Origin of the sequence: Nonomuraea sp. NPDC050663, from assembly GCF_044456985.1 — a bacterium.
Taxonomy (GTDB): domain Bacteria; phylum Actinomycetota; class Actinomycetes; order Streptosporangiales; family Streptosporangiaceae; genus Nonomuraea.
On the sequence record NZ_JBITGL010000009.1, the window covers coordinates 57,672 to 284,727 of the forward strand.

General features: G+C 72.1%; 182 protein-coding genes and 2 pseudogenes (1 of these 184 running past the window's edge). 80 read left to right on the forward strand and 104 right to left on the reverse strand.

Annotated features, from left to right (window positions below):
* Together ACIBH1_RS27575 and ACIBH1_RS27580 are read right to left on the reverse strand one after the other, a co-directional pair.
* Window positions 1–695, reverse strand: partial view of a pentapeptide repeat-containing protein gene (locus ACIBH1_RS27575; RefSeq protein ID WP_397316832.1) — the start only. It extends 883 nt beyond the left edge of the window; only the first 695 of its 1,578 coding nucleotides appear in the window; it begins with the start codon at window positions 693–695; the stop codon falls past the left edge of the window.
* Between the two features lie 56 nt (window positions 696–751).
* Window positions 752–1,333 (reverse strand): RICIN domain-containing protein, encoded by a 582-nt coding sequence (locus ACIBH1_RS27580; RefSeq protein ID WP_397316833.1) that lies wholly within the window; start codon window positions 1,331–1,333, stop codon window positions 752–754.
* Window positions 1,334–1,540: 207 nt separating this feature from the next.
* Here ACIBH1_RS27580 and ACIBH1_RS27585 point away from each other — a divergent pair, with 207 nt between their 5' ends.
* Window positions 1,541–2,743, forward strand: a complete 1,203-nt coding sequence (locus tag ACIBH1_RS27585) for a molybdopterin molybdotransferase MoeA (protein ID WP_397316834.1) — start codon at window positions 1,541–1,543, stop codon at window positions 2,741–2,743.
* A gap of 29 nt (window positions 2,744–2,772) precedes the next feature.
* Here the strand turns inward: ACIBH1_RS27585 and ACIBH1_RS27590 are convergent, their stop codons facing one another.
* Genes ACIBH1_RS27590 through ACIBH1_RS27610 form a run of 5 tightly spaced genes read right to left on the reverse strand, consistent with a single transcriptional unit; the run spans window position 2,773 to window position 10,351 of the window.
* Window positions 2,773–3,825, reverse strand: coding sequence for a glucose 1-dehydrogenase (locus tag ACIBH1_RS27590; protein ID WP_397316835.1), 1,053 nt, complete (start codon window positions 3,823–3,825; stop codon window positions 2,773–2,775).
* Window positions 3,826–3,827: 2 nt separating this feature from the next.
* Window positions 3,828–4,541 (reverse strand): respiratory nitrate reductase subunit gamma, encoded by a 714-nt coding sequence (gene narI / locus ACIBH1_RS27595; RefSeq protein WP_397316836.1) that lies wholly within the window; start codon window positions 4,539–4,541, stop codon window positions 3,828–3,830.
* Window positions 4,538–5,155, reverse strand: a complete 618-nt coding sequence (gene narJ, locus ACIBH1_RS27600) for a nitrate reductase molybdenum cofactor assembly chaperone (protein WP_397316837.1) — start codon at window positions 5,153–5,155, stop codon at window positions 4,538–4,540. The genes narI and narJ overlap by 4 nt, the downstream gene beginning before the upstream one ends.
* On the reverse strand, window positions 5,152–6,735 hold the full coding sequence (gene narH / locus ACIBH1_RS27605; protein WP_397316838.1) for a nitrate reductase subunit beta: 1,584 nt from the start codon (window positions 6,733–6,735) through the stop codon (window positions 5,152–5,154). The genes narJ and narH overlap by 4 nt, the downstream gene beginning before the upstream one ends.
* 1 nt (window position 6,736) lies before the next feature.
* Window positions 6,737–10,351, reverse strand: a complete 3,615-nt coding sequence (locus ACIBH1_RS27610; protein ID WP_397316839.1) for a nitrate reductase subunit alpha — start codon at window positions 10,349–10,351, stop codon at window positions 6,737–6,739.
* A gap of 145 nt (window positions 10,352–10,496) precedes the next feature.
* On the opposite strand from ACIBH1_RS27610, the gene ACIBH1_RS27615 reads away from it, so the two are divergent.
* Window positions 10,497–11,138 carry a YoaK family protein gene (locus ACIBH1_RS27615; protein WP_397316840.1) on the forward strand — a complete coding sequence of 214 codons (642 nt, stop codon included), beginning with the start codon at window positions 10,497–10,499 and terminating at the stop codon, window positions 11,136–11,138.
* Here the strand turns inward: ACIBH1_RS27615 and ACIBH1_RS27620 are convergent.
* The 6 genes from ACIBH1_RS27620 to ACIBH1_RS27645 form a co-directional block, all read right to left on the reverse strand.
* A complete protein-coding gene (locus ACIBH1_RS27620) occupies window positions 11,135–12,136 on the reverse strand; it encodes an acetate/propionate family kinase (RefSeq protein WP_397316841.1) in 1,002 nt (333 codons plus the stop codon). The two genes, ACIBH1_RS27615 and ACIBH1_RS27620, sit on opposite strands and share 4 nt — an antisense overlap.
* Window positions 12,118–14,391 carry a phosphoketolase gene (locus ACIBH1_RS27625; RefSeq protein WP_397316842.1) on the reverse strand — a complete coding sequence of 758 codons (2,274 nt, stop codon included), beginning with the start codon at window positions 14,389–14,391 and terminating at the stop codon, window positions 12,118–12,120. The genes ACIBH1_RS27620 and ACIBH1_RS27625 overlap by 19 nt, the downstream gene beginning before the upstream one ends.
* Window positions 14,392–14,436: 45 nt before the next feature.
* Complete coding sequence (locus tag ACIBH1_RS27630) at window positions 14,437–15,000, reverse strand: hypothetical protein (RefSeq protein WP_397316843.1); 564 nt, start codon at window positions 14,998–15,000, stop codon at window positions 14,437–14,439.
* Between the two features lie 90 nt (window positions 15,001–15,090).
* Entirely contained in the window at window positions 15,091–16,638 is a 1,548-nt protein-coding gene (locus ACIBH1_RS27635) for a serine hydrolase domain-containing protein (RefSeq protein ID WP_397316844.1), read from the reverse strand.
* A complete protein-coding gene (locus ACIBH1_RS27640) occupies window positions 16,620–18,005 on the reverse strand; it encodes an MFS transporter (protein WP_397316845.1) in 1,386 nt (461 codons plus the stop codon). The genes ACIBH1_RS27635 and ACIBH1_RS27640 overlap by 19 nt, the downstream gene beginning before the upstream one ends.
* 51 nt (window positions 18,006–18,056) lie before the next feature.
* Window positions 18,057–18,668 carry a TetR/AcrR family transcriptional regulator gene (locus ACIBH1_RS27645; protein WP_397316847.1) on the reverse strand — a complete coding sequence of 204 codons (612 nt, stop codon included), beginning with the start codon at window positions 18,666–18,668 and terminating at the stop codon, window positions 18,057–18,059.
* A gap of 56 nt (window positions 18,669–18,724) precedes the next feature.
* Here ACIBH1_RS27645 and ACIBH1_RS27650 point away from each other — a divergent pair, with 56 nt between their 5' ends.
* Window positions 18,725–20,050, forward strand: a complete 1,326-nt coding sequence (locus tag ACIBH1_RS27650) for a M14 family zinc carboxypeptidase (RefSeq protein ID WP_397316848.1) — start codon at window positions 18,725–18,727, stop codon at window positions 20,048–20,050.
* Here ACIBH1_RS27650 and ACIBH1_RS27655 read toward each other — a convergent pair.
* On the reverse strand, window positions 20,037–21,326 hold the full coding sequence (locus ACIBH1_RS27655; protein WP_397316849.1) for an SLC13 family permease: 1,290 nt from the start codon (window positions 21,324–21,326) through the stop codon (window positions 20,037–20,039). The two genes, ACIBH1_RS27650 and ACIBH1_RS27655, sit on opposite strands and share 14 nt — an antisense overlap.
* A 162-nt stretch (window positions 21,327–21,488) precedes the next feature.
* Between ACIBH1_RS27655 and ACIBH1_RS27660 the strand changes: the two genes are divergently transcribed.
* The 14 genes from ACIBH1_RS27660 to ACIBH1_RS27725 all read left to right on the forward strand — a co-directional run bounded on the left by ACIBH1_RS27660 (window position 21,489) and on the right by ACIBH1_RS27725 (window position 40,252).
* The gene (locus tag ACIBH1_RS27660) at window positions 21,489–23,720 is read left to right on the forward strand and encodes a sensor histidine kinase (protein WP_397316850.1); all 2,232 of its coding nucleotides are present in this window, start codon (window positions 21,489–21,491) and stop codon (window positions 23,718–23,720) included.
* On the forward strand, window positions 23,695–24,336 hold the full coding sequence (locus tag ACIBH1_RS27665; protein WP_397316851.1) for a response regulator: 642 nt from the start codon (window positions 23,695–23,697) through the stop codon (window positions 24,334–24,336). The genes ACIBH1_RS27660 and ACIBH1_RS27665 overlap by 26 nt, the downstream gene beginning before the upstream one ends.
* Before the next feature lie 160 nt (window positions 24,337–24,496).
* Window positions 24,497–26,368, forward strand: coding sequence for a thiamine pyrophosphate-binding protein (locus tag ACIBH1_RS27670; protein ID WP_397316852.1), 1,872 nt, complete (start codon window positions 24,497–24,499; stop codon window positions 26,366–26,368).
* Between the two features lie 5 nt (window positions 26,369–26,373).
* Entirely contained in the window at window positions 26,374–27,816 is a 1,443-nt protein-coding gene (locus ACIBH1_RS27675; protein ID WP_397316853.1) for an NAD-dependent succinate-semialdehyde dehydrogenase, read from the forward strand.
* Complete coding sequence (locus ACIBH1_RS27680) at window positions 27,816–29,498, forward strand: dihydroxy-acid dehydratase (protein ID WP_397316854.1); 1,683 nt, start codon at window positions 27,816–27,818, stop codon at window positions 29,496–29,498. The genes ACIBH1_RS27675 and ACIBH1_RS27680 overlap by 1 nt, the downstream gene beginning before the upstream one ends.
* Before the next feature lie 46 nt (window positions 29,499–29,544).
* Window positions 29,545–30,384, forward strand: coding sequence for an IclR family transcriptional regulator (locus tag ACIBH1_RS27685; protein WP_397316855.1), 840 nt, complete (start codon window positions 29,545–29,547; stop codon window positions 30,382–30,384).
* Window positions 30,381–31,694 (forward strand): ABC transporter substrate-binding protein, encoded by a 1,314-nt coding sequence (locus tag ACIBH1_RS27690; RefSeq protein ID WP_397316856.1) that lies wholly within the window; start codon window positions 30,381–30,383, stop codon window positions 31,692–31,694. Before ACIBH1_RS27685 ends, ACIBH1_RS27690 begins: the two co-directional genes overlap by 4 nt.
* A 32-nt stretch (window positions 31,695–31,726) precedes the next feature.
* Window positions 31,727–32,602 carry a carbohydrate ABC transporter permease gene (locus ACIBH1_RS27695; protein ID WP_397316857.1) on the forward strand — a complete coding sequence of 292 codons (876 nt, stop codon included), beginning with the start codon at window positions 31,727–31,729 and terminating at the stop codon, window positions 32,600–32,602.
* A complete protein-coding gene (locus ACIBH1_RS27700; protein ID WP_397316858.1) occupies window positions 32,595–33,446 on the forward strand; it encodes a carbohydrate ABC transporter permease in 852 nt (283 codons plus the stop codon). The genes ACIBH1_RS27695 and ACIBH1_RS27700 overlap by 8 nt, the downstream gene beginning before the upstream one ends.
* Window positions 33,447–33,466: 20 nt before the next feature.
* Complete coding sequence (locus ACIBH1_RS27705) at window positions 33,467–34,528, forward strand: Gfo/Idh/MocA family protein (RefSeq protein WP_397316859.1); 1,062 nt, start codon at window positions 33,467–33,469, stop codon at window positions 34,526–34,528.
* The gene (locus tag ACIBH1_RS27710) at window positions 34,525–36,189 is read left to right on the forward strand and encodes an FAD-dependent oxidoreductase (RefSeq protein WP_397316860.1); all 1,665 of its coding nucleotides are present in this window, start codon (window positions 34,525–34,527) and stop codon (window positions 36,187–36,189) included. Before ACIBH1_RS27705 ends, ACIBH1_RS27710 begins: the two co-directional genes overlap by 4 nt.
* Window positions 36,182–37,645, forward strand: a complete 1,464-nt coding sequence (locus tag ACIBH1_RS27715; protein ID WP_397316861.1) for an FGGY family carbohydrate kinase — start codon at window positions 36,182–36,184, stop codon at window positions 37,643–37,645. The genes ACIBH1_RS27710 and ACIBH1_RS27715 overlap by 8 nt, the downstream gene beginning before the upstream one ends.
* A 106-nt stretch (window positions 37,646–37,751) precedes the next feature.
* Entirely contained in the window at window positions 37,752–38,807 is a 1,056-nt protein-coding gene (locus ACIBH1_RS27720; RefSeq protein WP_397316862.1) for a hypothetical protein, read from the forward strand.
* Window positions 38,804–40,252 (forward strand): multicopper oxidase family protein, encoded by a 1,449-nt coding sequence (locus ACIBH1_RS27725; RefSeq protein WP_397316863.1) that lies wholly within the window; start codon window positions 38,804–38,806, stop codon window positions 40,250–40,252. The genes ACIBH1_RS27720 and ACIBH1_RS27725 overlap by 4 nt, the downstream gene beginning before the upstream one ends.
* 486 nt (window positions 40,253–40,738) lie before the next feature.
* On the opposite strand, the gene ACIBH1_RS27730 is transcribed toward ACIBH1_RS27725, so the two are convergent.
* Window positions 40,739–41,218, reverse strand: a complete 480-nt coding sequence (locus tag ACIBH1_RS27730; protein ID WP_397316864.1) for a nuclear transport factor 2 family protein — start codon at window positions 41,216–41,218, stop codon at window positions 40,739–40,741.
* Here ACIBH1_RS27730 and ACIBH1_RS27735 point away from each other — a divergent pair.
* Window positions 41,217–41,975, forward strand: a complete 759-nt coding sequence (locus ACIBH1_RS27735; RefSeq protein ID WP_397316865.1) for a helix-turn-helix domain-containing protein — start codon at window positions 41,217–41,219, stop codon at window positions 41,973–41,975. The two genes, ACIBH1_RS27730 and ACIBH1_RS27735, sit on opposite strands and share 2 nt — an antisense overlap.
* On the opposite strand, the gene ACIBH1_RS27740 is transcribed toward ACIBH1_RS27735, so the two are convergent.
* Together ACIBH1_RS27740 and ACIBH1_RS27745 are read right to left on the reverse strand one after the other, a co-directional pair.
* Window positions 41,956–42,786 carry a ChbG/HpnK family deacetylase gene (locus ACIBH1_RS27740; RefSeq protein WP_397316866.1) on the reverse strand — a complete coding sequence of 277 codons (831 nt, stop codon included), beginning with the start codon at window positions 42,784–42,786 and terminating at the stop codon, window positions 41,956–41,958. The two genes, ACIBH1_RS27735 and ACIBH1_RS27740, sit on opposite strands and share 20 nt — an antisense overlap.
* Window positions 42,783–44,072 (reverse strand): MFS transporter, encoded by a 1,290-nt coding sequence (locus ACIBH1_RS27745; protein WP_397316867.1) that lies wholly within the window; start codon window positions 44,070–44,072, stop codon window positions 42,783–42,785. The genes ACIBH1_RS27740 and ACIBH1_RS27745 overlap by 4 nt, the downstream gene beginning before the upstream one ends.
* Before the next feature lie 213 nt (window positions 44,073–44,285).
* Between ACIBH1_RS27745 and ACIBH1_RS27750 the strand changes: the two genes are divergently transcribed.
* The 6 genes from ACIBH1_RS27750 (at window position 44,286) to ACIBH1_RS27775 (ending at window position 50,736) form a co-directional block, all read left to right on the forward strand.
* Window positions 44,286–45,446, forward strand: a complete 1,161-nt coding sequence (locus tag ACIBH1_RS27750; protein ID WP_397316868.1) for an ROK family protein — start codon at window positions 44,286–44,288, stop codon at window positions 45,444–45,446.
* 115 nt (window positions 45,447–45,561) lie between these two features.
* Window positions 45,562–46,626, forward strand: a complete 1,065-nt coding sequence (locus tag ACIBH1_RS27755; RefSeq protein ID WP_397316869.1) for a sugar ABC transporter substrate-binding protein — start codon at window positions 45,562–45,564, stop codon at window positions 46,624–46,626.
* Window positions 46,623–48,086: a sugar ABC transporter ATP-binding protein gene (locus ACIBH1_RS27760; RefSeq protein ID WP_397316870.1), complete on the forward strand. Its 1,464-nt coding sequence runs from the start codon at window positions 46,623–46,625 to the stop codon at window positions 48,084–48,086. The genes ACIBH1_RS27755 and ACIBH1_RS27760 overlap by 4 nt, the downstream gene beginning before the upstream one ends.
* Window positions 48,079–48,999, forward strand: coding sequence for an ABC transporter permease (locus tag ACIBH1_RS27765; RefSeq protein WP_397316871.1), 921 nt, complete (start codon window positions 48,079–48,081; stop codon window positions 48,997–48,999). Before ACIBH1_RS27760 ends, ACIBH1_RS27765 begins: the two co-directional genes overlap by 8 nt.
* Window positions 48,996–49,910, forward strand: coding sequence for an ABC transporter permease (locus tag ACIBH1_RS27770; protein WP_397316872.1), 915 nt, complete (start codon window positions 48,996–48,998; stop codon window positions 49,908–49,910). Before ACIBH1_RS27765 ends, ACIBH1_RS27770 begins: the two co-directional genes overlap by 4 nt.
* A complete protein-coding gene (locus tag ACIBH1_RS27775) occupies window positions 49,903–50,736 on the forward strand; it encodes an SMP-30/gluconolactonase/LRE family protein (RefSeq protein WP_397316873.1) in 834 nt (277 codons plus the stop codon). Before ACIBH1_RS27770 ends, ACIBH1_RS27775 begins: the two co-directional genes overlap by 8 nt.
* 1 nt (window position 50,737) lies before the next feature.
* On the opposite strand, the gene lgt is transcribed toward ACIBH1_RS27775, so the two are convergent.
* On the reverse strand, window positions 50,738–51,538 hold the full coding sequence (gene lgt, locus ACIBH1_RS27780; RefSeq protein ID WP_397316874.1) for a prolipoprotein diacylglyceryl transferase: 801 nt from the start codon (window positions 51,536–51,538) through the stop codon (window positions 50,738–50,740).
* A 112-nt stretch (window positions 51,539–51,650) separates the two neighbouring features.
* Between lgt and ACIBH1_RS27785 the strand changes: the two genes are divergently transcribed.
* From ACIBH1_RS27785 to ACIBH1_RS27805, 5 genes are all read left to right on the forward strand, one after another.
* Complete coding sequence (locus ACIBH1_RS27785; RefSeq protein ID WP_397316876.1) at window positions 51,651–52,808, forward strand: sensor histidine kinase; 1,158 nt, start codon at window positions 51,651–51,653, stop codon at window positions 52,806–52,808.
* A complete protein-coding gene (locus ACIBH1_RS27790) occupies window positions 52,805–53,437 on the forward strand; it encodes a response regulator (RefSeq protein WP_397316877.1) in 633 nt (210 codons plus the stop codon). Before ACIBH1_RS27785 ends, ACIBH1_RS27790 begins: the two co-directional genes overlap by 4 nt.
* Before the next feature lie 83 nt (window positions 53,438–53,520).
* Complete coding sequence (locus ACIBH1_RS27795) at window positions 53,521–53,811, forward strand: hypothetical protein (RefSeq protein WP_397316878.1); 291 nt, start codon at window positions 53,521–53,523, stop codon at window positions 53,809–53,811.
* Window positions 53,812–53,844: 33 nt separating this feature from the next.
* The gene (locus tag ACIBH1_RS27800) at window positions 53,845–56,208 is read left to right on the forward strand and encodes an ATP-binding cassette domain-containing protein (protein ID WP_397316879.1); all 2,364 of its coding nucleotides are present in this window, start codon (window positions 53,845–53,847) and stop codon (window positions 56,206–56,208) included.
* A gap of 36 nt (window positions 56,209–56,244) precedes the next feature.
* Window positions 56,245–57,654, forward strand: coding sequence for an MFS transporter (locus ACIBH1_RS27805; protein WP_397316880.1), 1,410 nt, complete (start codon window positions 56,245–56,247; stop codon window positions 57,652–57,654).
* Here the strand turns inward: ACIBH1_RS27805 and ACIBH1_RS27810 are convergent.
* Window positions 57,638–58,777, reverse strand: coding sequence for an ROK family protein (locus ACIBH1_RS27810; protein WP_397316881.1), 1,140 nt, complete (start codon window positions 58,775–58,777; stop codon window positions 57,638–57,640). The genes ACIBH1_RS27805 and ACIBH1_RS27810 overlap by 17 nt on opposite strands.
* Before the next feature lie 209 nt (window positions 58,778–58,986).
* Here ACIBH1_RS27810 and ACIBH1_RS27815 point away from each other — a divergent pair, with 209 nt between their 5' ends.
* The 3 genes from ACIBH1_RS27815 (at window position 58,987) to ACIBH1_RS27825 (ending at window position 65,463) form a co-directional block, all read left to right on the forward strand.
* Window positions 58,987–61,317, forward strand: coding sequence for a phosphatidylserine/phosphatidylglycerophosphate/cardiolipin synthase family protein (locus ACIBH1_RS27815; RefSeq protein ID WP_397316882.1), 2,331 nt, complete (start codon window positions 58,987–58,989; stop codon window positions 61,315–61,317).
* Between the two features lie 44 nt (window positions 61,318–61,361).
* Window positions 61,362–62,513, forward strand: a complete 1,152-nt coding sequence (locus ACIBH1_RS27820) for a M20/M25/M40 family metallo-hydrolase (protein ID WP_397316883.1) — start codon at window positions 61,362–61,364, stop codon at window positions 62,511–62,513.
* Between the two features lie 115 nt (window positions 62,514–62,628).
* The gene (locus ACIBH1_RS27825) at window positions 62,629–65,463 is read left to right on the forward strand and encodes a PAS domain S-box protein (RefSeq protein ID WP_397316884.1); all 2,835 of its coding nucleotides are present in this window, start codon (window positions 62,629–62,631) and stop codon (window positions 65,461–65,463) included.
* A gap of 105 nt (window positions 65,464–65,568) precedes the next feature.
* Here the strand turns inward: ACIBH1_RS27825 and ACIBH1_RS27830 are convergent, their stop codons facing one another.
* Genes ACIBH1_RS27830 through ACIBH1_RS27840 form a run of 3 tightly spaced genes read right to left on the reverse strand, consistent with a single transcriptional unit; the run spans window position 65,569 to window position 67,959 of the window.
* Complete coding sequence (locus ACIBH1_RS27830) at window positions 65,569–65,955, reverse strand: VOC family protein (protein ID WP_397316885.1); 387 nt, start codon at window positions 65,953–65,955, stop codon at window positions 65,569–65,571.
* Window positions 65,952–66,698, reverse strand: coding sequence for an ArsR family transcriptional regulator (locus ACIBH1_RS27835; protein ID WP_397316886.1), 747 nt, complete (start codon window positions 66,696–66,698; stop codon window positions 65,952–65,954). The genes ACIBH1_RS27830 and ACIBH1_RS27835 overlap by 4 nt, the downstream gene beginning before the upstream one ends.
* 34 nt (window positions 66,699–66,732) lie before the next feature.
* Complete coding sequence (locus tag ACIBH1_RS27840) at window positions 66,733–67,959, reverse strand: sensor histidine kinase (protein WP_397316887.1); 1,227 nt, start codon at window positions 67,957–67,959, stop codon at window positions 66,733–66,735.
* A 161-nt stretch (window positions 67,960–68,120) separates the two neighbouring features.
* Here ACIBH1_RS27840 and ACIBH1_RS27845 point away from each other — a divergent pair, with 161 nt between their 5' ends.
* Window positions 68,121–69,029, forward strand: a complete 909-nt coding sequence (locus ACIBH1_RS27845) for a carotenoid biosynthesis protein (RefSeq protein ID WP_397316888.1) — start codon at window positions 68,121–68,123, stop codon at window positions 69,027–69,029.
* Here ACIBH1_RS27845 and ACIBH1_RS27850 read toward each other — a convergent pair.
* The 8 genes from ACIBH1_RS27850 to ACIBH1_RS27885 form a co-directional block, all read right to left on the reverse strand.
* Complete coding sequence (locus tag ACIBH1_RS27850) at window positions 68,968–70,695, reverse strand: amino acid adenylation domain-containing protein (RefSeq protein WP_397316889.1); 1,728 nt, start codon at window positions 70,693–70,695, stop codon at window positions 68,968–68,970. The two genes, ACIBH1_RS27845 and ACIBH1_RS27850, sit on opposite strands and share 62 nt — an antisense overlap.
* Window positions 70,682–72,322, reverse strand: coding sequence for an acyl-CoA dehydrogenase family protein (locus ACIBH1_RS27855; protein WP_397316890.1), 1,641 nt, complete (start codon window positions 72,320–72,322; stop codon window positions 70,682–70,684). Before ACIBH1_RS27855 ends, ACIBH1_RS27850 begins: the two co-directional genes overlap by 14 nt.
* Window positions 72,288–73,019, reverse strand: a complete 732-nt coding sequence (locus ACIBH1_RS27860; RefSeq protein ID WP_397316891.1) for a thioesterase II family protein — start codon at window positions 73,017–73,019, stop codon at window positions 72,288–72,290. Before ACIBH1_RS27860 ends, ACIBH1_RS27855 begins: the two co-directional genes overlap by 35 nt.
* Window positions 73,016–75,940: a type I polyketide synthase gene (locus ACIBH1_RS27865; protein WP_397316892.1), complete on the reverse strand. Its 2,925-nt coding sequence runs from the start codon at window positions 75,938–75,940 to the stop codon at window positions 73,016–73,018. Before ACIBH1_RS27865 ends, ACIBH1_RS27860 begins: the two co-directional genes overlap by 4 nt.
* Window positions 75,937–77,154 (reverse strand): MFS transporter, encoded by a 1,218-nt coding sequence (locus ACIBH1_RS27870; RefSeq protein ID WP_397316894.1) that lies wholly within the window; start codon window positions 77,152–77,154, stop codon window positions 75,937–75,939. Before ACIBH1_RS27870 ends, ACIBH1_RS27865 begins: the two co-directional genes overlap by 4 nt.
* Before the next feature lies 1 nt (window position 77,155).
* Entirely contained in the window at window positions 77,156–77,377 is a 222-nt protein-coding gene (locus ACIBH1_RS27875; RefSeq protein WP_397316895.1) for an MbtH family protein, read from the reverse strand.
* On the reverse strand, window positions 77,374–80,490 hold the full coding sequence (locus ACIBH1_RS27880; RefSeq protein WP_397316896.1) for an amino acid adenylation domain-containing protein: 3,117 nt from the start codon (window positions 80,488–80,490) through the stop codon (window positions 77,374–77,376). The genes ACIBH1_RS27875 and ACIBH1_RS27880 overlap by 4 nt, the downstream gene beginning before the upstream one ends.
* A gap of 205 nt (window positions 80,491–80,695) precedes the next feature.
* Complete coding sequence (locus tag ACIBH1_RS27885) at window positions 80,696–81,691, reverse strand: LacI family DNA-binding transcriptional regulator (protein ID WP_397317111.1); 996 nt, start codon at window positions 81,689–81,691, stop codon at window positions 80,696–80,698.
* 206 nt (window positions 81,692–81,897) lie between these two features.
* Between ACIBH1_RS27885 and ACIBH1_RS27890 the strand changes: the two genes are divergently transcribed.
* The 4 genes from ACIBH1_RS27890 to ACIBH1_RS27905 are packed head-to-tail and all read left to right on the forward strand — an operon-like array spanning window position 81,898 to window position 86,912.
* Window positions 81,898–83,205: an ABC transporter substrate-binding protein gene (locus tag ACIBH1_RS27890; protein WP_397316897.1), complete on the forward strand. Its 1,308-nt coding sequence runs from the start codon at window positions 81,898–81,900 to the stop codon at window positions 83,203–83,205.
* Window positions 83,205–84,095 carry a carbohydrate ABC transporter permease gene (locus tag ACIBH1_RS27895; RefSeq protein WP_397316898.1) on the forward strand — a complete coding sequence of 297 codons (891 nt, stop codon included), beginning with the start codon at window positions 83,205–83,207 and terminating at the stop codon, window positions 84,093–84,095. The genes ACIBH1_RS27890 and ACIBH1_RS27895 overlap by 1 nt, the downstream gene beginning before the upstream one ends.
* Before the next feature lie 16 nt (window positions 84,096–84,111).
* A complete protein-coding gene (locus ACIBH1_RS27900) occupies window positions 84,112–84,942 on the forward strand; it encodes a carbohydrate ABC transporter permease (RefSeq protein ID WP_397316899.1) in 831 nt (276 codons plus the stop codon).
* Window positions 84,939–86,912 carry a DUF5107 domain-containing protein gene (locus ACIBH1_RS27905; RefSeq protein ID WP_397316900.1) on the forward strand — a complete coding sequence of 658 codons (1,974 nt, stop codon included), beginning with the start codon at window positions 84,939–84,941 and terminating at the stop codon, window positions 86,910–86,912. Before ACIBH1_RS27900 ends, ACIBH1_RS27905 begins: the two co-directional genes overlap by 4 nt.
* On the opposite strand, the gene ACIBH1_RS27910 is transcribed toward ACIBH1_RS27905, so the two are convergent.
* Genes ACIBH1_RS27910 through ACIBH1_RS27925 form a run of 4 tightly spaced genes read right to left on the reverse strand, consistent with a single transcriptional unit; the run spans window position 86,909 to window position 91,511 of the window.
* On the reverse strand, window positions 86,909–87,466 hold the full coding sequence (locus tag ACIBH1_RS27910) for a carboxymuconolactone decarboxylase family protein (RefSeq protein ID WP_397316901.1): 558 nt from the start codon (window positions 87,464–87,466) through the stop codon (window positions 86,909–86,911). The genes ACIBH1_RS27905 and ACIBH1_RS27910 overlap by 4 nt on opposite strands.
* Window positions 87,467–87,480: 14 nt before the next feature.
* Complete coding sequence (locus tag ACIBH1_RS27915; RefSeq protein ID WP_397316902.1) at window positions 87,481–89,922, reverse strand: excinuclease ABC subunit UvrA; 2,442 nt, start codon at window positions 89,920–89,922, stop codon at window positions 87,481–87,483.
* A gap of 4 nt (window positions 89,923–89,926) precedes the next feature.
* On the reverse strand, window positions 89,927–90,706 hold the full coding sequence (locus ACIBH1_RS27920) for a dioxygenase (protein WP_397316903.1): 780 nt from the start codon (window positions 90,704–90,706) through the stop codon (window positions 89,927–89,929).
* Between the two features lie 22 nt (window positions 90,707–90,728).
* Entirely contained in the window at window positions 90,729–91,511 is a 783-nt protein-coding gene (locus ACIBH1_RS27925) for an alpha/beta hydrolase fold domain-containing protein (protein ID WP_397316904.1), read from the reverse strand.
* 97 nt (window positions 91,512–91,608) lie between these two features.
* On the opposite strand from ACIBH1_RS27925, the gene ACIBH1_RS27930 reads away from it, so the two are divergent.
* On the forward strand, window positions 91,609–92,895 hold the full coding sequence (locus ACIBH1_RS27930; protein ID WP_397316906.1) for a serine hydrolase domain-containing protein: 1,287 nt from the start codon (window positions 91,609–91,611) through the stop codon (window positions 92,893–92,895).
* 51 nt (window positions 92,896–92,946) lie between these two features.
* Here the strand turns inward: ACIBH1_RS27930 and ACIBH1_RS27935 are convergent, their stop codons facing one another.
* The 3 genes from ACIBH1_RS27935 to ACIBH1_RS27945 all read right to left on the reverse strand — a co-directional run bounded on the left by ACIBH1_RS27935 (window position 92,947) and on the right by ACIBH1_RS27945 (window position 112,211).
* Window positions 92,947–98,439 (reverse strand): biotin carboxylase N-terminal domain-containing protein, encoded by a 5,493-nt coding sequence (locus ACIBH1_RS27935; RefSeq protein ID WP_397316907.1) that lies wholly within the window; start codon window positions 98,437–98,439, stop codon window positions 92,947–92,949.
* A 239-nt stretch (window positions 98,440–98,678) separates the two neighbouring features.
* Complete coding sequence (locus ACIBH1_RS27940; RefSeq protein WP_397316909.1) at window positions 98,679–100,754, reverse strand: hypothetical protein; 2,076 nt, start codon at window positions 100,752–100,754, stop codon at window positions 98,679–98,681.
* 21 nt (window positions 100,755–100,775) lie between these two features.
* On the reverse strand, window positions 100,776–112,211 hold the full coding sequence (locus tag ACIBH1_RS27945) for a hemopexin repeat-containing protein (RefSeq protein ID WP_397316910.1): 11,436 nt from the start codon (window positions 112,209–112,211) through the stop codon (window positions 100,776–100,778).
* Between the two features lie 154 nt (window positions 112,212–112,365).
* Between ACIBH1_RS27945 and ACIBH1_RS27950 the strand changes: the two genes are divergently transcribed.
* Window positions 112,366–112,935 (forward strand): hypothetical protein, encoded by a 570-nt coding sequence (locus tag ACIBH1_RS27950; RefSeq protein ID WP_397316911.1) that lies wholly within the window; start codon window positions 112,366–112,368, stop codon window positions 112,933–112,935.
* Here the strand turns inward: ACIBH1_RS27950 and ACIBH1_RS27955 are convergent.
* From ACIBH1_RS27955 to ACIBH1_RS27995, 9 genes are read right to left on the reverse strand one after another with little or no spacing between them, the layout of a single operon-like run.
* Window positions 112,889–113,632 carry an arylmalonate decarboxylase gene (locus tag ACIBH1_RS27955; RefSeq protein WP_397316912.1) on the reverse strand — a complete coding sequence of 248 codons (744 nt, stop codon included), beginning with the start codon at window positions 113,630–113,632 and terminating at the stop codon, window positions 112,889–112,891. The genes ACIBH1_RS27950 and ACIBH1_RS27955 overlap by 47 nt on opposite strands.
* Window positions 113,629–114,324 (reverse strand): SDR family NAD(P)-dependent oxidoreductase, encoded by a 696-nt coding sequence (locus tag ACIBH1_RS27960; RefSeq protein WP_397316913.1) that lies wholly within the window; start codon window positions 114,322–114,324, stop codon window positions 113,629–113,631. Before ACIBH1_RS27960 ends, ACIBH1_RS27955 begins: the two co-directional genes overlap by 4 nt.
* Complete coding sequence (locus tag ACIBH1_RS27965; RefSeq protein WP_397316914.1) at window positions 114,309–115,208, reverse strand: hypothetical protein; 900 nt, start codon at window positions 115,206–115,208, stop codon at window positions 114,309–114,311. The genes ACIBH1_RS27960 and ACIBH1_RS27965 overlap by 16 nt, the downstream gene beginning before the upstream one ends.
* On the reverse strand, window positions 115,205–115,891 hold the full coding sequence (locus tag ACIBH1_RS27970; RefSeq protein WP_397316915.1) for a hypothetical protein: 687 nt from the start codon (window positions 115,889–115,891) through the stop codon (window positions 115,205–115,207). The genes ACIBH1_RS27965 and ACIBH1_RS27970 overlap by 4 nt, the downstream gene beginning before the upstream one ends.
* Window positions 115,866–117,002 (reverse strand): Rieske 2Fe-2S domain-containing protein, encoded by a 1,137-nt coding sequence (locus ACIBH1_RS27975; protein WP_397316916.1) that lies wholly within the window; start codon window positions 117,000–117,002, stop codon window positions 115,866–115,868. The genes ACIBH1_RS27970 and ACIBH1_RS27975 overlap by 26 nt, the downstream gene beginning before the upstream one ends.
* Window positions 117,003–117,010: 8 nt before the next feature.
* A complete protein-coding gene (locus tag ACIBH1_RS27980) occupies window positions 117,011–117,904 on the reverse strand; it encodes an alpha/beta hydrolase family protein (protein ID WP_397316917.1) in 894 nt (297 codons plus the stop codon).
* Complete coding sequence (locus ACIBH1_RS27985; protein WP_397316918.1) at window positions 117,901–118,698, reverse strand: oxidoreductase; 798 nt, start codon at window positions 118,696–118,698, stop codon at window positions 117,901–117,903. Before ACIBH1_RS27985 ends, ACIBH1_RS27980 begins: the two co-directional genes overlap by 4 nt.
* Before the next feature lie 15 nt (window positions 118,699–118,713).
* Window positions 118,714–119,304: a hypothetical protein gene (locus ACIBH1_RS27990; protein ID WP_397316919.1), complete on the reverse strand. Its 591-nt coding sequence runs from the start codon at window positions 119,302–119,304 to the stop codon at window positions 118,714–118,716.
* Window positions 119,301–119,582 carry a Dabb family protein gene (locus tag ACIBH1_RS27995; protein ID WP_397316920.1) on the reverse strand — a complete coding sequence of 94 codons (282 nt, stop codon included), beginning with the start codon at window positions 119,580–119,582 and terminating at the stop codon, window positions 119,301–119,303. Before ACIBH1_RS27995 ends, ACIBH1_RS27990 begins: the two co-directional genes overlap by 4 nt.
* A gap of 78 nt (window positions 119,583–119,660) precedes the next feature.
* Here ACIBH1_RS27995 and ACIBH1_RS28000 point away from each other — a divergent pair, with 78 nt between their 5' ends.
* Complete coding sequence (locus tag ACIBH1_RS28000; RefSeq protein ID WP_397316921.1) at window positions 119,661–121,196, forward strand: carbon-nitrogen hydrolase family protein; 1,536 nt, start codon at window positions 119,661–119,663, stop codon at window positions 121,194–121,196.
* Here the strand turns inward: ACIBH1_RS28000 and ACIBH1_RS28005 are convergent.
* From ACIBH1_RS28005 to ACIBH1_RS28025, 5 genes are all read right to left on the reverse strand, one after another.
* Complete coding sequence (locus tag ACIBH1_RS28005) at window positions 121,184–122,596, reverse strand: aldehyde dehydrogenase family protein (RefSeq protein ID WP_397316922.1); 1,413 nt, start codon at window positions 122,594–122,596, stop codon at window positions 121,184–121,186. The two genes, ACIBH1_RS28000 and ACIBH1_RS28005, sit on opposite strands and share 13 nt — an antisense overlap.
* Complete coding sequence (locus ACIBH1_RS28010; protein WP_397316923.1) at window positions 122,593–123,738, reverse strand: FAD-dependent oxidoreductase; 1,146 nt, start codon at window positions 123,736–123,738, stop codon at window positions 122,593–122,595. Before ACIBH1_RS28010 ends, ACIBH1_RS28005 begins: the two co-directional genes overlap by 4 nt.
* Window positions 123,735–125,150, reverse strand: a complete 1,416-nt coding sequence (locus ACIBH1_RS28015) for an aldehyde dehydrogenase family protein (RefSeq protein ID WP_397316924.1) — start codon at window positions 125,148–125,150, stop codon at window positions 123,735–123,737. The genes ACIBH1_RS28010 and ACIBH1_RS28015 overlap by 4 nt, the downstream gene beginning before the upstream one ends.
* On the reverse strand, window positions 125,147–126,424 hold the full coding sequence (locus tag ACIBH1_RS28020) for an acyl-CoA dehydrogenase family protein (protein WP_397316925.1): 1,278 nt from the start codon (window positions 126,422–126,424) through the stop codon (window positions 125,147–125,149). Before ACIBH1_RS28020 ends, ACIBH1_RS28015 begins: the two co-directional genes overlap by 4 nt.
* A 73-nt stretch (window positions 126,425–126,497) precedes the next feature.
* Window positions 126,498–127,658, reverse strand: a complete 1,161-nt coding sequence (locus ACIBH1_RS28025) for a flavin reductase (RefSeq protein ID WP_397316926.1) — start codon at window positions 127,656–127,658, stop codon at window positions 126,498–126,500.
* Window positions 127,659–127,763: 105 nt separating this feature from the next.
* On the opposite strand from ACIBH1_RS28025, the gene ACIBH1_RS28030 reads away from it, so the two are divergent.
* Window positions 127,764–128,573, forward strand: a complete 810-nt coding sequence (locus ACIBH1_RS28030) for an IclR family transcriptional regulator (protein WP_397316927.1) — start codon at window positions 127,764–127,766, stop codon at window positions 128,571–128,573.
* 74 nt (window positions 128,574–128,647) lie between these two features.
* Here ACIBH1_RS28030 and ACIBH1_RS28035 read toward each other — a convergent pair whose 3' ends face one another.
* Together ACIBH1_RS28035 and ACIBH1_RS28040 are read right to left on the reverse strand one after the other, a co-directional pair.
* A complete protein-coding gene (locus ACIBH1_RS28035) occupies window positions 128,648–129,355 on the reverse strand; it encodes a hypothetical protein (RefSeq protein WP_397316928.1) in 708 nt (235 codons plus the stop codon).
* A 30-nt stretch (window positions 129,356–129,385) separates the two neighbouring features.
* Window positions 129,386–129,577, reverse strand: coding sequence for a hypothetical protein (locus ACIBH1_RS28040; protein ID WP_397316929.1), 192 nt, complete (start codon window positions 129,575–129,577; stop codon window positions 129,386–129,388).
* Between the two features lie 87 nt (window positions 129,578–129,664).
* Between ACIBH1_RS28040 and ACIBH1_RS28045 the strand changes: the two genes are divergently transcribed.
* From ACIBH1_RS28045 to ACIBH1_RS28055, 3 genes are read left to right on the forward strand one after another with little or no spacing between them, the layout of a single operon-like run.
* A complete protein-coding gene (locus ACIBH1_RS28045) occupies window positions 129,665–130,411 on the forward strand; it encodes a hypothetical protein (RefSeq protein ID WP_397316930.1) in 747 nt (248 codons plus the stop codon).
* A 45-nt stretch (window positions 130,412–130,456) separates the two neighbouring features.
* A complete protein-coding gene (locus ACIBH1_RS28050) occupies window positions 130,457–131,260 on the forward strand; it encodes a glutamate ABC transporter substrate-binding protein (protein WP_397316931.1) in 804 nt (267 codons plus the stop codon).
* A gap of 53 nt (window positions 131,261–131,313) precedes the next feature.
* A complete protein-coding gene (locus ACIBH1_RS28055; protein WP_397316932.1) occupies window positions 131,314–133,098 on the forward strand; it encodes a tetratricopeptide repeat protein in 1,785 nt (594 codons plus the stop codon).
* On the opposite strand, the gene ACIBH1_RS28060 is transcribed toward ACIBH1_RS28055, so the two are convergent.
* The 4 genes from ACIBH1_RS28060 to ACIBH1_RS28075 form a co-directional block, all read right to left on the reverse strand.
* Window positions 133,095–134,270 carry an acyltransferase family protein gene (locus tag ACIBH1_RS28060; RefSeq protein WP_397316933.1) on the reverse strand — a complete coding sequence of 392 codons (1,176 nt, stop codon included), beginning with the start codon at window positions 134,268–134,270 and terminating at the stop codon, window positions 133,095–133,097. The genes ACIBH1_RS28055 and ACIBH1_RS28060 overlap by 4 nt on opposite strands.
* 95 nt (window positions 134,271–134,365) lie before the next feature.
* Window positions 134,366–134,509, reverse strand: coding sequence for a hypothetical protein (locus tag ACIBH1_RS28065; protein ID WP_397316934.1), 144 nt, complete (start codon window positions 134,507–134,509; stop codon window positions 134,366–134,368).
* Window positions 134,510–134,600: 91 nt separating this feature from the next.
* Complete coding sequence (locus ACIBH1_RS28070; RefSeq protein ID WP_397316935.1) at window positions 134,601–135,785, reverse strand: hypothetical protein; 1,185 nt, start codon at window positions 135,783–135,785, stop codon at window positions 134,601–134,603.
* Window positions 135,786–135,822: 37 nt separating this feature from the next.
* Window positions 135,823–136,464 (reverse strand): TetR/AcrR family transcriptional regulator, encoded by a 642-nt coding sequence (locus ACIBH1_RS28075; RefSeq protein ID WP_397316936.1) that lies wholly within the window; start codon window positions 136,462–136,464, stop codon window positions 135,823–135,825.
* 50 nt (window positions 136,465–136,514) lie between these two features.
* On the opposite strand from ACIBH1_RS28075, the gene ACIBH1_RS28080 reads away from it, so the two are divergent.
* Window positions 136,515–137,729 carry an acyl-CoA dehydrogenase family protein gene (locus ACIBH1_RS28080; RefSeq protein WP_397316937.1) on the forward strand — a complete coding sequence of 405 codons (1,215 nt, stop codon included), beginning with the start codon at window positions 136,515–136,517 and terminating at the stop codon, window positions 137,727–137,729.
* On the opposite strand, the gene ACIBH1_RS28085 is transcribed toward ACIBH1_RS28080, so the two are convergent.
* The 4 genes from ACIBH1_RS28085 to ACIBH1_RS28100 are packed head-to-tail and all read right to left on the reverse strand — an operon-like array spanning window position 137,724 to window position 143,052.
* A complete protein-coding gene (locus ACIBH1_RS28085) occupies window positions 137,724–138,677 on the reverse strand; it encodes an ABC transporter ATP-binding protein (RefSeq protein WP_397316938.1) in 954 nt (317 codons plus the stop codon). The genes ACIBH1_RS28080 and ACIBH1_RS28085 overlap by 6 nt on opposite strands.
* Window positions 138,667–140,505 carry a dipeptide/oligopeptide/nickel ABC transporter permease/ATP-binding protein gene (locus tag ACIBH1_RS28090; protein WP_397316939.1) on the reverse strand — a complete coding sequence of 613 codons (1,839 nt, stop codon included), beginning with the start codon at window positions 140,503–140,505 and terminating at the stop codon, window positions 138,667–138,669. Before ACIBH1_RS28090 ends, ACIBH1_RS28085 begins: the two co-directional genes overlap by 11 nt.
* On the reverse strand, window positions 140,498–141,433 hold the full coding sequence (locus tag ACIBH1_RS28095; RefSeq protein WP_397316940.1) for an ABC transporter permease: 936 nt from the start codon (window positions 141,431–141,433) through the stop codon (window positions 140,498–140,500). The genes ACIBH1_RS28090 and ACIBH1_RS28095 overlap by 8 nt, the downstream gene beginning before the upstream one ends.
* Complete coding sequence (locus tag ACIBH1_RS28100) at window positions 141,430–143,052, reverse strand: ABC transporter substrate-binding protein (protein ID WP_397316941.1); 1,623 nt, start codon at window positions 143,050–143,052, stop codon at window positions 141,430–141,432. Before ACIBH1_RS28100 ends, ACIBH1_RS28095 begins: the two co-directional genes overlap by 4 nt.
* Window positions 143,053–143,149: 97 nt before the next feature.
* Between ACIBH1_RS28100 and ACIBH1_RS28105 the strand changes: the two genes are divergently transcribed.
* On the forward strand, window positions 143,150–143,797 hold the full coding sequence (locus ACIBH1_RS28105) for a TetR family transcriptional regulator (protein WP_397316942.1): 648 nt from the start codon (window positions 143,150–143,152) through the stop codon (window positions 143,795–143,797).
* A 50-nt stretch (window positions 143,798–143,847) separates the two neighbouring features.
* On the opposite strand, the gene ACIBH1_RS28110 is transcribed toward ACIBH1_RS28105, so the two are convergent.
* Complete coding sequence (locus ACIBH1_RS28110; RefSeq protein WP_397316943.1) at window positions 143,848–144,498, reverse strand: uridine kinase; 651 nt, start codon at window positions 144,496–144,498, stop codon at window positions 143,848–143,850.
* Window positions 144,499–144,638: 140 nt separating this feature from the next.
* On the opposite strand from ACIBH1_RS28110, the gene ACIBH1_RS28115 reads away from it, so the two are divergent.
* The gene (locus tag ACIBH1_RS28115) at window positions 144,639–145,256 is read left to right on the forward strand and encodes a glyoxalase (protein WP_397316944.1); all 618 of its coding nucleotides are present in this window, start codon (window positions 144,639–144,641) and stop codon (window positions 145,254–145,256) included.
* 16 nt (window positions 145,257–145,272) lie between these two features.
* On the opposite strand, the gene ACIBH1_RS28120 is transcribed toward ACIBH1_RS28115, so the two are convergent.
* Entirely contained in the window at window positions 145,273–145,857 is a 585-nt protein-coding gene (locus tag ACIBH1_RS28120; protein WP_397316945.1) for a PadR family transcriptional regulator, read from the reverse strand.
* A gap of 44 nt (window positions 145,858–145,901) precedes the next feature.
* Here ACIBH1_RS28120 and ACIBH1_RS28125 point away from each other — a divergent pair, with 44 nt between their 5' ends.
* The 3 genes from ACIBH1_RS28125 to ACIBH1_RS28135 are packed head-to-tail and all read left to right on the forward strand — an operon-like array spanning window position 145,902 to window position 147,984.
* Complete coding sequence (locus ACIBH1_RS28125; RefSeq protein ID WP_397316946.1) at window positions 145,902–146,294, forward strand: nuclear transport factor 2 family protein; 393 nt, start codon at window positions 145,902–145,904, stop codon at window positions 146,292–146,294.
* A complete protein-coding gene (locus ACIBH1_RS28130) occupies window positions 146,291–147,004 on the forward strand; it encodes a DUF72 domain-containing protein (RefSeq protein WP_397316947.1) in 714 nt (237 codons plus the stop codon). The genes ACIBH1_RS28125 and ACIBH1_RS28130 overlap by 4 nt, the downstream gene beginning before the upstream one ends.
* Before the next feature lie 11 nt (window positions 147,005–147,015).
* Entirely contained in the window at window positions 147,016–147,984 is a 969-nt protein-coding gene (locus ACIBH1_RS28135) for a magnesium transporter CorA family protein (RefSeq protein ID WP_397316948.1), read from the forward strand.
* Here ACIBH1_RS28135 and ACIBH1_RS28140 read toward each other — a convergent pair.
* The 5 genes from ACIBH1_RS28140 to ACIBH1_RS28160 form a co-directional block, all read right to left on the reverse strand.
* Window positions 147,951–148,313: a hypothetical protein gene (locus tag ACIBH1_RS28140; protein WP_397316949.1), complete on the reverse strand. Its 363-nt coding sequence runs from the start codon at window positions 148,311–148,313 to the stop codon at window positions 147,951–147,953. The two genes, ACIBH1_RS28135 and ACIBH1_RS28140, sit on opposite strands and share 34 nt — an antisense overlap.
* A 116-nt stretch (window positions 148,314–148,429) precedes the next feature.
* Window positions 148,430–149,377 (reverse strand): TAXI family TRAP transporter solute-binding subunit, encoded by a 948-nt coding sequence (locus tag ACIBH1_RS28145; protein ID WP_397316950.1) that lies wholly within the window; start codon window positions 149,375–149,377, stop codon window positions 148,430–148,432.
* The gene (locus ACIBH1_RS28150) at window positions 149,374–151,329 is read right to left on the reverse strand and encodes a TRAP transporter permease (protein WP_397316951.1); all 1,956 of its coding nucleotides are present in this window, start codon (window positions 151,327–151,329) and stop codon (window positions 149,374–149,376) included. The genes ACIBH1_RS28145 and ACIBH1_RS28150 overlap by 4 nt, the downstream gene beginning before the upstream one ends.
* Before the next feature lie 98 nt (window positions 151,330–151,427).
* Window positions 151,428–152,705, reverse strand: a complete 1,278-nt coding sequence (thrS, locus tag ACIBH1_RS28155) for a threonine--tRNA ligase (protein ID WP_397317112.1) — start codon at window positions 152,703–152,705, stop codon at window positions 151,428–151,430.
* 65 nt (window positions 152,706–152,770) lie between these two features.
* Window positions 152,771–153,235, reverse strand: coding sequence for an adenylyltransferase/cytidyltransferase family protein (locus ACIBH1_RS28160; protein WP_397316952.1), 465 nt, complete (start codon window positions 153,233–153,235; stop codon window positions 152,771–152,773).
* Between the two features lie 114 nt (window positions 153,236–153,349).
* Here ACIBH1_RS28160 and ACIBH1_RS28165 point away from each other — a divergent pair, with 114 nt between their 5' ends.
* Window positions 153,350–154,162, forward strand: a complete 813-nt coding sequence (locus ACIBH1_RS28165; RefSeq protein ID WP_397316953.1) for a DUF1206 domain-containing protein — start codon at window positions 153,350–153,352, stop codon at window positions 154,160–154,162.
* Window positions 154,163–154,259: 97 nt separating this feature from the next.
* Window positions 154,260–154,685 carry an ATP-binding protein gene (locus tag ACIBH1_RS28170; RefSeq protein ID WP_397316954.1) on the forward strand — a complete coding sequence of 142 codons (426 nt, stop codon included), beginning with the start codon at window positions 154,260–154,262 and terminating at the stop codon, window positions 154,683–154,685.
* Here the strand turns inward: ACIBH1_RS28170 and ACIBH1_RS28175 are convergent.
* Entirely contained in the window at window positions 154,682–155,632 is a 951-nt protein-coding gene (locus ACIBH1_RS28175) for a LuxR C-terminal-related transcriptional regulator (RefSeq protein ID WP_397316955.1), read from the reverse strand. The genes ACIBH1_RS28170 and ACIBH1_RS28175 overlap by 4 nt on opposite strands.
* A gap of 47 nt (window positions 155,633–155,679) precedes the next feature.
* Window positions 155,680–156,627, reverse strand: coding sequence for a helix-turn-helix transcriptional regulator (locus ACIBH1_RS28180; RefSeq protein WP_397316956.1), 948 nt, complete (start codon window positions 156,625–156,627; stop codon window positions 155,680–155,682).
* 73 nt (window positions 156,628–156,700) lie between these two features.
* Here ACIBH1_RS28180 and ACIBH1_RS28185 point away from each other — a divergent pair, with 73 nt between their 5' ends.
* The 4 genes from ACIBH1_RS28185 to ACIBH1_RS28200 all read left to right on the forward strand — a co-directional run bounded on the left by ACIBH1_RS28185 (window position 156,701) and on the right by ACIBH1_RS28200 (window position 159,990).
* Complete coding sequence (locus ACIBH1_RS28185; protein WP_397316957.1) at window positions 156,701–157,087, forward strand: VOC family protein; 387 nt, start codon at window positions 156,701–156,703, stop codon at window positions 157,085–157,087.
* A 19-nt stretch (window positions 157,088–157,106) separates the two neighbouring features.
* Complete coding sequence (locus ACIBH1_RS28190) at window positions 157,107–157,742, forward strand: phosphatase PAP2 family protein (RefSeq protein ID WP_397316958.1); 636 nt, start codon at window positions 157,107–157,109, stop codon at window positions 157,740–157,742.
* A 98-nt stretch (window positions 157,743–157,840) separates the two neighbouring features.
* A complete protein-coding gene (locus ACIBH1_RS28195; protein WP_397316959.1) occupies window positions 157,841–158,161 on the forward strand; it encodes a hypothetical protein in 321 nt (106 codons plus the stop codon).
* On the forward strand, window positions 158,158–159,990 hold the full coding sequence (locus tag ACIBH1_RS28200) for an esterase-like activity of phytase family protein (protein WP_397316960.1): 1,833 nt from the start codon (window positions 158,158–158,160) through the stop codon (window positions 159,988–159,990). Before ACIBH1_RS28195 ends, ACIBH1_RS28200 begins: the two co-directional genes overlap by 4 nt.
* Here ACIBH1_RS28200 and ACIBH1_RS28205 read toward each other — a convergent pair.
* From ACIBH1_RS28205 to ACIBH1_RS28215, 3 genes are read right to left on the reverse strand one after another with little or no spacing between them, the layout of a single operon-like run.
* Window positions 159,983–161,245 carry a M20/M25/M40 family metallo-hydrolase gene (locus tag ACIBH1_RS28205; protein WP_397316961.1) on the reverse strand — a complete coding sequence of 421 codons (1,263 nt, stop codon included), beginning with the start codon at window positions 161,243–161,245 and terminating at the stop codon, window positions 159,983–159,985. The two genes, ACIBH1_RS28200 and ACIBH1_RS28205, sit on opposite strands and share 8 nt — an antisense overlap.
* A complete protein-coding gene (locus ACIBH1_RS28210) occupies window positions 161,242–163,023 on the reverse strand; it encodes a prolyl oligopeptidase family serine peptidase (protein WP_397316962.1) in 1,782 nt (593 codons plus the stop codon). Before ACIBH1_RS28210 ends, ACIBH1_RS28205 begins: the two co-directional genes overlap by 4 nt.
* Window positions 163,024–163,027: 4 nt before the next feature.
* On the reverse strand, window positions 163,028–164,116 hold the full coding sequence (locus ACIBH1_RS28215) for a C39 family peptidase (RefSeq protein WP_397316963.1): 1,089 nt from the start codon (window positions 164,114–164,116) through the stop codon (window positions 163,028–163,030).
* Between the two features lie 124 nt (window positions 164,117–164,240).
* On the opposite strand from ACIBH1_RS28215, the gene ACIBH1_RS28220 reads away from it, so the two are divergent.
* Entirely contained in the window at window positions 164,241–164,585 is a 345-nt protein-coding gene (locus ACIBH1_RS28220; protein ID WP_397316964.1) for a hypothetical protein, read from the forward strand.
* 53 nt (window positions 164,586–164,638) lie between these two features.
* Window positions 164,639–165,982, forward strand: a complete 1,344-nt coding sequence (locus ACIBH1_RS28225; RefSeq protein ID WP_397316965.1) for an SWIM zinc finger family protein — start codon at window positions 164,639–164,641, stop codon at window positions 165,980–165,982.
* A gap of 113 nt (window positions 165,983–166,095) precedes the next feature.
* On the opposite strand, the gene ACIBH1_RS28230 is transcribed toward ACIBH1_RS28225, so the two are convergent.
* The gene (locus ACIBH1_RS28230) at window positions 166,096–167,199 is read right to left on the reverse strand and encodes a DUF5925 domain-containing protein (RefSeq protein WP_397316966.1); all 1,104 of its coding nucleotides are present in this window, start codon (window positions 167,197–167,199) and stop codon (window positions 166,096–166,098) included.
* Between the two features lie 78 nt (window positions 167,200–167,277).
* On the opposite strand from ACIBH1_RS28230, the gene ACIBH1_RS28235 reads away from it, so the two are divergent.
* Window positions 167,278–168,447: an amidohydrolase gene (locus tag ACIBH1_RS28235; RefSeq protein WP_397316967.1), complete on the forward strand. Its 1,170-nt coding sequence runs from the start codon at window positions 167,278–167,280 to the stop codon at window positions 168,445–168,447.
* A 14-nt stretch (window positions 168,448–168,461) separates the two neighbouring features.
* On the opposite strand, the gene ACIBH1_RS28240 is transcribed toward ACIBH1_RS28235, so the two are convergent.
* Window positions 168,462–170,081 carry a protein kinase gene (locus tag ACIBH1_RS28240; RefSeq protein WP_397316968.1) on the reverse strand — a complete coding sequence of 540 codons (1,620 nt, stop codon included), beginning with the start codon at window positions 170,079–170,081 and terminating at the stop codon, window positions 168,462–168,464.
* Between the two features lie 55 nt (window positions 170,082–170,136).
* On the opposite strand from ACIBH1_RS28240, the gene ACIBH1_RS28245 reads away from it, so the two are divergent.
* The 7 genes from ACIBH1_RS28245 (at window position 170,137) to scpA (ending at window position 181,525) form a co-directional block, all read left to right on the forward strand.
* On the forward strand, window positions 170,137–172,377 hold the full coding sequence (locus tag ACIBH1_RS28245) for a hypothetical protein (protein WP_397316969.1): 2,241 nt from the start codon (window positions 170,137–170,139) through the stop codon (window positions 172,375–172,377).
* A gap of 51 nt (window positions 172,378–172,428) precedes the next feature.
* A complete protein-coding gene (locus ACIBH1_RS28250; RefSeq protein WP_397316970.1) occupies window positions 172,429–174,294 on the forward strand; it encodes a potassium transporter TrkA in 1,866 nt (621 codons plus the stop codon).
* Between the two features lie 48 nt (window positions 174,295–174,342).
* Entirely contained in the window at window positions 174,343–175,848 is a 1,506-nt protein-coding gene (locus tag ACIBH1_RS28255) for a spherulation-specific family 4 protein (RefSeq protein ID WP_397316971.1), read from the forward strand.
* Between the two features lie 73 nt (window positions 175,849–175,921).
* Entirely contained in the window at window positions 175,922–176,854 is a 933-nt protein-coding gene (gene mtnA / locus ACIBH1_RS28260) for an S-methyl-5-thioribose-1-phosphate isomerase (protein ID WP_397316972.1), read from the forward strand.
* Between the two features lie 79 nt (window positions 176,855–176,933).
* Window positions 176,934–177,689 (forward strand): N-acetylmuramoyl-L-alanine amidase, encoded by a 756-nt coding sequence (locus ACIBH1_RS28265; RefSeq protein ID WP_397316973.1) that lies wholly within the window; start codon window positions 176,934–176,936, stop codon window positions 177,687–177,689.
* A gap of 42 nt (window positions 177,690–177,731) precedes the next feature.
* Entirely contained in the window at window positions 177,732–179,405 is a 1,674-nt protein-coding gene (locus ACIBH1_RS28270; protein WP_397316974.1) for a methylmalonyl-CoA mutase family protein, read from the forward strand.
* A 20-nt stretch (window positions 179,406–179,425) separates the two neighbouring features.
* Complete coding sequence (gene scpA / locus ACIBH1_RS28275; protein ID WP_397317113.1) at window positions 179,426–181,525, forward strand: methylmalonyl-CoA mutase; 2,100 nt, start codon at window positions 179,426–179,428, stop codon at window positions 181,523–181,525.
* Here the strand turns inward: scpA and ACIBH1_RS28280 are convergent.
* Window positions 181,522–183,201 carry a protein kinase gene (locus ACIBH1_RS28280; RefSeq protein ID WP_397316975.1) on the reverse strand — a complete coding sequence of 560 codons (1,680 nt, stop codon included), beginning with the start codon at window positions 183,199–183,201 and terminating at the stop codon, window positions 181,522–181,524. The two genes, scpA and ACIBH1_RS28280, sit on opposite strands and share 4 nt — an antisense overlap.
* Before the next feature lie 111 nt (window positions 183,202–183,312).
* Here ACIBH1_RS28280 and meaB point away from each other — a divergent pair, with 111 nt between their 5' ends.
* Genes meaB through ACIBH1_RS28310 form a run of 6 tightly spaced genes read left to right on the forward strand, consistent with a single transcriptional unit; the run spans window position 183,313 to window position 189,609 of the window.
* On the forward strand, window positions 183,313–184,272 hold the full coding sequence (meaB, locus tag ACIBH1_RS28285) for a methylmalonyl Co-A mutase-associated GTPase MeaB (RefSeq protein WP_397316976.1): 960 nt from the start codon (window positions 183,313–183,315) through the stop codon (window positions 184,270–184,272).
* A 31-nt stretch (window positions 184,273–184,303) separates the two neighbouring features.
* A complete protein-coding gene (locus tag ACIBH1_RS28290) occupies window positions 184,304–186,238 on the forward strand; it encodes a CehA/McbA family metallohydrolase (RefSeq protein WP_397316977.1) in 1,935 nt (644 codons plus the stop codon).
* Between the two features lie 29 nt (window positions 186,239–186,267).
* On the forward strand, window positions 186,268–186,864 hold the full coding sequence (locus tag ACIBH1_RS28295) for a TetR/AcrR family transcriptional regulator (protein ID WP_397316978.1): 597 nt from the start codon (window positions 186,268–186,270) through the stop codon (window positions 186,862–186,864).
* Window positions 186,861–187,277 carry an acyl-CoA thioesterase gene (locus ACIBH1_RS28300; RefSeq protein WP_397316979.1) on the forward strand — a complete coding sequence of 139 codons (417 nt, stop codon included), beginning with the start codon at window positions 186,861–186,863 and terminating at the stop codon, window positions 187,275–187,277. The genes ACIBH1_RS28295 and ACIBH1_RS28300 overlap by 4 nt, the downstream gene beginning before the upstream one ends.
* A gap of 4 nt (window positions 187,278–187,281) precedes the next feature.
* Window positions 187,282–188,124, forward strand: a complete 843-nt coding sequence (locus ACIBH1_RS28305; protein ID WP_397316980.1) for an acyltransferase domain-containing protein — start codon at window positions 187,282–187,284, stop codon at window positions 188,122–188,124.
* Window positions 188,125–188,142: 18 nt separating this feature from the next.
* Window positions 188,143–189,609, forward strand: a complete 1,467-nt coding sequence (locus ACIBH1_RS28310; RefSeq protein WP_397316981.1) for a bifunctional phosphatase PAP2/diacylglycerol kinase family protein — start codon at window positions 188,143–188,145, stop codon at window positions 189,607–189,609.
* Here the strand turns inward: ACIBH1_RS28310 and ACIBH1_RS28315 are convergent, their stop codons facing one another.
* Entirely contained in the window at window positions 189,610–191,373 is a 1,764-nt protein-coding gene (locus tag ACIBH1_RS28315) for an AMP-dependent synthetase/ligase (protein WP_397316982.1), read from the reverse strand.
* A 251-nt stretch (window positions 191,374–191,624) separates the two neighbouring features.
* Between ACIBH1_RS28315 and ACIBH1_RS28320 the strand changes: the two genes are divergently transcribed.
* Entirely contained in the window at window positions 191,625–193,259 is a 1,635-nt protein-coding gene (locus ACIBH1_RS28320) for an ABC-F family ATP-binding cassette domain-containing protein (protein WP_397316983.1), read from the forward strand.
* A 37-nt stretch (window positions 193,260–193,296) separates the two neighbouring features.
* Window positions 193,297–194,280, forward strand: a complete 984-nt coding sequence (locus tag ACIBH1_RS28325; RefSeq protein WP_397316984.1) for a hypothetical protein — start codon at window positions 193,297–193,299, stop codon at window positions 194,278–194,280.
* On the opposite strand, the gene ACIBH1_RS28330 is transcribed toward ACIBH1_RS28325, so the two are convergent.
* Entirely contained in the window at window positions 194,277–195,620 is a 1,344-nt protein-coding gene (locus tag ACIBH1_RS28330; RefSeq protein ID WP_397316985.1) for a PLP-dependent aminotransferase family protein, read from the reverse strand. The genes ACIBH1_RS28325 and ACIBH1_RS28330 overlap by 4 nt on opposite strands.
* A gap of 58 nt (window positions 195,621–195,678) precedes the next feature.
* Here ACIBH1_RS28330 and ACIBH1_RS28335 point away from each other — a divergent pair, with 58 nt between their 5' ends.
* Window positions 195,679–196,899: an aminotransferase class V-fold PLP-dependent enzyme gene (locus tag ACIBH1_RS28335; RefSeq protein ID WP_397316986.1), complete on the forward strand. Its 1,221-nt coding sequence runs from the start codon at window positions 195,679–195,681 to the stop codon at window positions 196,897–196,899.
* Window positions 196,900–196,918: 19 nt separating this feature from the next.
* Here ACIBH1_RS28335 and ACIBH1_RS28340 read toward each other — a convergent pair whose 3' ends face one another.
* From ACIBH1_RS28340 to ACIBH1_RS28355, 4 genes and pseudogenes are all read right to left on the reverse strand, one after another.
* Window positions 196,919–197,659, reverse strand: a complete 741-nt coding sequence (locus ACIBH1_RS28340) for an SGNH/GDSL hydrolase family protein (protein ID WP_397316987.1) — start codon at window positions 197,657–197,659, stop codon at window positions 196,919–196,921.
* Window positions 197,660–197,762: 103 nt separating this feature from the next.
* The gene (locus tag ACIBH1_RS28345; RefSeq protein WP_397317116.1) at window positions 197,763–197,900 is read right to left on the reverse strand and encodes a hypothetical protein; all 138 of its coding nucleotides are present in this window, start codon (window positions 197,898–197,900) and stop codon (window positions 197,763–197,765) included.
* Window positions 197,901–197,915: 15 nt separating this feature from the next.
* Window positions 197,916–198,023: pseudogene (locus ACIBH1_RS28350) on the reverse strand (zf-TFIIB domain-containing protein); the annotation flags it as partial.
* Between the two features lie 44 nt (window positions 198,024–198,067).
* Window positions 198,068–198,928, reverse strand: coding sequence for a phosphotransferase family protein (locus ACIBH1_RS28355; RefSeq protein ID WP_397316988.1), 861 nt, complete (start codon window positions 198,926–198,928; stop codon window positions 198,068–198,070).
* A 19-nt stretch (window positions 198,929–198,947) separates the two neighbouring features.
* Between ACIBH1_RS28355 and ACIBH1_RS28360 the strand changes: the two genes are divergently transcribed.
* Window positions 198,948–199,859 carry a TIGR03619 family F420-dependent LLM class oxidoreductase gene (locus ACIBH1_RS28360; RefSeq protein ID WP_397316989.1) on the forward strand — a complete coding sequence of 304 codons (912 nt, stop codon included), beginning with the start codon at window positions 198,948–198,950 and terminating at the stop codon, window positions 199,857–199,859.
* Here ACIBH1_RS28360 and ACIBH1_RS28365 read toward each other — a convergent pair.
* Both ACIBH1_RS28365 and murQ read right to left on the reverse strand, forming a co-directional pair.
* The gene (locus ACIBH1_RS28365) at window positions 199,830–200,894 is read right to left on the reverse strand and encodes a serine hydrolase domain-containing protein (RefSeq protein ID WP_397316990.1); all 1,065 of its coding nucleotides are present in this window, start codon (window positions 200,892–200,894) and stop codon (window positions 199,830–199,832) included. The genes ACIBH1_RS28360 and ACIBH1_RS28365 overlap by 30 nt on opposite strands.
* Window positions 200,887–201,816, reverse strand: a complete 930-nt coding sequence (gene murQ, locus ACIBH1_RS28370) for an N-acetylmuramic acid 6-phosphate etherase (protein WP_397316991.1) — start codon at window positions 201,814–201,816, stop codon at window positions 200,887–200,889. The genes ACIBH1_RS28365 and murQ overlap by 8 nt, the downstream gene beginning before the upstream one ends.
* A gap of 58 nt (window positions 201,817–201,874) precedes the next feature.
* Here murQ and ACIBH1_RS28375 point away from each other — a divergent pair, with 58 nt between their 5' ends.
* Window positions 201,875–202,960: an exo-beta-N-acetylmuramidase NamZ domain-containing protein gene (locus ACIBH1_RS28375; RefSeq protein ID WP_397316992.1), complete on the forward strand. Its 1,086-nt coding sequence runs from the start codon at window positions 201,875–201,877 to the stop codon at window positions 202,958–202,960.
* Here the strand turns inward: ACIBH1_RS28375 and ACIBH1_RS28380 are convergent.
* The 8 genes from ACIBH1_RS28380 to ACIBH1_RS28415 all read right to left on the reverse strand — a co-directional run bounded on the left by ACIBH1_RS28380 (window position 202,939) and on the right by ACIBH1_RS28415 (window position 211,547).
* Entirely contained in the window at window positions 202,939–203,721 is a 783-nt protein-coding gene (locus ACIBH1_RS28380) for a GNAT family N-acetyltransferase (RefSeq protein ID WP_397316993.1), read from the reverse strand. The genes ACIBH1_RS28375 and ACIBH1_RS28380 overlap by 22 nt on opposite strands.
* On the reverse strand, window positions 203,718–204,728 hold the full coding sequence (locus ACIBH1_RS28385) for an ABC transporter ATP-binding protein (RefSeq protein WP_397316994.1): 1,011 nt from the start codon (window positions 204,726–204,728) through the stop codon (window positions 203,718–203,720). The genes ACIBH1_RS28380 and ACIBH1_RS28385 overlap by 4 nt, the downstream gene beginning before the upstream one ends.
* Complete coding sequence (locus ACIBH1_RS28390; RefSeq protein ID WP_397316995.1) at window positions 204,725–205,705, reverse strand: ABC transporter ATP-binding protein; 981 nt, start codon at window positions 205,703–205,705, stop codon at window positions 204,725–204,727. Before ACIBH1_RS28390 ends, ACIBH1_RS28385 begins: the two co-directional genes overlap by 4 nt.
* Window positions 205,705–206,601 carry an ABC transporter permease gene (locus ACIBH1_RS28395; RefSeq protein WP_397316996.1) on the reverse strand — a complete coding sequence of 299 codons (897 nt, stop codon included), beginning with the start codon at window positions 206,599–206,601 and terminating at the stop codon, window positions 205,705–205,707. The genes ACIBH1_RS28390 and ACIBH1_RS28395 overlap by 1 nt, the downstream gene beginning before the upstream one ends.
* A complete protein-coding gene (locus tag ACIBH1_RS28400; protein ID WP_397316997.1) occupies window positions 206,598–207,593 on the reverse strand; it encodes an ABC transporter permease in 996 nt (331 codons plus the stop codon). Before ACIBH1_RS28400 ends, ACIBH1_RS28395 begins: the two co-directional genes overlap by 4 nt.
* A gap of 4 nt (window positions 207,594–207,597) precedes the next feature.
* Window positions 207,598–209,421, reverse strand: coding sequence for an ABC transporter substrate-binding protein (locus ACIBH1_RS28405; RefSeq protein WP_397316998.1), 1,824 nt, complete (start codon window positions 209,419–209,421; stop codon window positions 207,598–207,600).
* A gap of 182 nt (window positions 209,422–209,603) precedes the next feature.
* Window positions 209,604–210,329 carry an aminotransferase class IV gene (locus ACIBH1_RS28410; RefSeq protein WP_397316999.1) on the reverse strand — a complete coding sequence of 242 codons (726 nt, stop codon included), beginning with the start codon at window positions 210,327–210,329 and terminating at the stop codon, window positions 209,604–209,606.
* Between the two features lie 9 nt (window positions 210,330–210,338).
* On the reverse strand, window positions 210,339–211,547 hold the full coding sequence (locus ACIBH1_RS28415) for a M20 family metallopeptidase (protein WP_397317000.1): 1,209 nt from the start codon (window positions 211,545–211,547) through the stop codon (window positions 210,339–210,341).
* A 61-nt stretch (window positions 211,548–211,608) separates the two neighbouring features.
* On the opposite strand from ACIBH1_RS28415, the gene ACIBH1_RS28420 reads away from it, so the two are divergent.
* Entirely contained in the window at window positions 211,609–212,388 is a 780-nt protein-coding gene (locus ACIBH1_RS28420) for an HAD-IIA family hydrolase (protein WP_397317001.1), read from the forward strand.
* Between the two features lie 427 nt (window positions 212,389–212,815).
* Here ACIBH1_RS28420 and ACIBH1_RS28425 read toward each other — a convergent pair whose 3' ends face one another.
* The 10 genes from ACIBH1_RS28425 to nhaC form a co-directional block, all read right to left on the reverse strand.
* Window positions 212,816–213,379 carry a DinB family protein gene (locus ACIBH1_RS28425; RefSeq protein ID WP_397317002.1) on the reverse strand — a complete coding sequence of 188 codons (564 nt, stop codon included), beginning with the start codon at window positions 213,377–213,379 and terminating at the stop codon, window positions 212,816–212,818.
* Between the two features lie 270 nt (window positions 213,380–213,649).
* A complete protein-coding gene (locus tag ACIBH1_RS28430; protein ID WP_397317003.1) occupies window positions 213,650–214,174 on the reverse strand; it encodes an NUDIX hydrolase in 525 nt (174 codons plus the stop codon).
* Window positions 214,175–214,299: 125 nt separating this feature from the next.
* Entirely contained in the window at window positions 214,300–214,665 is a 366-nt protein-coding gene (locus ACIBH1_RS28435) for a hypothetical protein (protein WP_397317004.1), read from the reverse strand.
* A gap of 149 nt (window positions 214,666–214,814) precedes the next feature.
* Window positions 214,815–215,897 (reverse strand): serine hydrolase domain-containing protein, encoded by a 1,083-nt coding sequence (locus ACIBH1_RS28440; protein ID WP_397317005.1) that lies wholly within the window; start codon window positions 215,895–215,897, stop codon window positions 214,815–214,817.
* 74 nt (window positions 215,898–215,971) lie between these two features.
* Window positions 215,972–216,520 (reverse strand): TIGR03086 family metal-binding protein, encoded by a 549-nt coding sequence (locus ACIBH1_RS28445; RefSeq protein ID WP_397317114.1) that lies wholly within the window; start codon window positions 216,518–216,520, stop codon window positions 215,972–215,974.
* A 20-nt stretch (window positions 216,521–216,540) separates the two neighbouring features.
* Window positions 216,541–216,891: a DUF488 domain-containing protein gene (locus tag ACIBH1_RS28450; protein ID WP_397317006.1), complete on the reverse strand. Its 351-nt coding sequence runs from the start codon at window positions 216,889–216,891 to the stop codon at window positions 216,541–216,543.
* Between the two features lie 20 nt (window positions 216,892–216,911).
* Complete coding sequence (locus tag ACIBH1_RS28455; RefSeq protein WP_397317007.1) at window positions 216,912–217,397, reverse strand: hypothetical protein; 486 nt, start codon at window positions 217,395–217,397, stop codon at window positions 216,912–216,914.
* A gap of 2 nt (window positions 217,398–217,399) precedes the next feature.
* Window positions 217,400–218,650 (reverse strand): arginine deiminase, encoded by a 1,251-nt coding sequence (locus tag ACIBH1_RS28460; RefSeq protein WP_397317008.1) that lies wholly within the window; start codon window positions 218,648–218,650, stop codon window positions 217,400–217,402.
* Between the two features lie 17 nt (window positions 218,651–218,667).
* A complete protein-coding gene (locus tag ACIBH1_RS28465; RefSeq protein ID WP_397317009.1) occupies window positions 218,668–220,068 on the reverse strand; it encodes a basic amino acid/polyamine antiporter in 1,401 nt (466 codons plus the stop codon).
* Entirely contained in the window at window positions 220,052–221,497 is a 1,446-nt protein-coding gene (gene nhaC, locus ACIBH1_RS28470; protein WP_397317010.1) for a Na+/H+ antiporter NhaC, read from the reverse strand. Before nhaC ends, ACIBH1_RS28465 begins: the two co-directional genes overlap by 17 nt.
* Window positions 221,498–221,705: 208 nt before the next feature.
* Between nhaC and ACIBH1_RS28475 the strand changes: the two genes are divergently transcribed.
* Both ACIBH1_RS28475 and ACIBH1_RS28480 read left to right on the forward strand, forming a co-directional pair.
* Window positions 221,706–222,377 carry a TetR/AcrR family transcriptional regulator gene (locus ACIBH1_RS28475; RefSeq protein ID WP_397317011.1) on the forward strand — a complete coding sequence of 224 codons (672 nt, stop codon included), beginning with the start codon at window positions 221,706–221,708 and terminating at the stop codon, window positions 222,375–222,377.
* Window positions 222,370–223,557: a cytochrome P450 gene (locus ACIBH1_RS28480; RefSeq protein ID WP_397317012.1), complete on the forward strand. Its 1,188-nt coding sequence runs from the start codon at window positions 222,370–222,372 to the stop codon at window positions 223,555–223,557. Before ACIBH1_RS28475 ends, ACIBH1_RS28480 begins: the two co-directional genes overlap by 8 nt.
* Window positions 223,558–223,579: 22 nt before the next feature.
* On the opposite strand, the gene ACIBH1_RS28485 is transcribed toward ACIBH1_RS28480, so the two are convergent.
* Both ACIBH1_RS28485 and ACIBH1_RS28490 read right to left on the reverse strand, forming a co-directional pair.
* The gene (locus ACIBH1_RS28485) at window positions 223,580–225,400 is read right to left on the reverse strand and encodes an ABC transporter ATP-binding protein (RefSeq protein ID WP_397317013.1); all 1,821 of its coding nucleotides are present in this window, start codon (window positions 225,398–225,400) and stop codon (window positions 223,580–223,582) included.
* Window positions 225,400–227,056 (reverse strand): annotated as a pseudogene (locus tag ACIBH1_RS28490) (ABC transporter ATP-binding protein); the annotation flags it as partial. The pseudogene ACIBH1_RS28490 and the gene ACIBH1_RS28485, both read right to left, overlap by 1 nt.

The window sequence follows — 227,056 nt, forward strand, 5'->3', positions numbered from 1 at the left end:
CGCGAGTCGCGCAGGTCCACGCGGCTGACGGTGGCGCCCTTGAAGGTGGCGCCGGTGAGGTCGGAGCCGTCGAGCCGCGAGTGGGTCAGGTCGGCGCCGTCGAAGACGGTGCCGGTCATCGTGGAGGTGTAGAGCATCACCTCGGTCAGCTTGGCGTCGCGCATGACGGTGTCGATGAGCAGGCTGTTGTGGAGGGTGGCCTGGTCCAGGTCGGCCTTGCTGAAGTCGGCCTTCCTGAGGTCGGCGCCGTAGAGCGCCGACGAGACCAGGCTCGCTCCCTCGAACCGGGCGCCGTCGAGCTGCGCGGAGTGGAGGGTGGCCCGGTTGAGCCGCGCCTGGCGGAAGTCGGCCCCTTCCAGGCGCGCGCCGTACAGCTTGGCGTCCTGCAGGTCGGCCTTGGTGAAGAGCGCGGAGCGGGCGTCGGCGCCGGACAGGTCGGCCTCGGTGAGGTCGGCGCCGCGCAGGTCGGCCTTGACGAGGGTGTACGGCAGGCGCACGCCGGCCAGTTTCGCGCCACGCAGGTTCGCGCAGCTGAGGTCCTCGGGGAGCGTCGCCTGCGTGAGGTCGCGTCCGGACAGGTCGGGCCCGCTGCCGCGCGAGCACGTGGCGGCGTGGGCGGTGCCCGCGAGGGGGGTGGTGAGGACGAGGCCGGTGAGGGCCAGGGATAACAAGGGGAGGGAGGCGGCCAGACGCATGGGGGCAGCATAGGGCCGCCGCCTTTCATTCCGGTTGATCGCCCGCGGGGGCCCGGTCAGAAACCGAAGAACGGCATGTCGAAGCTCTGTGCCGACGACCCGTTGACCGGCTGCTGGTGCAGCTTGGCGTTCGGGATCGGCGAGCCCTTGACCGTCGCGGCCAGGCCGCTCCAGACGTTGGTCATGCCGTAGCGGACACCGCCGTGGGACGGGGTGACCCACTGCTGGCTGAGCGAGCCGTCGCAGGCGTTCACCTCGATGCCGACGCCGGCGTTCTTGGAGATGCCGTCCGCGATGTCGAGGCAGCCGGCGTTGTGGTTCTCCACGAAGTACGTGTTCGCCTTGCCGGGAACGGGCGTGAAGTGCCACAGGACGCCGAAGAACACCGGGTTGGATCCCGGCGGCAGCTGCGTCAGCCGTACGCCCGCGACCGCGTTGTCCTGCAGCGGGAAGCCGTTGTTCATGATCCACCACATGCCGGGGTCGGTGGGCGGCAGGGCTGCTCTCGCGGTTGCGGCGTCGTCGCCGGGAGCGGCTCCCGGGTCGGCCAGCGCCGGGGCGGCGGCGCCCGCGGTGAGGGCGGCCACGAGCGCGAGCAGGCGCAGCGACTTACGGGCGTACGTGGTCAGGTTGGACATGGTGAATCCCTTCGGAAGGTTGGAATCGTCCGCGCGGGATGCGCGGACCACCTGACACCTGTCGCGGCGGCGGAGGCGGCGTCGCACGGCACGGAGGTGCACCGATCGGTAAGCGTAGGTAAGGGGTGATCGGGCCACCGCGTACAAATACCGGCAGCTGCCCCCTGACGCGGTGCGCGTGCCGGGCTGCCGGCGAAACACGCGCGGATGAGACCCTGGAGCATGGTCACCACCGCGCAACCGGGTACCCGCCAGGACGTCGCCTGGGCGGCGGCGAGGGAGTTCGCCCACGCCGCGGCCGAGCCCGTCCCGCCCGAGCGGGTGCCGCTGGCGGTCGCGGCCGGGCTGGTGCTGGCGGAGGAACTGCGGGCGGCGACGCCGCTGCCGGGGTTCGACACCTCGGCGATGGACGGCTACGCGGTCGCGGGCACGGGGCCGTGGCGGGTCGTGGGCGTCGCCAGGGCGGGCCGCGCGTGGCCGGGGGCGCGGTTGGACCCGGGGTGCGCCGTGGAGATCTCGACCGGCGCGGTCGTGCCACCCGGCGCGCGAGCGGTGCTCCCGGTGGAGATGGCGCGTCTGACGGGCGACCTGGTGAGAGGCCCTGAACTGGCGCCGGGCAAGCACGTCCGAGCCGCCGGAGAGGACGCGGGCGCGGGGGAGCGGCTCGCGCACGCGGGGACGCCGGTCGGGCCTGCGCTGATCGGGCTGGCCGCCACGTGCGGGTACGACGAACTCGTGGTGCGTGGCAGGCCGGTGGTGCGGGCCGTGGTGACCGGGGACGAGCTGGCCCGTTCCGGCCTGCCCGCGCCCGGCGCGGTCCGCGACGCGCTCGGGCCACTGCTGCCCTCCCTGATCGCCGGCCTCGGCGGCGAGCCGGCCGGGCCGGTCCACGTGCCCGACCAGCCCGAGTCGGCGCTGTGGCGAGCGGTGGAGGACGCGGGCGGCGCCGACGTCGTGGTGGTCACGGGCTCCACGTCGGTGGGGACGACCGACGGGTTGCGCCGCCTGCTGGCCGCGCACGACGCCGAGTGGATCGTCGACGCGGTCGCGTGCCGGCCCGGCCATCCGCAGCTCCTGGCGCGCCTGCGAGGCGGGCCCTTCGTCGTGGGCCTGCCTGGCAACCCGTTCGCGGCGCTGGTCGCGGCGCACACCGTGCTCGGGCCGCTGCTCGCGGGGTTGGCGGGCCGCCCGATGGCCCGGCTTCCCCGCATGCCGCTGACCGTCCCTGTACGGCCCGCCCCGGGCCGTACCCGGATCATCCCGGTGGTGTGGGACGGCGACGGCGTGCGGCCGCTCGGCGGGGATCGGCCGGCGTTCCTCAACGGCGCGGCGCTCGGCGACGCGCTGGCCGCGGTTCCCGAAAACTGGAAGCCGGGCGGCGCGGTGCCGCTGGTGCTGCTGCGTGCCTGAGGCGGCGAGCCGGTCCGGCCGCCGCCGTCCTAGGCGAGGTCGACGACGACCTTGATGTCGTCGTGGTCGCCCGGCTCGAAGGCCTCGTGCGCCCGGTCCAGGGTGAGCCGGCGCGTGATCAGCCGCTCCAGCCAGGCGTTGTCGGCCCGGGACAGGGCGTCGGCGGCCTGCTCGTAGTGGCGGCGGTTGGCGTTGACCGACCCGAAGACGACGTCGTTCTCCAGGACGAGGTTGCGGTTGAACGCGCCCGCGTCGATCACCAGCCGGCGTCCCGCCGGGGAGACGCCGGTCAGGCAGACGGTGCCCGCGTGCGCGTTGGTCGCGATGACCGCCATGGCGACCTGGGTGGCGCCGGTGGCCTCGATGACGATCTCGGGAAGCAGCGCCTTGGTGACCTCCTCCACCGGCCCCGAGTGGTAGGTCGCGCCGAGTTCCTCGACCACCTGCCGCTTGATGCCGGAGGTGACGCGGTCGAGGACGTGCACGTCCAGGCCGCGCTGCTGCCCGAGCAGGGCGGCCAGCAGCCCGATCGGGCCCGCGCCGGTCACCAGGAGGGTCCGCGGGTCGAACCAGGCGCGCTGGTTGATCCGCTCGATGTGGTCCCAGGCCTTGGCGACGACGGTCGTCGGCTCCATGAGCACGCCGACGCTGGCGAGGCCGGGATCGAGCCGCACCGCGTGACCTGGCTCGATCGTCCATTGTTCGGAGCCGAAGCCGTCGATCTCCTTGATGCCGTGCTCGGTGTACTGGCCGTTGCGGCACATGTCCCACTCGCCGCGGGCGCACGCCCCGCACGGCACCGGGTCGGGGTGGCGCACGATGCCGACGACGAGGTCGCCGGCGGTGAAGTCGCTGCCGGGCGGTGCCGTGCGCACCCGGCCGAGCGACTCGTGGCCCAGGACGAGCCGCTCCCGCCCTTCCGGCGCCCAGCCGTACTCGCCCGAGGTGATCTCGCGGTCGGTGCCGCACACGCCGAGGGCGATGGCGTCGACCAGCAGATGGGTGTCGCCGGGGTCCGGGTCGGGCACGTCGGTGACGGCCAGCGATCCCGCGGTGCCCGGGACGACGGTCAGTGCGCGCATGGTCAGGACTCCACGGATTCCCAGCCGCGCCGGGAGCGGCCCTCGGCCAGCTGCTTCGGGTCACGGCTGCGGTAGACGATGTACGGGCGGAACAGGTACTTCACCGGGGCGCTGAACATGTGCACCAGCCGGGTGAACGGCAGGATGGCGAAGAGCGCCATCCCGATCAGCGCGTGGATCTGGAAGGCCATCGGCACGTTGGTCATCAGCTCGACGTCGGGCTGCAGCACGAACAGGCTGCGCGCCCACGGCCCGATGGTCGAGCGGTAGTCGTAGTCGGCGTGCGACAACTTCGCCCACAGCCCCAGCGCGATATTGCCGACCAGGAAGATGTACATGAACTTGTCGTTCTTGGTGGTGGCGCGGAAGACCGGCGCGTACCTCCTGCGCCGGTAGACGAGCCCGGCGATGCCGACGATCGCCAGGATGCCCGCGGCGGTCCCGGCGATCAGCGAGAACAGGTGGTAGGTGTCGTCGCTGACGCCGACCGCGTCCGTCCACGAGGCCGGGATGAAGATCCCGATGATGTGCCCGGCCAGGACGGCCAGGATGCCGTAGTGGAAGAGCGGCGAGGCGATGTGGAGGATCCTGCGCTCGTAGCTCTCCGACGAGCGCGTGGTCCAGCCGAACTGGTCGTAGCGGAACCGCCAGATTAGCCCCGTCACCAGGATGCCCAGGACCAGGTAGGGCAGGCCGCCCCAGAGGAAGGTGTTCATCGGTGGCTCCCGGGTGACAGGACGGGCAGCAGGTCGAGATGGCCGTACGGCCGCAGGCCCACGTCCTCGCGCGGCGGCCCGTTGCGGGCCAGCGCGCGGGCCTGGGCCCGGTCCTTCGGCGACGGCCCCGGCAGGGTGGCGCAGACGGCGGCCAGCACGTGGGCGTACGGCGTGCCGGCGTCTTCCAGCGCCAGGCGCAGCAGTTCCAGTCCGGGGCGGTGCTCCAGCAGCAGCGAGGTGTCGCCCGTCGCGGCGGTGAACTCCAGCACGATCGGCAGGAAGTCGGGCAGTTCCTCGCCCGACAGGAGCAGCCCGTGCGCTCGGTAGGCCTGCTTGAAGGCCACCAGCGAGACGCCGCGCCGCCGGGTGTCGCCGTCCTGCCACCAGCTCAGGTAGAGGCTGTGGCGGTTCTTGAAGTCGAAGACCTCGACGTAGTGGGCGGCCAGCTCGTGGGACGTCAGCCGTGCGGCGAAGTCGAGGAAGGGCCGCACCAGCCGGGCCGGCCTGCTGGGAGCGGCCTCCAGCGCGTCGCGCACCAGCGCGAGGTCGCCGCCCGGATAGGCGAGCAGCAGCGAAGCGGCCTGGTGGAGCACGCGCTCCCGGTGGCTGGTCACAGCTCCTCCTCGCGGTCGGCGGTCTGGCGTTTGCGGGTGAGGTGAAAGGTCTCCAGGGAGACCATCGGCAGGTTCTTGCGCCCCGAGTCGTCGCCGAGCGGCCCCGGCTCGCCCTCGACGACGCCGACGCTGCACTCGTTGGGCAGCACCGACTCCTCCAGGCGTTTGGCGTCGCCCGCCGCGGCCGTCGGGATCACGTAGCGGTCCTCGTACTTGGCGATCGCCAGCAGGCGGTACATGTCCTGGATCTGCTGGGCGGTCATGTCGACGGCGGCGGCGATGTCCTCGTCGACCGGGTCGCCCACGTTGATCGCCCGCATGTGGTGGCGCATCGCGGCCAGCTTGGCCAGCGACAGCTGGACCGGCAGCGGGTCGCCCGCGCTGAACAGCTCGGCGAGGTACTCGACCGGGATGCGCAGGGTGTCGATGGCGCCGAACAGCACGTCGGCGTCCTCGCCGTCGAAGCCGGTCTCGGCGACGGCCTCGACGATCGGCGACAGCGGCGGGATGTACCAGACCATCGGCATCGTCCGGTATTCCGGGTGCAGCGGCAGCGCGACCCGGTATTTCGAGATCAGCGCGTGGACGGGCGACCTCAGCGCGGCCTCGATCCAGTCGTGCGGCACGCCGTCACGCGCGGCCGCCTGCCGTACGGCCGGGTCGTGCGGGTCGAGGAAGACGCCGAGCTGCGCCTCGTACAGGTCCTTGTCGTCGGCGACCGAGGCCGCCTGCGTCACCCGGTCGGCGTCGTAGAGCATGACCCCCAGGTAGCGCAGCCGCCCGACGCAGGTCTCCGAGCAGACGGTCGGCAGCCCCACCTCCACACGCGGGTAGCAGAAGGTGCACTTCTCGGCCTTGCCCGTTCGGTGGTTGAAGTAGATCTTCTTGTAGGGGCAGCCGGTCACGCACTGCCGCCAGCCGCGGCACTGGTCCTGGTCGACCAGGACGATCCCGTCCTCGACCCGCTTGTAGATCGCGCCGGACGGGCAGGCGGCCACGCAGGCCGGGTTCAGGCAGTGTTCGCAGATGCGCGGCAGGTAGAACATGTAGGCCTGCTCGAAGGCGAAGCGCACCTTCTCGCCGACCTCCTCGCGGATCTTCTCGATGACCGGGTCCTGCGGGCCGAGCTCGGTCGCGCCGCCGAGGTTGTCGTCCCAGTTGGCGCTCCACTCGATCTCCATCGGCCGGCCTGACAGCAGCGAGCGGGGCCGGGCGCCGGGGTAGTCGTCGCCCAGCGGCGCCTCGTGGAGGTTGGCGTAGTCGTAGGTCCACGGCTCGTAGTAGTCGCTGACCGTCGGCAGCACCGGGTTGGAGAAGATCTCGGCGAGCTTGCGCAGCCGCCCGCCCTGGCGAAGGCGCAGCCGGCCGCGCCGGTCGAGCTTCCAGCCGCCCCTCCACTGCTCCTGGTCGGCCCAGCGGCGCGGGTAGCCCTGGCCGGGACGGGTCTCGACGTTGTTGAACCAGACGTACTCCATGCCGGCGCGGTTGGTCCACGTCTGCTTGCACGTCACCGAGCAGGTGTGGCAGCCGATGCACTTGTCCAGGTTCATGACCATGGCGATCTGGGCCATGACGCGCATGTCAGTACTCCACCTTCTGGTCGCGGCGGCGGATGACGGTGATCTCGTCACGCTGGTTGCCGGTCGGACCGAGGTAGTTGAAGGAGAAGCTCAGCTGCCCGTACCCGCCGATGAGATGTGTCGGCTTGAGGATCACCCGGGTCAGCGAGTTGTGGATGCCGCCGCGTCTGCCGGTCGTCTCGGCCTTCGGCACGCCGACGGTGCGTTCCTGCGCGTGGTGCATGTAGACCGTGCCCTCGGGCATGCGGTGGGAGACGATCGCGCGGGCGGTGACGACGCCGTTGCGGTTGACCGCCTCGATCCAGTCGTTGTCCTTGACCCCGATGGCCGCGGCGTCCTGCACCGACATCCAGATCACCTGGCCGCCGCGCGAGAGCGTCAGCATGAACAGGTTGTCCTGGTACTCGGAGTGGATGGACCACTTGTTGTGCGGGGTGAGGTAGCGCACGGTCACCTCGCGCTGGCCGTCGGGGCCGATGCGCGGCTCGCCGAACAGCCGGTTCATGTCGAGCGGCGGCCGGTAGATCGGCAACGCCTCGCCGAGTTCGTGGATCCAGTCGTGGTCGAGGAAGAAGTGCTGGCGGCCGGTGAGCGTGTGCCACGGCTTGAGGAACTCGGTGTTCAGCGTGAACGCCGTGTAGCGCCGCCCGCCCGCCTCGCTGCCCGACCATTCCGGCGAGGTGATCACCGGCACCGGCGCGGCCAGCGTGTCGTGGTAGGTGATGAGCTTGCCCTCCTGCTCGGCCGCCAGGTGCGCCATCTCCTGGCCGGTGCGCTCGGTGAGCGTCTCGAAGCCCTGCACGGCCAGCCGGCCGTTGGTCGTGCCCGACAGGGCGAGGATCGCGTCGCAGGCCTTCACCGCGGTGTCGAGCAGCGGGCGTCCCGCCGCGTCGGCGCCGTTGCGTGCCCTGAGCTTGTCGACCTCGACGTCGGGCCGCAGGGTGATGCCCTTGGCCGGCAGGCCGAGCCGCTCGACCAGCGGGCCGAGCGAGGCCATCTTCGCGCCGATCGCGGTGTAGTCGCGCTCGACGACCGTGATCTGCGGCATCGTACGGCCCGGCAGCGGCTCGCACTCTCCCCGCTTCCAGTCGAGGGCCACGCCGCCCGGCTGGCTGATCTCGCCGGGCGTGTCGTGCTGGAGCGCGGTGGCCACCAGGTCGCGGCGCGTGTCGAGGTGCCCGGCGGCCAGCTGCGAGAAACGTTGCGCGATGCGGTGGAAGGTCTCGAAGTCGGTGCGCGCCTGCCAGGCCGGGTCGACCGCGGGGCTGAAGGAGTGCACGAACGGGTGCATGTCGGTCGACGACAGGTCGTGTTTCTCGTACCAGGTCGCGGCGGGCAGCGTGATGTCCGACAGCAGCGTCGAGGACGTCATGCGGAAGTCGAGCGACAGCAGCAGATCGAGCTTGCCCTCGGGGGCCTCGTCGTGCCACTTCACGTCGCGCGGACGCTTGTCGCGCGGCGTCTCCTCGGCGCGCAGCGAGGAGTGCGTGCCCAGCAGGTGCTTGCTGAAGTACTCCGCGCCCTTGGCCGAGGAGCCCAGCAGGTTCGCCCGCCAGAGCGTCATGACCCGCGGCCAGTTCTCCGGCGCGTCGGGATCCTCGCAGGCGAAGCCCAGCCTGCCCGCCTTCAGCTCCTCGGCGACGTACCGGCCGGGATCCTCGCCCGCCTCGTCGGCCAGGTCGAGCGAGTTGCGGTCGAAGGTCGGATAGCTCGGCATCCAGCCCGACCGCGCCGCCTGCGCCAGGCAGTCGGCGCCGGTCATGCCCGCGAGGCGCCCCTCGGCCAGCGGCGAGGCCAGCACGTCGGCCTGGAACTGGTCGTAGCGCCACTGGTCGGCGTTGAGGAAGTAGAACCCGGTGCCGATCATCTGGCGGGGCGGCCGGTGCCAGTCGAGCCCCATGGCGAGCGTGGCCCAGCCGGTCGAGGGGCGGCACTTCTCCTGGCCGACGTAGTGCGCCCAGCCGCCGCCGTTGCGGCCCTGGCAGCCGGTCAGCGCCAGCAGCGCCAGGAAGGTGCGGTAGATCGTCTCGCTGTGGAACCAGTGGTTGGTGCCGGCGCCCATGAGGATCATGCAGCGGCCGTTCGTCTTCTCGGCGGTCCTGGCGAACTCGCGGGCGATCCTGACGGCCTGGGCGGCGGGCACCGAGGTGTGGATCTCCTGCCAGGCGGGCGTGCCGGGCTCGCCCGCGTCGTCGAAGGAGGCGGGCCAGCGGCCGGGCAGGCCCGGCCTGGCCACGCCGTACTGCGCGAGCATCAGGTCGAAGACGGTGGTGACGAGGTGGTCGCCGGCGCGGGTCGTGCGCACCCCGCGCCGCAGGACGCCCTCCTCGTCGAACCGCGGCAGCAGCACCTCGACCGGGTCGCCGTCGAGCGAGAGCACCGGACTCAGGTCGCCGAGGTCGAGATTCCACCGGCCCTTGCCCGACTCGGTCCAGCGGAAGCCCAGCGACCCGTTGGGGACCTTCGGGCCGCCGTCCCAGACGACCGTCTTCCACTCGGCGCCCTCGCCGGTGTCGCCGAGATCGGCGGCGCGCAGGAACTTGTCCGGCACGAACGCGCCGTCCTTCTCGCGCAGCGTCACCAGGAACGGCAGGTCGGTGAACCTGCGCACGTAGTCGGCGAAGAAGGGCACCTCGCGGTCGACGAAGCACTCCTTGAGGATCACGTGCCCCATCGCCAGCGCCAGCGCTCCGTCGGTGCCCGGGTGCGGGTGCAGCCACTCGTCGGCGAACTTGGCGTTGTCGGCGTAGTCGGGCGCGACCACCACGACCTTCTGGCCGCGATAGCGGGCCTCGGCCATCCAGTGCGCGTCGGGCGTGCGGGTGACCGGGACGTTAGAGCCCCACATCATCAGGTAGGCCGCGTCCCACCAGTCGCCGGACTCCGGCACGTCGGTCTGGTCGCCGAACACCTGCGGCGAGGCGACCGGCAGGTCGGCGTACCAGTCGTAGAACGACACCATCGCGCCGCCGACCAGCTCGATGAACCGGGCGCCCGTCGCGTGCGACACCATCGACATGGCGGGGATGGGGGAGAAGCCGATCACCCGGTCGGGGCCGTGCGTCTTGATCGTGTGCACGTGGGCGGCGGCGATGATCTCGACGGCCTCGTCCCACTCGGCGCGCACCAGGCCGCCCTTGCCGCGGGCCCGCTGGTAGGTGCGGCGGCGCTCCGGATCGGCCTGGATGTCGGCCCACGCCAGCACCGGGTCCTTCAGCCGCGCCTTGGCCTCGCGGTACATCTCCAGCAGCACGCCGCGCACGTACGGGTAGCGCACCCGCGTCGGCGAGTAGGTGTACCAGGAGAAGGCGGCGCCGCGCGGGCATCCGCGCGGCTCGTACTCCGGCCGGTCCGGACCCACCGAGGGATAGTCGGTGGCCTGCGTCTCCCAGGTGATGATCCCGTCCTTGACGTACACCTTCCAGCGGCACGAGCCCGTGCAGTTCACCCCGTGCGTGGAGTACACGATCTTGTCGTGGCTCCAGCGGTCGCGGTAGAAGGAGTCCCCCTCCCTGCCGCCGACGATGGAGATGCTGTGCAGGTCCGCCGACGGCTCACCGCGCGTCAGGAACCGCCCGGCTCTCAGCAGCAGGGCATCGGGCTCGGTGCTGGTCATGTAGAGGTTCCGGCCTTCTCCGTAGCGTCCATTGAACGGGTTGTGCCCTTGATTCACTTCACGAGAAGTCACGAATGATCACTGATTGGTTCACGGGGACGGCAAGGCCCACGTGGAAGGGCGTCAGGAGGGGCGTGCACGACGCATGGCAGGAAGGAGCACGACGGGCCTGCTCGTCGTGCTGGCGGCGGCGGCCGGGATGGTCGACGCCCTCACCCTGCTCGTCCTGGGCCACGTCCTGGCCGCTGCGCAGTCGGGCAACATCGTGTTCCTGGCCACCGCGGTGGGCGGCCAGGCCGGGACCGCCGCCCTGCACTCCGGTCTGGTCCTCGGCGGTTTCCTGGCCGGGGCGCTCGCGGGATCGATCCTCGTCGACCGGCGCCCGGTCTGGCGGGGCCGCGCCCAGGCGGCGCTCGGCATCGAGGTCGCCCTGCTCGTCGTGATGGCCGCCGCCATGAGCGCGGGCCTGCCCGCCTGGGTGGCGATCTGCGCGGCGGGCCTGGCGATGGGCGTGCAGAGCGCGGTCGTCGCCCGCGTCGCGGGCCGGCCGGCCACGACCTACGTCACGGGGGCGATCATCGCGCTCATCGGGCAGCTCGCCGACCTGGCCAGGCCCGACGTGTCCGCGCTGCGCCGGCTCCTCGTCGTGGCCGCCATGGCCGTCGGGGCGGGGGTGACGGCCGCGCTCGTACGGCTCGGCTGGCCGGCGGTGGCCTGGCTGCCGGCGGTCGCGGTCGCGGTCGCGCTCACCTGGACCCTCGACCGGCGTACGGCGAGCGGCATCTAGCTAGACACGCGGAGGACCTGACGGGTCTGGCGGGCGATCTCCTCCTCCTCGTCCGCGGGCATCACCAGGACCCTCACCTCCGAGCCGGGCGCCGAGATCCGCGACGCGTGCCGCTCGTTGAGCCCGGCGTCGAGCGTGATGCCGAGCCGTTCGAGCCCGGACAGCGCCATCGCCCTGACCCTGGCGTCGTGTTCGCCGACGCCGCCGGTGAACACGATCGCGTCGACGGTGCCGAGGACGGCGTAGTAGGCGCCCACGTATTTGCGGATGGCCCGGCAGTACACCTCCAGCGCCAGGCTCTGCCGTACCTCGCGAAGGTCGCCGGTCCCGGCCAGGGCGCGCAGCCCCGACTCGCGGCTGAGGGCGTCGGTGAAGGTCTGGACGTCCATGCCCTTGACCCGGGCGAGGTAGCCGGCCAGGCCGGGGTCGACGTCGCCGGAGCGCGAGCCCATGACCAGGCCCTCCAGGGGAGTGAGCCCCATGGAGGTGTCGACGCTGCGGCCGCGGGAGATCGCGGTGGCGCTGGCGCCGTTGCCCAGGTGCAGGACGATCAGGTTGGCGACATCGGGCAGGCGGCGGGTGACGGAGGCGCACGAGATGCCGTGGAAGCCGTAGCGGCGCACGCCCCACTCGCGGGGGACGCCGTAGGTGCGGGCCTCGGGCGGCAGCGTGGCGTGGAAGGCGGTGTCGAAGACGGCGACCTGCGGGACGCCGGGAAAGATCTCCTGGCATCTTCTGATCCCGTCGAGGTTGATCGGGTTGTGCAGGGGCGCCAGCGGCTCCAGCTCCTCGATGGCGGCGATCACGTCGTCGTCGACGAGCACCGGCTCGTGGAAGCGGTCGCCGCCGTGCACCACCCGGTGCCCGATGGCCTCGGGCGCCGGGCGGATGCCGCCCAGCAGGTCGTCGAGCCCGTCGTGGCCGTCGATCGTCCCCCCGTCGGCGCCCAGCCGGTACTTGACGGACGAGGAGCCGATGTTCAGGACGAGTACGGCCATGCCCACTCCCTGATCTCGGGGGCGTCCTCGCCGTGCTCCCGCGTGTGGGCGCGGGCGCGCAGCCGGGCGTCGGCCATGTGCTGGCGCAGGTGGGCCTGGGTGACGGCCAGGCCGGGCACCCGGTCGATGACGTCCATGACCAGGTGGTAGCGGTCGATGTCGTTGAGCATGGCCATGTCGAACGGGGTGGTCGTGGTGCCCTCCTCCTTGTAGCCGCGCACGTGGAGGTTGGCGTGGCCGGTGCGCCGGTAGGTGAGGCGGTGGATCAGCCACGGGTAGCCGTGGAAGTTGAAGATGACCGGCTTGTCGGTGGTGAACAGGGCGTCGTAGGCGGCGTCGGGCAGTCCGTGAGGATGTTCGGAGGGCTGCTGGAGGCGCATCAGGTCGACGACGTTGACGACGCGGACACGCAGGTCGGGCAGGTGTTCGCGCAGCAGCGCGGCGGCGGCCAGGGTTTCCAGGGTGGGCACGTCTCCCGCGCAGGCCAGCACGACGTCGGGCTCCTGGCCGGCGTCGGTGGAGGCCCAGTCGACGATGCCCAGGCCGCGGGTGCAGTGGGTGACCGCCTCGTCCATGGTGAACAGGTCGAGCACCGGCTGCTTGCCCGCGACGATCACGTTGACGTAGTCGCGGGAGCGCAGGCAGTGGTCGGCGACCGACAGCAGGGTGTTGGCGTCCGGCGGCAGGTAGACGCGCACCACCGACGCCTTCTTGTTCACCACGACGTCCAGGAAGCCGGGATCCTGGTGGGAGAAGCCGTTGTGGTCCTGACGCCACACGTGGGAGGACAGCAGGTAGTTGAGCGAGGCGATCGGGCGCCGCCAGGGGATGTCGCGGCTGGCATCCAGCCACTTGGCGTGCTGGTTGAACATCGAGTCGATGATGTGGATGAAGGCCTCGTAGCAGTTGAACAGGCCGTGGCGGCCGGTCAGCAGGTAGCCCTCCAGCCAGCCCTGGCACAGGTGCTCGCTCAGCACCTCCATGACCCGGCCGCCGGGGGAGAGGTGGTCGTCGCCGGGCTCGAGCGCGGCGTTCCAGGTGCGGTCGGTGGCCTCGAAGACGGCTTGCAGCCGGTTGGAGGCGGTCTCGTCGGGGCCCATGAGGCGGAAGCTGTCGGGGTTGGCGGCGATCACGTCGCGCAGGAAGGCGCCGAGGGCGCGGGTGGGCTCGCTCTGCCCGGTGGCGGGAGCCTTGACCTCGACGGCGTGCTCGCGGAAGTCGGGCAGGACGAGGGGGCGCATGATCTCGCCGCCGTTGGCGTGGGGTGAGCCGCTCATGGTCTTGGTGGGTACGGCACGCAGCACGTTCTCCCGCGGGCGCCCTTCGGTGTCGAACAGCTCGCCGGGCCGGTAGGAGCGCATCCACTCCTCCAGCATCGCCAGGTGCTCGGGATTGTCGCGCACGCCCGAGAGGGGGACCTGGTGGGAGCGCCAGGTGCCCTCGACCTGCTGACCGTCGACCTCGGCGGGTCCCGTCCAGCCCTTCGGCGTGCGCAGGATGATCATGGGCGGCGGGCCGTCGCCGGCGATCTCGTCGAAGACGGTGTCGAGGGTGGCCGCCATCTCGTCATGGGAGGGCCCGACGACGTGCGGGCGGTAGCCGTAGCCGCGCATGAGGTCGAGCAGTTCGGATTCCGGGATGCGGGCGAGCACGGTGGGGTTGGCGATCTTGTAGCCGTTGAGGTGCAGGATCGGCAGGACGGCTCCGTCGCGGCGCGGGTCGAGGAACTTGTTGGAGTGCCAGCTGGCGGCGAGCGGGCCGGTTTCGGCCTCGCCGTCGCCGATGACGCAGGCCACGACGAGGTCGGGGTTGTCGAAGGCGGCGCCGTAGGCGTGGGCCAGGGAGTAGCCGAGCTCGCCGCCCTCGTGGATGGAGCCGGGCGTCTCGGGGGCGACGTGGCTGGGGACGCCGCCGGGGAAGGAGAACTGGCGGAACAGTCGCCGCATCCCGGCCGCATCTCTCGAAATATCGGGGTATTTCTCGCTGTAGGTGCCTTCCAGCCATGCGTGCGCCACCGCCGCGGGGCCGCCGTGCCCGGGGCCGGCGATGTAGATCATGTCCTGGTCGCGCTCGGCGATGATCCGGTTGAGGTGGGCGAAGCAGAAGTTCAGCCCCGGCGTGGTGCCCCAGTGCCCGAGCAGGCGGGGTTTGATGTGCTCGGGCTGGAGCGGCTCGGTGAGCAGGGGATTGTCCAGGAGGTAGATCTGGCCGACGGACAGGTAGTTGGCCGCTCGCCAGTAGGCGTCGATGTCCATACCTGGACTCTCGCCGCGAAACGCACGTTCACACCCCGGTCGGGGTCAAGCCCACACCCGCGACCGTGCCTGCCGGAGGAACTCCTCCAGCTCCAGCGCCTCGCACGGCGGCTCGACCGGCGCCCACCCCAAGCGGTCGGCGAGCGCCCGGCGCCCCTCCCAGGCCAGGTAGAACGCCGCTGCGATCTCGCCCAGCCGCCCGTTGTCCTCCCTGAAGACGGTCACCCCGTCGGTCCCGCCGACCGCGAGGACGGTCCGGTAGGCGCGCAGGTGCACGCCGTTGACCCCGGCGCCCTCGAACCCGAGGTCCGTCTCGGCGCTCAGGGTGCTGCGAAGCCACCAGCTGCGGTCAGGATTCAGCGGGCACCCCGGAGACCAGGCGGTGAGCTCCAGCCGGCCTTCGACCACGAGGACGTGCACCAGCATGTCGCGGTCGGCGCGGTCGGACAGGGAACGCGCTCCGAAGAGCAGCCGCCGCGCCGCGCCTCCGGCCCGCCTGTCCAGCGCCCGCACGGCCGCCATGCCGCGGGCATCGGGTTCGCTCATCTGCAGCGCCTGCCACACCTCGTTCAGGTCGACGGTGGCGGCGTCGGGGAGGTCGTGCAGCATGGGCCAGTCGGCCGGACACGCGGGAGATGGTGTGCTCACCCTCTTTGGACGGAGCGGGCACGCATCCGGTTCAGGGGCGGCGGCCGTCGCCTACGTCAGGCCGGGCGGGATGCCGAGCGGCTCGGTGCCCAGGGGCTGGGCGGTGAATCGCGACTCGCGAACGCCGAAGCCGCTGATCAGCAGGTCGCCCCCCGCGTCGAGGCGCAGCGTGAACGGGCCCGCGCTCCACGTTCCCGCCGGGGCGGGCGCGACGGGGACCTCGAGCGTGAGGCCGACCCGCAGCACGCCTGCTCGCACGACGGCGAGCACGCCGTACTCGTCGCTTAGCCAGGCGCCCTCGGGCGCCGGTTCCTGGCCCGGTTCCTCGCAGCGCGCGAAGGCGACGGGCGGGCGGATGGCGAGCGTGTCGCCCTGCACGAGCCGTCCGGCTTCCAGCGCCAGCCAGGTTCGCCGGGTGGCGCCCGTGTCGTGCCATCGGCCGTCGACTCCGAGGGCGAGCACGGCGTCGGTCATGTCGGTCACGCGGATCGTGCCCTCCTCGGCCGGGACGAGGGTCAGGGTGGTTCCGCTCTCCGGGTCGCGCCAGTGGCCGAGCAGGGCGTCTATGGCCGCCTCGCTCGCGCCGGGTCCCGCGAGGGCGGGCGAGGGCTGCGGGTCCTGGCCGGTGAGCTCGCGGGCCAGGCGCATACTGAGGCCGACGGGGTCCAGGCCGCTGTGGTTGGTCAGGACGGCCACGCCCAGGCCGGGCCCGGGAAGGTACAGGAGGTTGCCGACGTAGCCGTGCATGCCGCCCGCGTGGCCGTACCCCGCCAGCTCGCCGACCGAGAGGTGGCTGATCCCGTGGGCGTACGACGACGCGGTGCCGCCGGCCAGCGGAGTGGTGGCCAGCAGCGCCTCGCGCAGGCCGGCGCCCAGCACCCGGCCGTCGGCCAGGAAGCCGAACCACGGCGCCAGGTCGCTGACGCTGGTCACCACGCCGCCGTCGCCGACGACGCTCTCCTGGGTGTCGGCGCGGCGGCCGTCGCCGTCGTAGCCGTAGGCCATGCGGGGCAGCGGCACGGCGGCGTCGTCGCGGAAGACGGTGTCGTCCATGCCGAGCGGCCCGAACAGCCGGTCGCGGGCGAAGGCGGCCAGCGACAGCCCGCTCACCCGCCTCACGACGGCGGCGGCCAGGACGTAGCCGGTGTTGCTGTAGGAGAAGGCGGTGCCCGGCTCGAAGCCGGTGCGGCGCACGCCCGACAGCAGCGCCATCAGCCGCTCCTCGTCGAGCGCGTGGAGGGGCAGGCCGGTCAGCGCCTGCAGGCCGTACCACTCCGGCAGGCCGCCGGTGTGGCGCAGGCACCGGCCGAGCGTGACGGGCGTCTCCAGCCGCAGTTCGGGCAGGTGGGAGCGCACGTCGTCCGTCAGGCTCAGCTTGCCCTCCCCGGCCAGGAGCAGCACGCAGGCGGCGGTGAACTGCTTGCTGATGGAGGCGATGTCGAACCGGGTGCGCTCGTCGATCGGCACCCCGAACTCGACGGTGGACACGCCTCTCGCGGCCCATTGCAGGAGCTTGCCGTCCGCGTAGACGCCCACGGCAAGGCCTGGGCCGCCGGGGTCGACGCCGGAGACGGCGTGCTCTAGGCGATCGAGGTCCATGCGGGTTCCTTTCGTGTTGCGGAGGGGATCACGAAGGCGGCGGCGACGGCGAGCAGGCCGATCGCCGCCGACAGCAGGTAGGCGTGGCCGAAGGCCTGCCCGGTGGCGCCTCCGGCGGCCAGCACCATGGCGCCGAGCTGCGCGCCGAACGTGCCGCCCACGCTCTTGGCGACGAAGACCACCCCGCTCACCCCGGCCGCGTGGCGGGGCACGTCGGCGGCCACGGCGTTGAGCCCGGCGGTGAGCAGGAGGGAGCCGCCCACGCCGACGACCGTCAGCCCGGCCACGATCGGCCAGGCGGAGCCGTGCCAGAGGCCGAGGACGGCGGTGCCCGCGCAGAAGAGCGCGGCGCCCGACACCAGGACGGCACGCCGCCCCAGCAGCCTGGTCAGCGGCCCGACCAGCGGGGCGGCCAGGGTGCCCGCGACGCCCATCGGGAACAGGTAGATCCCGATCCACAGCGTGTCGGCGCCCAGGCCGTAACCGGTCTCGACGGGGGCGGCCAGCATGGTCGGCAGCGCCACCACCAGGCCGAAGGAGGCGAAGCCGAACACGAAGGCCATCGCGGTCACGCCCGCCGGGGTGCGTCCGGACAGGAGCCTCAGGTCCACCAGCGGGTCGGGGGAGCGCAGCTCGACGCGGGCCCACAGGCCGAGCGTGAGCACGGCGGCGGCGAGCAGCGCGAGGGTGGCGGGAGACGTCCAGCCCCAGGCGGGAGCGGTGCTCAGGCCGAGCATGAGCATGGCGAGGCCGCCCCCGAGCAGCAGCCCGCCAGGCCAGTCGACCCGGCCGGAGGCCGTCCGAGGCGTGGGCGGGGTGGACGGCACGGCGCGCCAGGCCCAGATCGCGGCCGCCGCCGTGCCGGCCAGGCCCAGCAGGAACAGCCCCCGGTAGCCGAGCACGTCGCTGACGGGGCCCGCGAGGATGAGGCCGAGGGCCCCGGCCAGCGAGGCGACCCCGATGACCAGGCCGTTGCCGGTGGCGGCGCGGCCAGGTTCGAGGGTGTCGCGGAACAGGCCCACGGTCAGCGGCAGCACGCCGAGCCAGACGCCCTCGACCGCCATGCCGACGATCAGCAGGGTGATGGTGGGGGCCAGCGCGGACAGGAGGATCCCGGCGCCGCTGATCGCCATCAGGGCCAGCAGCAGCCGCCGCTTGTCGTACAGGTCGGCCAGGCGGCCGACGATCGGGGTGCTGATCGCCGAGGTGATCAGCGAGCCGGTGAAGATCCAGGCGAGCGCGCCGGGCGTGGCCGACAGGTCCTGCTGGATGAGCGGGAGGGCGGGGGAGATGGTCATCTCCATGGCCTGGAGGACGCCGATGAACAACACCGGCGCGCCGATGATGCCGTAGCCGGGTCTGGGCATGGTGGTGCCTTTCGGGGTGGGGGTGAGGTGCCGCGTGGTCCCCCCGAACCACTAGGCGGGGCCGAGCACTCTCGGCGAGATCAGGGAGAGCGCGGCCTCGACGAAGAAGGTCTCGGAGGCCTCGTGGGCGCCGAGGATGACGCCCTGGCCGAGCCCGGACAGCAGGGCCTTCAGCGCGCGGGCCAGGCGCAGCGCCTGCTCGTGCGTGATGGTGGCCCCGTCGTGCGGGCGGCCGGTGAACAGTCCGGCCAGCTCGTCCTCGACCGATCTGACCGAGGCGGTGAGCTTGCCGAGCAGTTCTGGCTCGTTGAGGACGAGGTCGAGGACGCGCGTCTCGAACAGGAGCTTCACGGCGGCCTGCGGCTCCGCCGAGATCTCCAGGTACATGCGGGCGACCTCGGCCACGACCTCCTCCAGCCCCACACCGGGGTCGGTCGTCTCCAGCGGTCGCAGGTCGAGGGGCCCCGCGTAGTCGTCGACCATGGCGACCATCAGGCCGTCCTTGCCGCCGAACAGGGAGTACACCGCGCCGGTGGTCAGCCCGGCGAGCTCGGTGATGTCCTCCAGCTTGGCCCTGGAGCCGTCACGGCCGACGATCTCGCGCGCCGCCTCGATCAGCGCGCGCCTGTTGGCCGCCTTGCTCTCCGCTCTCGTCAGACGCATGCCGTAACGATAATGTGCATTATTAGAATAATCCAGATTATCGGGAGGTTTTTCCGATGGACGTCACCCCCTACCTGAGCCGGCTGCCCGAATACACCGCCTTCCCCACGGTCGACGAGATGCATGCCGAGCTCGACGAGCTCGCCGCCGCCCACCCCGGGCTGGTACGGCTGCGCCGTATCGGGACCTCGCGCCTGGGGGAGCCGCTACGCGTGGCGACCATCGGCGCGGGACCGCTCGACGCCGTGATCATCGGCGGGCCGCACCCCAACGAGCCCATCGGCGCCCTCACCGTCAGCGCGCTGCTGCGCCTGCTGATCGAGGACGCCGGGCTGCGGGAGGAGTTCGGTTACCGCTGGCACCTGCTCCCGTGCGCGGATCCCGACGGCGCCCGGCTCAACGAGGGCTGGTACGGCCGGCCCAGCGACCGCCGCGCCTACGCCGAGCACTTCTACCGCCCCTGCGAGGCCGACCAGGTCGAGTGGACCTTCCCGCTCACCGGTGAGGACTACTTCTTCGACCGCACCCTGCCGGAGAGCCAGGCGCTCATGCGGCTGATGGACGACACCAGGCCCGCCTTCGTCTACTCCCTGCACAACGGCGAGCTCCAGGGCGCCTTCTCCTACCTGAACAGGCCCGACACCGAGCTCGCCGCCCGCCTGGCCGCGCTCGCCGAGGGCGAGGGGCTGCCGCTGCACATGGGGCCGCCCGAGGTGCCGAGCGCCGTCCGGATCGGCCCCGCCGCCTACGTGACCCCCCGCGGCGCGCAGCTCGGCCCGATGTACGGCATCGGCGGCGGTTCGGTGGACTATGCCGACCGTTTCGGAGCCCTGCACCTGGTCACCGAGCTGCCGTACTGGGCCGACCACCGCGTCTCCGACCAGACCCCGACCGGCGAGCCGTACGGGAAGGTGATCCAGGAGAGCGTCGACGGCCAGCGTGAGCTGACCGCCGAGCTGTCACGATCGCTCGCCGTCGTCAAAGCCGACCTGGCGGTGCCCTCGGCCTTCCGTCGCGCCCTGGAGGACTTCGTCGGCACCCACGACGAGTTCGTCGGCGCCTGGGACGGCATGCCCGGCACCGACCGGCCGGCCACCGTGGCCGAGGTGGTCGGCAGCCGGCAGACCGTGCACCTCATGCGGCTGCGCTACTGCGGTACCTACCTGCGCATGCTCGACGCCGAGCTCGGCGCGGGCAACCGCACCCCCGCCATCAGGGCCGAACGGGCCAGGTTCGCCGCACGCTTCGAGGAGTGGTTCGCCGAGGCCGAGGCGGAGGCGCGTTCCACGCCGATCCCGCTGCGCTCGCTGGTCGCCGTCCAGCTCGGCGCCGGGCTGATCGCGGCGCGGGCGGCCAGGGACAGCGTGGTCACAGGTACCTGAACCAAAGGTACGGCACGCACAGGGCGATCGTGATCGGGGTGACGATCAGGCCGTACTTGGTGAACTGCCAGAAGCTGATCGGCGTGCCGTTCCGCGCGGCGATGCCCAGGACCACGACGTTGGCGGCGGCGCCGACCGCGGTGGCGTTGCCGCCCAGGTCGGCGCCGAAGGCCAGCGCCCACCACAGCACCTGCGCGGGACCGGTGCCCCCGTTGGCCGCGACCAGCTCCGAGACGATCGGAGCCATCGCGGCCACGTACGGGATGTTGTCGACGATCGCCGACAACACGCCCGACACCCACAGCAGCCCCATCGTGGCCAGTTCCAGCCTGCCCTCGGTGGCGTCGGTGGCCGCCGTGGCGATCTGCCCCATCACGCCGGTGTTGACCAGCGCGCCGACCATGACGAACAGCCCGGCGAAGAACACCAGCGTCGGCCACTCCACGTCGGCGATGGCCTCCTCGGTGGTGACCGAGGTGACCGCCACCAGGATGCCCGCGCCCAGGATCGCCACCACCGACGGCTCGTAGTGCAGCACCGGGTGCAGGACGAACGCGGCCAGCACCACGGCCAGCACCGCCAGCGACTGCCACAGCAGCCGCCGGTCGACGATCGCCTCCCGCTCGTCGAGCGCCATGATCTCCGCGGCCCGGCCTGCGTCGTAGCGGAAGGCGCGGCGGAACAGTACCCGGCACAGGACGACGAAGACGGCCATCAGGACGACGACCATCGGCGCCATGTGGACGAGGAAGTCGTTGAAGGTCAGCCCGCTGCGGCTGGCGATGATGATGTTCGGCGGGTCGCCGATCAGCGTGGCGGCGCCGCCGATGTTGGAGGCCATCGCCTCGGCGATGAGGTAGGGCGCGACCGGCAGCTCCAGCCGCCGGCAGACGAGGAGGGTCATCGGCGCGACCAGCAGCACGGTCGTGACGTTGTCGAGCAGGGCGGAGGCGCCGGCGGTGATGACGACGAGCAGCACCATCAGGCGGTACGGGCGGCCCCTGGCGCGCTTGGCGGCCCAGATGGCCAGGTACTCGAAGACGCCGGTCCGCCTGAGCACGCCGACGATGACCATCATGCCGAGCAGGAGGAAGATGACGTTCCAGTCGATGCCGGACGACGCCGAGTAGAAGGCGGCGGAGGCGTCGGTGGCGTGGACCAGCAGCATGATCCCCGCACCGCCGAGCGCGGCGGCGACCCGGTGCACCTTCTCGGTGGCGATGAGCGTGTAGGCGCACAGGAAGACGGCGACGGACAGCCAGGCGACGGTGCTCAAGGGTCTCGTGTCCTCGGGGGTCGACGGCAGGACCGCCGACCAGACTTCCCGGCACACCCGTCGAAACCGTATCAAGACGCGTCAGAATTCGCACCGGCCGAGCGGCCGACTACAGGAAAGTCCCACCTGGTGGAAGGCGCCGGGGCCGGTGAGGATGGACGCATGCGCAGGACCCCTGCGGTGGTCGCCGCGGCGCTGGTGGTGCTGGGCGTGCTCGCGACGACCGTACGGCTGGACACCCCGTCCGACGGCTCCACCGTGCGGCTCGGCTGGCACGCGCAGGGCGTCACGGTGGAGGTCCCCGACCCCTCCGGCGGCCCGTGGCTGGCCACCGGGGACCTGGTGACCGGCGTCGCCGGGCGGCCGCTGTCCGAGGCGCCGGGCACGATCGAACCGCCGCGCGAGGGGCGGGTCGTGCCGTACGACGTGATCCGCGACGGCTCGCGCACCGTCGCCGTGCGCATCGGCCGCTCCGACCCCTCCCCCCTGCTGCTCCAGGGCTGGGGCAACCTCGTCTTCGTGCTGGCGCTGGCCGCGCTGGCCGTGGCGCTGCGCCTGCGGCGGCCGGAGGAACCCGCCACGGCGCCGCTGCTCGTGTTCGCCTCGGGCCTGCTCGGCAGCACGATCACGGTCGCGGCCGGGCTGCCCGCGCTCACCCTGGCAACGGGCGGGCCGTACCTGTGGCTGTTCCACCTCAACGCGATCGTCGCCTACTCGATCTCCTGGGGCGGCCTGCTGGCCTTCGTCATCGTCTTCACCGCCCGGCGTCCCCTGAGCCGACGCACCCGGCGGGCCGCCCGCCTGGCCTACGGCGGCCCGCCGGCGGCGATGGCGTTGTGGAGCGCCTTCGCCACGCTGCTCGCCCCCCACCCGGTGGCCTGGCTCGGGCTGGTGCACACCGGCCAGACGGCGGTCGTGGCGCTGAGCCTGGTCATCGGGATGACGTGGGGTTACCTCACCTTCCGCGGCAACCCCGACCCGGCGATGCGCGCCAGGATGCGGTGGATGCTCGGCGGAGGAGTGGTGTCGAGCCTGCTGGCCATCTCCGGCTGGCACCTGCCCGAGCTGGTCGCCGGGGCGCAGGCCCTGCCGTGGGGCGCGATGGGCCTGTCGGGCCTGCCGTTCGTGGCGGGCATCGGGATCGCGCTGCGCCGCCACCGCCTGTTCGACATCGAGAGGCTCGCCAACCGGTCGCTCGTCTACTCCGTCGTGGTGGCGTGCCTCGTCGCCGGATACGCCGCCATGGTGACGCTGCTGGTCAGCGGGCTGCGGTTGTCGCAGACCGCCGCGGCGGGCCTGGCCGCCGCAGGAGCCGCCCTCGCGCTGGCGCCCCTGCGCGGGCTGGCGCAGAGCACCGTCAACCGCATGATGTACGGCGACCGCCACGACCCGGCCGGGGCGCTGGCCAGGCTCGGGACCCGGCTGCAGGCCGTCCTCCTGCCGGGCGACGTGCTCCCCGCGATCGTCGAGACGGTCGCCCGCTCGTTGCGCGTGCCGTACGCCGCCATCGACCTGGCGGACGGCTCGGGAACCCTGCGGCAGGCCGCCCAGCACGGCGTCCCCGCCGGGCAGGTCCACGACGAGCCGCTGCGCCACCACGGCGAGCTCATCGGGCGGCTGCGGGTGTCGGCGCGCGGCCACGACGACCCCCTCGAACCCATCGACGTGCGGCTCATCGGCTCCCTGGCCCAGCAGGTGGGCACCGCGGTGCAGGCGGTACGCCTGCACGAGGACCTGGTCAGGTCACGCGCCGAGGTCGTCGCCTCCCGCGAGGCCGAGCGGCGCAGGCTGCGCCGCGACCTGCACGACGGGCTCGGCCCGACGCTGGCCGCGATCGGGCTCAAGAGCGGCCTGGCCAGACGGGCCGTCCCCGCGCAGTCGCCCGCGCGGCGCCTGCTGGACGAGGTCTGCGCCGAGGCCTCCGCGTCGATCGACGACGTCAGGCGCCTGGTCGAGGCGCTGCGGCCGCCCGCGCTCGACGAGCTCGGCGTGGTCGGCGCGGTCAGGGCCAGGGCGCAGGCCCTCGCGGTCGAGCTGGACGTCGAGGTCACCGGGCCGGAACCGATGCCCGCGCTGCCCGCCGCGGTCGAGGCGGCCGCCTACGGCATCGCCGTCGAGGCCGTCACCAACGCCGTGCGCCACAGCGGCGGCACGAGGTGCGAGGTGCGGATCACGCTGGTCGGCGGCGACCTGGAGGTGCTGGTGACCGACGACGGCCACGGGCTGCGGCCCCGCCGCACCCCCGGCGTGGGCCTGCACTCGATGAGGGAACGGGCGGCCGAGGTGGCGGGCACCTGGTCGATGGCCTCCGCGCCCGGCGGCGGCACCGCCGTACGGGCCCTGCTGCCCGCGAGACAGGAAGGCCACGATGATCAGCCTGATCCTCGCCGATGACCACCCCGTCTTCGCCTCCGGCCTGCGGGCGGTGATGGAGGCCGAGGACGACCTGGACGTGCGCGGCGTCGCGGCCACCGGCGAGGAGGCGCTGCGGCTGGCCCTGGAGCACCGCCCCGACGTCGCCGTGCTCGACGTCACCATGCCCGGCGGCGACGGGCTGACCGTCACCGCCCGCATGCGCGGCGCCGGGCTGGCCACCCGGGCGCTCATCCTGACGATGGACGGCGGCGACGAGAACGTGCTGGCGGCGCTGCGAGCCGGGGCGCACGGCTACGTGCTCAAGGGCGCCGACGGCGAGGCGATCGTGGCCGCTGTGCGCGCCGTCGCCCGCGGCGAGGCGGTGTTCGGGGCGGGCGTGGCCGGGCGCGTGCTCGCCCACTTCGCGCGCTCCGCCGCGGCGGCGCCCTTCCCGCAGCTCACCGAGCGGGAGCAGGAGGTGCTGGAGCTGGTCGCGCGCGGGCTCGACAACGGGGCGATCGCGCGGCGGCTGGGGGTCAGCGGGAAGACCGTGCGCAACTACGTGTCGAGCGTGCTGACGAAGCTGCAGGTGAGCGACCGCTCCGCGGCGATCGTGCGCGCCCGCGAGGCCGGCCTGGGCGGCGCGACGGAGTAACGGGGGTCACGTCCGTTGTCGTTAAGACAACAAATGTGACGAAATGGGCGCTATTAGTAGTAAATGCCGCCCGTATCATTGCCCATACCTCAACAGCGTTGTAGCTTCGCCGTCACGTCCACGACGTCGAAGGAGAACGGTGGAGGGGGAGACAAGCACGATGACTGCTGAACGTGTCGCGCGAGCGGCGGCGATAGCGCGGGCCGGTGGCTTCGAGCCGGCGCTGGACAGTGGCGAGCTGCCGCGCAGGGCCGACGTCTCGATGGCGGAGGCGGTCGTCCTCGGGCTGGTCAGGCAGGGGGTCACCCGGTTCGTGGCCGTGCACGGCCACGGCTCGACCGAGCTGGGCGAGGTGTTGCGCGTCTACGAGGACGCGGGTGTGCTCCGGACGTTCGCCGTCCGGCACGAAACCGAGGCGTCCCACGCGGCAACGGCGTTGCGGTGGGTCACGGGGGAGAAGGCGGCGGTCGTCACCTCGATCGGGCCCGGAGCGCTCCAGGCGATGGCCGGATCGCTCGTGGCGGCGAGCGACGGCGTCGGCGTGTGGCACCTCTACGGGGATGAGACCACCGAGGACGAAGGCCCCAACATGCAGCAGATCCCACGAGCCGAGCAGGGGCTGTTCCTCCGGCTGACGGCCACGATGGGCCCGGCCTACTCGCTGCACACCCCTCGTGCGCTGCCGACGGCGCTGCGCCGCGGGCTCAACCAGGTCGACCACCCGTACCGGCCCGGCCCCTTCTACCTGCTGCTGCCGCTGAACACCCAGCCGGAGCTGATCAAGGGCTTCAACCTCGACGAGCTTCCGGTCGGCGCACCGCCGCGGCTCGGAGGGGCCGACCCCACCACCTCCTACACCGAGATCGCCCGCAGGCTGCTGCAGGCCGAGCGGGTGGTGATCAAGGTGGGCGGCGGCGCCGGCGAGTGCCGGGCCGAGCTGGAGGAACTGGCCGAACTGGTGGACGGCGTGTTCGTGATGTCACCGGTCAGCCTCGGCATCATTCCCGCGGGCCACCCGCGGCAGATGATGGTCGGCGGGGCGAAGGGCTCGCTGAGCGGCAACCACGCGATGGAGCGGGCGGACCTGCTGGTCGCCGTCGGCACCCGATCGGTCTGCCAGGCGGACTCCTCGCGCACCGGATACCCGAACGTCCAGCACGTCGTCAACATCAACGCCGACCTCGACGCCGCCACGCACTACGCCCGCACCAGTGCCCTGGTCGGTGACGCGCGGCTGAGCCTGGCCGCCCTGATCGAGGCCGTACGGGCCGCCGGCCCCGGGGAGCGGCAGGACAGCGAGTGGCTCGCCGAGTGCCGTACGGCCAGGGCCGCCTGGGAGGAGGTCAAGGCCGCGCGCCTGGCCAGGCCCCGGCTGCCCGACCCGGTCTGGGACCGCGAGGTGCTCACCCAGCCCGCCGCCGTGCACACCATCGCGGAGTGGGCGGCCGAGACCCGCGCGGTGACCTTCTTCGACGCCGGCGACGTCCAGGCCTACGGCTTCCAGATGTCGGCCCAGGACGACTCGGCGGACTCCTTCACCGAGGCGGGCGCGAGCTACATGGGCTTCGCCACCAGCGCCGTGCTGGCCACCGCGCTGTCCGACCGCGAGTGGTACGGCGTGGCCGTGACCGGCGACGGTTCGTTCACGATGAACCCCCAGGTGCTCATCGACGGTGTGGCGCACGGCGCGACCGGGTGCGTGGTCGTCCTGGACAACCGGCGGATGGCCGCCATCTCCAGCCTGCAACAGGCCCAGTACGGCAAGGCCCACGCCACGTGGGACCACGTCGCCGTCGACTACGTCGCCTGGGGCGCGTCGGTGAGAGGGGTCAACGCCCTGTTCGGCGGCACTACCCCGGGCGAACTGCGCGCCGCGCTCGACCGGGCCCGCGCCCACCCCGGCCTGTCGATCGTCCACGTCCCCGTCTACTTCGGCGACGACCCGGACGGCGGCCTGCCCTCCTACGGCCGTTGGAACGTCGGCAACTGGGTGGCCGACACCCAGGACCTGCGCCACGAGATCGGACTGTGAACCCCATGAACCGGTTCCCGCCCGCCGCGATGCACATCGCCGGCGCCTGGCGTACGGCGGAGCGCACCTTCGCCGTGCACAATCCCGCGGACGGCACCCGCCTCGCGGACCTGCCCGTCGCCCGCCCTGAGGATCTCGACCTGGCCCTCGCTTCGGCGGGGGAAGGCTTCCAGGTGTGGCGGCGGACGCAGCCCTGGGAACGTTCCCGGATCCTGCGCGGCATCGCCGACCGCATCCGCGCGCAGGCGGAGCGCTTCGCGCTGGTCATGACGCTCGACCAGGGCAAGCCGCTGGCGCAGGCCGAGGGCGAGGTGCTGGCCACCGCTGACCAGTTCGACTGGTACGCCGACGAGGCCCGCCGCGTGTACGGCAGGACTGTCGAGGCTCGCGACCCCGGCACCCGCATCCTCGTGCGACGCGAGCCGGTGGGACCGGTCGCCGCCTTCGCCGCCTGGAACTTCCCCGCGCTGCTGCCGGCCAGGAAGATCGCGCCCGCGCTGGCCGCCGGGTGCTCGGTCGTCGTCATGGCCCCGGCGGAGGCCCCGCTGTCGGCGCTGCTCATCGCGGAGTTCGCCGAGCAGGCGGGACTGCCCGCCGGAGTGCTCAACGTGGTCACGGGGGACGGTCCTGAGATCTCCCGTCACCTGATCGGCTCGGACGTGATCCGCAAGGTCAGCCTCACCGGTTCTGTGCCGGTCGGGGCGGAGCTGCTGCGGCTGGCCGCGGACGGGATCAAGTCGGTCTCCATGGAGCTGGGCGGCCACGCCCCCGTGCTGGTCTTCGCCGACGCCGATCCGGTGCGCGCGGCGCGGTTGTGCGCGCGGGCCAAGTTCCGCAACGCCGGTCAGGTGTGCATCTCGCCCAGCCGGTTCCTGGTCCACGAGCAGATCGCCGCGGCCTTCACCGAGGCGTTCGCCGAGGAGACGCGCGGACTGCGGGTCGGCGACGGGCGCGACCCGGCGACCGACGTGGGCCCGCTGACCACGGCCAGACGGCTGGAGGCGGTGCACGCCCTGGTGGAGGACGCGGTGGCACGCGGGGCCGAGGTGCTGGCCGGGGGAGCTCCCTGCGACCTGCCCGGCGGGCACTACTACCGGCCCACCGTGCTGGGCGGGGTCTCGGACGACATGCGGGTGATGGCAGAGGAGCCGTTCGGGCCGATCGCGCCCATCGGGACGTTCTCCACCTTCGACGAGGCCATCGGCAGGGCCAACGCCACGCCGTACGGGCTGGCCGGGTTCGTCTTCACCGACGACCTGACCACGGCCTTCCGCGCCACCGAGGAGCTGGAGACCGGGATGGTCGGGGTGAACGAGCTCGCGATCGCCACGGCGGAGGCGCCGTTCGGCGGTGTCAAGCAGTCCGGGTTCGGCCGCGAGGGCGGGAGCGAGGGCCTCGACGACTACACCGTCGCCAAGTACGTGAACCTGCGGCTGAGGAGCGCCTGATGGAGAACGTCCAGGGCATGGACAGGGGGCTCACCTCCTACGGTGACGAGGGGTTCAGCCGCTTCCTGCGGCGCGCGTTCCTCGCCTCCTCCGGCTACGACGAGAAGGATCTCGATCGCCCGGTCGTCGGCATCGCCGACACCAGCGGCGGCTTCACCACCTGTCATCGCGAGATGCCGCAGCTCGTGCAGGCGGTCGCGCGCGGGGTGCTGGAGGCCGGCGGCCTGCCCGTGACCTTCCCGGCGATGTCGCTGCCCGAGATCCTCATGTCGCCCACGTCGATGCTCTTCAGGAACCTGGCGGCGCTGGAGACGGAAGAGCTGGTCAGGGCGCAGCCGATGGACGCCGTCGTGCTGGCGGGCGGGTGCGACAAGACCGTTCCCGCCCAGCTCATGGCGGCCGTCTCCGCCGATGTGCCCGCCGTCCAGCTGGTGGCGGGAGCGATGCTCACCGGCACCTGGCGCGGAACCAGGCTCGGCGCGTGCACCGACTGCCGCTCGATGTGGGCCAGGCACCGTGCCGGGGAACTCGACGCCGACGACGTCGCCGACGTGCGCGGCGCGCTGGCCACGACCGGCGGCACCTGCATGGTCATGGGGACCGCGTCCACGATGGCCTGCTTGGCGGAGGCGCTCGGCATGAGCCCGGCGGGCACGGCCACGGCGCCCGCGCCCACCGGCGACCGGCTCCGCGCAGGGGTGCGCTCGGGGCGGGTGGCGGTGGAGGCGGCCCGCGCGGGCCGCCGGCCGTCCGCCATCGTCACGGCTGGCGCCGTGGCCAACGCGGTCACCGTCCTGCTGGCCCTGGGCGGCTCCACCAACGCGGTGATCCACCTGCTCGCGGTGGCGCGGCGGGCGGGCCTGCGGTTCGGGCTAGACGACGTGGCCGCCATCGCCGCCCGGGTGCCGCTGCTGGTGGACTGCAAGCCGGCCGGCGTCGGCTACATGGAGGACCTGCACCGAGCCGGTGGCGTGCCGGTGCTGATGAAGGCGCTCGAACCGCTGCTCGACCTGGACGTGACGGTGATCGAGGGCGGCACGTTGCGCGAACGGCTGGCGGACGTCGCCCCGCCCGCCTCCTGGCAGAGCACGATCCGCTCCCTGGACGAACCGCTCGGCCCCACGGGCGCGCTGGCCGTCCTGCGGGGGAATCTCGCACCCGACGGCGCGGTGATCAAGGTGGCGGCGGCCTCGCCCGCGCTGACGCGGCACGAGGGCCCGGCCGTCGTCTTCGAGTCGCCCGAGGACGTGGCCCGCCGGATCGACGACCCCGGCCTGCCGGTCACCCCTGAGTCCGTGCTGGTACTGCGCAACGCCGGGCCGGTCGGCGGCGGCATGCCCGAGGCAGGGTCGCTGCCGATCCCGGCCAAGCTCGCCAGGTCCGGCGTGCGCGACATGGTGCGGGTCTCCGACGCCCGGATGAGCGGCACCGCCTACGGGACGGTCGTCCTGCACGTCTCGCCAGAGGCGGCGGTCGGCGGCACCCTGGCGCTGGTCCGCGACGGCGACCTGATCCGGCTCGACGTCGCCGCGGGGGAGTTGTCGCTGATGGTGGACCCGGCCGAGCTGGAGCGCCGTCGGGAGGCCTGGGCGCCGCCCGCGCCGCCGGCGCGCGGCTGGCGGCGCCTGCACCACGACCACGTCCTGCAGGCGCACGAAGGAGCCGACTTCGATGTCTGCTGACACAACGAAGTTGACGCACCTACAACCGGACGGCTTGACTACCGCCATGGCTGACCAGACCACCGACGCCTTGCCCGCCTCCCGGGCCGCAGGCGCCCTGCTGACCGGACTCGACGTGCTCGAAGCGCTCGCCCGCCGCCCGGAAGGACTCGGCGTCACCGCGCTCGCGCGCGAGGTGAACGCCGACAAGGGCAACGTCCACCGGCTCCTGCGCGTGCTCGAGGAGCGCGGCTACGTCGAGCAGGACCACGCCACCAAGATCTTCCAGGTGTCCACGCGGATGATCTCGCTGGCCGGCCAGGTGCTGCGCGGGGTCGACCTCGTCACCACCGCGGGCCCCGTCATGCGCGAGCTGGCCGTGTCCGCGGGCGAGGCGGTGCACCTGGCCCGACGGACCCGCGGCGGCGGAGTGTACGTCGCGCAGGAACGGCAGGCGGGCGGCCGCATCACGGTCGAGACGGAGATCGGCGCCCAGCCGGTCATCTACGCCTCCTCCACGGGCAAGGCGCTGTACTGCACGGCCACCGCGCAGGAACTGGCCGAGCTGCTCCCTGAGCCGTTCACCGCGTTCACGATGCGCACCCACCGGGGGCTCGACAGCCTCGCCGCCGACCTGGAGCAGGTCCGCCACCGCGGCTACGCCATCGACGACGAGGAGCTCAACCTCGATGTCAGGTGCGTCGCCGCCCCGATCTTCAACCTGCACGGCGTCCCGCTGGCCTCCATCGGGATATCCGGCCCCGCCTCGCGCATCACCCTGGCGAGGATCGGCGACCTCGGCCGCCTGGTCACGGTCGCAGCGTTCCGCATCACCCAGCAGATGGGTGGGCGCGTCCCCGCGAAGTTCGACGCCCACCCACCGACACCCACGGAGATCCACGGATGACGAACAACAGCGTTGCTCTTCCACGGCGCGCGGTCAAACTGGCCGCCGCCGCCTCGGCCGCGGCCCTCTTCGCCGCCGCCTGCGGCTCCGGAGACAGTACGGCGGGCCAGGGCTCCCCGGCCGCCGCCGAGGTCAGCATGGTCCACTACTTCAGCGACGAGGGCGGCAGCAAGGCGATGGCCCAGGTGCTGTCGCTGTGCCAGACGAAGTCCGGCGAGAAGATCAAGAACAGCCCCGCAGAGCAGGAGGCGTTCAAGGACGCCATCCTGGTCCAGCTCGCCGGCAGCAACCCGCCCGACCTGCTCTCGTACTGGGCCGGCGCGAAGACGCAGTACCTCGTGGACCAGCAGCGCCTCGCGCCGCTCGACGACGTGTGGGCCAAGTCGGGCCTCGACCAGGCCATCCCCGCGACCCTCACCGAGGCCGCGGCGACCTACAGCGGCAAGAAGTACCTGCTGCCGCTCGACTATCACTACGTCGGCATGTTCTACAACCCGAAGGCCATGGCCAAGGCCGGTGTCACGGAGATGCCCAAGACCTGGGACGAGCTGCTGGCCACCGCCGACAAGCTCAAGGCCGCCGGGATCACCCCGTTCGCGCTGGGGTCGAAGAACCGCTGGCCCGCCCAGTTCTGGTTCGACTACCTCCTGCTGCGCACGGCGGGCCCCGACTACCGCGCCCAGCTCATGGCGGGCAAGGCCAAATACACCGACCCGCAGGTCGCCGAGGCGTTCGACCGCTGGAAGCAGCTCTTCGAGAAGGGTTACTTCAACGACAACCCCAACGGCTACGACTGGCCGGACGCCAGCGACATGGTGTCCTCGGGCAAGGCCGCGATGACCCTCATGGGCACCTGGATCAGCGGCTACTGGGACGGCAACCAGGTCAAGGCCGGCGAGGGCTACGACTTCTTCCCCTTCCCCGAGGTCACCGCGGGCATCCCGCAGGCGTCGCTCGGCCCGGTGGACGGCTTCGCGATCTCGGCGGGCGCCGGGAACCAGGCCGGGGCGGAGAAGGTGCTCGCCTGTCTCGCCTCGCCCGAGGCGCAGCAGACCATCGCGCTGACCCAGGGCGCCCTCGCGCCCAACCCGAAGGCCGACCTGAGCGCCCAGAACGAGATCATGCACAAGGCCGCCGAGGTCGTCTCGAAGTCCCCGGTCTTCGCCTTCAACTACGACCTGGCCACGACGCCGGAGATGTCCGACGCCGGGCTCAACGCACTCGCCCAGTTCGTGAACAACCCCGCCGACGCCGCCACCGCGCTCCAGGAAGCGCAGGGCACGGCCGACGGCGTGTTCGCCGGATCCTGACCCCCTGAGATCGGCAGAAAGGAGGTAACCGGATGACGATCCGGCGGACCTGGTGGGCCTGGGGATTCCTCGCCGCACCGCTCCTCGCGTACGGCCTGGCCGTCGTGTGGCCGGCGCTGTACTCCTTCGCGCACGGCTTCACCGACTGGCGCGCGGTCGGCGGCGGCGAATTCGTCGGGCTGGACCAGTTCCGCCGGATGGCCGCCGACCCGAGCTTCGGCCGCGCGCTGAAGAACACGCTGCTCTGGACCGTGGTGGGCGTGGCAGTCCCGACCGTCGTCGGCCTGGCGCTCGCGCTCGCGCTCGGCCGCGTCACGCGCTTCGCCAAGCTGATCAAGTCGTTCTTCTTCCTCCCGCTCGCGCTCTCCCTCGTCGTCGTCGGCCAGGTCTGGTTCTGGATCTACCGGCCAGAGGACGGCCTGCTCAACCTCGTGCTCGAGGCAGCCGGGCTCGGATCATGGGGCCAGGCCTGGCTGTCCGACCCCGGCACGGCCCTTTGGGCGGTCATGGTCGCCTGGGGCTGGCAGCAGGTGAGCCTCGCCATGGTCATCTTCCTGGCCGGTCTCACCGCCGTGCCGCGCGAGCTGACCGAGGCGGCGCACATGGACGGCGCGGGCGCCTGGGACCGGTTGCGCGCGGTGGTGCTGCCCGCTCTGCGGCCGTCGTTCGTCGTCGTGATCTCGCTCAGCCTGATCAACGCGCTGAAGAGCTTCGACATCGTCTACGTGATGACCGGCGGTGGACCGTTCCGCCAGACCGAGACGCTCGCCGTCCTCGCCTACCGGGTGTCGTTCAAGACCTACGACTTCGGCTACGGCAGCGCGGTCTCGATCGTGCTGTTCGTCGTGTCGATCGTGATCATCGGCGCGTTCTTCGCCTGGAACGCCTGGAAGGACCGGCATGTCTGACACAGCTCTGGCCCCCGGAGGCGCGCGTGCGGGCAGCCGGGTACCCGGCCTCGCCCTGGCGGCCTTCGCGGTGGTGTTCCTCGTCCCGTGCCTGGGCGTGCTGTACACCTCGCTGAAGTCCGACGCCGACATCGCCGCCCACGGGCTGTGGGCGCCGAGCGGCAGCCTCGGCCTCGACAACTACCTCCAGGCGCTCTCCGCGGGCGGCACCGGACGCTACCTGCTCAACTCGGTCCTGGTGACGGTGCCCGCGACCCTGCTCTCGGTGGCGCTCGGCACGCTCGCCGGGTACACGATCGCGATACTGCGGCCGCGTTTCGGCGAGCTGATCGGCTTCTTCCTGCTGGCGGGGCTGTTCGTGCCACCGCAGATCCTGCTGATCCCCCTGTTCCAGGGGTTCAACGCGACCGGCCTGTACGACACGTTGTGGCCGATGATCGTCGTGCACTCGGGCTACGGCATCTCGCTGTGCACTCTGGTCATGCGCAATTTCTTCCGCAGCGTCCCGGTGGACCTGCGGGCGGCCGGGCTCGTGGACGGCGCGGGGGAGCCGAGGATCCTGCGCTCCATCGTGCTGCCGATGGCCAGACCCGCGCTGGCCGCGCTCGCCACGCTCCAGTTCACCTTCATCTGGAACGACTTCCTCTACCCGCTGGTCTTCACCCGCTCGGACACCATGCGGACCGTCATGGTCGGCATCCTGCAGCAGCAGGGCCAGTTCTCCGTCGCGTACGGCGTGCAGGCCGCCATGGCCGTGCTCGCCAGCCTCCCCACCGTCGCGATCTTCATCGCCTTCCAGAAGCACTTCATCGCCGGTCTCACGGCCGGTGCGGTCAAGGGCTAGAGACAGATTCAGGAGTCCCAATGATCCGCGTTGGCATCATCGGCTGCGGTCGTATCTCCGACCTGCACGCACAGGCCTACCTCGACCACCCCGAGGCGGTGATCACGGCCGTCTGCGATCCCGTCGCCGACAACCGCGACACGCGCGGCGCGGCCTGGGGCGTGGCCGGGCGGGACCGGCACGCCGACTACCGCGACCTGCTCGCCCGCGACGACGTCGACATGGTGGAGGTCCTCGTGCCGCACCACCTGCACGCCCCCGTGACGCTCGACGCCATGGACGCCGGCAAGCACGTCTCGCTCCAGAAGCCGATGGCGACGAACCTCGCCGACGCCGACGCGATGATCGCCAGGGCCGCCGAGCGCGACGTCGTGTTCAAGGTGTTCGAGAACTTCGTCTTCTACCCGCCCGTCCAGCGGGCCAAGGAGCTCGTCGAGGCCGGCGAGATCGGCGAGGTGCGCAGCATCCGGCTGAAGTCCAATCCGGGCTGGAGCCCCACCGCCTGGGAGGTGCCCGCCGCGGCGAGCGCCTGGCGGATCGACCCCGAGCAGTGCGGCGGCGGCCCGCTCGTCTTCGACGACGGGCACCACAAGTTCGCGATCGCCTGGCACTTCCTCGGCCTGGCCGACCAGGTGCACGCCTTCGTCGGCAGCGCCTACGACGGCCTGATCGACGCGCCGTCCCTGGTGAGCTGGACGCACCCGGGCGGGGCGGTCGGCTCGCTGGAGGTCGTCTACTCACCCGAGCTGAAGCTCGACACCGCGCACTACGCCCAGGACGACCGGGTGGAGATCACCGGCACCCGCGGCGTCATCTGGATCACCCGCGGCCACGGCCGGATGCTGGACGCCCCGGCGGTCGTCCTGCACCGCGACGGCGTCACCACGGGCTACGACGACATGCCGACCGGGTGGGAGTCGAGCTTCATCCGCTCCGGGCAGCACTTCGTGGACGCCCTGCTCAACGGCACCCCGCCGTCGCTCACCGGCGAGCAGGGCCGTGAGGTGCTGGCCTTCGCGCTCGCGGCGCAGGAGTCGGCGCGCAGCGGCCGGGCGGCCGCCCCCGCGGAGGCGCTGCGATGAGCTCCCTCGCAGAACTGGCCGACGCGCGGCTCGACCTGCTGGTGATCGGCGGTGGGGTGACGGGCTGCGGCGCCGCGCTCGACGCGGCCGCGCGCGGGCTGCGGGTCGGGCTCGTCGAGCAGGGAGACCTCGGCTCCGGCACCTCCAGCCGGTCCAGCCGCCTGGTCCACGGCGGGCTGCGCTACCTCGAGCAGTTCAAGTTCGGGCTGGTCAGGGAGGCCCTGGCGGAGCGCAAGCTGCTGCTGGAGCGGATCGCGCCCCATCTGGTCCGCCCGGTCCCGTTCCTCTACCCGCTGACCGGTCCCGCGTGGGAGCGAGCCTACGTGGGCGCGGGGCTGGCGCTCTACGACGTGCTGGCCGGCGCTTCCGGGGTCCCGCGTCACCGCCACCTGGGCCGAGCCTCCACGCTCGGCCACGCCCCGTCGCTGCACCCCGGCCGGGTGTCCGGCGCGATCCGCTACTTCGACGCGCAGGTGGACGACGCCCGCCTCACCGTGGCCCTGGCCAGGACGGCCGAACGGCACGGCGCCCTCATCGCGACCGGCGCCCGCGTGGACGCGGTCGGCGCCGACGGCGCCCGCCCGCAGGTCGAGGTGACCGACACGGAAACCGGCGAGCTGGTACGGCTGCGCCCCCGCAAGGTGCTCCTCGCCCTCGGCCCGTGGACCGGCCAGGCGGGCGAGCGCCTCGGCCTGCCGGGCGGGCTCGACGTCACCATGTCGAAGGGCGTCCACCTGGTCGTCGACCGCTCGCTCGTCGAGACCACCACCGGCGTGATCGCCCGCACCCCGAACAGCGTGCTGTTCCTGATCCCCTGGGCCGACCGGGTCATCGTCGGCACGACCGACACCCCGTGGCCCGCCGCGCCCGGCGAGGTCGCCGCCACCTCGGCCGACGTCGACTACCTGCTCGGGCAGGTCAACCGGCTGCTCGCCCGCCCGATCAGACGAGCCGACGTGCTCAGCACCTATGCGGGGGTGCGGCCCCTGGTCAGCGCCCGCTCCGCCGCCGGCTCCACGGCGGCGATCAGCCGGGAGCACGTGGTCACCGAGCAGGCGCCCGGCGTGTTCGCCGTGGCCGGAGGCAAGCTCACCACCTATCGGGTCATGGCGGCCGACGCCGTGAACGCCGCGTTCCGGGACGAGGAGGTGGCGCCGTCGCAGACCCACCGGCTGCCGCTGCTCGGCGCGGCCTGGTACGCCGCCACCCGCGCGGGGGCCGACCGGCTGGCCGAGCGGCACGGGCTCGGCTCGGCGGCCGTAGGGCACCTCCTGCGGCGCTACGGCGACGAGACCGAGGAACTGCTCGACCAGGCGCGAGCCGTACCCGGGCTGCTGGAGCCGCTCGCCGGCGCGCCCAGGCACCTGCGGGCCGAAGTGGTGTGGTCCGTACGTCACGAGAAGGCCCGCCGGCTCGCGGACGTGCTGGTCAGGAGGCTGCGCGTGGCGACCGAGACACCCGACCGGGGCGAGGCGGCCGCCGCGGCCGCCGCCGGGCTGATGGCCGCCGAGCTCGGCTGGGACGGCGAACGCGTCAGCGCGGAGATCGACGACTACCTGCGTCACGTCCATGCAGAGCAGAGGGCGCTCGCCCTCACCGACGACGCCGAGGCGGCCTCGTTGATGCACGGCCTGTCCGCGGACAGGCCCGCGCGTGCGTAGCGACGCCCTGGTCGGCGCGATTGACCAGGGCACGACCAGCACCCGATTCCTCGTCTACGACGAGCGTGGCAGGGTCGTGGCCCACGCCCAGGCCGAGCACGGCCAGCGCCATCCCCGGCCGGGCTGGACCGAGCAGGACCCCGAGGAGATCCTGGAACAGACACGTGCGGTGATCGCCGCGGCGCTCCGCAAAGCCCGGCTGACCCCGGCCGACCTGGCCGCCGTCGGGCTGACCAACCAGCGAGAGACCACGCTGGCCTGGGACCTCGCGTCCGGCCGGGCGCTCACCCCGGCCGTGGTCTGGCACGACACCCGCACGGCCGGCCTCGTCGAGAAGGTGCGCGCCACCGGCCGGGAGGCGGACGTCAAGCGGCGCACCGGCCTGCCGTTCGCCACCTACTTCTCCGCGGTGAAGATGCGCTGGCTGCTCGACGAGACCGAAGGGCTGCGGGCGTCGGCCGAACGGGGGAAGGCGGCGCTGGGCACCCTGGACTCCTGGCTGCTGCGCCATCTGCTCGACGCCCCCGTGCACCTCACCGACCCGACCAACGCCTGCCGTACCCAGCTCGCCGACCTGCGGACCTCGGCGTGGGACCCTGAGCTGCTGGAGCTGTTCGGCGTCCCGGCCGCCGCGCTGGCCGAGATCACGACCGACCCCGGCGGCGCGGCGGGTCCCCGCGCCCTGCCGGTCAGAGCCGTCCTCGGCGACCAGCACGCCGCCCTGCTCGGCCACGGCCGCGTACGGCAGGGCGAGGCCAAGAACACCTACGGCACGGGCAGCTTCCTGCTGATGAACACCGGGGCACGGCCGGTCGCCTCCACCGGCCTGCTCAGCACCCTCGGCTACGACCTGGGCCGGCACGGCCGCGCCTACGCCGTCGAGGGCGCGGTGCCGGTGGCCGGGTCGCTGCTGCGGTGGCTGCGTGACGGCCTGGGCGTCATCGCCGACCTGGAGGAGGCGAGCACTCTGGCCGCCACGGTCGACTCCACCCAGGGGACCTACCTGGTCCCCGCGTTCTCCGGACTGTTCAGCCCGCACTGGCGGGCCGACGCCAGGGGCGTGCTGGTCGGGCTGACCGCGGCCACCGGCCGAGCGCACGTCGCCCGCGCGGCTCTGGAGGCGATCGCCCACCAGACCGCCGACGTGCTGGACGCGATGGACGTCGAACCCGCTTCCCTCCGGGTGGACGGCGGCGTCACCCGCAGCGACGTCTGCATGCAGGCACAGGCCGACGTCCTCGGCCTGCCGGTCAGCCGGGCGGCGAGCCGGGAGAGCACCGCGCTCGGCGTCGCGTTCGCCGCCGGGCTGGCGGCGGGCGTGTGGAGCTCCGCCGAGGAGGTGCGCGGCCTGGCCGGCACGGACGGCGAGTGGGAGCCGCGCTGGTCGGCCGACCGGCGGGAGAGTGAGCGCACGGCCTGGAGAGACGCGCTGTCCCGGTCTCTCGGCCTGGCCTGAGCCGCCCCCCGTAGTCGGCGACGAGCACGTCCGCCCCCGACTTCCCTGGGTGCCTGGGACATCTGCCCCATGACGCCGGGACGCCCGTCCGCCGACCCTGGCGGTCATGGGGAAGTCGAGGGACGGCGCGCTGGGGCTGGTGGCCTCGGCCATCCTCTGCCTGGCCGCCCTCCTGACCGCCGCCCTGCCCGCCCTGCCCGCCCTGCCCGCCGCCCTGCCCGGCTCTCTGCCCGGCTCTCTGCCCGCTGCCCTGCCCGGCTCCGCGTCCATGCCGCCATCCGTGCCCGTGCCCGTGCCTGCGCCCGGTGAGACGGTCCTGCGGACGGTGGGGGCGTGGCCGGCGGCCGTGGCGGTCGCGCTGCTCCACCGCGAGCTGGCCGGGCGCGCCAGCCGCCGCCTGGCCGCCTGCGCGCTGGCCCTGCTGGCGGCGGCCGCCTCGGCCGGGACGGTCGCGGCCAGCCTGCCGGTCACCTCGGTGCCCGGCACCCGGCTCGCCGTGCTGTTCGCCGCCGCCGGGGGCGTCGCCGCGCTGGCCCAGGCCGCCCGCCGCGCCGGTCTCGTCCGGCCGGCCGCGGGCGCGGCCGTCGTGGTGCTGGCGGCGCTCAGCCTGTTCACCGCCCACCCGGGCGCCCCATACCTGCTGGGCGCCGGTCCGCTCGGCGTCGCACTGCTCGCACGGAACACCACAGGGACGGAGACCATGAAAACCACCTACAAGATCCTCGCCTACGTCATCGCCGCCGAGGTGGCCATCCAGTCGATGCTGATCGCCCTGGGCATCGCGGGACTCGGCAAGTGGGTCTCGGAGGGCAACATCTTCGAGAAGTCCGTGATGGAGGGCGAGGGCGACCTGCCCTTCCCCGAGGTCATCGGGCTCATGCTGCACGGCGTCAACGGCCACATCGTCATCCCGGCCCTGGCGCTGATCCTGCTGATCGTGTCGTTCTTCGCCAGGATCCCGGGCGGCGCGAAGTTCGCCGGGCTGGTGCTGGCGCTGGTCGCCGCCCAGGCCCTGCTCGGAGGGTTCAGCCGGGGCGGCGTCCCGTGGATGGGCGCCGTGCACGGCTTCAACGCGCTGCTGCTGTTCGCCGCGGCGCTGTACACCGGGCGCAGGGTGGCCAGGGCCGTGCCCGCGCAGGCGTCCGCCACGGCGGCGGCATGAAGATCGGCCCTCGCCTGCGCCTGATGACGGCCGGCGCTGCCACGCTGGCCGTCATCGGGCCGCTCGCGTGGTTCTGGCAGGCCAGCCTGCTGCCCCCGACCTACTCCGTGCACGACCACGGGCACGGCTACGGGCACGGGTCGCATCAGGGCGGCCGGGACCTCACCTCCCTGATCGCCGACCCTTCCCGCGAGGCCGACGTCGAGATGACGCTGACCGCCCGCCAGGAACGGTTCCGCCTGGCCTCGGGACGCCGGATCGACGGGTACACGCTCAACGGCCGCTCGCCGGGGCCGCAGATCACCGCCGTGGTGGGCCAGCTCGTCCAGGTGACGCTCGTCAACGCGTCGGTGCCCGACGGCATCACGCTGCACTGGCACGGCATCGACGTCCCGGCGGCGATGGACGGCGTCGCCGGCGTCACCCAGGACGCGGTCGCGCCGGGGCGCAGCTTCACCTACCGCTTCGTCGCCGACCGGGCGGGCACGTTCTGGTACCACTCCCACCAGATGTCGCACGAGCAGGTCATCGGAGGGCTGCTCGGCGCCGTGGTCGTGCGGCCGGAGCGCCAGTCCGAGGCGATCGACGTCACCGCCCTGACCCACCTCTACCAGGGCGTGCGCACGATCAACGGCTCCGACACCGATCTCGCCGTGCCCGCGCTGCCCGGCGCGGCCGTCAGGGTCCGCGTGGTCAACACCGACAACGGGCCCATCCCGATGTGGGTCACCGGCACGCTGGACACCGCCCCGCGCCTGGTCGCCGTCGACGGCACCGACCTGAACGCGCCGGGCCCCGTCGAGCGGGCGGCGATCCTCGTCACCTCCGGCGCGCGCGCCGACGTCGAGGTGCGCATGCCGGCCGACGGCAGCCCCGTGCGCGTGCAGATCGGCGGGCCGCTCTCGGTGGTCCTGGGCAGCGGCACGCTGCCGCCGTCCAGGCGCCCGGCCGCGACGCTCGACCTGCTGACGTACGGCACGCCCGCAGCCCGCCCCCTGGCCGACGCCCGGCCCGACCGCTCCTTCCGCTACGAGATCGGCCGCCGCCCCGGCTTCCTCGACGGCGTGCCGGGCCTGTTCTGGACCGTCAACGGCCGCCTCTACCCCGACGTCCCGGTGTTCACGGTCGCCGAGGGAGACGTGGTCCGCATGACGATCGCCAACACCAGCGGCGAGGTCCATCCCATGCACCTGCACGGCCACCGCGTCCTGGTGTTGTCGCGCGACGGCGTGCCCGCCACCGGCAGCCCCTGGTGGACCGACTCGCTCAACGTCGAGGACGGCGAGTCGTACGAGGTCGCCTTCCGGGCCGGCAACCCCGGAGTCTGGGTCGACCACTGCCACAACCTGCCGCACGCCCGCGAAGGGCTCATGGTGCACCTCATGTACGAGGGAGTCACCACGCCGTTCCTCGTCGGCGGCCCGGCGGGCAACTCCCGAGAATAGGAGCCCGACCGTGAACGCCGTCCCGCTGAGCCGTACCGCCGCCGCGCGCTGGGCCGCGCTGGCCAGCGGCCTGCTGGGCCTGGCCGCCGTCACCTTCCTGGTGCTGTTCTCCGCCGTCGCCAGGCCGTGGGTCTCCTCGTCGGACCCGACGGGGTACGGCCAGCTGAACGACATCCTCAGCCTGCTCCAGTACGTCGCGCTGGTTCCCGTGGTCGCGCGCCTGGAGACGCTGCTGGCCGGCGACGCCAGGGCCCGCCGCTGGAGCACCGCGGGCCTGGTCGGCTGCGGCGCCTACATCCTGCTCGACGCTCTGCTGCTGGCGGGCACGCTGCCGTTCGCCGTGCAGGTGGTCCCGGCCTCGGCCGCGGCGTTCGTCACCATGTGGTGGGCGGTCGAGATGAGCGCGGCCGGGGCGCGCGCGGGACTGCTGTCCCCGGCCGTGATCCGGACGGGCGCGGCGATCAGGATCCTGCTCCCGACGGGTCGTCACGATCCCGCGGGCTCCCACCACGACAGGTGCGCGTCGGCCTCGGACACCGGTTCGATGATCTCCCACGCCTCGGCGATCAGCCCGTCGTCGAGCCGCCACACGTCGACCACCACGATGTCCGCCCCGCCGGGCAGGCCGCGCCGCGAGTGCATCACGACGTGGTCCCCGTCGGCCAGCACGTGCTTGATCTCCACCCGCATGCCCTCCAGCGGGACGAGCGCGGCGCGCACGGCGTCGAGCCAGGCGGCCTTGTCACGGTCGTTGGCGTCGGGACGGTGATGGACGAAACCGTCGCTCAGCAGCGGGGCGAGCGCCCCGACGTCACCGGTCGCGACCAGGGCCGCGAGCGCCTGCTGGACGATGGCCTTGTTGTTCTCCGTAGTCATGCCCGGCAGTCTTCCCGCCCCGTGCGGCGCTTGTCGATGAAATCCCATGTCATGGCGTTCCGTCCGCCGAGGAGTAGCATCGGCGCCCATGAACACCGTCGGGGAGCTAGTGCGGCAGTGGCGGCATCGGCGCAGGCTCAGCCAGCTCGACCTGGCGATCGCCGCCGACGTGTCGGCCCGCCACGTCAGCCTGGTCGAGACCGGCAAGTCCCATCCGAGCGTCCGCATGATCCTGCGCCTGGCCGACCATCTCGACGTGCCGCTGCGCGAGCGCAACCACCTGCTGCTCGCCGCCGGCTTCGCGCCCCGCTACCAGGAGCGGCCCCTCGACGGGGAGGCGCTGGCGGCGGCGTGGGAGGCGGTCGCCAGGGTCCTGCGCGCGCACGAGCCGTACCCCGCGCTGGTCATCGACCGCTCGTGGAACATCGTGATGGCCAACCGCGCCCTCGACCCGTTCCTCGCCCTGGCCCATCCCGGCCTGCTGGAGCCGCCGGTCAACATGGTGCGCCTCGGCCTGGACCCGCGCGGGCTGGCCCCCCACATCGTCAACCTGGCCGAGGTGCGCTCGCTGCTGCGCGTGAGGATCGCCCGCCAGCTCGCGTCGGCTCCCGACGCCGGGCTCGCGGCCCTGTACGACGAGTTCCTGGCGGGCGAGCACGAGGAGCCGGTCCACCAGGAGGTCGCGACGCCGATGATCTTCCGCTTCGACGGCAGGGAGGTGCGGCTGTTCTCCACGACCACCAGGTTCGGCACGCCGACGGATGTCACCCTCGACGAGATCGCGATCGAGTCGTACTACCCGACCGACGCGGAGAGCGTGGCGTTCTTCAGCTCCACCAGTCCTTGACGACCTCGACCCGTTCGCGCTCCAGGGCCCGGTGCCAGACCGGGTCGCGCAGCAGCCGCGCCTCCCAGGCGCGCACGGTGCCGTCGGGGCCGGCGACCGCGTCCTCCCGCGACGGGTGCAGGAACAGCTCGGTCGTGCCCTCGGGCAGCTCGCCCAGCCGCCGCAGGTAGTCGTCGCGCAGCCGCTCGTAGGAGCCGAGCTCGGCGGCCGTGCTCCGGTTGGTGGCGATGGTCTGCGGGATGGCCACCCCGAGCGAGTCGGCCAGGGCGACCGCCTGCTCGTGCGCCGCCGCGAGGGGCGGGGGCAGGGGCCCGCCGACGTAGGGTCCCGCGTCGCGCGGCAGGCGGAAGGCCAGGCCGTGGCCGGCGCACCACCGCAGCGCCTCGGCCAGCCATGACCGCCCGTGCAGGCCGTACAGGGTGCCCGCGTGCGAGTCGGCGGCCTCGGGGGCCAGGCCGTGCTCGCGCATCCACCGCAGTTGCGCCTGCGACTCCTCGATGACGTCGTGCGCCTCGCCCCTGGCCCCGAGCGCGAACGGGTCGGAGCTGAGCGTGCCGTCGGGCTCGCAGACCGTGGCCGTGCCGTTGAGCGGGCGCCACGGCGGGACGCCGTGCTCGCTGGTCAACGTCACGTGCAGGCGCGGCAGGACCCCGAGTTCCCTGACCCGCTCGGCGGCCCGCGCGGCTTGCGGCGAGACGCAGATGAGGGTGGTCGCGCTGACGTGGCCCTCGGCGAGCAGGGCGAGGATGACCTCGGTGCTCCCCTCCTCGCGGCCGAGGTCGTCGGCGGTGATCACGACGCGACGGGTCACCGGGGCTGCTCCACGCCGGGTTCGTCGTCGGCGGCGGGCGCGGGCTCGACCGGGATCGAGATGTACCGGGCCGCCAGCGCGCCGATGGCGGTCAGGACGAAGGGGTAGACGCACAGGTACACGCGAAAGGCCGTGCCCGGATCGGGGCCGGGATCGTGGCCGGAGTTGTAGCCGAAGAACACCCCGAGCGAGGTGAGCGCGAGCCCGGTCACGCTGCCGTTCAACCTGCCGAAGAATCCGAACGCCGACAGGAACAGCCCCTCGCGGTGCGCGCCGTTGCGTGCGGCATCGGCGTCGAGCACGCGGGCCACGATGAGGTCGTTGGTGGCGAGCATGCCCGACCACCCGGCACCGAGCAGGGCGCCCGCGGCGATGGCGGAGATCAGGCCGGTGGCGAAGAACAGGGCCGCGAATCCCGCAGCCAGGACGACGAAGGCGATCCGCCACGTCCACAACGCCCCGCGCCGCGCGACGACGCGTGTCCAGACCGCCAGACCGACCGCCGACAGGAGGATGACGACGCCCTGGAGATAGGTCGCGTCGCCGACGGGGAGGCCGAGTGAGTACCGCACGTACAACTGGAGCCCGGCCAACACCAGCGCCATGGCCACGCCGTAGCAGGCGCCGGTGAAGCCGACCTTCCAGAACAGCGGGTTGCGCACGATCGACCAGACGCTCGGCAGCAGCCGCTCCCGCGTGGAGTAGCGGGGGTTCTCCCTGGCGCTGACCGCCATGAAGACGATCACGACGACCGCGATCACGGCGTAGATGATCGCGGTCGTCCGGAAGCCCTCAGTGGAGGTCTCGGTGCCGAACACCTGCGTGGTGAGCCGCGGCGTGATCGCCAGGGCGATCACCAGGGCCACGAGCTGGAAGCCCTGCCGCAGGCTGTTGGCGACGGCCCGGTCACGCTCGTGAGGGTAGAGCTCGGGCAGCAGCGCGCCGTAGTTGGCGTTGAGCAGCGAGTCGAACGCCTCGCACAGGATCGCGAACACCGCGAACCACAGGACGAGACCCATGCCGTCGAGGGACGTCGGCGCCGAGAAGAACGCGATCATGGAGGCCGCGAGCAGCGGGGCGCCCACGACGAGCCAGGGGCGCCGCCGCCCGAAGCGGGTCCTGGTGTGGTCGGACAGGTGGCCGAGCAGCGGGTTGTCGATCGCGTCGATGATCCCGTAGATCACCATGACGACACCGTACGCGCGGACGTCCAGTCCGAGGATGTCGACGTAGTAGAGCATCATCGATCCCTTGATCATGTTGATCGGGATCGATGTGCCGAACATGCCAATGGCGTAACGCCACGCGGGGGTCCGCTCCGGCTGGAACACGACCCTGATTGTGTCCCACTTCGGCTGGTCGGCGAAAGACCTTGACCAAGCGGGCATTATGGCTGAAACAGCCTTAATGAAGTCGTGATCGGCGCTCAATAAAGCCGAGTATTGACTGGTATGACCCCGCCGCTGATACTCGGGGCACCGAGAGAGCGGACCCACGCCATGTCCCAGAGAGCCGCCAACCGCGCCAGAGTGGTCGGCGTGCTGCGCGAGCGCGGGGCGCAGAGCCGGCGTGAGCTCGCGGTGACGGGGCTGTCGCGTTCGACCGTGCGCAGCGTGGTCGACGAGCTGATAGAGGCGGGGACGGTGCGCGAGCGCCCGGCCCCCAAGGACAACAGGAGCGCCGGCCGCCCGGCCACGCTCCTCACGCTCTGCGGAGACCTCGGCCTGGCGGCCGGGGTGGAGATCGCCAACGGGGTCATCCGGGCCGCGATCTGCGACACCTCCCAGGAACTGCTGCTGCACGACAGCGTGCCGATGGACGACCGCACCACGCCGGAGGCGGCGCTGGAGCGGGTCAACGCCCTGCTCGACGACATGCTGCACGGGCTCGGCGCCTCGCGCGGCGACGTGATCGGGGTCGGCGTGGCCGTACCCGGGCCGATCCAGCGCAACACCGGGCTCAACGGCCGCGCCACCACGCTCAAGCCGTGGGTGAACGTCAACGCCGCCACCCTCTCGGCCAAGCTGCTGCGCCTGCCGCTGACGGTCGGCAACGACGCCAACTTCGCCGCCCTGGCCGAGCTCACCTGGGGCGCGGCGCGCGGCCTGCGCGACGTGGCCTACGTCTACACCGCCTCCGGCATCGGGGTGGGATTCATCCTCAACGGGGCGCTGTACGCCGGCGCCAACGGCACGGCGGGGGAGCTGGGCCACACCACCATCGACGAGAACGGCGAGGTCTGCGCCTGCGGCGGCCGAGGCTGCCTCAACACGCTGGCCAACGCCGACTCCATCACCCAGAAGCTGCGCCGCAGCCACCGCGACCGGCTGACCATCGCGGAAGTGATCACGATGGCACAGGAGGGCGACGTGGGCTGCCGCAGGGTCATCGCCGACGCCGGCCGGCACATCGGCCTGGCGGCGGCCAACATGTACAACCTGCTCGACCCGGAACTCATCGTCCTGGGCGGGAACCTCGCGCCGGCGGGGGAGATCCTGCTCGGACCCCTGCGGGAGTCGATGGCCAGGCGTGCGATCCACGCCGGCGAGGTGCTGCCGCCCTTCATCGTCGGCGAGCTCGACGAGCACACGGTCGTGGTGCTCGGAGCCGCCGCGGCGGTGCTGAGGGACGCCGAGGCCTTCCCTCTGCCGCACGTCTGAGTGGTGCGGCCGCGGCGGCAACCGCGGCCGGACCGGTTGTGCGCCACGGGGTGGGCCCGTGGCGGTCTTGCACTGTGGAGCAACCATGAATCTACATCGGTTAGCGTCCGCCGCGGTGATCCTGCTGCTCGCGGCGGCCTGCGGCCAGGCGCCCCAGAGCACCGCGGGCGACACCCCGGCGCCCGACAAGAAGCTCAAGATCGCGCTGTCCAACTCCTTCATCGGCAACCAGTGGCGCGTGGAGATGGAGAACGTCTTCAAGGCCGCCTGCGCGATGCCGCCCTACCTCGCCCAGGTCGAGTGCAGCATCTACAACGCGGGCAACGACGTCTCCACGCAGTCGCGGCAGATCGCCAACCTCATCTCGCAGGGCGTCGACGGCATCGTCATCAACGCCGCCTCGACCAGCGGGCTCAACGGCGTCGTGCAGCAGGCGTGCGACCGCGGCATCGTCGTGGTCTCCTTCGACAACACCGTCGACGCCGCCTGCGGCCTGACCGTCAACACCGACCAGATCGCCTTCGGCAAGCAGCTGGCGCAGTTCATCGTCGACCAGCTCGGCGGCAAGGGCAACGTGGTCATGGTGACCGGTGTGGCGGGCACCGGCGCCGACAACGACCGCAACAAGGGCGCCAAGGAGGTCTTCGCCGCCAACCCCGGGATCAAGGTGGTGGCCACCTACAGCGGCATGTGGGACTCGGCGACCGCCCAGCGGGCCACCTCCGCCCAGCTGCCCGCCCTGCCCCAGGTCGACGGCGTGTGGGTCTCCGGCGGCACGGACGGCGTGATCAAGGCCTTCGGCGCCGCCAAGCGTCCCATGCCGGTCTTCGGCGGCGAGGCGGAGAACGGCTTCCGCAAGTACATGGCCGGAATCCTGACGCCCAAGGTCACCGGCATGTCCATCGGGCAGCCGCCTTACCTGTCGGTGATCTCGCTGGAGCTGGCCCGCGCGGTCATCAGGAAGGAGCACCCGCGCGAGAGCATCACCATCCCCTTCCCCGTGGTGACCTCCGAGTCGCTCAAGCCGGGCGAGACGGTCTTCCCCGACCTGCCCGACAGCTTCTTCGCCGACTTCACCGACTCGGGGCCCGATGCCGCCCTGATCCTGTGCCAGGAGGCCGCCACCGACGGCACCCCGTGCCCGGGCAAGACCCTCACCGTCAACCTCGGCACGTCATGACGTCGACGGCGCCGGTGCCGACCCTTCACGCCTTCGCCGTCCGCGCCACCGGGGTGGACCGGGCCTTCGGCGGGGTGCGTGCTCTCCGGGACGCGTCGTTCTCGGCGCGTCCCGGCGAGATCCACGCCCTGGCGGGCGAGAACGGCGCGGGCAAGAGCACCCTGATCAAGGTCCTGTGCGGGCTGGTCGCGCCCGACCGCGGCGTGGTCGAGGTCAACGGCCGCGTCGCGACCGCCTTCCAGGAGCTGTCGCTCCTGCCCGACCTGACGGTGGCCGAGAACCTGCTGCTGGCCGACCCGCCGCGCGGCAGGCTCGGCCTGGTACGGCGCGGCCGCCTGGCACCCGAGGCGAACCGGATCCTGGAGCGGTTCGGCGTCGGCCACATCGACGGCCGGGCGGTCTGCGCCGACCTGCCCGTCTCCCACCGCCAGGTGGTCGAGCTGGTCCGCGTCCTGGCCACGGAGCCGCGGGTGGTCTTCCTCGACGAGCCCACCGCGGCCCTCCCCGACCGTCAGGTGGAGTGGCTGGCCGGGCACATGCGGCGGCTGCGCGACGAGGGCTGCTGCGTCATCTTCACCTCGCACCGGTGGAGGGAGATCGAGCAGCTGGCCGACCGGGTGACGGTGCTGCGCAACGGCACCCACGTCGCCACCAGGGAGAAGCTGGCCGAGGCCGAGGCGGTGACGCTGATGAGCGGACGCACGCTGGGCGCGATGTATCCGGAGATCGCGCCGCCCGCGACGGCCGAGCCCGCGCTGTCCTTCCGCGATCCCGGCGGGATCTCCTTCGACCTGCGCCCGGGCGAGATCCTGGGCGTGGGCGGCCTGGCCGGACAGGGGCAGCGCGAGCTCTTCCTCACCCTGTTCGGCGCGGGCCGTCCCACCTCCGTCACCGTGGACGGGCGGCCGACCCGGATCAGGCGGCCCAGGGACGCCGTCCGCGCCGGGCTCGGCATCGCCTACGTGCCGGAGGACCGCAAGGCGGAAGGGCTGTTCCTGCCGCTGTCCGTCCGCGACAACATCGCCCTGGCCACGCTGGGGCGCCGGTCGGCGGCCGGATTCGTCCGGCGCGGCGCCGAGCGTGCCGAGGTGGCGGGCATCGTGAGCAGGCTCGGCATCGCCGGAGGAGGCGCTGCGGCGGGCACCCTGTCGGGCGGCAACCAGCAGAAGGTCGTCATGGCCAGGTGGCTGCTGGCCGACGCCCGAGTCTTGCTGCTGTTCGACGTGACCAGGGGCGTCGACGCGGCCACCAAGCACGACCTGTACCGGCTGGTCGCCGAGCTGGCGCGGGCGGGCAAGGCGATCCTGTACTACTCCAGCGAGACCGAGGAGATCGCCCACCTGTGCCACCGGGTGCTGGTGCTGCGCGAGGGCAGGGTGGCCGCCGAGCTGCCCGGCCCGGTGCGCGACGCCGAGCGCATCGTGGCGGCGGCCATCGCGGACGGTGAGGCCCATGCGTGACCTCGCCGGGCGGCTCGGCTACCTGGTGCTGGCCGCCACCGCCGTCGCCTACCTGGCCGTCTACGTGACGGGACTGGGCCGCCTGCCCACCGCCTTCGACTACCTGTCCATCCTCAACACCACGCTGCCGCTGGTCTTCGTCGCGATCGGCCAGAGCCTGGTGGTGCTCACCGGCGGCATCGACCTGTCCGTCGGCGGAACCGTCAGCCTGTGCGTGGCCGTCACCGCCGTGGCCGTCACCGGCTTCGGGCAGCTCCCGCTCGTGCTCGCGATCGGTACGGCCTGCGGCGTCGTCAACGGGCTCATCGTGTCGGCGGGCAGGATCGCGCCCATCCTCGCCACGCTCGCCACCCTGCCGATCTTCACCGGGCTGGCCCTGTGGGTGCTGCCCGTGCCGGGCGGCAGCATCCCTCCCCAGATCCGCGCCGTGCTCACCAACCCGGACCTGCCCACGGGGCTGATCTGGCTAGGCCTGGCCGTCGCGGGCTGGCTGGTGCTGCGCCGCACCCGGTTCGGCATGCGCGTCTACGCCATCGGCAGCGACGCGGGCGCCGCCCGCGCGGTCGGCGTGCCGGTCGGGCGCGTCACCTTCGGTGTCTACGCGCTGTCCGGGCTGTGCTGCTCGCTGGCGGCGGTCTTCTACGTCTCGACCACCACCGCGGGCGACGCCAACGCGGGCGCGCCGTTCATCCTGACCTCGATCGCCGCGGTCGTGGTCGGCGGCGTCGCCTTCACCGGCGGGCGGGGCAGCGCCCTGGGCGCCGTCGCCGGGGCCGCCGCCCTGGCGCTGGTCATCGACGTGCTGTTCTTCGCCGGCATCGACCCGCTCTACCAGGCGCTCTTCCAAGGATTGTTCCTGGTCGTGGCGGTCATGCTCGGCTCGCTGGCGATGCTGCTGAGGAGGGCGACGTGAGAAGGGTGCTGTACGCCTCCGGCGCGGCCGGGGGAGTGCTGCTGCTCGGCACGATCCTGCACCCGGGCTTCGCCTCCTGGCCGAGCCTGCAGGCGATGCTGGTGGTGGCGAGCTTCACCGGGTTCGTCGCCGCGGGCCAGATGCTGGTGGTCCTGGTCGGGGGCATCGACCTGTCGATCCCGTGGGTGCTCAACGGCGCCGCGATCATGCTGACCACCACGGCGCTCGGGCAACCTGGCCGCCTGCCGTACGCCCTGCTGGTGGCCCTGGCCGTCGGCGCGGCGGCGGGGCTGGCCAACGGGCTGGGCGTGGCCTGGCTCGGCGTTCCCGCCGTCGTCATGACACTCGGCATGAACGGCGTGCTGCAAGGACTGTCGCTGGGCCTGTCGAAGGGGCTGACCTGCGCGACGTGCGGCTCCTACGCGCCCGAGCCGCTGCGCGGGCTCTTCCCGCTCGGCGCGCTGCTGGTGTGGGCGGGGGTGGCGCTGCTGGTGACCGTCGTGCTGACGCTCACCACGTTCGGGCGCCGCGTCTACGCGGTCGGCGTCAACCCCCGCGCCGCCTACCTGGCCGGGGTGGGCGTGCGGGGCGTGACCGTCGCGCTCTACACGCTCAGCGGCGTCTTCGCCGCCCTGGCGGGCGTCATGCTCGTCGGGTACGGCGGGCAACCCTCGCTCGGCCTGGGTGATCCGTACCTGTTCGAGTCGATCGCCGCCGTGGTCGTCGGCGGGGTGTCGATCCTCGGCGGGCGCGGCCACTACGCGGGCGTCGTCGCGGGCGCGCTCACCCTGGTGGCCGTGACCACGTTCCTGCAGGCACAGCGGGTGCCTGAGTACGGCAGGCTGATGATCTACGGCCTGGTGATCCTGGTCATCCTCCTCGCCTACGGACGGACTCGAGCCCATGACTGACGTGTTCGGCGACGTGCGCTGCGAGCTGGGCGAGAGCGCCCTGTGGGACGGCGAGCGGCTGTACTGGGTGGACATCACCCGCGGCCAGGTCCACGCGCGGGACTGGAACGGCGGCCCCACCAGGAGCCTGGCCGTGCCCGGACCGGTCGGGAGCGTGGCGCTGCGCGCGGGCGGCGGGCTGGTCGCCGCGCTGCGCCACGCCATCGCCTTCTGCGACGTCGACCTCGGCACGGTCGAGGTGGTGCGCGAGGTCGACGAGCCGGAGGGCAACCGGCTCAACGACGGAGCGGTGGACCCGGCGGGCCGGTTCTGGGTCGGCTCGATGGACCTGGGCGAACGCTCGCCGTCCGGCTCGTTCTACCGGCTCGACCCCGACCTCGGCCTGACCCGCGTCTTCGGCGGCATCATCTGCTCCAACGGCCCCGCCTGGAGCCCGGAGGGTGACGTGCTCTACCACGTCGACTCCACCAGGCGGGTGATCCGCTGCTACGACACCGACCCCGCGACCGGCGAGCTGGGACCCGAGCGGATCTTCGCCACCGACCACGACTGCTACCCCGACGGGCTGGCGGTCGACGCGGAGGGCGGCGTGTGGAACTGCAAATGGGACGGCTCGCGCGTGGTCAGGTACGCGCCCGACGGCACAATCGACCGGGTGATCCGCCTGCCGGTCTCGCGCCCGACGCGGTGCGCCTTCGCCGGTCCCGGCCTCGACGTGCTGGCGGTCACCAGCGCGTCGCTGGGCTCGGCCGACGAGCTCGCGGGGCGGGTGCTCCTGGTCGACCCCGGCGTGCGCGGCCTGCCCGCGCCCGCCTTCGCCGGCTGAGCTATCGGGCCGCGGCGGAGCCGGACCTGCGGGTGGCCACCAGGTAGGCGAGGGCCGCCGCGAAACCGAGGACCGCCACCAGGTCGTTGAAACGCAGCCCGAGCACGTACGGCGAAGGGTCGATGCGCAGCCACTCGATCCACGCGCGGCCGGTGGTGTAGGCCATGGCGTACACCGCGAACACCCGGCCGCGGTCCAGGCGGAAGCGCCGCTCGGCCCACAGCACGAAGGCGGCCACGCCCAGGTTCCACACCGACTCGTACAGGAAGGCCGGATGGTAGGTGGGCGTGGACTCCAGGCCGGGCGGCCGGTGCGCGGCGTCGATCTCCAGCGCCCACGGCAGGGTGGTCGGCCGGCCGTACAACTCCTGGTTGAACCAGTTGCCCCAGCGGGCGATCGCCTGGCCGAGCGCGAGACCGGGCGCCAGGGCGTCGGCGAAGGCGCGCAGGTCGGCGCCGTGGCGGCGGCAGGCCAGCCACGCGCCGGCCGCGCCGCCCGCGACCGCGCCGAAGATGCTGATCCCGCCCTCCCAGATCGCCACGACCCGCCACGCCTCCTGGCCGGGGCCGAAGTACGACTCCCAGGAGGTGGCCACGTGGTAGATGCGGGCGCCGACCAGGCCCAGCGGCACCGCCCAGGTGGCGACCGCGTCCACGATCGCCGGGTCGCCGCCGCGTGCCGCCCACCGGCGGCGGGTCACCCAGATGCCGACCAGGACCGCCAGCAGCATCAGCAGGGCGTAGGCGCGGATGGGGATCGGGCCCAGGTGCCACACGGCCTGGGACGGGCTCGGGATGCTCACGGCGTCGAGTCTGGCCGCCAGGGAGGTGCGCGCACATCGAGCGGACCACCGATCGTGCGATCAGTCGACCGGTTGATGCCGGGCCTCCTGGTGGCTGACTATCGTCGGGGGTGTGGAGCCCTGGGAGCGGACACGACGCCGCTGGCAGCATGCCTTCTTCGTCTCGTGGCTGGTGCTGACCTCGGCGGGAGCGCTGGTCGAGGTCGGCCAGGTCCTGCCGGTGGCGCTGGTGGCCGGGCTGGCCGCCTGGTACGCCGTGTGGTTCGTGCTGCGCGTGCCCGCCTCAGGCAAGGCGGGGGCGGAGGTGCCGCTGCCGTACGTCCTCGGCGGCGGGCTGCTGTGGCTGGGCCTGTTCGCCATCGACTCCTCCTTCCTGGTCGTCGCGCTGGCTGTGCTGGTGCCGTACTGCATGGACGCCCTGCGCGTCGGGCTGGTCGCGGTCGTGTCGTTCGCCGGCGGCTGGTTGTGGCACCGCTACCACTCGACGGGAGCGGTCACCTGGAGCGAGATCGCCACCACCGCGCTGATCGCGCTCAGCGGCGCCATCGCCGTCGGCTACATCAGCTCCATGGCGCGCCAGAGCGACGAGCGCAAGCGCCTCATCGAGCAGCTGCAGGCCGCGCAGGAGGCACGCGCGGCGGCCGAACGGCAGGCGGGCGTCGCCGCCGAACGGCAGCGGCTGGCGCGCGACATCCACGACAGCCTCACCCAGGGATTCGCCAGCGTGGTGATGCTCCTGGAGGCGGCAGAGGCGACCCTGCCCGACAACAGGCACCTGACCCAGGCGCTGCGGGCGGCCAGGGAGAACCTGGTCGAGAGCCGCCGCGTGGTGGGAGCGCTGCGGCCCGGACAGCTCGACGAGTGCGGCCTGCCCGAGGCGCTGCAGCAGCTGTCGGGCCGCCTGTCCGACGAGACCGGCATCGACGCCCACACCGTGATCACCGGCACGCCCCGGCCGCTGGAGGAGCGGGCGCAGGCCGAACTCCTGCGCGTCGCCCAGGAGGCCGCCGCCAACGTGCGCCGCCACGCCGGCGCCGAGCGGGTCACGCTCACCCTGTCGTACATGGAGGACCTGATCGTGCTCGACGTCCACGACGACGGCGACGGCTTCGACCCGGGGCGCGCCGCCTCGGGACACGGCCTGTCGATCATGCTGGAGCGTATGGAACAGCTCGGCGGCACGCTGATCGTGGAGAGCGCGCCCGGCGCGGGCGCGACCGTCGTGGCCAGCCTCCCCGTGGGCGTCCCCGTGTCCGTGGGCGCATCATGACCGTCCGCGTCCTGATCGCCGACGACCACCCCGTGGTCCGCGACGGCATCCGCGCGATGCTGGAGACCCAGGACGACCTGGAGGTGGTGGGCGAGGCGGTCGACGGGGCCGAGGCCGTACGGCTCGCGGGCACGCTGCGGCCCGACGTCACCCTCATGGACCTGCAGCTGCCCGAACTCGACGGCGCCGGGGCGATCGGCCGCATCCGCGAGAACGACCCGGGCGCCCGGGTGATCGTCCTGACCACCTACGACACCGACAGCGACATCTCGCGCGCCATCGACGCCGGCGCCATCGGCTACCTGCTCAAGGACACCCGCCGCGAGCAGCTCTTCGACGCCATCAGGGCGGCGGCGCGCGGCGAGAGCGCGCTGTCGCCCTCGATCGCCTCGCGGGTGCTGTCGTGGGCGCGTTCCGACACGCCTGGCGCGCTCAGCGGCCGGGAGATCGAGGTGCTCGGCGCCGTCGCCCGGGGGCTGAGCAACAAGGCCATCGCCGCCCACCTGTGCATCAGCGAGGCCACCGTCAAGACCCACCTCCTGCACGTCTTCGCCAAGCTCGGCGTCGACGACCGCACCGCCGCCGTCACCGTCGCCGCCTCCCGGGGGATCATTCGCCTGGGCACGTAGCGGGACGCATCGCCGGCGCATAGCGGATGTATCAATCCGGGCGGCCACCCTGGTCTCACACCACCCGAGATGAGGAGGCCGACATGTCCGTCGTGCGCACGCACACCTACTCCGTGGCCGAGGCCGACCTCGAGGAGTTCCTCGCCCGGCGGGCCGGCCTGATCGGCACCGTCAGAGAGACCTGCCCCGGACTCACGCACGCCGTGCTCATCCAGCTCGACGACGGCACCTACCACGACACCTGGCACTGGGAGGACGCCGGCCTGCTGGAGTCCGCCTCCCGCGCCGTCGCCGCCTTACCCGAGGCGCCGCCGACCATGGCGCTGACCAAGGACGTGAGCACCCAGGACGGCCACGTCGTCGACGAGCGCTGAACCCCCGACGCACCTTCCAGACGGAGAGAGACGATGGCAACCACCCCCAGGCACGCCGCCGACAGCCACGACACGATCCGCGTGTACGGCGCGCGGGAGAACAACCTCAAGGACGTCAGCATCGAGATCCCCAAGCGCCGCCTGACCGCCTTCACCGGCGTCTCCGGCTCCGGCAAGAGCTCGCTGGTGTTCGCCACGATCGCGGCCGAGTCGCAGCGGCTGATCAACGAGACCTACAGCGCCTTCGTCCAGGGGTTCATGCCGTCGCTGGCGCGGCCCGACGTCGACGTGCTCGACGGGCTGACCACGGCGATCATCGTCGACCAGGAGCGCATGGGCGCCAACCCGCGCTCCACCGTCGGTACGGTGACCGACGCCAGCGCGATGCTGCGCATCCTGTTCAGCCGGCTCGCCCAGCCGTACATCGGCCCGCCCAACGCCTACTCCTTCAACGTCGCCTCGGTCAGGGTCGGCGGCGACGTCACGGTCGAGCGCGGCAACCAGACCTTCGTGCGCGAGAGCTTCTCCCGCGCAGGCGGCATGTGCCCGCGCTGCGAAGGCATGGGCCGCGTCACCGACATCGACCTGACCCAGCTCTACGACGACGCCAAGTCGTTGACCGAGGGCGCGCTGACCGTGCCCGGCTACAGCGCCGACGGCTGGTACGGCCGGATCTTCACCGGCTGCGGCTTCTTCGACCCCGACAAGCCCATCAGGACCTTCACCCAGCGGGAACTCGACGACCTGCTCCACAAGGAGCCCACCAAGATCAAGGTGGACGGCGTCAACCTCACCTACGAGGGCCTGATCCCCAAGCTGCGCAAGTCCATGCTCTCCAAGGACAAGGAGTCGCTGCAGCCGCACGTGCGGGCCTTCGTCGAACGGGCGGTCACCTTCGCCTCCTGCCCCGAATGCTCCGGCACCCGGCTCAACGAGGCCGCGCGCTCGGCCACGATCAAGGGCGTGAGCATCGCCGACGCCTGCTCCATGGAGATCCGCGACCTGGCCGAGTGGATCCGCGGCCTCGACGAGCCGACGGTCGCGCCGCTGGTGGCGTCGCTGCGTCACACCCTCGACTCCTTCGCCGAGATCGGCCTGGGCTACCTCACCCTCGACCGGTCGTCGGGCACGCTGTCGGGCGGCGAGGCGCAGCGGGTCAAGATGATCCGCCACCTCGGCTCCTCGCTCACCGACGTCACCTACGTCTTCGACGAGCCCACCGTCGGCCTGCACCCGCACGACATCCAGCGCATGAACCAGCTGCTGCTGCGCCTGCGCGACAAGGGCAACACGGTGCTGGTGGTCGAGCACAAGCCCGAGGCCATCGCGATCGCCGACCACGTCGTCGACCTCGGACCGCGCGCCGGCACCGCCGGCGGCCAGGTGGTGTTCGAGGGCACCGTCGAGGGGCTGCGCGCCAGCGACACGCTGACCGGCCGCCACCTCGACGACCGCGCCGCCGTCAAGGCCGAGGTCCGCGCGCGCACCGGCGTGCTGGAGGTACGGGGGGCCCGCTCGCACAACCTGCGCGACGTCTCCGTCGACATCCCGCTCGGCGTGCTCTGCGTCGTCACCGGCGTGGCCGGATCCGGCAAGAGCTCCCTCATCCACGGCTCGGTCGCGGGCAGGGACGGCGTCGTGGCGATCGACCAGACCGCCATCCGCGGCTCCCGCCGCAGCAACCCGGCGACCTACACCGGGCTGCTCGACCCGATCCGCAAGGCCTTCGCCAAGGCCAACGGGGTCAAGCCCGCGCTGTTCAGCGCCAACTCCGAGGGCGCCTGCCCGACCTGCAACGGCGCCGGAGTCGTCTACGTCGACCTCGGCATGATGGCCGGCGTCGAGAACCCCTGCGAGGAGTGCGAAGGCAGGCGCTTCCAGGCATCCGTGCTCGGATACCGCCTCGGCGGCAAGGACATCAGCGAGGTCCTGGCCATGCCGGTCGGCGAGGCGCTGGAGTTCTTCGCCTCCGGTCCGTCGCGCATCCCGGCGGCCCACGCGATCCTGGAGCGCCTGGCCGACGTCGGCCTCGGCTACATCAGCCTGGGCCAGCCGCTGACCACGCTGTCGGGCGGCGAGCGGCAGCGGCTGAAGCTGGCCACCCACATGGCCGACAAGGGCGGCGTCTACGTGCTCGACGAGCCGACCACCGGCCTGCACCTGGCCGACGTGGAGCAGTTGCTGGCACTGATGGATCGGCTTGTCGAGTCGGGCAAGTCGGTGATCGTGATCGAGCACCACCAGGCCGTCATGGCGCACGCCGACTGGATCATCGACCTGGGCCCCGGCGCCGGACACGACGGCGGCACGATCGTCTTCGAAGGGACCCCCGCCGACCTCGTCGCGGCCCGCTCCACGCTGACCGGCGAGCACCTGGCCGCCTACGTCGGCGCCTGACACCCCCCAGCGAACCCCCGGCAGGAGGCCAGTCCCATGTCCACCGAGACCAGCAGCCGCGAGACCAACCGGTCCTACCGCGAGGTTCTGCGCAACCGGCACCTGGCCGGGCTCCTCCTGGGCGACCTGCTCGCCAGCGCGGGCACCGGCATGATCATCGTGGCCATGCCGGTGCAGACGCTCGCCATCCACGGCGACGTGCCCAAGGCGATCGCCATCGGGCTCGTGGAGGCGGCGCCGTTCATCCTGTCGACCGTGCTGGCGCTGGCCATCGGGCTGGGGCGCGTCACGATCGCGCCCCGGGTCCTGCTGATCGCCGACTGCGTGTTCAGGTCGGTGACCTTCACCGCGCTCGGCGCCCTGGCCCTCACCGGGCGGCTCACGCTGCCGGTGCTCATCGGCGGGCTGCTGGCCGGGTCGGTGTTCCGCATGGCTGCGTCGAGCAGCAGGCGGCTGCTGGCGACGTCGCTGGCGGGGGAGAGCGGGCAGTTCGCCGTCAACGGGCTGCTGGGGCTGAACGCCACCTTCGCGCTGTACATCGTGGGGCCGGTGCTGGGAGGGCTGATCGTGGCCACCACGAGTGCGGGGGTGGCGCTGTTCTGCGATGCGGCGGGGGCGCTCATCCTCCTGGCCGCCGTCCTCCTCGCCGTCCCCCGCTCGGTGCCCTCCCACGCGGCCTTGTCCGAGGGGCCCTCGTCTCACGCGGCCACGGCTGCGGCCGTCGAGGAGGGCCCGGCCGAGGAGGGCGGGGTCGAGGAGGGCGGGGTCGAGGGGGGCGGGGTCGAGGAGGGTGGCGTCCGCGCGGTGCGGAGTGGCGGGCGGCGGGGGCGTGGGGCCGAGTCCGGGTGGCGGATCCTGCGGCGCCGCCCGGTGGCCGCTCGCCTGCTGGTCGTCGAGTTCTTCTTCAACTTCCTCTACATGCCCATCGAGGTCGCCCTCCCCCTCTACGTGCGCGACCGCCTCGACGCCGACGCCTCCGCCCTGGGTCTCATGTGGGGCGCCCTGGGCCTGGGGGCCTTCGCCGGCGCCGCCCTGGTCAACCAGCTGCGCAACCTGCCGCAACGCCACGTCCTCATCGCGATCATCGGCCTGTGGGCGATGTGCCCGATCGCCCTGGCCCTCGTCGACGACCTCACCCCGGCTCTGGTCGTCTTCGCCCTGGGCGGCCTGGTGTGGGCGCCGTTCACGCCGGTCGCCTACAGCTTCCTGCAGTCGGGCGTGCGCCCCGAGGAGCAGCAGCAGGTCGTCACCCTCTGGACCACCGGCTCCACGGTGGCCGCGCCCCTCGGCCTCATGGCGGGCGGCCCGCTCATCGAGCTGGCCGGCAGTGTCCAGGGCCTCGTGGTGTCGGGCGTGCTGACCCTGCTCCTGCTGCCGATCGCGGCAGTGGCGGTCCTCCGGCGCACCCCCATTATGGCGAAGCCCGCCATTAGTGAGCGGGGTTGAACAGCCGCGCGTTCAGGTGATCGACCGCGAAGCACACCGCGCCCACGGCCACGCACTCCTCCCCGAGCGTCGAGCCGCGCAGCTCGGGGGTGCGCAGGCACATGGTCTCCAGCTCCGCGCGCAGCGGTTCCATCAGCACGTCCGCCGACCGGGAGAAGCCGCCGCCCAGCACCACCAGCTCGGGGTCGACGGTGAGCGTCATGGCCGCCGTCGCCATCGCCACCACCTTCACGTAGCGGAGCACGGCGGTCGTCGAGCCCGGGTCGCCCTGCCGGGCCGCCTCGAAGATGGCGGCCGCGACCTCGCCGGGCGCGAGCCCCGAGGTGACCGGTGTCACCGCCGCCTGCAGCAGGTCGCTGGAGGCGGCCAGGTTGAACAGCGGATGCACGCCGATCTCGCCCGCCGCTCCGCTCGAACCGCGCAGCGGGGCGCCGTCGAGGATGACCGCGGCTCCTGGACGACGCCCGAGATGCAGGTAGACCAGGTTGTCGACCTGCTGCGCGGCGCCCCTGCGGTGTTCGGCGAGCGCGGCCAGGCGGCTGTCGTTCTCGACGACCACCGGGCACGGCAGCCGGGCGCTCAGGTGCTCGGCCAGCGGGGCGCCCGACCAGTCGCGGATGGCGCGTGACAACACGATGCGCCCTTCCAGGTCGATGTAGCCGGTGCTGCCGGCCACCGCCGCCCAGACTTCGTCCTCGGTGGCGCCCGCACCCGCCAGGCAGGCGTCGATCGCGCGGTCCACGGCCTCCAGCCGCTCGTCCCTGGTCAGCGCGGGCGTCACCGGGACACGGGACAGGTGCAGGACGTTGCCGTCGAGGTCGCCGAGCGCGGCCCTGACGTTGTGCGCCCCTATGTCGAGCCCCAGGACCCGCCCCGCCTCCGCGCGGAAGCGGTATCGGCGGGCGGGCCGGCCCTTGGCGCCCGCGCTGGGGTCCATCTCGGCGACCCAGCCCTGCTCGATCAGGTCGTGGACGGCCTGCTTGACGGTGGCCCTGGCCAGTTCGGTGCGTTCCGCCAGGTTGGTCAGCGGCATCGGGCCGTCGGCGCGCAGGGCCGCCACGACGGACAGCGAGTTGAGCTTGCGCAGCCGCTGAAGATCGCCGCCGCTCACGGCGAGAGTCACGGGGGCTCCCTCTTGACGGATATTAATGGCGGACTCCACTATAAAGGCGCCTCAAGGAGATGATCCAGTGTCCACCAAGGGGAACGTCCCGACGCCATGCCTCCAGCCGTAGCCCGGTGACCACGCCACGACCGATCCGCCCGGATCGACGCCCGGATCCACGCTCGGAACGCCCCTGAACCTCCACTCTCGTCGCGGAAAAGGTGAACATGCTCGCTCGTTTATGCGTGGCCCTGCTGTGCCTGGCCGGCCTCGCCGTACCCGCCCATGCCAAGAAGGCCGTCACGCCCTCCCTCGACGTGCTGTTCAGCCGGCCCTCCGTGAGCGGGGTGGCCGATCCGGCGCTGCAAATCGAGCTCATCGAGCTGATCGGCCGCGCCGTCCCCGGCTCCACGCTCGACATGGCGACCTACGTCCTGCACGACGTGGCCGTCAGGGACGCCGTCCTGGCCGCGCACGCGCGCGGCGTCGTGGTCCGGGTGGTGGCCGAGGGCAGCGAGCCGAACCAGGCCTACCTCGACGACCTGGCCGCCGTCCTGCCGCCGGGGAACGTCGTCAGGTGCGCCAACGGCTGCAACGGCCCGGTCACCGCCCAGGACGTCAGCCACCACAAGTTCTTCGTCTTCGGCGAGCTCGACGACGGCCGCCGCGACGTGGTCGTGCAGAGCTCCCAGAACCTCGACCGCTCCTTCGGGCTGAACCAGAACATGCTGATCAGCTCGGGCGACGCGGCCCTGGCCGACGGCTACCGTCAGGTGTTCGAGAGCCTGGCCGGGCAGGTCGTCACGGCCTACCAGGCGCCCTTCACCTCGGGGGACGGCCGGGTCACCGCCTGGATGCAGCCGCGTGACACCGCCTACGACGAGCAGGCCTACGGCAGCCCCGACCTGATCGCGGCGATGATCGAGGACGTGGCGTGCCCCGGCTCGATCAGGATCGTCCACTCCCAGTTCGCCACCGACCGCCCGCTGGTCATCGACGCGCTCGTCGCCAAGCGGCAGGCCGGTTGCACGGTCCAGGTGATGGTCCCCGAGGGCAACCAGACCGTCCCCGTCGCCCAGCGGCTGGCCGCGCACGGCATCGTCGTGCACACCTTCCGTCCGGGCGGCTGCCACGACCCCGCCGGCGGCAGTTGCGCGAACGGCGGAGTGCACTCGAAGATCCTGCTGGTCGACGGCCCGTCGAAGGCCGCGGGCGGTGCGGTCCGCCGATACGTCTACACCGGCTCGCACAACCTGAACAAGGGCTCGCTCATCGCCTCGGACGACTCCGTCGTGCGCGTCGACGACCCGGCGATCTACGCCGCCTACGACGCCGACTACCGGCGGATGATGGACGAGATGGTGAAGATCGTCCCGTCCGCCTATCCCGCCGCCGCGCTCCAGATGGCCGCCAACGGCCCGCAGGACCAGCGGGCGCCCAGGGCGGCGGTGACCCGCAACGGCTACACCGCCGTCACCTGGACCGAGGGCGGCAACGCCGTCTACGCCCGCATCTACCGCGACGGATCGCCCGTCACCGGGCCCGTCAAGGTCGACATGGGCGGCGTCGGCTGCGCCACCGGCTACCACCACGCCGACGGCGCGGTCGGCGTCGACGACGCCGGCAACGCCTACGTGGCCTGGGCCGAGGACGGCGACTGCCGCGGCGAGCACAACATCGCCGTGCGCCGCCTGTCGCCCGGCGGCACGCTGAGCGCCACCGTCTGGGCCAATGCCGGCCAGTGGACGGGCGACCAGGTACGGCCCCGCATCGCCGTACGGGGCACCGGTGCCTTCACCGTCGTCTGGGAGGACGGCGGAGCCGTGCGAGCGTCCGGCTACTCGTCTCTGACCACCCGCGTGTTCGGCCCGCTGCAGCTGGGCTCCGGCGTCAAGCCCGACGTGGCCGTCGACGGATCGGGCACGGCCACCGTCGTGTGGCAGGAGGGCACCCACTCGGTGTACGGCCTGCGCCTGGCGGCCGGCGGCACGGTGACCAAGGCGCGCACCCGCATCCACGAGAACGCCGCGACCCAGCACCTGGCGCCCGCGGTGGCCACCACCCCGGCGGGCGACAGCGTCGTGGTGTGGAGCGACAACGACGGCGGCGTGTGGCGTGTCCGGATGCGCGGGCTGACCGCGTCGTTCGGCGAGCGCTTCACGGAACAGCCCGTCTTCTACGGCCGCTTCGCGCTCGGCCAGCCTTCCGACCAGGCCCAGGAGTACCCGCCGCTGTGCCACAACGCGGGCTGCGCCGTCCAGGGGGTGCCGTCGGTGGCGGCCGACGCCACCGGCCGCTTCGTGGTCGGCTGGAACGAGACGGACCTGTGGAACTCCGCCCGCTCGCTGGAGGTCTACGCCAGGGGCTTCAACCCCGACGCCACCACGGCCGGGCGCCTGCCGGTCGTCCGGCTCAACCCGACCACCCTCGGCAGCCAGCGCGACACCGCGCTGACCGCGGGCCCGGCCGGGTTCACCCTGTTCTACAGCGACGACTTCGACGCGAACAACTACCTCGACATCGTCGCCCGCACGGGTTTCACCAACGACGGGTTCTGACGGCGGCGTTGTGACTCCTGCCCTCCCTGACGGATAGTCGGGGAGTGGAGGAGATCACCGTCGACCTGCTGCGGCAGCTCATCGTCCTGGACTCGGTCAATCCCGCTCTGGTCCCCGGCGGGGCGGGCGAGGCGGCCATCGCCGACCTGTGCGCGGGCTGGCTGGCCGCCCGCGGCTTCGACATCCACTGGCTGGAGCGGCGTCCCGGCCGTCCCTCCGTCGTCGCGATCGCGCGCGGCGCCGGGGGCGGCCGGTCGCTGATGCTCAACGGCCACCTCGACACCGTCACCCTGGCCGGCTACGACGGCGACCCGCTCTCGCCACGCATCGCCGACGGCTCCATCCACGGGCGCGGCGCCTTCGACATGAAGGGCGGCCTGGCCGCGATGATGGTCGCCGGAGCGCGCATGGCCGCCTCGGGGCAGTTGCGGGGCGACCTGATCCTGGCCTGCGTCGCCGACGAGGAGCACAACAGCCTGGGCACCGAGGAGGTGCTGGAGGGGTTCACCGCCGACGCCGCGATCGTCTGCGAACCGACCCACCTGGAGATCACCGTCGCGCACAAGGGCTTCGCCTGGTTCGACGTGGTCGTCGAGGGGCGCGCCGCCCACGGCTCGCGGCCCGACCTGGGCGTCGACGCGATCGCCAAGGCCGGTCACTTCCTCGTCGCGGTCGAGCGCTGGGCCGAGCGCCTGGCCGAGGGGCCCGCCCACGAGCGGCTCGGTCCCGGCAGCGTGCACGCCTCCCTCATCAGGGGCGGCGAGGAGGCCTCCAGCTATCCCGCCTCCTGCCGGATCACCGTGGAACGGCGGACCGTGCCGGGCGAGGACCCGCGTGCCGAGCTGGACGCCATCCTGTCCGACGTGGCCGAGACCGTGCCGGGCTTCGCCTGCCGCGTCGAGCCCGGGTTGCGGCGCGCGCCGTTCGAGGCCGACCCGGACTGGCCCATCGTCGGAGCCGTCCTCGGCCAGGCGTGGCGGGTGCTCGGGCGCGCTCCCGTGCTGCGCGCCGAGCCGTACTGGACGGACTGCGCCCTGCTCGACGCGGCGGGCATCCCGTGCCTGATGATCGGCGTGGACGGCGGGGGCGCGCACGCGGCGACCGAGTGGGCCACCCTGGAGTCGCTCGACCAGCTCACCGACATCCTCACGGCGACCATCGAAGAATGGTGTGTCGACGGCGATGCGGAAGCGTAGGGTGTGACTGTATGTGAATAGCGGCAAGCGGTGTGTTATGTGACGTGATTGGCTGATTGCCGCTTTTCGGGGACTTTGATGCGAGCTTGTAGTCGACGAGATCATGGTGAAGCCCGTGTCAGCACATTCGAGGCGTCCGGCCGAGCCGTACCTCTCCACGACGGCCACGCCGGGCTCCTCCGGGGCGGGAGGAGCATGGCTGCCGCCCGCCGCGCACCGGGTCGCGCACGCCCGGCGGCTGGCCCTGGCGGCGGCGCTCGGCGCGGCGGCGCTGGCCGTCCTGGCCCTGGCCGGGTGGGTGACCGGTGCTCTCGTGCTCACCAGCCTGGTCGCCGGGCAGGCCACGATGAAGCCCGACACCGCGGTGGGCCTCGGACTGCTCGCGGCCGGGCTGCTGGCCGCCGTCTCCCGCAGGGGCGGCCGGCGTACCAGGATCGCCGGCCTGGCCGGCGCGAGCGCCGCGACCGTGATCGGCGTGCTGGCCTTCCTGCGCTACCTGACCGGCGCCGAGCTCCTGGCCGACGATCTGTGGCGTGACCGCGCCGCCGCCCTGGGCGACTGGGCGCCCGCCGTGATGGCGCCCAACGTCGCGGTGGCGATGGCGCTGACGGGCGTCGCGCTGCTGTTGCTGCTGCGCAGGCGGCCCGGCTGGGCCCGCACCGCGCAGGCGTTCGGCCTGGTGGTGATGATGAGCGGGCTGGCCCGCCTGGTCGGCCTCGCCTACCGGGTGCCCGAACTCGAACGGTTCGGCCCCTACTCCGGCATGGCCTTACCCGCGGCGTTGTGCCTGCTCCTGCTCGGAGCTGGAACGTTCCTCGCCCGCCCCACCGAAGGCTGGACCGGGCTGCTGGCCGGCTCGGGCGGCACCGCCCTGATCGGACGCTGGCTCCTGGGCACCGCCGTGATCGTCCCCCCGATCCTCGGCTGGGTACGGCTCACCGGGCAGGACCTGGGCTGGTTCGACCCCCGCCTCGGCCTCGGACTGCTCGTCGCGGGCGACGTGTCGGCCTTCCTGATCGTGGGACTGGCGGTGCTGGGCATCGCCGCCAGGATCGAGGGGGAGCGGGCCAGGGCCCAGCACACCGTCCGCGAGCTGGTGTGGCTGCGCACCCTCATGGACCACACGCCCGCCGCGATCTACATGAAGGACCTGGCCGGGCGGTTCCTGGCGGTCAACGCCACCTTCGCCCGCATGATCGGCCGCGCTCCCGAGCAGATGATCGGGCTGACCGCCCACGACCTGCTGCCGCGTGCCACCGCCGACCGGCTGCGCGAGCACGACCTGCGCGCCCAGAGCGGGGGCCGGGCCATCCAGGCCGACACCGTCCTCCCGCTCGACGACGGCGTCCACGAGTTCCTCACCACGCTCGTGCCGCTCGCCGACTCCGCCGGCACGGCCTACGGCGTGTGCGGCATCGCCACCGACGTCACCGAGCGCGCCGCCGAGCAGCGCGAGCGCGACCGCCTCCAGCGCCGCTTCGCCGACCTGCTCGAAGCCGCCCCCGACGCCATGGTCATCGTCGACGGCCACGGGATGATCACCTTCGTCAACGCCCAGACGGAGACCTTGTTCGAGTACAGCCGCGACGAGCTGATCGGCGCCCCGGTCGAGATGCTCCTGCCGGCCGAGATCCGCGACACCCACCGGCGCCACCGGCGCTCCTACACCTCCCACCCGAGGATGCGGCCGATGGGCGCCGGCCGCCCGCTGCGCGGCAGGCGCAAGGACGGCAGCGCCTTCCCCGTCGAGATCAGCCTCTCGCCGCTGGAGACCGACAGCGGCGTGCTGATCTCCGCCGCCATCCGCGACATCACCACCCGCGAGCGCGCCGAGCAGCGCCTGGCGGAGCTGGCCGCCATGGTGGAGTCGAGCCAGGACGCCATCTTCGCCCAGACCCCCAACGGCATCGTCACCTTCTGGAACGCCGCCGCCACCCGCCTGTTCGGCTACACCTCCGACGAGATCATCGGCTGGCCCTGGACCCGGCTGGTGCCGTCCGACCGGCTGGAGGAGGCCAAGAGCCTGCTGACCCGGCTGCGCGCGGGCGAGCGCATCGACAACGTCGAGACCGTACGGCTGGCCAAGGGCGGCAGACCCGTCGAGGTCGAGCTGACGTTCTGGCCGCTGCTCGACGACGAGGGAGCGGTCACCGGCATCGTGGCCAGCTGCCGCGACATCAGCGCCCGCAAGCACCAGCAGGCCGCCCTGCACCAGCTCTACGAGCAGCAGCGGCACATCGCGCTCACGCTGCAGCGCAGCCTCATGACCCAGCCGCCCGACCTGCCCGGGCTGGCGACCGCCAGGCGCTACGTCCCGGCGACCGGCGGCGCGGGCGTCGGCGGCGACTGGTACGACCTCATCGCGCTGGAAGGCGGGCGCTACGGGGTGCTCATCGCCGACGTGATGGGCCGCGGGCTGGAGGCCGCCGCCGTGATGGGGCACCTGCGATCGGCGGCGCACGCCCTGGCCAAGACCGGGATGGAGCCGGAGCGGCTCATGGCGGCGCTCGACGACCTGACCTGCGACCTGCCCGAGCGGCTGGTGACGTGCTGCTACCTGGTGATCGACCCGGAGGCGGGCAAGCTGACGGCCTGCTCGGCCGGGCATCCGCCCGCGCTGCTGGCCGCGCCGGGCGAACCGGCCCGGCGGCTGGACCTGCCGGTCAACACGCCGCTCGGCCTGGGGCAGGGCGGCTACCGGCAGGCGGTGGTCGGCTATCCGCGCGACGCCCTGCTGGCGCTGTACACCGACGGGCTGATCGAGATCCCGCGCGTCGACCTGGACGCCAGGATCGACCTGCTGGCCGGGCACCTGCGGGCGGACGGGGGCGGGCTGGAGGAGGAGGCGGAGCGGCTGCTGTCCGCGCTGCTGCCCGACCCGGCGGCGCACGACGACGACGTCACGTTGCTCCTGCTCACCCTGCCCGCGGGCTCCTCGCCCCCCGAATGACCGCGCCGTACGGCAGGCGGGCGGAAGCAAGCGGTGGCTCGGCCGTACGCGTCGCGCCTGCCGTACGGCACGGCGGGCGGGAGCAGGCGCGCCGCATCGGGCGGGTCAGGAACGGGCGGCGGGCTGGAAGATCTCGACCAGGTTGCCCGCCGGGTCGGCGACGAGGACCTGGCTGCCTCCCGGCCCCGTGACCCGCTCGCTGCGGAAGGGCACCCCCGCCCCCTTCAACCGGTCGATCTCCGCGTCGAGATCCTCGACGAGCAGGTGGATGCGGTTGCGCCCGGCCACGGCGTGCTCGTCGGGCGTGGCGCGGGCGCCGGAGCTCGACGGCCCCGACAGCAGCAGCCGCAGCGGCCCCCGCACGACGTCGGCGAAGGCGGGCGCGGCGCTCATCCGCACCTCGAATCCCAGCCGCCCGGTGTAGAAGTCGACCGCAGCCTGGACGTCGTCGACGATGTAACGAACGCTCGCGAACTTCTCGTGCGCTGTCATGTCCGTACCTCCGATGGTGAGGCGAGCAGGACGGGCACGAGTTGCCCGACCCGGGCGTCGATCTCGGCGGCGACCTCGTCGAAGCCGCCCGTGCGCGCCGGATCCGGCACGCTCCAGTGCACCAGCCGCGGCCGGCCGTCGAACGCAGGGACGACCTCGCGCACCTTGTCGCACAGGCTGATCACGTAGTGGAAGCGGTGGCCGGCGACCTCGTCCAGGTGGCGCGGACGCCGTCCCCCGACGTCGATGCCGTACGTCCGGCGCAGCACGCCGGCGGCCCGCGGGTGCAGCTCGTCCTTGGGATGGCTGCCCGCGCTGGCCACCGGGGCGTGCCCGCCGGAGCGGTGGCGCAGCAGGGCCTCGGCGATGGGCGAGCGGGCGCTGTTGCCGGTGCACAGGAACAACACCGACGGCCATGCCCGCTCCTGCGGGGGAGCGGGCGGCGCGGCGAGCGCGGGATGGAGGGCGGGCCCGAGGGCTGCCAGCTCGCGCGCGCATCGCTCCAGTTCGAGGCGGTAGTAGCTGTCGCGCCCGTCGAAGCTGCTGCGGCGCGAGCCGACCAGCCCGCTGGAGCGCAGCAGCCGCAGATGGTAGGAGACCAGGTTCTGCGGCTCGCCCACCGCGGCGACCAGTTCGCGCACCCGGCGGTCGCCGCCGGCCAGTTCGGTCAGCAGCGCCCATCGCAGCGGGTGCGCCGCCATGCGCACCAGCAGCGGGACCTCGGGTCGGCCGCTCGACGCCATGCCATCCATATTACATCAAACAGGTTTGATGCAATCAGGCGGGCAGGGCGCTGCTGGGCGCGAGGGGCAGCCGCGCCCGCACCTCGAACCCGCCGCCCGGCAGCGGGCCCGCGTCGAGGTCGCCGCCCAGCAGCCGGCACCGCTCGCGCATCCCGACGATGCCGCGCCCGTCCGGCCCCGGCGCGACCCGGCCGGGAGCCGAGCGTCCCGCCACGGGCGCACGCACCGCAGGGCCCGCGTCGGTCACCCGCAGCTCCAGCACCTCCACGCCGGGGTTCAGCGCCACCGTCACGCGCGTCGGCCCCACGTGACGGATCACGTTGGTGATCGACTCCTGCACGATCCGGTAGGCGGCGCTGCCCACCGCGCTCGGCAGCGGCGCCACCGTCGGCGCCTCCTCGACCTCGATGTCGAGCCCCGCCTCGCGGGCCTCGGCGGCCAGCTCGTCGAGCTGCCCCAGACCCGGGTACGGCACGCGTCCCGCGCCGTCGTCGCGCAGCACCCCGAGGATGGCCCGCATCTCCCGCAGCGCCCGCGAGCTGGTCTGCTCGATGGTGCGCAGGGCCTCGCGCGCCACGTCGGGCCGTTTGTCGAGCACGTGCGCGGTGACCCCCGACTGCACGTTGATGATCGCGATCGCGTGGGCGACGGTGTCGTGGACCTCCCGCGCGATCCGCAGCCGTTCGGCGTCGACCCGCGCCCGCGCCTCCTCCTCGCGGGTGCGCTCGGCCAGCTCGGCGCGCAGCTGTGCCTCGGCTGCGATGACCCTCCTGGACCTGACCGACTCGCCGAGCGCCACGCTCATGACCGACGCGCCGATGCGGAAGAACACCCAGCCGACGGCGGCGCGCGGCTCGATGTCGGCCGCCGCGACCAGCCAGACGGCCGACAGCACGGTGACCGACGCCCCCGCCGTCACCAGCGACCTGTGCCCGTCGCCGTAGGCGGCCACGGTGTACAGGGCCACGAAGAGCGCCAGCCAGCCGGGACCGTCGGGGAAGTCGAGGCCGTAGTAGGCGACGCTGGCCAGCGCGGTGACGGCGAACACCGCCACCGGCAGGCGGCGCCGTACGGCCAGGGCCGCACCCGTCACGATCAGCAGGCCGTACCCTAGATTCCCGATGTCGCCCAGCGACCGCGACCCCACCTCGCCGGCGTTGCGCGTGATCGTGCCCTGGACCTGCATCGCGGTGACGAAGAGGGCGATCAGGGCGTCCTGCGCCGGCACCGGCAGGCGCAGCCAGGCGGTGCGGAGTCTCATGACGAGATCGTACGGTTTCGCGCGCGCGAAGGACTCCGCCCGGGCGCGTGCCCTCCTACGCCGAGGGGAGTAGCCGGGCCCGCGCCGGTTACGGAGAACTGCGTAGCGACCCGCGTCCGCTGCCGGAAGCCGTCAGGCGTACGGCGGAGCAGGATCGAACCGTGCATCCCCCGCAGACGATCGCCACCACCCGGCGCCCGGCGGACACCGGGCTCCTGTGGATCCTCACCGGCCTGGTCTTGGCCCTGCTGGTGGGCAGGACCTTCCTGCCCGCCGTCGGAGTGCCGCTGCTGCTGATCGCCCAGACGCTGTTCACCCTGCTGCACGGCGCGCGCAGGTACGGCTGGCCGGCCGTCACCGTGTTCGTCGTGGTCACGCTGGTGGTCAGCAACGCCCTGGAGAACCTCAGCATCCTGACCGGCTTCCCGTTCGGCGACTACCACTACACGCTCGGCCCCCAGGTGTTCCTGGTCCCGATCATGATCGGGCCCGCCTACGTGGCCACCGGCTACCTGGCGTGGAACGTCGCCACGCTGCTCGTCGGCGAGGTGCGCCGGGGCAGCGGCCTCCTGACCGTCGTGGGCACGCCCGTCGTGGCGTCGTTCGCCATGGTCGCCTGGGACCTGGCGATGGACCCCACCCTGTCCACCGTCCGCAAGCTGTGGATCTGGGAGGACGGCGGCGGGTTCTTCGGCGTGCCCCTCGTCAACTTCCTGGGCTGGTCGCTGACGACCTACCTGTTCCTGCAGCTGTTCGCCCTGTACCTGCGGCGGCGCGGCCCGGAGCCGGAACCGGCCGCCACCGCGCCCCACGTCCAGGCGCTCGTGCTGTACGCCGCGACCGCCGTGCCGTTCTTCCTGACCTACCTGATCGGCAAGCGCACCACCGTGACCGACGCCGCCGGCCACACCTGGCGCACCGCCGACATCTTCGAGACCTCGGCGCTGACCGCCCTCTACGGGATGGTCTTCATCGCGCTCCTGGGAGCCCTGGCCCTGGCCAGGCAGGTCACGAACGCCGCAGATAGTCGGCCAGTTCCGCGATCGTCGGATGGTCGAAGACCGCGCTGACCGGCATGCGCCTGCCCATGCTCCCGCGCAGGCGGGCGCTGAGCCGCCCGGCCAGCAGCGAGTGGCCGCCCAGCTCGAAGAAGTCGTCGTCGCGCCCGATCTCGTCCTTCTCGAACAGCTCGCGCCAGATCCTGGCCAGCTCCGTCTCCACCTCCCCTTCCGGGGCGGCGACCTCGACGGGGGCCTGGGCGGGCGCCGGGGCCGCCTCCGCCAGGGCGCGCAGGGCGGGGCGGTCGAGCTTGCCGTTGACGTTCAGCGGCAGGCTCTCGGCGCTCGCCCAGCGGTCGGGCATGAGGTAGGCGGGCAGCCGCTCGCGCAGCCCCTCGCGGACGCGGGCCGTCACGTCGTCGCCGGGAACGGCCGCCACCAGGTAGGCGACGAGCACCTTGCTCTCGGCGTCGGCGCCGACGGCCACCACGCCCGCGTCGCGCACCAGCGGATCCTGCCGCAGCGCCTCCTCGATCTCGACCGGCTCGACGCGGAATCCGCGCCGCTTGATCTGCTGGTCGGCCCGGCCGAGGAACTCCACGACCCCGTCCAGGCCCATCCTGGCCAGGTCGCCGGTGGCGTAGATGCGCTCGCCCGGCAGCCACGGGTCGGGCACGAAGCGCTGCGCGGTCAGCGCGGGGTCGTTCAGGTAGCCGCGGGCCAGGCCGCCGCCTCCCGCGTACAGGTGGCCGACCTCGGCGGGCAGGAAGTCGTCGTCGAGCACGCGCAGCCACGTGTCGTTGATCGCGGTGCCGATCGGCACCGGCGCGTCGGTCTCCACCATCGCGGGGGTGAGCACCTGGCAGGTGGTGAACGTCGTGACCTCCGTCGGGCCGTACGCGTTGACCAGCACGACGTCCGGCAGTTCGGCCAGCAGGCGCCTGGCGCGGCTCGGGGAGAGCACGTCGCCGCCGGTCAGCAGCTGCCGCAGCCCGGCCAGGTCGTCCAGGCACTCGTCGACCATCAGGTGGAACAGCCCGGTGGTGAGGAAGGCCGTGGTGACGCCCTGCTCGCGCATCAGCGCGCCGAGCTCGTGCGCGGACGGTCTGCCGGCCGGACCGATCACCAGCCGCGCGCCGTTGGCCAGCGCGCCCCAGATCTCGAACGTCGCCGCGTCGAAGCTCGTCGACGAGGCGTGCAGCACGCTCTCCCCGGCGTCGAGCGTGATGTAGCCGGGGTCGACGACGAGGCGGGTGATGCCCCGGTGCGTGATCGACGCGCCCTTGGGCACGCCGGTGGAGCCAGAGGTGAACATGATGTAGGCCAGGTTGTCCTGCCGTACGGCGGGCAGCGGGCCGTCCGCGGCGGGCCCGTCGGCCTCCACCAGCAGCGCGGGCGCCTCCAGCCGGGAGGCCAGCCCACCCGTCGTGACGACCACGGGGGCGCCGGTCGCCTCCAGCATCATCGCCAGCCGCGCCGCAGGATAGGCCGGGTCGAGCGGCACGTAGGCGCCGCCCGCCTTGAGCACGGCCAGGACGGCCAGCACGAACTCGGGCGAACGTTCCAGGAACACGCCGACGGGCGTGTCCGGTGTGACACCCGCCGCCATCAGGCGGCGCGCGAGCCGCTCGGCGCGGGCGTCGAGTTCGGCGTAGGACAGCACGGTGTCACCGTGCACGATCGCGTCGTCGTCGGGTGCTGCGGCCGCGTGCGCGGCCACCAGCTCATGCACTCGCATGGTCGATGAGGCCTTCCGTGAGAAGCGGGACGTCGATGGGGGAGCGGCCGGGCTCCGGGTGGTCCAGCTGCGACCAGAGCCCGGCCAGCCGGTGCCGGGATCCGGCGCACGAGATGTCGGCCAGCTCGGCCGTCTCGGGGTCGGCGGCGGCCAGTACCACCGCCATGGACAGCAGCTCGGCCGCGATCCGGCCGATGACCCGCAGGAGGCGCTGGCGGGCGAAGAGCTCCTCGCGCGAATGAGCCGCGGTCAGCCGCGCGCACACCTCGGCCAGCCGGCGCGCCTGCTCCTCGACGAACACCGCGCGCCCGCCGCCGGCCTGGGGAGCCGGTTCCATGTTCTCCCCGTAGAAGGCCGCCAGGGACGCCTCGGCCGACCACGCGTCGAGCATGAAGTCGACGCCGCCCGCCACCCGCAGCGCCCGCGCGTCGCGGAACAGCCGCTCCACCGGCAGTGGCGGCGCCCCGCGCCTGGCCTTGCTGGCCGCGCTCTCGTAGCCCTCCGCGCCCAGCAGCGACACCGTCCTGTCCACGGCCCTCCAGCACAGCCGGGAGGCCAGGTTCTTGACCACGGTCAGGTCGGGCCGGGTGTCGGCCCGGTCGCGCCCGAGCAGGGCCCAGCGCGACAGGCAGTCGATCGTGAACACGTCGGCCGCCGTGGCCGCCACGACCCGCCGGATCTCCTCGTACTCGCCCAGGCCCCGCCCGTCGATCACCCGGCGGGCGACGAAGTCGCGGGAGTACTGCAGGCAGCGCTGCGCGATCGCCAGCGCCGCAGGGACGATCACCAGGTGCCGCCCGAGCAGCGCCAGCCCCGCCAGGTCGGGGCCCGGTTCGGTCTGCTCGGACCCGTCACCGTCGGGGCGCATGCGCCAGCCGTCGCCGTCCTCCGGCATCAGCCACTCGGCCGGCACCCGGACCCGGTCCAGCCGCAGCGAGCCGATCGCCGCACCGCGCAGCCCCATGAACTCGTGCCGCCCCGTCACCTCGAAGCCGGGCGAGCGGGTGTCGACGAAGAACAGCCTCACCTCGCCGGTGCCCTCGACGGTCGCCGAGACGTCCACGAGGTCGGCCGTCGGGCCGTTGCCGATGAACACCTTCTCGCCGCTGATCAGGTAGGCCGCGCCGTCCTCGACCGGCACCGCGACGGTGGCGCGGGTGCGGTTGGCCGTGCCCGCGGGCTCGGCGTCGGCGCCGCCCGACACGATCCCGGCCGCCACCCGCTCGCAGATCATGTCCCGCAGCGGTCCCGGCGGCAGGACGCGCAGGTAGGAGCCCGAGCCGAAGCCGTTGCCCACCCCGAGCGTGAACGCGACCGCGCCCGACCACGACGCGCCCGCCCGCAGCACTTGGAAGGCCTCCGCGTCCGACAGGCCGAGGCCGCCCAGTTCGCGGTCGATCGTCAGCGCCAGGAAACCCTCCTCGCGCAGGGCCTTCAGCGCTGCCGGCGGCAGTTGCCCCGTGCGCTCGACCTCCTCGGGGTCGACCATCGCCCGCAGCAGGGCGGCCAGTTCCGCCACGGCGTCGGGCGCGGGCGGCAGGGCGGGGAAGGGGGTCAGCAGGTCCCAGCGGACGCGGCCCCGGTACAGCTCGTCAAGCACGCTCGGCGAGGAATCGCATGAGCTCATCGGATCGCTCCCTGAAGTAGAAGTGGCCGCCGGGAAACAGGCGCAGGTCGAAGGGGCCGGTGGTCAGGCTGTGCCAGGCGACCAGCCGGTCGGGCGACTCGGCGTCGTCCGCGCCGCCGACCACCGTGATCGGGCAGTCCAGCGGTAGGGCGGGCGCCGGGCGATAGCCGGCGACGATCGCCAGGTCGGCGCGGAGCCCGCCCAGCACCAGCGAACGCAGCTCGGCGTCCTCGCGCACCCCGTCGGGCAGCGGGCCGTACGCCCGTTCCACCGCCTCCACCAGGGCCGCGTCGTCGAGCTCGTGCACCGGCTCGCCCGGCCGGTGAAGGTACGGCGAGCCGTACGCGGACAGGATCAGCCGCTCGGGGCCCGGCAGGCCGCGTTCGCGCAGCAGCAACGCCGTCTCGTAGGCGACCAGCGCGCCGAGGCTGTGGCCGAACAGGGTGTAGGGCGGCTCGAACACGGCCTCGTCGACGACCGCCGCGACCAGCGCGGCCATCGAGCCGAACGCGGGCTCGGCCAGGCGCCCGCCCCTGCCGGGCGGTTGCACCCCCCACACCTCGGTGCCCGGTAACGCGTCCGACCAGCGCACGTACTCGCCCGCGGCCCCGCCGCTGTGCGGGAAGCAGTACAACCGGGAGGCGGCCCCTGGCCGCCTGCGTCTGCACAGCAGCCACCGGGATCGTGTCGTCGTCATGCCGCCTGTCCTTCCTCGATCAACCGGGCCAGCCGGTGCACGGTCGGCGCCAGGAACAGCGCCTTGGGGCTGAGCTCGATGCCGACCGAGCGGCGGATGAGCGAGACGACCTGCGTGGCGACGACGGAGTCGCCGCCCAGGTCGAAGAAGTCGTCGTGGGGGGTGAGCTCGCCGGGCTCCATGCCGAGGACCTCGCCGAAGGCCTCGGCCAGCGCCCGCTCCGTGCCCGCGCTATGGAAGGCGCCCGCAGAGGTGGGCTCGACGGCTTCGACGGGCACCTCCCGCGGCGTCGGCGCGGAGGCCGTCACCGGCGCGGGCGGCTCCAGGCGGAACCCGCGGCGCTCGAACGGGTAGCCGGGCAGCGGCACCCGCAGGCGGCGCTCGCCCTCGTGCAGCGCCGTCCAGTCCACCGCCACCCCGGCCTGCCACAACCGTCCGGTCGCCGCCAGCATCGTGGGGGCCGCGCCCGCCGGATCCCCCGGATGCGGCAGGCTCGGAACCGTGACGACGCCGGGCCCGGCGCCCGGGTGTTTGCGGGCCAGCGTCCCGAGCGTCCGCCCGGGCCCCAGCTCCAGCAGCACCCGCGACGAGCCGTCGAGCAGCGTGGTCAGCGCGTCGGCGAAACGCACCGTGTGGCGCAGGTGCCCGCTCCAGTACGCCGGGTCGCACGCCTGCTCGGCCGTGACCGGCAGTCCGGTCCGGTCGGAGATCCACGTGATCGACGGCGGCCGCAGTTCCGTGCGCGCCACCCGCTCCTCGAAGCGGGCCACGACCGGCTCGACCAGCCGCGAGTGGGCGGCGGCGCTGATGCGCAGCACCCGCGCGTCCACCCCGTCGGCGGCCAGCCGCTCGCGCAGCGAGGCGATGTCGGCGGCGGGCCCGGCCAGGACCGTCTGGTCGTGGCTGTTCACGGCGGCGACCGACAGCCGGTCACCGGCGAGGCGCACGACCTGCTCCTCGGGCAGCGGCACGGCGAGCATCGCGCCCTCGGCGAGCCGGCCGAGGAGCGTGCCCCGCTCCAGCACCAGGGCCAGGGCGTCGGCGGGGGAGAGCACCCCGGCGATCACGGCGGCCGCGTAGGCGCCGAGGCTGTGGCCCAGGACTACCTCGGGGACGACGCCCCTGGACTGCCACAGTCGCGCCGTGGCGTACTCCACCGCGAACAGGGCGGGCTGGCCGATGCGCATGGTCGCCATCTCGGCCGCCGCCTGCGGCGCCCCGCCGTACAGGATCTCGCGCAGGTCGAGGCCGAGCGACGGGCGGGCCAGGTCGGCGATCAGGTCCACCTCGGCGCGGAAGACGGGCTCCTGCTCGTAGAGGTCGCGGCCCATGCCGACGTGCTGGCCGCCCTGGCCGGGGAAGAGGAAGGCCACCCCGGGAGCGGCCGCGCCGTCGCCGAGCGCCAGGCCGGGGTCGCGCAGGGCCCGTACGGCCTGCGCCCGGTCGCCGGCCACGACGAAGGCCCGGTGGGCGAACGCCCGCCTGCCGGTCTGCAACGTCCAAGCCGCGTCCGCGAGGCCGACATCGGCGCCGTCCGCGTCCATGAGGCCCGCGGTCGCCCTCTCCGCGTCCGCCACGTCCCCCTCCGCGAGATGGGCGGCCAGGCGGGCGGCGGCGGTGCGGAGGGCGGCAGGGGCGCGGGCCGACAGCGGCAGGAGCTGCACGGGCCGGCCCGCCCCCGACTGCTCGGCGGCCGGCGCCTCCTCCAGGATCGCGTGCGCGTTGGTGCCGCCGATCCCCAGCGAGTTCACCCCCGCGCGGCGCGGCGCGGCGCCGCGCGGCCACGGCACCGGCTCGGCGCTGACCAGGAACGGACTGTCCTCGAGCCCCAGCTCCGGGTTGGGCGAGCGGAAGTGCAGAGTTCCCGGGATGAGCTCGTGCCGGAGCGCCAGTGCCGCCTTGATCAGCCCGACGACCCCTGCCGCCGCGTCGGTGTGGCCGATGTTGGTCTTCACCGAGCCGAGCACGCTGAAGCCCACCTGGCCGGTGCCCTCGGCGAACGCCTTGGCCAGCGCGCGCACCTCGATCGGGTCGCCCACCGGCGTGCCGGTGCCGTGCGCCTCGACGTACCCGATGGTGGCGGGGTCGACGTCGGCGACCACGTGGGCGGCACGCACGGCGGCGGCCTGCCCGGCGACGCTGGGCGCGGTGAAGCCCATCTTGCCCGAGCCGTCGTTGGTGACGGCGGTGCCGCGGATGACGGCGTAGATGTGGTCGCCGTCGTCGATCGCCTCGGGCAGGCGCTTGAGCACCACGATGCCCGCCCCGTCGCCGCCGACGGTGCCGGAGGCCCCGGCGTCGAAGGCGCGGCAGCGGCCGTCGGGTGACAGCACGCCCTCGTCGCCGAACTCGCCCGTGGGCGCGGGCACCCGTACGGTCACCCCGCCCGCGAGCGCCACGTCGCACTCGCCGGCCAGCAGCGCCTGGCCCGCGAGGTGGACGGCGACCAGCGAGGTGGAGCAGGCCGTCTGCACGGTCACGGCGGGGCCGGTCAGGCCCAGCTTGTAGGAGACGCGGCTGGTCAGGAAGTCGGCGCCGGCCGACAGCCGCAGCTGCCACTCCGAGACGCCGGGGAAGGAGGCGCGGTTGGCCATCAGGGTGCCGAAGTGGCCGGTGTCGCCGCCGCCCGCGTAGACGCCGATCGCGCCGGGACAGGTCGCCGGGTCGATCCCCGCGTCCTCCAGGGCGGCCCACGCGCACTCCAGGAAGACGCGGTGCTGCGGGTCGAGCATCAGGGCCTCGCGCGGCGAGTAGCCGAAGAAGGCGGCGTCGAAGCCGTCGGCCTCCTCGATGACGCCGTAGCCGGAGCCGCCCAGGGACTCCACGCCGTTCGACACGTTGTGCCAGAACCGCACCGTGTCGGGGGCGCCGGGGAAACGTCCCGCCATGCCGACGATGGCGAGGAACTCCTCCTGGTTCATACCGTCACCCCTTCCGGGTAGGCCCGGAGCGTGCGCACGGCCGACATCACGGGCGGGACGATGGACAGAGCGGTGATCGCGGCGGCCACCCACAACACCCCGCGCAGGCCGAGCGGCGCGACCAGCAGCCCGCCCAGGGCGGCGCCGAGCGGCACCATGCCCCACGTGACGAAGCGGAAGGTCGCGTTCATGCGCCCGAGCAGCCCGGGAGGCGTCGCCGTCTGGCAGAGCGTCACCTGGACCACGTTGAACAGCACGACGCCGAGGTAGACGACGAACAGCCCGCCGCCGAACAGGACGACCTCGCCCGACATGGGCAACATCGCGGCACCGGCCGCGAACAGCGCGATCGAACCGACGATCACCGGGCCGGGGCCGTACCGCTCGACCGCCTTGCCGGCCAGCAGCGCGCCGATCAGGCCGCCCGCGTTGCCGACGGCCAGCGCCAGGCCGATCACGCCCGCGCTCAGGTGCAGCACCTGGACCGCGTAGACCACCTGGAGCGCGAGCACCGCCGCGAAGGCCAGCTCGGCCGCGGCGGCCGACAGCATGAGCGGGCGCAGCAGCCGGTGACCGGCGACGAAGCGCAGGCCCTCGCCGATCTGCCGGCCCAGGCCGCCCTCGCCGGTGGGCTGCGGCGGCCTGCTCGGCTTGCCGATGCGCGTCAGGAACAGCGCCGAGGCGAGGTAGGTGAGCGAGTCGAGGGCGATGGCGACGGGCGCGGACAGGACCTGCACCAGCCCGCCGCCCAGGCCGGGACCGGCCAGCTGAGACAACGACCTGGAGGTCTCCAGCTTGGCGTTGCCGTCGGTGAGCTGCTCCTCGGTCACCAGGTCGGGCAGCCAGGACAGGTGGGCGACGTCGAAGAAGAGCGTGGCCAGGCCGATCAGGAACGCCACCCCGTACAGCAGGGGCATGGTCAGCATGTCCATGACGTACGCGAGCGGGACGACGGCCAGCGCGCCCGCCCTGATCAGGTCGGAGGCGATGAGCACGGGCCGGAGCGGCAGCCGCTCGACCCACGCGCCGACGGGCAGCCCCAGTAACAGGACGGGGACGAACTCGACGGCCGCCAGCAGGCTCACCTCCAGAGCGGAGCCGCCCAGCAGCAGCGCGGCCAGCGGGAAGGCGAGCAGGGTGACCTGGGTGCCGACCAGGCTCACCGACTGGGCCAGCCACAGGTTGCGGAAGTCTGCGTTGCGCCAGAGGCTCATGTCAGGCCTCCATCGCGGCGCGCAGGCTCGCGGGTCGCAGGTCGGTCCAGACCCGGGCGATGTGCGACAGGCAGTCGGCCTTGGGGCCGGTGAACCCGTCCGGGTTCCAGCCGGAGGGCACGGGCCGGTCGCCGGGCCACAGGGAGTACTGTCCCTCGTCGTTGAGGACGACCTGGTAGTCGCGGTCGTGGTCGAACATGGTGAAGCCTCTCTCGGTGGTCATCGGGTTTCCGTACGGCGGCGCCGGAGCCTGGCGCGGCCGGCGCGCAGCCCTTCGCCGGAAGCGGGGGCCGGGGCGGCGTCGTGGCGGGGTGCGTCGAGCGCCGCGGCGAGGGCGGAGATCGTGGGGTGCTCGTAGAGGGTGACCAGCGGGATCGTCCCGCCGAGCCGTTCCTTGAGCCCGGCGTGCACCGTGGCCAGGGAGAACGACGTGCCGCCCAGGTCGAAGAAGTTGTCGTGCACGCCGATCGGGTCCAGGTCGAGCGCCCGCGACCAGAGCCCGGCCAGCAGCCGCTCCAGCTCGGTGCGGGGCGGCGTGACCGGCCGGTCGTGGTCCAGCCTGGGCGCGGGCAGCGCGCGGCGGTCGAGCTTGCCGCCCGCCGTGGTGGGCAGCTCGGCCAGCGGGGTCAGGACGGTCGGCACCAGGTGCGCGGGGAGCCGCTGCGCCAGGTAGTCGCGCAGCCCGGCGGGGACGGCGGGCGCCACGTAGGCGACCAGCCTGCCCTCCCACGCGGCCACGGCCGCCCGCGCCACGGCCGGGTGACCGTGCAGCGCGGCCTCGACCTCGGCCGGTTCGATGCGGTGGCCGTGCACCTTGAGCTGCTCGTCGGCGCGGCCCAGGAGTTCGAGCGTGCCGTCGGCCAGCCATCGGGCGCGGTCGCCCGTGCGGTGCAGCCGCGCGCCTGGCTCGCCGTACGGGTCGGGGACGAACCGGTCGGCGGTGAGGTCGGGGCGGCCGAGGTAGCCGCGGGCCAGCCCGGCGCCGCCGATGTAGAGCTCGCCGGTGACGCCGGGCGCGACGGGCTCCAGCTCGCCGTCGAGCACCAGGGCGCGCAGACCGGGGAGCGGCTTCCCGACTGGAACGTTCCAGTCGCCGGGTCGGACCTGGTGGGCGAGGGCGGTGATGGTCGTCTCGGTCAGGCCGTAGGCGTTGACGAGCGGGATGGGCACCCGCCGGGCCCAGCGGGCCACCGCGGCGGCGTCGACGCTCTCGCTGCCGATGACGACCAGGCGAAGGCCGGGCACGTCGTGGCCGACGGTGGCGGCCCACTCCTGCCAGTAGCCGGAGGGCAGGTTCGCCACGGTCACCCGGTGGGCGGCGAGGAAGGAGGTCAGGGCCGCAGGCGCCGGCACCGGGTCCGGGCACAGGACCACGCAGGCCCCCGCCAGCCAGGTCGGGTAGAGCTCCTCGGCGGCGACGTCGAAGACCGGGTTGGTGAACTGCAGGACCCGGTCGTCCGCGGTGAGCCCGAAGCGGTCGCGGATGGCCTGTGCGTGGTTGGCCAGCGCGCCGTGGGTGACGCCGACGCCCTTGGGCTCGCCGGTCGAGCCGGAGGTGAAGATCGTGTACGCGAGGGCGGCGGGATGCACCGACTTTGGAACGCTCCAAATCACATCGTCATCCATCGCCCCCGGCACGTCGATCACCGTGCGGGCACGGGCGGCCTCCAGCAGTGCCTGCCGCCTGGCGGCCGGGTGCGACGGATCGAGCGGCAGGTAGGCGGCGCCCGACCTCAGCACCCCGAGCATCGCGCAGGCGTAGTCGAGCCCGCGCGGCAGGCAGATGCCGACCACGTCCTCGGGACCCACGCCCTGGGCCCGCAGCCCGGCGGCCACCCGGGCGGAGCGCCGGTTCAGCTCGGCGTAGGTGAGCACGACGCCCTCCGCCTCGACGGCGGGGGCGCCCGGCGTGCGCAGCGCCTGCTCGGCGAAGAGCTCGGCCACGCTCCTTGTGTCGGGATAGGGCCCGGAGGTCGTGCTCCAGCCGCCGGTGACCGCGGTCCGCTCGGCGTCGTCGAGCACCGGCAGCAGCCGGATCGGCGTCTCGGGGGCCTCGACGGCCGCCCGCGCGAGCCGGACGAACCGCTCGGCCAGCCGCTCGATCGTCTCGGGCTCGAACAGCTCGGCGCTGTAGTTGACCGCGACGTCGAAGTCCTCGCCCACCCCCTTGTTGATCATGAAGTCCAGGTCGAACTTCGCCGTCGGGGTAGGCAGCATCGACACCTCGGCGGCCAGCCCGGCGAACCGCGGCTCGGCCAGCCTCCTGCCGTCGAAGGTCAGCATCGCCTGGACCAGCGGCGTCCTGGACGGGTCGCGCGGCAGCCGCAGCCCGTCGACGAGCGCCTCGAACGGGGTGTCCTGGTGGCCGAGAACCTCCAGCAACGCCCCGCGCACCCTGCGCACGACCTCGACGAAGGCCGGGTCGCCCGACAGGTCGACCCGCAGCGGCAACGTCGTGACGAACAGGCCGATCACCGGCTCCAGGTCGGGGTCGAGCCGCCCGGAGAAGGGCGTGCCGACCAGCAGCTTCCGCTGCCCCGACAACCGGCCGAGCAGGACGGCGTAGACGGCCGTCAGCACGGCGAAGGAGGTGGTCCTGACGCTCCTGGCCAGCGTGCCCATCTCCGTGATCAGCTGCTCGGGCAGGGTGAAGGCGTGCGTGCCGCCCGCCGTCCCGCGCACGGCCGGCCGCCGGTGGTCCGTGGGCAGGTCGAGCGAGGTGGGGGCGCCGGCCAGGTGGTCGCGCCACCAGTCGATCTCCTCGGGGTCCACCGGCATCTCCCGCTCGCGGGCCGCGTGCTCGGTGTACGGCAGGGCGCGCACCGCCTGCGTGGCCCGGCCGGAATAGCGGTCGGCGAGCTCGTCGAACAGCAGGTGCATCGACTGGCCGTCGCACACGATGTGGTGCAGCACCACGACGAGCAGATGGTCGTCGTGGCCGAGCCGCAGCAGCCGGGCCCTGATCAGCGGCCCCCGCTCGAGGTCGAAGGGCTCGGCCGCCCACCCGTCGGCCAGTTCGGGCGCGCCCTCCACCAGGGCAAGGCCGACGGCGAGCTCCGGCAGCACCTCCTGGTACGGCTCGCCCTGATGGGTGGGGAAGACGGTGCGCAGCGTCTCGTGCGCGGCCACGACCCCGGCCAGCGCCTCGCGCATGGCCTCGACGTCGAGCGGGCCGCGCAGCCGTACGGCGAAGGGCACGTTGTATTGCGGGCTGCCTGGGTGCAGCCGGTCCAGCAGCCACAAGCCGCGCTGGGCATAGGTGAGCGGCGGCCGCTCCTGCGTGTGATGCGCCTGGCTCGTCGAGCCGGACACCCGGCGGACACATTCGTCGGGCATGGAAACGGAACTCCTCGATCTAGGGGATGTGCGCATCGTGGCGGCGACGCTGCGTCGTGCGACCCGCAAGAGGTATCCCGCGACGCTTGCAGGCCGGTTAAAGGCGACATGTGTCCCGCATGCAGGGGAGATGGCGACGCGTGTTATGACCTGGCTGACCGGCGGGCCGCGGCGACGATGAAGAGCACCCCGGCGCGTGGGCGGCTCAGCGGCCGGGCGCCGGGCCGGTGCTGTCGCGAGCCACCAGGGTGGAGCGCAGCAGTTGCAGCGAATTGACCGGTCGTCTGCCGTCACGGACGGCCCGCAGCAGCAGCTCGATCGCCTGCCTGGCCATCTCGCGTCCCGGCGCGGCGACCGTGGTGAGGGCGGGGTGCGTGTGCCGCACCTCCTCGATGTCGTCGTGGCCCACGATCGACAGCTCGCCCGGCACCGAGCGCCCGGAGAGCCGGGCGGCCTCCAAGGCGCCGAGGGCGATGGTGTCGTAGGTCGCGAAGATCGCGGTGAGCCCGGGGTCGGCGGCCAGCGCGGACCGGGCGGCGGTGAAGCCGCCGAAGACCGTGGGCTCGGGCGGGGTGAAGATCGCCGCGGGGGGCACGGTGAGCCCGTCGCGGGCGAAGGCGCGCACGAAGCCGTCGATGCGGCCGGCGTGCACCGGGCTCGACAGGATCGCCACCCGCTCGTGGCCCAGGTCGCGAAGGTGGCGCCCGGCCAGGTAGCCGGCCTGCTCGTAGTCGAGGGTGATCACCGGCAGCGTGTCGGGGACCTCGGTCTCCCACGCGCACAGCGCCACCGGGAAGCGGGCGTCGGCCAGCAGCGGCAGGTGGTCGTTGAGCCCGTTGTCGCCCGCGATCAGCAGCGCGTCGACCGACCGGCTCGACAGGCTCGCGAAGTGCCTGCGCGCGCGCTCGGAGTCCTGGCGGGTGGTGCACAGCAGCAGGTGGTAGCCGTGCTCCTCCAGGACGTTCTCCGCCTCCTCGACGACGGTCGCGTAGAAGGCGCTGGTCACCGTGGGCACGAGCAGGCCGACGGTCGTCGTGGTGCCGGTGGCCAGCGATCGGGCGACGATGTTGGGCGTGTAGCCGAGTTCGGCGATGGCGGCGCGCACCTTCGCGGCGGTGGCGGGGCTGACCCGCACGCGGCCCGTGACCACGTTGGACACCGTCTGCTTGGTGACGCCCGCGCGCTCGGCGACCTCCCGCATCGTGACCACGCTCGCCTCCTCGGTTGATCGGTCAAACGACAGGAGCGTGATCAGCCTAGGCCATGAGGGCTGGAATGCGCATTCCTGAGCTGTAATCGAGGCTGTTGGTCACAAAGCTGCATCATCATCTTGTTTGACCGGTAAAAGCTGGCCTACAGTCCGGGCAGCCGTGACACCCCCCACGAGAAGACAGGCGGTACCACTCCATGAGCCCCATCTCCTCTCGTCTCGCCGCCGGCGCCCTGGTCCTCGGACTGGTCACCGCCTGCGGCGGCGACCCTGCCCCGCAGGGAGCCACGAAGGAACTCGTCTACTGGTCCATGTGGAAGCAGGGCGAACCCCAGCAGGTCGCCCTCCAGGCGGCGATCGAGCGGTTCACCAAGGACACCGGCATCAAGGTCAGCGTCGAATGGGCCGGCCGCGACGTCGTCAAGCAGAAGCTGCCCGCCGCGCTGACCACCTCCAAGGTGCCCGACGTCGTCGACCAGTCCGACGACACCATCCGGCCGTTCATGGTCACGCCGGGCGTGGCGCGCGGCCTGGCCAAGGTCTACGAGGCCGACGTGCCGGGCGAGCCGGGCAAGAAGGTCAAGGACGTCATCCCCGCCAAGTACACCCAGAGCCCCGCGCTCAAGCTGGCCTCCGGCGAGCCGTACATGGTGCCCTACAGCGTCGCCGGCATCGGGCTCTTCTACGACGCCGCCGCGCTGCCCGAGGTGGCCGCCGCGCCGCCCAAGGACTGGGCCTCCTTCACGGCGCTGCTCGACAAGCTGAAGGCCGCGGGCACGATGGCGCCGATCACGGCGGACGGCGAGCAGTACTGGTCCGACTCCTACTGGATGAACTACTACCTCTACCGCACCATCGGCGCCGACGGCCTCAGGGCCGTGGCCGAGGACCGCACCGGCCAGGCCTGGAAGAAGCCCGAGGTGCTGGCGGCCGCCCAGCAGATCGAGAAGTTCGCCAGGCAGGGCTACCTGCTCAAGGGCTATGACGCCAGCAAGTACCCCGAGCAGCAGAAGAACTGGGCGCAGAACAAGGCCGCCTTCATGATCATGGGATCGTGGCTGCCCGGCGAGGTGGGCACCTACGCCAAGCCCGGCTTCAAGCCCGTCTCGATGCCCTTCCCCGAGGTCGGCGGACCTGCCCAGGGCGAGGAGGTCGTGCAGTTCGGCTTCGCGATGCCCACCAAGGCGAAGAACGTCGAGGCGGGCGAACGTTTCATCGCCTACCTCACGAACAAGACCTTCGCCGACGACCTCGCCAAGACCGCCTCGGTGCTCTCGCCGCGCGAGGACGCGGCCGTGCCCGAGGCGCTGGCCGGGCTGAAGAAGCAGCTCGACGGCGTCGCGGCGACCTACCCGTTCGCGGCGGGCCTGAGCGTGCCCGGCTGGGCCGACAAGGTCTACTACTCCACGCTGGGCGAGCTGTTCAACGGCAAGCTCACCGCCCAGGAGTTCGTCGACAAGATCGCCGGCGTGCAGGCCGAGTTCTGGAAGAACCAGGGCAACTGATGATCTCCAGGTCCCGGCAGCGCGCGTTCGTCCCCATGGTCGCCCCGGCCTTCGCCTTCCTGCTGACGTTCGTCCTCGGACCGGCCCTCTACGCGGTCTGGATCAGCCTGCAGGAGACCGCGGGGTACGGCGAGGCGAGGTTCGTCGGCCTGCGCAACTACGTGCGCCTGGTGGGGGACCCGATCTTCCACCAGGCCCTGCTGAACACCCTGAAGCTGCTCGTGATCGCGGGAGGGGCGACCTTCCTCATCGGCTTCGCGCTGACGATGGTGCTCAGGGAGATGCGCGGCAGGCTCGTCGCGCGCAACGTGCTGTTCTTCCCCAACATCGTCAGCGCGCTGGTCCCGGCGATCGTGGCGGGCTTCCTGTTCAACCCCGACGGCCTGGTCAACACGATCCTGCGCGGCGTGTTCGGCGTCGAGGACCCGCCCAAGTGGCTGTCGGTCGACAACACCTTCGCCCTCATCATGATCGTCGCGATCTGGGCGGCCGTCGGCTACTACACCACCATCATCATGGCTGCCGTCGACCGCATCCCCCGCTACTTCTACGAGGACTGCGCCCTCATGGGAGCCAACGCCTGGCAGCGCATGCGGCACGTCACGATCCCGCTCAGCTGGGACGTCTTCAGCGTCTGCGCCCTGCTGTGGACCATCAGCTCGATCAAGGTGTTCGAGCTGGTCCTGGTCTTCGGCGGCGGCACCGCGGGCATGCCGCCGAACAAGACCTGGACCGTCGCGCTGTACAGCTACGCCGCCACCTACGGCGGCAGCGGCTCGCCGCCCCAGCTCGGGATGACCGCCGCCAGCGCCCTGTTCAGCCTCCTCATCGCGGCCCTGATCGTGCTGCTGCTGCGGCGCGCCCTCGACCGTGAAGCCATCCAGTTCTAGAAGGGGAGCCGCAACCGTGAGGACGACACGCTCGCTCGCGCCCATGCGGGCGGCGGTCTGGACGATCGTCGCCGCCAACGTGGCCCTGCTGGCCTGGGTCGTGATCACGTCGCTGAAGACCACCAGGGACGTCTTCGACCACCCGTGGCGGCTGCCGATCCCGCCCACGCTCGACAACTACCTCACCGCGCTGGAGGTGGGCAACTTCGGCAGGGCGGCGGTCAACAGCGTGATCGTCGGCCTGGTGTCGTCGGTGCTGGCCGTCGTGATCGCCGCACCGGCCGCCTACGCGCTGAGCCGCACGATGAACCGGGCGGGACGGCCGCTGACGCTGCTGTTCGCGCTCGGCACCGGCGTGCCGACGCAGGTCATCCTGCTGCCGATCTTCCTGATGCTCAGCAGCCTCGAACTGACCTCGACGCTGACCGGGCTGACCCTCGCCTACATCGGCACCGCCATGCCGTTCACCGTCTTCCTGCTCACGGGTTTCTTCCGGTCGCTGCCGGGGGAACTGGAGGAGGCGGCCGCCCTCGACGGCGCAGGGGCGTGGACGACGTTCCTCCGGGTCGTGCTGCCGGTCGCCCGGCCCGGCCTGGTCACCGTCTTCGTCCTGCAGCTCATCGTCTCCTGGAACGAGACGATGCTGGCCCTGGTGCTGATGCAGGAGACGGAGATGGAGACGCTCCCCGTGGCGCTGATCGGGTTCGCGCAGCAACAGCAGTACACCGGCACCAACTGGGGCGGCATGTTCGCGGGCATCTGCGTCGTCGTGCTCCCGATGATCGCGCTGTTCGCCTGGGTGGGGCGCCGGGTCACCGACGGAATGACCTTGGGGATGGGTAAATGACCACGACGGTCCGCCAGATCACGCTCAGGATGCCGGTCGCGCAGGTGGGGCCCGACAACCCGCTGCCGCCGCTGGGCGGCCCCGGCGAGGTCCACGGCACGCCCGTCCCCGCGGACGTGCCCGGCGACATGGCCTTCCAGCTCGGGTACGGCAGGCTCGGATCCGTCCTGCCGTACCTCGTGCAGGACGGCTACGGCAGAGTACGGCAGGAGCGTGAGGTCGAGGCGCTGGAGCTCGCCAACGGCAGGCTGACCGCCACCATCCTGCCGGGACTGGGCGGGCGCCTGGCCTCCCTGGTCCACCGCGACCACGGCGAACTGCTCTACCGCAACCCCGTCCTGCAACCGGCCAACTTCGGCCTGACAGGCGCCTGGTTCTCCGGCGGGGTGGAGTGGAACAGCGGCTCCACCGGGCACACCGCCCAATCGTGCCGCCCGCTGTTCGCCGCCGCTCTCCCCGCGCCCGACGGCACCCCGATGGTGCGCCTGTGGGAGTGGGAGCGCACCAGGGACCTGCCCTACCAGGTCGACTTCTGGCTGCCCGACGACGGCGACTTCCTGTTCGTCGGCGTGCGCGTGCGCAACCCGCACGCGCACGAGGTCCCGGCCTACTGGTGGTCGAACATCGCGGTCCCCGAGAGCGACGACACCCGTGTCCTGGCCCCCGCCGGGCGCGCGTGGCACTTCGGCTACGCGGGACGCCTGCACGACGTGCCGATCCCCGTCTGGGAGGGGCTGGACCGCAGCTACCCGGCGCGGGCGGGGCAGGCCGCCGACTACTTCTTCGAGCTGGAGGAGCGCAGGCGCTGGATCGCCGCGCTCGACGGCTCGGGCCGCGGCCTGGTGCAGACCTCGACCGGGCTGCTGCGGGGCCGCAAGCTCTTCCTGTGGGGCAGGGGAGCGGGCGGGCGGCGCTGGCAGGAGTGGCTCACCGAGCCGGGCACGGGCGGCTACCTGGAGATCCAGGCCGGGCTGGCCCGCACCCAGCTGGAGCACGTGCCGCTGCCTGGCGGCGAGGCGTTCTCGTGGCTGGAGGCGTACGGGCCTCTCGAAGCCGACCCGCGGGCCGCGCACGGCGACGACTGGACGCGGGCGGTGCGCTGCGCCGAGGAGGCGCTCGAAGAGCGGCTGCCCGCCGAGGAGGTGGACGCCGCCTACAAGGCGTGGCTGGGCTGCGCCGACCGGGCCCCGGCCAGGATGCTGGCGACGGGATCCGGGTGGGGGGCGCTGGAGGTGGCGCGCACCGGGGCGGCGACGCCGGGGACGCCGTTCCCCGCCGCCACGCTCGGGCCGGAGCAGGAGCCGTGGCGGGCGCTGCTGGCCACCGGCTCCATGCCGGAGGGCGACGGCGGGCCCGGCCCCAGCCTCGTGTCGGCGGGGTGGCGGCGGCTGCTGGAGCGGGCGCCGCGGACCTGGACGACGGCCTACCACCTCGGGGTGGCACGATGGCACGCCGGTGATCGCGAGGCCGCCGAGCGGGCCTGGCGCCGGTCGATCGCCCTGCGCCCCACGCCGTGGGCGCTGCGGTGCCTGGCGATCGCGACCGGCGACGCGGACCTGTACCTGGAGGCCCTGGAGCCGGCGAGCAAGGCCGCTCTGGGGCCGGCGAGCGAGGCGCCGGAGCCGGCGGGCGAGCTGCTGAAGCCGGCGAGCGAAACCCCGGAGTCGGCGGGCGGGCCGCTGTACGGCGCGCTGGCGCTGGAGGGCGCCCAGGCGCTGCTCGCCACGGGGCGGCCCGGCCAGGCCCTCGACGTGCTGGACACCTTGCCGGGCACCGGCCGGGTGCACCTGCTCAGGGCACGGGCGCTGCTCGCCCAGGGCGACACGGCGGCGGCCAGGGCGATCTTCGACGCCGGATTCGAGGTGACCGACCTGCGCGAAGGGGAGAGCGCCCTGCACGAGACCTGGGCGGCGCTCACCGACGAGCCGCTGCCCGGCCGCTACGACTTCCGCATGCACCCCGAGGCCTAGCCGGGATGCTCGCCCGAGAAGACCCGGAGCTGCAGGGCGAGCATCGCGTAGTAGCCGACGAGGGTGGTGAGCTCGAACAGCGCCCGCTCCCCGAGCCCGCCCACCGCCGCGTCGTACTCCTCGTCGGTCAGCGTGGAGCGGGTGAGCAGGGCGCGCACGGTCTCCAGCACCAGGCGCTCGGCCGGGTCGCCGGGGGAGGCGCCCGAGCGGATCGCGGCGAGCTCGTCGTCGCCCAGGCCGGCGTGCCGTCCGACGGCCACGTGGGCGGCCCACTCGAAAGCGCTGTCCCAGTGCGCGGCGACGGCCAGGATGGCGATCTCGCGCGAGCGCGCCGGCAGGTGCGACTCGTAGCGGATCGCCGCGCCCAGCCCCTGCAACGCGGCGCCGAGCGGCGGGCTGAGCAGCATGGCGTTGAACGGGCCGAGCAGACGGCCCGCCTCGTCGGTCAGGTCGAACAGGCGCGGCCCCGCGGCCCGGGGCCCGCCCGTGATCGCCTCGTACACGGCGCGCTGGTCGGGGTCGAGCTCGCTCGGCGGCAGGCCGGGCAGGCGCATCGGTCTCTCCTTCGTCAGGGGTTCAGGTGGGCGCGCAGCCATCCGCCGGTCACGCTCGCGGGATCGGCGGCGATCTGCTCCGGCGTGCCGGTGGCCACGATGCGGCCGCCGTCGGGACCGCCGCCGGGGCCGAGGTCGATGACGTGGTCGGCGTTGGCGACGACGTCCAGGTCGTGGTCGACGACGACGACCGTGGCCCCGGCCTCCAGCAGCCGGTCGAGCACCCTGAGCAGGGTGGCGACGTCGGCGGGGTGCAGCCCGATCGAGGGCTCGTCGAAGACGTACAGCACGCCGTTCTGGTCGGTGTGCAGGGCGGTGGCCAGGCGCAGCCGCTGCGCCTCGCCGCCGGACAGGCTCGGCGTGGGCTCGCCCAGGCACAAGTAGCCGAGCCCGACCTCCTCCATCGCCCGCAGCGGTGCGCTGATCTTCGGGTGGGCGGCGAAGTGGGCGGCCGCGTCCGTCACGCTCAGCCGCATCACCTCGGCGATGGTCAGTCCGTCGACCGTGACCTCCAGAGCCGCCGGGTTGTAGCGCGCTCCCTGGCAGTCGGGGCAGGTCACGGTCAGGTCGGGAAGATACTGGATGTCGAGGGCGAGCTCGCCCAGCCCCTCGCAGGTGGGGCACTGCCCGGCGGCGGTGTTGTAGGAGAAGTGGCCGGGGCTGCGGCCCGACGCCTTGCCGTACAGCCGGCGGATCGGGTCGAAGGCGCCGCTGTAGGTGGCCGGCGTGGAGCGGGCGTTGCGGCCGATCGGCGTCGCGTCGACCTCGACGCAGCGGCGGATCGGCCCGGCGCCGTCCAGGCGAACGTGGGCCGGAGGGCGCGGCCTGGTCAGCGCCGGCACCAGGCTGTCGAGGATCAGCGCGGTCTTGCCCGACCCCGACACGCCGGTGACGAGCGTGAGGCAGCCCAGCGGGATGCGCGCCTCGACGTCGCGCAGCGTGTACAGCTCGTCGACGGTGACCGCGAGCCAGCCGGTGGGACGGCGGGCGTCACGCACCCGGACGGCGGCACGGCCCGACAGGTAGGGCCCGGTCACCGAGCGCGGGTCGGCGGCCAGCTCCGCGGGGGAGCCCTGCGCGACGACCGTGCCGCCCAGCCGCCCGGCTCCCGGCCCCATCTCGATGAGATGGTCGGCCCCGCGCAGCAGCAGCACGTCGTGGTCGACCACCACGACCGAGTTGCCCGCCGCCACCAGCGCCTCGAACGCCGAGCGCAGGCCCGCCACGTTCGACGGGTGCAGGCCGACCGACGGCTCGTCCAGCACGTACAGCATGCCCGTGGACCTGGCCTGCAGGGTGCCGGTCAGCTCGATGCGCTGCCGCTCCCCGGTCGACAACGTCGCCCCCGCCCGGTCCAGCGCCAGGTAGCCGAGCCCGAGCCCCACCAGCGGCGCCACCGCCTCGTCCAGCTCCTGCGCCAGCCGTACGGCGAGCGGCCGCATCTCCTCCGGAAGCGCGCGCACCACGGCCGCGCCGAACCCGGCCAGCTCGTCGAGCGTGAAGGTGCTGACCTGAGCGATCGTCAGCCCGGCGAGGGTGCTGTCCAGGGCCTGCGGGCGCAGGCGCGTGCCGTGGCAGTCGGGGCAGGTGCGCGAGGTGAAGAACGGGCTCAGCCGCTGCCGCGTGACCTCGCTGGTGGAGGAGGCCATGGCGTTCTCGACGGCCGCGCGGGCGCTCTCGTAGGTCATGTTGAGGGTGACCGCGCGCCCCGCCTTGCTGGTGAGCGTCACGGTCCTGGCGACGGGCGGGCCGTCGATGAGGATGCGCCGCTCCTCGTCGCTCAGCTCGGCGTACGGCACGTCGAGCCGTACGCCCAGGTCGGCGGCGACGTTCGGCATGTAGCTGCGCCCGGCCAGGTTCCACGGGGCGATCGCGCCTCCGGCGACGGTCTTGCCGGGGTCGGGCACCAGCGCCTCGGGGTCGACGTCGTCGCGCACGCCCAGCCCGTCGCATCCGGGGCAGCGGCCCAGCGTGTTGAACGAGAACGACTCGGCGCTTGGATGCTCGAAGCGCACCCCGCAGACCGGGCAGTCGATCCACTCGACCGCGCTGCGTGCCAGGTTCGGCGTGACGCGGTGGCCGTTGGGGCACAGGTGGTGGCCCAGCCGGGAGAACATCAGCCTGACCACGTTGGACGTCTCGGTCAGGGTGCCGACCGTGCTGCGCCTGCCCGGCACCGGCGGGCGCTGCCGCAGCGCCAGCGCCGACGGCAGGAACTCCACCCGGTCCACGTCGGGCCTGGCCACCTGGCCGATGCGCCGCCGGGTGTAGGCCGACAGGCCCTCCAGGTAGCGCCGCGAGCCCTCGCCGTACAGCACGCCCATGGCCAGCGACGACTTGCCCGATCCCGACAGGCCCGTCAGCATCACCAGCGACCACAGCGGCACCTCGAGGTCGAGGTCGCGCAGGTTGTGGGTCCGGGCACCGAAGATCTTGACCGCTTTCGGCAGCTCCATGGGATCAGCCGAACTGGACCGACCGCTTGGCCAGCCCCATCCAGAACCCGTCGATCACGCTGCTGTCGCCGTCGAGGCCTCCGGCCGCGTCGGCCGCGCCCATCGCCACGAACAGCGGCGCGAAGTGCTCGGTGCGCGGGTGGGCCATGCGCCCCGCCGGCGAGCTGTGCTCGAAGTCCAGCAGCGCGTCGACGTCGCGGGCCTCCAGCGCCCGCCTGCCCCAGTCGTCGAACTCCGCCGACCAGCCGGGCACGCCCGAATAACGCAGCGCGGACAGGTTGTGGGTGAAGAATCCCGAGCCCACGATCAGCACGCCCTCGTCGCGCAGCGGCGCCAGCCTGCGCCCGACCTCCATCAGCCGCGCGGGGTCGAGCGTCGGCATGGAGATCTGCAGGACCGGGACGTCGGCATCGGGATACATCTCCACCAGCGGCACGTAGGCGCCGTGGTCGAGGCCGCGCTCCGGGACGTCCTGCACGGGCGTGCCCGGCGCGCGCAGCAGCTTGCGCACCGAGTCGGCCAGCTCCGGCGCGCCCGGTGCCGGATAGGTGACACGGTAGTAGTGCTCGGGGAAGCCGTAGAAGTCGTAGACCAGCGGGACGGTGGTGGTGGCGCCCAGGGCCAGCGGCGCCTCCTCCCAGTGGGCCGAGACCATGAGGATCGCCGCGGGCCTGGGCAGAGCCGCCGACCACGCGGCCAGCTCGCCGGGCCAGACCGGGTCGTCGGCCAGCGGCGGAGCGCCGTGGCTCAGGTAGATGGCGGGCATGCGCCCCGTGGTCTCCATGAGGTCCCCCCGTGTTCGTCCGTCAGCCGGTCAGATGCCTGACGAAGAAGTCCAGGCTGGCCCGGATCGGCTCGCCCAGGTCGGCGCCGACGAAGCAGTGATCGGCCCCCCGCACGATCAGCAGCTCGGCCTGCGCCCCGGTCTCCGTCAGCGCCTCGGCCAGCTCCTGGCTCTGCCGCCAGGGCACCAGCCGGTCGGCGTCGCCGTGCACGAGCAGCGTCGGGGCCGCTCCCGCGTGCGCGTACGACACGGGGCTGGCGGCCCTGGCCAGGTCGGGCGCCTCCTGCACGGGAGCGCCGATGAGCAGCGACTCGGGCGAGTCTGCCGCGTCGTGGTCCAGCGTCGAGCCGGGCCCCGTCTGCGCCTGAACGCTGAGCAGGTTCGTCACCGGGTACCAGCCCACGGCCGCCCCGATGCCCGGATCGGTCAGCGCGACCAGCGCGGCCAGCTGGCCGCCCGCCGACTCGCCCCACGTGCCGATCCGGCCCGACAGGTCGTAGGCGGCGCCGTGCTCGCGCACCCACGCCAGCGCGGCCCGCACGTCATCGAGCTGCGCGGGGAAGACGGCCTCCGCGCTCATGCGATACTCCACCAGCGCCACCGCGAACCCCGCCGCCACGGCCTGCGCGATGGGATCGTGCTCGCCCCACCATCCCGGCCGGATGCGCGGCGAACCGCCCAGCCAGCCACCTCCGTGCATGTAGAGCAGCACGGGATGGGGTCCGGGCTTGTCGGGCACGACCAGGTCCAGCATCAGCGGGCGGAAGCCGCGGTGCTCGGCGACGATAAGGCTGCGGTGGATCACAGGTCAACGGTAGCTGCTGGCGGCCCGTCACCGGATGGCGGGCAGGCCGATGACGATTCGGTACGTTGGGGCCATCCAGCCGACGAAAGGACGAAACGTGGGTAACGCGGCGGAACGAGAGTGCGAACGGCTCGTACGACGGCTGCAGGCCGACGAACGGGTGCCCGCCATCGCCGCGGCCGTGGCCAGGGCCGACCGCCCCGACTGGGAGTTCAGGCTCAACGCCGGGCCGCACGAGCAGTTCCGCATCGGCTCCGTCACCAAGACCTTCACCGCCGTGCTCGTGATGCAGCTCAGGGACGAAGGGCTGCTCGGGCTCGACGACCCCCTCGGCACGCACCTCGACGTGCCCTCCCACGGCGACCTGACCGTCCGCGACCTGCTGTCGCACACGGCCGGGCTGCAGCGCGAGCCGTACGGCCAGGTGTGGGACACCATCGACGTGCCCGCCGACGAACGGCTGATCGCCGAGGTCGGCAAGGCCGAGGCCGTGCTGGCGCCCGGCGACCGCTGGCACTACTCCAACCTGGCCTACGCCCTGCTCGGCCACCTCGTCGCCGCCAAACGCGGCACCACCTGGGAACGCGCGCTGGCCGAGCGCCTCCTAGAGCCGCTCGGGCTCGCCGACACCACCGTGCGGCCCCGCCCGCCGGTCACCCAGGGCTACCTGGTCGACGCCTACACCGACGCCGTGCGCCCCGAACCGCACTTCGACACCGGCGGCCTGGCCCCGGCCGCCCAGATGTGGAGTACGGCCGGCGACATGGCCAGATGGGCGCTGTTCCTGGCCGACCCCGACCCCGCGGTGCTGGCACCCGAGACGGCACGGGAGATGGCCAGGCCGCAGGCGTTCGTCGACTGGAACCGCGCCTGGGGGCTGGGCATCAGCGTGCAGCGCCAGGACGACGGCCGCACCCACGCCGGGCACGGGGGCGCGATGCCCGGATTCCTGGCGGGGGTGATCTACGACGCCGCCAACCGGATCGGCGCGGCGGTCCTGGGCTCGTCGTCGAACGCCGACGGTGTGCCCGCGCTGCCGCACCGGCTGATCGCCGTCTCGCTGGAGCACGACCCGGTCGACGTCGCCCCGTGGACGCCCGGCGAGGCCGCGCCCGCAGAGTACGCCTCGGCGCTGGGGCCGTGGTGGTCGGAGGGGCACCGGTTCGTCTTCCACTGGAGCGGCGGGCGCCTGGAGATGCGGGTGCCGGGAATGAAGCCGACCGTGTTCGCGCCGGAGGGCGCCGACCTGCTGCGCGCCACCGAGGGCCGCGAGGTGGGCGAGCGGCTGGAGCTCGTCCGCGACGGCGACGGGCACGTGGTGGGGATGCGATGGGCGACCTACCGCTTCACCCGCGACCTGCTGACCTCGGACGAGAACCTCTGACACGACGCCGGGTACGGCGAGGGCCCGCATGAGGCCCTCGCCGGCCGCGGATCAGCGGGACAGGCCCTGCTCGATGGCCTCGATGATGCGCGGCCGCAGCTCCGCCGCGCTGATGATGGCGTCGACCGACCCCACCTCGACGGCCCGCTGGATGCTGTGCACCCGGTCGAACTCCGCCGCCACCTCGCCCAGCTTCTCCGCCCGCACGGCGGCCTGGACCTCCGGCAGCTGCGCGGTGAGCGACGCCCGCTCGGCCCCCTCGGCGCGCGAGATCCGCGCCTGCAGGTCGGTCACCCGCGCGTCGTTGGCGGTGCGGTTGTTCACCTCGCCGGAGAAGACCACCGCCGCCGCCGGAGCGCCGCCCAGCACGGAGGCGAACGACCCCTCCAGCGCCAGCACGGTCATGTTCGGGTTGAGGGCCTTGGAGAACACCACGAACGCGCCCCCGTGGTAGCGGGAGATCACGCAGAACACGATCGGCCCCTCGAAGTTGACGATCGCCCGCCCGATCTCGGCGCCGTACTCCAGCTGCAGCTTGCGCATCGACTCCGGCGACCCGTCGAAGCCCGACAGGTTCGCCAGCACCACCAGCGGCCGGTTGCCGGAGGCGGCGTTGATCGCCCGCGCGGTCTTCTTCGACGACAGCGGGAAGAGCGTGCCTGCCGTGTAGGTGTCGGGCCCGTCGGTGGGAGGGAAGCCGCGGCGCGGCACCGGCCTCGACTCGATGCCGATGAGGCAGACCGGCCGCCCGCCGATGTGCACGTCCTGCACGGCGGAGGTCTCGGCGTCGGCCATCCGCGCCCAGCGCTCCAGCACCGGTTGGTCCTGGTCGGACAGGGCGCGCATCACCGTGCGGATGTCGAAGGCCTTCTTGCGGTCGGGGTTGTGCTCGGCCGAGAAGATCTCGCCGACGGTGGTGAAGTCGCTGCCGGGCGCCGAGTGCGGGAAGTCGCGCACGTCGCGGTCGATCGGGTCGGCCGTGTGGGTGCGGCGCGGGCCCTGCTCGCCCGGCACCACGTAGGTGTGGTCGTAGTGGGACATCAGCACGTCGCGGGCGGCGGCCAGGTTGGGCGCCCAGTACTGCGCCTGCCCGTTGGGGCCCATGACGCGGTCGTAGCCGCCGATGCCGACGTTGTCCTCGGCGGAGACGCCGCCGGAGAAGTCGAGCGACTGCTTGCCGGTGAGGACCATCGCCGAGTCGGGCGTCATCACCAGGATGCCCTTGGTGTGCATGAGCATCGTCGCCTCGGCGTTCCAGTACGGCTGGGCGCCCACGGTGATGCCCGCGACCACGATGTTGATCTCGCCGCCGGCCTGGGTGAAGGTGACGATGCGCTTGAGCGCGGCGGCGACCCAGTCCATGTTCTCGGTGCCGGAGCTCATCGAGACCCGCGCGCCCGCCGAGAGCGCGAACCACTCCAGCGGCACGCCCATGCGGTCGGCGAGGTCGAGGGCGGCGATCACGCGTCGGCACTCGGGCTCCGACAGGGCGCCGAGCGCCTTGGTCGGGTCGCCGAGCAGCACCACGCGGGTGACGCCTTCCGGGTTGCGCGAGGTCGGTGTCGAGATGACTCCGGCCACGATCGCCGCGGTGTTCTCGCCGCGCGGCCGGACGACCGGCACCAGGACGCCGTGCTCGTCGAGGTCGTGCTCGATGAAGGTGCCCTCGGGCCCGGCGAGCATGCCGGTCAGCTCGTAGGGGTAGACGTTGCCGCGCCGGGCGGCGCGCAGCACCTTCTGGCGGTAGGCGTCGAGTGGCTGCACCGGCTCGGTGGTCGGCTTCCCGACGTGCAGGCTCGCCCCGCGGCCCGGGTCGAGGGTGATCTGCACGGCGACCTCGCTGAGCTCGCCGGCGGCGGTGCGCTGGCGGGCCACGAACAGGACCTCTTCCAGCCCCGCGCCGGCCGTGGTCGGCAGGATGCGCTCGACCAGGGCGTTCAGCTCGTCGGCTGTCAGCTCAGCCGACGGCCAGACATACATCATGATCCGGTTGGTGTCGAACCGCTTGTTCTGCGGACGCTGCATCTGGATGGTGCGGATCGCCTCCAGCCCGGCGGCCAGGGCGTCCTCGACCGAGGGCAGCGCGACCAGGCGGCCGTCGGACTCGCGCAGCGCCGTCAGGTCGCGGACCTGGCCCAGGGCGATGAGCCGCTCGTCGGCCGGGTTGCTGCGGGCGACGGCCTTGAAGAGGTAGATCTCCTCGTCGGTCGACGGCAGGCGGGTGAGGTCGAACTCGCGCCACCGCTCCAGCTGCAGGCGCTGGGCGATCTGCGGGTGCAGGCCGCGGATCAGGCGGTCTTCCGCGAAGCCCGCGCCGTCGGGGCGGTAGGTGAAGTGGTGGTGCATGACGGCGCCGCTGCGTCCGGCGACCGTGGTGGTGATGCGGCGGATGCCGGCCGAGGTGGCGTGCTCGGCCAGCAGCTCGCCGAGCCGTACGGCCATGGCGTCGGCGTCGGGCTGGCCCTCCCACGTGATGTAGAGGTCGGCGACCAGCCCGCGCGCGGCCACGCCCTCGGCCTCGGCGGCGAACTCGCGCAGGGCGGCGATCGCGGCGGGCAGCGAGCTGATGTCGACGGCGGTGGTGACCACGCGGGTGACGCCGCGCACGCCGGTGTGGTCGACGCTGACGAACCGGCAGCCCTCGCTCTCGCGGACGGTCACCTCCGACAGCGAGCGGTTGCCGTAGTAGCGGCGGGTCAGCACCTCGAGCAGCGGCGCGTGGTCGCTGCCCGCGCGGCCGATGCGCTGGCCGATCAGCCGCACGAGCGGCTCGGAGCTGGCGACCATGGCCTGGATGCGCTCGGCGCGGTCGGGCGCGCCGGGGTTGCGGTCGAGGTAGCCGAGGTCGGCGCGGACGGAGGCGTAGACGGTGGCGCGGGTGCGGCGCAGCAGCGGCTGGGCGAACCAGCGGAACACGACGCTGCGGGACAGGTCGGAGACGGTCGGGAAGCGCACCTGGGTGGCCTCGACCAGGTGCTCGAGGGTCAGCCCTGCGCGCTCGCTGAGCGACTCCAGCGGCGGCGAGTCGGACAGCCACTGGCGCAGCAGCTCGGAGACGATCCCGACGTCGCTGCTCATGCGCTGTTGCGCCAGGAAGACGCGGAAGACCGCCGCCTCGAGCTCGGGGGTGCGGTCGAGGCCGTCGACGCCGTAGTGGGCCAGCACCTTGGCGAGCTTGGCCTGGAAGTCGTCGGTGAGGCCGGCGCGCTCGACGTCGAGGCTGCGCAGGTAGCCGTGGAAGAACTCGCGCGGGCTGTGCACCGGGCTGTCGGGCTCCAGGTCGAGCCCGCCGACCGGCTTGTTGAGGCTGAGCTCCGACAGGTCGGCGAAGACGGTGAGCAGCTCCAGCTCGCCTTCGAGCAGGCGTCCGCCCAGCTCGGCGCGGGCACTCAGGTAGTCGGACAGCACGCGCCTGCCGTCGAGCGGGTCGACGTCGAAGCCGAGCAGGAGGCTGCACAGGTCCTGCAGGCCGCGCTCGACGCGCTCGGCCGCGGATCCGGCCTGCGGCTCGGCGGGCAGCTCGATCTCGACGCTCTCGGCGGCCGCCTCGGCCTGGCCGGCGCCCTCGTCGGCCAGCGGCTCCAGCCGCATGAGGGGCGCGCCGGTCTCGACCTGGGTGCCGGCGGAGACCGGGCACTCGCGCACGCGGGCACGGAACGGAGCGCGGATGACCGTCTCCATCTTCATGCTCTCCAGCACCAGGATCGCGGCGCCGGCCTCGACCTCGTCACCGGCCGCGACGGGCGTCGCCACGACCAGGGCGGGGGCGGGGGAACGCACGACGCCGCCCTCGTCGCGGCTGATGCGGTGGGTGACGCCGTCGACCTCGACCAGGTGGATGGGGCCGTGGGTGTCGGACACCAGGCGGAAGCGGCGGCCGTTGACGGTGATCTGGCCGCTGTGCTCGTCGAACCGCTCGATCTCGACGTCGGCGGGGTGCACCTGGCCGCCGCCGGAGACGCCGACGCGGAAGCGGTTGTGGCCGACGCGGGCGACGCTCACCCGGTAGCCGACGCCGCGCAGCTTGAGGTCGAGCGGGCGGCCCGTGTCGTGCTGCACCTGCGGGCGTCCGCCGTGGGCGGTGGACAGCAGCCGCTGGATGCTGACCTCCTCCTCGTCGAGGTAGGCCTCGATCGCGGCGGCGGCCAGGGCGACGGCGGAGTGGCGGTGGCTGATCAGGCGGCCCTCGGCGCGCACGCGGTCGATCCAGCCGGTGTCGGCGGAGGCGTCGATGACCTCGGGCTGGTCGAGCAGGTCGAGCACGAAGCTCTTGTTGGTGGCGCCGCCCTCGATGATCACAGTGGTCTCGGACATGGCGCGACGCAGCCTGCCGAGGGCCTGGTCGCGGTCGCGGCCGTAGGCGATGATCTTGGCGATCATGGAATCGAAGTCGGCCGGGATGGTGTCGCCCTCGCCGACGCCGGTGTCGACGCGGATGCCCGGTCCGGCGGGCAGCACCAGGCGGGCGATGCGGCCGGGCGCGGGCGCGAAGTCGCGGTCGGGGTCCTCGGCGTTGAGCCGCGCCTCGACGGCATGGCCGAGCTCGGCCGGCTGCGGGCCCTCCAGCTTGCCCCCGGAGGCCACGTGCAGCTGCAGCCTGACCAGGTCGGTGCCGGTGGTGATCTCGGTGATCGGGTGCTCGACCTGGAGGCGCGTGTTGACCTCGAGGAAGGCGAAGAGCCTCTCGCCCGGGTGGTAGAGGAACTCCACAGTGCAGGCGCCGCGGTATCCCACGGCCAGGGCCAGCCGCTCGGCCGCGGCCTTCAGCTCGCCCGTCTGCTCGGGACCCAGGACGGGGGAGGACGACTCCTCGATGATCTTCTGGTTGCGCCGCTGCACCGAGCAGTCGCGCACGCCCAGCGCCCAGGCCGTGCCCTGGCCGTCGGCGATGACCTGCACCTCGACGTGGCGGGCGCCGGTGACCAGGCGCTCCAGGAAGACCACGCCGGAGCCGAACGCCCGCAGCGCCTCCTGGCTGGTGCGCTCGTAGGCGTCGGTCAGCTCCTCGCGGGAGGCGACCATGCGGATGCCGCGGCCGCCGCCGCCCGCGGTCGCCTTGAGCATCAGCGGGTAGCCGATCTCGTCGCCGGCGCGCAGGGCGTCGTCGAGCGTGGCCACCTCGCCGCGGCTCCACGGCGCGACGGGGACGCCCACCTCCTCGGCGATGAGCTTGGCGCCGATCTTGTCGCCGAGCAGGCGCATCGCCTCGGCGCTCGGACCGACGAACGTCACGCCGATCTTGTCGCACAACTCGGCGAAGGCGGGGTCCTCGGCGACGAAGCCCCACCCGACCCAGGCCGCGTCGGCGCCGGACTCCACCAGTGCCCGCTCCAGGACGGCCAGGTCGAGGTACGGCCTGGCGGAGGCGGGCCCGAGGGGGTAGGCGATGTCGGCCTCGCGCACGAACGTCGTGTTACGGTCGGCGTCGGTGTAGAGGGCGACCGTCTCGATCCGGGTCCCCGTCTCGGCGGAAAGATCGCGAACGGCGTGGATGAGCCGCATCGCGGCCTCTCCGCGGTTGACGATGGCCACTCGACTGAACACCGGTTGAGCCTCCCAAGCTAACTCACGCATAAGGCGACGTCCGGGTCCCGGAGCGTCGCCTGCCTACTCGATAGCTTGCTCGATTTGTTACCTGTTCACCAATGTCCGCATCGCGCAGGACAGAGCCGCCGCATTGTAGGAAACCCACAAACGAGCTAACCACATCGGGCGGGAGAAAACGCACCCGAGGCACTCGATCTGGGGTCTGATAGGGGGGTGCCTCGGGTGGCTACGCGGCATCAGCCGTTCCAGTTCTCGGGCTTCTTCTCCTCCAGCAGTGCCTGCCGGAGATTCGCGTTCGACGCCATGGCGGTGGTGCGGGTGGAGCGGCGGGTGGGCACCACCGTGGGTGTCGGCTTCTGCGACTGCTTGGTGATCGCTGTCTGGATCGGTTTGGTGGCCGGTACCGCCGCCGCGGGCTTGTTGTTGAACTTGATCGTGAAGAGGAGCTTGGGCGTCACCGGCGGAGGGGATGGCGGAGGGGTCGCGGGCTGGACGGGCGGCGGGTCGTCGGCCTCGTCGTCAGTCGTGGTGGGTGCCATCGGCGTGTCCTCGTCGTCGCCCTCGTCCTCGCCACTGGAGTAGTAGTCGGAGATCGCGTCCGCCTTGGCCGGCAGCTTCATGTTCTGGATCGCCGAGGCGATCTTCCGGGCTCCGTCCGTGGACATCAGGGTGGCGTTGAGTGCCTGCTCCGTTGGGGTCCCGCCGGAGGCGGGGATGCCGAGGAAGGCCCGGAGGATCTCCGCGGAGGTGAGCTCGGCGGGCAGGGGCCACTTGTAGGTGTCGAAGTGGGTGGAGGAGACGGTGACGTCGAGCCCTTCGGTCTCGGCCACGGCACTGAGCATCAGCCAGCAGTAGAAGCAGCACAGCTTGGAGATGCCGATGGCGAACTCGGCCTCCTGCACGTCCCTGGTGACCTGTGCGGCCGCGACCATCTGCTGGGTCTGGGCCGCCGCGCCGTTGAGCTGGGCGAGGTCGGCGTCGAGCTGCTGCGGCTGCTGAACGACGGGCTTGGTCGCGGTGTTCTGCTTCAGATTCATCCTGCGCTTCACCACGAGCGCGCCCGCCTGGGTCTCGGCATGGACGTGGTCGGACTTGTGGCCGTGCTGGTTCTGCGCGGTGTGCGCCATGACGCGCAGGTCCGCCCAGTCCTGGCTGAGCTGGGTGAGGTACTTGAGCGTCTTGGTGAGCCGCCGAAGGCTCGTCTGGTCGGTCTTCTCCTGCGTCATGCCCCGCAGCGGCTTCTTGGTCATGTCGTCGAGCAGGGACTGCGTCATTTCCTGCACGCCGGTCAGCTGCTCGTCGGCCGCCTGGAGCAGACGCCTGAAGTCGGCCTCCATCCGGTCGTCGGGCTTGTTGGCGAACAGTCGCAGCTCGTGCGTCTTGAGTTTGGCGACGGCGACGCACTGACGCTGGGAGCGGAGGGTGGCCAGCACCCAGGCCAGCCGGTCGAGGCTGTGCTGCTCAGGACTACCCGAGGTGGTCAGCGACGTCGGCGGCGGCTGGTTCTGGTTGATCGCGGCGCGCATCGACTTGTGCCGCGCCCCCAGCTGCGTCTTGACCAGCCCGGCGACCTTCGGGTCCATGTCCCGCCAGCCGGCCTCGAAGAGGTTGCGCGGCGCCTTGTTCGGCTTGCCGAACAGCGGGTGGCCCTCGTCCTTCAGCGCGGCCACGAACTCGGCGTAATCGAGGCCGTTCTGGTCGCAGAACGTCTTGACCCTGTCGTGCAGGTCGATGTCCGCCGCCCGGGCGCAGTTCAGCGTCGCCGCGGCCAGCGTGCCCGCCCATCCACCGGCGGTGACTTTGAGCACGTCGCTCACGGCCTGCCAGACGAGGGGATGGCCGGGATTGTCGAATTTGGAGATGGCGTCCATGATTTCGAACGGGTCGGCCGCCGAGGTGAACTTCATGTCGTTGACGAGGAAGTTACGCACGTCGGCCCGGGTGTAGGGAAGCTCCTGCCGCGTGTCGGCGGCGATCATCTGCTCGGCCGTGTCCGACGCGACCGAGTCGTCGTCCCCGTCATCCTCCTCGTCGTCGTTCTCGTCGTTCTCGTCGTTCTCCTCGTTGTCGTCGTTGTCTTCGTCCAGGTTGTCCTCGGCCTGCGAGTCGTGAGGGGAGTCGTCTCTCTTGGTGATCACCTGCTGGTCCTGATCGTCGGTCTGGATCGGGTCCACGTCATCGTTGTAGAGGCCCTCGATGTCGCGCCCAGGGGTGGGCGGCGGGCTGGGCGAGGTGCCACGACTCTGCGAGGGCGAGCGGGAGGTGCTGCGCGAGCGTGACGGGCTGCGCGACCCGGTCGGGGTGTTGGACACGGTTCTCCTCCTGAGGAAAGGTCAGCGCAACCCGGCGCGGTAGGTGAGCACGAGCCGCAGCCCGCGCAGGGACTCACGCTCGCCCGACCACCCCAGCCGCAGCCCGGCGGCACCCAGCGACAGGCCCGGGGTGGGGACCAGCCGGCCGTCGGGCAGTGCGGTGCCGTCCAGCGTCAGCCGCGCCTCACCGTCGTAGACGGCGTACAGGCCCGTGATCTGCCGCCCGTGCAGATCCGGCAGGTGCGCCGGGGTGAGGGGCAGCATGAGCGTGGACCCGGCCGAGGCCCACGCGTCGGGGAAGGCGGCGGGCACGTCGAGGCAGACGGCCGCGCCGTACGGCTTGAGCATGCCCTTGACGGCGGCGGCGAAGGTGTCGCCGCCGTGCTCGGCGGTGTAGCGCACGGTGAGCACCACGTCGTGCAGGCCGGCGGGCCGGTCGGCCGAGCGCAGGCCCGGCAGCTCCAGCCGCCACGTGGAGATCGCGCCGGTGCCCTCGAACGGCAGGTAGCGCTCGTCGTCGTAGCGCAGTTCGAACAGGCCGTTGTTCTCCCAGCCCTGCGCCACGTGCGACAGCGCGATGCGCTGGCCGGCGCGCCAGTCGGAGCGCACCTGGGCCGGGGCCGGGCCCTGCGGGCTGAGCAGCCACTGCGCGGCCCGCGGGTCGGGCGCGAGCAGGGTGCGGTGCGACAGCTGGGTGAGCAGGGCGTTCGGCGTGAGCGTCTGGCCGTCGGCGGTCTCGAACGAGATCGCCATCGCCCGCAGCTGCCGCCGGTACAGGCCTGGGAAGTCGTGGTCGAAGAACTCCTCCGACAGGGTGAACTCGCACGAGCCGGTCCTGACCAGGGTGAGCAGCGCGACCGGGTCGACCTCCAGCAGCGAGGCGCGGCGGGTGATCTCCAGGCGGCGGCCGTCGGAGTCGGCGTAGGCGCGGGCCAGCCGGTCCAGGTCGGCGCCGAGCGTCTGCCCGGCCAGCAGGCCTGCGCGACGGCTGTCCCAGGCGGCGGGCCTGATCGCCGGGGCGGGTGTGCCGCGCTCGAACTCGAAGGCACGCTCGGCCGCCTTGGCCAGGTCGTGGGCGGTGCCGTAGGCCTGGAAGCTCAGCTCGGCCATGCGCGAGGCCATCCACTGGTACAGCTCGCCGCCGGTGAACTTGCCGCGCAGGAACGCCGAGACGGCCTGCTGCTGGCCGATCTGCCGCTCCAGGATCTCCAGCTCGCGGCGGGCCGAGATCACGCCCGCCTCGCCGCCGACGACCTGGGCGGCGATCTGGGCCACCTCGCCGCGCGCGGTGTCGGCCTGGAGCCGCCAGTCCTGCTCCGAGCGTTCGTGCTCGGCCCGCACGCCCAGCACCTCGCCGAGCACCTGCAAGCCCTCGCCGAGGGACTCCGCGACTTCCGCCCCCTCGGCCAGGGCGTCGCCGACCTGGTCGCCGCCGTACATCGTGCCCAGGATGAACGGGCCGAGCAGAACCTGGGGGACGCCGTGCGCGATCGCCGCGCCGATCTTGAGGCCGCTTGCGGTGAAGTGCGCCGCCGCCGCGCTGGCCATGAGGCCGATCTGCGCCTGCTGCAGTGCGGAGGGACCGGCCGCGATCATCGCCTCGTAGGCGGCCACCCGGTTCTCGGCCGCCGTCAGCCCTGCGCGCAGCGCCGTCACGTTCTCCTCGGCCATGACGACCTGCGCCTGCCGTACGGCACGCGTCATCTGCAGCAGGACCGCCTCGTGCTCGTCGGCCAGCAGCCCGAGCGCCTCCGCGTCGCGCCGCTCCAGCGTGTCGAGCAGCAGCCCGGAGAAGTCGCGCACCCGGTCGGCCAGCTCCTGGGCCCGCCGCAGCACCGTGGTGAACCGGTAGTGCGGCACCTCGGCCGCGACCGTCTCTCCATACGGCGCCGCGGCCCCGTCGGCGGCGGCCCGCGCGACGAGCGCGGCCGGGTCGATGGGCGGCTCGAACAGCGGCAGCGGCCGGGCCACGCCCAGGATGTCGAGCGAGGCCCTGATCTTGGTGAGCCGGTCGGCGACCAGGTCCCAGTAGCCGCCCAGCGACGGGTTGACCGGGATGTGGAAGTAGGGGTCGACCGCTCCGGCGTGTGCCCGTACCAGCCCGCCGAGCGCGTCGCCCTCGGTGAGCTCGGGGTCGAGCCCGGTGAACGGCAGCGCGGCGACCGCGGGCAGCGCCCCGAGGTCGCCGGGCCGGCGGCCCAGCAGGTCGTGGGCCAGCAGGTAGAGCATCCTGGCCTCGTCGACGCTCTCCATCGTGTACTGGCGGAACAGCAGGTCGCCCCAGTCGAGCAGGTTGTCGACGTACCCGGCCACCACGGCCCGCCGGTAGGCGACCGGCCGCAGGGCGGCGATGGTGTGCGGGTCGAACGGATCCTCCAGGTAGGCGTGCAGCAGCGCCTGGCGGTCGCCGGCCAGGTCGTAGGCGCGGGCCAGTCCTGCGGCCACCGCCAGGTCCTCGCCCACCGACGGGTCGCGTCCGGCGGCCAGGTCGGGCAGCTCGGCCAGGGCCTGGCGGTCGGCCCAGCTCAGCTCGCCCTCGCCGCGGAAGACCGGCACCAGCGACTCCAGCAGCGCGATCGCGCCGTCGAGGCCGCTGTCCTCGCGCAGCCGCAGCGCCTCGGCCAGGGCGCCGGGGTCGGCGCCGAGGAAGGGCAGGAACCGCCAGTACTGGTCGGACCTGGTCGGGTCGAAGACGTGCTCGAACCAGGTCCGCGCCTCCTCGAAGCGCTGGGCGGCGTTGAGAGCCTGGGCGATGAGCAGCGGCGCGTGGAAGAAGATCTCCCAGTAGTAGGTGCCGTTGGCGCTGGAGAAGTCCAGGTGGGAGCGGCCGGGCAGCCACTCCTTGACGACCCGGGTCTGCTTGACCTGGATCGTGGTCGCGTCGGAGGTGTCGGTGTCGAGCGCGGGCAGTTCGTCGGTCTCCTGCGTCGTGGTGTCGAGCAGCGCCGCGACGCCGCCGGTGAGTAGGCGTCGGTTGAGTTGGGCGGCGGTGCTGCTGGTCAGGCGCACGATGTCGTGCGGCAGGCCGGTCAGGGGGTACGGGATGCCCGCGTCGCCCCGGTAGAACAGGTAGGTCGGGCTGCGGAAGATGTACAGGCCGTCGCGCGACTCCATGATCCCCCTGATGGTGGCGGGCAGGTTGGCCCACTCGCCGCGCAGCGGCCGGAAGATCCACTCGCCGACCCTGGCGTAGCTGCCGCTGCGCAGGGCGTAGCCGCCGATGACGCCGGTGATGGGCCGCGGGATGGTCATCGGGTAGCCGTCGGCCTCGTCCATGACGCTGTTGGGGACGCCCTGGGCGTCGAGGCTGTAGCGGGCCAGCCTGGTGCCGCTGGCGACGAACAGGTGCTCGCCCTCCATCCAGGCGGCGTCCACCGTGCGCCAGCCGGTCCCGGCGGGCTGCGCGGGCAGGACGGGCGGAGGCGCCCAGATCCCGCCCGAGTCGTCCCCCTGGTTCAGGGGGTTGCCCGACCAGGTGGGAGGCGGCTCCGTGGGGACGGGGAAGGGCAGAGCGGGAGTCGGGACGACGACCACCGTCTGGCCACCGATGACGACCGTGGTCGGTCCGACGGCCTGGGGCGGCGGGGCGGCCTCGGTGAAGCCCCACACGTGGTCGATCTGCTGGATGCGCTCGACCCTGTCGCGCCCGCGCACCAGCATGGCGTACTGGTTGCCGACGTTGTCCCAGATCAGGCGGTTGCCGTTGGGCAGTTCCACGGCCGCGTCGATCCGGTCCCAGGACGGCAGGCCGTCCTGGTTGCCCCTGATCTGCTGGTCGGCGGGGATCTCGCCGGGCGGCGGCAACATCGGGCGGCACAGGAAGCTGCCGCCCTTGAGGTCGACGCTGAACCACGAGCCCCGGTCGAAGCCGGCGGGCCTGTCGAACCAGATCACCGACGCCGGGTGCACCTCCTCGTCCTCGTGGAAGATCGTGGTGACGTCGCCGGCGGGCGGCGGGATCACCACGCCGTCAATCGGCACGGCGTACAGCTCGGGGGTGAGCCCGAACTGCGCGCCGACCGGCCCGGTGACGGTCATGGAGGAGTAGGCGACGATGATCGCGTCGTGCTCGGTATCGGGCAGCGGCCCGGTCCGCACGGTCAGCGTGACGGTCGTGATCGGGTCGATCCTGGGCGCGCCGGTGGCCAGTACCTGGGCGGGCACCCACTCGCCGTTGAGGTTGAGGAAGGAGTAGTAGATCTTCACCTGCCGCCACACCGGCGGCGAGGAGACCTCCTGGGTGCTGTCGCCGGTGGAGCGCACCGCCACCACGGCGGAGCCCTCGCTGGGCTGGAGCGCCTCCACGCCGGCCCAGAAGACGAACGTCCTGCCGAAGGCGCGCACCGGGTGCACCCGCTCGGCGTCGATGCGGACGTCCACCTCCTGCCACGGGCTCCACGACGCCGACAGCCGGTCGCCGTCTCGGAAGAGCGCGTCGCGGTGGTAGAAGCGGCGCGGCTCGGTCCTGGTCCGGCCGAACAGCACCAGGCTGCGGGCGCCGTCGCCGGTCGCCTCCACGTAGCCGCCCGCGATCGCCAGGCGCGAGACCTCGGTGTACTCGTCGAGATACCGCTTGTAGGCGCGCTGCGCGGTGGCCGCGGTGACGCCCGACTGCATCAGCTCGTTCTCCAGCGCCACGAATCCGGGCGTCTTGGTGCCGCGCAGCTCGGGCCGCAGGTAGTTCTCCGGATAGAGGAAGACCCGCCGGTTGGCCTCCCACACGCGGTAGTTGCGCATCCAGCCCCACCAGCGGCGCAGCCTTTCCCTGTCGGCCTCCCCGACCAGCTCCAGGTCCAGCAGGCAGCGGTGCAGGTAGAGCTGGACGGCGGCGATGGCCTCGCGCACCCGCGTGGTGAGGCCGAGCCCGCCCATCTCCACGTCGATGAGCAGCCGCTCGAACAGGTCGGTCGAGTCGCCCTCGCCGCGGGACAGGACGGCCGACAGCAGCGCGTCGCGCTTGAGCGTGTTGACGGGCTCGCCGGTGAGGTGCCCCAGCCGCGACGGCGGCGCCCCGAGCCGTTCGGCCAGGCGGAACAGCTCGACCGCCTTGAGCGCGAACTCCACGTCGCCGTCGGCGGGCAGGGTGCGCTGCACCCACATGAGCTCGGCGGTGTCCCAGCCGAACAGGCCCGCCATGGTGGCGTAGGGATCCTCGTCGGGGGTGGTCAGGGCGGTCGCCACGGCGGGGTTGAGCGAGGCGAAGCGGGTGACCGTGACCAGGTCGGCCAGCCGGAAGTCGGGGCCGTCCGACCAGCCCTCGTCCAGTCTCCTGGCCGGCCCGCCGGCCCGTTCGCCGTCGAGCGCCACGTAGTCGTCCGACATGGTCAGGTATGTCCTGCCGCCCAAGGTGAAGGCGGCGTCGATCCCGTCCTCGAACAGCCTGGGCAGATCGCCCCAGTCGTCCCTGATCGTGCGGGGGAAGCCGGGGTCGGCCAGGGCCAGCGTGCCGGAGCCGTACCGCACGTACTGGTCGCCGCGGAAGGCGTAGATCGCGCCGTCAGGGGAGGCGAAGGCGGCGTCGAGCCCGCCGTCGAAGGCGTTCCTGGCCCTGCCCCACGCCGGCGAGGGCCGGGTGCGGTCGTCGGCGCGCACGTGCGCGCCGCCCTTGAACAGGTGGATGCCGCCTGCGCTCGCGAAGGCCGCGTCCACGCCGCCCAGGAACGCGTCGGGCAGCCGGTCGACCCCCAGGTCGTCGTGGAGCAGTGCCAGCGAGCGCGGGTAGCCCTCGTCGGCGGCGGTGTAGTCCTGGCCGCTGTAGCGGGCGTAGCGGTCACCGGCCAGCACGTACGTGCGCTCGCCGACGATCAGGGCCGCGTCGAGCGGCCTCTGGAGCGGGCTCGTACGGCCCAGCGGCGTGTCGTAGGAGGCGCTCAGCGCCCGGGAGGCGACGTGGCAGCGCCCGCCCATGAACAGGTAGAGGGTGCGCCGGTCGGCCACGATCGCGTCCACGGTGGTGATCGCGTCCTCGAAGCTCTCCGGCAGGCCCGGCCACTCCGCGCGGAAGTTGCCCGCGACGGGACGCGGGTATCCGGGGTCGGCCTGCCCGTACTCCCCGGTGGAGTAGCGCGCGTAGCGGTCGCCGCTGAAGACGAAGGTCGTGCCCTCCCAGGCGAAGGCGGCGTCGACCCGCGTGAAGGAGTCCGAGGCGGGCGCGGTGAGCGGTCCCAGCTGCCCGTCGGCGTGGCGGCGGAAACGGTCGCCGAAGAAGAAGCACGTCGAGCCGTCGGCCATGGTGTAGGCGGAGGTGAGCGTGCCCTCGAATCCGCGCCACACCTGGCTGATCGGGCGCACGGGGCCGCCGCCGGGCAGCGTGAACGTCTCGCCGTTCATGAGCACCAGCGTGTCGCCCTGGGCGATCACCGCCCGCGGGATCGACGAGGTCTCCCAGAAGCCCGCGTCGGCGGTGCGCGGGTAGCCCGGGTCGGGCGCGGAGTAGTCCTCGCCCGAGTAGACGAGGTAGCGCATGACGCCCGCCGCGTCCGGCTTCTCGAACAGATACGTGGCGTCCTTCCAGACGTAGGCGACGCCGACGCTGTTCAGGCCGCCCCACACCTCGTCGATGCGGCGCGGCTCGCGGCCGTCGGTGAAGTACTCGCCGCCGAACAGGTACGTCCTGCCGTCGCGGCCCGCGAACGCGGCGTCGACCGTGCCGAGACCGCGCGGACGCCCCCACATCTGCGCCACCGGGTACTCGCGGTCGAGCAGCGTGTCGTAGCAGGACTCGCCCTTGAACAGGTAGTTCGCGCCGTCGGTGCCGATCAGCACGGCGTCGAGCCCGGTACGGAAGCGCTCGGGCACGTCGCGCAGCACCCGCGGCTGGACGGGCTCGGAGACCTCGCCCAGCCCTTCGACCGCGCCGCGCCGGGCCCAGCCCGCGGGCGACTCGGCGAGCAGCCTGCCGTCCTCGACGAACGCGCAGCCCACGCCGGGCGCGTCGTAGACGCGGTAGCGCTGCTCGGAGACGACGTGCCAGGTCGAGCCGCTGACCAGGTAGACGTTGCCGCGGTCGGCGAAGGCCGCGTCGACCCGGCCGAGCGCCGCCCTCAGGTGGGCCAGCCTCGGCTCCTGGCGCAGCGCGTCGAGGCCGCGCGGATAGCCCAGGTCCGCCTGCTCGCCGGTGAAGCGCGTGTACTGGTCGCCGGAGAACAGGTAGACGCGCCCGCCGAGCGCGAGCGCGGCGTCGACCTGGCCGGTGCGGGCCAGGTTGTCGCGCACCTGTCCCCAGAAGGAGGCCACCGGCGCCGGGTAGCGGTCGTCGACCTGGGTGCGGTCGGCGGTGCTGTAGCGCACGTACTCCCGATCGCGGAAGACGTAGGTGCGCCCGTCGCGGCCCACGAACGCCGAGTCCACGCCGCGGAAGGGCAGGCTGGCCCAGCCGTCCTCCAGCTGCCTGGGCGCCGACCACCAGCGTCGGCGCAGGTCGAACTGGGCCATCAGGGTGTCGGAGAAGGCGTAGGTGCGGCCGTCGGGCGCGGTGAACACCGCGTCGATCCGGCCGCCGAACGCGTCGGGCAGGTTCCACCAGTCGCCCGGCAGCGGTTTGGGGAAGCCCTCGTCGGGAGTGGTGTAGTCGGTGGAGGAGTAGCGCACGAAACGGCCGCCGCCGAACAGGTACGTCTCGCCGTCGAGCACCAGAGCGGCGTCGACCTGCGTGAGCCCGCCCCAGTCCGGGGCGATCGCGCGAGGGAAGCCCAGGTCCACGCGCGAGTAGTCGGTGCCCGAGTAACGCAGGTAGGTGTCGCCGCTGAACAGGTAGGTGCGGCCGTCGCGGCCGACGAAGGCGGCGTCCACCCGGTTGGAGGGGAACGCGGGCCGGCCGCGCCCCCAGCGGGAGGCCGTCCGCACGATCTGCGAGGTGCCGGTCAGGGCGACCGTGTCGCCCTCCTTGAACAGGTGCAGCACGCCCCGCTCGTCGACGAAGGCCGCCTCGACGCCCGACTCGAACTCGGCGGGCACCGCGGTGAAGGCCGTCTCGATGCGCAGCGGGTAACCGTCGTCGGCGCGCGGCTCGTCGAACTCCAGGCCGTCGCTGTGCCGTACGACATGGCCGTCCCTGATCACGTGCACGCCCGAGGCGTCGGAGAAGACCGCGCCCGGCGCGCCGGCGGCGGCAGGGGCGCCCCACACGTGCTCGCCGTCGAACGGGTGGAACTCGCCGTCGCGGCCGTGGAAGCCCAGCTCGCCGAAGTCCTCGGCCGGACGGGGGAAGCCCTCGTCGACGGCCGAGAAGCCGCTGCCGGAGTAGCGCACGTGCTGGTCGCCTGCGAACAGGTGGACGTGGCCCTCGCGGTCGACCATCGCCGCGCGCACCGGGTGGCGGGAGAACTCATCGCGGATGCGGCCCCACACCTGCTCGCGCGGCGCCCACCGCTCGCCGCCGGGCGCGCGCACGTAGGAGCGAGTGCCGCTGACCAGCCAGTCGGAGCCGTCGGGGTGGCGGAAGGCCGCGTCCACCCGGTTCAGGCCGGGGACCAGGGTGGCGATCGTGCCGTCGCCGTCGAGCCTGCGGTCGCGGTAGCGCCAGAAGCGGTCGGCGCTGAAGACGTAGACGTGACCGTCGGAGCCGTCGAGGAGGGCGTCGACGCGCCGCACCTCCGGGGGCAGGGCGAGCGGCTCGGGGAAGCGGTCGGCCAGGCGCAGGTCCTCGAAGAGCAGCGCCGTCTCGGCGGCGCTCAGGCCGAGCTTGGCGGCCAGCAGCGTGAACGCCCGCACCCGGCGGAAGGCGAGCCCAGGCCCCGTCCTGGCCGGGTCGGCGGGCGCGCCAGGCCCACCGGGCACGGCGGGCCCACCGGGTACGGCTAGCGGCACGGGGACGGCGGGCGTGGGCCTGGGCGGCGTGGCCAGGTCGGCGAGCCTCACCCCGGCGCCCGCGCACACGGCCGCCACGACGGCGGCGGGCACGCCGAGCACCTCCTGCGCGATGGCCAGCAGCGTGCCCTCCCGGCGGGCGGCCCGCGCGGCCACCTTCGCCTCGATCTCCGCCACCCCCGCCCGCAGCTCGGCGGCGACCGAGTGCAGCAGGCCGAACACGTCGGCGATGTAGTCCTCCATGCCCGGCAGATAGAAGTCCAGGACGCTCGTGGGCCGCGTGAAGAAGCCGAGCCGGTCCTCGGGCACGGCCAGCGACTCGTCCAGGTCGCCCGCGTCGGTCAGCACCGCGATCAGGTGACGGCGTTCCTCCTCGCCGAGCCCGAGCCCGGCCAGGGCGTCCGGGTCCAGGCTGTAGGGCCGCTGCTGCTCGGCGATCTCCTGGACCAGGGTGACCACGATCGGGTCGTCGCTCTCACCGGCGGCGACGACCCGCCGCGCCACCGCCCGATCGGCCAGGGCGGCGAACGCCTCGGCGGGGAAGGTCAGCAGCGCGGCGCGGTGCGCGGCCACCTGTCCCTGCAGGTCGGCGAGGAGGTCGGCCTTGTCCGCCTCGAACTGCGGGTCGAGGGCGAAAGTGGCGGCCGTGAGCGCCAGCAGCCCCTCCTTGTCACGCACGTCCAGGCCGGGCGTGAGATGGCGGTTGTGGACCAGGGAGTCGGCCGTCTCCGCGGGCACCCGAGCCCGCAGCGGTTCGGTGGCGTAGCGGGTGAGGTTGCCGCGGATCAGGTCGATCACGTCGGCCTCGACGAGCGACAGGTCGGCGTTGGGGCGGAGCGCACGCGCGTTGAGGATCTCGCCGTCGGGGGCGACGTGGCCGTTGAACACCAGGTTGTCGTAGAGCTCGGCCCGCTGTTCCGGGCTGAGGCCGGGCAGGGTGGCCAGGTCGGAGGGGAAGCAGCGGCCGTCCAGTCTGGACACCAGCTCGGCGAGCTTGTCCCGGTAGGGGGAGAAGTCGGTGGCCAGGGCGGCGGGCACGTCCAGGAGGGTGCCGTCGGAGGACAGGTGGCCGCGCAGGACCAGGTTGGTGAAGACCTTGGCCGCCAGCCGGTCGCCCAGGCCGGCGCCCAGCAGGTCGGAGGCGTCGACCGACGACAGGCCGGTCAGGGCCGTGTAGGGGGTGGAGCCCGGTAACGACTCGAACAGGGCGCGTGAGGCACGGCGGCCGAAGCGCGGCGACAGGAACATGTCGGGGCCGTCGGACACCTGGGCCAGCCGTTCGGCCAGGCGTTCGGCCAGGTCGCGCTCCAGCGCCGCCTCCTGCGCGGCGAGCGCCTCGCGGGCCGCGGCCTCGCGTTCGTCCTCTTCCTCCTGCTTCGCGGCGGGCGGTCCGCCCGCGAAGGCGGCCACGTCCTCGGGCGACAGGCCGTTGGCGCGGGCCCATGACACGAGCGCGGGCAGCGCCTGGGCCAGCCACAACCCGGCGACCGGATCGGGTTCCGCCACGATGCGCCGCCCGTCGGCGCTCGACGGCGGCGGGCCGAACGGGACGGGCAAGGTGCCGTCGAGCACGTCCAGGAAGCCGAACAGCTCGTCGGCGGTCAGGCCGAGCGAGGTCAGGTAGCGGGCGGCCCGGTGCAGCGCGTCACGGGAGGCGTCTCCTGGCAGGCCCGTCAGCAGGCGCTCCAGCGTGGCCTGCCCGATCCCGAGCGCCTTGGCGACCTCGGGATCGGTCACCTCCAGCAGGTCGCCGGGCGCCCCCTGCGCGGCGAAGACCTGGGCGGCCAGGGCGGGCGTCATCGGGGCGGCCAGGCTGACCACGACGTCGAGCGGCAGCCCCAGGGCCTTCTCCGCGTGCCGTACCGCCGCCAGCCGTTCCAGCGCGACACCGTCCAGCCGCGACCAGCACAGGGCGGTCAGCACCAGGTCCAGGTGCGCGATCGGCAGCCCGGTGCGCCGCGCCAGCCGCACGAGCCTGGCCGCCCGGTCGAGCCACGCGGCCTGGGTGAGGTCGCCGGACTGGACCAGCCGCCCGCCGTCGGCGGTCGCGGGCGCGTACCCGCCGCCGGTCAGCTCGGCCAGCTCCGGCACCGACAATCCGGTCGCCCGGCGCAGGCGAGCCGCTTCCTGAAGGTCGTCGAGCTTCTCCAGCTCGCCCAGGTGGTAGGCCTCGCGCAGGTCGGCCTCGCTCGTCCTGGCCTGGGTGATCTCGCCGGCCAGTTCGGGCGACAGCCCCAGGAACTCGCGGGCCAGCTGCGCGCGCGCCGCCCCGAACAGGCGCGGCAGCTCCTCCCGCCCGGCCCCGCGCGCCTTGAGGAAGTGCCCGAGCTGTTCGTAGGCCAGGTTGAACGGCTTGTCGAACGGGAAGCGCATGCTCCGCAACCGCTCGTACGGCTGCTCGCCGACGAGCCGTTCGAGGATCTCGACCACCACGTCGAGGTAGGCGGTCTCCGTCCCCTCCTCCAGCGGGACCTCCCACAGGTCGGGTCGTCGCTGACGCAGCTCCCGGCCGTCGATCTCCTCCACGAGCCTGAGCAGATCGGTCAGGTAGGCGGCCGGCGAGAGCGCCGAACGCGCCTCGTCCCCGCGGCGGAAGTCCAGGCTTCCGAAGAGGAGCTCGTAATTCGGCAGCGCGTTAATACGTCGCACGACGGTTCTCTTTCTGCCACCCCGACTCACCGCTGACATGCGGACGATCCACCGGGGGCGACGCTGCGTCAAGGAGAGGTAACTGTGGCGATTTGGAGCTAGCCAGCCCGGCCGGCCGTTGACCGGTGAAACGTCAGACGATTACGGTGGCGGGGTGATCCGCCTCATGGGCCTCCCCGCCGACCGGTCCTTCCTCATCCCCGGCTCCACCACCCCGGTCGGCCTGGCCGAGCTCGGCGGCGGCGCGATGCTCGTGCGCTTCCCGCCCGGCTGGAGCCGCCCTGAGCGGGGGCACTACCTGGCGGGGGAGGAGTTCGTGCTCCTCGACGGCGAACTGCGCGTGTCGGGGCGACGCTACCGGCCGGGCGACTACGCCTGGCTGCCCGCGCGCACGCCCCGCTTCTCCAGCGCGACCCCGGACGGCGCCCTCGCCGTCGCCTGGTTCGACGCGCCCGCCCGGTGGGCGGCGGGCGAGGGGGAGCCGCCCGCCGAGGGATCGTTGCACGTGACACTGGCCGAGGCCGCCATCCCCGACGGCGGCCTCGTGCTGGGCCGGGCGACCCGGCTCCTCGACCAGCCTCCGGAGGAACCGGGCGAGCTTCTCACCGTCGGCGACTGGCGCTGGGCGCAGCACGATTCCGGCCCGCCGGACGGGGGCCGGATCCTGGTGCGACCCCTCAGTGCTCCCGCAGCAGGCGGCCCGCGCCGTACACCGGGTCGGTGACCCCGCTGTCGCGCAGCGCCATCCACCAGGTGGCCGCGTTGATGGCGATCACCGGCTTGCCCAGCCACCGCTCGGCCTCGTCGGCCAGCCGCACCATCGACAGGTTCGTGCCGCACTGCACCAGCGCGTCGACCTCGGCCGAGTCCACCTCGAGCAGGGCGGCGCGCAACTCGTCCTCGCCCACGTGGGCGATCGACACCGCGGTGGGGCACTTCAGCCCCTTGATCGCGACCACGTCGAAGCCGATCTCGGAGAAGAACCTGACCACGTTCTCGTCGCCGACCGGCTGGTAGGGGGTGACCACGCCGATCCTGCGCGCGCCGTACAGCTTCAGTGCCCGCTCGCAGGCCTCGGCGCCGGTGGCGACCCGCAGGCCGGTGATGGCGTTGATCTGGCTGACGAACTGCCGGTTGCCCTCGACGCCGCCCCAGAACGTCTCGGCGGACATGCCCATCACCATGGAGTCGGGCTCGCAGGTCAGCACCCGCTCGCAGGCCGCACCGATCTCGGCGCGGATCTGCTCCAGCAGGCGCTCCATGCCCTCGTCGCCGTCCATGTTCTGGTCGCGGATGTGGATGCGGCCGAAATGCGCGGTCACCCCCGGGACGGTCATCCGGTAGAAGTCGGGTTCGACGATCGTGTTGGTGGAGGGCGCGATGACGCCCAGCTTGGCCCGCCAGCCGAGCGCGTCGGTCACGGGAGCACCTTCCTCTTGGTGAAGGGGGCGGAGGCGAAGCGGGCCATGACCTTGCGGCGGGTCAGCCACCGAACGTGCGCGCCGTTGGTCCTGCGCTCCACGGCCTGGCGGGCCAGCCACGGGGTGACGGTCTCGACGCGGTCGGCCAGGATGTCGAAGATCTTGCGCGACTGCGGCGTCAGATCCCGCACCAGCAGGTCGGTGACGACCATGCCGGGGCTGAGCAGCCCCACGGAGACGCCCGCGGGCACCTCCTTGGCCAGCGCCCTCGTCAGCGTGGTGAGCGCGCTCTTGGTCGCGCCGTAGACGGAGATGCCCGCGACGGCCCGGCCGTCGCTGCCCAGGCCCTCCATGTTCCACACGTGCCCGCGCCCCTGGGCGGCCATCCCGGCGAGCGCGACCGCGCACCCGTTGATCACGCCCAGCAGGTTGACCGCGACCACCCGCTCGGCCTGCAGCCGGTCGAGCTCCCACAGCGGGAGGCGGTCGTGGGTGATGCCCGCGTTGTTGATCCAGACGTCGACCTGGCCGTGCTCCTTGACGGCCGCGTCCCACGCCGCCTGGACCTGGTCGCGGTCGCTGACGTCGCAGGCGGCGCTGCCGAAGGCGACGACCGTGTGCCCCATCGCGGTGAACTGCTCGGCCAGGCCGCGGCCGATGCCGCGGGTGCCGCCCGTTATGACGATGACCATGTGAGCACCCCGTGAATCACCTCGTCGAGGCGGTTGCCGGCGAAGACCTCGTAGACGACGGCGAGCGAGGATCCGGCGCCCATGCCGGGCGCGGCGTCCATCATGAACTCGCGGCCGTGCACCCTGCGCGCGCCGCCCAGGTGCAGCAGCGGGTAGCTGGCCCTGCCGTACGCCTGCGCGTTGCCCCACACCTGCGGGCCCTCGTAGAACGAGCGGAAGCCGTCGCGCCGCACCTCGGTCGTGTACGGCTCGCCGAGCGTCATCCGGTGCCTGGCGCGCAGCAGGTCGATCGGCTCGACCTCGATGGAGACGTCGAGCGTGCCGCGCGGCTTCTGGTCGGCGCCGTACACCTCGCACACGCCGGTGTACGCGCCCGCCGTCTTGGTCGGCAGGATATACGGCACGGGCCCGTTGGTGGTCTCGGCGGCCAGCCACTCCTCGACCAGGGCGGCGTCGCGGGTGTAGAGGCCGTTGAAGCAGCCCACGATCGCGGGCCCCTGCGACAGCAGCGAGGAGTAGACCTGGGTGTCGCCGATCGTCTGGTTCCAGGTGTTGAGCCCGACCTGCCAGCCGGGCCCGTAGTAGTGGGCGTCCACGAAGCCGCCGTAGGGCTGCCCGCTGCCGTGGAAGTCGGGCCCGGTGTAGAGCCGGTCGGCGTCGGAGTCGACCACGCCGAAGGCGAACGGCGCGCCCAGGCGGAAACGTCCGGCCAGCGGGCCGCCCCCGGTCAGGCCGCCGTCCATGACGTAGGTGGTGGTGCCGTTCTCGAAGATCGACGAGCGGCGGATGTCCTCGTATCCCTGCCAGGTGCCGGTGGCGTCGAACAGGGACGGCCTGCCGACCCATTCGCCCTGGATGCGCTGCTGCCACTGGCTGGGCTTCACCGCAGCAGCTCCCCGCGCACCCGCTCCGCCTGCTCCTCGCCGAGCAGGCGGGTGACCTGCATCCAGACCGGGTCGACGTCGGGCGAGAACAGGTTGGCGCGGTTGGCCAGGTCGCGTTCCGCCAGGTCGCCTCCGACCGCGGGCACGCCGCGGTCGAGCAGGTCGAGCCAGTGGTCGAGGTAGGCGTCGACGGTGGGCCCGAGCTTGGCGAAGGCCTCCTCGCCGGCGCGGCACACCAGCATCCAGGGCGACATCATGGCCCGCTGGCGTGGTCCCACCGCGGCGGGGGACAGGCCGTCGAGCTGCCAGGCCTGCTCCAGGTGCGTGGTCAGCGGCACGAAGCAGGCGTCGAGGTAGGCCAGGTTGACGGCCAGTTCCGCCCGGGGGATCAGGTCGAGGTGCATGGCGTGGTAGTCGGCCGAGGCCACCGCGTCGAGCGTGAAGTGCGGCACGGCGGAGCCGGGGGGCGTGAACACGAAGATCATGTGGCTGTCGAGGCCGATCGGCGCGACCACCAGGCTCACCGTGACGACCTTGACGTCGTCGTTCCGCAGGACGCGCAGGCGTCCCACCGGGTGAGGTGACATCGGTGAGTTCAGCGGCACGTCCTCGGCCACGGCCAGGCCCAGGGCGGCGCTCAGCCGCTCCAGGGTGCGCTCACTCAGCGCTTCCGGCAGGCTCATCTCGTTCTCCTCGGGCCTTGTGCACCCAGGCACGGGCCAGGTCGGGGTTGTCGCGGCGGGCGGGTGAGGCGATCACGGTGGCCTGGCGGCGCGGCACGTCGCCGGTGACGATGTCGTCGCCGTCGACCCACCAGCCCTGGTCGATCAGCTGCTGGCGCCGCCTGCGGTAGGCCACCTGCAGCGCGTCGCTGCGGATGTGGAGCTCGGCGGCCAGGTCGAAGGGGAGCAGTTCCGGCCGCTGCGACTCCACCACGGGCCGGTCCTGCTCGAAGATCTTCTGGATGCGTTTGACGGCGTTGCCGTCGGCCCACTTGCCGGTGAAGAAGTTGCGGTAGCCGACGATCTTCACCAGCGTGCGGTCCTGGGTGAGCGGGATGTTGTAGTCGTAGAGGATCAGGTCGCCGAACGGCAGGCGCACGTGCAGCTTGACGATGTTGGGCAGGTACCAGCCGTTGGTGACGACGACGTGCTCGGGGCGCGGCCGGCGTTTGGCCAGCGCGCCCCACAGGCCCTTGGGCAGCGGCGGGCTGAGCAGGATGTCGGCCTCGGCCTGCCACTCCTTCTGCGCCACCTCGAAGTCGGGGATCTCCGGCTTGTCGGGGTTGCCGAAGGCGGTGCCGTGCACGAACGGGGTGTGCGCGGCGTCGACGACGTTCTCCATCGTGCGCTCGTAGTTGGCCTCGACCGTGGTCTCCCAGTAGACGGCGCGGAAGGCCGGGTCGTCGTGCTCGGGGATGTGCGGGATCGGCGGGCGCTCCTGCTCCGGCAGGTCGCCGAGGAAGGCCCAGACCATGCCGTAGCGCTCCACCACCGGGTAGGCGTCGACCCTGGCCTTCTTCGGGATGCCGCGGCCGGGCGGGTTGGCCGGGATCTTCACGCAGGCGCCGTCGCCTTCGTACTCCCAGCCGTGGTACGGGCAGGTGATGCGGTCGTCGGTGAGCGTGCCCATCGACAGCGCTCCGCCACGGTGCACGCACAGGTCCGACAGGCACGCCACCTGGCCGTCGCGCTTGCGCCAGATCACGAAGTCCTGCCCGAGGCAGGTCACCTTGCGCGGCTGCCGCTGCACGGCGTGGCTGAACTCGACGGCGTACCAGAAGTTCTTCAGCATGGGCTCTCCTACCGGCGTCGCGAGGCACCCGGGAGGGCGTGGGCCTCGCCGTACAGGTGTGTTCGCAGGAACGCCGTGATGAGTTGCGCGATCTCCGAACGTGGTTCGGTCTCTGGCTCCAGGTCCAGGAAGGCCCTGGCCGCCGTCGGGTCGACAGGATCGGCGACGGCGAAGTGGTTGGCGCCCTCGAACAGCGCCAGCACGTGCTGGCCGTCGCGGTCGGTGAGGGCCTCCTCGAACGTGCGGGTCACCGGGTCGGAGGCGTGCTGCCGCTCGCCGTAGCGGTCGGCGCTGCCCATGATCACCCCGTCGCGGGTGCCGCCCGCCAGCAGGACCGGGCAGTCGACCTGCGCGGGCAGGACCGTGCCGGCCGGCCAGCCGAGCATGGTGGCCACCATGGTGTGCGCGCCGTAGGCGAAGACCGCCTTGACCTGCGGGAAGTGCCTGGCCGACTGCAGGACCACCGAGCCGCCCGCCGAATGGCCGCCGAGCGCCACCCTGTCGAGGTCGAGCGCGCCCTTGAGCAGGGGGACGCGCTCCAGCTCCGACAGGATCGAGCCGATCGCCGGGCAGGTCGGGCGCGTGCCGTACCACTCGGGGGTCGCCGCCTCCAGGTCCACGCCGGGCGTCAGCCCGTATTCGCCGCCGAACAGCTCGGCCACCCGGTCGAAGGTCACGCAGACGAACCCCGCCCGCGCGACCTCGGTGGCCAGCCAGCGGTAGGAGTCCTGGCCGACGTTGATGCCCGAGACGAACAGCACGACCGGGTACGGCCCGCCCTCCGGCGCGGCCGTGCCGGTGAGCCTGCCCGGCTCCTGCGCCGGGTAGTAGACCTTCAGGTGAGCGGTGCCGAACGGCGGCTCGCCCCCGGTCTCGGCCGCCCACCACAGCGATCTGATCACGAGGGCCTCGGCAGCGTGCGGTCGCCGCCCCACAGGGCGCGCACCAGCTGGTCGGTGAGCTCCTGGCCGAAGAAGCGCACGCCCATGACGTTGGCCGGGTCGCGCTCGGCGATGTTGCGCCTGATGGCAAGGTCGGTCGCGGCCAGCGCCGGGCGCTCCGCCTCCGGCACCGGCTCGGCCTCCTCCACCCAGCGCAGCCACTGTTCCACCTTCGCACGCGTCACCTGGCGCACCACCTCCAGGTTGGCCTGGGTGCGCGGGAAGGAGTAGCAGTGGGCGGTGGGCGACAGGCTGGCGCGGATGAAACCCGAGCGGCTGGTGAACCAGGTGAAGTCGGGATTCTCCTCGCGGAAGCCGACCCAGGAGGCGTCCTGCCCGGCGTAGTGGCGGTCGTAGTAGTCGCCGTCCTCGACCAGGTTCACCCGCGGCAGGTGGTCGACGTAGAACCAGCCCTCCGGCCACACCAGCAGCGCGATGCCCAGGTGCGGCACCCTGACCTGCGGCCCGAGCCACACCGTCAGGTGCAGGTTGGCGAAGCTGGCCTTCGGGTTGCCCAGCCAGGAGTGGACCATCCAGTCGACCTCGGGCCCGCTGTAGGCCTCCAGGCTGCCGCCGGGACCGTCGGGGCTCCCGTAGCTGTCGAGGCTGCATGGGTCGCGCTCCACCCGGAACCTCGCGTCGATCATGGCCTTGAGTTCGGCCAGGATGCCGCGTAGCTGCTCGAAGGTCTGCGTGACGTCGATGACCGGAGAGTCGTCGAGCATCTGCTCGACGTGCTGAAGCGTCTCCTTCACCCGCGCACCTCTGTTTCATTCATTGAAACGCTGTTTCCTTTCTGCAGCATGTCGCGAAACGGTGGCCGCTGTCCAGAGCCCGGCCAGCATGACGGCCTCGCCCAGGTTGCCCAGGATCGGCACGACCACGCCCGCTCCCGAGGCCACGAGCAGGAACAGCGCCGAGAAGAACAGCCAAGGCGAGCCGTGCCTGCGCCAGGTCGCGACCCCCGCGGCCAGCAGCGCCGCCGTGGTGATCAGGGCCGCCACCGGGGGCGACGACTCGGCGGAGACGTAGCGCAGGGTGCCCGCCCAGGCGCGCGGCTCCAGGCGCAGGTCCGCCAGGGCCACCGTGTCGACGACGATCAGCGCCGCCGCCGCGATCCAGGCGGTACGCACCAGGACGCGGTGGAGCATGGCGACATAGCCGATGAGGAGCGGCGTCAGCACGGCGTGCACGGCGAACCTGACGAAGTTGAGCGATTCGCCCGCGCCCAGGGCGATGATCGCGGAGTCGGCGGCGATCCCCAGCCCGACGACCCCCGGGATCCACGCCTTGCGGGATAACAGCAGCAGGGCGAGCCCGGCCTGGACGCAGGCCAGCGCGCCGTACACCAGCGGCATCACGGCTCGTAGTCCACGACGGCGCGGGCGGCCAGGCGCGGGCGCAGCCAGCCGGCCAGCTCCAGGTGGGCGGGATGCTCCTGGTAGCCGCGCAGCGCCTCGAGCGAGTCGTGGGTGGTCGTCATGCACAGGTCGTAGGAGACGGGGGAGCCGACCACGTCCAGCCCGACGTGGATCGCGGCGATCTGCGGCACCGCGCCTTCCAGCGATTCCAGCAGGTCCTTGGCCGTTGTGGCGTCGGCGGGGTCGGTGAACTTCATCAGGACGACGTGGGTGAGCACCGGGGCCTCCTCTGGACGTTTGTGCCGGAATCCTAAAGAATGGAAACAGGGTTTCACTAGACGTAACATGGAGGCCGCGTGGTCCGGGTCGCAGCAGCCCAGTTCGAGGTCGGCACCGATGGGGCGGCCAACCTCGCGTCCTGCCTCCGCGCGATCGACTCCGCCGCCGCGCGGGGCGCCGCGCTGGTCGTGCTGCCGGAGTTCTGCAATCACCTGTCCTGGTACGAAAGCCGCGAACAGGCCAGGGAGCGGGCGTGCAGGCACGGCGACGCCTTCCTGACGGCGATCGCCCGGCGGGCCGCCGACCACGGGATCCACGTCAAGATCGGCGTGACGCTCGCCCGCGACGACGGCCGCACCACCGGCGCCTCCCTCCTGTACGGCCCCGACGGCACGCTGCTGGCGGAGGCCGACAAGCAGATCCTCATGGGCGCCGAGAACGACCACCTCGACCGGGGCGTGAGCGCCGGGCCGGTCGTGGAGACGGCGGCCGGGCGCCTCGGCCTGTACGCCTGCATGGAGGGCGTCATCAACGAGGTCACCAGGGGGCTCGCGCTGCGGGGGGCCCAGGTGCTGCTCAACAGCCTCAACTCCTTCGCCACCGACGAGGCGTCTCTGCACATCCCGGTGCGCGCCGCCGAGAACAAGGTGTGGGTGGTGGCGGCCAACAAGGTCGGGCCGCTGATCCCCGCCGAACGGCTCGACGCGGTCAGCGCGGGGCTCAAGGTGCCTCCGCAGTGGCTGCACGGGGCGGGCGAGAGCCAGATCGTCGCGCCCGACGGCACCGTGGTCGCCAAGGCGCCCCGCGAGGGCGAGGCGGTCGTGGTGGCCGACATCGACCCCGGCTCGGCCGACGCCGAGCGGGCGCGCCTGTTCGCCACGCGCCGCCCGGAACGATACGGCCCCATCGCCGAGCGCCCCCACGGGCGCCGTGCTCCCGCGGGGGCGGCGTCGGTGCGGGTGGCGGTGGTGCGAGGGGACGCGGCCTCGGTACGGCAGGCGGCACACGAGGGCGCGCGGCTCATCGTGCTGCCCGAGGAGTCACCCGTGTCCGAGGCGGACGCCCGCCACGCCCTGCGCGGCACCGGCGCCCACGTGGTCACCGGCGGCGGGACCCTGGTGGGCGAGGACGGCGTGACGCCGCCCCGTGACCGGCCCTGCCCCGTGTACGAGCTCCCCTGGGGCCGCCTGGCGATCGTCGCGGGCCAGGCCGCCAGGCATCCCGAGGAGTTCCGCCTGGCCGCCCTGGCCGACGCCGACGTGGTCGCCGTGCCCTTCACCCCGCGCGAACCCTGGGAACTGCGCCTCGGCCTGCTGGAACGCTCGGCCGAGAACCGGCTGAACATCGTCGCGGCGGGCGGCGAGGGCCCTGACGGCCAGGCGGGCGCCGTCCTCGGCCTGCCTTCCGACTTCACCCTCTGGACCGCGTGGGAAGGGCCCTTCACCGGCCGCATCAGCCACCCGATCGTGACCGAGGTGAAGAACGGCGACACGATCGTGCACGCCGAGATCTGGCCCGCCCGCGCGGTCAACCGGCACGTGTCACGCGGAACCGACCTGGTCGACGGCCGCCCCTGGTCCCTGTGCGCGGCGCTCGTGGCTCACAGCGGGTAGGCGCCGGGCGCCGATCCGGCACCGCCCGCGCGGAAGGCGGCGGGCGCGTGCACGACGCCGCTCTGCACGTACTCCAGCATGCCCTCCTCGCCGTACTCCCGCCCGTAGCCGCTGCGCTTGACCCCTCCGAAGGGGGCGCGCAGCGACATCCCGGTCCTGTTGTGCGTGTTGACGAACACGAAGCCCGCCTCGACGCGCCCGGCCATCGCGAACGCGCGCTCCTCGTCGGCCGACCAGACCGAGGCGGCCAGGCCGAGCTCGCCCGCGTTCGCCCTGGCCAGGAGCTCCTCCTCGGTGTCGTACACCAGCAGCGGCACCGCGGGGCCGAACTGCTCCTCACGCACCAGCGGCGCGTCCTCCGGCACTCCGGTCACCAGGACGGGGGTCACGAAATATCCGGCGTCGAGGTCGCCGACGGCCCGCCCGAGCCGCAACGCCGTCCCTCCCCGGCTCTCCGCGTCGGCCACCAGCGCCACGATCCGCTCCCGCGCCCCGGCCGAGACGACGGGCCCCATCGTGACGCCCTCCGCCAGCGGATCGCCCACCGCCAGCACCCGCGAGGCCGCCGCCAGGTAGGCCCCGGCGAACTCCTCCGCCCGCGAGCGCGGCACGTAGAGCCGCTTGGCCGCCATGCACACCTGACCGCTCGTGGCGAACGAGGCCATGACCAGGCGCTCGTAGCCCGGCTCCGACAGCTCGAAGTCCGGCAGGAACAACGCCGGGTCGTTGCCGCCCAGCTCCATCACCGACGGGGTCAGCATGCCGCCCGCCGCCGCCGCGATCTGCCGCCCGGCCGCCTCGCCGCCGGTGAAGGCGACCTTGCGGACCAGCGTGTGGCCGACCAGCGCCCGCCCGGCCTCCGCCCCGCCGTGCACCACCTCCACCGCGGGCAGCGCCGCCGCCACCTCGCTCACCGCCATCGGCGCGAGCGGCGAGGGCTTCAGCACCACCGCGTTGCCCGCCACCAGCGCCGGGACGAGCTTGAGCAGCGCCAGGATGACGGGGGCGTTCCAGGGGGTCAGGCACGCCACCACGCCGTACGGCAGGCGTCGCACGAGCAGGCGCCCGGCCGCGTCGTCCACCTCGGCGGGCGCCAGGACGCGGGGCGCCTGATCGCACACCCACCGGGCGTAGGTCAGGGCGAAGCCGATCTCGCCCCGGCAGTCGGGCAACGGCTTGCCGGACTCGCGCGCCAGCAGGACGGCCAGCTCGCCGTGCCGCGCCTCGACGGCGTCGACGGCCGCGCGCAGGGCCCCGATCCGGTCGTCGAGGGGGAGCGCCGCCCACGCGCGCCGGGCGTCCACCGCACGCCGCACGGCGGCGTCGACCGCCTCGGGGGAGGAGACGGGCTTGCGTCCGACGACCTCGGTGAAGCGGGCGGGGTTCTCCCTGACGATCACGGAGTCCCCGCTTCCGTTTCCCTGAGAGAGTCGATCAAGCACGCCCGCAGCAGGTAGGCCCGTGCCTTGCCCGGATCCGCGGCCAGGGCGCGGAGCTCGGCGTGATGAGCCGCGGGGTCGGCCGACCGCATCCGCTCCCAGTTCCCGTGACTGATCGCCCGGACGTGCCCGAGCGCCACCTCCCGCCGCCGCGCCGCCACCCCGCCGACCCCCGCCGGATCGCCGAGCAACGCCCGGGCCATCAGCACGGCGTCGTGGATGCCGCTGTTCATCCCCAGCCCGCCCAAGGGATTGTTGACGTGCGCCGCGTCCCCCGCCAGCAGCACCTGCCCGTGACGGAAACGCGCCGCCACCCGCTGGTGCACCCGATACAGCGAGGCGTGCGCCAGCGCCCAGTCCCGCCCGGGATCGGCCACCGCCCGCAACCGCCCGGGCAGCCGGCCCAGCTCCTCGGCGTCGGCGCTCCCCTCGGGCGTGGGCAGCAGCACCCGCCAGTGGTCGGGTGTGCGCAGCACCACCAGCCACTCCCCGGGATCGAACACGTAGTTGATCGGCTCCAGCCCCGGCAGCAGCGCCGCCACGTCCTCCTCGACCGAGGCGACCAGGAAACGTTCCGGATACGTCAGGCCCTCGAACGCGACGCCCAGGCTCCGCCGGACCGCCGAGTGCGCGCCGTCCGCGCCGATCAGCCACCGCCCCGTGTGGCGCTCGCCCCCGGCCGTCACCACCACGCCGCCCGCGTGCGCCAGCACGTCGGTGACGCGCCGGCCGAACAGCACCCGCCCGCCGTGCCGTACGAGCTCCTCCATCAGGATCGGCGTGAGCTTGCTCTGCTCGCACTGCACACGGAACGGGTACGGCGTGTCGTCGGCGAGCACGCCCAGGTCGAGCACGGCGATCGGCCCCGTCGCCCGGTCGCGATACTGGAAGGTGCGCGCGACCAGCCCCCTGGCCATGAGCGCGTCGAGGACGCCCAGCCCGGCCAGCATCTCCAGCGTCGGCGGGTGGAAGGTCGAGGCGCGCGACTCGGCGGCCAGCCCCGGCCCCGCCTCCAGCACCGTGACCGACGCCCCGCCCCTGGCCAGGGTCAGCGCCGCGGCGAGCCCGACCGGCCCGGCCCCGGCCACGAGCACGTCGCTCATGCCCGGCCCTCGACGCCGACGACACGCGCGCCGGTGAAGAACAGGATGGTCTCGGTGGTCCCCTCCTCGCCCAGCCCGGAAAGCCCCCACGCCGGGCGCGGGGTGAACAGGTGCAGGCTCATCACGCTCGATCCGTTGACCTTGACCTCGCCGGCCCGCACCCGCCGCGCGACCGCCAGGGCCCGCTCCTCGTCGGCGCCGACGACGTAACCCTCCAGCCCGTACGGCGTGGCGTTGGCCAGGCCGACGGCCTCCTCGACGGTGTCGTACGGCACGACCGAGGCGACCGGGCCGAAGATCTCGTCGGCCAGGTCGACGCCGGTGACGAGCGTGGGCGCCAGGAAGTTGCCCTTGTCGGGCATGACGCCGTACGGCACGGCATGGCCGCCCGCGCGGGCGGTCTCGTCGCGCACCCGCTCCCGGTGCCGCGAGTGCACCAGCGGCCCGTATTCGGTGTCCTGCGCGAGCGGATCCCCGGCGCGCAGCGCCCGCAGCCGGTCGCCGGTCGCCTCCACCACCTGCTCCATCAGGGGGCGGGGCACGATGAGCCGTCCGAGCGCGCGGCACCACTGGCCGTTGAGCGTCGTCAGCAGCTCGGTGGCGGCGCGGGCGATCTCCGCCACGTCCGCGTCGGGCAGGGCGACCAGCGGGTTGTTGCCGCCCAGCTCCAGCTGGGCGGGACGCAGGTGGGCGGCGCAGGCCGCGGCCACCGCCCGGCCCCCGGCCAGGCCGCCGGTGAAAGACACGGCGCGGACACGGGGATCGCCGGTCAGCAGCGCCCCGGTGCGGGCGTCGCCGTGCACCAGCTGGAAGACGCCCGGCGGCAGCACCTCGTTCAGCACCTCGGCCAGGAGCTGCGTGCCGTACGGGGCGAACTCGCTGACCTTGAGGACCACCGGGCAGCCGGCGGCCAGGGCGCTGGCCGCCTTGTGCGCCGCCATGGGCGCGGGCGCGTTCCACGGCACCAGGCACAACGCCGGGCCGAGCGGCAGCCGGTGCACCTCGACGCCGTCACGCTCCGACGACAGCAGCCCGGCCCGCAGCTGCGCGGCCGCCAGCGGGAAGGCGCCGTGCACGATGAAGCCGAGCGGGGTCGTCTGGCGGATCGGCACGCCCGTCGCGAACGCCTCCAGCGCCACGATCTCGGCCACCCGCCCGGCCAGCGCGGCGCCCGCGGCGTCGAGCAGCGCGGCACGTTCCTCGACGGAGGTGGCCGCCCAGCCAGGCGCGGCCCGCTCGGCGGCGGCCAGCGCCGCCTCCACGCGGGCGCCGGACGAGCCGAGAGCACGGATGACGGGCTCGCCGGTGGCGGGATTCTCCAGGTCGAAGCCGAGGTCCTCGGTCGCCGCCGCCCACGCGCCGTCGACCAGGTCGGCGGTCGGCCCCAGCACCAGCGGGGTGCGGGCGCTCACGGCCGTTCCGCCGTCGTGAACAACTCGTTCTCCTTGGCCTGCGTCACCATCTGGGCCACCTCCAGCCTCCCGCGCTCGGCGGGGAAGGTCATCACCAGCCCCATGGCCAGGTCACGCAGCGCCCGGCCCACGACGCCGCCCATCATGGCACCGCTCGTCCCCGACGCCTTGAACGCCCCCAGCGCCACCTGGAAGCACGCCTCCGTCACCGACCCCTTGCCCATGCGCCACTGGCGGAAGACCTCCGGCTTGGGCCGCAAGGGAGGCTGCGACGTCTCCAGATCCAGCTGCCGCCGCAACCACAGGTAGGCGGTCTCCAGGTTCACCGACATCTCGCCGATGAGCTGCTGGTGCATGGGGGAGGAGGCGATCGGCCGGCCGGTGTCGGCGAACGTCTTGCGCGTCAGCTGCCCCACGACCTCGTCGAAGACGTTCTGCGCGCAGCCCGTGTACACCGCGGCGATGGCCAGCTGGTTGCCGACGAAACTGCCCCGGCTCATCCGCAGCATCCGCGTGAACGCTCCCGGAATCGTCAGCGCCTCGTCCTGCGGGATGAAGACGCCGTCGAGCCGGATGCCGTTGTTGGCGGTGGCACGCATGCCGAGCCCGTCCCACGCCGCCCTGGTGGAGACCCCGGCAGCGTCACGCGGCACGAAGAAGGTGGCCAGCCCCTCCGCCGTCTCGTGGCCCTCCAGCTTGGCCGTGGTCAGGTAGTAGTCGGCCACCCCCGTCGCGCAGCCGAACGACTTCTCGCCGTCCAGCACCCAGCCGCCGTCCGTACGGCGGGCGGTGGTGGCGATCGTGATGTTGGCTCCCGAGCTCTTGACCGACTCGGAGGCGAAGTTGGCCAGCCACACCCCCGACCCCATCCGGTCCAGCACCTTCGTGGCGAAGGCCCGCACCGGCGGGATCTCCTCCTCGTCGAAGAGCCCGGCCTCGATCGCCTCCAGCGGAAGCAGGCCGCGGGAGGCGCTGGTGTTGTGGAAGAAGTACGCCAGCGCCGTCGACGGGCAGGCGGTGCCCATGGCGAACGTGGCCGCCGCCAGGTCGCGCAACGTCCCGCCCAGGCCGCCGTGCTCCCGCGGCACCACCAGGCCGAGCAGCCCCGCCTCGCGCAGCAGCGCCACGTGCTCGACGGGGAAGTCGCCCTCCGCGTCGGCGCGCTGCGCGGCGGCGCGCAGCGCGGGCAGCACGGATTCGACCCGTTCCGCTCGGGCGCGCTCGTCCTCGCTCATGTCGTCGAGGAGGCGCTCGCCTGTCAACTGGTCAGCCACGGTGGTCCCTTCTTGGTGCAGTGCATCGGCGGTTCAGTGCTTCGGCGCTTCAGCGGTCCAGCGCTTCAGCAGCTCAGTGCTTCAGTGCGAGGAGCGCCTCGCGGTCGGCCGAGCAGGCCACGTCGAGCTGGCCGGCCAGCAGGAGCAGGTCTTCCGCGGGCAGCGCCCCGTCCAGACCGCCCAGAGTGGTGTCGAAGCGGCTCACGCCGCTCTTCATCGCGATGAGAGCGTTGACCAGCCCCATGCCGTCGCCGCCGCGCAGCCCCACCCGGAGCGCGGCGCCCGCGTCGGCGTCACCCAGGAGGGCGCGCACGTGCATGGGCGTCGCCGCGCTGCCGCCCTCGGCGAGCGCGATCTCGTCGCACCCTGCCTCGGCGAGCCGGGTGACGGAGGCGAGCACGTGCTCGGCGCGGTGCGGCGCGAAGGCGTCACCGAGGTGGGCGACGGCCGTGAGCCCGGCCCGCCGCGCCGCCTCGGGCACGGCATCCCCGCCCGGCTCACCGGCGTCGAACTCCACCACCCCCACCCCCATCGCAGCCGCCCGCCGTACGTCACCGGGATCGCGCACGACCACCGAGGCGGTCGCCGGATCAAGATCGTCGCTTGCCTTTTCGCGCGGGTCGTCGCCCGGCAGGCGCACCCGCGTTCCCGCCAGCCGGATCCCGCGCGCCAGCGCCGCGAGCCGTGCCCCGTCCACGCCCTGGGCCCGGAGCGCGCCCAGCACGCCCGTGTCGGCGACCGCCACCCGCTCGGGCAGCGGATCGGCCAGGCGGCTCCACGCCCGCGAGTGGAACAGCACCGGCGCCACGCGCCGCGGCGAGGCGGCGGCCAGCACGTCGCCCACGAAGATCGTGTGGTCACCGCCAGGGTGCGCCTGGTGCACCCGGCAGTCGAGCCATCCGGCGGCGTCGGCCAGCAGCGGCGCCCCGGTCACCCCCGTCGTCCACCGCCCGTGCGTGAAGCGGTCGGCCACCTCGCCCTGCCCGGCGAACACCCGCCCGAGCCGCGCCTGGTCCTGCCCGAGGATGTTCACCGCGAAGCACCCGCTGGAGCTCACCAGCTCGTGCGTGCGCGTGCCCCGCGCCAGGCACACCAGGACCATGGGCGGCGAAAGGCTCACGCTGGCGAAGGCGCTCGCGGTCATGCCGTGCCACTGCTGCGCGGATCCGGTCGTCACCAGCACCACGCCGCTCGGCCACTGGGCCATGACCGTGCGGAAGATGTCACCGTCCACGGTCTCACCGTTTCGATAATGGAAACGCTGTCACGCTGAAGGTAACGAGCAGGCCGTCGCGGTGTCAACGTGACGATGTTTCCCTCAGCGAAATACACTGTCCCGGTGACCGCGCAGGTGGACTCCGAGAACCAGAGCCGCTCGATCGCCGCCGTGGAACGGGCGATGGACGTCTTGCTGCTCTTCGGCCGCAGCACCCGTCCCGATCTCGGGGTGACCGAGATCGCCACCGAGCTCGACCTGACCAAGGCCGCAGTGCATCGCATCCTCACCGCGCTGCGCAGCCGCGAGCTCATCAACCTCGACCCGGTGACCAGGCGCTACTCCCTGGGCCACGCCGCCATCGCGCTCGGCCGCGCCTACCTGGCGCGCACCGACCTGCGCGCCATGGCCGGCCCCGAGCTGCGCCGCCTGGCCGCCCAGGTGCACGAGACGGCGACGCTGTCGGTGCGCCGCGGCGACACGCGCATGTACGTCGAGCAGGTCGTCCCCGACCAGGAGCTGCGCATGGAGGTGTCGCTGGGCATCCCCTACCCGCTCCACGCGGGCAGCTCCTCCAAGGTCATCCTGGCCTTCCTGCGGGAGGAGGAGGTCGAGGGCTACCTGACCAGGCACCGGCTCGACGCGCTCACGCCGCGCACCATCACCGACGCCGCCAAGCTCCGCACGGAACTGGCCGCGATCCGCCGCAGGGGCTACGCGACCTCGCTCGGCGAACGCCAGGAGGGCTCCGCCTCCGTCGCCGCGCCCGTCTTCGACCACGACGGCGTCGTGATCGCCGCCGTCAGCCTGTCGGGGCCGGGCGCCCGCTTCAAACCGCGCATGCAGGCGGAGGCCCCCGTCGTCGTCGAGGCCGCCTCCCGCCTGTCGGCCCAACTCGGCTACCACGGCGTCACAGCCGACCCCGAGCCATAAGCCCCGAGCGGTGAGCCCCGGCCGGGGCTCACATGCTCACCGGCGCGCGCCCGGCGTGAGCATCCGGGCGCCGGTCACAGGTTCGCGCCCGGCTTGATCACCCCGAGCACCGCCGCCACCACCACGCTGCCCCAGATGAGCCACACGTACGGCACGCAGCCGTCGACCGACCGCTTCAGCGCCTTCTCGACCTCGGGCGTGGACCCCGTGGTCACCAGGGTCCCGAAGGCCGGCCCGAACGGCCGCAACGCCAGCCGGATCCCCAGCCCCGCCCCGATGGTCAGCGCGTAGAGCGCCAGCTTGGCCCCCAGCCAGCGGGGATTGGTCTCCACCCCGAACGGCGTCGCGGCGATCAGCGTGTACGCGGCCGCCCCGGCGATCACCGCGATGAGCACGATCCTCACTGTCCAGTCGGCCCGCCGTACCCACCGCCGCTGGCCCGGCGCGTGATGGTCGCTCACCGTCATCCAGAGCCAGACCAGCGCGAAGACCCAGACCAGCACCACCAGCCACGGCTGGAACAGCGGAACCCCGAACAGGGTGGCCCCGTGCGGCTCCAGGGCCATCAGGGTCACCCCGCTCGGGAGGAACAACACCAGGCAGATCTTCGGGCACAGATCCAGCCCGCTCATGATCTTCAGCGCGGTGGTCCTGGCCTGGGGGGTGAGGGAGGTGCGCAGGACGAACCTGCTGGAGTAGTAGACGCCGAGGTCGCCGCCGAGCCAGAAGACGAACAGGAGGAGGTGGAGGACGATCCACCATCCGTGCGGATGAGGTCCCATGGGAAACAACGTTACACAGTAGGAAACGCCCTACGACAGATCCTTCTCTTCCTCCTCTGCTTCCTCGCTCTCACCACCGCCGACCTCGACGAGGTCCGCGGGGATCGGGCGGCGGGGGCGGTGCAGCTTCATGCCCGACCGTTCGGCCACGACGTCGCTCTCGCCCTCCACTCCGGCCTCGGCGGGCGGCAGGTCCTCTGGGGTGCGTTCCTTCGATTCCACGCCTCGCCCACTGCCCGATCAGCGGAGCGTTAGGCCCGCGTGCTCCCTATACTCAAGCGGTCTGACACGCGGCGGGGGAGGATCGGCGTGCCTGGTGAGGACCTTCTGGGTGAGTACGGTCAGCGGGTGGCGGAGCTGTCGGCGGTCGTCCATGAGGCGCGACCGGCCGTCGAGCTCGCCACGCGAGGGTTGCGCGATGTGCTGAAGCTGGAGGCCTGGCGGGAGTTCACCGGGCCGAGCGGTGAGCTGGTCGAGCACGACGATTTCGCGGAGTTCGTGACGGCCGATCCGCCGCGCGGGCTCGGGGTGACGCTGGGGCTGGTCAAGGGGCTGGTGGCCACCGACCAGGCGGTGGCGGCGCGGCTGGAGCAGACGTTGCGCGCGCTGCCTCCGGGGGCGCTGCCGGGTGTCGAGGAAGTGGTGTGGGAGCCCGCCGGCGAGGAGCCGCTGGGCGAGGAGCCTCTCGACGAGGAGCGGGTCGCGAAACCGGCCCGCGACTCGGGCGGTGACGCGGCGGACGGCGAGGCGGCGCAGGAGCCTGCTGCCATCGAAGCGGAGCAGCCCGAGGAGCCCGAGCCGCCCAAAGCACCCGAGCCCGCAACCCCCAAGGAGACGCCCGCGCTCAAGCGGCTGCGCGAGGAGGCGCCCGCCCTGCACCACCAGGTGCTCGCGGGCGAGCTGAGCACCCATGCCGCCATGGTCGCCGCCGGGTTCCGCGCCCGCACGATCAGCGTCCCCGTCTCCCGCCCCGAGAGCGCCGCCAAGGCGCTGCGCAAGAACCTCAGCAGGGAGCAGCTCGTCGAGCTCGTCACCCTCCTGTCCGAGGACCTCTAGCCGCGCTTCATCCCGCGTTCACCGTCCCCTCCTACCGTGCGGGAGATGAGGACGATCCTGGCCGTGGCGCTGCTCCTGACGGCGGGCTGCGGCGCGGGCGGGGCCGGAGGAGGCGCGTCCATCCTTGACGGCGACGAGCTCGTCGTCGCCGTCAAGGGTGACCAGCCGGGCCTGGCCGTCAAGACCCGCCAGGGGGCGTTCGAGGGCTTCGACGTGGACGTGGCCACCTACGTCGCCCGCCACCTGGGCAAGAAGGTGCGCTTCGTCGAGACGACGTCCGAGGGGCGCGAGGACAAGCTGCGCACCGGCGAGGCGGACATGGTGGTGGCCACCTACTCCATCAGCCCGCCGCGCAAGCGGCAGGTGATGTTCGCCGGGCCGTACTACGTCTCCCGCCAGGACATCCTGGTCCGCAAGGGCACCAGGGGCATCCGCGACGTGCGCGACCTGGCCGGGCGCAGGCTGTGCGAGGCGTCGGGCTCGATCTCGACCTCGCGGGTCGTCGACGCGCGCGGCATCGCCGCCGTGCTGGTCCCGGCGGGCACGTACGGCGAGTGCGTCGAGCTGCTCAAGAAGGGGGCGGTCGACGCCGTCTCCACCGGAGACCTGATCCTGGCCGGGTACGCCGCCCGCGAGAAGGGCGCCTTCACCATCGTCAACGCGCCGTTCACCGAGGAGAGGTACGGCATCGCCGTACGGCCGGGCGACGTGGCGGGCTGCGAGGAGATCAACCGGGCGCTCACCGTGATGTACCAGACCGGCGCCGCGGCCAAGCTCCTGCGTGACCGGTTCGGTGAGACGGGCCTGGAGCTGACCACGTTCATGCCGCAGTTCGAGGGGTGCGACTGACGCGAGGGTTGTGGCAGGGTTTGGGGTCGCGATCCATCCGTGGGGAGACGAACGTGGCACCAGACGGTCATGACGGCCTGAACGACCCGTACCAGGAGGCCGAGGGCGAGTTGTCCATGGCCCGCCTGGCGCTGGACGACGGCGAGCTGGGGCATGCCGCCCAGCACGTGGCCACCGCGCTGCTGCACGCACCGAACCTGTTCGCGGTGCACGAGCTGCTGCTGGCCCGGCTGAGCCTGGACGACTTCCCCCTGGCCGAGCCGCTCTTCCTCGGCACCGCGCTGGCCAGGGCGCACCTGCTGGCGGCACGCGGCGGCTTCGATGAGGCGCTCGCCCTGATCGGCTCGGTGCAGCAGCACGAGCCGCGCGGTCATTGGGCCGACGTGCCCTGGATGGTGGGGCCCGACCTGCCGGGCAAGGTGTCGCCGGCCACGTTGTGCACGGTGATCGTGGGCCTGGCGCAGGCGTTGCACGACCCGGTCGACGAGGAGGAACGGCCGGCGCTGGAGCCGTTCGTCCAGCTCGTGCGCAACGCCGCGCAGACCTATCCGGGCGAGGCGATGTTGTGGTGGGCGGGCTCGATGCTGATGCGACGGGCGGGGCGCGCGGAGGAGGCGGTCAAGCTGGCCGAGCACTCCTCGGCGCTGGAGCCGTCGCTGCAGGCGGCGGTGGCGGCGGCCTGCGCCTACCGCAACCTGGAGCGCTGGACGGAGGCGGAGGCGGCGATGCACGAGGCGCTGCGCATCGAGCCGGGCAACCTCTACGTGCGCACCGATCTGGCCGAGCTGGTGCACCGGGCGGGCCGTCCCGGGGAGGCGCTGCGCTGGGCCGAGGAGGTGCTCGACGCCGATCCGCGTCACGAGTCTGCCTACCCGACCGCCTGCGGCATGCGCTTCGAGGCCGACGGCGAGCTGCGACACCTGCTCGACCTGGCCGCCTACCTGGCCGAGCATCCCGGCAACACGCACGCCTCCTCGGTGCTGGCCAACCAGTCGGGCACCCGGCCGTGGCTGCGCCGTCCCGCCGACGCCTCCGAGGCGGTCATCAACGTGCTCTTCCAGGTGCTGGAGCAGGAGGAGGGGGTCGAGGGCGGCTCGCTGCGGGTCTCGGCGCCCGAGCCGCCCAGCGCCATGCTCGCCTTCGGCCGGGCGCTGCCGGGTTTCACGCTGGTGGTCGAGGCGGTGCCGGAGCCCGATCCGCGCCTGCCGGTCCCGGAGACGGGCTTCGACGGGCCGGTCCGCTCGGTCTCGCAGCGGGTGTGGCGTTACGAGGGCACCGGCGGCGTCCCCGCCGTCGCGCCGCCCGGCCAGGAGGCCGCGCAGGCGGTGGCGGTGCTGGCCGAGCAGCCGTGGCCGCACCTTCCCGGCGCGTTCGACCAGGCCGTACGGCTGGCGGCGACCTCGCTCGACGAGCTGCTCGGTGTCATGGTGCACCCGCCCGCCCTGCCGTTCGACGATCTGCGTGCCTGGCCGCTGTGGTTGCGGCAGGTGCAGGCCTGGGCCTGCCTGGGCATCGCCCACCACCGCGGCGACCAGCCGTGGGCTTCGTCGGAGCGCCGCCAGATCCTCGTCGACCTGGCCTACGGCCCGGAGGACTGGGTGAGCGAGGCGGCGCTGCTGGCGATGATCGCGACCGCCTGGGTCGACCAGGCCGCGCGGCAGGACGTGGCCGCCCTGGTCGGCTGGCGTTTCCTGGCGGCGGTGCAGGCGAGCAGGACCCGGCCGGTCACCATCTTGGAGTCGCTGAGCCATCTGGCGCTGGCCACGCCCGATCTGGAGCCGGGCGTGCGGTCGCTGGCCCTGGCGATGCTCGACGACGACGATGAGCCGCCGCGCTAGGAGTGCGGGCCGCCGCTCAGAGTGCGGCCCAGCCGCTGCATGGGCTGCTCGATCGCCCGGTGGCTCAGCCAGGTCGCCGGGATGAGCACCAGCAGGAACGCCGCCCCGATCGCCAGCTGCAGGTGTGTGGGCGCCCACCGCATGTCGCCGACGGCCGCGATCATCATTGTGAGGATCGGCAGGTGCAGCAGGTAGAGGGAGTAGCTGACCAGCCCCAGCCAGGTCAGCGCGCGCGGCATCGTGCGCCCGCGCAGCGCCATGACGGCGGCGAAGGTGACTCCGGCCAGCACGATCGTGGAGATCCACACGTCGGGCCGCACCCACCACCAGCCCGCGTTGAGCGCCCACACCGGGGTCGCGGCGACCAGCGCGCCCGTGAGCAGCACCGGCCAGAGCGAGCCGTCGCCGCGCTCCCACCGCTGGATGCCGGTGCCGGCGAACATCACGGCGACGACGGCGACGCCGAACCACGGCACGCGGCTCGACAGCAGGAGCAGGAGCAGCGCCATGACGCCGAGCACGATCGCCGCGGGCCCGCGCATCCGGCCGGAGATCATGGCCGCCAGGCCGAGGACGACCAGCACCATCGAGGTCCAGGCCAGCCATCCGCCGCTCAGCGGGGGCCCGGCCACGAACAGGCCGCTGACCAGGGCGGTCACGCCCAGCGTCACGGCGATCCAGGAGCGCCCGCGGTGCAGGCCGGCGGCGAACAGGGCCGACACGAGCAGGTAGAAGATCATCTCGTACGAGAGGGTCCACATGGTGTTCACCACGCCCCCGGCGCCGACCACGTCGAGCAGCATGGTCGCGTGCGAGGCGATCGCCGACGGGTCGCGCGGCACCTCGGCGCGGATCGGGACCCACCACGACACCGCCAGGGCCAGGGCGATGACCGCCAGGTAGAGGGGGTAGAGCCGGAACAGCCGGCCGATCCAGAAGCCGCGCACGTCGCCGCGCCGCTCCAGGGAGTGGGGGATGATGTAGCCGCTGACCAGGAAGAACACCAGCACGCCGTACATCCCGATGTTGAACCAGACCGGCCGCAGCCAGGGCATGGCCCAGGTGAACAGGTGCTCTGCCACGACCGCCGCCGCGCCCAGGCCGCGCAGGGCGTCGAGCCAGGCGAGCCTCGACTGGACGGCTGGCCGGATGTCAGTCGCGGTCGTCAGCATAGGGACAAACGTATCGGAGTCAGAACACGGAAGAGGGGCACCATCCGGGATGGTGCCCCTCTGTACAGAGTTCGCGATGCGGCGTCCTCATGGCGTCACGAGTCGTCGCGGCGCTTGCCGAAGAAGGAGCGGCGGCCGGAGGCCCGCTCGGCCTCTCGCACCCGGCGGTGCTGGGCGGCCGCGCGACGCAGCTCGCCGGCCTGGCTCTTCATCAGCTGGTACTCAAGCTCGGGGTTCATGTCGTCCTCCGTGTCGGTGTCCTTGGTGACACCTCTAGAGTGCTGCTAAGGCGCATGACGACACATCGGACAGAGTCCCTATCTCCCCGTCCTAGGAAGCACCCTTGATCCCTAGGGACAGGCCCATCTGGGCGGGTAGGTCACCTACGCGGAACACCGCGCCGTCGGTGATCCGCCACGCGAGCAGGCGCGAGTGCTCCCCGCCGCTGGTCACGAGCACGGTGTCGCGGTCGTACCAGCCCATGACCGCGCAGCATCCCTTCCAGCGTCCGAAGCCCTCGAAGACCAGCGAGCGCAGCGTGGCGCCGGTGGCGGCGTCGAGCACCACGACCGCCTCGGCCTCCACGACGTCCCCGTAGGGACGCGGGCCGCCGGCGCCGAACACGTCGCGGGCGATGCGGCCCTCGCGAAGCCAGCCGGTGCCCCACCACTCGCCGGTGCCGACCGGGGGGCGCACCGGCGTGCTCGCCTGCCGTACGCCCGAGGAGTCCCATCGGGACAGCATGGCCGGCTTCTCGCCGTCGTCGGCGTCGAGCCGGTGCACGTCCGCGCCGATCTCGCCGCCCGCGACCAGGCCCCAGGCCGGGTACGGCATGCGCGTGGCGACGCCGGTGCGCGTGTCCATCAGGTAGACGCGCGGATCCTGCTCGACGAGCAGGCCGATGCCGTTGGGGCGCCAGGAGACGCGCTCGTTGAAGCCGGGCAGCGGCAGCCGGCTCATCGCGCCCGTGGCCAGCTCGACCAGCACGACCTCGTCCTTCTGGGCGAAGGCGGCGCGGGTGCCGTCGGGGCTGAGGGAGGTGTCGTCCAGGGCGGCCTGCCGGTTGCCGTCGCGGTCGGTGACGGGGGCCAGGTCGAGGCCGTCGAGCTCGCGCAGCCCGCCGTCCTCGCCGAGCGCGAGCAGGCGGCCGTCGCCCTGCTCGCCGTACTGCTGGAACAGGGCGATGGCGCGCGTGAGCGGCCACGACGACAGCGGGCGGGCCGCGGCGGGGTCGAGGGTGGCGGGAAAGGCGGTGGGCAGCAGGGGAAGCTCGCCCTCGCGCTCGGGGGCAGGGGCGACGTCGATGGGCGCACCCGTCGCGGTCACCGGCGCGGGGACCGGGGCGGTCTGCGTCGGGACGGCGCTCGCCCCCGTCGCGGGCGGCGGGGCGGCCTCGCGCGGCCACAGCAGCACGGCGGCCGCAGCGACGGCGACGACCGTGACGGCGGCGAGCACGATCCGCCCGCGGCCGGGCGCGTCCTCGGTGGTGCTGTCCAGCACCTCGTACGTTTCCACGCCTGGTGTACACCGCCACCCCCGCGAGGGTTCCGGTTCAGTCGCGTTCCGCCAGCAGCAGCGCCGTCTCCTGGGACACCTCGGCGGCCAGGACCGCGGCGACCACGTCGACGAGGTGGCTGGTGAACAGCCGCTCGTCGCCGCCCGAGGGCAGCAGGGCGCGGCGGGCGAGCTCGGCGTAGGTGACGCGCACGGCCATGAAACGCTGGTGCAGCCGGGCTGCTCCGTCGGGCAGCCACGGCTCGACGAGCTCGCGCCAGCGCTGCATGCTGTCGCGCGGCACCGCGGGCTCGGGGCGTGCCACCAGCTGGCCGAGGATGCGCAGGTAGTCGCGCCCTCCCTCGGGGTCACCGAGCTTGGCCGCCGCCGGCCGTACCAGGGCCCCGGCCAGCTCCCGCCGCGCATCGCACGGACGCCTGCCGCCCGGATCCCCGGCACCCGCCTCGTAGGCGTCGAGCAGCCGGTGCCGGGCGGCCTCGACGCCCGGCTGGTGGCGTCCCAGCACGGCCCGCACCAGCGCCGCGCGGTCGCCGAAGTGGTACTGCAGCGCGGTGTTGTTGCGCTGGCCCGCCGCCGCGTTGATCTCCCGCAGCGACACCGTGTCGACGCCGCGCTCGGCGAAGAGCCGCTCGGCGGCGGATATGAGGCGATTTCGGGTTTCTTCTGGATTCGGCGGCACAAGGGAGAGTTTAATAAGGCAACCGCCTTAAAACACAGGAGGACCCGCCCATGGCCATCGATTTCACCCTCGCGCCCGAACACGAGGACCTGCGGCGGAAGGTCCGCACCTTCATCCAGGAGACGGTCATCCCGGCGGTCGACGAGAACGCCTCGCGTGACGACTACCTGCGCACCATCTTCGGCCTGCGGGAGAAGGCCAAGGCCGAGGGCCTGTGGCTGCCGCACATGCCCAAGGAGTGGGGCGGCATGGGCCTGGGGCACGTCGAGCTCGCCATGGTCCAGGCGGAGGCGGCCAAGACCAGGCTGGGCCCGTGGGTGCTCAACTGCATGGCCCCCGACGAGGGCAACATGCACACGCTGCTCCACTGGGCCAGCGACGACCAGAAGGAGCGCTACCTCAAGCCGCTCCTCGAAGGCGTCCAGATGTCGTGCTTCGCCATGACCGAGCCCGAGGTGGCCGGATCCGACCCCACCCTCATCCAGACCAAGGCCGTCAAGGACGGCGACGAGTGGGTCATCAACGGGCACAAGTGGTTCATCTCCAACGCCCGCCGCGCCAACTTCGCCATCCTCATCGCCCGCACCGAGGACGTGCCGCCGGGGGAGCGGGGCGGCAACACCGCCTTCCTCGTCGACCTGCCCAGCGACGGATGGAACGACGTGCGCGAGGTGGAGACCATGCACGGCTCCACCGGCCACAGCGAGATCGTCATCACCGACCTGCGCGTCACCGACGAGCAGATCCTCGGCGGGCGCGGCAACGGCCACCGGCTGGGGCAGTACCGCCTCGGACCGGCCAGGCTCGCCCACTGCATGCGGTGGATCTCCCAGGCCGAGACCGCGCTCGACATGATGGTCGACCGGGCGCTCAACCGCTACAGCCACGGCTCGGTGCTGGCCGACAAGCAGGGCGTGCAGTGGCTGATCGCCGACTCGGCGATGGAGCTCTACCAGTGCAAGCTCATGGTGCTGCACGCCGCCTCGAAGATCGACAAGGGCGAGGACTTCCGCACCGAGGTGTCCATGGCCAAACACTTCGTCGCGCAGAGCCTCAACCGCATCGTCGACCGGGCCGTGCAGGTGCACGGGGCGCTCGGCTACTCCACCGACACGCCCCTCGCGCACATGTTCCAGCACGCCCGCTGGGCCCGCCTGGCCGACGGGGCCGACGAGATCCACCAGATGCGCATCGCCGAGCGCACCATCGACGCCTACCGCTCCACCGGCTCCACCTGGGCGGCCACCGGTGGGCTGCCGCTATAGCAGCGGGTAGTGGCAGGCGGCGAAGTGTCCCTCGCCGACCTGCCGCATCACCGGCTCCTCCGCCGCGCACCGCTCGGTCGCCAGCGGGCAGCGGGTGCGGAACCTGCACCCGCTCGGCGGCGAGACGGGCGAGGGCGGCTCGCCGCTGATCAGCGTCTCCGACGTGCGGCCCCCGCCCGGCACCGCGGCCAGCAGCGCCCGCGTGTACGGATGCGCCGGCCGGTCGATCAGCTCCGTGCCGGGCGCCAGCTCGCACGTCTTGCCCAGGTACATCACCAGGATGCGGTCGCTGACGTTCTTGACCACCGCCAGGTCGTGGGCGATGAAGACGAGGGTGAGCCGGTAGCGCTCCTTCAGCTCCTCCAGCAGGGCCAGGATCTGCGCCTGCACCGAGACGTCCAGCGCGGAGACCGGCTCGTCGCAGATCACCACCTCCGGCCGCAGCACCAGCGCCCTGGCGATCGAGATGCGCTGGCACTGGCCACCGGAGAACTCGTGCGCGCGGCGGGTGGCCGCCGTCGCCGGATCGAGGCCGACCGCCTCCAGGATCTCGTCGACCTCCGAGTCGTCCGCCCCCCACAGGCGGGGGCCCTCCGCCACGATGTCGCGCACCCGCCGCCGCGGGTTCAGCGACGAGATCGGATCCTGGAAGATCATCTGTAGGCGTCTGCGGGTACGGCGCAGCGCCTCGCCCTTCAGGCCGGTCAGCTCCACCCCGTCCAGCCGCACCGAGCCGGAACGGGGCGGAGGCAGCTGCACCAGCGCGCGTGCCGTGCTGGACTTGCCGCAGCCCGACTCGCCCACGATGCCGAGCGTCTCGCCGCGCGCCACGTCGAAACTGACCCCCGAGACGGCCTGCACGCCGCCGCGGAACTCCACCACCAGGTCCTGCACCCGCAGCGCGACCTGATCGGGTTCGCGAAGGTGGGCGCTGCCGCTACCGGCCATGACTCTCCCTGACGTTGAGCGGATACCAGCACGCGCAGTCCTCGTCCAGCGGCGGCGCCTCCAGCGCGCACCGCTCCTGGGCATAGGGGCAGCGCGGCTGGAAGGCGCACCCCGGGGGCAGGGCCGCCAGGTCGGGCGGGCGGCCAGTGATCACCCTGAGCCGGTGGTGCGGCGGATCGCCGAGCTTGGGCACCGCCTGCAACAGGGCCTCGGTGTACGGCATGCGGGTACGGGAGAAGATCTCGGCCGTCGCCCCGCGCTCCACCACCTTGCCCGCGTACATGACGATGACCTCGTCCGCCCACTGCCGCACCACCGCCAGGTCGTGGCTGACCAGCACCACGGCCAGATGACGCTCCTGGCGCAGCCGGTGGATGAGCCGCAGCACCTGATCCTGGATGGTGACGTCGAGCGCGGTCGTCGGCTCGTCGGCGAACAGCACGTCCGGGTCGCACGACAACGCCATCGCGATCGTCACGCGCTGGCGCATGCCGCCCGACAGTTCGTGCGGGTAGCGTTTCAGCGCCCTGACCGGGTCGGCCAGGCCGACCTGCGCCAGGAGCCTGATCGCCTCGGCGCGCGCCTGCTTGCGGTCCAGGCCCAGGTGCACCCTGAGCGGCTCGGTCACCTGGGCGCCGATGGTGCGCACCGGGTTGAGCGCCGTCATCGGGTCCTGGAAGACCGTGCCCATGCGAGGGCCGAGCACCTGACGCATCTCCTGCGGGGTGTAGCTCGTCAGGTTCTCGCCGTCGAGGTAGACGCTGCCCGAGCGGATCACCCCGGAGCCCGGCAGCAGGCCCAGGATGGAGCGGATCAGCATCGACTTGCCCGACCCCGACTCGCCCACGATGGCCAGCGTCTTGCCGCGCTCCAGGGTGAAGGAGACGCCGTCGACCGCGCGCACCAGGCCCCGCTCGGTCTGGAAGTGCGTGCGCATCTCCTCGACCTGCAGGAGGGTGTCCTGCCTGACGACGTGCACGGTGGGCGAGGCGGCCGGGGGCGCCTGCCGTACCGGTTCCAGGCCGCTCTGCCGTACGTCGGTCCTGGCCCGCAGCCGGTCGCCCACCAGGTTGAACGACAGGACGGTCAGGAACATGACCACCGACGGAGCGAGCGTGATGTGCGGCGCGGTGTCGAGCAGCGCGCGGCCCTCGTTGATCAGGCCGCCCCACGTCGGCGTCGGCGCCTGCACCGACAGGCCCAGGAAGGCCAGGCTGCCCTCGGCGACGATGACCACCGCCATGCCGATGAAGGCGTAGGAGGCGGCGGGCACGGCCACGTTCGGCAGGATCTCCCTGACCAGGATGCGCCGGTCGCGGGCGCCGAGCAGGCGGGCGGCCAGCACGAACTCGCGCCGCGAGAAGGCCATCGTGGTGCCGCGGATCAGCCGCGTCCACGCCGGGACTCCCAGCACGCCCAGCACGATCAGCACGTTGCGCAGGCTCGCCCCGGCGAAGGCGACCACGGCCAGCGCGAACACCAGCGCGGGGAAGGCCAGCGCGATGTCGTTGACCGCCATGATCACCGCGTCGGTCAGCTTCCTGCGGTATCCGGCCAGGATGCCCAGCGGCGCGCCGATCGCCAGCCCGAGCAGGACCGCGCCGATGCCCACCAGGAGCGACACGCGCGCCCCGTAGGCCACCCGGCTGGCCACGTCGCGGCCGAGCGCGTCGGTGCCCAGCGGGTGGGCGAGGGTCGGGCCCTCGCTCGCCGGGCCGGTCAGGGTCTCGTCGTAGGCGGGCAGCGGCAGCAGGTCGGCGGTGATCGCGGCCAGGACCACCAGGACGATCCAGGCGACGGCCAGCACCGTGGTGAATTGTCTACGCACGCCGGATCCTCGGGTCCACCGCGGCGTAGACCAGGTCCACCGCGAAGTTGATCAGAACGTATCCCGCCGAGATGAGCACGACGCCCCCCTGCACCGTCAGGTAGTCGCGGGAGAAGATGGAGTCGACGATGAGCCGCCCGATGCCGGGCAGGCCGAAGAGCGTCTCGACGATCACCGCGCCGCCGATGAGCGCGCCCAGGTTGAGGCCGATCGCGGTGATGAGCGTGATCGCCGACGGGCGCAGCGCGTGCCGCCACAGGATGCGCCGCGGCGACAGCCCGCGCGCCCGCGCCAGCGTGATGTAGTCCTCCTGCAGCGTGGCGATCAGGTCGGTGCGCAGCAGCCGCGCGTAGACCGCCACCTGCGCGAAGGCCAGCGTGAGGGCGGGCAGGATCACCGAGGTGAGGTTCCAGCCCAGATCGAGCGAGATCGGCGTCCATCCGGTCGCGGGAAGCAGTTGCCACTTCACCGCGAACACCAGGATCAGCAGCACGCCGGAGACGAACACCGGCGTCGACAGCAGCGCGAAGCTGAGCGTGGTCAGCGTCTGGTCGATCCAGCGGCCCGCGTTGCGGGCCGCCGTGATGCCCATGGGCACGGCCAGGCCCAGCGCGAGCAGCTGCGCGGCGACGAGCAGCTCGATCGTCACCGGCAGCCGGGCGGCCAGCTCCTCGGCCACCGGCAGCCTCGACACGAAGCTCGTGCCGAAGTCGCCGGTGACCAGATCGCTCAGCCACACGCCGTACCTGACCAGCAGCGGGTCGTCGAGCCCGAGCTCGCTTCGCAGCTGAGCCCTGGCCTCCTCGCTCGCGCCGGGACCCAGGATCTGTGTCACGGTGTCGCCCGGCAGCAGGCTGAGCAGCGCGTAGGACAGGAACGTCACCACGAGCAGCACGACCACCAGGCGAAGCAGGCGGCCGGCGATCACTGGCCGTTGACCCAGAGCTGGGAGAAGGGGTGGTAGGGGATGGGGGAGCCGGTCAGCGCCAGGCCCTTGTCGCCGTCGGGCAGCAGCTGCTCGCCGATGCCGCGCAGCTTGGACTTGGTGATGATCGAGCCGGTGTCGAGGTGGTCGATGAAGATGTAGGGCACCAGGTCGCGCAGGCGCTTCTGCACGGTCGCGTAGGCCTGCTTGCGGGCGCTCTCGTCCGGGTTCATCCGGCCCACGTCGAGCGCCTTGCTGAGCTCGTCGTCCTTGACGCGCGAGAAGTTCAGCGAGATCGCCCCGATCGGCTTGGCGTAGGCCTGGTGCAGCCAGATGTACTCACCGTCGGGGTCGGGGGAGCTGAAGGCGGTCCAGATCGTCGCGGTGAAGTTGCCGGTCAGCGCCCGGTTGATCAGGTCGGCCTGGTCGGCCTGCTTGATCGTCACGTCGATCCCGGCCTTGCGCCACATGTCCTGCGCCAGCTCGACGGTCTGCATCGTGTTCGGGTCGGGCGTCGACAGCACCTCGACCTTGAGCTCGCCCTTCTCCGCCTCGTACTCCTTGACCAGGCTGGTGGCCCTGGCCAGGTCGTAGGTGTGCGCGGCGCCGCCCGGCGCGTACCACTTGGAGTCCTTCGTCCACGGGCTGTCGGCCTCCTTCGTCAGCCCGCCGCGCAGCGTCGTGATGATCGCCTTGCGGTCCATCGCCGCCGCCATCGCCTGGCGCACCCGCACGTCGTTCATCGGCGCGACCTCGGTGTTCAGCATGAACATCGACTCGGACACCGCCATGCCCTGGGCCCGGTGGATGGTGTAGGCGTCCTTCATCGCGCCGAACTTGGCCAGGTCCTCGTCACGCGTCGTGCCGATCGCGTCCAGGCTGCCCGCCTCCAGCGACTGGGCGCGGGTCTGGGTGTCGGGCAGGATGCGGAACTCGATCTCGTCCAGGTACGGCAGGCCGTCGCGCCAGTAGTGCGGGTTGCGCGTCACCACGAAACGGCTGTCGGGGACGTACTCCTTGAAGATGTACGGCCCGGTGCCGACCGGCGTACGGCTGCCGCCGAGCGGGTTGTTCAGCGTCGAGGGCGGCACGATCATGCCGATCTGCGCGGCCAGGTAGTACGGGAAGACCACCCACGGCTGCTTGAGCTTGACCTTGACCGTCATGGGGTCGACCAGCTCGATGCTGTCGAGAGGCTGCAGGGAGGCGCTGGTCAGCGGCGACTTCTGCTGGGCCTCCAGGTTGGACTTGACGATCTCGCCGGTCAGCGTGAGGCCGTCGGTGAAGTTGATGCCCTGCCGGACCTTGATGGTCCACTCGTCGTAGGCGGCGTTGGGGGTCAGGGACTCGGCGAGGTTCGGTTTCCAGTCGCCGTTGGCGTCGACGCTCACCAGCGGCTCGATGATCGTGGTGACCATGCTGTAGCTCTGGGCGGCGAACTGGTCGGTCACGGGGTTGAATCCGTTGGCGTCGGCGCTCAGGCCGTACACGATTTTCCCGCCCTTGGCGGGGCCACCCGTGGAGGTGGCGGCTGCTCCAGGGGTGGTGGCCACCGGTCTGGGCCCACTGCAGGCGACCAGGGTCAGGGCGGCCGTCAATAAGATCGTCAAGCGCTTGATCATGGGTGTCTCCCTTGCGGCAGGGCCCCCGAGTTTCACCGATAGTACTATCGGTGAAATAAGCTGGAAATCCCCGAGTTACCTGGAAATATCGGCATTCTTGACGTTTGAGGAAGGGGTCGGCGTGCGCCTGTCCAGGAGCGAGGCCAAGGAAGCGACCCGGCGCAAGCTCATGCGCGCCGCCCTGTCGATCCTCGACGCCGAGGGGGAGGCCGGGGTCACCACGGTCGCGGTCGCCAAGGCGGCGGGGATCGCCCAATCCAGCTTCTACGTGCACTTCAGGGACACCGAGGAGCTGCTGCGCGCCATCGGCTCCGAAGGCGGCGACAGCCTGCGCGCCACCATCCGCGACGCCCGCCGCCAGGCCCGCGAGAACCCCGACTCCGAGGGATACCGCGACGCGTTCCGCATCCCCCTGGAGGCCATCTGCCGCCACCCCGAGATCCTGCGCATGCTCCTGCGCGCCCGACACGACCCGTCCTCGCCCCTGCGTGACCTGGCCATCCAGACGGCCGACGTCTACCGCACCCACCACGCCGCCGACCTGGCGGCACTCGGCTACGTACCCGACTCACCCGAGGGTCGCAGACGCCTGGAGATCATCGCGGACGCCGTCAACGCCGCCACCAACGCCCTGGCCATCGGCCACCTGGAGGGGCGCTACCCCGACCTGGAGGAGGTCGTCGACGTCCTCGTCTCCCTCTCCAAGGGCGCCCTCCACCCCCTGCGGGCCTCCTCCACCCCTTGACCCACCCCCGCCCCTGGTCCTGCTGGGGCCGAGGACCTCCGGCGGCCACGTCATGAACGGGTCGGCGGGGCGACGACCAGTTCTGTGTCCGCATCGTGGTCCATGTGGGGAGGGCCGGCGACGATCATGGTGGCTCGGGCCCAGGGCCGCTCGCGCACCAAGAAAGGATGCTCCTCCCGCAGCCAGTTCGCCACGTGCTCCAGCTGCTCGGGCGAGTCGCCGTCACGGATGACCAGCAGGCGCTCCTGCGCGTCGAGGTCACCCTGCATCCACACCGACGCGTCCAGCCACGGGGCGAGCTCGTCGCGGATGACGCCGGTGCCCTCGACCAAGACGATGTCGACGTCGCCCGGGACGGTGATCGATCCGGGACGGCCGTGGGTGATCCAGGCGTCCGGCCGGAAGTCGACCGCCTCGCCCCGGTGCAGCGGCTTGAGGATGTTCTCGGCGAGGAGGGCGCCCCAGCCGAAGGAGGCGTGATTCCAGGCGATGTCGTCGGTGTGCACCACGGCGGAGTCGCCCGCCGCCGCGCGCAGCCGTTCGGCCAGGGTGGTCTTCCCGGCGCCGCCCCGGCCGTCGATCGCGATCACCCGTGGACGTCCGACGACGGAGGGTGATGCTTCGCGCAGCCGCAGGATGGCGTCGAGCACGGTCACCACCCGCCAGCCGACGGCCTCGGTCTCGCCTGGATGGAGACGCATCGGCAACCTCCTGAGGTGAGGGGCACGGCCCGGCGTCCTGGTCGTGTGGATGCCCCCGCCAGGGCGCTTTCCACAGAACGGACCGGACTCGAGCAGGAATCAAGAAGCACGCTCCCCCAGCCCCGCCTACCGTTGGCACCATGGCTCACCTGGAATTCGTCACCCTAGAGGTGCCCGACCGCGCGGACGCCGAGCGTTTCTACGCCACTGCCTTCGGCCTCGACGACCGGTTGCGCGTACGTTCCTCCGACGTGCCCACGTCGGGCTTCCGCGGCTTCGCCATGTCGCTCGTCGTCTCGCAGCCGTCCACCGTCGACAGCCTCTTCGGCACCGCCGTGGAGGCGGGTGCGAAGCCGTTGAAGCCGGTCGCGAAGTCGCTGTGGGGCTACGGCGGCGTGGTGCGGGCCCCGGACGGGACGATCTGGACGATCGCGAGCTCGTCGAAGAAGGAGACCGGCCCGCCGACCCGGAAGATCGACGAGGTGGTGCTGCAGCTCGGCGCCCAGGACGTGGCGGCGAGCAAGCGGTTCTACGTCGAGCACGGTTTCGAGGTGACGAAGAGCTACGGCCGCAAGTACGTCGAGTTCGCGCAGCCGTCCGGCAGGTTGTCACTGTCGTTGTACACGCGCAAGGCTCTGGCCAAGGTCGCCGGGGTCTCGCCCGAGGGGAGCGGGTCGCACCGCCTGTTCATCGGCAGCGACGCCGAGCCGTTCACCGATCCCGACGGGTTCGTGTGGGTCGCGGCGAAGGAGATCTGACCGCGCCTCGCGGGGGTCAGCCCGCGGTGTTCGCCGGCTCGGTCGCGGCGGCCAGGCGCTGACGCAGCACGCCCAGGGTCCGCTCCGCCCAGGCGATGTTCTCCCGCTCGAAGCTCAGCCCCCGCATCAGCGTCAGGTAGGGCCCCACGCGCGCCCCGGAAGCCAGGTGCTCCTCTTCCCCCCGCCCGCCGAGCAGCCGCTCGCGCAGCCGCTCGTAGCGCGCCAGTTTCCCCCGCGAGAACGCCAGCTGGGCCGTCACGGCCTCGACGACCGCCCCCACGTCCCCCGAGTCCACCGCCTGGACTTTCACCATGAGCTCGTCGCGGATCGCCGTCGGCCTGGCGGGTGCGGCGGTGAAGTCGTGCAGCGCGGCCGATCCCGCGTCCGTCAGGGAGAACACGCGCTTGTTGGGCCGCCGCTCCTGCTCCACCACCCGGGCCTGGACGAGCCCTTCGCCCTCCATACGCTCCAGTTCCCGGTACAGCTGCTGCGGTGTCGCCATCCAGAAGTTCGCGACCGACGCGTCGAAGCCTTTGGCCAGGTCGTAGCCCGACGCCTCTCCTTCCAGAAGCGCGGCCAGCACCGCGTGACGCAAGCTCATACCCGTCAGTGTACAGAAAAGCGATTATTCAATAAGTTGACTACATGGATGTCTTCCGAGCAGCAGTCGAGTCCGGTGACCATGACGCGATCGAGCGGTTGCTCGCCGACGACGTGGTCTTCGTGAGCCCCGTGGTCTACAAGCCCTACCACGGCAAGGAGATCACGACCGCGATCCTCCGGGCCGTCACGCAGGTCTTCGAGGACTTCACCTACGTCAGGGAGCTCGGTGACGAGACCGGCCACGCGCTGGTCTTCACCGCCAAGGTCGGCGGGAGGGAGCTGACCGGCTGCGACTTCCTGCGCTACAACGCGGAGGGGAAGATCGAGGAGCTGATGGTCATGGTGCGCCCGCTGTCGGGGGCGACCGCGTTGCAGCAGGCCATGGCGGTGCAGTTGGGCATGGATTCCGCTCCGGGGGTAGCTGCCCAGGGGTGACGACGTATGTGGGGACCAGCGGCTGGCAGTACAAGGACTGGCGGGGCGTGCTGTATCCGGACCGCTGCCCGCAGGGGGAGTGGCTGGAGGTCTACGCCGCCACCTTCCCGACCGTCGAGAGCAACAACGCCTTCTACCGGCTGCCGAAACCGGAGACCTTCGCCGCGTGGCGCGACAGGACCCCCGACGGCTTCGTGATGGCCGTCAAGGCCAGCCGCTACCTCACCCACATCAAGCGTCTGCGCGACCCCAAGGAGCCCGTCGAACGCCTCCTGGACGCCGCCTCGGAGCTCAAGGGCAAGCTCGGCCCCGTCCTGATCCAGCTCCCGCCGACCCTCCGGGCCGACCCCGGCCTCCTCGACGCCTGTCTCGGCGCCTTCCCGCGCGGCATCCGGCTGGCCGTGGAGCCCAGGCATCCCACCTGGTGGACCGACGACGTGCGCCGCGTGCTGACCGACCACGGGGCCGCGATGTGCTGGGCCGACCGCCTGGGCAGGCCGGTCACCCCGCTGTGGCGCACCGCCGGCTGGGGGTACGTGCGCCTGCACGAGGGCAGGGCCGCCCCCAGGCCCATGTACGGCGGGGCGGCGCTGAAAACGTGGGCCGCTCGCATCGCCGACCAGCACTGGGACGACTGCTACGTCTACTTCAACAACGACCCGGGAGGCGCGGCCGTCCGCAACGCGACCGCCTTCGAGAGCCTGGTCTAGGGTAGGCCGACATGGGTCACACACGGCTGTATCGCAACGGGGTCCTGGCCGAGGAGGGCTTCCCCATCGCGGACGTCTCCGAATACGTCTGCCAGCCCGACTGCGCCGTCTGGTTCGACCTGTGCGCCCCCACCCCCGAGGAGCTCGCCGCGGTCAGCGAGGAGCTGAGCCTGCACGAGCTGGCCGTGGAGGACGTGACCAACGCCCACCAGCGCCCCAAGCTCGACGTCTACGACACGCACCTGTTCCTCACCGTCTACGCCATCCGCATCGACGAGCGGGGCCAGCTCGACCCGGTCGAGCTGAACGTGTTCGTGACGAAGAACGCCCTGGTGACGGTCCGCGAGAACGACCACTTCGACATCTCCAAGGTCACCAAGCACTGGGACCACAACCGCGACCTGGCCAAGCACGGCGTCTCGTTCCTGCTGCACGGCCTGCTCGACGTGGTGGTCGACGGCCACTTCGAGCTGGTGCAGAGCTTCGACGACCGGGTCGAGGAGCTGGAGGGCCGGCTGTTCGGCGAGCAGATGGCCACCAAGGAGATGCAGCGCCTGACCTTCGACCTGCGCAAGAACATGGTGGGCTTCCGCCGCCTGACGTTGCCGATGCGCGAGGTCGTCAACACGCTCATCCGGCGTGACCTGCACGTCGTCGAGCAGGGCATGAGCCCCTACTACCAGGACGTCTACGACCACGTGCTGCGGGTGTCGGAGTGGACGGACTCCTTAAGAGACCTGCTGGTCAACGTCCGCGAGACGCACCTGACCCAGCAGGGCTTCCGGCTCAACGAGATCATGAAGCGCGTCACCGGCTGGGCGGCGATCATCGCCGTGCCGACGGCCATCACCGGCTTCTACGGGCAGAACGTGCCCTATCCGGGCTCGGGGCAGCCCTGGGGTTTCTGGATGTCGACGTTCGTGGTGGCGATGGCCTCGGTCGGGCTCTACTGGGCCTTCAAGAAGAGGGACTGGCTGTAGGCGGGGCAGGGCCCGCTCGTGCCCGACTGGGTCCAGTCCAGCTCCAGCCGTACGGAAGCCGCCCCGGTCGGCGGGTACAGCGGCAGGCAGCGGTCACCGGCGACGAGCGTGCGCTGCCCCAGTGAGGTGGCCAGCAGGTCGATCGAGGAGTAGGTCACCGGCTCGTCCAGGTCGAGCCGGAACCGGCCGCCCGTCAGGCGGGTGCGCCGGCCTTCGAGCGCGTAGTAGTCGAGCACGCCGCCGCTGAGCGACACCACCGCGTACATCGTGAAGCGCCGCCCCTCGGCGACGAACAGCTCGGCGGAGGGCGCGTGGTAGATCGAGTGCACGTACGCCAGGGCGAAGTGCCTGTTGGCGGGCAGTGGCAGCCCGTGGATCGCCAGGCGCCCGCCGCCACTGCCCGTGAGCGTGGCGGCGAGCGCGAGGACGGTCAGAACGGAGCGGATCAGCCGTTCTTCTCCTTGAAGAACCGCTCGGCGCCGGGGTGCAGCGGGATGGGCTGCACCTGAGCGCCCAGCTTGGTGTCGAGCTTCTCGGCCTCCTTGTGCACCTTGACCATCTCGGCCTTCTTGTCGAAGAGGGTCTTGGTGATGTTGTAGGCCAGGTCGTCGCTCATGCCCTCGTGCACGAGGAGCACGTTGGCGACGCCGACCGTCTTGATGGCGCCGGTGAGCTTGTAGGCGGCGGCCAGGTCGACGTCGAGGCTGACGTAGGTGTCGCCGAACTTGCTCGACAGCCCGCCCATGACGTCGCTGGTGTCGAGCAGCTTGGTCTCCTTCTTGCTGGTGGCCAGGTCGACGATGCCCGCGGTGGGCACGCCGCCGACCCAGAAGAAGGCGTCGATGGTGCCGTCCTTGACGGCCTGCACAGACTCGTTGATCGACAGCTGCTGCTTCTGCACGTCGGTGTCGGGGTTGAGGCCGACGGCCTCCAGCATGCGGCGGGCCACGACCTGGGTGCCGGAGTTGGCCGGGCCGAGGGAGACCTTCATGCCCTTGAGGTCGGCCAGCTTGGTGGCGGTCACGCCGGGCGCGATGACCACGTGGGTGTAGTTGTCGTAGATGCGGGCGATCGCCTTGACCGGCTGCTTGGCGTTGAAGCTGCCGGTGCCGTTGATGGCGTCGGCGGCCGCGTCGGTCTGCGAGAAGCCGATGTCGGCCTTCTTCTCGGCCAGCAGCTTGATGTTCTCCAGCGAGGCCGAGGTCACCGACGCCGTGGCGGTGGTGTTCTCGATGTTGGCCTTCAGCTGGTTGGCCAGGCCTCCGCCGTAGACGTAGTAGACGCCCGTGGTGCCCCCGGTCGCGATGGTCAGGCGGTTGCCCTGACCGCCGCAACCAGCGGCCCCGGTCAGCGCCATGACCGCTACCGCGGCACCCGCGATTAAGCGCTTCACGCTGGTGTTCTCCTTCTTCTGATGAGATGTACGGCTGCCGCGGCGGCCAGGACGGCCAGGCCCGCGACGATGAACGGGGTCTGCAGGAACAGCAGCAGGACCGCGGCGAGCGCGGCCAGGATGCGTTCCGTCCAGCCCGTGGCGCCTCCGGTGGCCATCGCCAGTGCGGCGACGGCCAGGCAGGAGACCAGGAACATGATCAGGATCGTGGTGATCGGCCCCTGGAACAGCAGGGCCGAGCCGTTGGGCGTGAGCACGAAGGCGAAGGGCACCAGGAAGGCCGGGAGCGTGTAGCGCCAGGTCATCATCATGGTCTTGTGCGTGTTGCCGCCGGTGATGGCGGCCGCCGCGACGGCCGACAGGGCCGTCGGCGGGCTGACCTCGCTCAGGACCGCGTAGTAGAAGATGAACATGTAGGTCTCGGCCGGGGCCACGCCGAGCGTGACCAGCGCGGGCCCGATGATCACGGCGGCGATGATGAAGCTCGCCGTCACCGGCACCGCCAGGCCCAGCAGGAGCACGGCGATGGCCGACATCAGCGTGGTGAGCACCAGGCTGCCCGCGGCCACGTCGACGATGATCGCGCTGAGGTTGAGCCCCAGCCCGCTCTGGGTGATGACGCCCACGATGATGCCCGCCGCCGCGCAGACGGCGGTCACCGGCAGCACCTCCAGGGTGCCCTTGGCCAGGGCCTGCCCGGTGCGCTTGGGCGTCATGCGGTGCTCGGGGTCCAGGAAGCTCAGCGCGAAGGCGATGAAGGTGGCGATGACCACCGACTGGAAGGCCGAGCGGTCCAGCGCCATCAGCACGATGATGAGGATGAGCGAGCTGAAGTGGTAGCCGAAGCGCAGCAGCAGCTTGCTCGCCTTCGGCGCGTCGACCTGCACCGCCTGGGTGCCGAAGCGCCGCGAGTCGATCTCGATGGCCAGGAAGATGCCCAGGTAGTACAGCAGCGTCGGGATCGTCGCGTAGAGCAGCACTTCCAGGTAGCTGACCCGGAGGTACTCCGCGATGATGAAGGCCGCCGCGCCGAGCGTCGGCGGCGACAGGATCGCGCCGATGCCGCTGGCGGCCAGGATGCCGCCGGCGGGCTCCTTCGGGTATCCGGCCCTGCGCAGGACCGGCCAGGCGACGCTGCCCAGGCTGACCGTGGTGGCCACGCCCGAGCCCGAGACGGTGCCGAGCAGGAAGCCCGCGGTGGTGACCGTACGGCCGGGAGCCGCCCGCGACTTGCGGAAGGCGGCGAAGCTGAGGTCGATGAAGAACTTCGAGGCGCCGGAGTAGTCGAGCACCGCCCCGTAGATCGTGAACAGGATGATGTAGCTCGCCGCGACCTGCATCGGGACGCCGAAGAAGCCCTCGGTGCCGGTGTAGAGCTGGGAGACGATCTGCTCGAGGTCGAAGCCGCGGTGGCCGATGGGCCAGGAGATCGGCAGGTAGCCGCCGAAGTACGCGTAGACGAGGAAGAGCCCGCAGATGATCACCAGCGACCATCCGACCGTGCGCCGCACCGCCTCCAGCAGCAGCAACGTCAGGCCGATGCCCATGATGATGTCGAGGTCGGTCAGCGCGGACCCGGAGCCCCGGTCGCGGAAGCCGTCCATGTCGAGCAGGGGATAGACGGTCACCGCCAGCGACAGGGCCACGAGCACCCAGTCCGTCACGGTCGGCCATTCGCCGCGCCCGTCCGGCGGCGCCTCCGCGTCGGCCGGCCTGCGCCTGCCGTACCCGGAGCGGTAACACACGAAGACCAGCGGCAACGTCACCGCCAGGAAGAACATGCGGTGTTGTAAGGCCTCGACCGGCCAGAAGACCACGGCGAGCGAGTAGACCGACAACAGCCCGCCGATGATCCACACACCCAGGCGTAACCGGCCGCCCAGCTCCCGTGCCGGACGTTCCTGTTCGTGCGCGGCGAGAAGCTCCTTCTCGCTGCTGCTCAGCTGGGTCACGCCTGTTACCTCCCCGAAGTCCCCCAAGACTTTGCTGGGGGGACTTTACGAGTAGTTGATGTTCTGTAGGAAGACTTCCTCATCTCGATTCGGTCTCCTCACGCAAGCACAGGCGAGCACCATCCGGCCAGCTGATTGACCAGATGCTCGATCGGGACGGCGCCGACCTGCCCTCCGTCGCGCAGCCGTACGGCCGCCTCGTGGCTCGCCGCCTCACGTGGGCCGATGACCAACTGGTACGGCACCAGGCGGTGCTGGCGCACGCGCGCCCCGAGCGAGCCGCGGTCGGGGTGGGCCAGTTCGGCGCGCAGCCCGGCCTCGACGCACCGCCGCACGAGGGCCTGGCCCGCCTCCGCCTCGGTGTCGGAGACCGGCAGCACCACGGCCTGCACCGGCGCGAGCCAGGCCGGGAAGGCGCCGGCGTGCACCTCGATGAGGTGTGACAGCAGCCGCTCCATGCCGCCGACGACGCTTCTGTGCACCATGACGGGCCGGCGCGGCTGCTGGTCGGGCCCGATGTAGGACAGCTCGAAGCGGCCCGGCATGTACAGGTCGACCTGGACGGTCGAGATGGAGGTCTCGCGTTCCGCGGCGTCGGCGATCTGGATGTCGATCTTCGGGCCGTAGAAGGCGCTCTCGCCCTTCTCCTCGTCGTACTCCTGTCCGCGTGCCTCGAGCACCTCGCGCAGGATCTGCTCCGACCGCGCCCACATCTGCGGGTCGTCGACGTACTTGCCGCCGTCGCCGCGCAGCGACAGCCGGTAGCGGCGGGCCCGGATGCCGAGCTGGGCGTGGGCCGCCTCGATCAGGTCGAGCGACCGGGAGACCTCCTCGGCGGCCTGCTCGGGCGCGCAGAAGACGTGGCCGTCGTTGAGGTGGATGGCCCGCACCCTGGTCAGCCCGCCCAGCACGCCCGACAGCTCGCACCGGTACATGCCGCCGAGCTCGGCCACGCGCAGCGGCAGCTCGCGATGGCTGCGCTGGCGCGAGCGGTAGATCAGGACGTGGTGCGGGCACAGGCTCGGCCGCAGCACGAACTGCTCGCCGCCCACCTCCATGGGCGGGAACATGTCGTCGCTGTAGTGGGCCCAGTGCCCCGATCTCTCGTACAACTCGCGCTTGCCCAGCACGGGGGAGTTGACGTGCTGGTAGCCGTGGCGGCGTTCGAGCTCGTGCACGTAGTCCTCGATCGCCTTGCGCACGGCGGCGCCGGCGGGCAGGAGGTAGGGCAGTCCCGAGCCGATGAGCGGGTCGGTGTCGAACAGCTGGAGTTCGCGGCCGAGCTTGCGGTGGTCGTTCATGGTCGCCTCTTTCAGGGAGAGGGCGAACGGACCGCGGATACGAGGAAACCCCGGGCGTTCGCCCGGGGTCTGCAGGAGTCAGCGCGCCGGGACGGTGTCCGGCGTCGTCGTGGAGTAGACGTGTGCGCGCTGCATGGGGGTCATCCTAGCCCAGCGTTGACGATCCGAGTAGTAGATCGTCCCGGGATCATCTCCAGCTCCCAGCATTCGGCTCCCAGCAGCGCCGACGCCGCGCAGCGGCCCCCGGCGTGCGGGTCTCCCGCGGTGTGCGCCAGCGCGCCCGGCCGCATCGGGGCGAACAGGTCGATGTAATCCTCCGGGCCGTGCGCCTCGGGCGGACCGGTCACGATGAAGACGCCCGACACGCACCGCAGCGCCGCCATCAGCTCGGCCCGCTCCGCGGCTGAGTTCAGCGGGCGCGTCGGACCCTTCCAGGCGCGCACCCGCTCGTCGTCCTCGATGCCCACCACCAGCGGCAGGCCACGCGCAGCCACCGCCTCCAGGAAGCGCACGTGGCCCACGTGAAGGATGTCGAAGACCCCCGTGACCAGAGCCGCGCCCGGCCCGTCGACGGGCCGCACCCAGACTGCCTCCAGATTGCCCACGGAAAAGGCCCCTTCCCTCGTCGATCAGAGGGTACTTGGTGCGCCCGACCGGTTTATCAACGGCATGCCAAGGCAGAGACAGTCCAGGTTCTTAACAGAAAGGACTGATCCCTCATGCAAACGGCGAACGAAGCCGGACGCAAGGCGACAGGCGCGGCCCGACGGGCCACGGACAACCCCTGGATCGACCGGCTCGCCAGGGTGGGATTCGCCGCCCGTGGCGTCCTCTACGCCCTGATCGGGCTCCTTGCGTTGCAGATCGGCCCCTTCTCCGGATCCGGTGAGAAGGCCGACAAGAGTGGCGCCATCCACCTGGTGGAGCAGCAGCCCTTCGGCAACTTCCTGTTGTGGGTCATGACGATCGGCCTGGCGGCGCTGGCCATCTGGCAGGTCGGCGAGGCCGTCTTCAGCAACCATCGCACCCGTGACCGGGTGGAGTCCGCGGCGCGTGCCGCGGTGTACGTCCTGCTGGTGATCTCCATCCTCGGCCTGCTGCTCAAGGGCAAGGAGGCCTCCTCCACCGACAAGCAGTCGCGCGACGCCACCAGCGCCATCCTGGAACTGGCCCCGCCGCTGGGGCAGATCCTGGTCGCGCTCCTCGGCCTGGGCGTCATCGCGCTCGGGATCTACTGGATCCACGAGGGCTGGACCGCCAAGTTCATGCGCGACATGACCGGCGGCGGACGCTGGGTCCGCAGGGTCGGGCAGGCAGGGTACATCGCCCGGGGCGTCGTCGCCATCTCCGCGGGCGTCCTGATCGGCAAGGCGGCCATCACCTACGACGCCAAGGACGCGGTCGGCATCGACGGCGCGCTCAAGGGTCTGGCCGACGCTCCCGCCGGACCGTACCTGCTGGTCGCGGTAGCGGTGGGGCTGATGTTGTTCGCGGTGTACTGCTTCGCGGAGGCGCGATGGCACAGGACCTGATCCGGTTCCATCGGTAAGGACATTTCTACCTTTTCGCCATCCTCTCCGGCCCCGGAGCGCCGCGTCTCACAACGCTGACGTTTTCGGGGAGGTCGCGGTGACAACATCCGATCTGGAGAGTCAAGATCTCGTGGTCCGGCTCCCGGGAGTGCCTTCACAGGTCTCCCGGGCGCGCCACCTGGTCGCCGGGGCGCTCGGACGCGGCCACCCCCTCTACGACGACTGCCTCCTGCTGACGAGCGAGCTGGCGACCAACGCGGTGCTGCACTCCCGGTCGGGGGACGGGGGCGGCTTCACCCTCGCCGTCCACGCCGCGAGGGGCCGCGTGCGCGTCAGCATCGAGGACGACGGCTCGGCCGAACCTCCGTGCGCCTGCCGTACCTCACTGAACGGCACCAGCGGGCGCGGCCTGCCGCTCATCGAGTCGCTCAGCCACCGCTGGGGCTTCTCCCGGGCCAACGGGTGCAACAGCGTCTGGTTCGAGCTGGTGCACGTGACCGTCCCCGCCCAGTGGACCTGCTAGAGCCTGCACAGCCCTTCGTTGAGCACCTTGGTGGTCAGCCGCGTACGGCTGTCGCAGCCGAGCTTGGCGAAGATGTGCTCCAGGTGGGTCGTGACGGTGCGCACGCTCAGCACCAGCGCGGCGGCGATCTGCGGGTTGGAGTCGCCCGCCGCCACCCTGGTCAGCACGTCCACCTCCCGGCCGGTCAGCTCGTACGGCAACGCGCACGCGCGCTGGGCGACCACCGCCCCCTGGATCGCGCCGTGCAGCCCCACCGCCGCCCGCATCATCCGCACCTCGTGCCAGCCTCCCGCCGGGTCGAGCCACAACCCTGACCTGCTCAGCTCGCGCGAGTCGATGAACTCCCTGGCCAGCCCCGCCATCGTGGCGGGATCGGCGACCGGCGCCGAGCCTGGCACCTCGCGCCTGACCCCAGCCCGGTCGAACGCCGTCGCCCGGAAGCCGGGCGGCAGGCCCACCGGGCCCAGCAGGCATCTCGACAGATCCGTCACGTGCGCCAGCGTCGGCCCCAGCGCCCCGACGAGCTCGCACGCCTCGCCGCCGAACGCCTCGCGCTCGCTCGACACCAGGTGCAGCAGGCCCGTATAGCGGCCTTCGTCGAGGAAGAGCGGCGTGGTGAGCGCCGACTGCCATCCGTAGGGCTCCAGGTGGCGGCGGAAGTAGCGCTCGGTGCCGGGTCCGGGCAGCGCCACGGTGCGCCGCGCCGCCATCGCCTCGCGGTAGGGCGCCAGCCGCACATACTCCTCGGCCGCGTCGTCGTGCACCTGCCGATGCCCTCCGGACAGCAGGCTGCGGTGCTTGTCGGTGCCGGGGTCGAAGGCCACGAACTCGTAGGCCTCGAGCGGGACCACCTTGCGCAGCGCCCGCATCGCACCATGAGCTCCGTCGCGCCCGGCCACCTGGAAGCCGACCTCGGCGAACGCCTGCAGGAGGGGGATGGGTGGCACGGTTTTCTTTATAGCACGGGGTCAGGTGAAGAAAAGTTTCATCCATGTCACGGCTGCGCACGATCGCGGGAGCCGTACCTGGCCACCAGCTCCGACCCCAGGCGGGCGAGTTCCGCCTCGACCTCCGGGGAGTCGACGACCTCCAGGAGCGCACCCCAGCCCGCCAGGTGCTGGGCGATCATGATGGGGCGCGGCGCCGTCAGGCGGACGCGGGTGCGGCCGTCGTGCTCCTCCAGCACGTGGCAGTGGCGCCCGAACTGGTCGCGCAGGACCCGGACGTGGCGGGGCGCGACGAGCACGGTCGCCGACGTCTCCGTCTGCTTCCGCTCGACCACCTCGACGACCTCCTGCCAGGCGGCGTTGAGGTCGAAGTCCTCGGGCGGCGTGAACGTCTCCGCCGTGGGCCGGGCTTCGGCGATGCGGTCGACGCGGAAGGTGCGGCGGCCGCGCTCGGTGCCGGCGATGAGGTACCAGAGCTCGCCCTTGCCGACCAGCCCCCACGGTTCGACCACGCGGGGGTCCTGGCCGCTCCCATACATCAGGCTGACCCGGGTGCGGCGCACGACCGTCGACTGCAGCAGATCGACGAGGGGAGGGCGGGGGCGCTCCGGCTCGCCCCAGCCGGCCGGGTCGACGACGACCGCCGCGGCGGCGGCGCTGGCCTCGGCGCGGAAGGTGGCGGGCAGGGCGCGCAGCAGCTTGCGCAGCGCCGACCTGACCTCCGGCGTCGCGGCAGCGGGGCCGAGCAGCAGGAAGAGGCTGCGCGCCTCGTCGGCGGTGAGCCCTGACAGGTCCGTGCGCGCCCCGCCGACCAACTGCCAGCCCCCGCCGCGCCCCGGCTGCGGGTAGACGGGCACGCCCGCCGCAGACAGGGCCTCCAGGTCGCGGCGGGCGGTGGCGACGGAGATCTCCAGCTCCTCGGCGAGTTCGGCGGCGGTCACCCGGCCGCGCGTCTGCATCAGCATCAGGGTGGCCACGAGGCGGTCGGCGCGCATGTCGTCATTCTCCGCGGAAAAGTGCTCATTTGGTGAGCACTTTAGGAGGGAGGATGGAGACATGTTCAGAGGAATGACGACCATCACGTACTGGACCGCCGACCTGAAGGCGGCCATCGACTGGTACACCGAGGTTCTCGGCGTGCCGCCGTACTTCGAGCGCGACGGCGCCTACGCCGAGTTCAGGATCGGCGACTACCAGCACGAGCTCGGCCTGCTCGACAGCCGCTACGCCCCGGCGGGCACGGTGATCGAGCCGGGCGGGCAGATCTGCTACTGGGCGGTCGACGACGTCGAGGCGGCCTACCAGCGGCTGCTGGACCTGGGCGGCAAGCCGCACGACCCGCCGACCGTGCGCGGCGACGGCTACGTGACGGCCTCGGTGATCGACCCCTTCGGCAACATCCTGGGCGTCATGTACAACGTCCACTACCTCGACGTACTGGCCACGCGCGGCTAGGTCGTTAGGCTGGCGAGCCATGAGCGTGCAAGCCGAGGACGGCCGCGACCTGACGGCGCCGGCGCGGCCCGGTCCCGCCGACCGGGTCGCGCGGTGGACGACCGAGCTGTTCGCGCCGCAGGTCCTGGTGATCGCGATGCCGCCGGTCGTCGGGCTGATCGCCGAGGGCTGGGCGGGCGCCTCGTGGGGCCTGCTCGCCTCGGCGTTGTGCGGCGGCATCCCCGCCGCCGTCATCGCGATCGGCGTACGGCTGGGCAGGCTCGACTCGCGTCACCTCGTCGACCGCGCCAAGCGCACCAAGCCGCTGCTGGCCGCGGTCGCCTCGGTGGTGCTCGCGCTGGTCCTGCTCGTCGTGCTCGGCGCACCCGACCTGCTGGTCGCCACGGTCACGGGCATGCTGGCCGCCCTCGCGGTGGCGGTGCCCGTCACCCTGTGGTGGAAGATCTCCTTCCACGCGGCCGTCGCGGCGGGCACGGCCGTGGTCTTCGCGCACGTGCTGCCGCCCGCCCCGACGGGGGCGGTGGCCGCGGCGCTGCTGGTCCTGATCTGCTGGGCGAGGGTACGGCTGACGCATCACACTCCCGCGCAGGTGCTCGCCGGACTGGCGGTGGGAATGGCGGCGACCTGGGGCTCCCTGGCCGCTTTCGGCGTCTGAGTTCTGGCGTTCGCGCACGCGGCGGGGAATGCGCGTGAAACGATTCCTTTCACGGGTGGGCCGACCCGAGCGAGGATTTCGACGTGAATATACGCATCATGCTCAGCGACAACACGGAATTGGCGACGTTGGCGGCCTGGCTGCGCGACGACGCCGAGGTGCGGTCGCGTGCCCGCGTCCGGCTGGAGGGGCCGCGGCCCGGGCCCGGCGAGATGGGATCGGGGTTCGAGGCGGTGTCCTTGATCCTCGATCATGGCTTCGACCTGGCTAATCTCGCGATAGCGCTGGCCGCTTGGCGTCGGGCGTGCCGGTCGAGCTCCGACGTGACGGTGGAGCGTGACGGCGTCACGATCACGGTCAAGAACGTCGAACTCGACGAGCTGGACGAGATCGTCGCGAAACTCGGGGACGGCGCGTGACGCGCCTTCCCGACCCGGGGAAATCGTATGCGGTTCTCATCGGCGTCGATGCCTATACGAAAATGGAACCGCTCCCGGCAGTCGCCAGAAATCTCGAAAAACTCAAAAGCGTCCTGACAAATCGGGATATTCTCGGGATTCCCGAGAAACAATGTCACGTGGTCGGCAACCCCGCCTCCATGAAGGACCTGCTCGACCCGGTCGTGCGCGCCAGCGAGCTGGCCACCGACACCCTGATCGTCTACTACAGCGGCCACGGCATGCTCGCCAACACGAGCCTGGCCTTCTGCCTGACGCTGCCCGACTCCGAGACCGGCCGCAAGCACACCGCCGTGCCGTACGACTTCCTGCGCGAGGTCATCGCCGACAACCATCGGGCCAGGCGCCGCATCATCGTGCTCGACTGCTGCTACAGCGGCAGGGCCGTGCAGAACATGTGCCCGGGGCCGACCCTGCTCGACCTGGCCAGCGTCGAGGGCGCCTACGTGATGACGGCCGCGGGCAAGAACGCCGTGGCCATCTCGCCCGAGGGCGAGGAGTGCACCGCCTTCACCGGCGCGCTGGTCCAGGTCATGGAGCAGGGCGTGCCGGGCGCGGGCGAGCTGCTGTCACTCGACGAGGTGCTGGGCTCCGCCTACGCCCGGCTCGACGCCCAGCGCAGGCCCCTGCCGCGATGGCAGGACCAGGGCATCGGCGCGTTGCCGTTCATCCGCAACCGGGCGCTGGAGGGAGCCCAGGCGCCCCCGCCGCGCCCGCGCGGTCGCGACCGCCGGTGGATCGCGGCGGCGGTGACGGCGGTGGCCACCGCCGCCGCCACCACCTTCTTCCTGTGGCCGCAGACCTCGGCCGAGGCCACCGGGCCGTGCTCGGAGCGGGTGACCCTGCTGGGCTACAGCGACGCGCTCGACAAGGCGCGCTACCAGGCGGGCAAGACCGTCAGCCACCTGTCGGCGCTCGCCCTGACCGGCAAGGACCGGGCGCTGGCCCTGGCCGACAACGCGCCGCCGAGGCTGCTGGACCTCTCGCTCGGGGCCGACGGGCTCAGCCCGAGGGTCGTCGGCTCCTGGGAGCTCACCCGCCGCGGCGGCGCGCGCTACCCGGGCGAGCCCGCGGGCTTCGACGGCGAGGGGCTGGTCGTGGCGGCCGGCTCGGTCCTGGTCGCCTCCGAGACCCTCCCGTCGATCCAGCGCTTCGCCCGCGACGACCACCAGGCGCTGGAGGCGCTGCCGGTGCCCGAGCGGTTCCTGCTGGGGCCCGAGGGCTCCGCCGTGCCCGACAAGACCTTCGAGTCGCTGGCCGCCACGACCGACGGGCTGTCGCTGTTCACCGGGCTGGAGGAGCCGCTCGGCGTCGACGGCAGTGACCGGGGCAGGGGCAGGGTGCGCATCCTGCGATACCGGCTCCAGGAGGGTCGCTACGTCCCGGCCGAGCAGTACCCCTACCTGACCGACGGCGGGCACCAGCTGGTCGAGCTGGTCGCCCTGGAGCCCGACCGGCTGCTGGCCCTGGAACGTTCCTGGACCGACGGCGCGGGCAACAGCGTCAAGCTCTACCTGGTCGACCTGCGCGGCAAGCTCGACGTGCGCCACCAGCCGTCGATCAAGGACCTGTCGCCCGCGGCCTACGCCGGCAAGCGGCTGCTGGCCGACCTGGCCGAGTGCCCGGGCGCCTCGGCCCCGTCGCGGCAGCCCCAGCGCAACGCGCTGCTCGACAACATCGAGGGCATGGCGCTCGACCACGCCGAGGGGGTGCTCTACCTGATCTCCGACGACAACGGCAGCGACCGGCAGACCACCCGCCTCTACAAGCTCAAGCTGGACCTCACGTGAGCAGCCGGGTCAGCACCCGCGTGCCGAACTCCAGGCCCGCCACCGGCACCCGCTCGTCCTTGCCGTGGAACATGCCGAAGTAGTCGAGATCGGGGCGCAGCATGAGCGGCGCGAAGCCGTACCCCTGGATGCCGATCCTGGCGAACGACTTGGCGTCGGTGCCGCCGCTCATGACGTACGGCACCGGCCTCGCCATGGAGTCCTCGGCCACCAGCGACGCCGCCAGCTCGTCGAAGAACGACGACGGGTAGGGCGCCGAGGGCGCCTCCTCCAGGTTGACGAACTCCCGGGTGATCTTCGGGCCGAGCAGCTCGTCGATCGTGGACAGGAACTCCTCCTGCAGCCCCGGCAGGTAGCGCCCGTCGACGTGCGCCTCGGCGCTCGAGGGCACCACGTTGACCTTGTAGCCGGCGTTCAGCATGGTCGGGTTGGCGGAATTGCGCATCTGCGCCTTGAACAGCGAGCCCAGCTTGCCCAGGCGCTCGGCCTCGTCGTCGAGCCGCTCCAGGTCGATCGGCTGGCCGGTGATGCGCGACAGCTCCTCGATGAGCGCCGCCACCGACGGCGTCAGCCGTACCGGCCAGGTGTGGTCGGCGATGCGCGACATGGCGTGCACCAGCGTGGCGACCGGGTTGTCGACCGGCGGGCGGGAGCCGTGCCCTGCCACGCCGTGCGCGGTCAGCTTCATCCAGGCGGTGCCGCGCTCGCCCACCGCGATCGGGTAGACCCGTTCCTGGCCGGACGGCACGCTGTAGCCGCCCGACTCGCTGATCGCCTCGGTGACGCCGTCGAACAGCTCGCGCCGCTCGGTGACCGCGTAGGCCGCGCCGTACTCTCCCGTGGCCTCCTCGTCGGCCAGGAAGGCCAGCACCAGGTCGCGCCTGGGCTTCTCGCCGCGGGCCTTCATGCCGAGCACGGTGGCGATGGTCATCGCGCACGAGCCCTTCATGTCGACCGCGCCCCGGCCGTAGACGTCGCCGTCGACGATCTCGCCCGAGAACGGGTGCAGCCGCCACTCGGCGGGGTCGGCGGGCACGACGTCGAGGTGGCCGTGGATCAGCAGGGCCTCGGGCGAGTCTCCTTCGATCCTGGCGACGACGGTGGTGCGCTTGGGCGCCGATTCGAACACCACAGGCTGGATGCCCGCGTCGGCCAGCAGCGTGGCGACGTACTCCGCCGCCGGGCGCTCACCCGAGCCGGGGTTGGTGGTGTCGAATCTGATCAGATCGGAGCAGATCTCCCCGACGGACTTCACAGGTTCTCCTCATAGAAATCGAGCTCGGCTTCGAGCACCGCGACGATAGTCTCCTCCCGGCGCCAGCCGTGCTGCTCGCCGGGGAAGGTGAGCAAGGCCCACTCTTTGCCATGTCTGTCCAGTTCGGCGACAAAACGTTCGGCCTGTCCGACATCGACGATCGCGTCCTCCAGGCCGTGCATCATCAGGCACGGGGCGTTCACCCGCGAGGCGTTGAGCAGCGGCGAACGCTGCGTGTAACGCTCGCGCGTCTCGGGCAGCGGACCGACCAGGCCGTCGAGGTAGCGCGACTCGAAGTCGTGCGTCTCGGCCGCCCAGCTCTCCGGGTCGGTGATCGCGTAGTGGGCCACGCCCCCGGCGAACACGTCCGTGTGCGCCAGCGCCGCCACCGTGGTCCAGCCGCCCGCGCTGCCGCCCCTGACCGCGATGCGCGAGGCGTCGGCCAGGCCCATCTCGACCAGGCCCCGCGCCACCTTCGCGCAGTCCTGCACGTCGACCACGCCCCACTGGTGGCGCAGCCGCTCGCGGTAGGCCCTGCCGTACCCGGTAGAGCCGCCGTAGTTGACCTGGGCCACGCCGTACCCGCGGGTGGTGAAGTAGGCGATCTCCAGGTCGAGCACCGGCGGGCGGCTGCTGGTCGGCCCGCCATGCACGAACACCAGCCACGGCCCGGGGGCGTCCCCCGCCCGGTAGAGGTGGGTGTGCACGCCCTCGATCACCGTCGGCTCCGGCACGGGGACCAGCTCGCGCGCCGGGACCGGTTTGGCCGCCGACAGCGCGGTGTGCGCGCCGCCGGCCAGGTCCACCGCCGTGACCCTGGAGGGCTCGTACGGCGAGGCGGCCACGCCCACGGCCGTCGCCCCCGCCACGGCGACGCTCGACGACCACCACGACGCCCGGCCGCCCAGGTCGCTCAGCTCCCCGGTCTCCGGGTCGAGCACCCCCAGCCGCCTGCCGTCGGCGGTGCCGTACAGGGTGACGAGCTTGTCGCCCCACACCGCGAACCAGGTGTTGCCGAGCTTCCACACCGCGTCGCCGAACTCCACCGGCAGCGGGGCGAGGTTGCGTGTGTCGCCGTCGAGACCGACCACGTGCAGGTTCCACCAGCCGGTGGGGTCGGTGACCGCGTAGAGGCTGCCGGAGTCGCGCCACTCCGCCTGGACGACCGCCTCGCCGGGGCCTCCGGCGATCACCGTGCGGGACGACGGGTCGTCGAGGAAGGCCACGCACAGCTCGGTGCCGTCCCAGGGCATGTTCGGGTGGTCCCAGCCGATCCAGGCGACCATGGTGCCGTCGGGGGACAGGCGGGGGTTCATCACGAAGTGCTGCGCCTTGACGATCGTGGTGACGTCCGTCCCGTCGAGGGCGACGATGTCGCGCTCGTCGTGGTCTTCGCGCACGGCCCAGATCTCGTCGCGGCCCGGCGGGAGGTAGAGGTCGGCGTAGCGCGCCGTGCCCTCCGGCGTGATGGGCGTGATCTCACCGCCCGTCATCCTGTACACGCGCTGGTCGGCCCAGTTCGTGAACACCAGGCCGCCGCCCGGCAGCGGCAGCCACGAGCGCCCGCCGTACTCGATGACCCGGTTGCGGGCGTTCCACCCAAGCGGCAGCACGTCCTCGACGCGGCCGTCCGGGGTGCGCCGCACGACGCAGCGCCGCCCGCCCTCGTGCGGCCGGGGCTCGTCCCACCAGGCCTCCAGGCCCTCGGGGGTGGAGACGGCCGACACCCACAGGGGGCCGCCGTCGGTGCGTGCCACGTCAATGGCCTCAATGCTCATGAACTCACCAGTTGCCGTCGGTAGGTGGAAGATCGACTCCGGGGGGATGGATCACGTAGGCGATCCCGCCCGAGCCGCTGCTTCTTCGCCACACGTGATCGAACGCTGCCCTCGGGTAGACACGAATCACCCCGGAGTCGTCGGGAGCGGCCGGATCGTTGACGATCACGTCGCCCGCCTCGGTGAAGCCGGTGACCACCAGGATGTGGCCGGTCGTGGAGTATCCGGCGCCCGGCAGCTCGCAAGACTTGAAGGACTGCGAGGTGATCACCGGGATGCCCGCGTCGATGAAACGCTCCAGCTCGGCCAGGGACCGCAGCCGGGTGACGCAGCCGGTCAGGCCGTACCTCCCGGCGTAGGCCAGGCTGAAGGGCCAGTTGCCGGTGCCCTGGTAGCTGTGGTCGTACATGCCCCTGGCGGCATGGTCGACCTGCGGGCGCGGGTCGTCGCCGCCCACCCAGCCGAGCTCGTCGGCCGCCGGGCCCACGCCCCAGTACGCCAGCACCATCGCGACCGAGGTGGGGCTGCACCAGTTCTGGCCGCCGCCGTCCCACTGGGGGTGGTGGCCGGTGTGCGCCTTCTGCGAGAAGGGCGGCACGTCGAGCCTGGCCGCCGTCGTGGGGGGCGACGGCTCGATCGTCCGGGGAAGCGTCGCGGAGGCCATCACGCTGACCAGATCCACCCGGGCCGCCTCGCCGTACATCGTCAGCCGGATCCGGTAGGCGGTCAGCGGCTGCCTGGCCACCAGCGTGTCGACCGCCACGTCGGCGTGGCCGTCGCCCTGGCCGGGCAGCGACGTGCGGTGGATGTCGCCGTCGTGCTCGGCCCAGCGGCCCATGCAGTACCACCGGGTCAGCTCGCCGCCCTCGGTGCGGGCCCGCAGCTCCACCTCCAGCCAGCTGCCCGGCGGGGTGCGCGCGATCCACGAGGCGACCAGCTCCCTGGCGGGGAAGCCGATCTCCTGCTCGGGGCCGGTCCAGCGGCGGCGCGGCCAGGTGACGCGTCCGGCGCCGAAAGGATCCTCCCGGCTGCCGAAACCATCCTCGAAAGGGCCCTCCGGAATGAAGCGGTGCAGGGCGACGCTGGTGACCACCGGCCCGATTCTGGTCGGTCCGCCCGGCCGGGACATCGGAAGGTTTACGTACTCCAGGAGAAGTACGGCAAGCGCCACCCTGCGTGGGATGCCCTCCGGCGGGCTGCGGAGCACCGTGTGGGCCATGGAAATCGTGCGGCTCGTATTGCTTTTCGGTCACCTGGCGGGATTCGCGGCCATGGTGGGCGGGTTCTTCTACCAGATGCGCATCAAGCAGCCGGAGATCGGCAGCTACATGATCGGCGGGGCGATCGGCCAGGCCGTCACCGGGGCGGCGCTCATCGGCTCCCGCTATGCGCTCGACCTGCCGGTGAACAACCCCAAGATGGGCGTCAAGCTGGTGCTCGACCTCATCGTGCTGGCGGTGGCCATCGCCGGGACCCGGCAGCGGGTCAAGTCGCCCGGGATGTTCTACGCCGCCGGAGTGCTCGCCGCCGTGACAGCGGCCGTGGCGGTCTTCTGGACCTGACCCCTTCCGGACCTGACCCCGAACTGTCGGGGGTGATCTCTACTGTCCGTGGCATGACTTCAGCCGTGCAGGCGTACTCCTACGCCGGACCCTCCACGCTCGACGGCTCCCGGTTGGACCTGTCCACCTCCGGGGGCCGGGCGCTGTCCGGCGCCCCGGCCCACCCCCGCTTCTTCAGCGGCCTGATCACCGAGGCCGCCCCTGCCGCCGCCGGGCTGCTGGCCCTGGCCGACGTCGCCATGGCCCGCTACCACCAGCCCCGTCCCGGCTTCACCCGCGACCCCGTGGTCACCTGCGACGGCCACCGGCTGCGGCTGGAGTCGTTCTCCGCCTGCGGCGGCGTCTACGCCCGGCTCGACCTGTCCGCCCTCGACGGCGACGTGATCGACCGCGGCACCACCAACGTCGACGTCAACGGCCCCCTGCGCGAGGCCCTGGCCCGCGTCGGCGGACGCGACCCGCTCCACCTCGGCGTCGGGCCCGACGAGATGGCGGTCACCACCCTCGACGGCGCCGTGGTGGAGAAGAAGGTGCCGCTGCCCTCGCGCTGGCTGCGCGGCTTCGCCGAGGCGCAGGTCATCTCCGCCGGATTCGACCTGCGCGCCGAGCTGCGCGGCCCGATGGCCGTCCGGTTCCTGCGCGGCCTGCCCAGACGCGCCTCCGCCACGGTCTGGGTGGCGCCCGCCGGCCGCGACCTGCGCGTCACGCACCAGGCCGCGCCCGGCTCCGTCTGCCTGGCGGGCGCCGGACGGCTGGCCACGCTGATGCCGCTGCTGCGCTTCGCCAAGGCGCTGCGCGTGTACGGCCCGGCCGCCTTCGACGGCCCCGCAGCCAGTGCCTGGGAGCTGGAACTGCCGGGCATGCGCTACACCCTGGCCCTGTCGCCCCAGCCGTGGCGCGGCTTCTCCGGCGAGGGCGCGGTCCTCGACGACCTGGCCACCGACCAGGCGGCCGACGACGCCGAGGTGGTCGGCATGCTGCTCAACTTCGAGCCCTCCGTCGAGCTCGGCCTGCTCGCCGAACGCTCCGGCCTGCCGATCGCGCGGGTGCGTTCCGCCCTCACCCAGCTCGGCACCTCCGGGCGGGTGGGCTACGACCTGCACGAGGCCTCCCACTTCCACCGCGAGCTGCCCTACGACCGCGAGCAGGTGGCCGAGCTCAACCCGCGCCTGACGGCCGCCAGGTCGCTGGCGGAGTCGGGCGCGGTACGGCTCGACGGCGCCGCCGCCACGGTGACCACCGGCGGCGGGGAGCGGAGGGTCGACCTGGCGGTGGGGTCGTGCACGTGCCCGTGGTGGTTCGACCACCGGGGATCGCGCGGGCCGTGCAAACACGTCCTCGCCGCCCGCATCGCCTCGCGCACCGCGCTCGAACCGCTCCCCGTAGCGCAGGGATAGCGGCCTCGGCGCCGCCGTGCAGGGGCCCCTTCCCGGCGTCACCGTCGCTCAGAGGCAGCGTCTTCGGCCTCGCCGCCGGTCGGTGGCAGCGTCTTCGGCCTCGCCGCCGTCGCTCAGAGGTAGAGCCCGGTCGAGCCGTCCTGCGTCGCGACGCGGGCGATCGGGCGGTCGTCGCGGGCCGCGAACAACTCGGCCAGCGTCGCCTGCTCGTGCGGACGGCCCAGCCAGGCCGTCGCCTCCCCGCCGCTCAGCGCCCCCACCTCGATCTGGGCCAGACAGCGCCCCGGCCGGATGACCGCGGGGTGCAGCCGCGCAAGATCCTCGTTGGTGGTGATGGCCACGAGCACGTCGCGCCCCTGGCCGAGCAGGCCGTCGGTGAGGTTGAGCAGGCGCGACAGCCCCTGCCCCGAGGCGTACTTCGCGCCCTCGCCGATCAGCTCGTCGCAGTCTTCGAGCACCAGCAGCCGCCACCGCTTCTCGTCGTGGCCGACGGCCACCTCCATGAGATAGCCGGGGCTGTTGAACAGCAGCTCGGGGTCGAGCACGCAGTCGACCTTGCACCAGTCGCGCCACTCGTGGGCGAGGGTGCGCAGCAGGGTGGTCTTGCCGGTGCCGGGCGGACCGTGCAGCAGCACGAGGCGGCCGTGCACGTCGTCGGGACGGGTGGCCATCAGGCGGGCCAGGGCGTCGTGGGCGCGGGCGGAGTAGTTGCGGCGGATCTCCGGCCACGGCTGGGCGGTGATGGGCTTGGAGCGGCGCTGGCCGCAGTGGCCGTTGTTCCACCAGAAGCCCATCTTGACGTGTTCGGCCTCGGGGGCGGGCTCCTCCACGTCCGTGGTGACCTCGCGCAGCAGCGTCGCGGCCAGGTCCTCGGTGACGGCGGTGACGCCCACGCGCACGGTGCGGTTGGCGTAGCGGACCACGCGCATGGTCCAGCCGTCGCCGCGGAACAGGCGCGACTCCTCGTCGTCGATGCGGGCCACCCTGACGACCTCGCCGTGTGCGGGGCGCAGGGCGGCGTCGGGGCGCACCCGCTCCAGGTCGGCCTGGACGTACCAGGGCTGGGTGCCGTTCGCGAAGGGAGACAGGGCCAGGGCGTCGATGACGTCGATCGCGGAGTCGGAGTCGTCGATCGTCAGCGCGACCGGCAGCTCGCCGTACGTCTGGTCGGGGGTCGGGGCCGGTGCGCGGAAGGGGACCTCCCTCATCACGGACATGCCCGCCATGATCCCCGCGCGAGACATGACATGTCCACGGATTTTGCGACGTAACGGTATACCATTAAGCTCGATCGTATGGCTGAACTGCTGCTTCGCGACGCCCGCCCGTGGGGCTCATCCGAATCGACCGACCTGTACATCCGCGACGGCCTCGTGGCACCCCTCGCGGACGCCGGACCCGACGTGCCGGTCGAGCGGCTCGGCGGCAAGCTCCTGCTGCCCGGCTTCGTCGACGCGCACGCCCACGTCGACAAGACCATGTGGGGCGGCCCCTGGCTGCCGCACACCTCCGGCCCCGGCCTCATGGGCAAGATCCGCGGCGGCGTGGAGCGGCGCGCCGAGGCGGGCATCCCCAGCGCCGACTACATCCAGTCGCTGCTCACGAACATGATCGTCAGCGGCACCACGCACGTGCGCAGCCACGTCGACATCGACCCCTACCAGGGCCTGGCCGCCGTCGAGGCCGTCCGCGAGGCCGTCGCCCGCCTCGACGGCCGCATCACGCTGGACATGGTCGCCTTCCCGCAGACCGGCCTGCTCATCAGCCCCGGCACCGAGGAGCTCATGGACCGGGCCCTGGCCGAAGGCGTGGAACTCGTCGGCGGCATCGACCCCGCCGGGCTCGAGAACGACCCGGTGCGCCACCTCGACATCGTCTTCGGACTCGCCGAGAAGCACGGCTCCGGCGTCGACATCCACCTGCACGACCGCGGCGACATGGGCATCTGGCAGTACGACCTGATCATCGAGCAGACCCGGGCGCGCGGCCTCGGCGGCAAGGTGACCATCTCCCACGGCTACTGCCTGGGCGAGGCGGCCCCCGCCGTCCAGGACCGCGTCATCGCCGCCCTCGCCGAGACCGGCATCGGCCTGGCCACGGTCGCCCCGTCGATCTCACTGCCGCTGAAGAAGCTGCGCGAGGCCGGCGTCCCGGTCGGCGCCGGCAACGACGGCGTGCGCGACCTGTGGAGCCCGTACGGCACCGGCGACATGCTGGAGCGCACCCTCTTCCTGGCCCAGCGGGCCGGGTTCGTCCAGGACGACGACATCGAGATCGCCCTGGAGGCGGCCACGTACGGCGGAGCCAGGCTGACCGGCCGCCGCGCGGGATTCGCCGTGGGCGACGCGGGCGACTTCGTCGCGGTCGACACGCGCAACCCGGCCGAGGCCGTGTGCGTGCGGCCGGTGCGGTCGCTGGTCGTCAAGGCCGGCCGCGTCGTGGCCCGCGAGGGCGCCCTGGTGTAAGCACCGGGAGGCGGTCACTGCTTGCGCAGCTTGCCGGTCTCCGTGACGAGGTCCATGCCCGGGGTGTCGCGCCAGGTGTAGGTGAGGTCGTCGCCCTCCAGGGCGAGCCAGATCGTTCCCGGGACGCAGCCGCCCTCCATGGCGGCGGCCTCCAGGGCGAAGGTCAGCGTGTCCCCCTCCACGCCGATCAGCTCGATGGTGGCCGTGCAGTCGACCGTGGCGTCCTTCTCGCTCCACCGCGCCGACGACTCGCCGGGCGTGAGCACGACGGTGTTGACGGCGCCGTCGGCGTTCATCGGGTTCGTCGAGGTGGTCTGGCCCGACCAGGTGCCGGCGAACCTCTCGGGGATCTTCGCGTCCTTCTGGGCGGGCGGCCTGGTCTGCTGCGTGTTGTCCTGGGCGGGCGTCGTGTCGTCCTGGCTGGGGACAGGCGGGTCGGATTTCGCGGCGCTGGTGGGGGTGGAGGTCACCACGGTGGTCAGGTTGGCGGCCGGTCCGCGGTTCAGCCAGAGGACCACGCCCGCCACCACGGCCAGGGCCGCGACGACCGCCACCGAGCTCACCACCAGCGCGCGCCGCGAGCGCCGCGCCCCCGGCGCCGTCGTCGCGGAAGGACCGACCGGGCCGGTGGCGCCGGTGGGTCGTGAGGCCATGGCCGCCGGGGCGTAGGGGCCGCCCTGACCCGGCGCGGTGTGCACGCCCGAGTGCGGCGGCGGGAACCCCGGCTGCGGTCCTGAGACGCCCGGGTGAGGCCCAGGGGCGCCCGGCCACGGTGCCGAGACGCCGGGGTGCGGCCCAGAGGCAACCGGCTGGGGGCCCGAGGCGCCCGGCTGCGGTCCTGAGACGCCCGGGTTGACCAGGGCGACCATGAGGTCGCGGGCGGCAGGCCGGTGCGTGGGGTCCTTGGACAGCGCCGCGCCCAGCAGCCCCCGCAGCCGCGGCGGGAACACCGACATGTCCGGCTCGGCGAACAGCACCCGCTGCATCACCGCCGGCACCGTGTCCGCCCCGAACGGGCTGCTGCCCGTCGCCGCGTACAGCATCGTCGCCGCCCACGCGAACACGTCGGACGCGGGCGACGCCGGGGAGCCGTTGATCTGCTCGGGCGCCATGTACGCGGGCGTCCCGATCAGCCCCGACGTCATCGTCGAGGCGCCCTCGGCGCGGGCGATGCCGAAGTCCACCACGCGCGGCCCGTCGGGGCCGAGCAGCACGTTGCCCGGCTTGAAGTCGCGGTGCACGACGCCCGCCGCGTGGATGGCCGCCAGCGCGGTCGCGGTGCCGATCACCAGGCGTTCGAGCTCGCCGCCGCGCATCGGCCCCTTGTCGTAGACGCGCTGGGCGAGCGAAGGGCCGTCGACGAACTCGCTGACCACCCAGGGCCGCTGGCCTTCCACGGAGGCGTCGAGCACGCGTGCCGTACAGAACGACGCCACGCTCTCCAGGGCCTGCAGCTCCCTGGACAGGCGGGTGCGGGTCTCGCGGTCGCCGTGGCTGAGCAGCTTGACCGCCACCCGCTCGCCCGCGCCGTCGAAGCCGAGGTAGACCACGCCCTGGCCGCCCTCGCCCAGACGCCCCGCCAGCCGGTAAGGCCCCAGCTGCGGGGGATCGTCCGGTTCCAGGGGGAAGACCATGGCGCTACGGTACACCCGCCGAAAATGTCGTGATCGTCATCTATGGTCCTGGCTCATGAGCGTGTGGCCGCGGGTGCGCGAGGCGATCGGCAAGGGCGACGTGGACGTGCTCCAGGAGGTCCTCGACGCCCTGGACGACGCCGGGCGCAAGGAGGTCGCCGTCGAGTTGCCGCGGCACCTGCGCACCTTGAGCGCCTGGCAGCCGTGGCGGGACTGGGTGACGCCGCTCTGGGTCGCCGGGGTGATGACGATCAACGGGGCCGCCGCGACCGCCTCCTGGTTGTGCAGGAGGGAGTTCGCCGGCGCGATGAACGACGTGGAGCCGGTGCTGCGCGCGTTCGCCCGCGGCGACGCCGGGCGGCGGGCAGCCGTGGCCGTACGGGTGGCGAACAGGCTGCGGCGGCCGACCGACCACTTCGCCAAGCTCGCGCTGGAGCTGCTCAGGAGCTCGGGTGCGGAGCCGCCCGCCGACCACGATCCGCTCGTGGTCGCCTGGGTCTCGCGCGGCGCCGACCGGCTGCGTGACGATCCGCTGCGCGAGGCCTTGTTGCCGCGCTTCTTCGAGGCCGAGGGGGTGGGCCGTGAGCTGACGCACGACCACCGCTGGCCCGTCGCCCTGGCGGCCCTCCCCGGTGGCGACCGGGCCGCCCTTCTCGACGGGTGCGTGCGACGGCTGTTACGCGGCGGCACCGCCAACGACCTGCGCGTCTTCGCCCGCCTGCACGCCGCCCTGGCCCCGGCCCCGCACGAGGCCGCGCCGTACGCCCGCGACTATCTGGCCCTCCTGCCGTCGGCCCCGGGGCCGGTCGCCGAGCTCGCGGTCAGGCAGCTGAAGGCGTTGCCGCCGCTCGACCCGGCCGACCTGGCCGAGGCGGTCCAGGCGCTGCTGTTCCGCCCCGAGGGCAAGCTGGTGAAGTCGGGCCTCACCTGGCTGGAGCAAGCCGTACGGCACGGCGGCGGGAGCCTCGACGCCCTGGCCCCGGCGCTGACGATGGCCATGGCGTGCGAGTCGGCCGAGCCGAGCGAGCGGGCCGTCGCCCTGGTGCTGAAGCACGTCCACCGCTTCACCGGGGACGGCCTCGAACGGCTGCGCGAGGCCCTGCCCCTCCTGCCCCCGGGCCTGGGTGCGGACCTGGCCGAGGCGATCGGCGGCGAGGCCGTTCCGGGCGAGCTCGACGAGCTGGAGCCGGTCCCGCTGCCCGCCGTGGAGCCCGCGCGGCCGTTCGTGTTCGATCCCCTCGAACCCGGTCAGCTGGTTACCTGGCGGCGCTACCTGCCTCGATGGGAGCAGGTGGAGCGCTGGCTCGCCGAGCTGGTCCGCCACGCCTCCTGCGGCGACCTCCCGACCCAGGCGATCCACCCTCCCGCCATCGAGGGCGGCTGGACCGGCCTGGACCACTGGACCGACGCCATCCTGGCCGGCCTGTGTCACGGCGACTGGCGGCCCGCCCGGCTGCCCACCGCCGTGGAGGTGGCGCCGATCGACCTGTTGCTGCTGCGCCGCTTCCACGACGTGCACGAGGCCGCCCGAGCCGGGACGCTGGTGCCGTACCTGCTGGCCACCCCCACCCACGACGACGGCCGGCTGGATCCCGGGGTCCTCTCCGACCGCCTGGAGGGCTACGACCGCCTCGGAGTGCGCCCGATGCCCGCCGACCTGGAGCAGGCCCTGCTGCGCGCGGGACCGTCGGCGATCCCGCCGCAAGGACCGGTGCACGGCGACGGTCCCAGGCGCGAGTGGTGGCCCGCCTACCTGCCCTGGCACCGCGAGACCGTGGCCGAGCACGCCCTGGCCACGGTCCGGCTCTCCCACTGGCAGGACAGCGACCTGGACGTCGCCTTCGGCGCGGCCCTGGCCCGCGCGGGCGGCCCCGGCGGCCCCGCCACCGCGCGGGTGATGGCCGGGTTCGTCGCGCGTGCCACGTTCCGGCCCGTCCTGGACCTGGCCGCCCGCGGCGAGCTCCACGGCCGCGAGCTCGGACGGGGGCTGGCCGGCGTCTGCCTGGGCCTCGGCCTGACGGAGGCGTCCGCCGCCCTGCGCCTGGAGGACCTGGCACGCAGGGGAGCGCCGCACGAGGCGTGGCAGGCCGCCGTCGGCCTGCTGGAGGCGCTCACTGAGGCGGGCAGATCGCCCACGAAGGTCGTGGAACTGGCCCTGAGGGCGGCCCGGTGGACGGGCGCGCGGGGCGAGGTGCCGCTCGTGGCGGCCATCGCGGCACGGAAGGGTAACAACACCTTCCTTCGCACCACGCGTCACCTGCACCAATTCCTCACTTGGTGCACAGACGGCTCTTGAGTGATTTACCGTGTCTTGTCGGCAAATTTCCGCCCAACTGGAGGTTTCGGGGTGTCCAGGGCGACGTTCCGCCAGCGCGCTCGATACTGGTTCGACAACACCATGGCCAAGGGGACAGCCGCGCTGGTCGGCTGGCTGGCCCTGGTCTCGGTCGGCCTGGTCGTGCTGATGGGTCTGCTGGTGTTGTGGCTGACTCCGCACGAGCCCACGCCCGACACCGGCGTGGGGGAGGTGTTCTGGCTCGCCTTCATCCACGCGCTGAACCCCAGCAAGCTGGCCAGCGACAAGGGCACCGTGCCGTTCATGGCGATCATGCTCGCCGGATCGCTCGGCGGGCTGTTCATCGTCAGCATCCTCATCGGCCTGCTGTCCAACGGCATGAAGACCAAGGTCGACCGCCTGCGCCGCGGACGCTCCCAGGTCGTCGAGCGCGGCCACACCGTGGTGCTCGGCTGGTCGGACCAGGTCGCCACCATCGTCGGCGAGCTGGTCAAGGCGCACGCCAGCCAGAAGAGCTCCGCCATCACCATCCTGGCCGACCGCGACAAGCCCACCATGGAGGAGGAACTGCGCGAGCGGCTCGGCGACACCGGAAGGACCCGCATCGTCTGCCGCACCGGCCGCCCCACCGAGCCCCGCGACCTGGAGCTCATGAACCTGGGCGCCGCCCGCTCGATCGTGGTCATATCGCCTGAGGGCGACGACCCCGACGCGCACGTCATGAAGATCCTCCTGGCCCTGGCCAAGCGCAGCGGCAACCACCCGCCGGTGGTGGCCGCGCTGACCTCGGGCCGCAACCTGGCCGCCGCCCGGCTGGCCGGCGGCGCCGCCGTCCACCTGGTCGACTCCGACGACACCGCCTCGCGCCTGATCGTGCAGTCCTCGCGCCAGTCCGGCATGTCGGTCGTCTGCATGGACCTGCTCAACTTCGACGGCGGCGAGATCTACCTGCGCGCCGAGAAGTCGCTGACCGGCAAGACGTACGGCGAGGCGCTGCAGGCCTACCACACCGCCACCCTCATGGGCCTGAGCCGCCCCAACGGCGTCGTGCTCAACCCGCCCATGGGCACCGTGATCGAGGAGGCCGACAAGCTCGTCCTCATCAGCCACGACGACTCGGTGATCCACCTGGCGACCGAGGCGGCCAAGCCCATCGAGACCGCCATCGTGGCGGGCGAGCACCCGCCGGTCGAGCCGGAGCGCACGCTGATCCTCAATTGGAACGGCCGCGCCGAGCAGATCATCGGCTACCTCGACGGCTACGTGGCCCCCGGCTCCACGCTCGACATCGCCACCGACCACCCCAGCGCCGGGGCGGTCCTGGCCGCGCCGCAGAACCTCAAGATCAACGTCAAGGAGTGCGACACCACCGACCGCTACGCGCTGGAGTCGCTCGGCCTCGACCTGTTCGACCACGTCATCGTGCTCTCCGACGACCGCTACAAGCCGCAGCACGCCGACACCCGCACGCTCATGACGCTGCTGCAGCTGCGCGACATGCAGAGCAGGTACGGCCAGCGGTACTCGATCGTCAGCGAGATGCACGACGAGAGCAACCGCGCCCTGGCCGAGGTCACCGAGGCCGACGACATCGTGATCAGCGACACCGTCATCGGCCTGCTGCTGGCCCAGCTGGCCGAGAACCGGCACCTGGCCGACGTGTTCGCCTTCCTCTTCGACTCGCGCGGCTCGGAGATCTACCCGCGCCCCGCCGCCGACTACGTGCAGCCGGGCGTCGAGGTGGACTTCGCGACCATCGTCGAGTCGGCCCGCCGCCGGGGGGAGACCGCCATCGGCTACCGCCTGGTGGCCTACACCAACGTGCCGCCGCACTACGGCATCGTGCTCAATCCCGACAAGCGCAAGCGCATGACCCTCGGCCGCCGTGACTCGGTGATAGTGCTGGCGGAGCGCTGATATACGGAGAATGATGACCTGGACACCGATCGTGATTATCATGAGCCGGTGTCCTGGTTACGGATTGTCCTCGCGCTGGCGCTGAGCGCAGCCCCGCAGACCGTCGTCGCCGTCCAGCGCCAGCTGGTGGCCATCCCGGCCTACTGGGGGCCGGACACCTCCGACGGCCGCGAGCGGTTCGCCCGCCTCGCGCAGAACGTGCCCACGCTGGAGCTGGTCGTGGTCAACGGCTCCCAGCGCAAGGCCCAGGCGCCGGCCCATCCGGCCTGGACCGAGGCGATCGGCAGGATCCGGGCGACCGGGGCCCTGCCGCTCGGCTACGTCGACACCGGCTACCTCGGCGCCACCGGCCACACCACGCGCCAGGGAGCCACGACCATGGCGGCCTGGAGCGCGCAGATCAAGGCCGACCTCGACGAGTGGTTCGACCTCTACGACGGGGTCGCCGGGGTCTTCCTCGACCAGACCCCGGCCACCTGCGGCGCCGACGACCTGTACGTCGACGCCTACGCCGAGATCAGCGACTACATCAGCGACAACCACCCCAACGCCTACATCGTGATCAACCCGGGCGTGAGCGTGCCGCAGTGCTACGAGCGCATCGCCACCACGATCCTGACCTTCGAGCACACCTACGCCTCCTACCTGAGCTTCACCCCGCCCGCCTGGGAGCTGAACCACCCCAACCCGCGCAAGTTCTGGCACCTGGTCTACGACGCCCCCGACGAGGCCGCCATGAACGACGCCGTGGCCAGGTCCAAGGCGAACAACGCCGGCTTCGTCTACGTCACCGACGACAAGCTGATCTTCGACCCCACCAGGCCGGGCGACCCTAACGCCGCGCTCGGCTTCCCCTGGGACACGCTGCCCGGCTACTGGCATGCCGAGCTGGTCCGCGTCGCCGGGATCACCGACACCCGCCGCCCGGACCCGCCCGACGGCCTGCGCGGCGCCACCCGGTCGGGCACCACCGCCTCCCGCGTCGACCTGGCCTGGAACAACCCCTACGACAACGTCGCCACCGTGAGCTACGAGGTCTTCCGCGACGGAGTCTCCCTCGGCCACACCTACGACAACCGCCTGCGCGTGAACGGACTCGACCCGGCCACCGCCTACCGCTTCCGCGTGCGGGCGACGGACGCGGCGGGCAACGTCGGCGACCTGAGCACCTCCCTGAAGATCACCACCCCGGCCGCCGCCGCGAGCGCGATCGCCGACGCCTCCGCCTGCGTGACCGCCGCCGACGCCCGCTACGAGGCGACCTACCTCGACGAGGTCGACCACTACCGGGTCTTCATCGACGCCGACCTCGACGCGACGACCGGGCTCGACGGGGCCGACTACATGATCGAGAACAACCGGCTGATGAAGCACGCCGGACCCGGCTGGACCTGGCAGCAGCAGCCGGGCACCCCGCTGGCCTCCTCCGACGACGGGCGCCGCCTCTGGCGGGTGCCGCTCGCCGACCTGGGCGGCTCGGCCACCCAGAAGGTCACCTTCAACGGCGGGCCGCCCGAGACCTACACCCAGGCCATCACCACGACCACCTGCTGACCGTGGCGATCCCCCACGCGGGGGGAGAACGGCCAACCGTGGCGATCCTCCCCGCGTAAGGGAGAATGCGGCCATGCGCACGATCGACTGGGTCGACGGAGCCATCGAGCTCGTCGACCAGACCCTGCTGCCCGACCGGCTGGTCATGCTGCGCATCACCACGGTCGACGACCTGATCGACGCCATCCGGCGGCTGGCGGTCCGCGGCGCGCCCGCCCTCGGTGTGGCGGGCGCCTTCGGCGTCGTCCTGGCCGAGGGCGACCGGGAACAGATCGCCCGCCTGCGCGCCGCCCGGCCCACCGCCGTCAACCTCGCCTGGGGCGTCGACCAGGTCACCGGCAGCGCCGACGACCCGCTCAAGACCGCCCTGCGGCTGCGCGACGACGACATCGCCGCCTGCCGCGCCATGGGCGAGCGCGGCGCCGACCTCGTGCAGTCACTCACCTCCGGCGACGCCCGGATCATGACGATCTGCAACACCGGCGGCCTGGCCTGCGTCGAGCGCGGCACCGCCCTCGGCGTCGTCCAGACCCTGCACGAACGCGGACGCCTGGCCGAGGTGCTCGCCCTGGAGACCCGGCCGCTGCTGCAGGGAGCCCGCCTGACCGCCTGGGAACTCCAGCGCATGGCCGCGCCGTACCGGCTCGTCGTCGACTCCGCGGGGCCCTACCTCCTGACCGCCGGCGTCGACGCGGTCCTCATCGGCGCCGACCGCGTCGCCGCCAACGGCGACACCGCCAACAAGATCGGCTCCTACGCCCTGGCCCTCGGCGCCAAGCGGGCGGGCGTGCCGTTCATCGTCGTCGCGCCGGAGAGCACGATCGACGCCGCCACCCCCACCGGCGAGCACATCGAGATCGAGGACCGCGGCGACGACGAGGTGGTCACCGTCCGTGGGGTACGGCTGGCGCCCGAGGGCAGCCGAGCGCTCAACCCGGCCTTCGACGTCACCCCGAACGACCTCATCACCGCCATCGTCACCGAGGCGCGGGTGATCACCCCCTAGACCGATTCCGCGAAATGCCCCGCTCCCCACGGTCACGGCGCGTTACAGTCAGCAAACGCGTGACCGACAGGAGACCGCCGTGGCCATTGACCTGGTCTTAAGGGGCGAATGGGACGCTCGTCCACCCCAAGGGAGCTACACGCAACTCGACTCCACCCGCGGCGTCAAGGTGCACTACACCGGCGGCCACGTCGACCCCGGCCTGGCCACCGACCACGCCAGATGCATGGCACTCGTCCAGGCGATCCAGAACCACCACATGGACGGCAACGGGTGGCTGGACATCGGCTATTCGTATGTCGCTTGTCCGCATCGGGAGGTCTTCGAGGGCCGTGGCCTCTACCACCTGCCCGCGGCCAACGGCGCCGGGCTCAACGCGGGCCACTACGCGGTCCTGGGGCTCGTCGGCTCCACCGGTCTGGTCACCCCGCCCGACGGCCTCCTGCACGGCGTGCGCGACGCGATCGAGTTCCTGCGCGAGAAGGGCAACGCGGGCAACGAGATCAAGGGGCACCGCGACGGCTACGCCACCGACTGCCCCGGCGACAAGCTGTACGCCTGGGTGCGGCGCGGGGCGCCGCGGCCGGGCGGCGAGGCGGGGCCGCCCGAGTTCCCCGGGCGCCTGCTGCGGTATCCGCCGGTCATGCGCGGCAACGACGTGCGCACCTGGCAGCGCCAGATGGTGCGGCGGGGCTGGGAGCTGACGGCCGACGGCGCCTACGGCCCGGAGTCGCGCGAGGTGTGCCGCCGCTTCCAGCGCAGCGTGAACATCGAGGACGACGGCATCGTGGGCCCCCTGACGTGGACCCTGACCTGGGGTACCCCTCAATCCTGACCCCGGAGCCCAGTTCTGGTGGCGATCGCTTACGATCCGAACATGGAACTGGCGGCGGACTTCACCCCCACGACCCGCGAGGACTGGCGCGCCCTGGCCCTCGCGGTGTTGCGCAAGTCCGGGGCGGCGGACATCGCCGATCCCGAGGACTTCCTGGCCACCCTGACCTACGACGGCGTCCGGATCGCCCCGCTCTATGACCGTTCCGATCTGCCCGAGGGCTCGCAGCTGCGGCCGGCGGGGCGCGGGTGGGACATCCGGCAGCGCCACGCGGTGCCCGATCCGGAAGCGGTCATGGCCGACCTGGAGAACGGCGTCACCTCGCTCTGGCTGGCCCTGCCGCCGGACGCGCTTCCCGGCGTGCTGAAGGATGTGCTGCTCGACCTGGCGCCCGTCGCGCTGCAGGCGGGCCCTGACACGGCGCGCGCCGCCGGGGTGCTGTTCGCGCTGGCCGCCGAGCGCGGCACGCCGCTGTCGGGCACGCTGGGCGCGACGCTGGAGACGCCCGAGCTGGTGGAGCTGGCGCGTCGCTGCGCCGACGAGCACCCGGGCCTGCGCGCCGCGGTCGTCGACGCCACGCCGTACCACGACGCGGGCGCGGGCGACGTGCAGGAGCTCGGCTGCTCGCTGGCGCTGGGTGTGGCGCACCTGCGCGCGCTCACCGCGGGCGGGCTGAGCGTGCAGGAGGCGCTCGGGCAGCTGGAGTTCCGCTACTCCGCCACCGCCGACCAGTTCGCCACCATCGCCAAACTGCGCGCCGCGCGCCGCCTGTGGGCCCGCGTCGCCGAGGCGTGCGGCGCCCCCGGCGAGGGCGTCCAGGTGCAGCACGCGGTCACCTCCTCGGCGATGATGACCGCGCGCGACCCGTGGGTGAACATGCTCCGCACGACGCTCGCCTGCTTCGGCGCCGGGGTGGGCGGCGCCGACGCCGTCACCGTGCAGCCGTTCGACGCCGCGCTCGGCCTGCCCGACGCCTTCTCCCGCCGCATCGCCCGCAACACCCAGTCGCTGCTGCTGGAGGAGTCGTCGCTGGGCCGCGTGGCCGACGCGGCGGGCGGCTCCTGGTTCGTGGAGCGGCTCACGCACGACCTGGCCGTCGCCGCCTGGGCGTGGTTCCAGGAGATCGAGGCCGCGGGCGACGGCGCCGCCGCGCTGATCGAGGAGCGGATCGCCGCCACCCGGGCCAGGCGCGACGACGACATCGCCCACCGGCGCCTGCCCCTCACCGGGGTGAGCGAGTTCCCCGACGTCGACGAGCGGCCGGTGATCCGCTCCGGCGAGGGCGTGCGCGCCGCCCGCTACGCCGAGCCGTACGAACGGCTGCGTGACGTCGCCGACGCGCAGGACGAGCGGCCGAAGGTGTTCCTGGCCACCATCGGGCCCGTGGCGGTGCACACCGCGCGCGCCTCGTTCGCCTCCAACCTGTTCCGGGCGGGCGGCCTGGCCGTCGAGAGCGCCGGGCCCGGCGCCGACCCCGAGCGGATCGCCGCCGCCTTCGCCGCCGCGGGCACGCCGGTGGCGTGCCTGTGCTCCAGCGACAAGCTGTACGGCGAGCAGGCGGAAGCCGTGGCGGCGGCGCTCAGAAAGGCCGGGGCAAGGAAGATCTGGCTGGCGGGCAAGGGCTCCTACGCTGGGGTCGACGCCAACCTCTTCGCCGGATGCGACGCGCTGGGCGTGCTGCGCGAGACCTTCGATGACCTGGGAGTGCAGCTGTGACGATCCCCGACTTCACCCGCATCGACTACGCCCCAGCCGCGCCCGGCGCCCCGGTGGAGGGTCAGGCGTGGGAGACGCCGGAGGGCATCGAGGTCAAGCCCGTCTACGACGCCGCCGACCTCGACGGTCTCGACTTCCTGCGGACCTATCCCGGCGCGGCGCCCTACCTTCGCGGGCCGTACCCCACGATGTACGTCAACCAGCCGTGGACGGTGCGGCAGTACGCCGGCTTCTCCACCGCCGAGGAGTCGAACGCCTTCTACCGCCGCAACCTGGCCGCCGGGCAGAAGGGCCTGAGCGTCGCCTTCGACCTGGCCACCCACCGCGGCTACGACTCCGACCACCCGCGCGTGGCCGGCGACGTGGGCATGGCGGGCGTGGCGATCGACTCCATCTACGACATGCGCCAGCTGTTCGACGGCATCCCGCTCGACCGCATGAGCGTGTCGATGACCATGAACGGGGCGGTGCTGCCGATCCTGGCGCTCTACATCGTCGCCGCCGAGGAGCAGGGGGTGTCGCCGGCGCAGCTGGCCGGGACCATCCAGAACGACATCCTCAAGGAGTTCATGGTCCGCAACACCTACATCTATCCGCCGTCGCCGTCGATGCGGATCATCTCGGACATCTTCGCCTACGCCAGCCGCGAGATGCCGCGCTTCAACCCGATCAGCATCTCCGGCTACCACATCCAGGAGGCCGGGGCCACCTGCGACCTGGAGCTCGCCTACACCCTCGCCGACGGCGTGGAGTATCTGCGGGCGGGCATCGGGGCGGGCCTCGACGTCGACTCCTTCGCGCCCAGGCTGAGCTTCTTCTGGTGCGTCGGGATGAACTTCTTCATGGAGGTGGCCAAGCTGCGCGCGGCCCGCCTGCTGTGGGCCAAGCTCGTCTCCGGATTCCACCCGAAGAACCCCAAGTCGCTGTCGCTGCGCACCCACTGCCAGACCTCCGGCTGGTCGCTGACCGCCCAGGACGTCTACAACAACGTCGCCCGCACCTGCATCGAGGCGATGGCCGCCACCCAGGGCCACACCCAGTCGCTGCACACCAACGCCCTCGACGAGGCGCTCGCGCTGCCGGGCGACTTCTCCGCCCGCATCGCCCGCAACACGCAGCTGCTGCTGCAGCAGGAGTCGGGCACCACCCGCCCGATCGACCCGTGGGGCGGCAGCTTCTACGTCGAGCGCCTCACCCACGACCTGGCCGCCAAGGCCTGGGAGCACATCCAGGAGGTCGAGCGCGCCGGCGGCATGGCCAGGGCGATCGACCAGGGCCTGCCCAAGCTCCGCATCGAGGAGGCGGCGGCCCGCACCCAGGCGCGCATCGACTCCGGGCGCCAGCCGGTCATCGGCGTCAACAAGTACCGCCCGGAGGCCGACGAGCCGATCGAGGTGCTCAAGGTCGACAACAGCGCCGTGCGCGCCCAGCAGCTCGACAAGCTGCGGCGGCTGCGCGAGGAGCGCGACCAGGGCGCGGTCGACGAGGCGCTGGAGGCGCTGACCAAGGGCGCCGCGAGCGACGACAACCTGCTGGAGCTGGCCATCCGCGCCGCCCGCGCCAAGGCCACCGTCGGGGAGATCTCCGACGCGCTGGAGAAGGTGTTCGGCCGCCACGCCGGTCAGATCCGTACCATCTCCGGTGTGTATCGAGACGAGGCCGGGCCCGTGCGGAACATCGAGCTCGTACGGCAGGCGGCGGCCGAATTCGAGGACGCCGAGGGACGCCGCCCCCGCATCCTGGTCGCCAAGATGGGGCAGGACGGCCACGACCGCGGCCAGAAGGTGATCGCCACCGCCTTCGCCGACCTCGGCTTCGACGTCGACGTCGGCCCGCTGTTCCAGACGCCGGAGGAGGTCGCGCGCCAGGCGGTCGAGGCCGACGTGCACATCGTCGGCGTCTCCACGCTGGCCGCCGGGCACCTGACCCTGGTGCCCGCGCTCAAGCGGGCGCTCGACGAGCTCGACGCGGGCGACATCATGATCGTCGTGGGCGGGGTGATCCCGCCCGGCGACTTCGACGAGCTGCGCGCGGCGGGCGCCGCCGCGATCTTCCCGCCGGGCACGGTCATCGCCGACGCAGCGCTCGGACTCCTCAAGGACCTGCGCGAGCGGCTCTAGCCCTCGGCCGGATGCGTGGCCACGACCTTGCCGGTCAGGGTGGTGGCCAGGTAACCGCCGCCGTATTCGTCGCTCAGGTAGAAGCCGAGTGCCGGTTCGCCGCGGTTGTTGAAGACCCATTCGGCCCACATCACCATGTAGCGATACTTGGGCTTGGGCACCTTGAGGACCTTGTCGGCCCGCTTGAAGCCGTCGATCATCACCTTCCAGTCGACCTTGGCCAGGTCGACCGGCTCGCCGCCGCGGGTCCACGTGCCGCCGGAGCCCGGCTCCAGGAGGTTGCCGCGGAAGGTGAGGCTGTCGTAGGCCTTCTTGCGCCCCTTGACCGGCACGCTGACGCTGATGTGCTCCGGGTAGACCGTCAGGTCGTAGGCCCTGGTGTCGCCGCGTTCCTCCTTCAGCGCCGCGATGACGGCCGCCATGCCCTCGGGCGACAGGAGGTTGCCGGGCGCCTCGGTGGTCTCCTCCTCGGCCGGCTCCGTCGTGGTCTGGTCGTCGGCGACGGGGGTGCGCGAGGGCAGGGTGAGGGTGGTCGGGTCGTCGGTGGTCGTCGACGGGTTCTCGCCCAGGTTGGGCAGCACGTAGAGCCCGGCGGCGGCCAGGGCCGCGACCAGGACCGTTCCCACGATCACCGCGGGCGCCTTGGAGCGGCGGCCGCTGATCTGGGTGGGCGCCAGGTGGTCGCCGTAGTACGGCTTGGGCCCCGGATACTGCGGCGCGCCGTAGCCCGGCATGGGCGAGCCCGCGGTGGGCGCCCCATGCACGGGAGAACCGTGCACGGGAGAACGGTGCATGGGCGGCTGGTAGGCGGGCGGCGGGCCTCCGTAGGCGGGGGCGGCCGGTTGCGGCGGGGCGTACGGCAGGACGGGAGGGGCGGCCGGCCCCTGTCCCGACACGATCGCGGTCAGCTGCTGCTCGATCCACTCGGCCGGAGGACGCGTGGAAGGCTCGGGCTGCAGCACCGCCTGGAAGACGGGAACGAGCGGCCCGGCGTTGGCGGCGGGCGGGATGCGCCCGTTGAGCACGGCGGCGAGCGTGGCCATCGTCGTCTCGCGGCGGAAGGGGTTGCGCCCCTCCACGGCGACGTACAGCAGCAGCACCAGCGACCAGTAGTCGGATGACGCCTCGCCCTCGACGCCGCGCAGCCGCTCCGGCGCCATGTACTCGGGCGAGCCGATGATCTCCCCGGTGCCGGTGAGGCCGGGGGAGTCGCCCAGCGCCGCGATGCCGAAGTCGGTCAGCACCGGGCTGCCGTCGGGGCGCAGCAGCACGTTGGCGGGCTTGACGTCGCGGTGCAGGATGCCGGCCTCGTGGGCGGTGCGCAGCGCGGCGACGATGCCGCGGCCGACGCGGGCCGCCTCCACCGGGTCGAGCGGGCCGTGCGCGAGCCGGTCGGCCAGCGAGCCGCCCTGCACCAGCTCCATCACCAGCCAGGGGTGCTCGGGCGTCTCCACGATGTGGTGGATCGTCACGACGTTGGGGTGATGGATGCGCGCCAGCGCCCTGGCCTCGCGCAGCACCCGCTCGCGCACCATGCCCGAGTCGACCGAGTCGGGGGTGCGGACCTCCTTCAGCGCCACCTCGCGGTGGAGTGCGAGGTCGCGCGCTCGCCAGACGGTGCCCATCCCGCCGCTGCCGAGCCGCTCGACCAGCTCGAAGCGACCGTCGATGACCATGCGGGACAGCGTACTGATTCCGGGCACATCGCAGTAGGGGAGTCTCGGTTCCCCCCTACCCGGGCTCACCGGGGATCCGGCCGGCGGGAGGCGGGCCGTACGATCGGAGACATGCGATCGCTGCAGGACTACGTCGAGGGAGTGAAGGCGGGGTCGCGCACGTGGATCGCGCGGGCCATCACGCTGGTCGAGTCCGGCCGTGACGACCACCAGGAGCTGGCCCAGCGCATGCTGGCCGAGCTGACCCCGATGGCGGGCAACGCGCGCCGGGTCGGCATCAGCGGCGTGCCGGGCGTGGGCAAGTCGACCTTCATCGACGCCCTGGGCAGCATGCTCACCGCCGACGGTCACCGTGTCGCGGTGCTGGCGGTCGATCCGAGCTCCACCAGGACCGGCGGCAGCATCCTGGGCGACAAGACCCGCATGGCCAGGCTCTCGGCCGACGACAACGCCTTCATCAGGCCCTCGCCGACCAGGGGCACGCTGGGCGGCGTCACCAAGGCGACGCGCGAGGCGATGGTCGTGGTGGAGGCGGCCGGGTTCGACGTGGTGCTGGTCGAGACCGTGGGCGTGGGCCAGTCGGAGACGGCGGTGGCCGACATGGTCGACACCTTCCTGGTGCTCAGCCTGGCCCGCACCGGCGACCAGCTGCAGGGCATCAAGAAGGGCGTGCTGGAGTTGGCCGACCTGATCGCGATCAACAAGGCCGACGGCGAGTACGAGCTGGCGGCCAGGAAGGCGGCGCGTGAGCTGTCCGGCGCGCTGCGGCTGCTGAGGAGCCAGACGCAGGTGCTGACCTGCAGCGGGTTGTCCGGCGCGGGCCTCGAGGAGTTGTGGCGGCACGTGATCGCCCACCAGGAGGGGCTCGACCTGACGGCCAAGCGGCGCACGCAGCAGATGCAGTGGGTCTGGACCCTGGTGGAGAACCGGCTGCTGGCCAGGGCGCGGCGGGCGCCCGGCGTCGACGGGATCGAGCGCGAGGTGCTCGAAGGGCGGCTGACCCCGGCGGTGGCGGCCGACCGGCTCCTCGCGGGACTCGACGCCGAAGACCAAAGCGACCGGCGGGGGTGACGGAGGGCGTCGCCGGCGTCACGATGGCGGCATGAACCCAGACTTACCCGACCACCATCCACCCGCCACCGTGGCGGCCGCGCTGGCCGACTACCGGGCGCTGTACGAACGGCACGGCGTCTGCTGGGGCGAGCCCTGGCAGACGTACATGGGCGAGGTCGCCACCAGCGCCTACCTGATGCACCCCTTCGGCTACTGGGCCCACGCCCGTGAGGATCGCGACCTGGCCAGGACGGTCCGCGACGCGCTCGGCGGCGCGGTGGTCGACAACCTCCCGGTGCTGCGCGTGACCCCCGAGGGCTCCCGGCTGGAGGCCGTGACCCTCATCGTGCTCGGCGACGAGCCGGTCGCGACCACGCTGCTGATCGATTCCAGCCTCGCCGAGCCGGTGACGGTCGAGGTCGACGGCGTGCCGTACCGGGTGGAACCGGGCGGAGCGCGGCTCGTCGCGACCACCACCGGCATGGCGCTGCCCGGCATCGACACCACGGGCCTGACCCGCCGGGCGGGGCGCGCCACGCTCACGCTGCGCGCGGGCCTGCCGTGCCGCTGGGGCGTCACCTCGGAAGACGGGCAGGGCTGGTGGCCCGCCGGGGCGCCGCCCAAGCTCGACGCGCACCGCCGGCCGTACTTCCACGGCGACGACATCACGCTCGACGTCCCCGCCGAGCCGCTGACGGTCAGCGTCGGCAGGGGCATGGAGTACGCCGTCGACGAGGTGACGGTCACGCCGGGGCCGGGGGAGCACCGCGTGGTCGAGCTGACCCCGGAGCGGCTCTACGACGCCGCCGCGCACGGCTGGTACGGCGGCGACCTGCACGTGCACCTCAACTGGATGGGCGACGCCCCCGCCTCGCCCGGCCTGGCCGCCGCCGCGCAGCACGGCGAGGACCTGCACGTGCTGAACCTCGTCGCGGGCAACGTGACCAGCGCCCGCGTCTACGACCTGGAGGCCTTCGAGCACTGGGCGGGCCGCGACCTGCCCTGGTCGGACGGCAGGCACCTGGCCCGTATGGGAGTGGAGTACCGCAACGACCTCCTGGGCCACTGTCTCGGCTTCGCCCCGGGCGGGCCGCCGGGGCGCTGGCACAGCGGGTTCGTCGACGCCGACCATCCGCCGAACGCCGTCGCGCTCGGGGAGTTGCGCGAGGCGGGCGCGGTGACAGGTTACGGCCATCCCTTCCACACGACGGGTGACGAGTTCGGCGACGGGCGCAACTGCGCATCACGGGAGATCGTCGCGGACGCGGCGCTGGGGCTGGTCGACTGCCTCGACGTGCTCAACCATTCCTCGTACGAGGCGACGGCGGCGGTCTACCGCCACCTGATCGGCGCGGGCAACCGGCTGGCGGTCAGCGCGGGCACCGACGTGGTGTTGTCGCAGTCGCGGCGCGGCACCTCCTCCAGCCCGCCCGGCTGGGCGCGCGTCTACGCCCGCGTCGACGGCCCGCTCACGGCGGGTTCGTACGGCGAGGCGATCGCCCTGGGGCGCACCTTCGCGACCACCGGGCCCTGGCTGGAGCTGAGCGTCAACGGCTGCGGCCCCGGCGAGACCCTCAGGCTCGGTCCGGGGGAGCGGGTGAGGGTCGAGGTCAGGTCGATCGGTCCCGAGGTCGACCAGCTGGAGATCCGTACGGCGAGCGAGGTCGTGACCGGTCCGCCGGGGCTCCTGCGGGCCACCCTGACGATCACGGAGCCGACGTACGTGGTGGCCGTGGCCTCGGGCGGCCGTCATCCGCGCTCGCTGCACTGGGCGGGGGTCTACGCCCACACCAGCCCTGTCTACCTGGACGTGGCGGGTGAACACGTGGCCAGGCCCGAGGACCTGGACTGGTGCCTGGCCTGGCTGGACCGGCTGGAAGGGCTGGTGCGCGCCGAGGGCAGGTTCGAGCACAAGGAGCAGCTGGACACGCATCTGGCGTTGTACGAGCGGGCGAGGGAGGTCTACCGGGCCCGAAGTATCTAAACGACCGGTCGGTCGTATATATTGGCTCCATGACGACGGACGGGCGGCGGCTGCGCGGTCAGCGCAGCCGCGAGCAGATCCTGGAGCGAGCGGTGGAGCTGTCCTCGGTCGACGGCCTCGTGGGGTTGTCGCTGGGGAAGCTCGCCGCGGCCGCCGGAGTCAGCAAGTCCGGATTTTTCGCCCACTGGCGTGACAAGTCCGAACTTCAGCTCGACGCCGTGGCCTGGGCCAAACGCCAGTGGGTGGAGCTCATCGTGCGCCCCGCCCTGACGCGGCCGCGCGGCGTGCCCCGCCTGCTGGCGCTGCACGAGGCGCGGCTGCGCTTCTACGCCGACGGGGTGCTGCCGGGCGGCTGCTTCTTCATGGTCGCCGAGGCCGAGTTCGACGACCTGTCGGGCCCGGTGCGCGACGCCGTCGCCGTGGCCAAGCGGGAATGGCACGACCTGCTGCGCGACGTCGCCCAGCAGGCGGTCGAGCTGGGCCAGCTCCCCGCCGGCACCGACTGCGACCGGCTCGCCTTCGAGATCAACGCGATCGGCGGGGCCGTCATCACCTATTCACGATTGCTGGACGCCGAGACCACCTATGAGCACGCTCGCCGTGCCGTACAGGAGAGACTGTCATGACCGAGTTCCGACCCGTCCAGGTGCATTTCGACGACCTGGACGCCATGGGTGTGCTGCACAACTCGCGTTACGCGTTGCTGGTGGAGCGGGCGGTGGCGGCGTTCTGGGCCGAGCAGGGCTGGGCCTTCGACCCGGCGGTGTCGAAGTTCAAGGACGTGTTCATGGCGGTGCGGGAATTCAAGATCATTTATCATGCGCCGATCATCGGAGCGGGCGAGGTGGTCGTGGAGTTCTGGATGGACCGCATGGGCAACACCAGCGGCGTGTACGGCTTCCGCGTGTTGTCGGCCGACCGCGGCGTGGTGCACGCCGAAGGGCACCGGGTGAACGTCAACCTCGACCCCGCCACCTTCCGCCCGACGGCGTTCAGCCCCGAGATCAGGCAGGCCGCCAGCGTGCTGCTGGCAAGCTGAACCCATGGACCCCGAGATTCTGCTGCGCCTGACCGTTCCCCACGACGACATCAACGGGGTGCTGGCCTCCGTTCCCCGCGGCGACGCCCGGCGCGAGCTGGAGCGCCACGTGGCCGCCTTCACCGGCGCCATGGGCCGCCCGGGGCAGGGGTTCGACATCCCGGAGGAGGCGGTGCAGGAGTACGGCCCGTACTTCTACGTCCACGTCTACCTGGAGACGCTGCCGCACGCGCGCGCCTACCACCGCGAGCGCGGCGTGCCGGACGAGATCTCCTGGGCGACGTTGCGGGATCTCGGGCGTCACATGGCGATCTACCGCAGGCGCCACGACGCGCCGGGGCTGAACGCGCCGTGGTGGCCGCAGCTGCACTTCCGCGGCATGCTCTACCAGCTCGGGCGGCTGCAGTTCGAGCGGGCCGAGCTGGGGGAGACCATCGCGGCGGGCATCAAGGACCTGCCGCACCGGGCGGGCGACCCGGTGCTGAGCGTGCACATCCCCGACTTCCTGGGCCCGATGTCGCCGCGGGCGTGCGACGACAGCTTCGCCCGCGCCAAGGCCTTCTTCGCCGCGCACTTCCCGGAGGAGGAGCACAGCCTGGCCGTGTGCTTCTCGTGGCTGCTCGACCGGCAGCTCGGCGCCTACCTGCCCGGCTCCAACATCGCCGCCTTCCAGGACCGGTTCCGCGAGGCCTACAGCGTGCCGGGCAACGGGCTGATCCCCTTCATCTACGGCCGTGACCTGCCGCCCGACGAGCTGCCCAGGCGCACCGCGCTGGAGAAGGCGGTCGCCGACCACCTCGCGGCCGGCGGCTCCTGGCACCTGACGGCGGGATACGCGCCGCTGTGATCGGGCAGGATCGGGAGCATGCGGCTGCGATCCCACCTGCACAGACTCGACAAGAAACTCTTCGCCACGGTGGCTGAGGCGCACCTGCCAGGACTGGAACGGGTGCTGCCGAGGGTGTCACGGGCGGCCGACAACGCGCTGCTCTGGGCGGGCATCTCCGGCGCGCTCGCGCTGAGCGGCCGCCGCCGGCTGCGCCGCGCGGCCACGCGCGGCCTGCTCGCCGTCAGCCTGGCCAGCCCGCTGGTCAACCTCGTCGGCAAACAGGCCTTCAACCGGCGAAGGCCCGCCTCGGCCGGGCTGCCGATCGGGCGGGCGCTGACCATGCCGCGCTCGGCCTCCTTCCCCTCGGGGCACTCGGCGTCGGCCGCGGCGTTCGCCACCGCCGTCGCCATGGAGGCGCCGGCCAGGATCGCCGTGCCCGTCGGGCTGCTGGCCGCCACCGTCGCCTTCTCGCGGGTCTACACCGGGGTGCACTACCCCGGTGACGTGCTGGCGGGCGTCGGCGTGGGGATGGCCGCCGGGCTGCTGACCCGCCGCATCTGGCCGGAGGCGGGCGAGGCGGGCCGCGCCCGCGCCGCCGCCACCGCACCCGCCGACACCTGCTCGCCGGACGGCGAGGGGCTCGTCGTGCTCGCAGAGGCGGGCGCCGAACGGCAGGTCGACGCGCTGCTGCACGACCTGCCTGGCGCGCGGTCCGCCGCCCTCGACGAGACCGGGCCCGTACGGCAGGCGGCAGCCTCGACGGCCGCGCCCGCGACCCTGCCGGGGGAGGTACGGCAGGCGAAGGTGCTCGGAGTCGCCGGAGGCGACCGGGCGATGGCGGCCGGGACGTCCCTCGCCCTGGAGGCGGGGGTGCCGCTGCTGCCGATCCCGGCGGGAGCCCCCGGAGAGTTCTCCCAGGCGCTCGGCCTGGAGGAGGGCGACGACGCGGTGGCCGCCTACCGCAGCGGCACCGTGGTCGCCGTCGACGTCGGCCGGGCGAGCATCGGGACGACGGGCGAGGAGCGGGTGTTCCTCAACCACGTCGGCGCCGGCCTGCACCCCGAACTGGCCCGCAGGACCCAGGCCAGACGGCACGCCATCGGGAAGTGGCCGGCCATGGTCGTGTCGCTGGCCGGGCTGCTCAGCTCCGGCGCCGAACCCGCCGACCTCGTCGTCGACGGCGTGCCGTACCGGACCTGGATGGTGTTCGCCGGCAACTGCCGCCACGACGGGCGCGGGCCGGTGCCCGTCCGGCGCCAGCGGCTGGAGGACGGACTGCTCGACATCCGGCTGCTGACCGCGGCCGCCCGCCTGCCGCGCCTGCGCGCGATCACGAGCCTGATCGGCGGGCGCCTGGGCCTGTCGCGGCACTACCGCCAGTGGCACGCCGACACGCTGACGATCGAGGGCGCCAGGAGCGCGGCGTTCGACGGCCATCAGGTCAGGACGCGTGGCCCGCTGGTGCTCAGCAAGCGGCCACGCGCCCTGCACGTGCTCAGGTGATCAGCTGGACTCGGCGTAGAAGGCGTCGAGCGTCTGGCCGTGGTGGTCCTCGACGACCTTGCGCTTCATCTTCAGCGACGCGGTCAGCTCGCCGGTCTCCACGGTGAAGTCGGCGGGCAGGATCGCGAACTTCTTGATCGTGGAGAAGCTCGGCAGCTCGGCGTTGACCTCGTCGATCGCCTTCTGCACCTCGGCGCGCATCCGCTCGTGCTCGCGCAGCTGCTCGGGGTCCTCCGGCAGGCCTTCGGCCTGCGCCCACGGCTTGACCACGTCGACGTCGAGGGTGACCAGCGCGGTGCAGTAGTTGCGCTTGTCGCCGTGGACGAACACGTGCGACAGGTACGGGCAGGCCGCCTTGATCTTGCCCTCGATGTGGGTGGGCGCGACGTACTTGCCGCCGGAGGTCTTGATGAGCTCCTTCTTGCGGTCGGTGATCTTGAGGCGGCCCTGCTCGTCGAGCTCGCCGATGTCGCCGGTGCGCAGCCAGCCGTCGTCGGTCAGCGCCTCGGCCGTCTCGTCCGGCAGGTTGTGGTAGCCGCGCATGATGCCGCGCCCGCCGATGAGCACCTCGCCGTCCTCGGCGATGCGCACCTCCACGCCGGGCAGGGGCGGGCCGACGGTGCCGAAGGCGTTGATCGCCGGGCGGTTGAGGAAGCTGCCCGCCGACGACTCGGTCAGGCCGTACCCCTCGAGGATGGGCAGGCCCGCGCCGTCGAAGAACTCCGCCATCTCGATCGACAGCGGCGCCGCCCCCGAGATGAAGAACCGGATGCGGCCGCCGAAGCGCGCCTGGAGCTTGCTGAAGACGAGCCTGTTCGCCACGCCGTACTCGATCTTCGTGGTGAACGGGATCGACTGGCCGCGCTGGCGGGCGCGGGCGACGCGGATGCCGGTCTGCTTGGCCCAGTTGAAGATCTTGGCCTTCGCGCCGCCCTCGCGCGCGGTGTTGGCGGCGACGGTGTTGTGCACCTTCTCGAAGATGCGCGGCGCGGCGGCCATGAAGGTCGGCTTGAGCTCGCCCAGGTTCTCGACGATCTTGTCGAGGCGGCCGTCGACGGCGGTCGGGACACCGCAGTCGATCATCACGACCTGCAGCAGCTTGCCGAACGAGTGCGACAGCGGCAACCACAGGAAGTGCAGGTCGCTCGGGCCCAGAATGTCGAGCTCGCGCACGCTGGCGCCGGTGAACAGCCAGTTGTCGTGCGTCAGCTCCACGCCCTTGGGACGGCCGGTGGTGCCCGAGGTGTAGATCAGCGTCGCCAGGTCTTCAGGGGTGATGGCGTCGACCATCGCGTCGAAGTCGCCCTCGCCCGAGACGTCGGAGAGCTTGAGCACCCAGCCGTCGTCGCTGGCGGCGCCGTCGATGACCAGGACGTGCTTGACGTCGGCCAGCTCCTTCTGGACGCTGCGCAGCTTGGCGACCTGGTCGTCGTTCTCGGCGATCACCAGCACGCTGCCGGAGTCGTTGATGACGTAGGCGCACTCGTCGGCCGTGTTCGACGGGTAGATCGTGGTGGTCGCCGCGCCCGTGGACAGCACCGCCAGGTCCGCCAGGATCCAGTCGACGCGGGTCGAGCACAGGATCGCGACCCTGTTGTCCTTGCCCGCGCCCAGCTCTCTGAGGCCCAGCGCCAGCGGGCGCACCCGTTCGCCCACCTCGCTCCAGGACAGCGACGTCCAGCCTGACCCGGCTGGGTATCGATACGCCTCGGCGTCAGGGGTCGACGTGACCCGGTCACGCAACAGGGCGGGGATGCTGGACATGCGCTGACCTCCCTATGAGTTGTGCTGACAATAGGCCGCGCCGAGGGGGCACGTCGATGGCCGTAACCGGGCTGTTGTAGGCTGGGGGTGTCTTATCGCCTAGCCCTGGAGGGCTACATTGAGGATCTGAGGTCGCGGGCACCGCGCCGTAACGGGCGCGTCCTTGTCGTACCTCGAATGTCCTCAGGCGCGCCTGCGGTGTTCCCGCCAAGTCACACGATCGTTTTCTCACGTGATTTGGGAGCGCCCTCTTGTCTTATTCCATCGTCGTGGACGACGTCACGTTCTCCTGGGCCGACGGCACCCCCGTCCTCCAGGGCCTGAACGCTGCCTTCCCCGCCGGACGCACCGGCCTCATCGGCCTCAACGGCGCGGGCAAGTCCACCCTTCTGAAAATCATCGCCGGGCAGCTGCGCCCGGTCTCCGGATCGGTCTCGGTCGCCGGTGAGGTCGGATACCTGCCGCAGCACGTCCCCGTCGCCGGCTCCGTCGCCGACCTGCTCGGGATCACCCCGATCAGGCGCGCGCTGCACGCCATCGAGCAGGGGTCGGTCGACGAGGCCGACTACGCGGCCGTCGGCGACGACTGGGACGTCGAGGAACGCGCGCAGGCCGAGCTCGCCATGCTCGGCCTCGGCCATCTCGGCCTGGACCGTCCCGCCACCACCCTGTCGGGCGGCGAGGCCGTCCTGGTCGCGCTGGGCGCGCAGATCCTGCGCCGTCCCGACGTGCTGCTGCTCGACGAGCCGACCAACAACCTCGACCTCGACGCCAGGCGGCGCCTTTACGCCGTCGTGGAGGCGTGGCGCGGGGTGATGGTCGTCGTCAGCCACGACCGGGTGCTGCTCGACCTGGTCGACCAGATCGCCGACCTGCGCGGCGGGTCGATCCGCCTGTTCGGCGGGCCGCTGAGCGCCTACACCGAGGCGCTGGAGTCCGAGCAGGAGAGCGCCGAACGGCTCGTGCGCACCGCCGGGGCCGACGTACGGCGCCAGCAGCGCGAGCTGATCGAGGCCCGCACCAAGCTCGCGCGGCGCAGCCGTACGGGGGAGAAGCAGGCCACGGGCATGCCGAAGATCGTCGCGGGGGCGCGCAAGCGGGCCGCCCAGGTGACGGCGGGCAAGACGCTCGGCCTGCACCAGGACAAGCTGGAGGAGGCCAGGGATCGGCTGGAGGAGGCCGAGCAGGCGGTGCGGGACGACGCGGAGATCCGGGTCGACCTGCCGGAGACGGCCGTCCCCGCCGGCCGCACGGTCCTCACCCTCCGGGTGGCGTCCGAGCCGGACGGGGACGAGCACGCCGCGGAGGACGAGCCCGGGGACGAGCCGGGGGACGAGCTCGGGGACGAGGAAGCCCCCAGGCTCTACCTCGACGAGCTCGTCATCCGCGGCCCGGAACGCATCGCGCTGACCGGCCCCAACGGCTCGGGCAAGACGACGCTGCTCAAGCGCATCGTCGAGCAGGGCGCCCAGGTCCCCTTGCGCTACCTGCCCCAGCGCCTGGACCTGCTCGACCCCGAGCTCAGCGTGCTCGACAACCTGCGCGCCATGGCGCCCGCGGCCCCGATCAACGAGCTGCGGGCCAGGCTCGCCCGCTTCCTGTTCAGGGGTGAGCGGGCGCTGCGCCCGGCGGGCACGTTGTCGGGCGGCGAGCGGTTCCGCGCGTCGCTGGCCGCGCTGCTGTCGGCCGACCCGGCGCCCCAGCTCCTCCTCCTGGACGAGCCCACCAACAACCTGGACATGGCCAGCGTGCGCCAGCTGTCCCAGGCCCTGGCGGGCTATCGCGGCGCGCTCATCGTGGTGAGCCACGACGAGCCGTTCCTGGAGAGCCTGGGCATCACCCGCACCCTGGTGCAAGATCGAGAGAAAGGGCTTTCCGTAACGTGATTGACGGGCGGGGATCAATCGGGCGATAGTGTGGCAGATGGCTGGCCCCCGGTTGCTCCCCTCCGCACTCGTCCTGACAGCGCTGTCCCTCGGTGCGTGCTCCGCACCCACCGGCGTGACCGGCAGTCAGGAGATCAGCGGCGTCGCCGGACAGGGCGGCGGCTCGGTCAGCGGGCCGAGCTCCTCCACCGAGTCCAGCGCCCCGCCCGCCTCCACGGCGCTCACGCCGGAGGCCTACCGCGGCACGATCCAGGACGCCGGCAAGCCGGTACGCTCCGCCCTGTCGGGCATCGGCTCCGCGCGCACGCTCAAGACGCTCGACCAGCGCGTGGAACGTGCCGAAACCGCCCTGAACCAGGCCGCGGACGACCTCGGCTCGGTCGCGCCGCCCGAGGCCGCCCGCACCCAGCACGACGCCTACGTCGCCAGCCTGCGCGACTTCGCCACCGCCCTCGGCATGACCCGCGGCAAGGTCGGCAGCCGCGACCTCTGCACGGCCCCGGCGGTCTTCACCGACCTGGGCGCCTCCCTCAAGGAGCTCGACCGCGCCGGAGCCGCCCTGCAGTCGGCCGGCGACTACCCGGCCGACGTCGTGTCGATCAAGGCCGCGAGCAAGCTGAACCGGCGCCTGGGCAACGGCTCCTACGTACGGCGCGGCAGCCTCAACGGGCGCAGCTCGCTCCAGATCGACAACGGCGCCCCGCGCGACGCCGTCGTCACCCTCATGCGCGGCAGCTCCCGCGCGTTCAGCGTCTACGTGCGCAAGAAGTCCAAGGTCAAGGTGCGCGGCATCCGCGACGGCTCCTACCGGATCTTCTTCACCCACGGCGTCGACTGGGACTCCAAGAAGCGCGCCTTCTCGCGCGAGTGCAGCTTCGAGCGTTTCCAGGAGCGGGTGAGCTTCAAGACCACCTACACGGCCACGCAGATCCTGTGGCACGACTGGCGCATCACGCTCCACGCGATCACCGGCGGCACGGCCAAGACGGGGCCCGTCGACCCTGAGGACTTCCCCGGTTAGGTTCCGTCTCGTGAGGATCGGAGCAGGCGCGCGCCCTCGGCCAGTTCGGCGGGATTGGCCGCGGCCGCGAAGCTGAGCCGAAGGTGGGCGGCGGGGGGTTCCGCGGGGAAGAAGCGGTGCCCGGCGTTGACGGTGACGCCGTGGGCTCGTGCCGCGTCGGCGGCGATGGAGTCATCGGATCCGGGTGGCAGCCGGATCCACAGGTGCAGGCCGCCCGCCGGCAGCCGGGCGAGCTGCCATTCTGGCAGCTCCCGGGCCAGGGAGTCCGCCAGCACGGCGCATCGTTCGAACAGCGAGGTCGACAGGGCCTGCAGATGGCGGTCCCAGGCGGAGGTGCTGAGCAGTTCGACGGCGGCTTCCTGGAGAGGGCGGGCGACGAAGAAGTCGTCCACGTAGCGCATGCTCCGCAGCCTGCGCATCACCGGGCCGCGGGCGATGATGGCGCCGATGCGCAGGCTGGGCGAGGCGGGTTTGGTGAGCGAGGTGAGGTGGACCACCGTGCCGTGGCGGTCGCCGCCGACCAGGGGCGGGGGTGCGGGGCGGCCGTGACCGAGGTGGCGGGCGAAGTCGTCCTCGATGACGAAGGCGCCCGCGGCGTGGGCGACATCGCCGATCCGGGCGCGCCGTTCGGCGGACAGCACCGTGCCGGTCGGGTTGTGAAAGGTGGGCTGGCAGTACAACAGCCGTGCGCCGGTCATGGCGAAGGCGTCGGCGAGCAGGTCGAGCCGGACGCCCTCGTCGTCCATGGGAACGGGGACCGGCCGCAGCCCGGCGGCCCGGGCCGCGGTCAGGGCGCCCGGGTAGGTGGGCGACTCCATCAGGACGGGGCTGCCGGGTGCGACGATCGCCCGGAACAGCAGGGACAGCCCGCTCTGGCCGCCGCCGGTGATCAGCACGTCCTGCGGAGTGAGGTCGGGGCCGGTCTGCCGGGCGAAGATCTCCCGTAGTGACTCCAGCCCGGCGGCCGGTGCCCGGTGCCAGGCATCGGGCCGTCGTGCCGCCCGGGTCAGGGCGGCGCTGAGCGCCCGGGTGGGCTGCAGCGACTGGTGCAGGTAGCCGCCCGACATGGTGATGCCCTGCGCCGGGAGGGGCTGTGCGGCTTCGACGGCGTTGGCCGGGTCGTAGTCGCGTCCGGCCAGCGCGACCGCCTGCCAGGAGGTGTCGGCGGCCTCGTTGCCCGACGCGCGACGGCGCGGTGCGACGAACGTGCCGGAGCCGGGCCGGGCCACCACGAGTCCTTCGGCGGCCAGCATCGCGATGGCGCGCGACACCGTCGCGGGACCGACGCGATGCTCTTCGGTCAGCTCGCGGCTGCTGGGCAGCCGGTCACCGGGAGCCATCCCGGCCACCAGCGTTCGCAGGCTCGCTGCCAAATCCGCAGAAGTGCTACCATCATACATGAGAGATAACGGTAGCACTTCTGTCCTGAGTCGAGAATCGCTTCTGGCCCTGCGAGCCGACACCCCGGGCGTCGCGAACGTCGTGCACTTCAACAACGCCGGCTGCGGTCTGGCTCCGGCGTCCGTGTTGGCCGCGGTGGTCGATCATCTGCAGCTGGAAGCGCGGATCGGCGGCTACGAGGCGGCCACCGCCCGGGCCGGGCAGGTCAGAGGCTTCTACGAGGAACTGGCCGCCCTGATCAACTGCGCGCCGGGCAACATCGCCTTCGCCAGCAGCGCCACCCACGCCTACACCACCGCGCTGTCGGCGATCCCCTTCGAGCCGGACGACGTCATCCTGACCACCCGCAACGACTTCATCTCCAACCAGATCGCCTTCATGTCCCTGCGCAAGCGCCACGGCGTGCGCGTGGTCCACGCCCCCGACCTCCCGGAGGGCGGCGTGGACGTGGACGCCATGGCCGCGCTCATGCGGGAGCACCGGCCCAGGCTGGTCGCCGCCACGCACATCCCCACCAACTCCGGGCTCGTCCAGCCGGTCGCCGAGATCGGCCGGCACTGCCGGGAGCTGGACCTGCTGTACCTGGTCGACGCCTGCCAGTCGCTCGGCCAGTACCCGATCGACGTCACCGAGATCGGCTGCGACCTGCTCACCTCCACCTGCCGCAAGTTCCTGCGCGGCCCGCGCGGCACCGGCTTCCTCTACGTCTCCGACCGGGTGCTGCGTGACGGCTACGAGCCGCTGTTCATCGACATGTACGGCGCGCGCTGGGTGACGGAGGACCACTACGAGCCCGTGGAGAGCGCCGCCCGCTTCGAGGACTGGGAATTCCCCTACGCCGCCCTGCTGGGCTGCGCCGAGGCGGCGCGCTACGCCCGGGCCGTCGGCGTGGACGCCATCGCCGCCCGCACCCCCGCCCTGGCCGCGCGGCTGCGCCGGTCGCTGGCCGAGGTGCCCAGGGTGCGGGTGCTCGATCGGGGAGCCGAGCTGGGCGCTCTGGTCACCTTCGGCATCGACGGCTGGCAGGCCCAGCCGTTCAAGGCCGCCATGGACGCCCGGAAGATCAACTCGGCGCTCAGCTTCCGCGAGTTCGCCCAGTACGACTTCGGCGACAAGGACGTGGACTGGTGCCTGCGCCTGTCGCCGCATTACTACAACACCGAGGACGAGGTCGACCAGGTCGCAGCCGCCGTCGCGGAACTCGCGCGCGACCGGTGACCACCGACCCGCCGCGCGGTCAGGCGATGAGCGGGCGCTTGGCGTCGGCCGGGATGTCGTCCGCGTCCGGGTAGGGCCGCGGGTACGGCACGCCGATGGTGTACCAGGCCGCCAGGGCGTCGGCGAAGGCGCCCGCGATGCGGAACTCGCCGCGGGGGTTGGGGTGCGTCCCGTCCCACGTGTGGTCGGCCGCCACGAACTCCGCGTCAGTGTTGGCCACCACGATGGGCGACAGGGGCGTCGACAGTTCCCCCGCGACGGCGCGGATGCGGAGGTTGCACACCGCGACGCGGGTGGCGAACGCGAGGTCGTCCTGCGCCCGCCGGGTGGGCAGCATGGCGCCGACGACGAACCGGAGCGTGGGCGCCGCGCGCCTGGCGTTGGTCACGAACTCCCGCAGGTTCGCCTCGAACGCCTGCGGGTCGACGCCGTACCAGAACAGGTCGTTGATGCCGAGCAGCACCAGCATGTAGTCGGGCCGGTGTTCGGCGACCTTGGCCTCGATGACCGCCTTCTCCAGGAGGTAGGGCCGGCCCCACTGGGCGTCGTGGTCGGTGTCGAACGCGGGGTCGGCGTAGGTGTGGTCGCCGTCGCCGCACTCCTCGGTGCGGATGTTGTCGAGGTGGTCGCGCGACCCCACCAGGTCGACGGCGACGCCGTGGGCGCACAGGTGCTTCCAGAGCCGGTAGCGCCACGTCCAGTCGCCGCTGCTGCCGTGGCTGATGGAGTCTCCCACGATCATGAGGCGGATCTCGGCCACTGATCTCCCATCACATAGAGCGTCTTCGCGACTACTTTAAGTGATGGCAAAGGTCCAACAAAAGAGGAAGGACACGGGGCCCCTCCTCTTTTGTTGGAACGTATCAGGACGAGAACAGCATGTTCACCCAGCTGCGCTGCCTGTGGTGGCCGTAGTGGCCGCCGTGGTGAGGGGCACCCCAGCCGGGGGCGCCGTGGGCCGGAGGGGGTGGCGGGGGAGCGGCGTGGAACTGCGTCTCCATCCGGGTGAGGGTCTCGAGCTCGCCATAGTCGAGGAAGATCCCGCGACAGTTGTCGCACTGCTCGATGTGAACCCCGTTACGCTCATATGTCCGCATATTGCCGCGGCACTTGGGGCACTGCATCTGCTCTCCTTGCCCTCTAGGGGGAATACGTCCTGCGTGGGCCACTATCTCAGGCTTTTCTGAAGCCCGACAATCCTGCCGCACGCCTCGATCAACGATTGCTCCACCTCATCGGGTTCCCGTCCGTCGCGCAGAGCTTTGTCGAGGGCGACGGCGGCGAGCTGGGCGGTGAGCGCGCGGGCGGGCATGTCGAGGCGCGACCACGGGTCGGCGGCGTCGACGGCGGGCCCGCCCGCGGCCAGATAGGCGCCGAGGAACCGGTCCCACACCGACCCCTCCAGGAGCCCAGCGGCGTACCAGGCCGCGGGGCGGGCCAGATCCCAGGCGGGGTCGCCCACGCCCAGGTCGTCGACGTCGATGAGCAGCCAATGGGAACGATGCACGAGCTGCCCCAGATGCCAGTCTCCGTGGGTGAGCAGCCCCGGGCCGTCGGGGAAGGGCGGCAGGCCCTCGAACGCCTGCCGTACGAGCTTCTCGGCCGGGCTGTCGCCGGTGAGCCGGTTGACGGCGCGCGCGGCGCGGAGCGGTCCACCGGCGGGGGGCAGCGGCGGCAGGGCGCTCAGCGGCACGGCGTGCAGCCGGGCCAGCAGCCTGGCGCCCTCCTCCCATGGCGCGTGCTCGGGATCGGTGACCGGCTGCCCGGCGGGCCACACGGTGACGTTGCGCCCGCCGACCCGCAGGACCTCGGCCTGGAGCGGCGCGAGCAGCAGCCCGTGCAGCGGCGCGGAGGCCGCGGCCCGCAGGCGCAACTCCAGCCCGCCCGGATCCTCGCGGTCGGAGTGCGCCTTGACCACGACCCCGCCCTGGCGAAGTACCATCACGTCCGTACGCGAGGGAAACAGGACAGGCTCTCCGGCGCCGCCGAACGCGTCGGCGATCGAGGTCAGTTCATCCTCAAGGCTCACCCATGTAAGGGTATGGGGCATGGAGAGAATCGGGTTCGCGCTGCCGGTCTCCGGACCGTGGGCCAGGCCGGAGAACGTGCGAAGGGTCGCGACGCGCGCCGAGGAGCTGGGCTACGACTCGTTGTGGACCTTCCAGCGGCTGCTGTACCCCGTCGGCCACCAGATGGGACCGATCTATCGCAGCGTGCACGACCCGCTGATCACGCTGGCGCACGTGTCGGGCCTGACCCGCGAGATCGAGCTGGGCGTGGCCGTGGTCAACGCCTACGTGCCCCCGGTGTTGCTGGCCAAGGAGCTGGCCACGCTCCAGACCCTCTCGGGCGGGCGCGTGCTGGCCGGGGTAGGGCTGGGCTGGCTGGAGGAGGAGTTCCAGGCGACCGGCGTCGGATTCGAGGCGAGGGGACGGCGCGGCGAGGAGTACGTCGAGCTGCTGCGCGCCTGCTGGAGCGACGACCCGGTGGAGTACAAGGGCGAGTTCTACCAGGTGCCCGCCTCCCACCTGGACCCCAAGCCGGAGACCGCGCCGCCGATCCTGCTCGGGGGCGCCGCCGAGCGGGCCCTGCGGCGAGCCGGGCGCCTGGCCGACGGCTGGGTGAGCGCCAGCAGGGAGAACCTCGACAACATCGACGAGAAGATCGCCGTCGTGAAGGCGGCGGCCGAGGAGGCCGGGCGCGACCCCGGGACGCTCAGGTTCGTCGTGCGCGGCGTCACCAAGGTGCGCCTGGAGCGGGGTGGCCCGCTGTCCGGCACCTACGCCCAGATCGCCGAGGACGTGGCGGAGCTGTTCGCCAAGGGTGTGACCGACGTCTTCCACGACCTGAACTTCGACCAGGAGATCGTCACGGCCTCGCCCACCGAGGCCATGGCCAGGGCTGAGGAGGCGCTGGAGATCCTGGCCCCGTCACGCCCTGGAGAGTTCGGCGCCGAGTGACGACACGGCGTGCCGCAGCTCCCTGATCCCGGGACGGCCGCGCAGCGGGTGCACGGCATTGGTCAGCAGCACCACCGTGAGCTCGCGCGAGGGGGAGACGACCAGGGCGGTGCCGGTGAAGCCCGAGTGGCCGTAGCCGTCGTGGAGCGGCCCGACGATCGCCGGGTCGCCGAGCCGTACGCCCAGCCCCTGGCGGAAGGGCGCGCCGGTGGCGCCCTGGTCGGCCAGCATCTCCTTGACGGAAGAGGTCCTGAGCACCGGTGAGCCGCCGAGCCTGAGCATCTCCCCGAAGCGCAGCACCTCGCCCGCGGTCGAGAAGATCCCGGCGTGCCCGGCGACGCCGCCCAGCGCCGAGGCGGTCTCGTCGTGCACGGTGCCGCGCACGAAGCCCGACGGACGGCACTCGGTGGCCGCCACGCGCTCCCACGTGGCGGGGGAGGGGCGGAAACCGGTGTCGGCCAGGCCGAGCGGGCCCGTCACGCGCTCGGCGACCAGCACGTCGAGCGGCGCCCCACCGGCGAGCTCCGCGATGCGGCCCACGGTGACCATGCCGACGTCGGTGTAGAGGTAGGGCCCGCCGACCGGCTGGGTGATCGGCGTGGAGATGATCAGGTCGAGCTGCTCCTCGACGGAGGCTCCCGGGATCTCCAGGTAGGCGCGGCGGGTCGGCTGCAGCCCGGCGGTGTGCGACAGCAGGTGGCGCAGGGTGATGTGGCGGCGGCTCGCGTAGTGCTCCGGCAGCACGTCGGCCACGGGGGCGTCGAGGTCGAGCCGTCCCTCCTCGACGAGGCCGAGCACCACGCAGGTGGTGAACAGCTTGGTGATGGAGGCCAGGTCGAAGAGCGAGTCCTGGTGAACCGGCGGGCGGTCCGCGGCCAGGGTGCCCGAGTCGTCGGCGTAGCGCACCAGCTCGCCGGCGGCCGCCTCGGCCACCACCCGGCCGCGCACGGAGATCGCGGCCACCGCCGCCGAGCACACCCCCGCCTCGACGGCCTCGGCGAGCACGGCGGAGAGCGCGGGAACGGGGTCAGCCACCGTTCACCTTCTCCAGGGGCGCGTCGTCGCCCAGCACGTCGCCCAGGCGCTCGCCGTGCGACTCCAGCAGCGCCCTGGCGCCCGTCGCGTCGAGCCCGTGCTCGATCATGACGACGGCCACCTTGGCCTGCCCGCCCGCCTCGGCCAGCGCCTGCCGCGCGGTCTCGGCGTCGGCGCCGGTGATGTCGGCGACCATGCGCGCGGCCCGGTCGGCGAGCTTGGCGTTCATCGCCGACACCTCGATCATCTGGTTGCCGTAGGTACGGCCCAGCCGGATCATCGAGATCGTCGAGATCATGTTGAGCACCAGCTTCTGCGCGGTGCCCGCCTTCAGCCGGGTGGAGCCGGTGACCACCTCAGGTCCGACCACCACCTCGATGGCGTGCTGACTGGCCGCCGACAGCGGCGAGTCGTTGTTGCACGACAACGCGACCGTGCACGCGCCCCTGCGCTCGGCCTCGCCGAGCGCGCCCAGGACGAAAGGGGCACGCCCGCTGGCGGAGATGCCCACGACGGAGTCGAGCGGCCCCACCTCCAGGCGCGCCATCTCGGCGGCGCCCGCTTCCGCGTCGTCCTCGGCGCCCTCGACCGACCGGGTCAGGGCGTCGGGACCACCGGCGATGACGCCCTGCACCAGCGAGGGGTCGGTGCCGAAGGTGGGCGGGCACTCGGACGCGTCCAGGACGGCCAGGCGGCCGGAGGTGCCGGCGCCGACGTACAGCAACCGGCCACCGGCGGCCATGCGCGAGGAGATCGCGTCTATGGCGGCCGAGATCGCCGGGATCGCCACGGCGACCGCGACGGGCACGGCGGCATCGGCCGCGTTCATCATCCTGGCGATCTGCTCAGTCGGCAGCCGATCGATCTGACTGAAGCGCGGATCGCTCTGCTCCGTGGACATCTCGGCAAGCGGATCAACCATGACGCTGATTTTCACCCTTCGGGTTTGGTTTGGCAATAAATTTCAGTCATTATTAACCATGCGAATCGGAGCAGAGCGGCTGGCCGCGAATCCCGCCCTGGTCAAGGGCGAGCGCATCGGCCTGATCACCAACCCCACCGGCGTGCTGCCGGACCTCACCCCCACTCCGCAGGCGCTCCTGCACGCGGGCCTGCCCGTCGTGGCGCTGCTGGGCCCCGAGCACGGCCTGAGGGGCACGGCCCAGGCGGGGTTCACCGAGCAGGACGCCAGGGACGCGAGAACAGGTCTGCCCATCCTGGAGACGTATCAAGCCGATCCCCGTGAGGTGCTGGAACGCGCCGGGCTCGACACGCTCGTCTTCGACATCGCCGACATCGGCACGCGCTTCTACACCTTCATCTGGACCATGTACGACTACATCCAGGCCGCGCGCGAGCTCGGCATCGGCTTCGTCGTGCTCGACAGGCCCAACCCCCTGGGCGGCGACACCGCCGAGGGTCCGCTGCTCGACCCCGCCTTCGCCAGCGCGGTGGGCAAGGCGCCCATCCCGATCAGGCACGGCCTCACCGCGGGCGAGCTGGCCCTGCGCTTCGACCCGGGCGTCCAGGTGATCGAGCTCGAAGGCTGGAACAGGCGGATGCGGCACGCCGACACCGGCCTGCCGTGGATCATGCCGAGCGTCAACATGCCCACGCCCGACACCGCCCTGGTCTACCCGGGCACCGGCCTGCTGGAGGGCACCACCTTCTCGGAGGGACGCGGCACCACCAGGCCGTTCGAGCTGATCGGCGCGCCGTACGTCGACGACCGCTTCCTGCCCGCGCTCCAGGCCCTGCGCCTGCCCGGCGTGCTCTTCCGCGAGGTGTGGTTCACCCCGACCTTCCACAAGCACGAGGGACGGACCTGCCAGGGCGTGCAACTGCACGTCACCGACGCCCTGGCCTTCCGTCCCGTGCTGACGGGCGTGTCGATCCTGCGCACCGTCCGCGATCTCTACCCGCGAGACCTCGACTGGTGGGGACCCGACCGCTTCGCCCAGCACCTGTGGGGTTCCGACACGCTGCTGGACGACGACGCCCGCGAACGCTGCGGTGAACCCCGCCTCCCCGATGGCCACCTGCTCTACCCCAGCTCGCGCCGGTAGAGCCAGAAGACACGTTCGGCACGGGCGCCGACCGCTCTGGAGTAGAACCGGAGCGGTCCCACCCAGCCGATCTGGGCCTGCGCCTGGCCGGCCGCGCGCTGCTCGGCCAGGCAGCGGCGCAGCAGCACCCGCCCCAGCCCCAGCCCCTCGGCCCGTGGAGAGGTACCCATGGGGCCGAACCACTCGGGACGCGCCCCCCACGCCGCGAAGGCCACGACCTCGCCGTCGCGCATCGCGTAGTGCAGCCCGGCGGCGTGCTCGGCCTCCCAGGCCCAGAAGCGGTTCCACGTGTCGTGGACGAACGCCAGGACCCGCTCGTCGGTGCCGCTGTGCAGGGTGACCCCTGGCACCTCCTCGTCGGGCAGGGGCAGCGACAGGTCGGCCGTCATGTTCCAGGCGGTGTGGTAACGCTCGTAGCCCAGCCGTTCCGCCAGGCACGCCGCCGCCGTGTAGCGCACGTCGATGCCCGGCCACGCGTAGCAGGGCGGGTTGCCGGCGAAGCGGGCCTCGCGCGCGCCCTGCCCGCCCAGCCACTCCTCCGCCTGCCGGACCAGCTGCTTGCCCAGCCCCCGGCCGCGCGCCTGCGGCTGTACGGCCAGCAGGTCGATGTGCCCGACGGCCGGGTCCCGATGCGACAGCGAGGCGAAGGCCACCCCGCCCTCGATGTCGAAGCGCTTCCACACGCGGTCGGCCGGAGGGCTGGACAGATGCTTGACCAGCGCCTCGAGCTGCCCCGGATCGAACTCCAGCGGCTCCGTCATACGCCGCTCATCGGCCGGGCCACGACATCGCGGCGCTCGGGGTAGAAGCACGCGTGCTCCTGCGGCACGTCCCCGGATCGGCCGAGCACGGGCAGCTCGGAGGTGCAGCGCTCGGTGTGGAAGGGGCAGCGGCGGGCGAACAGGCAGCCGTCGTCGGCCAGCGACTCGTCGAGGCCGGACAGCGGCACCACGGGCTGCGTGCCGGGCTCCTCCAGGCCGTGCAGCACGGGGATGGCCGACAGCAGCGACTGCGTGTAGGGGTGGACGGGGTCGGAGATGACCGTGTCGACCTTGCCGTGCTCGATGACCTGGCCGCGGTAGATGACGTACAGGTCGCCGTCGTCGCCGATGTAGCGCGCGGTGGCCACGTCGTGGGTGATGAACAGCACCGCGACGCCGAGGCGCTCGCGCAGGTCCTTCAGCAGCGCCAGGATGCCCAGCCGCAGCGAGACGTCGATCATCGAGACAGCCTCGTCGGCGACCAGCATCTCCGGGTCGACCGTCAGCGCGCGGGCGATGACGACGCGCTGGCGCATGCCGCCCGACAGCTGGTGGGGGTAACGTCCCAGCACCGAGCCGGGGTCCAGGCCGACCAGGGCCAGCACCTCGGAGGCGCGCTCGTCGATCCACCTGCCGTCGCGCCCGGTCTGCCTGGCCCGCAGCCTGAGCGGCGCCTGGAGCGTCTGGAAGATCGTCCGGGTCGGGTTCAGCGCGGAGTAGGGGTCCTGGTGGATCATCTGGATGCGCCGGAAGTACGGCTGGCGTGCCTTGGGCTTGAGCGACGACATCGCGACGTCGTCGATGACGATCTCGCCCTCGTCGTGGGTCTCCAGCCCCGCGATGATGCGGCCCAGGGTGGTCTTGCCGCAGCCTGACTCGCCGATGAAGGAGGCGGCGCCGCCCTTGGGGATGGAGAAGTCCACCCCGCGCAGCGCTCTGACCTCCCGCTTGTCGAGCACGCTGCCGCGCTGCTTGAACGTTTTGACGATGCCTGTGCCGGTGATCACGCGTGCTCCTTGACCTTCACTGCATGGCAGGCGACGATCCGCGTGCCGTACGCCTCGGCCGCCGGGTCGACGGTGTCGCAGACGTCCATGCGCAGCGGGCAGCGCTCGCGGAAGACGCAGCCTTCGGCGGGCACGGTGGCCAACGTGGGCGGGCGGCCGGGCAGGGCCTGCGCCTCGTCGATGTCGCCGGTCAGGCGGGGGATGGCGCGGATCAGGCCGCGCGTGTACGGATGCTGCGGCGAGGCCAGGACCTCGCGCGTGGGCCCCTGCTCGACCAGGCGCCCGCCGTACATGACCGCGAGGCGGTCGGCCACCTCGGCCACGACGCCGATGTCGTGGGTGATGACCAGCGTGGTGAGACCGCGCTCCTCGTGCACCTCGCGGATGATCTTCAGGATGGTCGCCTGGGTGATCATGTCCAGCGCGGTCGTGGGCTCGTCGAGCACCACCAGGTGGGCGTTGAGCACCAGGGCCAGCATGATGCCGACCCGCTGGCGCATGCCGCCCGACAGCTCGTGCTGGTGCGAGTCGAGCACCCGCGCGCCGTCCAGGCCCATCCGGCCCAGCAGCTCGCGAGCGTCCCTGACCAGCCCGGGCAGGTCCTCCACGCCATGCGAACGACCCAGGTCCAGCAGCTGCTTGCCGACCGTCTTGAGCGGGTTCAGAGAGTTCTGCGCGGCCTGGAAGACGTAGCCGATCTGCGAACCTCGCACCCGCCTGATCTGCTCGGCGGCGAACTCGACGACGTTGCCGATCTCGTCGATCTCGACGCTGCCCGCCGAGATCTTGCCGGGCGGCTGGACCGCGTTGAGCAGACTCAGCGCCAGCGTGGACTTGCCGGAGCCGGACTCGCCGACGATGCCGGTGATCGTGCCCGGCGGCAGCTCCAGGCTGACGTTCCGTACGGCGGGCAGATTGTTGTAGGTGACGGTCAGCCCGTCGATGCGCACTCCCGGCGCTTGCTTCGACACGCTCATTACTCCTCGCGCAGCCGGGGGTTGAAGATCTCGTCCATGGCGTCGACGACGAGGACGATGCCCAGGGTGAGCAGCAGGATCGCCAGCAGCGGGGCCAGCAGGTAGGGCAACGCCGCCGTGGTGGTCATGGCGCCCCCGCCGAAGACGGCCAGGTTGAGCATGACGCCCCAGTTGTCCGCCTCGTAGGGCAGCACGCCCAGGAAGAACAGGCCGACCTGCGCGTAGACCGCTCCCGTCACCGCGACCAGCATGTTCATCGCGATGTAGGGCGCCATCGTCGGCAGCAGCTCCTTGCCCACGATGTGCGTCGTGGACAGGCCCAGGCCGCGCGCCGCCTCGATGAAGCCGCGCTCGCGCAGCGACAACGTCTGCGACCGCACCGCCCTCGCCACGCCGCCCCAGCCGAGCAGGCCTAGGACCAGGCCCATCTCGATGGCGCTGCCGAACGACCAGACGGTCGACAGCACCAGCAGCAGCGGCAGCCCGGGAATGGTCAGCTTCATGTCGGTCAGCCGCATGAGGACGGTGTCCCAGCGGCCGCGCTTGAAGCCGGAGAACAGGCCGAGACCCGCCCCCACCACGACCGTGATCACGCCGGTGACCAGGGCCGACAGCAGGACGTAACGCGAGCCGATGACCAGCTGCGCCCAGACGTCCTTGCCCTGGCCGTCGGTGCCGAACCAGTGCTCCCAGCTGATGGGGGCGTACTTGGCGTTGGGGTCGTAGGGCAGGTTCTCGGGATAGAACAGCGGCCCGATCACCGCCATGACCGTGAAGCCGAACAGGATGACCACTCCGGCCATCCGGCTGGGCTTGCGCTTCATGACCCGCCACACCCCGCGCCAGAAGTTGCGGCGCATCGAGGCGGTCGAGGTCTCCAGAATCAGTTCGCTCACTGGCGCACCCGCGGGTCGATGACGGTGTAGAGCAGGTCGGCGAGGATGTTCGCGACCACGATCGCGACGGTGATCAGCAGGAAGGCCCCGCTCATCAGCGCGTAGTCCCGGTTGGTGACGCTGTCGATCAGCTTCAGGCCCAGGCCGGGGTAGTTGAAGATGCGCTCGATGAAGACCGCTCCGGCGAACAGCAGGCCCAGCGAGAGGGCCAGGATCGTGAAGAGCGGCAGGATCGCGTTGCGGGCCACGTAGCGGAAGATGATCGACCGCTTCATGCCGCGCAGCTCGCTGGCCAGGATGAAGTCGTCGCCGAGCACGGTGACGACGCTCGACTTCATGGCCAGCACCCAGCCGCCGTAGCTGGCCAGCGCGTAGGTGAGCACCGGAAGCGCGGCGTGCCTGATCAGGGTCCCGACGTACTCCGGCGTGAGGCCGGGCTCGATCAGGATGTCGGCCACGCCTCCCTCGGAGGGGAACCAGCCGAGCGAGGTGGCGAAGATCGCCGCCAGCAGCAGGCCGAGCACGTACTGGGGCACGCCGTGCAGCAGCGAGCCCGAGATGGCCAGGATGTCGCCCAGCTTGCTCGAACGCCGCAGCGCCGCGTAGACGCCCAGGATCACGCCCACCAGGAAGCTCATCAGGATGCCGAGCAGCACCGGTAGAACGGTCCACTTGGCCGATTCGGTCAGGACCTCGGTGACCGGTTGCCCGGCGTGCAGGGTCGAGGTGCCCAGGTCGAAGGTGGCCAGCCCGGCCAGGTAGTCGACGTACTGGCTCCACATCGAGCCCGTCGGCTGGAAGCCGTAGATGACCTTGACTTCCTGGGCGGCGGCCGCCGGGTCGGCGCCCGCGGCCACCTTCATCTCGAGTGCCGCCTTCATCGGATCGCCCGGGATGTTGCGGACGATGAAGAAGCTGATGGTGGCGACGACCAGGATCATGACGAGCCCGCGGGCCAGGTGGCCCGCGAGCTTTTTCAGAACAACCGTCATGAAACTACGACTTCGCCTTCACCAGGCCGAGCTGGATCCACACGCCGTGGGGCAGGCGCAGCAGGTCGCTGTCGTCGGCGGGGAACCCGGTGAAGCGGGTCGTGTTCTGGAACTGCGTGTTGACGTAGTCCCAGAGCTGGATCACCGGCAGGTCGGCGTTGGCGGTCTTGGCCAGCTGCAGCATCAGCGCCTTCTGCTCCTCGGGGGAGACGGCGTTGAGCTTGGCGGTCAGCTCGCCGGGGTTGACCTTGCCCAGGCCCTCGACCTCGACCTCTTCCTTGCTGCCCATCCAGTTGCCGTTCTTGCCGGGCGCGTTGTGGGTGACCTTGCCACCGATGTTCGCCCAGCCGTTGGCGGAGCCGTAGATGCGCTGGAAGATGTTGTACGGCGCCGGGCCCAGGCCGATCAGCCAGAAGCCGGAGTCGTACTGACCCTCGGCCATCTCGGTCTGGTACAGCGGGAAGTCCGCGGTCGTCACGACCTCGGCGTCCACGCCGGCCTTGATGAGCTGGTTCTTGATGTTCTCCTGGGCGGCGACCCAGTCGGAGAATCCGGCCGGGGCGTGCATGGAGACCTTCCACGGCTTGCCGTCGGCCAGGGTCCACTTGTCGCCGCTCTTCTTCAGACCGGCGGCCTTGAACTCCTCCTCGGCCTTGGCCACGTCGGTGGCGAAGGGCTCCAGGCTGCCGAGCTCGGCGCCCAGCCACTCGGCGGCGGCCTTCTGGTGGATGCCGCTGGTGGTGACGGCGGCGGTGCCGCCCTCCGGCGAGGCGATCTGGGTGACTTCCTCGCGGTTGATCAGGTAGGCCAGGCCGCGGCGCACGTGCACGTTGTCGTAGGGCGCCTTGGACTGGTTGAACGCCAGACCGACGACCACGGGGGAGTAGCCCTTGATGACCTGGTTGCCGGCGGTCGCCTTGATCTTGGTCATGGTGTCGGCGGGCACGGCCACGAACGGCGAGCTGTCGAGCTTGCCCTGGATCAGGTAGTTCCAGACCTGCTCGTTGCCGGTGAAGTTGAGCAGCTGCACCTTCTCGGGCGCCACGTTGGCGGCGTTGTAGAAGTGCGGGTTCTTCTTCAGCAGCGCGGCGCTGGCGTTGACCCGCTCCAGCACGTACGGCCCGGCGGACAGGTCCTGTCCGGGGTTGTGCGCGATGATCTTCTTGCCGAGCTCGGTCAGGTGGGTCCTGGCGGCCTCGGCGTCGGCGCCGTCGGTGCGGGCGGCCTTGATCTTGTCCCAGATGTCGGTGCCGACGACGCTCGACCACAGCTTGGCCGGGACGACCGGGGTGTCGAGCACGCCGCGGGCGAACGTCGTCACGGGGTTGGCCATGTCCTGGGTGACCTTGATGGTCTTGTCGTCCACGACCGTCACCTCGGAGGCGGCACCGGCCGCGCCGGGCACCTGGGTGAAGGCGGTGTTGCCCTGGGTGTAGGCGATCGCGATGGAGAGCTTGACGTCCTCGGCGGTCACCGGGCTGCCGTCAGACCACTTGTTGTTGGGCTGCAGCTTGATGGTGACCGAGGAGTTGTCCGTCGCGATCTCCCAGCTCTCGGCGATGCCGGGGTAGAACTGGTTGGGGTCGGTCAGGTGGTTCTTGACCCAGGCGATCTTCATGGCGTTGTAGCCGCTGAAGCTGTTGCCCTTCGGGGCGAACGGGTTCGCCGGGCCCGCCGGGTCGATGCCCGGCTTGTTTCCGTCGACCGTGGTGTAAACGGCTGCCGCCGCGGCGGCTCCGCCGGTGGCAGCGGGCTTGTTGTCCGAGCTACTACACGCCGAGACGGCGGCCATACCGAGCAGCGCCACAACGGCTGCTAGTCGCTTCATGCTCCGCTCCGAGTGGGGGGTCCTTGGGATTTGACCCCGACCGTATGGTCAAGCGGAGGCTGCGTCAATAATCTCCAGCGGTTGTGAAGCTAATGTAACTTTCCTTCATGGCCCCCGCTGGTGGCGCTCGGCTCCATTCATTCAACCAGCAGGACCACTGAGCCCGTGACCTGGCCGTACGCTCACGGGATCTCCTCCCACGGCACCTCGTCGTAGAGCCTCATCGCCTCGCCCGCCCGTGACGGCATGGGAAGGTCGTCGACCCGGCCGACGGGGGAGACTCCCCAGGAGTTGCAGACGAACACCTCGGGGAAGTGGCGCAGGTCCCGCGGCTTCAGCGCTCGCCTGACGTGCGGGGTCTTGCGGTTGAGCAGCCGCATGGTGATGCCCTCGAGCATCGGGGCGTCGGGCCAGACCAGGCGTTCGCCGTCGAAGCAGCCCAGGTTCGTCACCGCGCCCTCGATGACGTGGCCGTCGGGGGTGGTCAGCAGCACCTCGTCGAAGCCGTCGAGCCTGGCCTGCCTGGCCAGGTGGGCTTGGGGGAAGCCGCCGCCGTGCTTGACGTCGGGGAGGAAGCGCTGAAAATTCACGCTCTTCAGGGCTTTGGGGGATTTATCGGCATCTACCGGGGCGCCGGTGGTGACGATCACGTGGTCGTCCACCACGTGGACGCGCACCGAGGCGTCCTCGCCGGTCACCGCCAGGCGCAGCGAGTCGAGCACCAGGCGGGTGTCGAGGCGCGTGCCGTACAGCTCGGTCGTGGCCCGCTCCAGACGGGCCAGGTGCAGGTCGAGGCCCTTGGCGCGGCCGCCGCGGACCTGCAGGGCGGTGAAGTGGCCCATCCTGGCGGCCAGCGCCAGGCCCACGTCACCGCCCTCGGCCGGACGGCCGTCGACGACAGAGGTCATCGCCTCAATCTAGACCGCTTCCTTCTCCCTGGCGGCGAGCCTGGTGGCGGCGAGGTTCGCGTACAACGCCGCGCCGTCGGCCAGCACCGCGTCGTCGAACTGCGCCTCGGGGGAGTGGTTGTAGGCCGCCGTCGCCGGGTCGCGGTCCGGCGGGCAGGCGCCCAGGAAGACGAAGGCGCCCGGCACCTGGTCCAGCACGTACGAGAAGTCCTCCGCGCCCATGATCGGCTTGGGGGTGATGAAGAAGCGGCTCTCGCCGAACATCTCGGTCGCCAGGTTCGCCGCGAAACCCGACTCGCTCTCGGCGTTCGACGTCACCGGGTAGCCGCCGTCGATCCACGCGTCGACGGCCATGCCGTGCGCCTCGCCGACGCCCTTGAACACCTCCAGCAGCCTGCGGTGCACCTTCTCGCGCGCGCTCTTGCTGAAGGTCCTGATCGTGCCCTCGAAGAAGACGTCGTCCGGGATGATGTTGTCCTTGGTGCCCGAGTGGAAGTTGCACACGCTCACCACGACCGGCTCGAACGTGTCGAACTCACGCGTCACCATCGTCTGGATCGCCGACACCATCGCGCACGCCGCCGGGATCGGGTCGACCGCCGCGTGCGGGGCGCTGCCGTGCCCGCCCCGGCCGAGCACCTTGACGTGGAAGGTGTCGGCGGCGGCCATCAGCGGGCCGCCCCTGGTGTTGAACAGGCCGCTCGGGTACAGCGCCGAGGTCACGTGCATGCCGTACGCGGCCACGACCCGCTCGCCGGCGGCGTCGAGCACGCCCTCCTCGATCATGTAGCGGGCGCCGTGGTCGCCCTCCTCGCCCGGCTGGAACATGAAGACCACGTCTCCGGCCAGTTCCTCGCGCCGCCCCGCCAGCAGGTGCGCCGCCCCCGCCAGCATCGCGGTGTGCAGGTCGTGCCCGCACGCGTGCATCCTGCCCTCGTGCTGGGAGATGTACGGCAGGTCATTGCGCTCGGTCACCGGCAGCGCGTCCATGTCGCCCCGCAGCAGCACCGCGGGGCCGGGACGGCCGCCGCGCAGCACCGCCGTCACCGAGCTGAGAGCGGTCCCGGTGGTGATCTCAAGCGGCAGCCCGTCGAGGGCGCGCAGCACCTTCTCCTGGGTCACGGGCAGGTGCAGGCCGGTCTCCGGCGTCTGGTGCAAGGAGTGCCGAAGCTGGACGAGGTCTTCGTGGAGATCCTTGGAGGCTTCAGTGAAGGACATGGAAGACATTCTTCACATCCCGCTCGCGAAGTCGACATCCGAGGCTCTGTAGGCTTTCCCTGTGACGGAGCGTGAGCGTATCGACAGTTGGCTGTCCGACATGGACGGCGTCCTCGTTCATGAGGGCCACCCCGTGCCCGGGGCGGAAGAGTTCATCAAGCGCCTGCGAGACTCGGGCAAGAACTTCAGAGTGCTCACCAACAACTCCACCTACACCCCACGCGACCTGGCCGTACGGCTTCGCGCCGCCGGGCTGGAAGTGCCGCCGGAATCCATCTGGACCTCCGCCCTGGCCACCGCCCAGTTCCTCGACGACCAGCGCCCCGGCGGCTCCGCCTACGTCGTCGGCGAGTCAGGACTCACCACCGCCCTGCACGACATCGGCTACGTCATCACCGACCTCGACCCCGACTACGTCGTCCTCGGCGAGACGCGCACCTACAGCTTCACGCAGATCACCCGCGCCATCCGGCTCATCGAGAACGGCGCCCGCTTCATCGCCACCAACCCCGACCCCGTCGGCCCCTCGTCCGAGGGCTCCCTGCCCGCCACCGGCGCCGTCGCCGCCCTCATCACCAAGGCCACCGGCGTGGAGCCCTACTTCGTGGGCAAGCCGAACCCGATGATGATGCGGACCGCGGTGAACATGATCGGCGGTCACAGCGGGACCACGGCGATGATCGGTGACCGGATGGACACCGACATCGTGTGCGGCATGGAGGCCGGGCTGTACACCATCCTCGTGCTGACGGGGGTGATGCAGCGGGAGCAGATCGACCGGTTCCCGTTCCGGCCGTCGCTCGTGGTGAACTCGGTAGCGGACCTCATCGACCTGGTCTGACGGCTCTCTCCTTCCTCGGGGTGCGCTTCGCGCCTTCCTGATCGCGAAAGCACCCGCTGAACCTCCCCCCACCGCAATGGGCCTCCGGTGTGCGGCCGCTCCGCGCCTATCGCCTACGGGCTCCCCTTCTTTGGGGGCCCAGCCCCCCAAGACCCCCTGCCGGGGGCCTGCCGGCCCCCGGACCCCCGCGTCGTTGGGGTTGGCGACGCCTCAGGGTGTTCAGGTATGGGCTGTGGCCGGAGATGGACGGGAAAGCCGTTTGATCATTGGACCCGAGCCTCGGCTGTGCGGCCAGGCATTAGTAGTGGCTATGCCGGCAGGCCAGGGGCCGGATCGGCTCTCCCGGAACGCGTCGCGCCGACGCTGGGGAGAGACGGTGCCCAACATGATCCACCGCTGGACCCCGCCCGGCGCCGACGCGGCCGCGTCAGATCCGCCCCGTCACCCCTCCGTCCTGCCAGCGGTACAGATCCCGCAGCAGCGAGATCTCGCCCCCGTGATGGATCAACTCCCTGTTGACGTGCAGCACGATGCTCTCCATGGGACGCTGCTCCGGACCCACCGCGGGCGGATTGTCCAGGTCGGCGTCCGAAAGCGCCCGGACTCCCGCGTTCCACCTCCCGTACATCTCGTCGAGCTGCTTCAACGCCTCCTCAGCCGTCCCCGCGTACGGGTACGCCTGAAAGTCGATGTCCTGGCCCCCGAAGTGCCATCCGACCCGATAGCCCAGGCACGAGACGATGATGTGCGCCAGCCGCCAGGCGATCGTGGTCACGGGTGCCGGCACCGGGTCAGGGGACGCGTACTCAATGGTCCACTCCCCGGAACCCGCCGACTTCGGTGCGGTCGAGGTGCCACGCGGGCGGATGCTCCAGCAGCCGCGGACCGGCTCCCAGAAGTACTCCTCGTCGGTGAGGCCCTGCAGCCGTGGCCGCAGGTTCGTGTTCCAGTGCCAGTCCAGCTGGTCCGCGAGTCGCTCGCTTCTAGTCATCTCGGCACACTACAGACAAAAGGCCGGACGCCCGGCTTGATCAGCGCCTGCGTAGGCAGGTACCGGTTGGCCCGCGACGAGTACGCCTTATGGGGGGCGCCGCGTCGGGCCTGCGCACCTTGGTCCTGAAGGTAGGGGCCATGTCGGTCGGCCGGCAAGGACGGCTCGATCAACTCCCACTCGCTCAGTTCGCGTCGCGGCAGCGTTCTACCAGCGTCCGCACCGGCCACAATGCGCAATCCGACATCACAGAACCAGGCGCGGCCACACTCACCAGGCAGAGGAGCTCGATCTCAGAAGCTTCACGTACTGTCGGATGCGCTGCACGTCATCGGGGAAGCAGCTGTCCCAGCCCTCGTCCAGCCGCATCCACGCTGCGGGCTGTCCGTCCTCCGCGATCAGCGGCTGCTCCGGGTCGCCGATCGCGGCGTAGGAGAAGGACAACGTCTTCGGCGAACCCGGGGCGAACGATCGCACCGCCACCGCGGCAGGTCGTTCCAACAACCGCGGTCGCAGCCCAGTCTCCTCGGCCAGTTCACGGGCCGCGCCATCACGCGGACACTCGCCGGGCTCGACCTTGCCACCCGGCGGGACCAGCCCGCGCCACGGGTGCCTGACCAGCACGATCCGCTCCAGGGTTGTATCCAGGACCCACACCTCGGCGCCCAACGGCTCCACGGCGCCAACCAGCGCAGAGCGCAACCAGGCCCTGGCCCGGTCGAACTCCAGCGTCGCGCTCCCGGCGTCAGCGACGGCAGCGTCAAGCGGACGCTGCTCAAACACGCCACGGATCATTGCGACAGGCTATAGAGCGCTACCGACAACACCGGGCCACAGCAATGGCTGCTGCTGCACCGGCCGGGCACACCGCCACGTCACGTCGAACAATCTCCGACACCGATCACAACGACGAACAGTCCCTAGGACACCCTGCTCTCGATCCTTCGGCGCCGTTGCGCGTCGGCGATCAGACCGCACACGGCCGGGGCGTCCGCGATCGACGTGAGTTCGAACTCGTCACCCAGCTTCACCGACCCGTGCCTCCGCAGGCGCGCAGAAAGGCTCAGCGGAGGCGGCAGGTGCTCGAGGCAGGCCGATTGGCGCGTGCCGCGGATCTCGATGACGAGTCGCCGGTCGGTCAGCGTGTAACGGGCAGAGCTGAATTCCCACACCAGGTTCAGCACGATGAGCACCGAGCCGGTGAGAAGGAACAGCGCCGCGAATACGGGATGAAGCAATTCTCCGTCGAGATCCCCGTGGATGATCACCCTGACCACGTAGGTCACGGTGAAGGCGAACCATCCCGCGACGATCAGCAGGTCTTTCCACGACCCCCGGTATCGCCGAAGGGACGCCCCCGTCCACAACACGCGCTCTCCGGGAAACGATGAGTCCCCTGGCATGCCCCCAGTGTGAGCCCGCAGGGAACCGCTGGCTAGACCTCAGGGCACAGCACCGCCTTGGCCGCCTGGTCGACGGCCGCGCCGATCGCGAAATAGTCCTTCACCCGCAGGGTGGCCGACACGGTGAACTGGCGGCGCCCGTCCGCCGTGGAGTAGGTGACCGCCATGAAGCCCGGCGCGTTTCCCGCCGCCGCCCGCACCGGCAGCGCGTCGCCGCACAGCCCGCCACCCACAGGCCCGCCTCCGGGGCCGCCTCCCGGGCCGCCTCCGGGCGCGCCCGGGAGCCTGCCCTGCTGCAGCGCCCGGTGGAAGGCGGCCATGTCGTCGCTCGTCGAGATCACGCCGCCCGCCGCTCCTCCGTAGCTGGCGTTCTGCCGGTCCACGTCCACGAGGGCGCCGTGCTCGTCTGGCAGATAGCCGTGCCCGTGCGGCCCCTCGATGCCCTGGGGCGGCCGGGTCGGCAGGTAGCTGCGCGTCATTCCCAGGGGTTCGAAGACGCGCTGGGCGAAGGCCTCGGGCAGGCTCGTCCCGCCGAACCTCTCGATGATCATGCCGAGCAGCACGTAGTTGGTGTTCGAGTATTCGAACCTCTCGCCGGGCGCGCCGGCGCGGGGCAGGTCGCGGGTGGCCGCCACCAGCTCCTGGGGGCTGTGGTAGGTCGTGAAGTCGAAGTCGTCGAACCGGCCCGACCGCCAGTAGTCGGGGATGCCCGAGGTGTGCCTGAGCAGCTGCCGTACGGTGATCTGCGCCGCCCCCGGCACGAGGTCGCCGATTGGGAGCAGGCCGGCGAGTGTGTCGTCGAGGCCGAACCGGCCTTCCTGGGCGAGCTGGCCGACGATCGCGGCGGTCATCAGCTTGGTCTGCGAGCCGACGCGGTAGCGGGCGCCGGAGGGGATCCTGCCGCCCTTGCCGCCGGCCAGGCGGGAGCCGGCGGACCCGTGATCGGCCCGCTTGCCGTCGACGTAGAGGGCCCCGATGGCTCCGACCACGCCGGTGTCGCGCGCGAGGGTGTTCAGGGCCCGCTGGACGTCACCGGTACGGGCGTGGGCGGGCGGAGCGGCGGCGCCCAGGGTGAGCAGGACGGTCGAGGACAGGGCTGCGGCGAGTCTTCTCATGGTGATCCTCCGTTGCGGCGGGAGAGCCGGTGAGGATCATGGTTGGGGGGCGGGCGCTAGATCCGGATAAGCGGTCAGGGCTGCCTGCCGCCGAAGGCGGCGATCCTGTCGTAGAGCGGGGCGTCGGCGGGGACTTTCACCTCGGGGCCCACGTGGTAGCCGTCCGCCTCGCTGCCGCGGAACTCCGGCTGGATGTTGGCGTGGCTCCACGCCAGTGCCGCCGCACCGACCTCCGGGTCCAGGTCGGTCGGGCGGCCGGCGGCGGTGGCGAGGTCCCAGGCGTGGATGGCCAGCTCGGAGAGCTGCTGCCCCATGGTCCGCTCCGCGGGCACCTCGCCGAAGGGCAGTTTGATCATGCGCTCGCCGACGCCGGGGTCCCGCCAGGCCTGGCGCAGTTCCGCGGCGGAGGCGCGGAACGCGGCCGGCCAGTCGTCGCCCAGGAAGTCCTCGCCGGTCTCCTTGCGCTCCCCGCCGGCGGTGACGACGGCGAAGTAGTGGACCTCGCCCACGATGTGGTTGGCCAGTTGCCGGACGTCCCACGCCCGGCACGGCGTCGGCAGGTGTTCCTGCTCAGGCGTGATGCCGTCGAACAGGCGCTGGATCTGGTCGAGTGCACGCTCCATGATCTCCACGAAGCGCCACTTTACGGTCCCATCAGGTAGTCGCGCAGCACGATCGCCTGGTTGTGCTCGGTGTCCCTGGCGGCGTACAGCAGCGTCACCGGGCCCGCGGCGGCGGCCTCGCGCAGCGGGCGCACGGCGTCCGGGTGCCGGTCGAGCTCTCGCCGGTAGCGGCGGGAGAACTCCTCGAACCGGGCGGGGTCGTGCGCGAACCACGTGCGCAGCTCCGCCGAGGGCGCCACGTCCTTCAGCCAGCCGTCGACGTGCAGCTCCTCCTTGCTCACCCCGCGCGGCCACAGCCGGTCGACGAGGTAGACCGAGCCCTCGGCGGGCCGGTCGTCGTAGACGCGCTGGGTGTGGATGGGTCCCGTCATGCCGTGCTCCTCGCCGAACGTCACGATGGCGACGGGGTGCTGACCGGCACCACCGGGACCCGGACGGTGACCGAGCCCGCCGTCGGGAACCGGAAGGTCACCGGAATCGGTGTGGCGCCCAGCTGCCGGTTGACGCCCTGGAGCTCCAGGAAGCCCCGCCCGTCGCCCTTCTGCAGGGACACCTGCCCCTTGGCGGGCACGACCACACGCATCGGCTGCACCACGGCCCCCGAGGCGTCCCGGTGGACGACCTGCTTGGCCTCGGTGGTGCTCACGGCGTCGAGCACCTGCTCGCGGTCGCTGTCGTTGAAGAGCGTCAGGTACAGCGGCAGGTTGCCGCCCACCTGCTGCTGATCCATCGGCGGCGCCTCGATGGTGAGATGCACGAGCCTGACCGACCCGACCTTGCCGTCGACGTGGTTGCTGCGCCAGTCGTCGGGACCGCGCGTGGAACCGCATCCGGCCAGCGCGAGCGCGCAGGCCGCGGCGATGAGCGCTGCTTTCATGATCACACCCCGTCCCGCTCGAACGGGCAGGTCATGCAGTGTGCTCCACCGCGTCCCTTGCCCAGTTCGAATCCTTCGATCTCGATGACCTCGACCCCGTGCTCGCGCAGCTTGCGGTTGGTGAACTGGTTCTTGTGGTAGCCCACCACCACCCCGGGAGCCAGCGCGAAGAAGTTGTTGCCCGAGTCCCACTGCTCGCGGGCCTGCTGGAAGTCGTCGCCGCCGGTCGGGATGACCTCCAGCCTGCTCAGCCCGAGCGCGTCCTCCAGCGCGCCGACGAAGCTCGCGTCCTGGTGCACCTCCAGCGTCCCCGGCTTGTCGCCCGGCCGCAGCGAGTACGTCGTCGCGGTCTCCAGGAACGGCGGGTAGGCGGTGGCCTTGTCGGCGTCGAGGAAGGTGAAGACCGTGTCGAGGTGCATGTAGGAGCGGCGCTTGGGGACGTTGACCGCGAGCACCCGCTCGGCGGCTCCCGCCGCGAACAACGACAGCGCGATGTGCTCGATCGTGCGGGCGGTGGTGCGCTCGCTGAGCCCGATCGCGACGGCCTTGTTGCCGATCGGCATCATGTCGCCGCCCTCCATCGCGGCGGTGCCGTAGTCCTCCTCGTGGAAACGGTCGTCCTCGCCGGAGTCCGGGTACCAGAAGGCGAACTCCTCGCCGGCGAACATCGGGTGGTGGTGGTAGATCGTCGACTGGTTCATCGTCTCCAGCAGGCGCGCGTGGTAGAACATCGGGTTCAGCGACACGCCGCCGTACAGCCACGCCGAGGGATCGCGCTGGTAGAGCGAGTTGGGCAGCGGCGGCAGGATGAACTCGCCCTGGCCGGAGGCGGCGGCGACCAGGGAGCGCGTGTCCAGGTCCGCCGTGCCGTACTCCTGCTTGGTGAGCCCGCCGATCAGGTGCTCGGCCAGCTTGGCGCCGCTCCAGCCCGCCAGGGTCTCGCGCACGGTGTCGACCATCGCGGGCCCGACCGTCAGGTGGGTGACGGCGCGTTCGATGGCCTCCTGCTTGGCCTCGAAGCTCGCGTCGAGCGCCTCGGCCAGCAGCTGCTGGTGGTAGAAGACCTCGACGCCGCGTTCGCGCATCATCGCCACGAAGGCGTCGTGTTCACGCTGGGCCTGCTCGACCCAGAGGATGTCGTCGAACAGCAGCCGGTCGTTGTTGGTCGGGGTGAGCCGTTTCATGCTCAGCTCCGGCCGGTGCACGATGACCTTGCGCAGTGTGCCGACCTCGGAGTGCACTCCGAATGACATGTCAGCATCCCTTCCAATCAGATGGTGATGAGGCCGGTGGCCAGGCCGATGATCCCGGCGACTGCTCCGGCCAGGACCAGGACGAACAGGGCGAGCTCGGCGGGCGAGAAGATCCGCCCGCCGCGTTCGCGGCGGGTCATGACGAACAGGACCGTGCCGGGCGCGTAGACGATGCACGACAGCAGCAGGAACTCCAGCCCGGCGGCGACGATCAGGAACGCGGTGTAGATGACGGCGAGCACGGCGACGACGAGTTCGCGCCCGCGCCCGCCCGCGATCTTGAGCGCGTATCCGGCGGCCAGCAGGTACGGCACCAGCGACAGGGAGCTGCACAGCTTGAGCGTGAAGGTGAAGGCGTCGTCGGAGAAGAGCGTGACGGCCAGCACGGCGGTGATGAGCGCGCTGGTCAGCACCAGGGCGGCCACCGGGGCCCCGTGGGCGTTCTCCCTGCGCAGGAAGCGCGGCATGTCGTCGTCCTTGGCCGCGACCAGCAGCACCTCGGCCGCCATGAGTGTCCAGGCCAGGTAGGCGCCCAGGACCGAGACGATGAGCCCGATGCCGATGAAGACCGCGCCCCAGGGGCCGACCACCGACTCCAGCACCCCGCCCATGGACGGCTGGCGCAGCTCGGCGAGCTCGGTCTGGGGCAGCACGCCGTACGAAAGGATCGAGACCGACGCGAACAGGGCCAGCACGCTCACGAAGCCCATCACGGTGGCCTTGCCGACGTCCTCGCGCCGGCGCGCGTAGCGCGAGTAGACGCTGGCCCCCTCGACGCCGAGGAAGACGAAGACGGTGACCAGCATGGTCGCCCTGACCTGCTCGGCCAGGCCCTCGCCGTCGCCCCACCAGTTGGCGCTGAACGTGCCGGCCTTGAACGCGACGGCGACGATCACCACGAACAGCAGGATCGGCACCAGTTTGGCGATGGTCACGATCCGGTTGATCGCCGCGGCCTCCTTTACCCCGCGCGTGATCATGTAGTGGAAGGCCCACACGCCGACGACGGAGATGGCGACCGCCAGGATCGTGTTGCCCTCGCCGAAGCCGGGGACGACCGCGCCGATCGTCGACTTGATCAGCACCCAGTACGACACGTTGCCGACGCAGGCGCTGGCCCAGTAGCCGAAGGCGGAGAAGAAGCCCGGGAACTCGCCGAACCCGGCCTTGGCGTAGGCGTAGACGCCCGCGTTCAGATCGGGCTTGCGTACGGCCAGCGTCTGGAAGACGAAGGCCAGCATCAGCATGCCGAACCCGGCGATCGCCCACGCGATCATCGATCCGAAGACCCCGGTGGCCTGCGCGAAGTTGCGCGGCAGGGAGAACACGCCGGCTCCGACCATGCCGCCGACGACCATGGCGGTCAGGGTCGGCAGGGAGAGTTTGCCGGAGGTGGAGGTCTCAGTCCGTGCCGTCATCCAGGACCCCCACACGTTCGATCTTGAAGCCGGTGAAGCCGTACACCACGCTCAGCAGCGGGCTGAAGATGTTGAAGAAGCAGAACGGGAGGTAGGCGAACGTGGGCACGCCCAGCACCGCTCCCATGAACGCGCCGCAGGAGTTCCACGGCACCAGCGGAGAAGTGACGGTCCCCGAGTCGGCGGTCAGCCGCGACAGGTTGGTGGGCGCCAGGCCGCGGCGCGCGAACTCGGCGCGGAAGACCCGGGCAGGGAGCACCAGGGCGATGTACTGGTCGCCCGCGATGATGTTGAGCCCGAACGCCGAGGCGAAGACGGTCAGGAACAGCCTTCCGGTGCCTTTGGCCGCCTTGACCAGCGGGTCGATGAGCCGGTTGATCAGCCCGAACTCCTCCAGCAGCGTGCCGAAGGTGACCGCGCCGATGATCAGCCACAGGGTCAGCAGCATGCTGACCATGCCGCCGCGCGACAGCAGCTGGTCGATGTCCGGGATGCCGGACGACATCTGGAAGCCGGTGGCCATCGCCTGCCAGACGGCCTTGATCGGGTTGTCGGAGAAGGCCTGCGTGACCTGGGGCTGGGTGAAGCAGCCCAGCACCCCGGCGAACAACGCGGCGGCCATCAGCGCCAGCGGCGCCGGGACCTTGCGCACCGACAGGTAGACCAGCAGGACCAGCGGCAGCAGGTTGATCGGGGTGATCCAGTAGATGTCGCCGAGCGCGACCAGCTCGGAGGTCGTCTCGGCCTCCGTCGCCCCCGGCGGTCCGGTCAGGCCGAGCACGAGGAAGGCCACGAATCCGAGCACGAAGGCCGGGATGGAGGTCCACGCCTGCCGTTTGATGTGCTCGTAGACGTCGACCTTGACCAGCTGGGCCGTCAGCACGGTCGTCTCCGACAGCGGCGAGAGCTTGTCGCCGAGGTAGGCGCCGGAGATCACGGCTCCCGCGGTGATCGCGGTCGAGACGTCGAGCATGGTCGCGATGCCGACCAGCCCGACCCCGATGGTGCCCGCCGTGGTCCACGAGCTGCCGATCGACATGGCGATGACGCCGCAGATGAGCGCGCAGGCGGCGTAGTACCAGCTGGCCGACAACACCTGGATGCCGTAGTAGACGAGGGTCGGGATGGTGCCCGACAGGTTCCAGGCGCCGATGAGCGCGCCGACCGACAGGAGGATGAAGATGGCGCTGGTGACGGAGGAGACGGCGCGTTTGCTGCTCTCCTCGACCTCGGCCCAGCTGTGGCCGTTCTTCATCACCACCAGGGCCGCGACCATGACGCACAGGATCAGGGCGACCTGGACCGGCCCGTCGAGCGCGTCGAGCCCGAAGACGGCGAGCGAACCGGCGATGAGCACGACCAGCGTGACCATCGGGATGACGGCGTCCATCACCGATGGGGGGCGTGGAACCCGCTCTTCGCCTGTCATGCGTCCCCCTCCTCGCGCCGCATGCGACGCCTGTGGGGGTGATGGACACCTTCCTATCAGCAAGATCGAAGAATCACCACAAAGCCCGGCTATGGGAATTTTTGCGGAGAAGCGCTGGTAGCGCAGGTTTGGCCGCTTGGGCGCAAGGGGTTGAACCTCATCGGGCCGGGGCGTAGCGTGAACGTATGACTAGATTTCGAATCCGGTCATGAGAGCCGACATCATCCTCGACGCGGCGGGCGAGCTCCTCGTCCGCCACGGTTACCGGCGTGTCACCGTCGAGGACATCGCCAACCGTGCCCGCGTCGGCAAAGGCACCGTCTACCTGCACTGGCGCACCAAGGTCGAACTCTTCGAAGCCCTGATGCTGCGCACCTCCATCGACTTCATCGAAGAACTCGCCGACCTGCTGCGAGCCGACCCCACCCAGGTGCGGCCGCATCGTTTCGCCAGGGCGTCGTTCCTCGCCATCTGCCGCCGGCCCCTGCTCAAGGCGCTGTTCACGACCGACTTCGACCTGCTGGGCAAGCTCGCGCACCACCCGATGCGCAGCCACGACCTGCTGGCCGCCGGTCGCATCCACGACACGGCCACCAGGTACGCCCTGCTGCGCCCCGACGTGCCGCATCTGTCGTATGCGCTCACCGCCGCCCAGACCGGGTTCTACCTGTTCGACGGCGGCGAGAGCGCGGGGGAACAGCTGTCGGATGAGGCCAGGGCCGACGCGCTGGCGTTCACCGTACGGCACGCGTTCGAACCGGCGGACGAGCCGTCCCCCGAGGCTCTCACGGCTGCGGCGGCCGAATTCGCCGCGATCTATCAGGAGCTGATCCCGCCCTATCGCAAGTGGATCTACGAGAGAGGGACGAGCGATGACTGACCTCGCCACCCGCTACAACATCTCTGACCAGCACTTCTGGCTGCACGGGCCGCGATCCGGGCCCGCCGTCGAGTTCGACGCCCAGACCGGCATGTGGAACGTCTACGGCTACCCCGAGGCGCACGACATCCTGGGCGATCCCGAGACGTTCTCCTCCAACACCCTCCGGCTGCTCCCCAAGGGCATGGTGCCCGACAGCGAGGAGTTCTCGATGGAGGGCTTCATCACCCAGATCGACCCGCCGCTGCACGGCAAGCTGCGCAAGCTCGTCAGCAGCGCGTTCACCAGGAAGGTCGTCGCCGACCTGGAGCCGCGCATCGCCGAGCTCACCCGCGAACTTCTCGACGCCGCCAAGGAACGCGGACGCCTGGAGCTGGTCACCGACCTGGCCTACCCGCTGCCCGTCATCGTCATCGCCGAACTGCTCGGCGTGCCCACCGGCGACCGGGACCTGTTCAAGCAGTGGGCCGACGCCCTCTTCCAGCGCGACGCCAAGTTTTCGCTGGCGGAGCCCGCCGAGGGCCAGCAGATGGACGCCGCGATCAAGCCGTGGAAGGAGATGACCGCCTACCTGGCCGCCCACGCCGCCGAGCGGCGCCTGCACCCGCGCGCCGACCTCATCACCCGCCTCGTCGAGGCCGAGGTCGACGGCGAACGCCTCCCGGACGACCAGGTCGTCAACTTCGCGATGACGCTGCTGCTGGCCGGGCACATCACCACGACGATGCTGCTCGGCAACACCGTGCTCTGCCTGGACGCCTTCCCCGGGCAGCAGGCACGCGTCATGGCCGACCGCAGCCTGGTGCCGCACGCCATCGAGGAGTCGCTGCGGCTGTTCACGCCGTTCGCCGCCGTCAGCCGGGCCACCCGCCGCGAGGTCGCGGTGGGGGAGGCGACCATCCCGGCGGACCAGATGATGCTGGTGTGGCTGGCCGCCGCCAACCGCGACCCCCGGCAGTTCGCCGACCCCGAAGAGTTCGACCCCGGACGGGACCCCAACCCGCACATGGCCTTCGGGCGGGGGGTGCACTTCTGCCTGGGGGCGCCGCTGGCGCGGCTGGAGGGGAGGGTGGCGCTGGACATCCTGCTGGACTACTTCGGGCCGTTGCGGGCGGGGGAGGGCGTGGAGATGATCCCGACGCCGACGATGACGGGGGTGCGGCGCCTGGTCCTGGCCTGAGCACGAAAGCGTCTCACGGGGCTCAGGCCGTCACGCTCACGAAGCCGGTGCCCGGACGGTAGTTCGGCGACTGGTGGCGGAAGTAGGTGTTGTACACGTCGCAGTACCTCCCGCCCGCCGCCAGCAACCCCGCGTGGTCGCCCTCCTCCACGATCCGCCCATGGTCGAGCACCAGGATGCGGTCCACGTGCTCGATCGTCGACAGCCGGTGCGCGATCACGATCGAGGTGCGCCCCGCGAGCACCACGTCGAGCCCCTCCTGGATCTGCGCCTCCGTCAGCGGGTCGACGCTGGCCGTCGCCTCGTCGAGCACGACGATGGCGGGGTCCTGCACGAGCAGCCGGGCCAGCGCCACCAGCTGGCGCTGGCCCATGGACAGCGCGCGGCCGTGTTCGCCGACGTCGGTGGCCAGGCCCTGGGGGAGCGCGTCGAGCCAGTCGCCTCCGCCGACGGCGGTGGCGGCGGCCAGGACGTCGGCGTCGGAGGCCGAGGGCCGCGGGTAGCGGATGTTGTCGGCCACGGTGCCGCTGAACAGGAACGGCGACTGCGGCACCACGCCGACCTGGCGCCGGTAGGCCTCCAGGTCGAGGGAGCGGATGTCGCGCCCGTCGACGAGGAGGCTGCCCTCCTGGAACTCGTAGAAGCGGGTGATGAGCTTGCCCAGCGTGGACTTGCCCGCTCCGGTGTGGCCGACGAGGGCCAGGCTCTCGCCGGCGGCGATGTCGAGGGAGAAGCCGCGCAGCACCGGGGTGGTGGGCGTGTAGCCGAAGGTCAGGTCTCGGAACCCGATGCGCCCGCGCAGGTGCTCGACGGTCTCGCCGGAGTGCTGGACGACCCTCGGCGGCGCGTCGATGAGGGCGAACACCCGCTCGGCTGCGCCGAGGCCCTGCTGGAACTGCGACCAGAACGCGGCGATCGAGGTGAGCGGGAACCAGAACAGCGAGACGCCCTGCAGGAACAGGAACCAGTCTCCGGCGGAGATGCCCCCGCCGAGCACGGAGGTGCCGCCGAGCTGGACGAGGCCGACGGTGGCCAGGCCGGCGACGATGAACAGCACGGGGAAGATGGAGGAGAAGACGAAGCCCTGCCGGAGCGTCACCTGGTAGCTCTGCAGGTTGATGGGACGGAACTCCTCGTAGACCTGCTGTTCCTGGCGGAAGTTCTTGGCGACGGCGATGCCGCCCATGGTCTCCTGCAGGTTGGCGTTGACGCGGCTGAGCGAGCGCTGGGCGCGCCGGGTGACCTTGCGGGCGATGCGGCGGAAGCCCAGGGCCAGGGCGACGACGACGGGGACGATGAGCAGCGTCAGCAGCGCCAGCTCGACGCTGCGGACGAACAGCATGCCGGTGACGAAGACGACCATGAGGATCTGGCTGATCAGGTCCATCGTCAGCGTGGAGATGGTGGCGAAGTCGTCGGTGTCGGAGGTGACCCGGCTGACGATCTTGCCGGACGGGTTCTCGTCGTAGAACGACATGTCACGGGCCAGCACGGCGTCGAAGGCGTCCTGACGCAGCTGGAGCACCACGTCGCCGGTGACCTTGGCGGTCTGCCAGTGCCGGACGAACGAGCACAGCCAGCTCAGCGCCCCCGCGGCGAGCAGGGCGAGGGTGAGCGGGACGGCGACCTCGCCGATCGTGCCGTCGGCGACCGCGTCGACGGCCATGCTGGAGACCACCGGCAGCGCGGCCTGGCCCACCGAGACGAGCACGATCATGGTGGCGACCACCGTCATGGCGCCGGCCTTGGGACGGAAGTAGCGGCCGATGCGGCGCAGCAGCGCGCCGTCGCCGTAGGTGCGGTCGTAGTCGTCGGCGTCGAGGCCGTCCATGATGAAACCCATCAGCGTGCTCCCGTCTGCTCGGGCGTCATGACCTCGTCGTAGTGGGCGAAGATGCGCTGGTAGAGGCGGTTGCGGCCGAGCAGCTCGTCGTGGGTGCCGAAGTCGGCCAGCTCGCCGCGCCGCAGCAGCAGCACCTTGTCGGCCCACCTGATCTGCGACAGCCGATGGGTGATCAGCAAGGTCGTGCGCCCTTCGAGGATGCGGGTGATGGCCTGCTGGATGAGGTCTTCGGTGGCCGAGTCGACGGCGCTGGTGGAGTCGTCGAGCACGAGGATGGCCGGGTCGGTGAGCAGGGCCCGCGCGATGGCCAGGCGCTGGCGCTGGCCGCCCGAGAGCGTGACGCCCCGCTCGCCGATCACCGTGTCGTAGCCCTCGCCGAGCTCGGCGATGAACTCGTCGGCCCGCGCGTCGCGGGCGGCGCGCTCGATCTCGGCGCGCTCGGCCCGCTGGCCGAGGCTGAAGGCGATGTTCTCGGCGACCGAGCGGGAGAACAGCACGATGTCCTGCTCGATGGTGGAGATCTGGGAGCGCAGGGAGTCGAGGTCCCAGTCGCGCACGTCGACGCCGTCGACGAGGATGCGGCCCGCGCTCACGTCGTAGATGCGGGGGATCAGCTTGGCCAGGGTGCTCTTGCCCGAGCCGGTCTCGCCGACGATGGCGACGGTCTCGCCCGGCGCGATGGTGAAGTCGACTCCGCGCAGCGCGTGGCCACCGGCACTGGTGCCGCCTGCGTCGTCGGTGTCGTAGGCGAAGGTGACGTTCTCGAAGACGATCTCGCCGCGGATCGTGGCGGCGTGCGGATCGGGTCGCTGGGCGAGCTCCTCCTCCGACGTCATGATCGACAGGATGCGGCGGGCCGACACGATGCCGATCTGGACCAGCGAGAAGGTGAAGGTCGACATCTGGGCGGGGAAGCCGAGCATGCCCATCCAGCTCATGAAGGTGACCAGGCCGCCGATGCTCAGCTCGCCCGCCGCGTGCAGGGCCAGGCCGTGCCAGAGCCCTCCGGCCATGGCGAAGGCGAACAGCAGGGTCGGCAGGTAGCGCGCCTGGACCAGCCCGTTGCGCGCGAAGGAGTCGCGGTAGGCGCGCGCCAGGCGGCGGAAACGCACCCGCTCCTGCCCCTCCTGCGCGGTGACCTTGATGACCTCGATGCCCCTGACCGCCTCGTTGAGGGCGGCGTTGAGGTCGCCGAAGTCTTCGCGCATGCGGGTCGCCACCGGGTTGAGCATGCGCATGTAGTGCCACAGCGCCAGCACGAAGGTGAGCGCGAACAGGCCGGGCACCAGCAGCAGGCGCGGGTCGAGGAAGGCGATGCACACGATCGGCACCAGGCCGGCCAGCCCGGAGTCGACGATGAGGTCGACACCCGGGCTGATCATGATGTTGAGCTGCCTGATGTCGTTGGCGGCCCTGGCCATCAGGTCGCCGACGCGCTGCCGGTTGTGGAAGGTCTGGCTCTTGCCGAGCAGGCTGACGTAGAGCTCCTCGCGGGTGTCGCGTTCGAGCCGTTTGGCCAGGGTCTCGCTGCCGAGCCGCCCGGCCATGTCGAACGCGCCCCTGGCCAGGACCACGCCGAGCAGGACGAGGGAGATCCAGCCCAGCGTGCCCGCCGCGTCGCCGCCCCCGCCGAGGACGGCGTCGAAGGCCTCGCCG

Bases quoted from the DNA above. Each gene is read 5' to 3' on its own strand.
- ACIBH1_RS27580 (WP_397316833.1), bottom strand. From the start codon at position 1,333: ATGTCCAACCTGACCACGTACGCCCGTAAGTCGCTGCGCCTGCTCGCG.
- ACIBH1_RS27585 (WP_397316834.1), top strand. From the start codon at position 1,541: ATGAGACCCTGGAGCATGGTCACCACCGCGCAACCGGGTACCCGCCAG.
- ACIBH1_RS27590 (WP_397316835.1), bottom strand. From the start codon at position 3,825: ATGCGCGCACTGACCGTCGTCCCGGGCACCGCGGGATCGCTGGCCGTC.
- narI (WP_397316836.1), bottom strand. From the start codon at position 4,541: ATGAACACCTTCCTCTGGGGCGGCCTGCCCTACCTGGTCCTGGGCATC.
- narH (WP_397316838.1), bottom strand. From the start codon at position 6,735: ATGCGCGTCATGGCCCAGATCGCCATGGTCATGAACCTGGACAAGTGC.
- ACIBH1_RS27610 (WP_397316839.1), bottom strand. From the start codon at position 10,351: ATGACCAGCACCGAGCCCGATGCCCTGCTGCTGAGAGCCGGGCGGTTC.
- ACIBH1_RS27615 (WP_397316840.1), top strand. From the start codon at position 10,497: ATGGCAGGAAGGAGCACGACGGGCCTGCTCGTCGTGCTGGCGGCGGCG.
- ACIBH1_RS27620 (WP_397316841.1), bottom strand. From the start codon at position 12,136: ATGGCCGTACTCGTCCTGAACATCGGCTCCTCGTCCGTCAAGTACCGG.
- ACIBH1_RS27625 (WP_397316842.1), bottom strand. From the start codon at position 14,391: ATGGACATCGACGCCTACTGGCGAGCGGCCAACTACCTGTCCGTCGGC.
- ACIBH1_RS27630 (WP_397316843.1), bottom strand. From the start codon at position 15,000: ATGCTGCACGACCTCCCCGACGCCGCCACCGTCGACCTGAACGAGGTG.
- ACIBH1_RS27635 (WP_397316844.1), bottom strand. From the start codon at position 16,638: ATGGACCTCGATCGCCTAGAGCACGCCGTCTCCGGCGTCGACCCCGGC.
- ACIBH1_RS27640 (WP_397316845.1), bottom strand. From the start codon at position 18,005: ATGCCCAGACCCGGCTACGGCATCATCGGCGCGCCGGTGTTGTTCATC.
- ACIBH1_RS27645 (WP_397316847.1), bottom strand. From the start codon at position 18,668: ATGCGTCTGACGAGAGCGGAGAGCAAGGCGGCCAACAGGCGCGCGCTG.
- ACIBH1_RS27650 (WP_397316848.1), top strand. From the start codon at position 18,725: ATGGACGTCACCCCCTACCTGAGCCGGCTGCCCGAATACACCGCCTTC.
- ACIBH1_RS27660 (WP_397316850.1), top strand. From the start codon at position 21,489: ATGCGCAGGACCCCTGCGGTGGTCGCCGCGGCGCTGGTGGTGCTGGGC.
- ACIBH1_RS27665 (WP_397316851.1), top strand. From the start codon at position 23,695: ATGATCAGCCTGATCCTCGCCGATGACCACCCCGTCTTCGCCTCCGGC.
- ACIBH1_RS27670 (WP_397316852.1), top strand. From the start codon at position 24,497: ATGACTGCTGAACGTGTCGCGCGAGCGGCGGCGATAGCGCGGGCCGGT.
- ACIBH1_RS27675 (WP_397316853.1), top strand. From the start codon at position 26,374: ATGAACCGGTTCCCGCCCGCCGCGATGCACATCGCCGGCGCCTGGCGT.
- ACIBH1_RS27680 (WP_397316854.1), top strand. From the start codon at position 27,816: ATGGAGAACGTCCAGGGCATGGACAGGGGGCTCACCTCCTACGGTGAC.
- ACIBH1_RS27685 (WP_397316855.1), top strand. From the start codon at position 29,545: ATGGCTGACCAGACCACCGACGCCTTGCCCGCCTCCCGGGCCGCAGGC.
- ACIBH1_RS27690 (WP_397316856.1), top strand. From the start codon at position 30,381: ATGACGAACAACAGCGTTGCTCTTCCACGGCGCGCGGTCAAACTGGCC.
- ACIBH1_RS27695 (WP_397316857.1), top strand. From the start codon at position 31,727: ATGACGATCCGGCGGACCTGGTGGGCCTGGGGATTCCTCGCCGCACCG.
- ACIBH1_RS27700 (WP_397316858.1), top strand. From the start codon at position 32,595: ATGTCTGACACAGCTCTGGCCCCCGGAGGCGCGCGTGCGGGCAGCCGG.
- ACIBH1_RS27705 (WP_397316859.1), top strand. From the start codon at position 33,467: ATGATCCGCGTTGGCATCATCGGCTGCGGTCGTATCTCCGACCTGCAC.
- ACIBH1_RS27710 (WP_397316860.1), top strand. From the start codon at position 34,525: ATGAGCTCCCTCGCAGAACTGGCCGACGCGCGGCTCGACCTGCTGGTG.
- ACIBH1_RS27720 (WP_397316862.1), top strand. From the start codon at position 37,752: ATGGGGAAGTCGAGGGACGGCGCGCTGGGGCTGGTGGCCTCGGCCATC.
- ACIBH1_RS27725 (WP_397316863.1), top strand. From the start codon at position 38,804: ATGAAGATCGGCCCTCGCCTGCGCCTGATGACGGCCGGCGCTGCCACG.
- ACIBH1_RS27735 (WP_397316865.1), top strand. From the start codon at position 41,217: ATGAACACCGTCGGGGAGCTAGTGCGGCAGTGGCGGCATCGGCGCAGG.
- ACIBH1_RS27730 (WP_397316864.1), bottom strand. From the start codon at position 41,218: ATGGGCGCCGATGCTACTCCTCGGCGGACGGAACGCCATGACATGGGA.
- ACIBH1_RS27745 (WP_397316867.1), bottom strand. From the start codon at position 44,072: ATGTTCGGCACATCGATCCCGATCAACATGATCAAGGGATCGATGATG.
- ACIBH1_RS27750 (WP_397316868.1), top strand. From the start codon at position 44,286: ATGTCCCAGAGAGCCGCCAACCGCGCCAGAGTGGTCGGCGTGCTGCGC.
- ACIBH1_RS27760 (WP_397316870.1), top strand. From the start codon at position 46,623: ATGACGTCGACGGCGCCGGTGCCGACCCTTCACGCCTTCGCCGTCCGC.
- ACIBH1_RS27765 (WP_397316871.1), top strand. From the start codon at position 48,079: ATGCGTGACCTCGCCGGGCGGCTCGGCTACCTGGTGCTGGCCGCCACC.
- ACIBH1_RS27775 (WP_397316873.1), top strand. From the start codon at position 49,903: ATGACTGACGTGTTCGGCGACGTGCGCTGCGAGCTGGGCGAGAGCGCC.
- ACIBH1_RS27790 (WP_397316877.1), top strand. From the start codon at position 52,805: ATGACCGTCCGCGTCCTGATCGCCGACGACCACCCCGTGGTCCGCGAC.
- ACIBH1_RS27795 (WP_397316878.1), top strand. From the start codon at position 53,521: ATGTCCGTCGTGCGCACGCACACCTACTCCGTGGCCGAGGCCGACCTC.
- ACIBH1_RS27800 (WP_397316879.1), top strand. From the start codon at position 53,845: ATGGCAACCACCCCCAGGCACGCCGCCGACAGCCACGACACGATCCGC.
- ACIBH1_RS27805 (WP_397316880.1), top strand. From the start codon at position 56,245: ATGTCCACCGAGACCAGCAGCCGCGAGACCAACCGGTCCTACCGCGAG.
- ACIBH1_RS27815 (WP_397316882.1), top strand. From the start codon at position 58,987: ATGCTCGCTCGTTTATGCGTGGCCCTGCTGTGCCTGGCCGGCCTCGCC.
- ACIBH1_RS27830 (WP_397316885.1), bottom strand. From the start codon at position 65,955: ATGACAGCGCACGAGAAGTTCGCGAGCGTTCGTTACATCGTCGACGAC.
- ACIBH1_RS27835 (WP_397316886.1), bottom strand. From the start codon at position 66,698: ATGGCGTCGAGCGGCCGACCCGAGGTCCCGCTGCTGGTGCGCATGGCG.
- ACIBH1_RS27840 (WP_397316887.1), bottom strand. From the start codon at position 67,959: ATGAGACTCCGCACCGCCTGGCTGCGCCTGCCGGTGCCGGCGCAGGAC.
- ACIBH1_RS27850 (WP_397316889.1), bottom strand. From the start codon at position 70,695: ATGCGAGTGCATGAGCTGGTGGCCGCGCACGCGGCCGCAGCACCCGAC.
- ACIBH1_RS27855 (WP_397316890.1), bottom strand. From the start codon at position 72,322: ATGAGCTCATGCGATTCCTCGCCGAGCGTGCTTGACGAGCTGTACCGG.
- ACIBH1_RS27860 (WP_397316891.1), bottom strand. From the start codon at position 73,019: ATGACGACGACACGATCCCGGTGGCTGCTGTGCAGACGCAGGCGGCCA.
- ACIBH1_RS27865 (WP_397316892.1), bottom strand. From the start codon at position 75,940: ATGAACCAGGAGGAGTTCCTCGCCATCGTCGGCATGGCGGGACGTTTC.
- ACIBH1_RS27870 (WP_397316894.1), bottom strand. From the start codon at position 77,154: ATGAGCCTCTGGCGCAACGCAGACTTCCGCAACCTGTGGCTGGCCCAG.
- ACIBH1_RS27875 (WP_397316895.1), bottom strand. From the start codon at position 77,377: ATGACCACCGAGAGAGGCTTCACCATGTTCGACCACGACCGCGACTAC.
- ACIBH1_RS27880 (WP_397316896.1), bottom strand. From the start codon at position 80,490: ATGCCCGACGAATGTGTCCGCCGGGTGTCCGGCTCGACGAGCCAGGCG.
- ACIBH1_RS27885 (WP_397317111.1), bottom strand. From the start codon at position 81,691: ATGCGGGAGGTCGCCGAGCGCGCGGGCGTCACCAAGCAGACGGTGTCC.
- ACIBH1_RS27890 (WP_397316897.1), top strand. From the start codon at position 81,898: ATGAGCCCCATCTCCTCTCGTCTCGCCGCCGGCGCCCTGGTCCTCGGA.
- ACIBH1_RS27895 (WP_397316898.1), top strand. From the start codon at position 83,205: ATGATCTCCAGGTCCCGGCAGCGCGCGTTCGTCCCCATGGTCGCCCCG.
- ACIBH1_RS27905 (WP_397316900.1), top strand. From the start codon at position 84,939: ATGACCACGACGGTCCGCCAGATCACGCTCAGGATGCCGGTCGCGCAG.
- ACIBH1_RS27910 (WP_397316901.1), bottom strand. From the start codon at position 87,466: ATGCGCCTGCCCGGCCTGCCGCCGAGCGAGCTCGACCCCGACCAGCGC.
- ACIBH1_RS27915 (WP_397316902.1), bottom strand. From the start codon at position 89,922: ATGGAGCTGCCGAAAGCGGTCAAGATCTTCGGTGCCCGGACCCACAAC.
- ACIBH1_RS27920 (WP_397316903.1), bottom strand. From the start codon at position 90,706: ATGGAGACCACGGGGCGCATGCCCGCCATCTACCTGAGCCACGGCGCT.
- ACIBH1_RS27960 (WP_397316913.1), bottom strand. From the start codon at position 114,324: ATGGTCATCGTCATAACGGGCGGCACCCGCGGCATCGGCCGCGGCCTG.
- ACIBH1_RS27970 (WP_397316915.1), bottom strand. From the start codon at position 115,891: ATGAGCCTGCCGGAAGCGCTGAGTGAGCGCACCCTGGAGCGGCTGAGC.
- ACIBH1_RS27975 (WP_397316916.1), bottom strand. From the start codon at position 117,002: ATGCTGAAGAACTTCTGGTACGCCGTCGAGTTCAGCCACGCCGTGCAG.
- ACIBH1_RS28010 (WP_397316923.1), bottom strand. From the start codon at position 123,738: ATGAGCGACGTGCTCGTGGCCGGGGCCGGGCCGGTCGGGCTCGCCGCG.
- ACIBH1_RS28035 (WP_397316928.1), bottom strand. From the start codon at position 129,355: ATGGGACCTCATCCGCACGGATGGTGGATCGTCCTCCACCTCCTCCTG.
- ACIBH1_RS28050 (WP_397316931.1), top strand. From the start codon at position 130,457: ATGAGGACGATCCTGGCCGTGGCGCTGCTCCTGACGGCGGGCTGCGGC.
- ACIBH1_RS28060 (WP_397316933.1), bottom strand. From the start codon at position 134,270: ATGCTGACGACCGCGACTGACATCCGGCCAGCCGTCCAGTCGAGGCTC.
- ACIBH1_RS28065 (WP_397316934.1), bottom strand. From the start codon at position 134,509: ATGAACCCCGAGCTTGAGTACCAGCTGATGAAGAGCCAGGCCGGCGAG.
- ACIBH1_RS28080 (WP_397316937.1), top strand. From the start codon at position 136,515: ATGGCCATCGATTTCACCCTCGCGCCCGAACACGAGGACCTGCGGCGG.
- ACIBH1_RS28085 (WP_397316938.1), bottom strand. From the start codon at position 138,677: ATGGCCGGTAGCGGCAGCGCCCACCTTCGCGAACCCGATCAGGTCGCG.
- ACIBH1_RS28100 (WP_397316941.1), bottom strand. From the start codon at position 143,052: ATGATCAAGCGCTTGACGATCTTATTGACGGCCGCCCTGACCCTGGTC.
- ACIBH1_RS28110 (WP_397316943.1), bottom strand. From the start codon at position 144,498: ATGCGTCTCCATCCAGGCGAGACCGAGGCCGTCGGCTGGCGGGTGGTG.
- ACIBH1_RS28115 (WP_397316944.1), top strand. From the start codon at position 144,639: ATGGCTCACCTGGAATTCGTCACCCTAGAGGTGCCCGACCGCGCGGAC.
- ACIBH1_RS28120 (WP_397316945.1), bottom strand. From the start codon at position 145,857: ATGAGCTTGCGTCACGCGGTGCTGGCCGCGCTTCTGGAAGGAGAGGCG.
- ACIBH1_RS28125 (WP_397316946.1), top strand. From the start codon at position 145,902: ATGGATGTCTTCCGAGCAGCAGTCGAGTCCGGTGACCATGACGCGATC.
- ACIBH1_RS28135 (WP_397316948.1), top strand. From the start codon at position 147,016: ATGGGTCACACACGGCTGTATCGCAACGGGGTCCTGGCCGAGGAGGGC.
- ACIBH1_RS28165 (WP_397316953.1), top strand. From the start codon at position 153,350: ATGCAAACGGCGAACGAAGCCGGACGCAAGGCGACAGGCGCGGCCCGA.
- ACIBH1_RS28180 (WP_397316956.1), bottom strand. From the start codon at position 156,627: ATGCGCGCCGACCGCCTCGTGGCCACCCTGATGCTGATGCAGACGCGC.
- ACIBH1_RS28185 (WP_397316957.1), top strand. From the start codon at position 156,701: ATGACGACCATCACGTACTGGACCGCCGACCTGAAGGCGGCCATCGAC.
- ACIBH1_RS28190 (WP_397316958.1), top strand. From the start codon at position 157,107: ATGAGCGTGCAAGCCGAGGACGGCCGCGACCTGACGGCGCCGGCGCGG.
- ACIBH1_RS28195 (WP_397316959.1), top strand. From the start codon at position 157,841: ATGCTCAGCGACAACACGGAATTGGCGACGTTGGCGGCCTGGCTGCGC.
- ACIBH1_RS28210 (WP_397316962.1), bottom strand. From the start codon at position 163,023: ATGAGCATTGAGGCCATTGACGTGGCACGCACCGACGGCGGCCCCCTG.
- ACIBH1_RS28220 (WP_397316964.1), top strand. From the start codon at position 164,241: ATGGAAATCGTGCGGCTCGTATTGCTTTTCGGTCACCTGGCGGGATTC.
- ACIBH1_RS28225 (WP_397316965.1), top strand. From the start codon at position 164,639: ATGACTTCAGCCGTGCAGGCGTACTCCTACGCCGGACCCTCCACGCTC.
- ACIBH1_RS28230 (WP_397316966.1), bottom strand. From the start codon at position 167,199: ATGTCCGTGATGAGGGAGGTCCCCTTCCGCGCACCGGCCCCGACCCCC.
- ACIBH1_RS28235 (WP_397316967.1), top strand. From the start codon at position 167,278: ATGGCTGAACTGCTGCTTCGCGACGCCCGCCCGTGGGGCTCATCCGAA.
- ACIBH1_RS28240 (WP_397316968.1), bottom strand. From the start codon at position 170,081: ATGGTCTTCCCCCTGGAACCGGACGATCCCCCGCAGCTGGGGCCTTAC.
- ACIBH1_RS28245 (WP_397316969.1), top strand. From the start codon at position 170,137: ATGAGCGTGTGGCCGCGGGTGCGCGAGGCGATCGGCAAGGGCGACGTG.
- mtnA (WP_397316972.1), top strand. From the start codon at position 175,922: ATGCGCACGATCGACTGGGTCGACGGAGCCATCGAGCTCGTCGACCAG.
- ACIBH1_RS28270 (WP_397316974.1), top strand. From the start codon at position 177,732: ATGGAACTGGCGGCGGACTTCACCCCCACGACCCGCGAGGACTGGCGC.
- ACIBH1_RS28280 (WP_397316975.1), bottom strand. From the start codon at position 183,201: ATGGTCATCGACGGTCGCTTCGAGCTGGTCGAGCGGCTCGGCAGCGGC.
- meaB (WP_397316976.1), top strand. From the start codon at position 183,313: ATGCGATCGCTGCAGGACTACGTCGAGGGAGTGAAGGCGGGGTCGCGC.
- ACIBH1_RS28290 (WP_397316977.1), top strand. From the start codon at position 184,304: ATGAACCCAGACTTACCCGACCACCATCCACCCGCCACCGTGGCGGCC.
- ACIBH1_RS28295 (WP_397316978.1), top strand. From the start codon at position 186,268: ATGACGACGGACGGGCGGCGGCTGCGCGGTCAGCGCAGCCGCGAGCAG.
- ACIBH1_RS28300 (WP_397316979.1), top strand. From the start codon at position 186,861: ATGACCGAGTTCCGACCCGTCCAGGTGCATTTCGACGACCTGGACGCC.
- ACIBH1_RS28305 (WP_397316980.1), top strand. From the start codon at position 187,282: ATGGACCCCGAGATTCTGCTGCGCCTGACCGTTCCCCACGACGACATC.
- ACIBH1_RS28310 (WP_397316981.1), top strand. From the start codon at position 188,143: ATGCGGCTGCGATCCCACCTGCACAGACTCGACAAGAAACTCTTCGCC.
- ACIBH1_RS28315 (WP_397316982.1), bottom strand. From the start codon at position 191,373: ATGTCCAGCATCCCCGCCCTGTTGCGTGACCGGGTCACGTCGACCCCT.
- ACIBH1_RS28325 (WP_397316984.1), top strand. From the start codon at position 193,297: ATGGCTGGCCCCCGGTTGCTCCCCTCCGCACTCGTCCTGACAGCGCTG.
- ACIBH1_RS28330 (WP_397316985.1), bottom strand. From the start codon at position 195,620: ATGGCTCCCGGTGACCGGCTGCCCAGCAGCCGCGAGCTGACCGAAGAG.
- ACIBH1_RS28335 (WP_397316986.1), top strand. From the start codon at position 195,679: ATGAGAGATAACGGTAGCACTTCTGTCCTGAGTCGAGAATCGCTTCTG.
- ACIBH1_RS28345 (WP_397317116.1), bottom strand. From the start codon at position 197,900: ATGGAGACGCAGTTCCACGCCGCTCCCCCGCCACCCCCTCCGGCCCAC.
- ACIBH1_RS28360 (WP_397316989.1), top strand. From the start codon at position 198,948: ATGGAGAGAATCGGGTTCGCGCTGCCGGTCTCCGGACCGTGGGCCAGG.
- murQ (WP_397316991.1), bottom strand. From the start codon at position 201,816: ATGGTTGATCCGCTTGCCGAGATGTCCACGGAGCAGAGCGATCCGCGC.
- ACIBH1_RS28375 (WP_397316992.1), top strand. From the start codon at position 201,875: ATGCGAATCGGAGCAGAGCGGCTGGCCGCGAATCCCGCCCTGGTCAAG.
- ACIBH1_RS28380 (WP_397316993.1), bottom strand. From the start codon at position 203,721: ATGACGGAGCCGCTGGAGTTCGATCCGGGGCAGCTCGAGGCGCTGGTC.
- ACIBH1_RS28390 (WP_397316995.1), bottom strand. From the start codon at position 205,705: ATGAGCGTGTCGAAGCAAGCGCCGGGAGTGCGCATCGACGGGCTGACC.
- ACIBH1_RS28400 (WP_397316997.1), bottom strand. From the start codon at position 207,593: ATGACGGTTGTTCTGAAAAAGCTCGCGGGCCACCTGGCCCGCGGGCTC.
- ACIBH1_RS28405 (WP_397316998.1), bottom strand. From the start codon at position 209,421: ATGAAGCGACTAGCAGCCGTTGTGGCGCTGCTCGGTATGGCCGCCGTC.
- ACIBH1_RS28410 (WP_397316999.1), bottom strand. From the start codon at position 210,329: ATGACCTCTGTCGTCGACGGCCGTCCGGCCGAGGGCGGTGACGTGGGC.
- ACIBH1_RS28415 (WP_397317000.1), bottom strand. From the start codon at position 211,547: ATGTCCTTCACTGAAGCCTCCAAGGATCTCCACGAAGACCTCGTCCAG.
- ACIBH1_RS28425 (WP_397317002.1), bottom strand. From the start codon at position 213,379: ATGACTAGAAGCGAGCGACTCGCGGACCAGCTGGACTGGCACTGGAAC.
- ACIBH1_RS28430 (WP_397317003.1), bottom strand. From the start codon at position 214,174: ATGATCCGTGGCGTGTTTGAGCAGCGTCCGCTTGACGCTGCCGTCGCT.
- ACIBH1_RS28440 (WP_397317005.1), bottom strand. From the start codon at position 215,897: ATGAGAAGACTCGCCGCAGCCCTGTCCTCGACCGTCCTGCTCACCCTG.
- ACIBH1_RS28445 (WP_397317114.1), bottom strand. From the start codon at position 216,520: ATGGAGCGTGCACTCGACCAGATCCAGCGCCTGTTCGACGGCATCACG.
- ACIBH1_RS28450 (WP_397317006.1), bottom strand. From the start codon at position 216,891: ATGACGGGACCCATCCACACCCAGCGCGTCTACGACGACCGGCCCGCC.
- ACIBH1_RS28455 (WP_397317007.1), bottom strand. From the start codon at position 217,397: ATGAAAGCAGCGCTCATCGCCGCGGCCTGCGCGCTCGCGCTGGCCGGA.
- ACIBH1_RS28460 (WP_397317008.1), bottom strand. From the start codon at position 218,650: ATGTCATTCGGAGTGCACTCCGAGGTCGGCACACTGCGCAAGGTCATC.
- ACIBH1_RS28465 (WP_397317009.1), bottom strand. From the start codon at position 220,068: ATGACGGCACGGACTGAGACCTCCACCTCCGGCAAACTCTCCCTGCCG.
- nhaC (WP_397317010.1), bottom strand. From the start codon at position 221,497: ATGACAGGCGAAGAGCGGGTTCCACGCCCCCCATCGGTGATGGACGCC.
- ACIBH1_RS28475 (WP_397317011.1), top strand. From the start codon at position 221,706: ATGAGAGCCGACATCATCCTCGACGCGGCGGGCGAGCTCCTCGTCCGC.
- ACIBH1_RS28480 (WP_397317012.1), top strand. From the start codon at position 222,370: ATGACTGACCTCGCCACCCGCTACAACATCTCTGACCAGCACTTCTGG.
- ACIBH1_RS28485 (WP_397317013.1), bottom strand. From the start codon at position 225,400: ATGGGTTTCATCATGGACGGCCTCGACGCCGACGACTACGACCGCACC.